Annotated in this window: 148 protein-coding genes, 9 tRNA genes and 2 pseudogenes; 106 read left to right on the forward strand and 53 right to left on the reverse strand. The window is 61.5% G+C overall.

Annotated elements, in window-relative coordinates; translation table 11 throughout:
• Window positions 1-276 precede the first annotated feature (276 nt).
• From gltX to J1G34_RS27160, 11 genes are all read left to right on the forward strand, one after another.
• Window positions 277-1758, forward strand: coding sequence for a glutamate--tRNA ligase (gene gltX, locus J1G34_RS09125; protein ID WP_065884120.1), 1482 nt, complete (start codon window positions 277-279; stop codon window positions 1756-1758).
• A gap of 147 nt (window positions 1759-1905) precedes the next feature.
• Window positions 1906-1981: transfer RNA gene (locus tag J1G34_RS09130), tRNA-Ala, on the forward strand.
• A 78-nt stretch (window positions 1982-2059) separates the two neighbouring features.
• Window positions 2060-2135, forward strand: a tRNA-Glu gene (locus J1G34_RS09135).
• Between the two features lie 49 nt (window positions 2136-2184).
• A tRNA-Ala gene (locus J1G34_RS09140) sits at window positions 2185-2260 on the forward strand.
• Between the two features lie 77 nt (window positions 2261-2337).
• A tRNA-Glu gene (locus J1G34_RS09145) sits at window positions 2338-2413 on the forward strand.
• Between the two features lie 182 nt (window positions 2414-2595).
• Window positions 2596-3135 (forward strand): TetR/AcrR family transcriptional regulator, encoded by a 540-nt coding sequence (locus J1G34_RS09150; protein WP_122582691.1) that lies wholly within the window; start codon window positions 2596-2598, stop codon window positions 3133-3135.
• A 14-nt stretch (window positions 3136-3149) separates the two neighbouring features.
• Window positions 3150-3983 carry an alpha/beta fold hydrolase gene (locus J1G34_RS09155; protein WP_065894096.1) on the forward strand — a complete coding sequence of 278 codons (834 nt, stop codon included), beginning with the start codon at window positions 3150-3152 and terminating at the stop codon, window positions 3981-3983.
• 39 nt (window positions 3984-4022) lie between these two features.
• Window positions 4023-4457, forward strand: a complete 435-nt coding sequence (locus J1G34_RS09160) for an acyl-CoA thioesterase (protein ID WP_065894097.1) — start codon at window positions 4023-4025, stop codon at window positions 4455-4457.
• A 55-nt stretch (window positions 4458-4512) separates the two neighbouring features.
• The gene (locus tag J1G34_RS09165) at window positions 4513-5472 is read left to right on the forward strand and encodes a tRNA dihydrouridine synthase (RefSeq protein ID WP_065884111.1); all 960 of its coding nucleotides are present in this window, start codon (window positions 4513-4515) and stop codon (window positions 5470-5472) included.
• Window positions 5473-5856: 384 nt separating this feature from the next.
• Entirely contained in the window at window positions 5857-7011 is a 1155-nt protein-coding gene (locus J1G34_RS09170; protein WP_128876337.1) for a hypothetical protein, read from the forward strand.
• Between the two features lie 88 nt (window positions 7012-7099).
• Window positions 7100-8050: a hypothetical protein gene (locus J1G34_RS27160; RefSeq protein ID WP_256548679.1), complete on the forward strand. Its 951-nt coding sequence runs from the start codon at window positions 7100-7102 to the stop codon at window positions 8048-8050.
• A 67-nt stretch (window positions 8051-8117) separates the two neighbouring features.
• On the opposite strand, the gene J1G34_RS09180 is transcribed toward J1G34_RS27160, so the two are convergent.
• Window positions 8118-11396, reverse strand: coding sequence for a PAS domain S-box protein (locus J1G34_RS09180; protein ID WP_065935430.1), 3279 nt, complete (start codon window positions 11394-11396; stop codon window positions 8118-8120).
• A 65-nt stretch (window positions 11397-11461) separates the two neighbouring features.
• On the reverse strand, window positions 11462-12352 hold the full coding sequence (locus tag J1G34_RS09185; RefSeq protein ID WP_065897219.1) for a LysR family transcriptional regulator: 891 nt from the start codon (window positions 12350-12352) through the stop codon (window positions 11462-11464).
• A gap of 139 nt (window positions 12353-12491) precedes the next feature.
• Here J1G34_RS09185 and leuC point away from each other — a divergent pair, with 139 nt between their 5' ends.
• The 19 genes from leuC (at window position 12492) to J1G34_RS09280 (ending at window position 32069) form a co-directional block, all read left to right on the forward strand.
• A complete protein-coding gene (gene leuC, locus J1G34_RS09190) occupies window positions 12492-13910 on the forward strand; it encodes a 3-isopropylmalate dehydratase large subunit (protein ID WP_065894102.1) in 1419 nt (472 codons plus the stop codon).
• A gap of 10 nt (window positions 13911-13920) precedes the next feature.
• Window positions 13921-14562 (forward strand): 3-isopropylmalate dehydratase small subunit, encoded by a 642-nt coding sequence (gene leuD, locus J1G34_RS09195; protein WP_057721532.1) that lies wholly within the window; start codon window positions 13921-13923, stop codon window positions 14560-14562.
• A 130-nt stretch (window positions 14563-14692) separates the two neighbouring features.
• Window positions 14693-15457 (forward strand): class I SAM-dependent methyltransferase, encoded by a 765-nt coding sequence (locus J1G34_RS09200; RefSeq protein ID WP_065894104.1) that lies wholly within the window; start codon window positions 14693-14695, stop codon window positions 15455-15457.
• Between the two features lie 53 nt (window positions 15458-15510).
• Complete coding sequence (leuB, locus tag J1G34_RS09205; protein WP_128876339.1) at window positions 15511-16593, forward strand: 3-isopropylmalate dehydrogenase; 1083 nt, start codon at window positions 15511-15513, stop codon at window positions 16591-16593.
• Between the two features lie 64 nt (window positions 16594-16657).
• Window positions 16658-17770, forward strand: a complete 1113-nt coding sequence (gene asd / locus J1G34_RS09210) for an aspartate-semialdehyde dehydrogenase (protein ID WP_057721535.1) — start codon at window positions 16658-16660, stop codon at window positions 17768-17770.
• Window positions 17771-18629: 859 nt separating this feature from the next.
• A complete protein-coding gene (locus J1G34_RS09215) occupies window positions 18630-19640 on the forward strand; it encodes an aspartate-semialdehyde dehydrogenase (RefSeq protein ID WP_065894108.1) in 1011 nt (336 codons plus the stop codon).
• Window positions 19641-19801: 161 nt separating this feature from the next.
• The gene (locus J1G34_RS09220; protein ID WP_222993851.1) at window positions 19802-22360 is read left to right on the forward strand and encodes a FimV/HubP family polar landmark protein; all 2559 of its coding nucleotides are present in this window, start codon (window positions 19802-19804) and stop codon (window positions 22358-22360) included.
• Between the two features lie 170 nt (window positions 22361-22530).
• The gene (gene truA / locus J1G34_RS09225) at window positions 22531-23355 is read left to right on the forward strand and encodes a tRNA pseudouridine(38-40) synthase TruA (RefSeq protein ID WP_065892466.1); all 825 of its coding nucleotides are present in this window, start codon (window positions 22531-22533) and stop codon (window positions 23353-23355) included.
• 64 nt (window positions 23356-23419) lie between these two features.
• Window positions 23420-24052 carry a phosphoribosylanthranilate isomerase gene (locus tag J1G34_RS09230; RefSeq protein WP_222993853.1) on the forward strand — a complete coding sequence of 211 codons (633 nt, stop codon included), beginning with the start codon at window positions 23420-23422 and terminating at the stop codon, window positions 24050-24052.
• Between the two features lie 245 nt (window positions 24053-24297).
• Window positions 24298-25218, forward strand: a complete 921-nt coding sequence (gene accD, locus J1G34_RS09235; protein ID WP_005789754.1) for an acetyl-CoA carboxylase, carboxyltransferase subunit beta — start codon at window positions 24298-24300, stop codon at window positions 25216-25218.
• On the forward strand, window positions 25215-26522 hold the full coding sequence (folC, locus tag J1G34_RS09240) for a bifunctional tetrahydrofolate synthase/dihydrofolate synthase (protein WP_065895783.1): 1308 nt from the start codon (window positions 25215-25217) through the stop codon (window positions 26520-26522). The genes accD and folC overlap by 4 nt, the downstream gene beginning before the upstream one ends.
• Window positions 26506-27168 carry an SPOR domain-containing protein gene (locus tag J1G34_RS09245; protein WP_122484327.1) on the forward strand — a complete coding sequence of 221 codons (663 nt, stop codon included), beginning with the start codon at window positions 26506-26508 and terminating at the stop codon, window positions 27166-27168. The genes folC and J1G34_RS09245 overlap by 17 nt, the downstream gene beginning before the upstream one ends.
• A 255-nt stretch (window positions 27169-27423) precedes the next feature.
• Window positions 27424-27981: a CvpA family protein gene (locus J1G34_RS09250; RefSeq protein ID WP_003234314.1), complete on the forward strand. Its 558-nt coding sequence runs from the start codon at window positions 27424-27426 to the stop codon at window positions 27979-27981.
• Between the two features lie 40 nt (window positions 27982-28021).
• Window positions 28022-29527 carry an amidophosphoribosyltransferase gene (gene purF, locus J1G34_RS09255; protein WP_065892470.1) on the forward strand — a complete coding sequence of 502 codons (1506 nt, stop codon included), beginning with the start codon at window positions 28022-28024 and terminating at the stop codon, window positions 29525-29527.
• A 64-nt stretch (window positions 29528-29591) separates the two neighbouring features.
• Window positions 29592-30803 carry an O-succinylhomoserine sulfhydrylase gene (locus J1G34_RS09260; RefSeq protein ID WP_065935854.1) on the forward strand — a complete coding sequence of 404 codons (1212 nt, stop codon included), beginning with the start codon at window positions 29592-29594 and terminating at the stop codon, window positions 30801-30803.
• An 11-nt stretch (window positions 30804-30814) separates the two neighbouring features.
• Entirely contained in the window at window positions 30815-31579 is a 765-nt protein-coding gene (locus tag J1G34_RS09265) for an SDR family oxidoreductase (RefSeq protein ID WP_065892472.1), read from the forward strand.
• A 100-nt stretch (window positions 31580-31679) separates the two neighbouring features.
• A tRNA-Val gene (locus J1G34_RS09270) sits at window positions 31680-31755 on the forward strand.
• A 55-nt stretch (window positions 31756-31810) separates the two neighbouring features.
• Window positions 31811-31887, forward strand: a tRNA-Asp gene (locus tag J1G34_RS09275).
• Window positions 31888-31992: 105 nt separating this feature from the next.
• Window positions 31993-32069, forward strand: a tRNA-Asp gene (locus J1G34_RS09280).
• A 157-nt stretch (window positions 32070-32226) separates the two neighbouring features.
• Here J1G34_RS09280 and J1G34_RS09285 read toward each other — a convergent pair.
• Window positions 32227-33510, reverse strand: a complete 1284-nt coding sequence (locus J1G34_RS09285; protein ID WP_122561044.1) for an NAD(P)/FAD-dependent oxidoreductase — start codon at window positions 33508-33510, stop codon at window positions 32227-32229.
• Between the two features lie 184 nt (window positions 33511-33694).
• On the opposite strand from J1G34_RS09285, the gene J1G34_RS09290 reads away from it, so the two are divergent.
• The 4 genes from J1G34_RS09290 (at window position 33695) to pcp (ending at window position 36754) form a co-directional block, all read left to right on the forward strand.
• A tRNA-Val gene (locus J1G34_RS09290) sits at window positions 33695-33771 on the forward strand.
• A 685-nt stretch (window positions 33772-34456) separates the two neighbouring features.
• Window positions 34457-35170, forward strand: coding sequence for a DUF969 domain-containing protein (locus tag J1G34_RS09295; RefSeq protein WP_065896102.1), 714 nt, complete (start codon window positions 34457-34459; stop codon window positions 35168-35170).
• Window positions 35167-36117 (forward strand): DUF979 domain-containing protein, encoded by a 951-nt coding sequence (locus tag J1G34_RS09300; protein WP_065935857.1) that lies wholly within the window; start codon window positions 35167-35169, stop codon window positions 36115-36117. The genes J1G34_RS09295 and J1G34_RS09300 overlap by 4 nt, the downstream gene beginning before the upstream one ends.
• Before the next feature lie 7 nt (window positions 36118-36124).
• Complete coding sequence (gene pcp / locus J1G34_RS09305; RefSeq protein ID WP_222993855.1) at window positions 36125-36754, forward strand: pyroglutamyl-peptidase I; 630 nt, start codon at window positions 36125-36127, stop codon at window positions 36752-36754.
• Between the two features lies 1 nt (window position 36755).
• On the opposite strand, the gene J1G34_RS09310 is transcribed toward pcp, so the two are convergent.
• Genes J1G34_RS09310 through J1G34_RS09320 form a run of 3 tightly spaced genes read right to left on the reverse strand, consistent with a single transcriptional unit; the run spans window position 36756 to window position 39007 of the window.
• The gene (locus J1G34_RS09310; protein ID WP_065935859.1) at window positions 36756-38153 is read right to left on the reverse strand and encodes a heavy metal sensor histidine kinase; all 1398 of its coding nucleotides are present in this window, start codon (window positions 38151-38153) and stop codon (window positions 36756-36758) included.
• A complete protein-coding gene (locus J1G34_RS09315) occupies window positions 38150-38821 on the reverse strand; it encodes a heavy metal response regulator transcription factor (RefSeq protein WP_065887152.1) in 672 nt (223 codons plus the stop codon). The genes J1G34_RS09310 and J1G34_RS09315 overlap by 4 nt, the downstream gene beginning before the upstream one ends.
• A 42-nt stretch (window positions 38822-38863) precedes the next feature.
• The gene (locus J1G34_RS09320; RefSeq protein WP_158254510.1) at window positions 38864-39007 is read right to left on the reverse strand and encodes a hypothetical protein; all 144 of its coding nucleotides are present in this window, start codon (window positions 39005-39007) and stop codon (window positions 38864-38866) included.
• Window positions 39008-39107: 100 nt separating this feature from the next.
• On the opposite strand from J1G34_RS09320, the gene J1G34_RS09325 reads away from it, so the two are divergent.
• Entirely contained in the window at window positions 39108-39803 is a 696-nt protein-coding gene (locus J1G34_RS09325; protein WP_122462788.1) for an HAD-IA family hydrolase, read from the forward strand.
• Here J1G34_RS09325 and J1G34_RS09330 read toward each other — a convergent pair.
• Both J1G34_RS09330 and csrA read right to left on the reverse strand, forming a co-directional pair.
• Window positions 39785-40048: a hypothetical protein gene (locus J1G34_RS09330; protein WP_065887155.1), complete on the reverse strand. Its 264-nt coding sequence runs from the start codon at window positions 40046-40048 to the stop codon at window positions 39785-39787. The two genes, J1G34_RS09325 and J1G34_RS09330, sit on opposite strands and share 19 nt — an antisense overlap.
• A gap of 205 nt (window positions 40049-40253) precedes the next feature.
• Window positions 40254-40448, reverse strand: a complete 195-nt coding sequence (gene csrA / locus J1G34_RS09335) for a carbon storage regulator CsrA (protein WP_003192511.1) — start codon at window positions 40446-40448, stop codon at window positions 40254-40256.
• Between the two features lie 260 nt (window positions 40449-40708).
• Here csrA and J1G34_RS09340 point away from each other — a divergent pair, with 260 nt between their 5' ends.
• Window positions 40709-41074 (forward strand): SPOR domain-containing protein, encoded by a 366-nt coding sequence (locus tag J1G34_RS09340; RefSeq protein WP_065887156.1) that lies wholly within the window; start codon window positions 40709-40711, stop codon window positions 41072-41074.
• 31 nt (window positions 41075-41105) lie between these two features.
• On the opposite strand, the gene J1G34_RS09345 is transcribed toward J1G34_RS09340, so the two are convergent.
• The 3 genes from J1G34_RS09345 to J1G34_RS09355 form a co-directional block, all read right to left on the reverse strand.
• Window positions 41106-41795, reverse strand: coding sequence for an endonuclease (locus J1G34_RS09345; protein WP_065892479.1), 690 nt, complete (start codon window positions 41793-41795; stop codon window positions 41106-41108).
• Window positions 41796-41799: 4 nt separating this feature from the next.
• A complete protein-coding gene (locus J1G34_RS09350) occupies window positions 41800-42051 on the reverse strand; it encodes a DUF1654 domain-containing protein (protein ID WP_170827563.1) in 252 nt (83 codons plus the stop codon).
• A 193-nt stretch (window positions 42052-42244) separates the two neighbouring features.
• The gene (locus J1G34_RS09355; RefSeq protein ID WP_065887159.1) at window positions 42245-43333 is read right to left on the reverse strand and encodes an asparaginase; all 1089 of its coding nucleotides are present in this window, start codon (window positions 43331-43333) and stop codon (window positions 42245-42247) included.
• Window positions 43334-43782: 449 nt separating this feature from the next.
• On the opposite strand from J1G34_RS09355, the gene J1G34_RS09360 reads away from it, so the two are divergent.
• The 7 genes from J1G34_RS09360 to J1G34_RS09390 are packed head-to-tail and all read left to right on the forward strand — an operon-like array spanning window position 43783 to window position 50751.
• Window positions 43783-44742 carry a sugar ABC transporter substrate-binding protein gene (locus tag J1G34_RS09360; protein ID WP_065892480.1) on the forward strand — a complete coding sequence of 320 codons (960 nt, stop codon included), beginning with the start codon at window positions 43783-43785 and terminating at the stop codon, window positions 44740-44742.
• Between the two features lie 58 nt (window positions 44743-44800).
• Entirely contained in the window at window positions 44801-46354 is a 1554-nt protein-coding gene (locus tag J1G34_RS09365) for a sugar ABC transporter ATP-binding protein (protein WP_065887161.1), read from the forward strand.
• On the forward strand, window positions 46351-47328 hold the full coding sequence (locus J1G34_RS09370; protein ID WP_065887162.1) for an ABC transporter permease: 978 nt from the start codon (window positions 46351-46353) through the stop codon (window positions 47326-47328). Before J1G34_RS09365 ends, J1G34_RS09370 begins: the two co-directional genes overlap by 4 nt.
• A 3-nt stretch (window positions 47329-47331) precedes the next feature.
• A complete protein-coding gene (locus tag J1G34_RS09375) occupies window positions 47332-48354 on the forward strand; it encodes a LacI family DNA-binding transcriptional regulator (protein WP_065887166.1) in 1023 nt (340 codons plus the stop codon).
• Window positions 48355-48377: 23 nt separating this feature from the next.
• Window positions 48378-49295 carry a ribokinase gene (gene rbsK / locus J1G34_RS09380; RefSeq protein WP_065892483.1) on the forward strand — a complete coding sequence of 306 codons (918 nt, stop codon included), beginning with the start codon at window positions 48378-48380 and terminating at the stop codon, window positions 49293-49295.
• Complete coding sequence (gene rbsD / locus J1G34_RS09385) at window positions 49292-49696, forward strand: D-ribose pyranase (RefSeq protein WP_122462776.1); 405 nt, start codon at window positions 49292-49294, stop codon at window positions 49694-49696. Before rbsK ends, rbsD begins: the two co-directional genes overlap by 4 nt.
• A gap of 26 nt (window positions 49697-49722) precedes the next feature.
• The gene (locus J1G34_RS09390) at window positions 49723-50751 is read left to right on the forward strand and encodes a nucleoside hydrolase (protein ID WP_065887172.1); all 1029 of its coding nucleotides are present in this window, start codon (window positions 49723-49725) and stop codon (window positions 50749-50751) included.
• Window positions 50752-50784: 33 nt separating this feature from the next.
• Here J1G34_RS09390 and J1G34_RS09395 read toward each other — a convergent pair whose 3' ends face one another.
• On the reverse strand, window positions 50785-50991 hold the full coding sequence (locus tag J1G34_RS09395) for a hypothetical protein (RefSeq protein WP_222993857.1): 207 nt from the start codon (window positions 50989-50991) through the stop codon (window positions 50785-50787).
• Between the two features lie 156 nt (window positions 50992-51147).
• Here J1G34_RS09395 and J1G34_RS09400 point away from each other — a divergent pair, with 156 nt between their 5' ends.
• Together J1G34_RS09400 and J1G34_RS09405 are read left to right on the forward strand one after the other, a co-directional pair.
• Entirely contained in the window at window positions 51148-51456 is a 309-nt protein-coding gene (locus J1G34_RS09400; protein ID WP_065892484.1) for a hypothetical protein, read from the forward strand.
• A gap of 145 nt (window positions 51457-51601) precedes the next feature.
• The gene (locus tag J1G34_RS09405; RefSeq protein ID WP_065887177.1) at window positions 51602-51922 is read left to right on the forward strand and encodes an I78 family peptidase inhibitor; all 321 of its coding nucleotides are present in this window, start codon (window positions 51602-51604) and stop codon (window positions 51920-51922) included.
• A 72-nt stretch (window positions 51923-51994) separates the two neighbouring features.
• Here the strand turns inward: J1G34_RS09405 and J1G34_RS09410 are convergent, their stop codons facing one another.
• Window positions 51995-52207, reverse strand: a complete 213-nt coding sequence (locus J1G34_RS09410) for a cold-shock protein (protein ID WP_003234260.1) — start codon at window positions 52205-52207, stop codon at window positions 51995-51997.
• A 289-nt stretch (window positions 52208-52496) separates the two neighbouring features.
• Window positions 52497-52811: a hypothetical protein gene (locus J1G34_RS09415; protein WP_083203163.1), complete on the reverse strand. Its 315-nt coding sequence runs from the start codon at window positions 52809-52811 to the stop codon at window positions 52497-52499.
• A gap of 366 nt (window positions 52812-53177) precedes the next feature.
• Between J1G34_RS09415 and thrS the strand changes: the two genes are divergently transcribed.
• The 10 genes from thrS (at window position 53178) to J1G34_RS09465 (ending at window position 67587) form a co-directional block, all read left to right on the forward strand.
• Window positions 53178-55100: a threonine--tRNA ligase gene (thrS, locus tag J1G34_RS09420; RefSeq protein ID WP_065887180.1), complete on the forward strand. Its 1923-nt coding sequence runs from the start codon at window positions 53178-53180 to the stop codon at window positions 55098-55100.
• Entirely contained in the window at window positions 55100-55651 is a 552-nt protein-coding gene (gene infC / locus J1G34_RS09425; RefSeq protein ID WP_170827566.1) for a translation initiation factor IF-3, read from the forward strand. The genes thrS and infC overlap by 1 nt, the downstream gene beginning before the upstream one ends.
• 59 nt (window positions 55652-55710) lie before the next feature.
• Window positions 55711-55905, forward strand: a complete 195-nt coding sequence (rpmI, locus tag J1G34_RS09430; protein WP_002553160.1) for a 50S ribosomal protein L35 — start codon at window positions 55711-55713, stop codon at window positions 55903-55905.
• Window positions 55906-55934: 29 nt separating this feature from the next.
• The gene (gene rplT, locus J1G34_RS09435; protein WP_003192488.1) at window positions 55935-56291 is read left to right on the forward strand and encodes a 50S ribosomal protein L20; all 357 of its coding nucleotides are present in this window, start codon (window positions 55935-55937) and stop codon (window positions 56289-56291) included.
• A 109-nt stretch (window positions 56292-56400) separates the two neighbouring features.
• The gene (gene pheS, locus J1G34_RS09440; protein ID WP_003192486.1) at window positions 56401-57417 is read left to right on the forward strand and encodes a phenylalanine--tRNA ligase subunit alpha; all 1017 of its coding nucleotides are present in this window, start codon (window positions 56401-56403) and stop codon (window positions 57415-57417) included.
• 26 nt (window positions 57418-57443) lie between these two features.
• Window positions 57444-59822, forward strand: a complete 2379-nt coding sequence (gene pheT / locus J1G34_RS09445; protein ID WP_222993858.1) for a phenylalanine--tRNA ligase subunit beta — start codon at window positions 57444-57446, stop codon at window positions 59820-59822.
• A 3-nt stretch (window positions 59823-59825) separates the two neighbouring features.
• Window positions 59826-60128 (forward strand): integration host factor subunit alpha, encoded by a 303-nt coding sequence (gene ihfA / locus J1G34_RS09450; protein WP_002553164.1) that lies wholly within the window; start codon window positions 59826-59828, stop codon window positions 60126-60128.
• Window positions 60109-60465: a MerR family transcriptional regulator gene (locus J1G34_RS09455; protein ID WP_003174972.1), complete on the forward strand. Its 357-nt coding sequence runs from the start codon at window positions 60109-60111 to the stop codon at window positions 60463-60465. The genes ihfA and J1G34_RS09455 overlap by 20 nt, the downstream gene beginning before the upstream one ends.
• Before the next feature lie 90 nt (window positions 60466-60555).
• Window positions 60556-60632, forward strand: a tRNA-Pro gene (locus tag J1G34_RS09460).
• A 325-nt stretch (window positions 60633-60957) separates the two neighbouring features.
• Window positions 60958-67587: a DUF3320 domain-containing protein gene (locus J1G34_RS09465; protein WP_222993859.1), complete on the forward strand. Its 6630-nt coding sequence runs from the start codon at window positions 60958-60960 to the stop codon at window positions 67585-67587.
• 262 nt (window positions 67588-67849) lie between these two features.
• Here the strand turns inward: J1G34_RS09465 and J1G34_RS09470 are convergent, their stop codons facing one another.
• The 9 genes from J1G34_RS09470 to J1G34_RS09510 all read right to left on the reverse strand — a co-directional run bounded on the left by J1G34_RS09470 (window position 67850) and on the right by J1G34_RS09510 (window position 83600).
• Window positions 67850-69871 (reverse strand): acyltransferase family protein, encoded by a 2022-nt coding sequence (locus tag J1G34_RS09470; RefSeq protein WP_222993862.1) that lies wholly within the window; start codon window positions 69869-69871, stop codon window positions 67850-67852.
• Window positions 69872-70146: 275 nt separating this feature from the next.
• A complete protein-coding gene (locus J1G34_RS09475; protein ID WP_347709490.1) occupies window positions 70147-71532 on the reverse strand; it encodes a trypsin-like serine peptidase in 1386 nt (461 codons plus the stop codon).
• A gap of 226 nt (window positions 71533-71758) precedes the next feature.
• Window positions 71759-73744, reverse strand: coding sequence for an avidin/streptavidin family protein (locus tag J1G34_RS09480; RefSeq protein WP_222993866.1), 1986 nt, complete (start codon window positions 73742-73744; stop codon window positions 71759-71761).
• A 159-nt stretch (window positions 73745-73903) separates the two neighbouring features.
• Complete coding sequence (locus J1G34_RS09485) at window positions 73904-75244, reverse strand: MFS transporter (protein WP_065935869.1); 1341 nt, start codon at window positions 75242-75244, stop codon at window positions 73904-73906.
• Window positions 75245-75299: 55 nt separating this feature from the next.
• A complete protein-coding gene (locus tag J1G34_RS09490; RefSeq protein WP_065892493.1) occupies window positions 75300-76124 on the reverse strand; it encodes an aspartate/glutamate racemase family protein in 825 nt (274 codons plus the stop codon).
• 33 nt (window positions 76125-76157) lie between these two features.
• Window positions 76158-77048: a hypothetical protein gene (locus J1G34_RS09495; RefSeq protein ID WP_065892494.1), complete on the reverse strand. Its 891-nt coding sequence runs from the start codon at window positions 77046-77048 to the stop codon at window positions 76158-76160.
• Between the two features lie 64 nt (window positions 77049-77112).
• Window positions 77113-78771, reverse strand: coding sequence for a hydantoinase B/oxoprolinase family protein (locus J1G34_RS09500; protein ID WP_065892495.1), 1659 nt, complete (start codon window positions 78769-78771; stop codon window positions 77113-77115).
• Between the two features lie 13 nt (window positions 78772-78784).
• Window positions 78785-80869 (reverse strand): hydantoinase/oxoprolinase family protein, encoded by a 2085-nt coding sequence (locus J1G34_RS09505; protein WP_065892496.1) that lies wholly within the window; start codon window positions 80867-80869, stop codon window positions 78785-78787.
• A gap of 175 nt (window positions 80870-81044) precedes the next feature.
• A complete protein-coding gene (locus tag J1G34_RS09510; RefSeq protein ID WP_242522254.1) occupies window positions 81045-83600 on the reverse strand; it encodes a LuxR C-terminal-related transcriptional regulator in 2556 nt (851 codons plus the stop codon).
• Window positions 83601-84081: 481 nt separating this feature from the next.
• Here J1G34_RS09510 and J1G34_RS09515 point away from each other — a divergent pair, with 481 nt between their 5' ends.
• From J1G34_RS09515 to J1G34_RS09530, 5 genes and pseudogenes are all read left to right on the forward strand, one after another.
• Window positions 84082-85722, forward strand: a complete 1641-nt coding sequence (locus J1G34_RS09515) for a methyl-accepting chemotaxis protein (protein WP_065896547.1) — start codon at window positions 84082-84084, stop codon at window positions 85720-85722.
• A gap of 246 nt (window positions 85723-85968) precedes the next feature.
• Window positions 85969-86643 (forward strand): annotated as a pseudogene (locus tag J1G34_RS27635) (PAS domain-containing protein); the annotation flags it as partial.
• Between the two features lie 105 nt (window positions 86644-86748).
• Window positions 86749-87183 (forward strand): annotated as a pseudogene (locus J1G34_RS27640) (methyl-accepting chemotaxis protein); the annotation flags it as partial.
• Between the two features lie 85 nt (window positions 87184-87268).
• On the forward strand, window positions 87269-89038 hold the full coding sequence (locus J1G34_RS09525) for a putative bifunctional diguanylate cyclase/phosphodiesterase (protein ID WP_222993868.1): 1770 nt from the start codon (window positions 87269-87271) through the stop codon (window positions 89036-89038).
• A gap of 76 nt (window positions 89039-89114) precedes the next feature.
• Window positions 89115-91520, forward strand: a complete 2406-nt coding sequence (locus J1G34_RS09530) for a TonB-dependent receptor (protein WP_222993870.1) — start codon at window positions 89115-89117, stop codon at window positions 91518-91520.
• Between the two features lie 118 nt (window positions 91521-91638).
• On the opposite strand, the gene J1G34_RS09535 is transcribed toward J1G34_RS09530, so the two are convergent.
• The gene (locus tag J1G34_RS09535; RefSeq protein ID WP_065892501.1) at window positions 91639-92979 is read right to left on the reverse strand and encodes an LLM class flavin-dependent oxidoreductase; all 1341 of its coding nucleotides are present in this window, start codon (window positions 92977-92979) and stop codon (window positions 91639-91641) included.
• A gap of 1 nt (window position 92980) precedes the next feature.
• Window positions 92981-95173 (reverse strand): TonB-dependent receptor, encoded by a 2193-nt coding sequence (locus J1G34_RS09540; protein WP_222993872.1) that lies wholly within the window; start codon window positions 95171-95173, stop codon window positions 92981-92983.
• A 207-nt stretch (window positions 95174-95380) separates the two neighbouring features.
• Between J1G34_RS09540 and J1G34_RS09545 the strand changes: the two genes are divergently transcribed.
• Complete coding sequence (locus tag J1G34_RS09545; protein WP_122561033.1) at window positions 95381-96421, forward strand: substrate-binding domain-containing protein; 1041 nt, start codon at window positions 95381-95383, stop codon at window positions 96419-96421.
• Between the two features lie 62 nt (window positions 96422-96483).
• Complete coding sequence (locus J1G34_RS09550; protein ID WP_065887195.1) at window positions 96484-97098, forward strand: TetR/AcrR family transcriptional regulator; 615 nt, start codon at window positions 96484-96486, stop codon at window positions 97096-97098.
• Window positions 97099-97639: 541 nt separating this feature from the next.
• On the opposite strand, the gene J1G34_RS09555 is transcribed toward J1G34_RS09550, so the two are convergent.
• Complete coding sequence (locus tag J1G34_RS09555; protein ID WP_065935877.1) at window positions 97640-100390, reverse strand: beta-glucosidase; 2751 nt, start codon at window positions 100388-100390, stop codon at window positions 97640-97642.
• Between the two features lie 508 nt (window positions 100391-100898).
• On the opposite strand from J1G34_RS09555, the gene J1G34_RS09560 reads away from it, so the two are divergent.
• The 14 genes from J1G34_RS09560 (at window position 100899) to J1G34_RS09625 (ending at window position 112996) form a co-directional block, all read left to right on the forward strand.
• Window positions 100899-101114 (forward strand): hypothetical protein, encoded by a 216-nt coding sequence (locus J1G34_RS09560; protein ID WP_065892505.1) that lies wholly within the window; start codon window positions 100899-100901, stop codon window positions 101112-101114.
• A gap of 141 nt (window positions 101115-101255) precedes the next feature.
• A complete protein-coding gene (gspE, locus tag J1G34_RS09565) occupies window positions 101256-102986 on the forward strand; it encodes a type II secretion system ATPase GspE (protein ID WP_222993874.1) in 1731 nt (576 codons plus the stop codon).
• Window positions 102983-104185, forward strand: a complete 1203-nt coding sequence (gene gspF, locus J1G34_RS09570; protein WP_122683413.1) for a type II secretion system inner membrane protein GspF — start codon at window positions 102983-102985, stop codon at window positions 104183-104185. The genes gspE and gspF overlap by 4 nt, the downstream gene beginning before the upstream one ends.
• A gap of 20 nt (window positions 104186-104205) precedes the next feature.
• Window positions 104206-104631, forward strand: coding sequence for a type II secretion system major pseudopilin GspG (gspG, locus tag J1G34_RS09575; protein ID WP_027607415.1), 426 nt, complete (start codon window positions 104206-104208; stop codon window positions 104629-104631).
• A gap of 9 nt (window positions 104632-104640) precedes the next feature.
• On the forward strand, window positions 104641-105072 hold the full coding sequence (locus J1G34_RS09580) for a type II secretion system protein (protein WP_065895707.1): 432 nt from the start codon (window positions 104641-104643) through the stop codon (window positions 105070-105072).
• On the forward strand, window positions 105069-105431 hold the full coding sequence (locus J1G34_RS09585; protein WP_065892509.1) for a type II secretion system protein: 363 nt from the start codon (window positions 105069-105071) through the stop codon (window positions 105429-105431). Before J1G34_RS09580 ends, J1G34_RS09585 begins: the two co-directional genes overlap by 4 nt.
• A complete protein-coding gene (locus tag J1G34_RS09590; RefSeq protein WP_222993876.1) occupies window positions 105428-106057 on the forward strand; it encodes a prepilin-type N-terminal cleavage/methylation domain-containing protein in 630 nt (209 codons plus the stop codon). The genes J1G34_RS09585 and J1G34_RS09590 overlap by 4 nt, the downstream gene beginning before the upstream one ends.
• On the forward strand, window positions 106054-106779 hold the full coding sequence (locus tag J1G34_RS09595; RefSeq protein WP_122736479.1) for a general secretion pathway protein GspK: 726 nt from the start codon (window positions 106054-106056) through the stop codon (window positions 106777-106779). Before J1G34_RS09590 ends, J1G34_RS09595 begins: the two co-directional genes overlap by 4 nt.
• Window positions 106776-107819, forward strand: coding sequence for a PilN domain-containing protein (locus tag J1G34_RS09600; RefSeq protein WP_222993878.1), 1044 nt, complete (start codon window positions 106776-106778; stop codon window positions 107817-107819). The genes J1G34_RS09595 and J1G34_RS09600 overlap by 4 nt, the downstream gene beginning before the upstream one ends.
• On the forward strand, window positions 107794-108405 hold the full coding sequence (gene gspM, locus J1G34_RS09605; RefSeq protein WP_065887267.1) for a type II secretion system protein GspM: 612 nt from the start codon (window positions 107794-107796) through the stop codon (window positions 108403-108405). Before J1G34_RS09600 ends, gspM begins: the two co-directional genes overlap by 26 nt.
• Window positions 108402-108926: a general secretion pathway protein GspN gene (locus J1G34_RS09610; protein ID WP_065887213.1), complete on the forward strand. Its 525-nt coding sequence runs from the start codon at window positions 108402-108404 to the stop codon at window positions 108924-108926. Before gspM ends, J1G34_RS09610 begins: the two co-directional genes overlap by 4 nt.
• Window positions 108923-111142: a type II secretion system secretin GspD gene (gene gspD / locus J1G34_RS09615; RefSeq protein ID WP_222993880.1), complete on the forward strand. Its 2220-nt coding sequence runs from the start codon at window positions 108923-108925 to the stop codon at window positions 111140-111142. Before J1G34_RS09610 ends, gspD begins: the two co-directional genes overlap by 4 nt.
• 672 nt (window positions 111143-111814) lie before the next feature.
• Window positions 111815-112207 carry a DUF4398 domain-containing protein gene (locus J1G34_RS09620; protein WP_065892514.1) on the forward strand — a complete coding sequence of 131 codons (393 nt, stop codon included), beginning with the start codon at window positions 111815-111817 and terminating at the stop codon, window positions 112205-112207.
• A 12-nt stretch (window positions 112208-112219) separates the two neighbouring features.
• On the forward strand, window positions 112220-112996 hold the full coding sequence (locus J1G34_RS09625; protein WP_222993882.1) for an OmpA family protein: 777 nt from the start codon (window positions 112220-112222) through the stop codon (window positions 112994-112996).
• 9 nt (window positions 112997-113005) lie between these two features.
• Here J1G34_RS09625 and J1G34_RS09630 read toward each other — a convergent pair whose 3' ends face one another.
• The 4 genes from J1G34_RS09630 to J1G34_RS09645 form a co-directional block, all read right to left on the reverse strand.
• Complete coding sequence (locus J1G34_RS09630; RefSeq protein ID WP_222993884.1) at window positions 113006-113842, reverse strand: 5'-nucleotidase, lipoprotein e(P4) family; 837 nt, start codon at window positions 113840-113842, stop codon at window positions 113006-113008.
• Between the two features lie 111 nt (window positions 113843-113953).
• Window positions 113954-115168 carry a DUF1835 domain-containing protein gene (locus tag J1G34_RS09635; protein WP_222993886.1) on the reverse strand — a complete coding sequence of 405 codons (1215 nt, stop codon included), beginning with the start codon at window positions 115166-115168 and terminating at the stop codon, window positions 113954-113956.
• Between the two features lie 152 nt (window positions 115169-115320).
• Window positions 115321-115563, reverse strand: a complete 243-nt coding sequence (locus J1G34_RS09640; protein WP_083203148.1) for a hypothetical protein — start codon at window positions 115561-115563, stop codon at window positions 115321-115323.
• A gap of 68 nt (window positions 115564-115631) precedes the next feature.
• Window positions 115632-116708 carry an aldo/keto reductase gene (locus J1G34_RS09645; protein WP_122561450.1) on the reverse strand — a complete coding sequence of 359 codons (1077 nt, stop codon included), beginning with the start codon at window positions 116706-116708 and terminating at the stop codon, window positions 115632-115634.
• 456 nt (window positions 116709-117164) lie between these two features.
• Here J1G34_RS09645 and J1G34_RS09650 point away from each other — a divergent pair, with 456 nt between their 5' ends.
• The 6 genes from J1G34_RS09650 to J1G34_RS09675 all read left to right on the forward strand — a co-directional run bounded on the left by J1G34_RS09650 (window position 117165) and on the right by J1G34_RS09675 (window position 122928).
• Window positions 117165-118082 (forward strand): EamA family transporter, encoded by a 918-nt coding sequence (locus tag J1G34_RS09650; RefSeq protein ID WP_262411763.1) that lies wholly within the window; start codon window positions 117165-117167, stop codon window positions 118080-118082.
• A complete protein-coding gene (locus J1G34_RS09655) occupies window positions 118079-119326 on the forward strand; it encodes an ATP-grasp domain-containing protein (RefSeq protein ID WP_065892520.1) in 1248 nt (415 codons plus the stop codon). Before J1G34_RS09650 ends, J1G34_RS09655 begins: the two co-directional genes overlap by 4 nt.
• 142 nt (window positions 119327-119468) lie before the next feature.
• Window positions 119469-120095 (forward strand): glutathione S-transferase family protein, encoded by a 627-nt coding sequence (locus J1G34_RS09660; RefSeq protein ID WP_222993888.1) that lies wholly within the window; start codon window positions 119469-119471, stop codon window positions 120093-120095.
• A gap of 16 nt (window positions 120096-120111) precedes the next feature.
• The gene (locus J1G34_RS09665; protein WP_222993890.1) at window positions 120112-121032 is read left to right on the forward strand and encodes a LysR family transcriptional regulator; all 921 of its coding nucleotides are present in this window, start codon (window positions 120112-120114) and stop codon (window positions 121030-121032) included.
• Entirely contained in the window at window positions 121032-121916 is an 885-nt protein-coding gene (locus tag J1G34_RS09670) for a LysR family transcriptional regulator (RefSeq protein WP_222993891.1), read from the forward strand. The genes J1G34_RS09665 and J1G34_RS09670 overlap by 1 nt, the downstream gene beginning before the upstream one ends.
• A gap of 79 nt (window positions 121917-121995) precedes the next feature.
• Window positions 121996-122928 (forward strand): pyridoxamine 5'-phosphate oxidase family protein, encoded by a 933-nt coding sequence (locus J1G34_RS09675; RefSeq protein ID WP_222993893.1) that lies wholly within the window; start codon window positions 121996-121998, stop codon window positions 122926-122928.
• A gap of 73 nt (window positions 122929-123001) precedes the next feature.
• On the opposite strand, the gene J1G34_RS09680 is transcribed toward J1G34_RS09675, so the two are convergent.
• A complete protein-coding gene (locus tag J1G34_RS09680) occupies window positions 123002-123277 on the reverse strand; it encodes a DUF6124 family protein (protein WP_065892525.1) in 276 nt (91 codons plus the stop codon).
• Window positions 123278-123972: 695 nt separating this feature from the next.
• Here J1G34_RS09680 and J1G34_RS09685 point away from each other — a divergent pair.
• Entirely contained in the window at window positions 123973-124227 is a 255-nt protein-coding gene (locus tag J1G34_RS09685) for a hypothetical protein (protein WP_065892414.1), read from the forward strand.
• Between the two features lie 7 nt (window positions 124228-124234).
• Here the strand turns inward: J1G34_RS09685 and J1G34_RS09690 are convergent, their stop codons facing one another.
• Window positions 124235-125659, reverse strand: coding sequence for an efflux transporter outer membrane subunit (locus J1G34_RS09690; protein ID WP_128876360.1), 1425 nt, complete (start codon window positions 125657-125659; stop codon window positions 124235-124237).
• Entirely contained in the window at window positions 125659-126453 is a 795-nt protein-coding gene (locus J1G34_RS09695) for a helix-turn-helix transcriptional regulator (protein ID WP_128876361.1), read from the reverse strand. The genes J1G34_RS09690 and J1G34_RS09695 overlap by 1 nt, the downstream gene beginning before the upstream one ends.
• Window positions 126454-126943: 490 nt before the next feature.
• Between J1G34_RS09695 and J1G34_RS09700 the strand changes: the two genes are divergently transcribed.
• Window positions 126944-133216: a non-ribosomal peptide synthetase gene (locus J1G34_RS09700; protein WP_222993895.1), complete on the forward strand. Its 6273-nt coding sequence runs from the start codon at window positions 126944-126946 to the stop codon at window positions 133214-133216.
• Between the two features lie 324 nt (window positions 133217-133540).
• On the opposite strand, the gene J1G34_RS09705 is transcribed toward J1G34_RS09700, so the two are convergent.
• The 3 genes from J1G34_RS09705 to pmrG all read right to left on the reverse strand — a co-directional run bounded on the left by J1G34_RS09705 (window position 133541) and on the right by pmrG (window position 137601).
• Window positions 133541-135058, reverse strand: a complete 1518-nt coding sequence (locus J1G34_RS09705) for an ArnT family glycosyltransferase (protein WP_222993897.1) — start codon at window positions 135056-135058, stop codon at window positions 133541-133543.
• A gap of 21 nt (window positions 135059-135079) precedes the next feature.
• On the reverse strand, window positions 135080-136735 hold the full coding sequence (arnT, locus tag J1G34_RS09710; RefSeq protein WP_065935991.1) for a lipid IV(A) 4-amino-4-deoxy-L-arabinosyltransferase: 1656 nt from the start codon (window positions 136733-136735) through the stop codon (window positions 135080-135082).
• Window positions 136736-136923: 188 nt separating this feature from the next.
• The gene (pmrG, locus tag J1G34_RS09715) at window positions 136924-137601 is read right to left on the reverse strand and encodes a lipopolysaccharide core heptose(II)-phosphate phosphatase PmrG (RefSeq protein ID WP_065935992.1); all 678 of its coding nucleotides are present in this window, start codon (window positions 137599-137601) and stop codon (window positions 136924-136926) included.
• A 280-nt stretch (window positions 137602-137881) separates the two neighbouring features.
• On the opposite strand from pmrG, the gene J1G34_RS09720 reads away from it, so the two are divergent.
• The 10 genes from J1G34_RS09720 to J1G34_RS09765 all read left to right on the forward strand — a co-directional run bounded on the left by J1G34_RS09720 (window position 137882) and on the right by J1G34_RS09765 (window position 151278).
• Window positions 137882-138550 (forward strand): ABC transporter ATP-binding protein, encoded by a 669-nt coding sequence (locus J1G34_RS09720; RefSeq protein ID WP_057721635.1) that lies wholly within the window; start codon window positions 137882-137884, stop codon window positions 138548-138550.
• 1 nt (window position 138551) lies between these two features.
• Complete coding sequence (locus tag J1G34_RS09725; protein WP_222993899.1) at window positions 138552-141014, forward strand: ABC transporter permease; 2463 nt, start codon at window positions 138552-138554, stop codon at window positions 141012-141014.
• The gene (locus J1G34_RS09730) at window positions 141004-142068 is read left to right on the forward strand and encodes a lipocalin-like domain-containing protein (RefSeq protein ID WP_222993901.1); all 1065 of its coding nucleotides are present in this window, start codon (window positions 141004-141006) and stop codon (window positions 142066-142068) included. Before J1G34_RS09725 ends, J1G34_RS09730 begins: the two co-directional genes overlap by 11 nt.
• A gap of 145 nt (window positions 142069-142213) precedes the next feature.
• Window positions 142214-143656, forward strand: coding sequence for a hypothetical protein (locus J1G34_RS09735; protein ID WP_222993903.1), 1443 nt, complete (start codon window positions 142214-142216; stop codon window positions 143654-143656).
• Window positions 143657-144382: 726 nt separating this feature from the next.
• Window positions 144383-145306 carry a substrate-binding domain-containing protein gene (locus tag J1G34_RS09740; RefSeq protein ID WP_122682890.1) on the forward strand — a complete coding sequence of 308 codons (924 nt, stop codon included), beginning with the start codon at window positions 144383-144385 and terminating at the stop codon, window positions 145304-145306.
• Window positions 145307-145368: 62 nt separating this feature from the next.
• Window positions 145369-146877 carry a sugar ABC transporter ATP-binding protein gene (locus tag J1G34_RS09745; RefSeq protein ID WP_065895854.1) on the forward strand — a complete coding sequence of 503 codons (1509 nt, stop codon included), beginning with the start codon at window positions 145369-145371 and terminating at the stop codon, window positions 146875-146877.
• Window positions 146843-147835, forward strand: a complete 993-nt coding sequence (locus J1G34_RS09750) for an ABC transporter permease (protein WP_122463011.1) — start codon at window positions 146843-146845, stop codon at window positions 147833-147835. Before J1G34_RS09745 ends, J1G34_RS09750 begins: the two co-directional genes overlap by 35 nt.
• Before the next feature lie 27 nt (window positions 147836-147862).
• Window positions 147863-148942, forward strand: a complete 1080-nt coding sequence (locus J1G34_RS09755; protein WP_104503531.1) for an alcohol dehydrogenase catalytic domain-containing protein — start codon at window positions 147863-147865, stop codon at window positions 148940-148942.
• A gap of 2 nt (window positions 148943-148944) precedes the next feature.
• On the forward strand, window positions 148945-150477 hold the full coding sequence (locus J1G34_RS09760) for an FGGY-family carbohydrate kinase (protein WP_130138926.1): 1533 nt from the start codon (window positions 148945-148947) through the stop codon (window positions 150475-150477).
• A 75-nt stretch (window positions 150478-150552) separates the two neighbouring features.
• Window positions 150553-151278 carry an SDR family oxidoreductase gene (locus tag J1G34_RS09765; RefSeq protein ID WP_065892580.1) on the forward strand — a complete coding sequence of 242 codons (726 nt, stop codon included), beginning with the start codon at window positions 150553-150555 and terminating at the stop codon, window positions 151276-151278.
• Here J1G34_RS09765 and J1G34_RS09770 read toward each other — a convergent pair.
• From J1G34_RS09770 to J1G34_RS09800, 7 genes are all read right to left on the reverse strand, one after another.
• Window positions 151275-152279 carry a LacI family DNA-binding transcriptional regulator gene (locus J1G34_RS09770; protein WP_065892579.1) on the reverse strand — a complete coding sequence of 335 codons (1005 nt, stop codon included), beginning with the start codon at window positions 152277-152279 and terminating at the stop codon, window positions 151275-151277. The two genes, J1G34_RS09765 and J1G34_RS09770, sit on opposite strands and share 4 nt — an antisense overlap.
• A 58-nt stretch (window positions 152280-152337) precedes the next feature.
• The gene (locus tag J1G34_RS09775) at window positions 152338-153201 is read right to left on the reverse strand and encodes a LysR family transcriptional regulator (protein WP_065892578.1); all 864 of its coding nucleotides are present in this window, start codon (window positions 153199-153201) and stop codon (window positions 152338-152340) included.
• Between the two features lie 79 nt (window positions 153202-153280).
• The gene (locus J1G34_RS09780) at window positions 153281-154537 is read right to left on the reverse strand and encodes a Vps62-related protein (RefSeq protein ID WP_222993905.1); all 1257 of its coding nucleotides are present in this window, start codon (window positions 154535-154537) and stop codon (window positions 153281-153283) included.
• Between the two features lie 636 nt (window positions 154538-155173).
• On the reverse strand, window positions 155174-155929 hold the full coding sequence (locus J1G34_RS09785) for a proteinase (RefSeq protein WP_065896075.1): 756 nt from the start codon (window positions 155927-155929) through the stop codon (window positions 155174-155176).
• Window positions 155930-156036: 107 nt separating this feature from the next.
• Window positions 156037-157449 (reverse strand): efflux transporter outer membrane subunit, encoded by a 1413-nt coding sequence (locus J1G34_RS09790; RefSeq protein ID WP_222993907.1) that lies wholly within the window; start codon window positions 157447-157449, stop codon window positions 156037-156039.
• Complete coding sequence (locus tag J1G34_RS09795) at window positions 157442-159403, reverse strand: MacB family efflux pump subunit (RefSeq protein ID WP_222993925.1); 1962 nt, start codon at window positions 159401-159403, stop codon at window positions 157442-157444. The genes J1G34_RS09790 and J1G34_RS09795 overlap by 8 nt, the downstream gene beginning before the upstream one ends.
• 13 nt (window positions 159404-159416) lie before the next feature.
• Window positions 159417-160583 (reverse strand): efflux RND transporter periplasmic adaptor subunit, encoded by a 1167-nt coding sequence (locus tag J1G34_RS09800; RefSeq protein ID WP_130139135.1) that lies wholly within the window; start codon window positions 160581-160583, stop codon window positions 159417-159419.
• 256 nt (window positions 160584-160839) lie between these two features.
• Between J1G34_RS09800 and J1G34_RS09805 the strand changes: the two genes are divergently transcribed.
• The 5 genes from J1G34_RS09805 (at window position 160840) to J1G34_RS09825 (ending at window position 165954) form a co-directional block, all read left to right on the forward strand.
• Entirely contained in the window at window positions 160840-161322 is a 483-nt protein-coding gene (locus tag J1G34_RS09805; protein ID WP_065884826.1) for a sigma-70 family RNA polymerase sigma factor, read from the forward strand.
• 119 nt (window positions 161323-161441) lie between these two features.
• Entirely contained in the window at window positions 161442-162779 is a 1338-nt protein-coding gene (locus J1G34_RS09810; RefSeq protein WP_065896802.1) for a lysine N(6)-hydroxylase/L-ornithine N(5)-oxygenase family protein, read from the forward strand.
• Window positions 162780-162951: 172 nt separating this feature from the next.
• Window positions 162952-164172, forward strand: a complete 1221-nt coding sequence (locus J1G34_RS09815) for a putative DNA modification/repair radical SAM protein (RefSeq protein ID WP_065891856.1) — start codon at window positions 162952-162954, stop codon at window positions 164170-164172.
• Window positions 164169-165002 (forward strand): TIGR03915 family putative DNA repair protein, encoded by an 834-nt coding sequence (locus J1G34_RS09820; protein WP_065884829.1) that lies wholly within the window; start codon window positions 164169-164171, stop codon window positions 165000-165002. Before J1G34_RS09815 ends, J1G34_RS09820 begins: the two co-directional genes overlap by 4 nt.
• 61 nt (window positions 165003-165063) lie before the next feature.
• Window positions 165064-165954 carry a GNAT family acetyltransferase gene (locus tag J1G34_RS09825; protein ID WP_122463720.1) on the forward strand — a complete coding sequence of 297 codons (891 nt, stop codon included), beginning with the start codon at window positions 165064-165066 and terminating at the stop codon, window positions 165952-165954.
• A gap of 135 nt (window positions 165955-166089) precedes the next feature.
• On the opposite strand, the gene J1G34_RS09830 is transcribed toward J1G34_RS09825, so the two are convergent.
• From J1G34_RS09830 to J1G34_RS09850, 5 genes are all read right to left on the reverse strand, one after another.
• Window positions 166090-167109, reverse strand: coding sequence for a branched-chain amino acid aminotransferase (locus tag J1G34_RS09830; protein ID WP_065891857.1), 1020 nt, complete (start codon window positions 167107-167109; stop codon window positions 166090-166092).
• Between the two features lie 205 nt (window positions 167110-167314).
• Entirely contained in the window at window positions 167315-168694 is a 1380-nt protein-coding gene (gene lpdA, locus J1G34_RS09835; RefSeq protein ID WP_065896800.1) for a dihydrolipoyl dehydrogenase, read from the reverse strand.
• 4 nt (window positions 168695-168698) lie between these two features.
• Window positions 168699-169958: a dihydrolipoamide acetyltransferase family protein gene (locus tag J1G34_RS09840; RefSeq protein ID WP_222993909.1), complete on the reverse strand. Its 1260-nt coding sequence runs from the start codon at window positions 169956-169958 to the stop codon at window positions 168699-168701.
• On the reverse strand, window positions 169959-171017 hold the full coding sequence (locus J1G34_RS09845; protein WP_065884833.1) for an alpha-ketoacid dehydrogenase subunit beta: 1059 nt from the start codon (window positions 171015-171017) through the stop codon (window positions 169959-169961).
• 1 nt (window position 171018) lies between these two features.
• A complete protein-coding gene (locus J1G34_RS09850; RefSeq protein ID WP_222993911.1) occupies window positions 171019-172254 on the reverse strand; it encodes a 3-methyl-2-oxobutanoate dehydrogenase (2-methylpropanoyl-transferring) subunit alpha in 1236 nt (411 codons plus the stop codon).
• A gap of 195 nt (window positions 172255-172449) precedes the next feature.
• On the opposite strand from J1G34_RS09850, the gene bkdR reads away from it, so the two are divergent.
• Window positions 172450-172938, forward strand: a complete 489-nt coding sequence (gene bkdR / locus J1G34_RS09855) for a Bkd operon transcriptional regulator BkdR (protein WP_065891861.1) — start codon at window positions 172450-172452, stop codon at window positions 172936-172938.
• A gap of 121 nt (window positions 172939-173059) precedes the next feature.
• On the opposite strand, the gene J1G34_RS09860 is transcribed toward bkdR, so the two are convergent.
• Window positions 173060-173923 carry an MBL fold metallo-hydrolase gene (locus J1G34_RS09860; RefSeq protein WP_222993913.1) on the reverse strand — a complete coding sequence of 288 codons (864 nt, stop codon included), beginning with the start codon at window positions 173921-173923 and terminating at the stop codon, window positions 173060-173062.
• A 94-nt stretch (window positions 173924-174017) separates the two neighbouring features.
• Between J1G34_RS09860 and J1G34_RS09865 the strand changes: the two genes are divergently transcribed.
• The 5 genes from J1G34_RS09865 (at window position 174018) to J1G34_RS09885 (ending at window position 179393) form a co-directional block, all read left to right on the forward strand.
• Window positions 174018-174353, forward strand: coding sequence for an ArsR/SmtB family transcription factor (locus J1G34_RS09865; protein ID WP_057007617.1), 336 nt, complete (start codon window positions 174018-174020; stop codon window positions 174351-174353).
• Between the two features lie 51 nt (window positions 174354-174404).
• A complete protein-coding gene (locus J1G34_RS09870) occupies window positions 174405-175649 on the forward strand; it encodes an FAD/NAD(P)-binding oxidoreductase (RefSeq protein WP_222993915.1) in 1245 nt (414 codons plus the stop codon).
• Window positions 175650-176462 carry a sulfite exporter TauE/SafE family protein gene (locus J1G34_RS09875; RefSeq protein WP_222993917.1) on the forward strand — a complete coding sequence of 271 codons (813 nt, stop codon included), beginning with the start codon at window positions 175650-175652 and terminating at the stop codon, window positions 176460-176462.
• Between the two features lie 142 nt (window positions 176463-176604).
• Window positions 176605-178251 carry an MFS transporter gene (locus J1G34_RS09880; protein WP_065896796.1) on the forward strand — a complete coding sequence of 549 codons (1647 nt, stop codon included), beginning with the start codon at window positions 176605-176607 and terminating at the stop codon, window positions 178249-178251.
• Window positions 178248-179393, forward strand: coding sequence for an HlyD family secretion protein (locus tag J1G34_RS09885; protein WP_065891775.1), 1146 nt, complete (start codon window positions 178248-178250; stop codon window positions 179391-179393). Before J1G34_RS09880 ends, J1G34_RS09885 begins: the two co-directional genes overlap by 4 nt.
• A gap of 187 nt (window positions 179394-179580) precedes the next feature.
• Here J1G34_RS09885 and J1G34_RS09890 read toward each other — a convergent pair whose 3' ends face one another.
• The 4 genes from J1G34_RS09890 to copC form a co-directional block, all read right to left on the reverse strand.
• Complete coding sequence (locus J1G34_RS09890; protein ID WP_065891774.1) at window positions 179581-180456, reverse strand: SMP-30/gluconolactonase/LRE family protein; 876 nt, start codon at window positions 180454-180456, stop codon at window positions 179581-179583.
• Window positions 180457-180485: 29 nt separating this feature from the next.
• The gene (locus J1G34_RS09895) at window positions 180486-181301 is read right to left on the reverse strand and encodes an NAD-dependent epimerase/dehydratase family protein (RefSeq protein WP_122561104.1); all 816 of its coding nucleotides are present in this window, start codon (window positions 181299-181301) and stop codon (window positions 180486-180488) included.
• Between the two features lie 320 nt (window positions 181302-181621).
• A complete protein-coding gene (gene copD / locus J1G34_RS09900) occupies window positions 181622-182479 on the reverse strand; it encodes a copper homeostasis membrane protein CopD (RefSeq protein WP_222993919.1) in 858 nt (285 codons plus the stop codon).
• A 3-nt stretch (window positions 182480-182482) separates the two neighbouring features.
• A complete protein-coding gene (gene copC / locus J1G34_RS09905) occupies window positions 182483-182848 on the reverse strand; it encodes a copper homeostasis periplasmic binding protein CopC (RefSeq protein ID WP_222993921.1) in 366 nt (121 codons plus the stop codon).
• 116 nt (window positions 182849-182964) lie between these two features.
• On the opposite strand from copC, the gene J1G34_RS09910 reads away from it, so the two are divergent.
• Window positions 182965-183585: a TetR/AcrR family transcriptional regulator gene (locus tag J1G34_RS09910; protein ID WP_065884845.1), complete on the forward strand. Its 621-nt coding sequence runs from the start codon at window positions 182965-182967 to the stop codon at window positions 183583-183585.
• Window positions 183586-183756: the final 171 nt, after the last annotated feature.

Genomic DNA, 183756 nt, shown 5'->3' on the forward strand with positions numbered 1-183756 from the left:
CCAGCGTGGTTTAACGGGGCGCCTAGGATCAAAAGCAGATCAAGATCAAGAGCGGCTCGCTTCGCATCGTGGTTACGGTTGGGCGCTGCTGAGTTGTGTAGATACCTATGCTCATCGGGGGCAAGCCCCCTCCCACCTGTTGATGTGTGAATACAGTCAAGTGTGGGAGGGGGCTTGCCCCCGATGGCCGCGCCTCGGTTTTCCAGAAATCCCCCAGGCTGTTACCATTCGCCCCTTGTTTCAATTTTCAGTTTCATCGCCCATTCGAGACCTGCCATGACCACCGTCCGCACGCGCATTGCGCCATCGCCTACTGGGGATCCCCACGTCGGCACTGCTTACATCGCCCTGTTCAACTACTGCTTTGCCAAGCAGCACGGCGGTGAATTCATCCTGCGGATCGAAGACACCGATCAACTGCGCTCGACCCGTGAGTCGGAACAGCAGATTTTCGATGCCCTGCGCTGGTTGGGCATTACCTGGGCCGAAGGCCCGGATGTCGGCGGCCCCCACGGCCCGTATCGCCAGAGCGAGCGCAGCGATATCTACAAGCAGTACACCCAGCAACTGGTGGACATGGGCCACGCGTTCCCCTGCTTCTGCACCGCCGAAGAGCTGGACCAGATGCGCGCCGAGCAACAGGCCCGTGGCGAGACACCGCGCTACGATGGCCGCGCGCTGCTGTTGTCCAAAGAGGAAGTGGCCGCGCGCCTGGCCGCCGGCGAGCCCCATGTGATCCGCATGAAAGTGCCGAGCGAAGGCGTGTGCGTGGTGCCGGACATGCTGCGCGGTGATGTCGAGATTCCGTGGGACCGTATGGACATGCAGGTGCTGATGAAGACCGACGGCCTGCCGACGTACTTCCTGGCCAACGTGGTCGACGACCACCTGATGGGCATCACCCATGTGCTGCGCGGCGAAGAATGGCTGCCGTCGGCGCCCAAGCTGATCCTGCTCTATGAATACTTCGGCTGGGAGCAGCCGCAGCTGTGCTACATGCCGCTGTTGCGTAACCCGGACAAGAGCAAGTTGTCCAAGCGCAAGAACCCGACGTCGGTGACCTTCTACGAGCGCATGGGCTTCATGCCCGAAGCCATGCTCAATTACCTGGGCCGCATGGGCTGGTCGATGCCGGACGAGCGCGAGAAATTCTCGCTGCAGGAAATGGTCGATAACTTCGACCTGTCCCGCGTCTCCCTGGGCGGGCCGATTTTCGATATCGAGAAGCTGTCGTGGCTTAACGGCCAGTGGTTGCGTGATTTGCCGGTAGAAGAGTTCGCCAGTCGTGTGCAGCAGTGGGCACTCAACCCCGAGTACATGATGAAGATAGCGCCGCTGGTGCAGGGCAGGGTGGAAACGTTCAGCCAGGTCGCACCGCTGGCCAGCTTTTTCTTCGCCGGTGGCGTGAACCCGGAGGCCAAGCTGTTTGAATCGAAAAAGCTCTCCGGTGACCAGGTGCGTCAGTTGATGCAGTTGATCCTGTGGAAGCTCGAAAGCCTGCGCCAATGGGAGAAGGATGCGATCACCGCGACGATCCAGGCAGTGGTCGAGTCGCTGGAGCTGAAGTTGCGTGATGCCATGCCGTTGATGTTTGCCGCGATTACCGGGCAGGCCAGTTCAGTGTCGGTGCTCGACGCGATGGAAATCCTCGGCCCGGACCTCACGCGTTTCCGTCTGCGCCAAGCCCTTGATTTGCTTGGTGGTGTTTCGAAGAAAGAAAACAAAGAGTGGGAAAAGCTGCTGGGCGCTATCGCTTAAGCGCACGGCTGTAAGGACGAAACCCCGGTTTTCCGGGGTTTCGTCGGTAAGTGATTGTTATCCCGGCAAAAAATTTTGAAAATTGTTGAAAATAAATTTGACACGTTTCGAAACCGCCATTAAGATTCGCCCCGTCCTCACCGATGAGGGGCTATAGCTCAGCTGGGAGAGCGCTTGCATGGCATGCAAGAGGTCAACGGTTCGATCCCGTTTAGCTCCACCAATTTACAGGTTCAAGGTCTGGCCACACCGTCCTTGAATCGATCGGCACTCAGCGCCGATCAGTTGTACAGAAGGTTTTGTCCCCTTCGTCTAGTGGCCTAGGACACCGCCCTTTCACGGCGGTAACAGGGGTTCGAGTCCCCTAGGGGACGCCAGTTTCAACAAGCATTCCGAAAGGTCTGCTGCGCCGCCAGGCGAAAAATCGGGGCTATAGCTCAGCTGGGAGAGCGCTTGCATGGCATGCAAGAGGTCAACGGTTCGATCCCGTTTAGCTCCACCAATTTACAGGTTGAAGGTTGCGGCCACACCGTCCTTGAATCGATCGGTCTCGCACTGATCACTGTACAGAAGGTTTGTGTCCCCTTCGTCTAGTGGCCTAGGACACCGCCCTTTCACGGCGGTAACAGGGGTTCGAGTCCCCTAGGGGACGCCACGATTACCCGCTCTGCGGGATTTTTAAGGGTCATTCAATTATTGAATGGCCCTTTTGTTTGTCTGGCGTTCGGCCAATTCTTTCTCCACCTCCTTTCTTCTGTTCTGACCAATGGTCATGCTTGTCGCTTGCGCAATATTATTATGGTAATAATATTCAACCCATGAGAGACGGAGGCTTTGATGAGCGATAAAAAAGCGCAAACGCGCGAACGCATCTTGCAGGCCGCCAGCGCGGCATTGATCCAGCGTGGCCCGGCTGAACCGAGTGTCGGCGAAGTCATGGGGGCTGCGGGGCTGACGGTCGGCGGTTTTTATGCGCACTTTGAGAGCAAGGATGCGCTGATGCTGGAGGCCTTCACCCAGTTGCTGGCCAAGCGCCGCGCGGCGATAGAAGACCTGGACACGCAACTGACCGGCGAAGAGCGCCGAAGCCTGGTGGCGGCGTTTTACTTGTCGCGCAAGCACCGGGACTCCACCGGCGAGGCGTGCCCGCTGCCTGCGACGGTTGGCGAAATGGGCCGTTTGCCGGACGCGTTCCGCCAGGCACTGAGCGAACATTGCGAGCTGATGGCCGCCCAGCTGGCGGCCACCCCGGAAGATACCGACAGGGCCCTGGCCGACATGGCGCTGATGGTCGGCGGCCTGACGCTGGCGCGGGCCCTGGGGCCCGGGGAGCTGTCCGATCGTGTGCTGCGCGCCGCCAAGTCGGCGGTACGCTGAAGAGGGTTCAGGGCATGGGCGGCTTGAATTGGGTTCGTGGCTTCAACGGCACGGTCGGCCGACTCGCGCCGCAAACGGTGGCCAACCGGATGCGCCGCACCTTCATGACGCCCCGTGAGCTACCGCCACGGGCGTGGGAGCTGCCGGTGCTGGCGCAATCGGAGCGCATCACCTTGCGCTTTGGCCTCTCGGCGCTGCGCTGGGGGCAAGGGCCGGCGGTGTTGCTGATGCACGGCTGGGAAGGCCGGCCTACGCAATTCGCCAGCCTGATCACGGCGTTGGTGGAGGGCGGCTACTCGGTGATTGCCCTGGATGGCCCGGCCCATGGGCATTCGCCAGGGCGTGAAGCGCACGTGCTGCTGTTCGCCCGTGCCATGCTCGAGGCCGCGGCCGAGCTGCCCCCGCTGCAGGCGGTGGTCGGCCACTCCATGGGCGGTGCCAGCGCGATGCTGGCGGTGCAGTTGGGGTTGCGTACGCAGGCGTTGGTGAGTATCGCCGCGCCCTCGCGGTTCCTCGATGCGCTGCGCGGTTTCACGCGCATGATGGGGTTGCCGCCGCGCGCACGTTCGGCGTTTATCCAGACGGTGGAGCTGGCATTCGGCATGCCGCTCAAGCATCTGGATGTCGCGCACTACCAGATGAACCTTCCCGGCCTGATCGTGCATGCCGAAGACGATACGTTCGTCCCGGTCAAAGCCTCGCAGACCATCCATGAGGCCTGGCCAGGCAGTCGCCTGATGCGCCTGGAGCAGGGCGGGCATCAGAAGGTGCTGGCCGATCCACGGGTAATTGAAGGCGTACTCGCCCTGTTGGCGAGCTGTCATGTACAGGAGCGCCAGAGCGCCTGATACACTGCGTCCGCCGACATCAATCGACTGGAGCAAGGCATGGGCTGGGATTTGGCAACGCCGTTCATCATCGACCTGCAGGTCGCCGCTGAGGACATCGACGGCCTGGGGCACGCCAATAACGCCGTGTACGTGTCCTGGCTGGAGCGTTGCGCCTGGCGCCATTCCCAGCGCCTGGGGCTGGACCTTGCCGAGTATCGGCGCCTGGACCGCGCGATGGCCGTGGTGCGTCATGAGATCGACTACCTGGCGGCCGGCTACGAAGGCGATGAGCTGCAACTGGCCACGTGGATCGTCGATTGGGACCAGCGCCTGAAGATGACGCGCCGTTTTCAGCTGGTACGCCCGCGTGACGGTGCGACCTTGCTGCGCGCGCACACCACCTTCGTTTGCATCGAACTGTCCAGCGGCAGGCCCAAGCGCATGCCTGCCGAGTTTATCGAGGGGTACGGGCCTGCGCTGACGGGGGGTTAACGGTTGTTGTGGGAAACCCAGTAAACTGCGCCACGATTTTTGTTGAGTGTTTTCCATGCAAATTGCTTTGGCGCCCATGGAGGGGTTGGTCGACAACATCCTGCGGGACGTGTTGACCCGCGTGGGCGGTATCGACTGGTGCGTGACCGAATTCATCCGCGTCAACGACCGCTTGCTCACCCCCGCCTATTTTCACAAGCTCGCTCCGGAACTGCTGCAGGGCGCCCACACCGCCGCGGGCGTGCCGCTGCGCGTGCAATTGCTGGGGTCTGACCCGGTCTGCCTGGCGGAAAACGCCGCCCTGGCCTGCGAGTTGGGATCGCAGGTGATCGACCTCAACTTCGGCTGCCCGGCCAAGACCGTCAACAAGTCCCGCGGCGGTGCGGTGCTGCTCAAGGAGCCGGAGTTGCTCAACCGTATCGTCGAGCATGTGCGCCGTGCGGTCCCGGCGCATATCCCGGTCACCGCCAAAATGCGCCTGGGCTTCGACAGTCCGGATGGCGCATTGGTCTGCGCCACGGCGCTGGCCGAAGGCGGGGCTGCGCATATCGTGGTGCATGCGCGCACCAAGACCGATGGCTACAAGCCGCCCGCCCATTGGGAGTGGATTCCCCGGGTGCAGGAGGTGGTCAAGGTGCCGGTGTTTGCCAATGGCGACATCTGGAGCGTCGACGATTGGAAACGTTGCCGCGAAGTCAGCGGCGCCGAAGACATCATGCTTGGCCGTGGACTGGTGGCGCGTCCTGACCTGGCGCGGCAGATCGCGGCGGCGCGTGCAGGGCAAGAGGTGGTGGAAATGACATGGGCGCAGATGCAGCCGATGCTCCAGGAATTCTGGACCCAATCGGTGGCGCAATTGACCGAGCGCCAGGCACCCGGCCGCTTGAAGCAGTGGCTGGCGATGCTGACGCGCAACTACCCCGAAGCGGTGGAGCTGTTTACCGCCTTGCGCCGCGAGACCGGCCTGGAGCAGGTCAGTCGCCTGCTGGGGATGCCCAACCCTGTGGCTGTCTGAAGCGAGGCAATCGAACTTTTGCCATTGATTTGCATAAAGGCGCCACTGCAGGCGCCTTTTTTACGCGTGCGAGTTAACACAAACCAGAGGCAAGTAAACACGTGGAATGTTATCGACGAGTGACATGCCTACAGAGTATTAGCGCGTGTGACCGCACTTTCGTATCGACAAAGCCATAAATCAAGGCTTCGCGCAAATTGTCCATGAGGCAAAGTCTGATAATGCATGTTGGTTTCCTTATATGAACTGCGATTCGCGGAACTCGATGGCTCAAGTTCCCACGAATGGAGGGACTGAAGCAGCGCTGTTGTTGTTCAGTCAATAAAACTATCCCTCCCTCCGGCCGTTGAACGGTCGGGTTGTATGAAATAAAGGAACGTGCGTATGTCTATGTCGATTAACACTCCGCCATTGGTTAAAGTCGATACATCTGCTCTGGAACAACCAGCGGTTTCGAATACTAAAGTTATTCTCAAGCCGACCGTACAGTCGCCTGGCACAACACCTCTTCAGACGTCACTGCGTCCCGATAATACGGCGGTCACACCTGAGACCGCGCTGAGGCAGTTGTTCGATATGCTTGAAGGTATCTTCAGGGCCATGCGTGACATATTTTCGGGTAAAACACAGGTCAAACCCGACGTCGACAAATTACCCATTGCACCGGATACCGGTAAAGAGCCGATCAAGCCGGATGCGGGCAAATTACCGATTGCACCGGACACTCACAAAGAACGGGTCAAGCCGGACGCAGGCAAGCAGCCGGTGTTGCCGGATACCAGCAAGGAGTTGGTCAAGCCGGATGCGGGCAAGCAGCCGGTGCTGCCGGATACCAGCAAGGAGTTGGTCAAGCCGGACGCAGGCAAGCAGCCAAAACCGGATACCAGCAAAGAGGTGGTCAAGCCGGATGCGGGCAAGCAGCCGGTGCTGCCGGATACCAGCAAGGAGTTGGTCAAGCCGGATGCAGGCAAGCTGCCAGTGAAACCGGATACCAGCAAAGAGGTGGTCAAGCCGGACGCGGGCAAGCAGCCGGTGTTGCCGGATACCCGCAAAGAGCTTGTGAAACCGGACGCAGGCGGGCTGCGAGTGCTGCCACAACCCAATGATCCGTTGGTCAACATGCCTGGTGGGAATAAGCCGCACCCCTTGCCGCTCCCTCCAACGGTACCCAGGCCCGAGATAAGCGTAAACAACGACCCCAAGACAAACGTCAACGTGAATGTGGTTGTCGGCGGTCATTGCCACTGCCCTGATGGAAGTGTCTTGCCGGATCACGTCCCGACGCCCAGGGTTTCTCCGGATACCTGGCCCCAGCCACCCGTGTTGCCGTATGCCAGGCCGCAGCCAACCGTACTTGCGCGCAACCTCCCAAGGCCTGATGTGCCAACGAATACCAAACCGCAACCCCCTGTATTGCCGGACGCCAAGCCAACGCCCTTGCCCGACGCGCCCACTCCGGATCTGACCAGTCCGGGTCCTGTTGACGACCGAACGGCTGACAGGCATGGCCGCTTTAATCGGCTAAGTTCCAGGTTTTAAACACCGTCATCGCGTTTTGGTCTTTTTATAAGTGCAGGCATTTTTTCGAGCATGTATTTCGAAGAGATGCCTGTATAGGGAGAACTCTATGTCACGCTTTCCAATTAATAACATTGCGCGGGTCATTGATGTAAGGCAGTCATTATCGATCGATGCACTCAGCGCAAGTAATGAACCGACTGTTAAAGCAGGTGGTCATCAAGCGTCGGTCAGGGCGACGCCGGATATAAGGTATGGTGATGGATTGCAGCGTTCGGCGGCTGTCGGGAATGACGCGCAGGCGATCAATGCAGTCGTGGCCTTATTCACTTCGTTCTTTACTCAGTTGTTTGCGCTTATAGCAGATAAAAAACAAAATAATGTGCCTGATGCTGTTCCTTCGCCTGTTGTTCCGCAGGTAATCCCCCAACCGGTGTTGCCGAAACCGGATGCCGCAGCTGACATTCCGGGTTTGTCCAACAAGCGCGGTGGCGCGAAGCCCGACAATATCTGGAGTGGCTTTCGTCAGGGGCCGGATGGCAACTGCGTGACGGTATCGGCGATCAAGGCTGCGATGCACCGATTCGGACAAAGCCCCACGGATATTTTCCAGGAAGTGGCCAAGACCCGTGACGGATACCACGTCGTCATGCGCGATGGCTTCCGGCTCACGTTGAATGACCGCGAATTGGCCGAGGGCTCCCGAGGCGCCCGGTTCAACGGGCCCGACAAAGGCATGCTCAAGGATGCGCAGTTTCTGTTTGCCGTCAGCGCCAAGCGTGCGCAGATTGAAAACAACGATGGCATGGCCGATCGCAGTTATCAGCATGCGATTCGTAGTCTGAATAACGGGGAGGATGAAAGCGGTCCGGGAGAAGGCTTTCTGCGCCTTGGGTTGAAAAGGCACATGAAGAGAGTGCCGGTGGGTGAGCTTGCCCGAGGTCAGCTGGGCATGTGCAACCGTACCGGGCATTCGGTGGCGGTCATCAACGGCCGCGAAGAGTTATGGGGAAAACAGGGGCGAACCCCCACGCATGGTCAGGCCGTTGCACTGATTTGACTGTGGTGCACCTGGGCAGGGATAACCCAGGGTGCATTTTGTTTCAAGGCTGCGTTTCAGCACATGGCTATTCCAGCAGCTGCCTGAACCCCTCTATCGGCAATGGCCGGCTATGCAAGTACCCCTGATACAAATGACAGCCGAGCTTCTGCAGGAACGCCAGTTGTTGCACGGTTTCCACGCCTTCGGCAATCACTTCCAGATTCAAGCTGCGGGCCATGGCCACAATGGCACGGATGATTTCAGCGTCATTGGGATCGTGAGTCGCGTCGCGCACAAACGACTGGTCGATTTTCAGCGCATCCACCGGCAAACGCTTGAGATACGTCAGGGATGAGTAACCGGTGCCAAAATCGTCCATCGCAAAGCTGACCCCGAGTTTTTTCAGGCGCCGCATCTTCATCACTGTGTCGTCCAGGTTCTGGATCACGATGCCTTCAGTGATTTCCAGCTTCAGCAAACTGTAGGGCAGGTGGTGTTGCGTGAGGCTGCGCTCGACCCGTTCCACAAAGTCGTTCTGGCGAAACTGCCGCGGGCTGATATTCACGCACAGGCTGAAATTCAGCGCGTCCACCAGGCCTTCGGCAATCAACTGCGCCAATGCGCTGCACGCTTCGTCGAGAATCCAGGTGCCCACCTCCAGGATCAAGCCGCTGTCCTCCAGCACCTTGATGAATTCCGCCGGCGACTGCGCCCCCAGTTGCGGGTGCTGCCAGCGCACCAGGGCCTCGGCGCCGACGATCTTGTTGCCGCGCGCATCCACCTGGGGCTGGTAGTGCACGCTGAATTCACCGCGCGACAGGGCCAGGCGCAGGTCGGTTTCCATGCGCAGGCGCTCGCTGGCGGTTTTCTGCATGCTGGTGTGAAACATCTGGGTGGTGTTGCGCCCCGAATCCTTGGCGCGGTACAGGGCGATGTCGGCACGCTTGAGCAGGTCGGCGGGGGTGGTGCCATGGTCGGGGATCAGCGCCACGCCGATGCTTGGCGTCACCTGCAAGCGGTGCCCGTCGAGGAACATCGGTTCGGAGAGCAATTCGCGCAAGGTATCAGCCAGCGCCTGTACCTGCCGGCTGACTTGCGTGCGTGAGCCCTCCAGGCCGCTGAGCAGGACCACGAACTCGTCACCGCCCAGGCGCGCCACCGTATCCTCTGTGCGCACGCTGGCTTCCAGGCGTGCGGTGACGATTTTCAACACGGTATCGCCCACCGGGTGACCGAGTGAGTCGTTGATGTGCTTGAAGTGGTCGAGGTCGAGGAATAGCAGGGCGCCACGCAGGTTGTGGCGCTTGAGCAGGGCGATCTGCTGGCTCAGGCGGTCCATCAGCAGCGCACGGTTGGGCAGGTTGGTCAGCGGGTCGTGATAGGCCAGGTGGCGGATCTGCGCCTGGGCGTTCTTCAACAGGCTCACGTCCCGCGCGGTCAGTAGCAGGCACGGCGTTTCATTCAAGGTGATCGGTTCGACCGACACTTCCACCGCCAGCACCTCGCCACGCTTGTTGTGCCAAAGCATTTCAAGGTGATGGATGCGCCCCTTGATCTGCAATTCGGCCAGCAGCGCGGTGCGCTGGTTTTCATCGGCCCAGATGCCAATCTGGTACAGGGTGAGGCCGATGGCTTCTTCGGCGCGGTAGCCGGTCAGGCGACAAAACCCATCATTGACCTCCACGTATCGACCCGTGTCGCGCTCGGTGATCGAAATGGCGTCGGGGCTGGAATGGAAGGCCTTGGCGAACTTCTCTTCGCTGGCCTTGAGCGCCGCCTCCGAGCGTTGCTGCTGGGTGATATCGCGCAGGGTCGTGACGATGCACGGCTGCTCATTGACCTTGACCAAGCGGCTGGAAATCACACAGGTCAGGCTCTGGCCGTTCCTGGCATGCACCACGATGGCGACGTTGCTCAATGATTGTTCGCGAATCACCCGCTGGATGCGTTGCAGGCGCTTGCTCGATTCATCCCACAGGCCGATCTGCTCGGCGCTCTTGTCGATCACTTCGGCGGCCGTCCAGCCAAACGTCTGGGTGAACGCCGGGTTGATCTCGATAAACTCGCCACTGTCCAGGCCGGTGACGCAAATAGGGTCGGGACTGGCCTGGAACAGGCTGGCGAATTTCTCTTCGGACGCGCTCAGGCGCTGCTCGCGTTCCACCTGATCGGTGATATCGAGCAAGGTGCCGGCCATGCGCAGGGGCTTGCCGGATTCATCGCGATACAGACGTGCGCGGCTTTCCAGATAGCGCACGCTGCCGTCCTCGGCCGGTACGCGGTAGGTCAACTGGTAGTTGCCGTCCGCGCCTTCGCGCAAGCTGCGGTAGGCATGGCGCATGCCCTCGCGGTCCTGATCGGACATGCCTTCAAAAAACGCATCGAAGGATTCGTGGAACGGTTCGCTCGGCAGGCCATGGAGCTGGGCGGCACGGGCCGAGCCGTAGAGCATGCCGGTAGGGATGTGCCAGTCCCAGGTGCCCAGTTGTGCCGAGTCCAGCGCCAGGTCCAGGCGCTCCTGGCTGTCCTTGAGGGCTTGCTCGGCGTTTTTGCGCTCGGTGGTGTCGAGGAAGGTGCTGATCAGGTAGGCCTCACCGTCCAGTTCGACCTTTTGCGCACTGAGCGTGCCATCGTGGATCTGGCCGTTGCTGGCGCAGAACTGCACTTCCATGATGATGGATTCGCCTTTGCGCTGGGTCGCCTTGACCAGGTGCGTGCGTTGCTCCGGGTGACGCCACAGGCCCAACTCCAGCGTGGTACGGCCAATGACTTGCGCCACCGGCCAGCCGAACAGCAGTTCGAAATGGTGGTTGGCCTCGCTGATCAGGCCGTCGGCCTGGCGCGTCAGCAGCACCATGTTCGGGCACAGGTGGAAGAGCGTGGCGAAGCGTTTTTCAGAGTGGCTGAGGGCGTGTTCCCGCTCGCGCTGGTGCGTGATCTCGCGGACCACCCCAATCATTCGGCGCCTGCCGTTTTTGTCCGGCACCAGGCTGCCGTTGATTTCCAGCCAGTGCAGGCTGCCATCGGGCCATTGGATGCGGTGATGCATGGCCTGTTCGACCGGTTCGCCGGCCACCACCGCATGAAATGCCCTGACGACCCGGGCGCGGTCTTCCGGCGCCAGGAGGTCCAGGTAATTGAGGTCATTGGGCAGTGGCTGGCGCGGATCGTAGCCAAACAATGCCTGAGTGCCACGGGACCAGCTGATTTTCCCGGTGTCGATTTCCCAGCACCACGCGCCCAGTCGCGCGGCATTGAGCGCCGACAGCAATTGCGGGGCGCTGTCCCAGTGTTGTTCCGCCTCCTGTGGGTCCAGGGCGTGGATGCGGGGCAGCGGTGGCACGGAATCAACGGGGTTGGGCATTATTCAAAGGGCCTTGGCTCGATGGGAAGACAGCGCGGTTGCTTGAAGCCCTGGGCCGCACAAACTCACGCCGGTATCCCTGGCGGATCGACCTGTGCATCCAGCAGGCTCATGAAAGCCCGCGCAGCGTTCGACAGCGTCCTTTCGGTGTGCACGATATAGCCTAGCTGGCGACGCAGCTGTATGCCCGGCAAAGCGATACTTGCCACCTGATCATCCAGCATGGTGCGTGGCAACACGCTCCAGGCCAGGCCGATGGACACCATCATCTTGATGGTTTCCAGGTAGTTGGTGCTCATCGCGATGTTCGGCGTCAGGCCCTGGGCCTCGAACAGGCGACTGACGATATGGTGGGTAAACGTGTTGCCGCCGGGAAACACCGCAGGGTGCCCGGCGATATCGGCCAGGCTGACCGAGCCGTTGTTGATCAGGCTATGTTCGGGGGCCACCACGAAATCCAGTGGGTCATCCCACACCGGTGTCGCGCGCACCAGGTTGTGCGGCTCGGGCGCCAGGGTGATGACCGCCACTTCGGCGCGACCGTGGAGGATTTCTTCGTAGGCCACTTCCGAATCGAGGAATTGAATATCCAGCGCCACGCTGGGGTATTGCCGAGTGAAGGTGCGCAGGACCGGCGGCAGGCGATGCAGGCCGATATGGTGGCTGGTAGCCAGTGTGAGGCGCCCGCTGACTTCCCCGGTCAGGTTGGTCAAGGCGCGACGGGTGTCATCCAGCACATTCAGGATCTGATAGGCACGCGGCAGCAGGGCCCGCCCGGCTTCGGTCAGGCCCACTTCACGGCCCAGGCGATCGAACAGGCGTACCTTCAATTGTTGCTCCAGGCCGGCAATGCGTTTGCTGATGGCCGGTTGGGTCAGGTGCAGGCGTTCACCGGCGCCGGAGAAGCTGCCGGTTTCGGCGATGGCGATAAAGGCATTGAGGTTGGCAAGGTCCATGGTGCTATTCCGGTTGGTAATCCAAAGCATAAAAAATATGAATTTGAGTTATTTAATGTAGCGCCATACCATCAGCCTCACAAGCCAAAGGGTTATTGAAAGCCCGGCATATAGAAACACCGCTGATGAGGACCGACTGATGGCCGGCAAAACGCTTTACGACAAGCTTTGGGATTCCCATGAAGTGAAACGTCGCGATGATGGATCGTCGCTGATCTACATCGACCGTCACATCATCCATGAAGTGACCTCGCCCCAAGCGTTCGAAGGCCTGCGGCTGGCCGGGCGCAAGCCATGGCGCGTCGACTCCATCATCGCCACCCCGGACCACAACGTGCCAACCACCCCGGAGCGCAAAGGCGGGATTGACGCCATTGCCGATACGGTGTCGCGCTTGCAGGTGCAGACCCTCGATGATTACTGCGATGAATATGGCATCACCGAATTCAAGATGAATGACGTGCGTCAAGGCATCGTCCACGTGATCGGCCCGGAGCAGGGCGCGACCTTGCCGGGCATGACCGTGGTCTGCGGCGACTCGCACACCTCCACCCACGGTGCGTTCGGCGCCCTGGCCCATGGCATCGGCACCTCCGAGGTGGAGCATGTGTTCGCCACCCAGTGCCTGGTCGCCAAGAAGATGAAGAACATGCTGGTGCGCGTCGAAGGCACTTTGCCGTTCGGTGTGACCGCCAAGGACATTGTGCTCGCGGTAATCGGCAAGATCGGCACCGCCGGCGGTAACGGCCATGCCATCGAGTTCGCCGGCAGCGCCATTCGCGACCTGTCCATCGAAGGCCGCATGACCATCTGCAACATGTCCATCGAAGCCGGTGCCCGCGTGGGCATGGTGGCGGCGGACGAAAAGACCGTCGAATACGTCAAGGGCCGTCCATTCGCCCCGCAGGGCGCTGATTGGGACGCCGCCGTCGAAGCCTGGAAAGACCTGGTGTCCGACGCCGACGCGGTGTTCGACACCGTGGTCGAACTCGACGCTGCGCAGATCAAGCCGCAAGTCAGCTGGGGCACGTCGCCGGAAATGGTGTTGGCCGTTGATCAAAACGTGCCGGACCCGGCCCAGGAGGCCGATCTGGTCAAGCGCGGCTCCATCGAGCGCGCCCTCAAGTACATGGGCTTGAAGGCCAATCAGGCGATTACCGATATCCAGCTGGATCGCGTATTCATCGGCTCCTGCACCAACTCGCGTATCGAAGACCTGCGCGCCGCTGCCGTGATCGCCAAGGGCCGCAAGGTGGCGTCGACCATCAAACAAGCCATCGTGGTGCCCGGTTCGGGTCTGGTCAAAGCCCAGGCCGAGGCCGAGGGCCTGGACAAGATCTTCCTCGAAGCCGGTTTCGAATGGCGTGAGCCGGGCTGCTCGATGTGCCTGGCAATGAACCCGGACCGCCTGGAGTCCGGCGAGCATTGCGCGTCCACCTCCAACCGTAACTTCGAAGGTCGCCAGGGCGCCGGTGGGCGTACCCACCTGGTCAGCCCGGCCATGGCTGCCGCCGCCGCCGTCAACGGTCGTTTCATCGACGTTCGCGAATTGATTTGAGGAATACCCGATGCGTGCTTTTACACAACACACAGGTTTAGTCGCGCCGTTGGACCGTGCCAACGTGGACACCGATCAGATCATCCCCAAGCAGTTCCTGAAGTCGATCAAGCGCACCGGTTTCGGCCCCAACCTGTTTGACGAATGGCGCTACCTGGACGTGGGCTATGCCTACCAGGACAACTCCAAGCGTCCGCTGAACAAGGACTTCGTGCTCAACGCCGAGCGTTACCAGGGCGCCAGTGTGCTGCTGGCCCGGGAAAACTTCGGGTGCGGCTCCAGCCGTGAACATGCGCCGTGGGCCCTGGAAGAATATGGCTTTCGCAGCATTATCGCGCCGAGCTATGCGGACATCTTCTTCAACAACAGCTTCAAGAACGGCTTGTTGCCGATCATCCTGAGCGACGCCGAAGTGGATGAGCTGTTCCAGCAAGTGGAAGCGAATGTGGGCTACCAGTTGACGGTGGACCTGGCCGCACAGACCGTGACCCGTCCGGATGGCAAGGTGTACCACTTCGAAGTGGACGCCTTTCGCAAGCACTGCTTGATCAATGGCCTGGACGATATTGGCCTGACCTTGCAGGACGGCGATGCGATTGCGGCGTTCGAGAGCAAGCACCGGGCGAGCCAGCCGTGGTTGTTTCGCGATTGAGGTAGGCAGTACCGCCGCCATCGGGGGCAAGCCCCTTCCCACCTTTTGATCTGTGAATACATTCAAATGTGGGAGGGGGCTTGCCCCCGATGAGGCCAGTGTTAACCACACAAAACCCGAGGAAGCCCCCATGACCACCACCGCCCACACCCACGTCGTGCAAAAGCAATTCGGCGAACAGGCCGCCGCCTACCTGAGCAGCGCCGTTCACGCCCAGGGCACCGAATTCGCGCTGCTCCAGGCCGAACTGGCCGGGCAGGGCAGTGCACGACTGCTGGACCTGGGGTGCGGCGCCGGCCATGTCAGTTTCCATGTCGCGCCGCTGGTTAAAGAAGTGGTGGCCTACGACTTGTCCCAACAGATGCTCGATGTGGTGGCCGCCGCTGCGCAAGATCGCGGTTTCACCAATATCAGCACCGTAAACGGCGCCGCCGAGCGCCTGCCGTTCGCCGATGGCGAGTTCGACTTCGTGTTCAGCCGTTATTCGGCCCACCACTGGAGCGACCTCGGCCTGGCCCTGCGCGAAGTGCGTCGGGTGCTCAAGCCGGGCGGCGTGGCGGCGTTCGTGGATGTGTTGTCACCCGGCAGCCCGTTGCTGGACACTTACCTGCAAACCGTCGAAGTGCTGCGCGATACCAGCCATGTGCGTGATTACGCCGCTGCCGAGTGGATGCAGCAACTCAGCGAGTCCGGTCTGCATGTGCGTAACAGCCTGCGTCAACGCCTGCGCCTGGAGTACACCTCGTGGGTCGAGCGTATGCGCACGCCAGAGGTGCTGCGTTCGGCCATCCTTGAGCTGCAACAGGCGATGGGCCAGGAAGTGCGCGATTACTACGACATTCAGGCCGACGGCACCTTCAGCACCGACGTGCTGGTAGTTTTCGCCCAACGCTGATTGATTTTTCCCGACCGGCCCCTGGGCAGGTCGCTCGATGAAATGAGGAACCCATGAGCAAGCAGATTCTGATTCTCCCTGGCGACGGTATTGGCCCGGAAATCATGGCCGAAGCAGTCAAAGTGCTGGAATTGGCCAACGCCAAATACAACCTGGGCTTCGCGCTGAGCCACGACGTGATCGGCGGCGCTGCCATCGACAAGCACGGCGTGCCCCTCGCCGACGAGACCCTGGACCGCGCCCGCGCGGCCGACGCCGTGCTGCTGGGCGCCGTGGGCGGCCCGAAATGGGACAAGATCGAGCGGGATATCCGCCCTGAGCGCGGCCTGCTGAAAATCCGGGCGCAACTGGGCCTGTTCGGCAACCTGCGCCCGGCCATCCTCTATCCGCAACTGGCCGACGCCTCGAGCCTCAAGCCGGAAGTGGTTGCGGGCCTGGATATCCTGATCGTGCGTGAGCTGACCGGCGGTATCTATTTCGGTTCGCCGCGCGGCGTGCGCGAGCTGGAAAATGGCGAGCGTCAGGCCTACGACACCCTGCCGTACAGCGAGAGCGAAATCCGCCGCATCGCCCGTGTCGGTTTCGACATGGCCCGGGTGCGCAGCAAGAAGGTCTGCTCGGTGGACAAGGCCAACGTACTGGCTTCCAGCCAACTGTGGCGTGAGATCGTCGAAGAAGTCGCCAAGGACTACCCGGACGTCGAGCTCAGCCACATGTACGTCGACAACGCCGCCATGCAACTGGTGCGTGCGCCCAAGCAGTTCGACGTGATCGTCACCGACAACCTGTTCGGCGACATCCTGTCCGACCAGGCGTCGATGCTCACCGGTTCCATCGGCATGCTGCCGTCGGCCTCCCTGGACACAAACAACAAGGGCATGTACGAGCCGTGCCACGGTTCTGCACCGGACATCGCAGGCCAGGGCATTGCCAACCCGTTGGCGACCATTTTGTCGGTGTCGATGATGCTGCGTTACAGCTTCAACCTGAGCGATGCGGCCGACGCGATCGAGAAGGCCGTAAGCCTGGTGCTGGACCAGGGCCTGCGCACCGGCGACATCTGGTCGCAGGGCTGCACCCGCGTGGGTACGCAAGAAATGGGCGATGCTGTAGTCGCCGCGCTGCGGAATCTGTAATCTCTCGGGCCCGCTTGCAGTTGTCGCTGCAAGGCGGCCCACTTTTTAACAAGGTGTAGTTGCGATGAAACGTGTAGGTCTGATCGGTTGGCGCGGTATGGTCGGTTCCGTGCTCATGCAGCGGATGCTGGAAGAGCAGGATTTCGATCTTATTGAGCCGGTGTTTTTCACCACGTCGAACGTGGGTGGCCAAGGGCCGTCCGTGGGCAAGGATATTGCGCCGCTCAAGGATGCCTACAGCATTGAAGAGCTCAAGACCCTCGATGTGATTCTGACCTGCCAGGGCGGCGACTACACCAGCGAAGTCTTCCCCAAGCTGCGCGAAGCCGGCTGGCAGGGCTACTGGATCGACGCCGCATCGAGCCTGCGCATGCAGGACGATGCCGTGATCATCCTCGACCCGGTCAACCGCAAGGTCATCGACCAGCAGCTGGACGCCGGCACCCGCAACTATGTGGGCGGCAACTGCACCGTCAGCCTGATGCTGATGGGCCTGGGCGGCTTGTTCGAGGCCGGCCTGGTCGAGTGGATGAGCGCCATGACCTATCAGGCGGCGTCCGGCGCCGGTGCGCAGAACATGCGTGAGCTGATCAAGCAGATGGGCGCGACCCATGCCGCGGTTGCTGATCAACTGGCCGACCCGGCCAGCGCGATCCTGGATATTGATCGTCGCGTGGCCGACGCCATGCGCAGCGAAGCTTATCCGACCGAAAACTTCGGCGTGCCATTGGCCGGTAGCCTGATCCCGTGGATCGACAAGGAACTGCCGAACGGCCAGAGCCGCGAAGAGTGGAAGGCCCAGGCCGAGACCAACAAGATTCTCGGTCGCTTCAAGAACCCGATCCCGGTGGACGGCATCTGCGTACGTATCGGTGCCATGCGTTGCCACAGCCAGGCGCTGACCATCAAACTGAACAAAGACGTGCCGATCGCCGATATCGAAGGGCTGATCAGCCAGCACAACCCTTGGGTCAAGCTGGTGCCGAACAACCGCGATATCAGCATGCAGGAGCTGAGCCCGACCAAGGTCACCGGCACCCTGAATGTACCGGTGGGCCGTTTGCGCAAGCTGAACATGGGCAGCCAGTTCCTCGGCGCGTTCACCGTTGGCGACCAGCTGTTGTGGGGCGCGGCCGAGCCGTTGCGACGCATGCTGCGGATTTTGCTCGAGCGTTGATTGCTGCTTGTTCCGGGAAACCCGCGCTCTGGTGACAGGCGCGGGTTTTTTGTTGTCTGCCAGGGCCTCATCGGGGGCAAGCCCCCTCCCACAGGGTGATGTGTGAATGCATTCAAATGTGGGAGGGGGCTTGCTCCCGATGGCGGCCACAGAGCCGACCAGGATTTTGTGTCGATCCTGGCTCAAATGTGGGAGGGGGCTTGCTCCCGATGGCGGCCACAGAGCCGACCAGGATTTTGTGTCGATCCTGGCTCAAATGTGGGAGGGGGCTTGCCCCCGATGGCGGCCTCTGGGCCGACCAGGATTTTGTGTCGATCCTGGCTCAACTGTGGGAGGGGGCTTGCCCCCGATGGCGGCCTCAGAGCCGACCAGGATGTTGGATTGGACCTAGTACATATCCGTTTCTGCGGTAACGGCTGCTTAGGGTTCCGCCCTGACGGCGGGTCACTTTGGAAAAGCCCCAAAGTAACCAAAGGGCTCTTGCCCCACCACTCGGCACCTCGCCTAGGCTCGGTGTGCCCGAACGCAGGCTTGAATCCGTGGGCCGCCGCAATGGGCCATCCATGGCCCAGTGCGGCTAACCCGGCGTCCTGCCGGGTTACCCACGGATTCAAGCCTGCGTTCGGCCAGCGTGGTTTAACGGGGCGCCTGAGATCAAGATCAAAAGCCAGATCAAGAGCGACTCGCTTCGCATCGTGGTTACGGGCTTCGCATTGTGGTTACGTTTTTTAGGGCTGCGTTGTGTAGATACTCAAGCCCCGATAGGGCCCTCGGCCACACCACAGCCCCCCAGGCCAATTGCCTCGTCCCCTGCCACCCGTTAAAGTGCCGCTCCCCCGCAATGCCCGAGGCAACCTCCATGACCCAGACCTTTGAAATCGCCGTGATCGGCGCCACCGGCACCGTTGGCGAAACCCTGGTACAGATTCTCGAAGAGCTGGACTTCCCGGTAGGCACCCTTTATTTGCTGGCGGGCAACAATTCCGCCGGTGCTTCGGTGCCGTTCCGCGGCAAGAACCTGCGGGTGAAGGAGGTCGACGAGTTCGATTTCAGCAAGGCGCAACTGGCGTTCTTCGCGGCCGGCCCGGCGGTGACCTTGAGCTTCGCGCCGCGCGCCACGGCCGCCGGTTGTTCGGTGATCGACCTGTCTGGCGCGTTGCCAGCCGAACAGGCGCCGTACGTGGTGCCGCAAGCCAATGCCCATGTGCTCAAAGGCTTGAAGAAACCGTTTCAAATCGCCAGCCCGAGCCCGTCCGCCACTCACCTGGCCGTGGTGCTGGCGCCGTTGCGTGGCCTGCTGGATATCCAGCGCGTGAGCGTTACCGCCAACCTGGCCGTGTCTGCGCTGGGCCGCGAGGCCGTGAGTGAGTTGGCCCGCCAGACCGCCGAGCTGTTGAATGTGCGTCCGCTGGAGCCGACCTTCTTCGATCGGCAAGTGGCCTTCAACCTGCTGGCACAAGTCGGCACTCCCGACGCCCAGGGTCACACGGCGCTGGAGAAGCGTCTCGTGCATGAATTGCGCGCCGTACTGGAAACACCTTTACTGAAAGTGTCCGCCACGTGCATTCAAGCCCCGGTGTTTTTCGGCGATAGCCTGGCTGTGTCGCTGCAGTTGGCGGCGCCGGTCGATCTGGCTGCGGTGAACGAGGCCCTTGAGGCGGCGCCGGGTATCGAGCTGGTCGAGGCGGGCGACTACCCGACGGCAGTTGGTGATGCAGTGGGTCAGGACGTTGTCTATGTAGGGCGAGTGCGCGCGGGTGTCGACGACCCGGCGGAACTAAATTTGTGGCTGACGTCAGATAACGTACGCAAAGGGGCTGCGCTTAACGCCGTGCAAGTGGCGCAGTTGTTGATAAAAGGCCTTGCGTAAAAGATACTTGGCGTCAATTTGTAGATTGATTCTCACCAAGCGCTATGCTTGGCCCAAAGCGGAACACAAGCGCGTCGGTAACCTATCGGCTCGCCATGCCTTATGGCAGCGGTTACCAACCTTCTCGCAGGCCGGGGAGTGTTCAGACAAAGGATGAGGCTATGGTTCAAGTTCGCAAACTGGTGTTAGCAATAGCGGCCGCCTCGGCGCTGTCCTCCGGTATGGCGCAGGCGCTGCAACTTGGGGAGATGACCCTCAAGTCGAAGTTGAACCAGCCGCTGTCGGTGGAAATCGAGCTGCTCGACGTCGGTGGCCTCACGGCGTCCGAGATCACCCCGAGCCTGGCGTCGTCCCAGGCGTTCGTCGATGCCGGTGTCGATCGCCAGGCCTTTCTAGACCAGCTCACCTTTACGCCGGTGGTCAATCCCAATGGCCGCAGCGTGGTGCGCGTTACCTCCGATAAACCGCTGCCCGATTCCTATGTACGCTTCCTGCTGCAGGTGCAATGGCCCAATGGCCGCCTGATGCGTGACTACAGCGTGCTGCTCGATCCCGCCAAATTCGATCAGCCCACATCGGCTGCCAGCGCCCCGGCGCCGCGCTTGAGTGCGCCGGCCGGCACCGCGTCCGCCGTCAGCAAGCCTGCGCAACATACCACCACGGCTCGCGACACTTTGTGGGAAATTGCCGAGAAAAACCGCAATGGTGGCTCTGTGCAACAGACCATGCTGGCCATTCAGGCACTCAACCCGAATGCCTTTGTCGATGGCAACATCAACCGCCTGAAAACCGGCCAGGTCCTGCGCCTGCCGGACACCGTGCAAAGCACCGCGCTGGCGCAACCCCAGGCGATTGCCGAAGTGACTGCGCAGAACGCCGCCTGGCGCCAGGGCCGCCGTACCGCCAGCCAGCAAGTGGCCGGCAAGGCCCAGTTGGACGCCACCAAGCGCACCGAGACGGGCAATGCGCCGTCGAGCACCAACGCCAAGGACAACTTGAGCCTGGTGTCGGCCGAAGCAGCCAAAAAAGGGGCGAACGGCAAGGCGGGCGACAGCCGTGCGTTGAGCGACAAGCTGGCGATGACTCAAGAGCAACTGGACACCACCCGTCGCGATAACGAAGAACTCAAAAGCCGCGCGGCGGATTTGCAAAGCCAGTTGGACAAGCTGCAAAAGCTGATTCAACTGAAAAACGATCAACTGGCCCGGCTGCAGGCCGAGAAGGGCGATGCCGCGGCGCCCGTGACGGCAGCAGCAGCGCCAGAGGCGGCGGCGGCGATGCCGGCGCCGTCGGCCGATGAGCCGGCGCCTGCCGCACAAGCCCCGGTTGCCGAACCGGCTCCGGAACCGGCCACGCCGGTTGCCGCGCCTGCAACCACCGAAGGCAAATTCAATGAGCTGTTGACCAACCCTATCGTGCTCGGTGTGCTTGGTGGCGCAGCCGTCATCCTGGCGTTGCTGCTCCTGCTATTGTGGGTACGCCATCGCAACGCCCGTCTTGAAGAAGAGAAGCACCTGCGCATGGCGCGAGCGCTGGCTGAAGAGCCGGAGTTCACATCGAGCCTGGAGCGCGACCTGCCCTCCGACAGTTTCGAAGGCCTGGAAGTGGCGCCGCTGAATGCTGCGCCCACGCCTGCGCCTGCACCCACGCCTGCGCGCGCTCCGGTGGTTGAGCCGGTCGTGCCGAGCGTCGCCTCGGTGCTTGCGCCGCTGGCGGTTGCGGTTGCCCCACAGAACGCCAGCGATGCGCTGGCCCAGGCCCAGTCCCATATCGACCGTGGCCACCTGAACCAGGCGGCCGATGTACTTGAGCAAGCGATCAAGCGCGAGCCCAAGCGCAGCGACCTGCGTTTGAAATTGATGGAAGTGTACGGGCTGCAAAATAACAAGGACGGTTTCGTCAGCCAGGAGCGTCAACTGGTGGCCAACGGTGAAAACCATGCCCAGGTCGAGCAGCTCAAAAGTCGTTTCCCTGCCATGGCGGTGTTGGCGGCAGGCGTAAGTGCGGCAGTGGCCGCTGCGGCCCTGGATGCCCAGTACGTCAAGGACTTGCTGGAAGACAAGCCGGCTGCGCCTGCGCCAGAGCCCGTGGATACCGATTTCGATCTGAGCCTGGACGAGCTGGAGGCGGCATCGCCGGCTGAGGTCAACGACGATCAGCAGACATTCGAGGCGCTTCTTCAGCAGCAGACGGCAGCCAATGCCAGTGCCGACGACCTGTCGGACTTCGACCTGGATCTGCAACTGGATGCACCGGCGTCCGCGCAATCGGATGATGACTTCCTCTCCGGGCTCGAAGAGCAGATGAAGGATGCGCCTGCCGTCGAGCCGCCGACCCTGGCCCCTACGGCCCTGGATGACTTCGATTTGCCGGAAGATTTCGACCTCTCCCTGGCGGACGAGCCCGAATCGGCGGCCAAGCCGGACGCCTTCGCGTCGGAGCTGGATGACGTCAACGCCGAGCTGGACCGTCTGTCCCAGAGCCTGGAGCATCCCTCCATCGAGCCATCGTTCACGGCTGAAGATGCCGCGCTCGGTGACGATGAGCCCGAGTTCGATTTCCTCTCGGGCACCGATGAGGTCGCCACCAAGCTGGACCTCGCCCAGGCCTATATCGACATGGGCGATGCCGATGGCGCCAAGGACATCCTGTCCGAAGTGCTGACCGAGGGCAACGAGAGCCAGCGCGGCGAGGCCAAGGAAATGCTCGGCCGGATCTGAAGGCTGATAAACCTCCACTGTGGGGCAGGGCGTGCTTCTCCCCACAGTTGGCTTGGCGCCCCTCCCCAACAAAAGCGCCCGTCGCGCAGCCGTCGCCTTTATAATGCCCGCCTTCGCGCAACTCATCAGGCTCTCAGTTCTTGGCAAATATAGATAACGCGGCCGCCGAAATGGCGGCCGCAGGCTTTTACCGCATCGCCCTCGGCGTGGAATACAAAGGCTCGCGCTATCGCGGCTGGCAGCGCCAGGCATCCGGCGTGCTGACGGTGCAGGAAACCCTGGAAAACGCTTTGTCGAAAGTCGCTGACTCGCCGGTGTCGCTGATGTGTGCCGGGCGGACCGACGCGGGGGTGCATGCCTGCGGCCAAGTGGTGCATTTCGACACCCAGGCCGAACGCTCGATGAAGGCCTGGGTAATGGGCGCCAATATCAACCTGCCCCATGACGTCAGCGTCACGTGGGCCAAGGTCATGCCGGCGCATTTTCATGCGCGTTTCAAGGCCATCGCCCGGCGCTACCGCTACGTGATTTATAACGATCAGATCCGCCCGGCGCACTTGAACCAGGAAATTACCTGGAACCACCGCCCGCTGGATGCCGAGCGCATGGCCGAGGCCGCGCAGCATCTTGTCGGGGTGCATGATTTCAGCGCATTCCGTGCCGGCCAATGCCAGGCCAAATCGCCGATCAAAGAAGTCCACCATCTGCGCGTGACCCGTCATGGCAAGATGATTGTGGTGGATATCCGTGCCGGGGCATTCCTGCACCACATGGTGCGCAACATTGCGGGTGTGTTGATGACCATCGGTACCGGCGAACGTCCGGTGGAATGGGCCAGGGAAGTGCTGGAAAGCCGCGTGCGCCGTACCGGTGGGGTGACGGCGCATCCGTTCGGCCTGTATCTGGTGGAGGTGGAGTACCGCGACGAGTTCGAACTGCCGGAGCGTTTTATCGGGCCACACTTCCTCACCGGTTTCAGCGAACTTGGCGGCTGACGCCCGCAAGCGCTTTTGTTACCATCCGGGACTTTCTCGGTTCAATCCCTGAGGTTTCTACGATATGTCAGCCGTTCGCAGCAAGATTTGCGGGATTACCCGCATCGCAGACGCGTTGGCGGCGGTCGAGGCGGGGGCGGATGCCATAGGTCTGGTGTTTTACGCCAGGAGCCCACGCGCGGTGGATGTGTTGCAGGCCCGGGCCATCATCGCCGCGCTGCCACCGTTCGTGACCACCGTGGGCTTGTTCGTCAATGCCAGCCGGTGTGAACTCAATGAAACCCTGGATGCCGTGCCGCTGGACATGCTGCAGTTTCACGGCGACGAAACCCCGGACGAATGCGAGAGCTACCAGCGTCCCTATATCAAGGCGCTGCGCGTCAAGGCCGGCGACGATATCGCCGCCGCCTGTGCCGCTTATACGGGTGCGCGCGGTATTTTGCTGGACACCTATGTCGAAGGCGTTCCCGGCGGTACGGGCGAAGCGTTCGACTGGTCGCTGATCCCGGCGGGCTTGAGCAAACCGTTGATCCTGGCCGGTGGGCTCACCCCGTCGAATGTCGGCGCGGCCATCGAGCAGGTTCGGCCGTATGCCGTGGATGTCAGCGGTGGGGTGGAGCAGGGCAAGGGCATCAAGGATCACGCCAGGATTCGCGCGTTCATGCAGGCCGTGCGCAACAGCAGCGGTGTGATGTGACGGCTGGCAGTCTGCCGCCGTCCATAACTACCACTGTGTAAAACAGCACCGGCGCCGCCCGCGGGAGGCCCGGAAACGAAGTGGCAACCCTGCGCTGGCAGGTTGTCTGGAAGGCTGAGGATACAGGCGGGAAATGGCTGGTCGAACCTCTGACCCCGTCCCGCCGACATCATCGCCACATATGAATTTAGCTCAAGGGCATACGCGGGGCTGTGTTCAAGCCACCGGTACTGGAGAAAGAAAGCATGAGCAACTGGTTAGTAGACAAACTGATCCCTTCGATCATGCGTTCCGAGGTGAAGAAAAGCTCGGTTCCTGAAGGTCTGTGGCACAAGTGCCCATCCTGCGACGCGGTGCTGTACCGCCCGGAGCTGGAAAAGACCCTGGACGTTTGCCCCAAGTGCAACCACCACATGCGTATTGGCGCGCGCGCGCGTATCGACATCTTCCTCGACGCCGACGGCCGCAACGAGCTGGGCGCTGACCTGGAGCCGGTTGACCGTCTCAAGTTCCGCGACAGCAAGAAGTACAAGGACCGTCTGGTCGGCGCGCAGAAGCAGACCGGCGAGAAAGACGCGCTGATCTCCGTCAGCGGCAAGTTGCTGGGCATGCCGGTGGTGGTGTCGGCGTTCGAATTCTCCTTCATGGGCGGCTCCATGGGTGCCATCGTCGGCGAGCGTTTCGTGCGCGCCGCCAACTATGCCCTGGAAAACCGCTGCCCGATGATCTGCTTCGCCGCCTCCGGTGGCGCGCGTATGCAGGAAGCGCTGATTTCCCTGATGCAAATGGCCAAGACCTCGGCGGTATTGGCGCGTCTGCGCGAAGAAGGCATTCCGTTCATCTCGGTATTGACCGACCCGGTATACGGCGGCGTTTCCGCCAGCCTGGCGATGCTGGGCGACGTGATCGTCGGCGAGCCCAAGGCCCTGATCGGCTTTGCCGGCCCGCGCGTCATCGAGCAGACCGTGCGTGAAAAATTACCGGAAGGTTTCCAGCGCAGCGAGTTCCTGCTCGAACACGGCGCCATCGACCTGATTATCCCGCGCGGTGAGCTGCGGCCACGCCTGGGTAACCTGCTGGCGCAAATGATGGGCCTGCCAACGCCTGTCTACGTCGCGCCTAAAGTCGAGCCGATTGTCGTGCCGCCGGTGCCGGCAAACCTATGACCCAACGTACCCTGGGCGAATGGCTCGCCTACCTCGAGCAGTTGCATCCGTCCGCCATCGACATGGGCCTGGAGCGCTCGCAACAGGTAGCGGCCCGCCTGGGGTTGGGGCGCCCGGCACCGCGTGTTATCACCGTAACAGGCACCAACGGCAAAGGCTCGACCTGCGCCTTTGTCGCCGCGCTGCTGCAGGCCCAGGGGCTGAAAGTCGGCGTCTACAGTTCGCCGCACCTGCTGCGCTATAACGAGCGGGTGCAGCTCAATGGCGTCGACGCGAGCGACGCGCAACTCTGCGAAGCCTTCGCCGCCCTCGATGCCGGGCGTGGCGACATTTCCCTGACCTATTTCGAGATGGGCACCCTGGCGGCGCTGTGGCTGTTCGAGCGTGCGCAACTCGATATCGTCGTGCTGGAAGTGGGCCTGGGCGGGCGTCTGGACACGGTCAATGTGGTGGACGCCGACGTGGCGCTGGTCACCAGTATCGGTGTCGACCATGTCGATTACCTGGGCGATACCCGCGAATCCGTGGCTTACGAAAAGGCCGGGATCTTTCGCCCCGGCAAACCTGCGCTGTGCGGTGATCCAGACCCACCGCAACCCTTGCTGGACAAGGTGCGGGAGCTCGATTGCCCGTTCTACCTGCGCGGGCGCGACTTCAATCTCCAGATCAACGATCAGCATTGGCAATGGTCCGGGCGCGATGCTCGGGGTCAACAGGTAGTGCTGCGCGATTTGCCGCTGCTGAACCTGCCGATGGAGAATGCCGCGCTGGCGCTGCAAGCCTATCTGTTGCTGGATCTGCCGTGGAATGCCGGGCAAATTGCCGCAACCCTGCTGGCGACGCGGGTTGTGGGGCGCCTGGATCGGCGCACCGTCGAGTGGCAAGGCAAGCGTCTTAACCTGCTGCTGGATGTGGGTCATAACCCCCACGCTGCAGAATACCTGGCGCAACGGCTGATGCGCACGCCATTGTCCGGCCGTCGCCTGGCGGTGTTCGGCTTGCTGGCTGACAAGGATCTTGATGGCGTGGTTGCGCCGTTGCTCGCCAGCGTTGAGTCATGGGCCGTTGCGCCGCTGGATACGCCGCGTAGCCGTGCGGCAGCTGAACTGCAGGTTGCCTTGCAGAACCTTGGTGCGCCGGTGGCGTCGTATGCAAGCGTCACTGCCGCCCTTGAGGCGCAATGTGCGGTGGCGACGGCCGACGACGAGATTCTGTTGTTCGGATCATTTTATTGTGTTGCCGAGGCGCTCGAATGGCTGGCCCGGCGCTCCACGGAGGAAGCTGCACATGGCATTACTCGATAGCGCATACAAGCAGCGAATGGTCGGAGCCTTGGTGTTGGTGGCATTGGCGGTGATTTTCCTGCCGATGCTGTTTTCCCGTCAGGACGAACAGCGCCAGGTGGTGGTTGAAGCGCCCGCTGCGCCTCAGGCGCCGGTGGTGCCCCAGGTTCAGGTGGAACCGGTGGTGGTGCCTGAACCGCAGGCCCTGCCTGAGGAAGAGCCCGTGCCGACCGATGCCGAGGTCGCTGCCCAGCAGGCGCCTTCCATGCCGGTGCAGCCGAGTGTTCCTGTGGTCAAACCGGCTCCGTCAGCGCCTGTCGCAGCCGCCAAGCCTGCCGCGCCGACACCTGCGCCCAAGCCGGTCGCGCCACAGCCTGCCGCGCCGGGCAAGCCGGACGTAGGTCAGAGTCGTATCGACCCGAATGGGTTGCCGATCAGTTGGTCGATTCAAGTGGCCAGCCTGGGCAACCGCGAAGGCGCCGACGCCTTGCAGAAAAAGCTGCGGGCCCAGGGCTACAACGCGTATATCCGCAGCGCCGATGGCAAGAACCGTGTGTTTATCGGGCCGCTGATCGAGCGCGCCGAAGCGGATCGCCTGCGCGATTTGCTCGATCGCCAGCAGAACCTCAAGGGGTTTGTGACCCGTTTCCAGCCTGAGCGCGGTTGAGTTCCTTCGATTTCAGCCTGGAATGCAGTCAAATGTGGGAGGGGGCTTGCCCCCGATAGCGGTGGATCAGTCAGCACAGCTGATACTGAACCACCGCCATCGGGGGCAAGCCCCCTCCCACATTGGTTTCCAGTGGTCTTGAAACGGTGTTCCCACTGCCCAATTGATTGATTTGCAAAGCACCCGTAATCACCGCTTACCGATAGCCCGGCGCTCTGCTAAAATGCGCCGCCTTATCCGTACGTAGGCTGCACTGTGCCATTTACCTGGGTTGATTGGGCGATCGTTGCAATCGTCGCCATCTCCGCGTTGATCAGTCTGAGCCGCGGCTTCGTCAAAGAAGCACTGTCGTTGCTGACCTGGATCATCGCAGGAGTCGTAGCCTGGATGTTCGGTGGTTCACTGTCGGTCTACCTGGCCGGGTACATAGAGACGCCTTCGGCTCGCGTCATCGCGGGCTGCGCCATCATGTTCATCGCCACGCTGCTGGTGGGGGCAATGGTCAATTATCTGATTGGCGAGTTGATACGTGTCACCGGCCTGTCCGGGACCGATCGATTTCTCGGCATGGCCTTCGGCGCCGCGCGTGGCGCGTTGCTGGTGGTCGTGGCGGTCGGGCTGTTGAGCCTGGGGCCGGTACAGCAGGATGCGTGGTGGCAGGAGTCGGTACTCGTGCCAAAATTTCTATTGGTTGCAGATTGGTCCAAGAACCTCATTCTGGGGTGGAGCAGTCAGTGGCTGGCCAGCGGAATCAGCGTACCCGCTGATCTTCCGTTCAAGGAACACCTTTTGCCGGCCAAAACGCCTCAGTAAGAGTGTTCAGTCAAGATTCATTAAGTAGGGGTTGCGTCGCATGTGTGGCATCGTCGGTATCGTCGGTAAGTCGAACGTCAATCAGGCGCTGTATGACGCGCTAACCGTCCTCCAGCACCGCGGCCAGGACGCTGCCGGTATTGTGACCAGCCACGACGGCCGGTTATTCCTGCGCAAGGACAATGGCCTGGTACGTGACGTGTTCCACCAGCGTCATATGCAGCGCCTGGTCGGGCACATGGGCATTGGCCATGTGCGTTACCCGACCGCCGGTAGCTCGACCTCGGCCGAAGCTCAACCGTTCTACGTCAACTCGCCTTACGGCATTACCTTGGCGCATAACGGCAACCTGACCAACGTTGAACAGCTGGCCAAGGAGATTTACGAATCCGACCTGCGCCACGTCAACACCAGTTCCGACTCGGAAGTGCTGCTCAACGTGTTCGCCCACGAGCTGGCCCAGCGCGGCAAGCTGCAGCCCACCGAAGAAGACGTGTTCGCGGCGGTGATCGACGTGCACAACCGTTGCGTCGGTGGTTATGCCGTGGTGGCGATGATCACCGGTTACGGCATCGTTGGTTTCCGTGACCCCCACGGCATCCGCCCGATCGTGTTCGGCCAGCGTCACACCGACGAAGGCGTCGAGTACATGATCGCCTCCGAAAGCGTATCCCTGGATGTGCTGGGCTTCACGTTGATCCGCGACCTGGCACCCGGTGAAGCGGTCTACATCACTGAAGACGGCAAGCTGCACACCCGTCAGTGCGCGGTTGCGCCGACACTCACGCCATGCATCTTCGAACACGTCTACCTGGCGCGTCCGGACTCGATCATCGACGGCGTATCGGTCTACAAAGCACGCCTGCGCATGGGTGAGAAGCTGGCCGACAAGATCCTGCGTGAGCGTCCCGAGCACGACATCGATGTGGTCATCCCCATCCCGGACACCAGCCGTACCGCCGCGCTGGAGCTGGCCAACCACCTGGGTGTCAAGTTCCGCGAAGGCTTCGTCAAGAACCGCTACATCGGCCGTACCTTCATCATGCCCGGCCAGGCCGCACGCAAGAAATCGGTACGCCAGAAGCTGAACGCCATCGAGCTGGAATTCCGCGGCAAGAACGTTATGCTGGTGGATGACTCGATCGTACGCGGCACCACCTGCAAGCAGATCATCCAGATGGCCCGTGAAGCCGGCGCGAAGAACGTGTACTTCTGTTCTGCGGCGCCTGCCGTGCGCTACCCGAACGTGTACGGTATCGACATGCCGAGCGCCCACGAACTGATCGCCCACAATCGTTCTACGCAAGACGTGGCTGACCTGATCGGTGCCGACTGGTTGATCTACCAGGACCTGTCTGACCTGATCGAGGCGGTGGGCGGCGGCAAGATCAAGATCGCCGAGTTCGACTGCGCCGTGTTCGATGGCAAGTACGTGACCGGTGATATCGATGACGCCTACCTGAACAAGATCGAGCAGGCGCGCAACGACTCGTCGAAGATCAAGACCCAGGCGGTCAGTGCGATCATCGATCTGTACAACAACTGAGTAGACACCGGCCCTGAGGGGCCGGTTTTGTATCTTAAATAAAGAATATGTGAGGAGTGGCAGCATGAGTCAGGAATGGGATGCCGGTCGGTTGGACAGCGACCTCGATGGCGTAGCTTTCGATACCCTGGCTGTGCGCGCCGGCCAGCACCGTACCCCGGAAGGTGAGCACGGTGACCCGATGTTCTTCACCTCCAGTTATGTGTTCCGCACGGCGGCCGACGCCGCCGCGCGCTTTGCCGGTGAAGTGCCGGGCAACGTTTACTCGCGCTATACCAACCCGACCGTACGTGCGTTCGAAGAGCGCATCGCCGCCCTGGAAGGCGCAGAGCAGGCGGTGGCCACGGCGACCGGCATGGCTGCCATCCTGGCGGTGGTGATGAGCCTCTGCAGCGCCGGCGACCACGTGCTGGTGTCGCGCAGCGTGTTCGGTTCGACCATCAGCCTGTTCGAGAAGTATTTCAAGCGCTTCGGTATCGAAGTGGACTACGTGCCCCTGGCGGATGTGTCCGGGTGGGATGCGGCGATCAAGGCCAATACAAAGCTGCTGTTCGTCGAGTCGCCGTCCAATCCGCTGGCTGAGCTGGTGGATATCGCCGCGCTGTCCGAAGTGGCGCACGCCAAGGGCGCGATGCTGATCGTGGATAACTGCTTCTGCACCCCGGCCCTGCAACAGCCGTTGAAGTTGGGCGCGGACATCGTGGTGCACTCGGCCACCAAGTTCATCGACGGCCAGGGCCGTTGCATGGGCGGCGTGGTGGCCGGTCGCAGCGAGCAGATGAAGGAAGTGGTGGGCTTCCTGCGCACCGCCGGCCCGACCCTGAGTCCGTTCAATGCGTGGATCTTCCTCAAAGGCCTGGAAACCCTCGGCCTGCGCATGAAGGCCCATTGCGCCAACGCCCAGGCCCTGGCCGAGTGGCTGGAACAGCAGGACGGTATCGAGAAGGTGCATTACGCCGGCCTCAAGAGTCATCCGCAGCACGCATTGGCCCAGCGCCAGCAGCGCGGTTTCGGCGCAGTGGTGAGTTTCGAGGTGAAGGGCGGCAAAGAGGGCGCCTGGCGCTTTATCGATGCCACGCGACTGATCTCGATCACCGCCAACCTGGGCGACAGCAAAACCACCATCACGCACCCGGGCACCACCTCCCACGGGCGCCTGGCGCCGCATGAGCGCGAAGCGGCGGGCATCCGTGACAGCCTGATTCGCGTCGCGGTCGGGCTGGAAGATGTCGCCGACTTGCAGGCTGACCTGGCCCGCGGCCTGGCGGCTTTGTGATCGAGTGGTCCATGGAGGCCGCAGCGGCCAGTAATGGGCGCGTTGCACTGGTGACCGGTGCCGCGCGCGGCATTGGCCTCGGGATTGCCGCGTGGCTGATCAGCGAAGGCTGGCAGGTGGTGTTGACCGACCTGGACCGCGAGCGCGGTTCCAAGGTGTCCAAGGTGCTGGGCGAGAATGCCTGGTTTATCACCATGGACGTGGCCGACGAGAAGCAAGTGGCCCAGGGTGTCGCCGAGGTATTGGGGCAGTTTGGGCGCCTGGATGCGCTGGTGTGCAATGCGGCGGTGGCCGATCCACGCAATATCACCCTGGAAAGCCTTGACCTGGCGTACTGGAACCGCGTGCTGGCAGTCAATCTCAGTGGGCCGATGCTGCTGGCCAAGCATTGCGCGCCGTACCTGCGCGCCCATGGTGGCGCTATCGTCAATTTGGCCTCGACACGGGCCCGCCAGTCGGAGCCGGACACCGAAGCCTACGCGGCGAGCAAGGGTGGCCTGCTGGCGCTGACTCACGCCCTGGCGATGAGCCTGGGGCCGGAAGTGCGGGTCAATGCGGTCAGCCCCGGCTGGATCGATGCGCGAGATCCTGCTGCGCGGCGGGCCGAGCCGCTTACCGATGCCGACCATGCGCAGCATCCGGCGGGCCGGGTAGGGACGGTGGAGGACGTGGCGGCCATGGTGGCGTGGCTGCTGTCGCGCCAGGCCGGGTTTGTCACCGGACAGGAGTTCGTGGTGGACGGCGGCATGAGCAAGAAGATGATCTACAGCGAGTAGGGCGGTCTTGAAGCATTTTTGTCTTTTTCAGAAAAACTTCAAGCGGGCTATTGACTTAGGTCCGCTATCTGCGTAAATTTCGCGGCCTCAACGAAGCAAAGGGTGATTAGCTCAGCTGGGAGAGCATCTGCCTTACAAGCAGAGGGTCGGCGGTTCGATCCCGTCATCACCCACCACTTCTTGAGAGTTTTGCCTTAGGGCAAGACGCAACGTTAAAGGTTGCACCGACGCGCAGCGGTAGTTCAGTCGGTTAGAATACCGGCCTGTCACGCCGGGGGTCGCGGGTTCGAGTCCCGTCCGCTGCGCCATATTTTCCAGGTTCGATGTGTCGGACTTGAGATTGGACAACCCAGGTTGATCGATCAGATGTTTAAAGGTGATTGAGGCTTTACGCTCAGTCAGCCAAGCGATACGCAGCGGTAGTTCAGTCGGTTAGAATACCGGCCTGTCACGCCGGGGGTCGCGGGTTCGAGTCCCGTCCGCTGCGCCATATCAGCTTCAAGGCCCACTGAACGCCTTGAAGCACAAGCGAAGCCATTGGCGGACCTTGATTCGATAGCAAAGACCCTGGTCGAAAGACCGGGGTTTTTTGTGTTCGCGATTTGTCGTTCCGGGCAAGAAGCCGGCGAACCGGCTCCCCTTGTTCATCAAAAACCCAGCTTGTCCCGCAGCCCGTAATACCACGCGCCCATTGCGGCAAAGGGCGTGCGCAACAGCTGTCCACCCGGGAACGGGTAGTGGGGCAGGTCGGCAAAGGCGTCAAAGCGCTCGGCCTGGCCTCTCAATGCCTCGGCCAGCACCTTGCCGGCCAGGTGCGTATACGTCACGCCATGGCCGCTGCAGCCTTGCGAGTAATAGATGTTGTCGCCGAGGCGGCCCACCTGCGGCAGACGCGACAGGGTCAGCAGGAAATTGCCGGTCCAGGCGTAGTCGATCCTCACGTCCTTGAGCTGCGGGAACGCCTTGAGCATCTTTGGCCGGATGATCGCCTCGATATTCGCCGGGTCCCGTGCGCCATACACCACGCCGCCGCCGAAGATCAGGCGCTTGTCGCTCGTGAGGCGGTAGTAGTCGAGCAGGTAATTGCAGTCTTCGACACAGTAGTCCTGCGGCAACAAGGTCCTGGCCAATTCGTCGCCCAATGGCGCAGTGGTAATCACCTGGGTGCCGCACGGCATTGATTTGGCCGCCAGCTCCGGCACCAGGTTGCCCAGGTAAGCATTGCCCGCAACGATGATGAACTTGGCCCTGACCTTGCCTTCGGCGGTATGCACCACCGGGTTGGCGCCGCGCTCGATGCGCACGGCGGCCGACTGCTCAAAAATTGTGCCGCCGAGGGACTCGACGGCCGCTGCTTCGCCCAATGCCAGGTTGAGTGGGTGGATATGCCCACCGCTCATGTCCAGCAGGCCGCCTACATAGTTGTCACACGCCACGACTTCGCGGATGCGACGCTCATCCAGCAGTTCCAGTTGCGTATGGCCGTAACGCTCCCATAGGCGCTTCTGTGATTCCAGGTGGCCCATGTGCTTGCTGTTGAGCGCGGCGAGCACACCGCCATCCTTCAAGTCGCACTGGATCTGATATTTGGCCACGCGCTCACGAATGATCCTGCCGCCCTCGAAGGCCATCTCACCCAGCAGCTGCGCCTGCGTGGGCCCGACGCTGCGCTCGATGACATCAATGTCGCGGCTGTAGCTATTGACGATCTGCCCACCATTACGACCGGACGCACCAAAACCTACCTTGGCGGCTTCCAGGACCGTCACGCGAAAGCCGTTCTCGAGCAAAAACAGCGCGCTGGAAAGACCGGTATAACCGGCGCCAATCACACAAACATCGGTTTCGACCTCACCTTGCAGCGCCGGACGCGGCGGAACCGCGTTCGCGGAGGCGGCGTAATACGACTGGGGGTAGGGGGTGTTCGCCATCCTGGAACCTCTGTTTTATATTTTTTACGAGTGCGGCGATCCTACCTGAGTTGAAAATAGCCTGCCAGCCACCCGTAATTCACGGGCGCCTGACCCGCGAATAAAAAATTCGCATATTCATAGGGTTAGCTGCAAAAAAGATGTTGACACCCCTACGGAATTCCGTAGAATGCCGCCTCACAGCAGGCACGTAGCTCAGTTGGTTAGAGCACCACCTTGACATGGTGGGGGTCGTTGGTTCGAGTCCAATCGCGCCTACCAAACAAAATCCGCTCTGCTGGGCGGTCTAGAGGGGTCATCGGAAACGGTGACCCCTTTTTGCTTTCTGCGATTTGCAAAACTTTTGCAAAACTTGATCGTTCCCTCGCTCCGCGTGGGAATGCATCGCGTGACGCTCCCCGTCACCATTGCGCAGATCTGAATTTTGCGCTGAAAGCGGGACGCAGAGCGTCCAGTGAGGCATTCCCACGCAGAGCATGGGAACGATCAGGTCAACAGCGTCTTGCGGCGCTGGTGTCTCGGTCAACAGAAGAGCGTCGCCACCGACAGCAGACAAATGATCTGGACCACCATCTGGCAGCGTATCTCGCCAATTGCTGTCGCCATACTGCTCATCTGACCGGCATACATAGCTGGAGCCCTCATTGTCGACAATAGCGCCCTGGATGCTGCGCAGGCGCATCATCGTTGAGTATAGGGCGAATCCCGAATCCCTCCAGTTACCCAATCGCGCAGTACCAATATCCACAAAATTTATTGGTCTGCAGCAACAGTTTTTCTTGTTGGACACCTCCCGCCTCAAGGCAGCAAAGTTGCCGCCACTGCTCGACCTTCCAGGTCAACAATAAAAAAACCGAGCCGACTGCACGCCACTTTCATGCTGTGAGCCCTTTGCTCACATCCTGCTGTAATGGCGCCGCAGCGCGCACTAAAGGACCTCTTCGCCATGCAAACTGTTGTGAATTTATGGCCGTTGATCGGCGTACTTGTCATCGTGGTCGGCTTTGTATTGCGCTTCAATCCGTTGCTGGTGGTTACCGCCGCCGCTATCGCCACCGGGCTCGCCGCCCAGTTCCCGCTGGAGAAAATTCTCGCCACCATGGGGGATGGTTTCCTCCAGACCCGTGCGCTGCAATTGATCCTGTTATTACCGCTGGCGGTGATTGGCCTGTTGGAGCGACATGGCCTGCGCGTGCATGCACAGAACTGGATCGCCCGTTTCGAGCGCGCGACGGTGGGGCGTCTGCTGATCATCTATCTGTTTGTACGTGAATCCACTGCGGCCATGGGGCTGACCAGCCTGGGTGGGCATCCGCAGATGGTGCGGCCATTGCTCGCGCCGATGGCCGAAGGTGCGGCGGAAAAACGCTACGGCAAGCTGCCGGACAAGCTGCGTCACAAGGTATTGGCCATGTGCGCCGCCACCGACAACGTGGGGCTGTTTTTCGGTGAGGACATCTTCGTCGCCTTTGGTGCGATCGCCTTGATGCACACCTTTCTGCTGGGCTCGGGGATCGATGTGGAGCCGCTGCATATTGCGGTGTGGGGCATCCCGACGGCGATCTGTGCCTTTATCATTCATGCCATTCGACTGCATCGATTTGATCGACGGTTGACCCGTGAGATGAGCGCCGCCCCCTCGGTGGAGGCTGCGCAATGATTATTTCCATTCAATACCTGTACTGGCTGGCCGGTGTGCTGTTGCTGATCACCGCGGGCATGATCCTGCTGGATCGCACCCATCCCAAGCGTTGGTCGACGTCGCTGTTCTGGCTGCTGTTTGCCATTCCGTTCCTGGTGGGAGAGCGCCTGCCTTCGGTGGTCATCGGTGGCGGCATCGTGGTGATGGCGTTGATTGCCGGCCTGGGGGGCGTCGGCCGTGGCCAGCATGCGCAATTGCATGACAAGGCGTCCCGCGCCAGTGCCGCTCGCCTGGGTCACAAGCTATTCATACCCGCACTGGCCATTCCGCTGACCACGGTGATTGGCTCGGTATTGCTCAAGCACACCGAAATCGGCGGTGTGCCGCTGCTCGATCCGAAGAACACCACCTTTGTCTCTCTCGGCATCGGCTGCCTGATCGCCCTTGGCCTCGCCTGCTGGCTGACCCGCGATACGCCCGTGCAGGCCTTGCGCGAATCGCGTCGCCTGACCGAAGCGCTGGGCTGGGCCATGGTTTTGCCGCAGATGCTGGCCATGCTCGGGCTGTTGTTCAATGAAGCCGGGGTTGGCACGGCGGTCGCCCACATCACCACCACTTACATCAATCTGGATTTCAAATTGGTGGCGGTAATGGTCTATGTGCTGGGCATGGCGTTGTTTACGGTGATCATGGGCAACGGCTTCGCGGCGTTCCCGGTGATGACCGGCGGCGTCGGGGTGCCGGTGCTGGTGGGCATCTACGGCGGCAACCCGGCGGTCATGGCCGCGATCGGCATGTTCTCCGGCTACTGCGGTACGCTGATGACACCAATGGCGGCCAACTTCAATATCGTGCCGGCAGCATTGCTGGAACTGCCGGACAAGAACGCGGTGATCAAGGCCCAATTGCCCACCGCGTTGATGATGCTGGTGGTCAATATCGTGCTGCTTTATCTGTTGATGTGAGGCCAGGATGAAAACCCTATTGCTGACCGGCTTCGAGCCTTTCGACCACGACGTGGTGAACCCCTCCTGGGAGGCGGTGCGCCTGCTGGAAGGGGTAGAACTGAGTGATGACGTGCGAATCGTCGCGCGCCGATTGCCCTGCGCTTTCGCCACTGCTGCAGAGACCTTGCTTCAGCTGATTGAGGAGCTGCAACCGGCCATGGTCATCGCGACCGGCCTGGGCCCCGGGCGCAGCGATATTTCCATCGAGCGCGTCGCGATCAACGTCAATGATGCGCGCATCCCGGACAACCTGGGCGCCCAGCCGATTGACACGGCGGTGGTGGAGGGTGGCCCGGCCGCTTACTTCTCGACATTGCCGATCAAGAGCATGGTCAGGGCGGTGCGTGAGGCGGGTATTGCGGCCTCGGTTTCGCAGACGGCGGGGACTTTTGTGTGCAATCAGGTGTTTTATCGATTGCAGCATGCGCTGGCAGGTTCTGCGGTGCGCAGTGGGTTTATCCATGTGCCGGGCTTGCCGCAGTTCGGTCAGCCGTCGATGGAATTGCCTGTGTTGGTGGAGGGCTTGCGCCTGGCGGTCTTGGCGGCTTGGCAAACCCAGGCGGATATCGTGGAAACAGGTGGTCGGGTGAGCTGATTCAGTCTCGAGCGGGAAAAAACAGCTCGAAAGTGGTGATGCCGTCCTCACTGCTGACCCGATACCGCCCGTTATGCAGTTGCATGATGGTGGCCACGATCGACAGCCCCAGTCCATTGGATTGGGAGGAGCGCTCGCGGGACTCATCCACTCGGTAGAACCGTTCGAACAGCCGCGGCAGATGCTCGGCGGGAATGGTCTCACCCTGGTTGCTGACCCTCACGTTGACGCCCTCGTCGGTTGCAATCGCTTGGACGCTCAGCGTCGAGCCCGGCGCTCCATACTTGATGGCGTTGGCGCACAGGTTCGCCAGGGCGCGGCGCAGGAGCATCGGCTCAGCCCAGATCACGCCTTTGCCCTGGACAACGATGTGCATGCCCGCGTCAGCGGCCAACCCTTCGAAATAATCGGCGATGCGCTCCACTTCATCTGCCGCGTCCAGCGCCTGGCGTTGGCGCAACGCGCTGGCCGGGTCGGTGCGCGCCAGGAACAGCATGTTGTCGAGCATCCGCGCCAGGCGTTCAAGCTCCTCGACATTGGACGCCAGCAGTTGCTGGTAGCTGTCGACGCTGCGCTGCTGCTGCAAGGCAACCTGGGTTTCGCCGAGCAGGTTATTGATCGGCGTGCGCAGTTCGTGGGCCATGTCGGTCGAGACCTGGCCCAGTTGCACAAAGCCCTTGGACAAACGCTCAAGCATGGTGTTGAACGACTCGATCATCGGTAGCAGTTCTTTCGGGGCGCCCTCGCTGTCGAGGCGCTCGGCCAGGTTGCCGACGCCGATCCCTTGCGCGTGCCGGGCCAGGCGGCGCAAGGGCAGCAAGCCGCGATGCACCAGCAGGTACCCGGCCAATGCCAGGATGATCGCGGCGATGCTCGCCAGGATATAAACGCTCAGTCGATAGCTGGCGAGTACCGCGGTGCGCTCGGTCATCAGGCGGCCGCTGGTGACTTGCAGGCTGCCCAGGTCACCGGCGTTGATGGTCGCCGCGACCGTCGAGAAGGGAATGCCGTTGAGCCCCGGCAAGTGCTGTACATCGCTCAGCGCCAGTACGTGATTTCCGGGCACCGGCTCTATCGCAGGCAGTTCGATATTGGCCGGGTTCACCAGCAGCAAGGGGGGTTGACCGGGGGCCGCAATGCTCAATACGGATTCACGGTTGCCGAGCATGTTCTGGAACAACTCGGGTTTGGTCTTGATCAGGTCCAGGGTATTGCTGTCGCTGAGCAGGTTGCGCAGTTGATCGACGCGGGAGATCAGCGCGGTGTCGTCGCGGCGGATCAACTCGCGCTCCAGCTCGCGGTACAGGGCCACGCCGAGGGTGGCCAGCAAGGCAAAGGCGAGCAGGGCGAAGATCAACGCCAGGCGCAGGGTCAGCGAGTAATGACGGCTGCGGCTCATGGCTGGGTATCGAAGCGGTAGCCGATGCCACGCACGCTGTGGATCAACTTGAGTTGGAACGGATCGTCGATTTTCAAGCGCAGGCGCCGCACGGCCACGTCGACCACGTTGGTGTCACTGTCGAAATTCATGTCCCATACCCGCGAGGCAATCAGCGAGCGTGACAGCACCTGGTCCTGGTGGGTGGCGAACAGGTGCAGCAGGGCGAACTCTTTATTGGTCAGGGTAATGCGCGTGCCGGCGCGGGTGACGCGGCGCTTGAGCACGTCGATTTGCAGGTCGGCGATCTGCAGGTGTTCTTCTTCCCGAATCGGGCCGCGCCGGGTCAGGGTGCGCAGGCGCGCGACCAGTTCGGCGAAGGAGAAGGGCTTGATCAGATAATCGTCGGCGCCCAGCTCCAGGCCCTTGATGCGGTCAGCGATATCATCGCGGGCGGTCAGGAACAGCACCGGCGTATCGGCCTCCCTGCGCAGGCGGCGCAGCACTTCCCAGCCATCCATTTTCGGCATCATCACATCGAGCACGATCACGTCGAACGGCGTTTCCAGGGCCTGGTGCAAACCGTCCACGCCATCGCGGGCCAGGCTGACGCTGTAGCCCAGTTCCTGCAAGCCATTGAGCAGATAGTTGCCGGCCTTGGGTTCGTCTTCGACTACGAGGATGTTCATGGGAAATGCCCTGATTCAATGGGTTGCGCCAGTTTAGCCTGATCAATTGTCACTGGCGCAACCGATGCCTTGCACCCGGTAGTCCAGCACGTGTTCCCGGTCCTGATGAGCCGCCGGCAGTGAGTCCACAGTAACCAGGCGACCTGAACAGCCAACCAACAGGATGATGACAAGTTCGTCATTCAAGGTTTGGGGCGGGCGCCTCGCAACGTTTACAAGTGGCGAGGTGAACCGTAGATTGCATGGCATCGATCATTTGCTTGAACACCTGGGGGGAAGCCGCGTCGTGTCCAGCCAAAATCCTGCCGTATTTACCCGGCATTACCGGGCCTTTCTGTTCGATATGGACGGAACCCTGCTCAACTCCATTGCCGCCGCCGAGCGGGTATGGAGCCGTTGGGCCGAACGCCATGGCCTGGATGTGGAGGCGTTCCTGACCACCATCCATGGCGCCCGCGCGATTGATACGATCACGCGCCAGGCGTTGCCGGGCGTAAACGCTCAAGCCGAAGCGGCGTGGATTACCGACGCTGAAGTGAACGATGTCGAGGGCATCGTGGCGATTGGCGGCGCGGTTGAGTTCCTCAAACGCTTGCCTGCCGGGCAGTGGGCGCTGGTCACATCTGCGCCCAAGGCATTGGCATTGCGCCGAATGGAAGCTGCGGGTATTCCCGTGCCGGCGATAATGGTGACGGCCGAAGATGTCGCCAGCGGCAAGCCAGATCCGGCGTGTTACGTGCTCGGTGCCCAGCGCCTGGGCGTGCCGGTGCAGGATTGCCTGGTGTTCGAGGATGCGACGGTCGGCATTCGAGCCGCAGAAGCGGCGGGAGCGGATGTGATGGTGGTGACCTCGACGCACCTGGCTGCCATAGAGACCGAGCATGCCTGTATCGACGGGTATGAAGGACTGCAAGTGCTGCGAGAAGCTGATGGCCGGCTGGCCGTGCGGGAAGGGGAAGACCGTCAGCGTGTTGCTTTTTGATGCGCGCGATGCGCCTCACGCTGGCATAACTTGCGCAAGACTGTCTTCTGCATCGGCTTGAGGCAGAACGCAAACAGGTAGGCGCACAGCAGTAATGCCAGGTCCAGCCACGAGTGGTCCGCCGCGTCGACAGCCCCCTGGACTTCCAATCGCAGTCCATACCCGAGCGCCAGGAATACCAGGCCTATCAGCAAGGTGATTGTCCAGGACAGGGAAACCATGGGCTGTGTAACGGTTGGCCTCATCGACGTGCTCCTGAATGCACTCGGACCGCAGGATGACGTGGGATTTGGCTGCGAATGATGCAACAAGTTCCTGGCATCATGGCAGTTTCATCTTGCAGCGCGGGGACATGTACGAGGCGTACAGCGTGGATAAAAAAAGCGAATGGGCCGATCAGGTTTTCGCCAGCCGTTACGGTAAAGCAAAAGGCTGGCTACTGGAGGTGCTTCAAGGCGTCTGGTTTTTGTCCGGCGCAGTGAGGCCGGCCTGGATGCGCTGATAAATTTCCTCGCGATGCACGGCAACATCCTTGGGGGCGTTGATGCCGATTCGTACTTGCTGGCCGCTAACGCCCAGGATGGTGATCGTAATGTCATCACCGATGTTTATGCTTTCACCAACTTTTCGGGTGAGTATAAGCATGGACTTCTCCTTGATTACTTTTAAGGACACATGTTCAGACAGGGCAGGTGTCGGATGTGCGTAGCTTACTGCGAAGCGCTTCCCTGTGACTGCCTCTTTTAGGACGCATAGAGGCGACATTAATTCCCATGGCGGCATCATACAGGTCGCGATACATGATTCGCATTGTTTAAGCCAACGTTTATGACGGCCAGAATAGACAGTGAATGGTAAAGTCGCCTCTTTATCTTCGAAGGAGCAGGGCAGTGCGTAAAGTAGCGATGGCAATTGCAGTGTTGGCATTGGCCGGATGCGGCGAAGGTGAGCCTGTCAATGCCCCCAAGGCCAAGCCCGTCGTGACCGAAAGCCAGCCACAAACCGGTGCGATTGCCGCGCAGGAATGGGATGTATGGGTGGGCCCGCCGGATCACAAGCTGCAGGCGCTCACTGACTTGACCGCCTGGTTGCTGGAGCATGGTTTCAATTTTTACATCGTGAAGGCAGACGGCAAGGACCAGGTGCTGCTTGGCCCGTTTGCCACCAAGGCCGAGGCTGAGGCCAAGCAGACGCTGCTCAACGAAAAGATGGCCCGGGCCAAGAAAACCGACACCGTGTCGGAAGTCATCGAACACAAGGTCGCGCAGTAACGGGTCGGGTGGGCGCCGATTGCGCCCACCCTCAGCCGCAGGCCTTCAGGTTCACCGGGCCGACAAATTCATTGCCTCGGCCCATCACACAGCCCACCGTCTGGTTGCGCTGGCGCTCCCAGGGTTGCACCGGGTAGGTCTTGTTCCAGGCTTCATACAGTTGGCGATCCTGTTTCGACAGGCGCAGGCCGTATTGCTTGCTCATATAAAAATAGGTGCGTGCGATCATCCCGCGAATCGATGGGCGCGGCATGACCTTCTTGGCCTTGAAGTCCACCTGGGTCAGGCATGAACCGTATTGCCCGCTTTGCACCGGCAGCCAGCCGAAGCTGAAGTTGTTACGGTCGCCATTCACCTCGCCGACGCTCGGCACCAGGTTGTGCAGGTCGGCTTCGGCACGCTTGAACACGTCGTCATGGCGCGTGCAGTTTTTACGCCCGCCATTTTGCCAGCACTGGCGCTGATGGCCGATCTGCCAGGCGGGCACAATGTGTTCCCACTCGATGCGCGCGGCGCGGTTGGCGTTCTTGCGCGGGATGTAGCCGCAGGCTTTCAGGTCAATGCGGTTGCCGGCGTATTTGCAGCCGCAATAAAACTCGGTGGATTGGGGGGCGTAGAGCTTCCAGGCGATTTTCTTGGCTTCACTGAAGGTTCGTGGGGCTTGGGCGTTGGCGGTGACAGCAAAAAACAGGCAGCACACAGCGAAAAAACGGACACTCATTCAATCAATCTTCCTTCGGCACAACCCAGAAAATCTGCACGCCGCCGTCATCCCTGTAGGCGAGAGTAACGTTGTCGTTTTCCGCAATTTCTTCAAGCAGGCGCGCCCACTCGTCCTCGGGCTCATCCGGCAGGCGGAAGATCAACGCCGCCTTGGCTTTCTGGGCGTTGGTCGAATTAATGATTTTTTGTACGCGAATGGCCAGGCGCTGGTAGGCGTCAGGCGCTGCGGGTGCTGCGGAGGAGGGCTTTGCCACGGAGTATTCCTTAGTAAGCTGTACGCACATACAGTATTTAACTGTAGGTATTTTCGCAACTGCTTAAATTCAAAGACGTCCGTCTGACAGCGAATTTGGAAATTTGCTGTGATTTGTTGCAATAAGTTTTAGGCGTGAACCTGATGTGGCGAGGAAGCACGCTACCTCGCCACCCTTTCAGGAAGGTCTGGAATCAGTATTCCCAGAATATCCGTTGCAGCTCTTTGCTGTCCTGAGTCTTGGTCAGGGCGACCATTGCCAGGATGCGGGCCTTCTGCGGGTTCAGGTCAAGGGCTGCCACCCAGTCGTATTTATCGTCTGGCTGTTCAGCGTTGCGCAGCACCATGCCACCGGCATTGACGTGCGAAGAGCGGATGATCTGCACGCCTTGTTTACGCAATTCCACCAGCGCCGGAACGACCTTGGACGACACCGAGCCATTGCCGGTGCCGGCATGAATGATGGCTTTGGCGCCGGCTTGGGCCAGGGCTTTGTAGGCCGTGTCGCTCACGTTGCCGTAGCCGTAGGCAATTTCAACGTCAGGCAGGCTCTTGATGGTCTTGATGTCGAATTCCGAATCCAGGGTGTGACGCTTGGCCGGCAGGCGGAACCAGTAGGATTTGCCTTCAACGACCATGCCCAATGGGCCCCACGGGCTCTTGAACGCCTCGGTCTTGATATTGATCATCTTGCTCACGTCGCGACCCGATTGGATCTCGTCGTTCATGGTCACCAGCACGCCTTTGCCGCGTGCGTCCTTGCTACCGGCGACGGCAACGGCGTTATACAGGTTGAGCATGCCGTCCGCCGACATCGCAGTACCCGGGCGCATGGAGCCGACCACCACGATAGGCTTGTCGGTTTTTTCAACCAGGTTAAGGAAGTAGGCGGTTTCTTCGAGGGTATCGGTACCGTGGGTGATCACGATGCCATCCACGTCCTTGCTGTCGGCCAATTCGGCGACGCGGCGACCCAGTTGCAGCAGGTTTTCGTTATTGATGCTTTCCGACGCAATTTGCATCACTTGTTCGCCGCGTACATTGGCGATCTGGCTAAGCTCAGGAACACCGGCGATCAATTGTTCGATGCCGACTTTGGCGGCCTGGTAGGTGGCGCTGTTGGCAGCACTGGCACCCGCACCGGCAATGGTGCCGCCAGTGGCGAGGATTACCACGTTGGCGAGCTTGGTCTTGCTCTCGACTTCTTTCGCTTGAGCGGCGACAGGGAACAGCAGCAGGAGGGCCATCGCCCCAGGAACAAAGGATTTCAATGCAGATTTCATTATTTTTCTCTCTGGTTTTGACGAGTGCGGTAGCAGATGTATCCAGAACACCCGGGCGACTCTGAACGTCCGAGGCGCTGAGAAATAGCAGGATTTGTACCAGGCCAATCATGAAAGAATGGATAAAATAACTTATTGATTTAAAACAACTTAAATTGCTTGTTCGGGCTCCTCTGACACGCTGCTGTCCGGCTTTCCGAACGCATGGGGCATTGATGTTCGGTTGTCCGAAAGCCTTGATGGTAATTACCTGGGGTTCTGTGTGAAATCGTCGCCAGCCCTGTCGTTTCAACCAGCGCCGGAGTGAACGGTATCTTCAGGATGAAAGGTGAGTGCCGACCGTTGACAAATCTCGACAAGGTTCTCATAGTTCTGACAACGCAAACGTTTGCGAGATGTTTCTTCGGCGCGAGCGTTGCTCACAATAATCATAAGATCGGAGTACACCCATGAAGCTGCCATTTGCAGGACGTCTTCTCGCTGTCGCTGTGCTTGCCGCCGCATCCGCTGCCCTGCCTCTCTCTTCTGCATTCGCTGACGACGCTGCCGCCAAACCCAAGGTCGGCCTGGTGATGAAGTCCCTCGCCAACGAATTTTTCGTGACCATGCAAGAGGGCGCCAAGGACTACCAGAAGTCCCACGCCGCCGACTTCGACATGATCACCAACGGCATCAAGAACGAAACCGACACCAGCGCGCAGATCGATATCGTCAATCAGATGATCCTGGCCAAGGTCAACGCCATCGTCATCGCACCCGCCGATTCCAAGGCGCTGGTCACCGTGCTGAAGAAAGCCTCGGATGCCGGCATCAAGGTGGTCAATATCGACAACCGTCTGGACCCGGACGTGCTGAAAAGCAAGAAACTCGATATTCCCTTCGTAGGCCCGGACAACCGCAAAGGCTCCAAGCTGGTCGGTGACTACCTGGCCAAGCAACTGGCTGCGGGCGACAAGGTCGGTATCATCGAAGGCGTGCCGACCACCACCAACGCCCAGCAGCGGACCGCAGGCTTCAAGGATGCGATGGATGCGGCAGGCATGAAGATCGTCTCCACTCAATCCGGTAACTGGGAAATCGACCAGGGCCAGAAAGTCGCCTCGGCGATGCTGAGCGAATACCCGGACCTCAAGGCACTTCTGGCCGGTAACGACAACATGGCGCTGGGCGCCGTCTCCGCCGTACGCGCGGCAGGCAAGGCCGGCAAAGTGCTGGTGGTGGGCTACGACAACATCGAAGCCATCAAGCCGATGCTGCAGGACGGTCGCGTGCTCGCAACCGCCGACCAGGCCGCCGCCCAGCAAGCCGTGTTCGGTATCCAGAATGCGCTGAAGCTGGTCAAGGGCGAGAAGGTCGAGGCCACCGATGGTGTGATCGAAACCCCGGTCGAACTCGTCCTCAAGAAGTAATCCCGGCAGTAGCCAACAGCGCCCGCTCGTCCTGAGCGGGCGCCTGGAGATTTTTCCTATGTCATCTTCCGCCCCGAACGCTGTCCTCTCGGTCAGCGGTATCGGCAAGACCTATGCCCAACCGGTTCTGTCCGACGTCACGCTCACGCTCAATCGTGGTGAAGTGTTGGCGCTGACCGGTGAAAACGGCGCAGGCAAAAGTACCTTGTCGAAGATCATCGGCGGGTTGGTCACGCCGACCACCGGCAACATGCAGTTCAATGGTCAGGATTATCAACCCGCCAGCCGCACCCAGGCCGAAGCACTGGGTGTGCGCATGGTCATGCAGGAACTCAACCTGCTGCCGACGCTGACGGTGGCTGAAAACCTGTTCCTGCATAACCTGCCCAGCCGAGGTGGCTGGATCAGCCGCAAACAGTTGCGCGCCGCCGCGACCGAAGCCATGGCCCAGGTGGGCCTGGATGCAATCGACCCGGACACCCTGGTAGGCAGCCTGGGCATTGGTCATCAGCAAATGGTCGAGATTGCCCGCAATCTGATTGGTGACTGCCATGTACTGATTCTCGACGAACCGACGGCGATGCTCACGGCCCGTGAAGTCGAGATGCTGTTCGAACAAATCACCCGCCTGCAGGCCCGGGGCGTGGCGATTATCTATATTTCCCATCGGCTCGAAGAGTTGGCCCGGGTGGCCCAGCGCATTGCCGTATTGCGCGACGGCAAGCTGGTCTGTGTCGAGCCGATGGCCAATTACAACAGTGAACAACTGGTGACCCTGATGGTAGGGCGCGAGTTGGGCGAGCACATCGACCTGGGCCCGCGCACTATCGGCGAACCGGCCTTGACGGTCAAAGGCCTGACGCGCTCGGACAAGGTCCGCGACGTGTCCTTCCAGGTGCGCGCCGGTGAAATCTACGGTATTTCCGGCCTGATCGGCGCCGGTCGTACCGAGTTGCTGCGCCTGATTTTTGGTGCCGACCCAGCCGACAGCGGCACGGTGGCGCTGGGGCCGCAGGCCAACGTGGTCAGCATTCGCTCCCCGGTCGACGCGGTCGCCCATGGCATTGCCCTGATCACCGAAGACCGCAAGGGTGAAGGCCTGCTGCTGACCCAGTCCATCAGCGCCAACATCGCCTTGGGCAACATGCCGGAAATTTCTGCGGGCGGGCTGGTCAACAGTCGCGATGAAACCGCCCTGGCCAAGCGCCAGATCGACGCCATGCGCATCCGCAGTTCCAGCCCGGCGCAATTGGTCTCCGAGCTTTCGGGCGGTAACCAGCAGAAGGTGGTGATTGGCCGCTGGCTGGAGCGCGATTGTTCGGTGATGCTGTTCGATGAGCCTACGCGTGGCATCGACGTCGGTGCCAAGTTCGACATTTATGCCTTGCTCGGCGAGTTGACGCGCCAGGGCAAAGCGCTGGTGGTGGTCTCCAGCGATCTGCGCGAGCTGATGCTGATCTGCGACCGCATCGGCGTATTGTCCGCCGGACGCCTGATCGAGACATTCGAGCGCGACCGCTGGACCCAGGACGAATTGCTCGCCGCCGCCTTTGCCGGCTATCACAAACGTGACGCGCTGCTCAACGATGCAGCGCCTAGGAATACCCCATGAAAACAACCACTTCCCCCGGTAAAGCGGGCGGCAACTTCTACGGCCTGGGCACCTACCTGGGCCTGGCGGGCGCGTTGCTGGCGATGATTGCGCTGTTCTCGGTGCTCAGCGATCACTTCCTGTCCTACGACACATTCAGCACCCTGGCCAACCAGATTCCGGACCTGATGGTGCTGGCGGTGGGCATGACCTTCATCCTGATCATCGGCGGCATCGACCTCTCGGTAGGCTCGGTACTGGCATTGGCGGCGTCGGCGGTCAGCGTGGCGATTCTCAGCTGGGGCTGGAGTGTATTGCCGGCCGCCGTGCTGGGCATGGGCTGCGCCGCATTGGCCGGCACGCTTACCGGTTCCATCACCGTGGCGTGGCGTATTCCGTCCTTTATCGTGTCCCTTGGCGTGCTGGAGATGGCCCGGGGCGTGGCTTACCAGATGACCGGCTCGCGCACCGCTTATATCGGTGACTCGTTTGCCTGGCTGTCCAATCCAATCGCGTTCGGGATTTCGCCGTCGTTCATCATTGCGTTGCTGGTGATCATCGCCGCCCAGCTGGTGCTGACCCGCACTGTGTTCGGTCGTTACCTGATCGGTATCGGTACCAACGAAGAAGCGGTGCGCCTGGCCGGCATCAACCCCAAGCCCTATAAAATCCTGGTGTTCAGCCTGATGGGCCTGCTCGCCGGCGTGGCCGCGTTGTTCCAGATCTCGCGCCTGGAAGCGGCGGACCCGAATGCCGGCTCGGGCCTTGAGTTGCAAGTGATTGCCGCCGTGGTGATCGGCGGTACCAGCCTGATGGGCGGGCGCGGCTCGGTCATCAGCACGTTCTTTGGTGTGCTGATTATTTCGGTACTGGCGGCGGGCCTGGCGCAGATCGGCGCGACGGAACCCACCAAACGCATCATTACCGGTGCCGTGATCGTGATTGCCGTGGTCCTCGATACGTACCGCAGCCAGCGCGCCAGTCGGCGGGGCTGAGCCATGGCAACGATCAAGGATGTGGCGGCGCTGGCGGGCATTTCCTACACCACGGTGTCCCATGTGGTGAACAAGACGCGCCCGGTCAGCGAACCGGTGCGCGTCAAGGTCGAGGCGGCGATCAAGCAGTTGGACTATGTGCCCAGTGCGGTAGCGCGCTCGCTCAAGGCCAAGACCACGGCGACGATCGGGCTGCTGGTGCCCAACAGCCTCAACCCGTACTTCGCGGAGTTGGCCCGGGGCATCGAGGATTACTGCGAGCGCAATGGCTATTGCGTGATCCTCTGCAACTCCGACGACAACGCCGAAAAGCAGCGCAGCTATTTGCGCGTGTTGTTGGAGAAACGCGTCGACGGCTTGATCGTGACCTCGGTGGGCGGCGATGACAGTGGCCTTGCGGCTGGCTTGAGCGCGGTGCGCACGCCCATGGTGATCGTCGACCGGGCGCTTGACGGTATCGACGTCGACCTGGTGCGGATCGATCATGAAGAGGGTGCCTACCTGGCGACCCGGCACTTGCTTGAACTAGGCCATCGTGACATTGCCTGCATCGCCGGCCCTGCCCATACGCGCGTGGCGCAAATGCGCCTGGCAGGCTATCGGCGTGCGCTGCGCGAGGCGGGCGTTGAAACAGTCGCCGAGCGCATCCGCGAAAGTGATTTCACCAGCACCGGCGGTTATGCCGCCGCCGTGCAGCTGCTTGCGCAGCAACCGCCCAGTGCGATTTTTGCCTGCAACGACATGATCGGTTTTGGCGTGCTTCGCGCCGCGGCAGAACGCAATATTCGCGTGCCGGGCGAGTTGTCGGTGATAGGTTTCGATGACATTCAAATGGGCCGCTATGTCTATCCTGCGTTGACCACGGTCGGGCAGTCGATCGTACAGCTGGGTGAGACAGCGGCCGAATTATTACTGCGACGTATAGCGACACCCCAACTGCCGGTCGATCAACGCATCGTGACGCCAAGCATTGTCTTGCGTGAATCGACGGCGCCGTTGGCGGGTGTGTTTGCCCAATACCGCTGAACCGAATTGATGAGTACTGATGTATGCCAGCGAACGTAGTGGTAGTAGGCAGCTTGAACATGGATCTGGTCACCCGCGCCAGTCGCTTGCCGCGAGCCGGTGAAACGCTGATCGGCCAGACGTTTTCCACCGTCCCCGGTGGCAAGGGCGCCAATCAGGCCGTCGCCCTGGCGCGCCTGGGGGCGGATGTGGCCATGATCGGGTGTGTCGGCAGCGATGCCTATGGCGGCCAATTGCGCGATGCGCTGCTGGTCGAAGGTGTCGACTGTCAGGCTGTCAGCACCGTGGACGGCTCCAGTGGGGTTGCGCTGATCGTGGTGGATGACAGCAGCCAGAACGCGATTGTGATTGTGGCGGGCAGTAACGGTCAGTTGACGCCCCAGTCGTTGACGGCCTGCGATGCGGTGTTGCAGGCTGCCGACGTGATCATTTGCCAGCTTGAAGTGCCGATGGACACCGTCGGGCATGCGCTCAAGCGCGGCCGCGAGTTGGGCAAGACGGTGATCCTCAACCCGGCGCCGGCCAGTGGGCCCTTGCCGGCCGAGTGGTATGCCTCGATCGACTACCTGATTCCCAACGAAAGTGAAGCCAGCGCCTTGAGCGGTGTTGCGGTCGATTCGCTCGACAGCGCCAAGCTCGCCGCGACAGCGTTGATCAAGGCGGGCGCCGGTAAAGTCATCATCACCCTCGGTGCTCAGGGCGCACTGTTTACTGATGGCAACAGCTTCGAGCACTTGGTCGCGCCCAAGGTCCGGGCGGTGGACACCACGGCAGCCGGCGATACCTTCGTGGGTGGCTTTGCCGCGGCGCTGGCTGCGGGCAAGAGCGAAGCCGAGGCCATCCGTTTTGGCCAGGTCGCGGCCGCGTTGTCGGTGACCCGTGCCGGCGCCCAGCCTTCCATTCCTACGCTGCACGACGTACAAGGTTTTGTGCCCTCATGAAAAAGACACCTCTGCTCAATATCGCCCTGTCCCGCGTAATCGCATCACTGGGGCACGGCGACATCCTGGTCATCGGGGATGCCGGCCTGCCGGTGCCGCCCGGCGTCGAATTGATCGACCTGGCGCTGACCCAGGGCATTCCGGATTTCATCAGCACCCTGCGCGTGGTGCTCAGCGAAATGCAGGTGGAAAGCCACGTGCTGGCTGAAGAAATCCTGCTCAAGCAGCCTGCGGCGCTGGTCGAGCTCAATGCGCTGGCCGATCAGGCTGCGCTGGGCGAGCGACGCCTGCTCAGTCATGAAGCGTTCAAGCAATTGAGTGGCAGGGCGCGCGCGGTCGTGCGCACCGGCGAATGTCAGCCTTACTGCAATATCGCGCTGGTATCCGGCGTAACCTTCTAGAGTCCCCCTACGACAAGGAGTGTTTTATGCAACGTGGTCTTCCCTCCCTGAAAAACCTGTTCCGGAGTGTTTTGCTTTTGTCCGCACTCACAGCTGCAAGCGCCCAGGCGGCGGAAAAAATCGACCTGATCATCGATACCGACCCCGGTGCCGACGATGTGGTTGCCTTGCTGTTCGCCATGGCTTCTCCGGAGGAACTGAACATTCGCGCACTGACGACAGTGGCCGGCAACGTGCGCCTGGACAAAACCTCCCGCAACGCCCGCCTGGCGCGCGAGTGGGCAGCACGCGAAGACATCCCGGTCTACGCGGGTGCTCCAGCGCCGCTGCTGCGCAAGCCGATCTATGCCGAGAATATCCATGGCAAGGAAGGTATCTCCGGCGTCACCGTGCATGAGCCGAAACAAGGCCTGGCTGATGGCAATGCGGTGGATTACCTGATCAAGACCCTGACCACCGCCAAACCCCACAGCATCACCATCGCCATGCTCGGTCCGCAGACCAACCTGGCCCTGGCATTGACCCAGGCGCCGGAAATCACCCAGGGCATCAAGGAAGTGGTGGTAATGGGTGGCGCGCACTTCAATGGCGGCAACATTACGCCGGTGGCCGAGTTCAACCTTTTCGCCGACCCGGTGGCTGCGGAAATTGTGCTTAAAAGTGGCGTGAAGTTGACCTACCTGCCGCTGGACGTCACCCATAAGGTGCTGACCAGCGAAGCGCGCCTGAAGAAGATCGCAGACCTGAACAACAACGCGAGCAAGGTCGTCAGCAATATCCTTAACGAATACGTCAAAGGTGACATGGAGCACTATGGCATTCCAGGTGGCCCGGTGCATGACGCCACAGTCGTCGCCTACCTGCTCAAGCCATCGCTGTTCACTGGTCGCCAGGTCAACGTGGTCGTCGACAGCCGGGAAGGCCCGACCTTCGGCCAGACCATCGTTGATTGGTACGACGGCTTGAAGCAGGAGAAGAATGCGTTTTGGGTCGAGAACGGCGATGCCCAGGGCTTTTTCGATCTGCTGACCGAGCGCCTGGCACGTTTGAAGTAAACCGCTTGCCGGTCGGCGTTCGCCGGCCGGTTCCTACTCGCGCGCCTGTGCACCGTCGTAATTGGTCGGGTATTTCTCGAATACCTGGCCGATGAAGGCGTGTGCGCCCTGGGTGCCGAGCTCCTTGACCAGCAGGTCGATCCCAATGATCGCCAACTCCTCCGCACTGCCGGGACTGTAGGAGCTTTGCCCCTGGGGCCATTTGGCTTTGATATCGGCTTGGAGCGTTACGGTGGTCATGGGAAATCTCGCGGGCTTTAGGTACTGGGCGATGCGCTGGCGTGCGGCTTGAGCGGGCGCAGTTAACCATTTTACGCGGGGTTTGGCACTGCTACTTAGGCATGAGGGGAGGGGTGTGCGACACTGTCGGCCTGTTTATTGGCCGGGAAACACCGCGTGCAGATCGATTTGAATAAGCCTGAGAGTCTTACGCTGGCAGCTGTGCGCCAACTGATTGCCAGTGCCAGTGACGATGAACATGCCCAGCTTCGGGTCACCAGGGCCGGTATTGCCTACATCTCTTCAGGAAAGGTTGTAGGCGGCGTAGATATCGACGGGCTGCTGTTTCGCTTGGAGACCTGGGCGAAGGGGTCGGGGTATGTAGGCAATGTGGCTGCCAGTGACGAGGTCTGGGTGACGCAGATTTTCAACGCGCTGAAGCAGAACTGGCCAGCGCCGTCGTCCGACTACATCGATATCTACTGAGCATGTTCATATCTGGTCACGATTGACTGGACGCTTGCCTGGCATGACTCAGGCAGACTTGCGGGTGAGGCGTTAACGTCTTGAAACCAATCGGTTGCATCGCTGTCGCACGATCTCTGTTCACTTTTTTATCATAGGAGGCTTCATGCCTTGGAAGCTCGCATCATTCGGTACTTTGTTGGCGGCGCTCGCGTTGGCGGGTTGCAGCACCCCGGGTGCCTCTGAGCCAGGCAAGGATGCCGGCGTGACCGACGCCGGTCATAGCCGCTGTGAGTCGAAGGCCGCCGAGTACACGATCGGCCAGAAAGCCTCGCCTCAACTGTTGGAGCAGGCGCGTACCCGTGCCGGTGCCCAGAATGCACGCATCCTCAAGCCCAACGACATGATCACGTTGGAATACCGCTCCGACCGCTTGAACCTGAACACCGACGATAATCTGGTGATCACGCGGGTCAATTGCGGCTGATAGCCTGCGGCTTTTGCAGCGCCCATAAAAAACCCCGTCACATGGACGGGGTTTTTTTTAGCTCAGCGGAGATTACTCGCCGCGAACCTGTGCAGCTTGCATACCCTTTTGGCCTTTCTCAGCCACGAAGGAAACGGTTTGGCCTTCTTTCAGGCTTTTGAAACCGTCGCTTTCGATAGCTTTGAAGTGTACGAACAGGTCGTCACCGCCACCTTGAGGAGTGATGAAGCCGAAGCCTTTTTCATCGTTGAACCATTTAACGGTGCCGGTTTGGCGATTAGACATGGTGTATCTCCAAGAAACATATATTTTCAGTAGTGCTGTGCTGCTCAGGCCAACTGGGCACACAGGGCTATCATAGTCGAAATGTTCGGCTTGGGAGCCCCCCCAAGGCATTGTTTGCTAATCAATCGCGTTGCGTTTAGTCGAGTATCCGGCGCAAAGCCCCGTTCTACGGGGCTTTGCGGCGAAATATCAGCTGTTAAAAAAAGCCGTAAAAGCTACGTAATTTGTGAGAAATAGCAGTTTTCAGGCTGTTTTTTTGGCAAAACGGACGTCTGATCAGCAGACGTTCTTACTTTTTCTTGACGACTTTGCAGGACGAAATAGCCGCGACTGCCTTGTTCTTCAGCTCCGGGCTGGCGTTCTGGTTGGTCATCAATTCCTTGATTTCCGCGGTGCTCAATTCGGCGTTGATCTTGTTGGCGCCACATTCGCAATGATCTTTGGCGGTTTTGGCGTCCACGTTCTGGCTGGCCGCAGCGCTGCAGTCTTTGACGAACGCGTCACGGGCGCCGTCTGGCCAGTTCGATGGCGCCGCGGCTTGCGCGCCGAGCGAAAGGAATGCCAGGGAAGCGGCGAGGGCGAGGGTCGAGGTAAAACGCATCATGGGATGCTCCTTTGGGTCGAGGACGAACGGCGATTCTCGGGGTGTTTGAGGCGCGACGTACAGCTCAAGTTCACTTTTGCGGCCCTAAAGCATGGAATTTGCCTTTACCCCGGTCGTGGCGGCGCGATGACCGTTCATCTGTGCTAGCATCGTGGGCTTGGCTTTTTCCAGGCGTGCCATTTGCCGCCTTGCCAGGGCTCTTTTTTGTTCACTCCAGTCACTCTGGTTCGATTATCGGTTGGCCGAAAGGCTCCTGCCGCTGTAAGGCAGGCGTTCAGCATTGAACGGCCTGGTGTTGGATCTTGTACTGGCTCATCCCAACCCACGTGACCTTTGGTAGGGGTCACCACTAGGAGAGGAGGCGCCATGCCAACTATTACTCTACCCGACGGCAGTCAACGTTCATTCGATCATCCGGTTTCCGTAGCCGAGGTCGCCGCATCCATTGGTGCCGGCCTTGCCAAGGCCACCGTGGCCGGCAAGGTCGACGGCAAGCTGGTCGATGCCAGTGACCTGATCACCTCCGACGCCAGCCTGCAGATCATCACGCCCAAGGATCAAGAGGGGCTCGAGATTATTCGCCACTCTTGCGCGCACCTGATCGGCCATGCGGTCAAGCAGCTGTACCCAACCGCCAGGATGGTGATCGGTCCGGTAATCGAAGAAGGCTTCTATTACGACATCGCCTATGAGCGTCCTTTCACTCCGGACGACCTGGCCGCCATCGAGCAGCGCATGCACGCGCTGATCGAAAAAGATTACGACGTGATCAAAAAGGTCACCCCGCGCGCCGAAGTTATCGACGTGTTTACCGCCCGTGGCGAAGACTACAAGCTGCGCCTGGTGGAAGACATGCCGGACGAGCAGGCCATGGGTCTGTACTACCACGAAGAATACGTGGACATGTGCCGTGGCCCGCACGTGCCGAACACGCGCTTTCTCAAGTCGTTCAAGCTGACCAAACTGTCCGGCGCCTACTGGCGCGGCGACGCGAAGAATGAGCAACTGCAACGTATCTACGGCACCGCCTGGGCCGACAAGAAGCAGCTGGCCGCCTATATCCAGCGCATTGAAGAGGCCGAGAAACGCGACCACCGCAAGATCGGCAAGCGCCTGAACCTGTTCCATCTCCAGGAAGAAGCGCCGGGCATGGTGTTCTGGCATCCGAACGGTTGGACCCTGTACCAGGTGCTCGAGCAGTACATGCGCAAGGTTCAGCGCGAGAATGGCTACCTCGAGATCAAGACCCCGCAGGTCGTCGATCGCAGCCTGTGGGAGAAATCCGGGCACTGGGCCAACTACGCCGACAACATGTTCACCACCCAGTCGGAAAACCGCGACTACGCCATCAAGCCGATGAACTGCCCTTGCCACGTGCAGGTGTTCAATCAAGGCCTGAAGAGCTACCGCGAGTTGCCGATGCGCCTGGCCGAGTTCGGTGCCTGCCACCGCAACGAGCCATCGGGTGCGCTGCACGGCATCATGCGTGTGCGCGGCTTTACCCAGGACGACGCCCATATCTTCTGCACCGAAGAGCAGATGCAGGCTGAATCGGCCGCGTTCATCAAGCTGACCATGGACGTTTACCGCGATTTCGGCTTTACCGAAGTCGAGATGAAGCTGTCCACTCGTCCGGAAAAACGCGTCGGCTCCGACGAACTCTGGGATCGCGCCGAAGCTGCACTGGCCGCAGCACTCGACAGCGCGGGCCTTGCGTACGACCTGCAGCCGGGCGAGGGCGCGTTCTACGGTCCCAAGATCGAGTTCTCGCTGAAAGATTGCCTTGGCCGTGTCTGGCAGTGTGGTACCCTGCAGCTCGATTTTAACCTGCCGATCCGTCTGGGAGCCGAATACGTCTCCGAAGACAACAGCCGTAAACACCCGGTTATGCTGCACCGGGCGATCCTCGGCTCGTTCGAACGGTTCGTCGGCATCCTGATCGAGCACTACGAGGGCGCGTTCCCGGCGTGGCTGGCTCCGACCCAGGCAGTGATCATGAATATCACTGATAAACAGGCAGATTTTGCCGCTGAAGTTGAAAAAACACTCAACGAAAGCGGATTTCGTGCCAAGTCCGACTTGAGAAATGAAAAGATCGGCTTTAAAATCCGTGAGCATACTTTGCTCAAGGTTCCCTATCTTTTGGTTATCGGAGATCGGGAAGTCGAGATGCAGACTGTCGCTGTGCGTACTCGTGAAGGTGCTGACCTGGGCTCGATGCCCGTCGCCCAGTTCGCTGAGTTCCTCGCGCAAGCGGTTTCCCGGCGTGGTCGCCCAGATTCGGAGTAATTACTATTAAGCGTGAAATGAGACAAGATAAACGAGCTGCACCGAAAGCCCCGATCAACGAGAATATCTCGGCACGCGAGGTTCGGTTAATTGGGGCTGAAGGTGAGCAGCTTGGGATTGTGTCAATTGAAGACGCGCTTCTTAAGGCTGAAGAAGCCAAGCTCGATTTGGTGGAAATTTCCGCCGATGCTGTACCACCTGTCTGCAAGCTGATGGACTACGGCAAATCGATCTTCGAGAAGAAGAAGCAGGTTGCCGCAGCCAAGAAAAACCAGAAGCAGATCCAGGTTAAAGAAATCAAGTTTCGTCCAGGGACGGAGGAAGGGGATTACCAGGTAAAACTGCGCAACCTGGTACGTTTCCTGAGTGATGGGGACAGGGCCAAGGTATCCTTGCGATTCCGCGGCCGTGAGATGGCCCACCAGGAGCTGGGGATGGAACTCCTCAAGCGGGTTGAAGCTGACCTGCTCGAGTACGGTTCGGTCGAACAGCATCCTAAGATGGAAGGACGCCAGCTGATCATGGTCATCGCCCCGAAAAAGAAGAAGTAATCAACAGGGCACGGCAGGCCTTCTGATTATGTTTATCAACTGAATGCGGAGTACCGAACATGCCAAAGATGAAAACTAAAAGTGGTGCTGCTAAGCGGTTTCTGAAAACTGCTAACGGCATCAAGCACAAGCACGCTTTCAAGAGCCACATCCTGACCAAAATGTCGACCAAGCGTAAGCGTCAACTGCGCGGTAGCAGCTTGCTGCATCCGTCTGACGTGGCAAAAGTCGAGCGCATGCTGCGCCTTCGTTAATTTTGGTTCAAGAATAGAGGAAGTAACTCATGGCTCGTGTTAAGCGTGGCGTCATGGCCCGTAAGCGTCACAAAAAAATTCTGAAACTTGCTAAAGGCTACTACGGCGCGCGTTCACGCGTATTCCGTGTTGCCAAGCAAGCGGTAATCAAGGCAGGCCAATACGCCTACCGTGACCGTCGTCAGAAAAAACGTCAGTTCCGCGCTCTGTGGATCGCTCGTATCAACGCTGGTGCACGTGTTAACGGTCTGTCCTACAGCCGTTTCATCGCTGGCCTGAAGAAAGCGTCCATCGAAATCGACCGTAAGGTTCTGGCTGAACTGGCCGTGAACGAAAAAGCGGTGTTTGCTGCGATTGTCGAGAAAGCTAAAGCCTCCTTGGCTTAAGTACCCCCGACAGTCACCCTGGGCTACTCCTGTAGCCCAAGGTGGTAAACGTCATAAATAGGGGAAGAGCCTTCAAGCTCTTCCCCTATTTTGTATCTGGAGTCTGTACATGGAAAACCTGGACGCGCTCGTCGCCCAAGCCCTTGAGGCTGTGCAAAGCGCTGAAGATGTAAATGCCCTGGAGCAAATCCGGGTTCACTACCTTGGTAAAAAGGGTGAATTGACTCAGGTGATGAAGACCCTGGGGAATTTGCCGGCTGAGGAGCGTCCGCAGGTCGGTGCGCTGATCAACGTTGCCAAGGAGCGCGTCACCGAGGTTCTCAATGCGCGCAAGGCGTCGCTCGAGGAGGCCGATCTTGCGGCCAAGCTCGCCGCCGAGTCCATTGACGTGACCTTGCCTGGCCGTGGCCAGGCCTCGGGCGGTCTGCATCCGATCACCCGGACTCTGGAACGTATCGAGCAGTTCTTTACCCATATCGGCTACGGCATTGCCGAAGGCCCCGAGGTTGAAGACGACTACCACAACTTCGAGGCGCTCAACATCCCAGGCCATCACCCGGCCCGGTCGATGCACGACACCTTCTATTTCAACGCAAACATGTTGTTGCGCACCCATACCTCGCCGGTACAGGTCCGCACCATGGAAGCGAACAAGCCGCCGATCCGCATCGTCTGCCCGGGCCGTGTGTACCGTAGCGACTCGGATATCACCCATTCGCCGATGTTCCACCAGGTCGAAGGCCTGCTGGTCGATCGCGATATCAATTTCGCCGACCTCAAAGGCACTATCGAAGAATTCCTGCGGGTGTTCTTCGAGAAAGAGCTGGCGGTGCGTTTCCGTCCATCCTTCTTCCCGTTCACCGAACCATCGGCTGAAGTCGATATGGAATGCGTGATGTGCAGCGGCAAAGGCTGCCGCGTCTGCAAGCAGACCGGCTGGCTGGAAGTGATGGGGTGCGGCATGGTCCACCCTAACGTGCTGCGCATGTCCGGGATCGACCCGGAAGAGTTTTCGGGCTTTGCCTTCGGCATGGGCGTTGAGCGTCTGGCCATGCTGCGTTACGGCGTGAACGACTTGCGTCTGTTCTTCGACAACGACTTGCGGTTCCTCGCGCAATTTCGCTAGTCGTAACGAATCTTTAGGAGAGCAGGATGAAATTCAGTGAACAATGGCTGCGCGGCTGGGTAAGCCCGCAGGTGGATCGCGACGCGCTGGTTGCGCGTCTGTCGATGGCCGGTCTTGAGGTCGATAGCGTCACCCCGGCCGCCGGTGTATTCAGTGGCGTGGTGGTGGGCGAGGTGCTGAGCACCGAGCAGCACCCGGATGCCGATAAATTGCGTGTGTGCCAGGTCAGTAACGGCGCAGAGACCTTCCAGGTCGTGTGCGGAGCGCCCAACGTGCGCCCGGGCCTGAAGATCCCGTTCGCCATGATCGGTGCCGAACTGCCGGGTGACTTCAAGATCAAGAAGGCCAAGCTGCGCGGCGTCGAGTCCAACGGCATGCTGTGCTCCCAGGCTGAGCTGCAGGTGGGCGAAGGCAACGACGGCTTGATGGAGCTGCCGGCCGATGCGCCGGTTGGCCAGGACATTCGTGCTTACCTGGAATTGGAAGACGCCAGCATCGAGGTCGACCTGACCCCGAACCGTGGCGACTGCCTGTCCCTGGCCGGCCTGGCCCGTGAAGTGGGTGCGCTGTACAACGTGCCCGTCACTCGTCCAGTGGTTGCCAGCGTGCCAGCCGTGCACGACGAAGTGCGCTCGATTGAAGTGTCGGCGCCAAACGCCTGCCCACGTTACCTGGGTCGCGTGATCCGTAATGTCGACCTGTCCAGGCCAACCCCGCTGTGGATGGTTGAACGCCTGCGCCGCGCTGATGTGCGCAGCATCGATGCGGCCGTCGACATCACCAACTATGTGATGTTGGAGCTGGGCCAGCCGCTGCACGCGTTTGACCTTGCCGAAATCCAAGGCGGCATCCGCGTGCGTATGGCAGAGGAAGGCGAGAAGCTGGTACTGCTCGACGGCCAGGAAGTCAGCCTGCGCGCCGACACCCTGGTCATTGCCGACCACTCCCGCGCCTTGGCGATTGCTGGCGTGATGGGTGGCGAGCACAGCGGTGTCTCCGCGACCACGCGTGACGTATTCCTTGAAAGCGCGTTCTTCGACCAGATCGCCATCGCCGGCAAGGCCCGTTCCTACGGCCTGCACACCGATGCGTCGCACCGCTATGAGCGTGGCGTGGACTGGAAGCTGGCCCGTGAAGCCATGGAGCGCGCCACTGGCCTGCTGCTGGACATCACCGGTGGCGAAGCCGGTCCGATCACCGAGACCGTCAACCAACAGTACCTACCGTCCATTGCGCCCATCACCCTGCGTGCCAAAAGCGTCGAGCAAATGCTCGGCCTGGTGATTGAGCCTGCCGAGATCGAGCAACTGCTGTCGGCCCTCGGCCTCGCCATCTCTGCGGGTGGGGAAGGGCAGTGGCACGTTGAAGTGCCAAGCCATCGCTTCGATATCAGTCTGGAAGTCGACCTGATCGAAGAACTGGCCCGCCTGTACGGCTACAACCGTCTGCCGGTGCGCTACCCGCAAGCGCGCCTTGCGCCACAACCGAAGGCCGAGGCGCGTGCGCACCTGCCTGAGTTGCGTCGCCTGCTGGTGGCTCGTGGTTATCAGGAAGCGGTGACCTACAGCTTCATCGATCCAAAGCAATTCGAGCTGTTCAACCCGGGCGTCGAGCCGCTGTTGCTGGCCAATCCGATTTCCAATGACATGGCGGCCATGCGTTCGTCACTGTGGCCAGGCCTGGTCAAGGCGCTGTCTCACAACCTGAACCGTCAGCAGGATCGCGTGCGCATGTTCGAAAGCGGCCTGCGTTTCGTCGGTCAGCTCGATGGCCTGAAGCAAGAGCCGATGCTGGCCGGTGTGGTCTGCGGCAGCCGCCTGCCGGAAGGCTGGGCACAGGGCCGCGACCCCGTGGACTTCTTCGACGTCAAGGCCGACGTGGAAGCGGTACTGGGCTTTGCCGGTGCGCTGGATGCATTCACGTTCCTGCCAGGCAAACACCCGGCGCTGCACCCAGGCCAGACCGCGCGCATCGAGCGCGAGGGTCGCTTGGTCGGCTTTGTCGGCGCCATTCACCCGGAACTGTCGAAAACCCTGGGTCTGGACCGTCCAGTCTTCGTTTTTGAACTGGTACTGGCTGAAGTTGCGTCGGGCAAGATGCCGAAATTCAGCGAGTTGTCGCGCTTCCCTGAAGTGCGTCGTGACCTGGCCCTGATCGCCGATCGTGAAGTCGCCGCCACTGCCGTTCTGGAAGTAATTCGAGAAAATGCAGGGGAATGGCTGACGGACCTCAGGCTATTTGACGTCTATCAGGGTAAAGGCATTGATCCGCATAGAAAAAGCCTTGCAGTTGGCTTGACCTGGCAGCATCCATCGCGCACTCTTAATGACGATGAGGTGAATACCACGACACAAAATATCCTCACCTCGCTCGAACAAAGGTTGAACGCCACGTTAAGGAAGTGACGTATGGGGGCTTTGACGAAAGCTGAGATGGCGGAACGTCTGTACGAAGAGTTGGGTCTGAACAAGCGCGAGGCCAAGGAATTGGTCGAGCTGTTTTTTGAAGAGATCAGGCACGCTCTGGAAGACAACGAACAGGTCAAATTGTCCGGTTTCGGCAATTTTGACCTGCGGGACAAACGCCAGCGGCCTGGCCGCAATCCAAAAACGGGAGAAGAAATCCCGATCACGGCTCGCCGTGTGGTCACCTTTCGTCCAGGGCAGAAGTTGAAGGCCCGAGTTGAGGCTTATGCTGGAACCAAGTCATAACGACGAACTACCCGTCATCCCAGGCAAACGCTACTTCACCATCGGTGAAGTCAGCGAGCTGTGTGCGGTAAAACCGCACGTGCTGCGCTATTGGGAGCAGGAGTTTCCTCAACTCAACCCCGTCAAACGCACCGGGAACCGTCGGTATTATCAGCGACAGGACGTGCTGATGATCCGACAGATCCGCGCGTTGCTGTACGACCAGGGGTTCACCATCAGCGGCGCGCGCCAGCGCATGTCCGGTGATGAAGCCAAAGACGACACCACCCAATACAAGCAACTGATCCGCCAGATGATCTCCGAACTCGAAGATGTGCTGGTGGTGTTGAAAAAGTGATTCAGGCTTTTAAAATACTTCCACATTTCAAAAGCTTGCGGTATATTCCGATTCGCTTCGTTAAGAAGCAAACCCAGTAACACGCCTAGTCGGGGCGTAGCGCAGTCCGGTAGCGCACTAGCATGGGGTGCTAGGGGTCGAGTGTTCGAATCACTCCGTCCCGACCATACAATTCAAGGGGTTGCGAGATTTTATCTCGCAACCCCTTTTTGTTTTTAAGTGTTTTTACCCCACAGAACACCCGGCTCTTGATGGATTTTTCGATGTGATACCACTATCGAAATTTGCCCGATGGACTTCCGTCCTTTTTCGATATTGAGCTGTGTCGGTCGTAGTATCTGACGTTCGATGATGGCCTGGGAGAACAGTGACGACCAAAGGCACATTACGGCTGTGACTATAAGAGATATCATCCCGCCATCAGCTCAAGAGGGGCTCCCTGGCCGGTCAGTTTCGGCACTCCCTTGAGCATAACGACAAGGATTGTTGCGCATGGACGATATCGTTCAGCCCCTCACACCCCAAGAAGAAGCCCCGCCTAAGGAAGTAAAGGTCCTTGCCACCTTGGTAGCAAAGCTAAATCTTGCAGATTTCCAGAACGCTATCCCTGTGATTCGCGAGCTTCGTATCTCGAACGAAACGAATAATCGTTTCGTCAATGCCACTCTTACGCTTAGCTCTGCCCCCGAGGTATTTAAGTCCAAGATCTGGCGGATCGACGAGATCGCTGCAGATAGCTTCCGGGTCATACCTGGGCTTGATCTTGTCTTGGACGGCCCGTTGTTGAGTCGCCTGACAGAGTCAGAAATGTCGACCTTTACATTTGTCCTCGAAGCCGATGACAAGGAGGCGGAGAGCGGTCGCAAGGAAGTTGCTCGGCTTGAACAGGTCGTAGACCTTTTGCCCAGAAACCAGTGGGGCGGATTGCGGCATATACCAGATATGACTGCGGCTTTTGTTCAGCCGAATGATGCAGCGGTTGAGCGGTTGCTCAAGCAGGCGGCCGAGTTGCTTCGTCTTAGCGATAAGCCGTCGGCACTTGATGGATATGAGGGTGGCCCCAAAAGAGCTTGGCAGTTGGCGTCGGCAGTGTGGGGCGCGGTGGCGCGCATGAAGCTCGACTATGCGTTGCCGCCGGCCAGCTTTGAACAATCAGGACAGAAGACTCGTAGCCCCAGTCAGATTGCTGACTCCGGGTTGGCTACTTGTCTCGATCTGACTCTGCTTTTCTGCGCAGCATTGGAGCAGATCGGTCTTAACCCTGTGATCGTATTCACCCATGGTCACGCTTTTGCTGGTTTGTGGCTTAAGCCAGAAGAGTTCACGACTGCAGTGGTGGATGATGTCACTGCAGTGCGTAAGCGGGTGAAGCTTCAGGAACTCGTGCTATTTGAGACCACTCTTATTACCCACGCCTCGATACCGCCATTCTCTTATGCGGTAGAGATGGGCACGAAACAAGTAGCCGAAGACGCTGAAAGTGTTTTCGAGATGCTGCTAGATATCCGTCGCGCCCGTTTGCAGCGTATCAAACCGCTCGCCAGCTCAGAGGCTCAGATCGCACGTGTCGCCGTTGCTGAGACTGATGAAGCTCCATCGCTTCTTGTGGAGGAAGGGATCGGCCTCGCTGATGACAATAATAAGGTACAGGTTGAAGATCTGTCCAAGCTAGACCCAGCAGATCGCTTGGGCCGGTGGCAGCGGAAGCTTCTGGATCTGTCGCTTCGAAATAACTTGCTCAATTTCAAAATGGGTAAGCGAGCGCTGAAGCTTGAATCGCCTGATCCTGGTGCTCTCGAGGACATTCTTGCGAGTGGACAGTCTCTGAAGCTGCTTACTAGGCCTGACCTGATGGATGGCGCAGATCCGCGTGAGCGCGCACTCTATGAGCAGCGTGAGCGAGAAGATGTTCGCCGCCGTCATGCTGAAGATGCTCTCAAACGTAGGGAAGTATTCGTTGCGCTGACGTCAACCGAAATGGATGTCCGGTTAACTGAGTTATATCGAAGCGCTCGTACTGCTTTGCAGGAAGGTGGCTCCAACACGCTTTTCCTGGCCATCGGTTTTCTTAGCTGGACGCGCGAGGATAGGGCCGGACAAAAGTACAAAGCGCCACTGGTCTTGGTTCCTGTCACTTTGGAGCGTAAGAGTGCGCGTTCTGGATTCACCATGGTGCTGCACGATGATGAGCCTCGTTTTAACCCGACTCTGATCGAGATGCTGCGTCAAGACTTTGAACTGGGCTTGGGTTCACTGGAGCAGGAGCTGCCTCGGGACGACTCCGGTCTGGATATCGCCGGTATTTGGAACAAGGTTGGTCATGCGATCAAGGACATCGCAGGCTGGGAGCTTAACGAGGACGTTGTGCTCTCGATGTTCTCGTTTGCCAAGTATCTTATGTGGAAGGATCTTGCCGAGAATGCAGAGCACCTTCGACAGAGCCCTGTAGTCCAGCACCTTCTGGATACGCCACGTGATTCGTTCATCTCCGATACCCCGTTTCCGGAGGCGGAGTCACTGGACCGTGATTACGGCCCGACTGATGTGTTTTGCCCATTGCCATCTGATTCATCTCAGCTTGCGGCTGTGATGGCCGCAGCCAAGGGTAAAGACTTCGTTCTCATCGGCCCACCTGGCACGGGTAAAAGCCAAACGATTTCCAACATGATCGCCCAGTCGATCGCTCAAGGGCGCCGGGTGCTGTTCGTGTCTGAGAAAATTGCTGCCCTGGACGTCGTGTACCGGCGCTTGCGTGAAATCGGTCTGGGTGAGTTCTGCCTTGAACTTCACTCCAGCAAAGCTCGGAAAACGGATGTCCTTGCTCAGTTACAGTCGGCTTGGGAAGCGAAAGGGCAGGTAGATGCTGCCGCATGGGAGGTGGAAGCGCAGCGGCTCGCGTCCCTGCGTGACAGCCTCAATATTTATGTCGAGCGTCTGCATCGCCGGCACCGCAACGGCTACACCATCTACGATGCCATCGGGACGGTGACATCGGGTGTTGATGAGGCAGTAGCTCCACTTGGTTGGCCATCTCCGGAAACGCATGATCAGAAGGCCATGCTTGAACTTCGAGAGCTGGGCGACCGCCTTGAAGTGAACGCACAGGCTGTGGGTTACAGTCAGCTGGCAGGCAACGCTTTGTCCGGGGTAGGCCAAGCAGAGTGGTCGCCTCATTGGCAGCAACAATTCGTGCAGGCGGCTCGTGACGTGCTTCCCGCTGTGCTTGAAGTCCAGAGAGCTGCCGATCGCTTTGTTGAGCTGTCTGGGCTTCCTGTTACGGAGTACACCCCAACAGCGCTTGAGGGGCTATCGATCCTTTCTCGAGCACTTCCTGCTGCCGCTGGGCATGATTGGCGTTTCGCACTGCGCCCCGATGCTCGCTCGATTTCTAAACGTCTGAGTGACGGCTGCACTTGGGTCGACGAACACCGGGACATTAACTCCAGACTCTCATCCCTCTGGTCCTCTCGTATTATTGCTGAAGCTAAACAAGGCATTGATTTGCTGCAGCAACGCCGCGCTACGTTCGTTGATCTAGGCTCGGCCTGGCCAGAAAATGTCACTGACGTTCTCGGGCAAGCTGTCACATTGCTGTGTCAGATAGACGACCTCAAGCACCAGCTAACGGCGTCCTACGTTGATGCGATTGAAGTACTTGATACCGAACTCCTGCTGCGCGAGTGGAAAGACGCGGAGGAGTCTTTCTGGCCTAAGTCTTGGTTCGGAAAACGCCGCATCGCTGGGCTATTGGCTCCGACGCAGACGTCAACAGGTGAAGTCGACAATGGCAAGGATCTCGCTACTTGGGTAGAGATTCGGTCGGTGCGTCGAGCAATCGATGAGCTGGAGCCAGGTCATGAGTGTGTTGCTGTTTGGCAAGGTGCCAAATCCGAAGCAACGCATCTCGCGACAGCGATCAAGCTGCAAGAGGCTATGCGGCTTCAGAAAAGTAATTCTGCCTGGATCGATGACGGCTTGCAGTTGGTTGAGCAGGGCCAGCTAGGTGATGGCCTGAAGGAGGAACTCCGCCGGCTGCGTGCGCTGACTCGTCTCGATGCTGGGTTAGATGAGCTGGTTGATCTCAGCTCAGCAACTAGCTCTCTCTGGAGCGGTTTGACCACGGATATTGACGTGCTGACTGCAGCTCTGCGCTTCCAGGCTGAACGACGTGGCATAGAAGAACGCGGTCGGCTTGTCGACGACCATCCTCATGTAGAGGAGGGGCGTTGTGGCTCGTCGTTAAAAGCTGATTTTGAGTTGCTCAAGAACAGAGCAGCAGTTGAGCGAGAGTTGGTGGATCTGGCCGATCTGCGAGAAATCGTTCCTGTCTGGAATGACTTGAAAACGAAAGTTGATGTCGTGCGTAGTGCGGCAGCGTTTCAGGGGGAGATGGCTACCGCGGTGGCGAAGCTGGCACTCAATCCTGAGCAGGTCGCGGCCTACAAAACACCGCTTCAAACTCTGTTGGGGGATGGTAACGCACTACTTGAACCGGAGGCTGCTATAGCCAATGCCGGTGTTGCTCTTCGAGAAAAGCTTGAGTTGCTACAGGCGCGAGCGGCGCACCTGACGGCTGTCGGTCATTTCACCGAAATGGGCGTCATCGAAACTGCTCACCTGGCGCTAAGTGATATCAAGACAAACTGCGAAACTGTCGTCTCGTCTGAATCGCGCCTTAAGGCATGGTGCGCTTGGCGGAAGGTTCGCGATGAAGCCTACGCTGTCGGCCTGGCGCCGATTGTTCAATCGATGGAAACAGGAGCCATCAGCTCTGGAAAAGTCCGTCGTGTATTGGAAGTAAATTACGCCCGCTGGTGGCTGAATACGACGGTCGATAATGAAGAGGTGATCCGGACGTTCGTCAGCGTGGAGCATGAGCAACGAATTCGCGATTTCCGGGCTTTGGATGACAAGTTCACCGAGTTGACCAAGGACTGGCTCCGGGCTCGGCTATGTTCCGACCTACCAAGCCAAGACAGTGTAAGTCGCTCTTCAGAGTGGGGCGTTCTGCGACATGAGATGGGCAAGAAGACCAAGCACATCCCATTGCGGGAGCTAATGAGTCGTGCGCCAGAAGCGCTAACCAAGCTGACTCCATGTTTGCTCATGAGCCCTCTATCCATTGCTCAGTATCTGCCTCCTGCCTCGACGCCGTTCGATCTCGTTATCTTCGATGAGGCATCTCAAATACCTGTCTGGGATGCCATCGGCGCAATGGCCCGAGGGAAGCAAGTGGTGATGGTGGGCGACCCCAAACAGCTCCCTCCGACTTCGTTCTTTAACCGAGCTGAGTCGACCGCTGAAGATGAGGATGTAGAGGCTGACCTCGAGAGTATTCTGGACGAGTGCATCAGTGCCAATCTGCCAATGCGTAATCTGAACTGGCACTACCGTAGCCGCCACGAAAGTCTGATCGCTTTCTCGAACCAGCGATACTACCAGTCGAAGCTGGTGACTTTCCCATCACCGTTTACGGCCGACAAAGCAGTACGGTTATGCCCAGTCCCGGGTGTATATGACAAGGGTGGGTCGCGAACAAACTTAATTGAAGCAAGATATTTAGTTGCTGATTTGGTTGCCCGCCTACAGTCTCCGGCCTTCCGCGAAAGCGGGCGGACCGTGGGGGTCGTAACCTTTAACGGCGAGCAACAGAAGCTCATCATGGACATGCTGGATGAGGCTTGCCGGAAAGACCCATCACTCGATTCGTATTTCGCTGAGTCCGAGCTGGAACCTGTGTTCGTCAAGAACCTTGAGAGCGTTCAAGGCGATGAGCGAGACATCATCTATTTCTCGACCACCTACGGAAAAGACGCTGCCGGTGTGCTTTCCATGAACTTCGGTCCGATGAACCGCCCTGGTGGTGAGCGTCGACTGAACGTGGCAATAACCCGTGCTCGCCAGGAGCTTGTGGTGTTTTCGACCTTGCGCCCAGAGCATATTGATCTAGCTCGTACGCAAGCGATCGGGGTTCGAGATCTTAAGCACTTCTTGGAGTTTGCAGAGCGTGGCCCACGGGCTCTCGCAGAGGCTGACTTTGGTAGCGTGGGTAGTTTCGACAGCCCATTCGAAGAGGCGGTTGCAGCGGCCTTGGCTAAAAAGGGATGGCAGATATTTACCCAGATTGGCGTTTCCTCCTTTCGAATAGACCTTGGGGTTGTTCACCCTGACTCACCTGGACGGTACCTTGCCGGGATTGAATGCGACGGTGCTACTTATCACCGCAGTGCGACAGCTCGTGATCGTGACAAGCTCCGTGAGTTTGTACTGCGTGGACTTGGTTGGGAGATCGTTAGGATATGGTCGACAGACTGGTGGGTTGATGCAATTGGAACTGCCGAAAAGGTACATCTACGTCTGAACGAACTCCTTGCTGAGTCCCGAGCCAAGCAGGCTGTCATCGATGCCGCTCAAGAGGCAGAGCGACTGAAAATCGACGCAGCTATGGCTGAGGTCATTGAGGTAGTAAGTCAGGTTGCTGTGGTTGCCACAGTGGACAGTGTGGCCGAATCCAATGACCCGTCAGGCGCGTTGCCTGATTTGAAGTACGCCAAGGCTGCATCTATCACACCAGATGAGGATGTCTTGGATTTTGCTCGTCCCTCTGCATATCTGATTTATAAAGAAGCCGACCCTCGTCAGGCAGTAGGGTTGGTCGATCCAGATCAGTTCTTTGAGGCGAGTTACACGGAAACGTTGGAGCAGATGATTGCTCATGTCGTAACGCAAGAGGGGCCGGTTCTGGACACGGCACTCGCAAGGCGCATTGCCCGTGCTCATGGCTGGGTACGAACCGGCTCACGGATACGTGATCGCGTTGACCAAATTGCCCGTGCTCGATTCCGCTCACATGAAGAGGAGCAGACAGGAGTCTTTTTCTGGCCGGCTCATATCGAATCGGACGCCAGTGTGGTCTTCCGGAAGCCCGGCGACGAAGACACTACAAGAGGGCTATCTGAAATCTGCCTGCCGGAACTACGGTCTTTGGTCGATGAGATGGTGCAGCGGGGGCATGCGGGGGAGGGCTTGATATACGCGGTCGCGAAAGAAGCTGGTGTAAGCAAGCTTGCTCATGCGGGACGTCAGCGCATTGAGAGAGCCATACGTCAAATGGCGGAGTAACGAGAAACAAAGGGGGCCGTGAAGGTCCCCTTGACCAGCACACCAGGAGTGGGTGCCGGGAACCGTAAACAAATCGCCCATGGCTTTCGCCGGGCAGGCCCAGCCTCGCCATCAATCTTGAGCGGGAGTCGAGCAGGGCGGTGAACGGTAAAGGGCTCCGGCCCGATGTCGACTCCGCGTATTTACACAATTCGGGCCAAGAGCCAAATCTTTAATCCTGATTAAAAGAAACCCTGATCGAGGGCGCATACGCCCCCTTTCATTACAGAGTTTTCAGGGGGTTGCCTTTGAGCTTTTTGTACTCAGCGCCAAGGGCGGCGGCGCCAGACGCGTTTAGATGAGAACCATCAAGCCTGAATATAATTTTTCCGGCCACCACCGAAGTGCACGTCTCGTTACAAATCACCTCATTGGGATCAATCAGTACAACTTGCGGGTAAGCCTTTTTTATCTTGTATTCAATGCGGTCTGCATTTTTTTCAACTGGCGGCAGCATTACTTCCGATGCGTCCGCGTGTCTCAATTTCATGCCGCGTAGCTTGTTGACTGTGGTTCTGCCAATTTCAGCAAATGGCTGAACGATCACCACCACCTTTACGCCAGCATCAAGATACGCTTTGACTGTTTGCATTTGCAGGCTATCGACTTCGTTTGTGACGTCCTCCATTTTCTCATTTTGGATTCTGAACCTGACTTGCCAGCTAGCGTAGTTATTCCAGAAGTTGGACAAGATCACTATCTTCTGCTTTTTCGCCAGTTCGAACCGCTCGGTGTTGTAATTGGCGATCTTTATTGCTTCTACGGTAGACAACTTATTTTGCATGTCCATCATGAACACACCGGGTATGGCTGGGGTTGAGCCTGCCGTCGTGTCGTGGATCATCAAGCCGGCATCTTTGGCCAGCTCACCAACGAATGGGGCGTAGGCATTAGCAAAGGAGTCGCCCACCAACATGCCATCCATCGTGGGCTTATCAACGCCAAGATGGCATTCCTCCACGTTGCCAACCAGCATCAAACTGATGCATTGCGAGCGCTGTACGTGCGACGTGTTGGCTTCATCCAGTTCGGCCACCAATGCGCCAGACTGGGCGCGGTAGCCGTCGTTCTCGATGATCACGTAGGCGAAGACAGCAATGACAGTCAAAGGCACCAGATACATGCCGGCGAAGATCGGAGCGAAACGTTTTTGACGAACGTTCCGAAACGGGGTTTCCACTAAGTGGTAGCTGATCGCAGACGCAGCAAAGGCAATGATCATCAGGATTGCTGCGTTGGTGTGGGTTAGTTCTATGCCGCGATAGGCTGCGAGCACCAGCACGGGCCAGTGCCACAGGTAAAAGGAATAGGACACTTTACCCACGTAGCGAATAGTGGCGAACCCCAGTAGCCTGGTTCCTATTCCGGATTGAGACCGAAAGCCCGCAGCAATTACTAGGGCGGCACCCAGACAGACTGGTAGTGCATTCAGACCAGGGAATGCGAACGACTCATCCAGCAACAAGGCGCTGCCGATGATGAGCGCGACACCCGCGACGGACATGGTGCCTGGCAACTTGGCGTATCGGGTGATGCGATGTTGGTACAGAGCCAGCATGCAGCCAATCATAAGTTCGAAGAACCGGAACGGCAGCAGCATGTAAGCAGCGTTTTTAGAGCTTACTGCGTAATACTCGGATGCGACCAGCGACACAACGAACAGGCCTGCAATGATGTGGCGAGCGATCTTGTTATTGCTGATCCAAGCTAGCCCCAGCATGATTACCGGCCAAACGATATAGAACTGTTCTTCGACTGCAATTGACCAGGTATGCAGCAGAGGCTCGGTGCTGGCCGATCCAAAGTATCCTGTACCAGAGAAGAAATAAATATTGCTGACGGCTACCAATGAGTACACAGCGCTCTTTGCAAACGATATAAGGTCGTCCGGCATAAGGTAGTTGTAGCAGTAAATAGTAAGACACAACATCATGAACGCATAGGCTGGCAACAAGCGCTTGATGCGACGAATGTAAAACGACTTGAACGAAAACTTATCCGCCAGTATTTCCCGGCGCAGAATCGACGTAATCAAGTAGCCTGAAATAACAAAGAACACGTCTACGCCGACGAACCCGCCCAGTACGGGGAATTTTGCATGGTAGAGGACAACTAGCAGCACAGCGATGGCACGAAGGCCGTCAATGTCTGGCCTATAGGCTTGAGTTTTGACTTGTATGACCTCCCTTTCCCCGGGGTGACCGGGGTAAATTGATAGCGGGGCGGAGTCTACAGGCCAACGCATCTTTGTGTCAGTGAATATACTCAGAGCAGTTTTCCGCCCGGCCACTGTGCCGCGCTTTTTCGCTGGGAGAGAAGTATGAACGCAACCGAAAAAGGCCTGGACATCCTGGCGCGCACGTTATGGGGGAGGCTCGCGGCAAAGGACTGGCCGGCCAGATCGCCGTGGCCTAGGCCATGCGCAACTGAGGGATTGGAGGAGTAGTGATGCGCCTCAGCCTGGCAAACACCCCCCCTCCCCAGCGTTGCCGGTGGGCTGACAGGCCGTGGCCAGCTGCCTCACCTCGCATGACGCTGCGAGTGAACCGTCGCACCTTTGATCACGTCTGTACGAATGGCCGACGGTTGCCCGGCGCTGTTACGCGCATAGCTGCATAGCGTGATCGGCAGCTCGGCTATATCAAGAAAAATGCCATCCGTGGCCAGGATGTAGCGATCGTCGTCAATATCGCCGCAGAGGGTGCTGATCGCCGGGTTCACGCTGTAGTAGTAATGCCGGTTAAAACCGTTGTGCTGGCTTTCCCAGGCGATGTGATAGCGGTGTTTGAGCTGCGGGGCCGGTGCCGGGTTGGTCAGGAATACCGAATGGGTGAACACATTGCGCAGCAATGCTTGGGTCAGCGGCTGCTCGGCCTTTTGCACGCCGAGTATGCATAGCACATGCGGCCCCAGCACTGGGCCGATGGGCTGGTCGATATAGGCCTCGTCAGAGCCGGCAGCGACTTGGTAGCCGTGCGTGCGTGCGCAATCGCTGATGTCATTCACGGCCTTGAATCGGTAGAACGGCTCCTGGATCGAGAACCTCAGGTTCCAGGTCGGACGGGTAATTTGGTCGGCGGCGTCACGTTGCAAGTGCACATACGGTTTCAGATCCCACGGCTCGTCCAGCGTGATGTCAACGGCCTTGAGCTGGCAGGTTGGGGTGTCGTTACGGAAAACACCGTCTACAAAGCAGTAGTACACGTCGTTGGCGGGATAGCTGTAATTGAATTTGGCCGCTTCGCACGCCGAGTTGTTCTGGCAGCTGTTGAGAATGTCCTTCTGAATGGCAGACGCGACCTTGCTGATGATGCTGGTGATTTCATTGGTGTTGCGGTCCAGCATCGGGCTGCCGGAGCTGCCTGGGCGCAGACCGTTGCAGCGGTTGTGCAAGGCGCTGGGAAACACGCCGGGGTGTTCGGCAAAACTGTTCAGGGGCGACTCCACGCAGACACTCATGCGCAGGCCCTTTTTCAGAAAACCGGTCGGCGCGCCCACGTTGATCACTTCTCGATCCGATGTCTGACGATGAGAAGCCAGCTTGAGTGGCATGATCGCGCTGGCCACCAGCACGGCCAGTGACGTATCCAGTTCGAGTACGGCCAGGTCAGTGCCCGCCATGCTGCTCCAATGTGCTGTCTTGACGGCGTAGGTGGCATGCCGTTCGGGGGTGTCATGAAAGTAATTGAAGGTCACATCGGCGTTGAACGCCTGGCGGATGCGCGCTGTACCGTAGCTGTAGAACACACAATGCCCGCTGGTCAGCACATACGCCGGGCCGACGGCCTTACCCCGGCGATTGCGCGTGTCCAGCAGAACGGCATTGCAGGTCTGGCCCAAGGCGTTTTTCAGTGAACCGATGCCGGTCCATTGCGGGTACCGTTGGTTTTTATTTTCAAGTGCCACCGAAGGTGACTGTTCAGTAAGGCCCTCGGCCAGGTCTCTGGCGTGGCCAGGCCAGACAGTACTCAGCAATAGGACATACAGAAAGGCGCAAGCGATGTGAGTCGGTGCCATAAGGGGCCTCGGCAAGGAAGTCATTGATTGGCTGAAACTACCCAATCAGGCCAAGGCCGGTGACATACAGGGCTATTGCGTGAGCCCTTGGCGGGGTCCTCAGTCGCCGTTTTACTTAGGTTCCGAGCGATGGCAGGCATTCGGCGCGCTGCCTCGTGAGTATCCGCTGCGCATCTTGCCGATAAAACGTCAGGGACTTCACCTGCGTCTGCACATAGCTGTGCACAACGCTGGTTGGCGAGCTGGCCATGACCAGGACCGTCAAGCTGTGATCCATCAAGTCGACCGAGCCGGATAGGCACAGCGCGGTGTCGCCTTCGCGTGCTGTTGTCGTCAGGCTGACCGATTGCAAGGGTAGGCCGTTGCCCCGGGCATTGATGTCGGTGAACCCGGATACCTCGGATTCGCCGGTGCTGGCCGACAGTGTGCCGCTGACATAGCCAAACGCATGGTGCTGGCTTGCATGCACACGTAGGCTCAAGCGGCTTCCATCAACGGCGGCCCAGGTACCGCTCAGGGGGTCTGCAATGTCCGGCTTTGATGTGGGCGCGCTAACCGGTGGTTTTTGCGGCTCGCAGGCGACTCTGTGATACAGCAACTTGTCGACGTAGGTGCCCTGGTCAGCAAGCCCCGGGAAGTCACGGGTGGCCACCAGCAGGTGCGAGAGTGCCAGCCTGTCCTGGTCCTTCACGCGCAGCATTTGTCCGCTGAGCCCGGAAGACCAGTGCCAGCTGGGATCAGCGGGGTCATCACCCAAGGAATGCCATTCGATGGCCAGCGCTATTGGAAGGCCTTGTTCTGCGTTGTTGGTGGCGGGTGCTTGATAGCCCGCCACCGCATATTTGCCTGTCGAACCCGTCGAGGATTGGTATGTGCCGCTGATCCGGTTCCCTTCAAGCGTCAGCGTCATGACCGAACCATAGTCATTCTGCCAGGTGCCTGCGGCCGACATCGGCCGCGAAGGCGCTTCGGCGTTGAAGCTGAGCTTTCCATGGCTGAGTGGTCTGGGGGCCGTGTCGAACGGTTGCGAGGACGAACGCGTGATGATCTGCGGACCGCCTGGGCGATTGAAGAGCCACACGCCGGCGGGCGCCAATGAGTACGCACCCGGACGGCATTGGACCACGCGGTACTCATAGACGGTGTAGCAATGTTCCATCACCAATGCGCCCACCAGTATCAGGTCGGCCAGGCCGAGTGGCTCAAATTGAGGCAGGGTTTTGCCTTTGCCGGGGCCTTCCTCAATCAGTACGTTGTAGAGGTTGGCCCCGAGTGTAATCTCGCCATCGGCAAAACCAAGGACCACGTCAGGGGAGCCACCTTGAGCGATGCACGCCAGGGTCTGGCGCATCAGCCGGTCGTCTCCCTTGAACCGAGAGGAACCGGAGTCCAGGGCAAAGCTCAGGTCTGTGGCCAGCACCTGGCCGCCGACGGCGTAGGAGGTGAGTGGCGTGGACCAGATGTATTCCACCCCAGCGACCTTGTTGTAGAGCGACCACGGCAGAAATAGGTGCGGGCCGCGGGTCTTGCTGGCATCAACGCCGCCCAACTGACTGCTGCCGCGCCGTGATGCGGCATCCCAATCGAAGGCGATGAAGGGGTGCGTGGGATCAACCTTGCCGCTGTTCATTAACGCCTGAAACACGAACGCGCTACGGCCGTCGACATAGGCGCTGCTGCTGGGCAAGCCAATGCCGCCGTCCCAATCCAATTGGCGAAACTGCACACCGTCGTAGTCCGCCGCCAGTAGCAGTTGGGTGGGTAGCGGCGTCTGGTCGATGTGCAATACGTCCGCGCCCGACTCGACCTGCATGGTTCCCCATGGACCAAAGCTGTAGGGCCGTTGCAGGCAGTCCGTGAAGGTGAAGCTGCTGGACGCCTGACAGTCAAACCGGCCTGCGCTGTAGTGCTGGCACCGATCCGCTGCGCAGAGGCTGGAGGTGACCCAGGTGATGTTGGTGCCCGTGTCCAGCGAGAATTTCAACGGTTGCCCCGGGGTGCCGAGGTGCAGGGTTGAGTACCAAGGTGTGGCACCGTTGTTCTGGTAGGGGGCACGACGCATGGCGAGGGTAATGCCTTGCACTCGATGTTCATTGTTCATGGTGAATTCCGTTTCTGGTAGTCGTGATCGACGCGGCTGTAGCGGACCCGTGGAAGCGATCCGTTAAGCTCGCGGCGTGCTGCTATTCAAACGCAGTCACTGACGGGCGGATGTCGGTGACCGCCGAGGGGCGCGTGTGAAAGCGCGATGTGTTGCACGTCAGTCCAGTGTCTTGCCTTCGGTTTCGGGAATGAACAGCGTCAGCACCACGGTGACCAGCATGAAGGCGTTGATGAAGGTGGTGGTGATGTTGAACGAGGTGCCATAGGCCACCAGCGCACCGATCAAGGAGGGGGCGAGGATGTTGGCGATGCGTTGGGCCAGAATCGCCCAGGCGTAACCGATGGTGCGTAGCCGGGTGGGGTACAACTCGGCGATCCAGGTGCCCCAGACGCCCCAGGCACCCAGGCTGAAGAACGCCAGCGCGAAGTTGCTCAGGTACAGCATCTCCAGTGTTTGTGAGTTGGCAAAACCATAGCCGGCGATCACCGAGGCGCTGATAAAACCGACGATGATCTTCTTGCGACCATAGCGATGGGTCAACCATGACGCGGCTATGTAGCCGGGGATCATGCACAGCGCTGACAGCGCGATGAAGCCATAGCTCTGCGGCAGGGTCAGGCCGCGTTGTTGCAGCAACGTCGGCAGCCAGGTTTGCAGGCCCCAATAGCCCCAGGAAAACGTGAAATTGACCAGGATCTGCAACGCGCTGACTTTCAACAACGCCGGGGCGAACAGCTCCCGTTGCCGACCGCGGTTGACCGTGTCCACCTGCAGTTGGCAGTCCTGCGGCACCTGCACGGCACCTCGGCTCAGGCGGGCGAGCACGGCGCGGGCCTGCGGCTGGCGCCCCACACTGGCCAGCCAGTACGGCGACTCCGGCACCCAGCGCGCGACCACCAGTGCCCACAGGCCACCGAGTGAACTCACCGCAATGACCGTGCGCCAGCCATAGGGCATTAGCCACACCGTAGCTCCCAGCGCCAGGAGCATGCCGATTGGCCAGCCCGACGCCAGGTATACCGTCAAGGCGCCTCGCTGGCGCACAGGCAACAACTCCTGGTAGTGGGCGAAGGTGACCACCATCATGCCCACGGCCGCGACGCCGGAGAGCAGTCGCAGTACGTACAGGGTGATGTAGTCCGGCGCGAAGGCGCTGGCCAGCGAGATCACGCCGTAACTGGCCAGGCTCCAGATCACCGCCCCCTTGCGTCCGATGCGTTCGGCCAGCTTGCCCCAGATCAACGAGCCCAGCAGCATGCCGATGAACATGGCGCCAATCAGGTGGCCGACGGCTAAAGCGTCCAGCGCAAAGTCCTGGGCGATCAGCGGCGCGGTGTAGACAATGATCATCATCTCCCACGCCTCGATGGCGAAGACGAAGAACAACGCAAGGCAACACTTGAGGTGCTCGCGGGTCAGGGGCACATCGCGGAAAACGTCGCCCACTTGCCGGGTGGAGCGTGCTTCGTGCTTGGGCATTGCAATGGATTCGCTCATGAGGGTGAGGTCCCTTTAAGGGAGATGGCCGCTCGGCCATCTCAAGGTTGAGACGCTAGGCGTCCACGCGATTGCCGATGGGCACGGGGCCCTGGAACAGGCCAAAGGTTGTGATCTCGCTTTCAGGCGGTGGCTCGCAGCTGCCAACGCGACTTGGAGACCAGCCGAAGCGTTGCTTCATGCCGGCCAGCGCCTCGGCCATCTTGAACGCGGCCACGACGGGATCGATGACCGGCACGCCCACCTCACGCTGCACTTGCTCAAAGAAGCCGAACTCAATGGTGCAACCCAGGATAATGGCTTCGGCGCCGTCTTCTTCGACGGCCCGAATGGCTTGTTCAATAATGCGGCGCCGGGTGAGGGCAGGGTCTTTCTGGAATTCATCGACGCCCATTGCGAGTGCGCGCATCGAAGCAAGTCGATCTCCCGCGCCATAGCCACGAACGCGCCCACGCATCTGCTCCATCCACTTGTCACGCCCGACAATAATCGAGTAGCGGTTGGCCAGTTGTGCGGCCACCTGCAGGCTCGACTGGCAGGGCGCGACAACCAGGCAGTTGCCGGAAATTTCTCGCGCGTCCTCCAGCGCCGGATCGTAGAAGCAGCCGATCACCAAGGCGTCGATGTGCTGCTGGGCGCAATCACGCGCAATGCGAACGGTGCGTTCATAGGTCAGTGCCTCATAGGTCCGGTATTCCAGGTGCGTCGGACTGGGCGCCATGTCAAAGGACACCACTTCAACGTGGGTCGACGGTTGTTTAATGCCGTGCAGTAAGTCGGCAATCGGTGCATCAAAGGTGGGGCAGCCAATCGGATTGAGCCAGCGTACCGAAACCGCTACATCGTGGGGCTGGAGGGGAGGGGTTGTTGCAGTATCCATGCGCGATGTCCTCACATCAAAGGGGTGCCAGGGCTAGAAGAACTTCACCAGCGCCATGGTCAGTTCAGTGGAGCGCGGCAGATTGGCGCTGCGGTAGTAATCGAAATTCATATTGGCGGACAGGAAGAGCTCTTGTTGGGCAAACCCGGTGTAGGTCATGGAGGGGCCGATCTTTCCCACACGCGACGATGCAAAGCTTGCGGCCGCGCGGTTATTGACGTGGTAGACGTGATGCACGCCCAGCCAGAGGTCATCGCGCACCAGGTAGCCTGCGGCAATGTCGGCGAACCAGTAGCTGATGCCGCCACGCAGCTGGCGCAGGTCGCCGTCCCCCAGGTCGGTGGAGTTGCGATTGCGTGCGGCGTAATGCACGCCGGCGGGGGTGAAAGTGGCGGCGAATTTGCCCTGCCGCCAATAGTTGGCCACGCTGAAACTGACCGCGTAACGGTTGGCAAAGGCACCGTAGCCGGCGACCTCGTTGTTGCCGTTGGGAAACTCGACCATCAGTGTCGGGTTGACCCAGAACGTGGTGTAGTCCGCAGCGCCGTAGGCACTGGTGGGTTCAAGCACGTTGTAGTAGTAGGCGAGGCCGAGATTGGGGGAGGCAATTCCCCATGGGCTGGTGTTCTTCGCACCTTGGGTACTGGCGTAACCCGGGACGGCGCCCACCCAGAACTGCAATTGATCGCGGGTGGTGTCGGTAAAGCCGGTTTCGGAAAAGTACGCCAGCACCGTGTTGCCGCCAGCACGTACATTGCCTTCGGCGTCGCGGTTGAACACGGGAAAGGTTTCCAGGGCCCAGCGCCCGGGCAACCCGGGTTGTCCAAAGCCAATGAACTGTTCGGCGTGGGCCGAAGGGCTGTTGCCCAGCACCAGCGCCAGCGAAACCACAGCGCCGAAGCGCGTCAACGGATGTTGCAACATGACGATTCCCTCTTATTGTGTAGGTGAACGCATGGGAAGGCCGCCGCTTGGCGGCGGGTTGGGGTCAGGGCATGACGCCGTACACGGCGTAGGCCGTTTGTTCGTCGAGGTAGCCATTCTTCAGGTCGTTGCGCACGGCGGCGGGGTCGCGTGCGGCCGGCGGTCCGTAGCCCCCGCCGGCACCGGTGCGTACGCGTACCAGGTCGCCGGCATTGAGCGGCACTGCGCTGGCCATGGCGTAGCGTTGCGGCGGCTGGTCACCGCGCAGGACTTCGACGTAGTTGGGCGTGCCGTCCAGACCCTCTTGCAAGCCCCATGGTGGTACGACCGAGCGGGTGTAGCCGCAGGTCAGGAAGCTGCCGTCGGCCCGCACGCGGTAGTCGATGCAAATGCCGCGACCGCCCCGGAACTGCCCATGCCCGCCCGGTTCGTCGTTCAACGCCATGCGTTCCACGTACAGGCCGTAGCGGGCCTCGCACACCTCAACCGGACAGTTGTAGGTTTCGCCGTGCAGCCCGGAATAAACGGCGTTGTTGCCATCGCGTCCGGGCTCAGCGCCCCAACCACCAATCTCTGGCTCCACCAGGGTAAAAACGCGGCCGGTGTCCGGATGCCGACCGCCGATAATGGTGGCGCAGACCGAAGCGAAGTTGCCGGCGGGCAGCCGATTGGGGAACCGCTGGGCCAGACAGCGCAGGATCAGGTCATGCACGCGGATCAGGTTCTCGAAATAGAAGCCTTCAGCCGCCGGTGACTGGGCATCGAACAGCGAGCCCGGACGCGTCAGCACCGTCAGCGGACGGAAGGTGCCGCCGTTGGTGATGCCCTGCGGTGCCGTCAGCGCCTTGAAGACCATCTGCGCCGCCACCACGGCGCCGTCCCGGCTCAGGTTGGTTGGCCCTGCGCACTGGTCGGGGTTGTCGCGCAAGTCGATAGTCAAGGTGTGGTCATGAATGTGTACGGTGACCTTGAAGAGGCTGCCGTCGTCCTGCGGTTCCTCCAGAAACAGGCTGGCATTGGGCAGCTCCATCAGGGCCTTGCGCGAAACCTTTTCGCCCAAGTCCATGAAGTCCTGCATGGCCATCAGGAACAGGTCCGTGCCGTATTTGGCGGTCAGCTCACGCAGGCGCAAGGCTCCACTGCGCACCGCTGCCACGCCCGCCCACAGGTCGCCCTCCATGAAGTCCGGCATGCGCGTGTTGGCGCGAAGGATCTGCAACACGGAGCGAATCGGTTGGCCGCGGCTGATCAGCTTGACCGAGCACAGGCGCAAACCTTCCTGGAAGATATCGGTGGCCTGGGTCGACAGCGACCCAGGCACCATGCCGCCGACATCGTTCCAATGGGCAATGTTGGCGGTCCAGGCCACACGCCGCCCGTCGGCGAACACCGGCATGGCCAGCACCACATCATTGAGGTGGGTCACAGCGCCGCTGTGAGGGTCGTTGCAAATGAAGACATCGCCGTCCTGGATATCGTCGGGGCCGGTATGGTGCAGCAGGATCTGTTTGACCGCCTTGTCCAGCACGCCGACAAAGGCCGGGATCCCGGCCCCGGAACTGGCGATGTCACCGTGGGTGTCGGTGATGCCGGTGCCCATGTCCAGCACCTCGTAGATCACCGGGCTCATCGCCGCCTTGCGCATGGCGGCGAACATCTCGTCGGCAATGGCTTGCAGCGAGTTCTGGATAATGTCGCGGGTGAAGATGTCGAGTGTATGCATGGTGATATCCCCGTCAGCCGTTGAGCGTGATGTGCAGGTTGCCGAGGCGGTCCACGAGCACGTGGTTGTGCGGGTGAACCACGACGGTGGTGCCGGCGTCTTCAATCACGGCGGGGCCGTCAAAGCACATGTACGGCTCCAGCAGGGCGTAGTCATAAATGGCCGCTTCGTGAATGCCGTCCGTGGCGTAGTCGACTTGGCGTTGGCCCTTGCGGGCGGCGTCAATCGTGCGCCCGGTGACGGGGAGGGCCTGGGGGATCAACTTGTCGATTTGGGCGACAGCGACCAGATGGAAACCGACAATCTCCAGCGGCGCCTCGAGGCGATAGGTGTAGTGCTGTTCATAAAGCGTGTGGAAGCGCTGTGCGATGTGTTTCCAGTCACTGTCCAGGCGTTCATCAAGGCCCAGCGGTACTTCCACCGAATGCTCCTGGTTCTGGTAACGCAGCTTGCAATGCACCTGAAGTTCGACCCGCTCCGGGGGCACAGCCTCGGCCGTGAACTGCTCGCGGGCGCTGGCCACCAGTTCCTCCAGGAACGCTTGGGTGTGCTCCAGGGCCTGTGACTGCGTGGTGTCAACAAAGCGATTGATGAACAAGTCACGACGCAGATCCGAAAGCGTCATGCCCCATGCCGAGAACACCGAGGCCCCACGGGGGACGATGACCTTTTTAACCCCCAGTTCCTGGGCCAGGGCCACTGCATGCAGTGCACCTCCACCGCCAAAGGCCATCAAGGTCAGCTCGCGTGGGTCGTGGCCACGGCTCAATGACACCAGCTTCAAGGCGTTGACCATATTGTTGTTGGCCAGGCGTATTACGCCGCGTGCGATCTCATCGGCAGGCAGTTGCAGGCGCTCGCTCAGCGCGTTGAAACCCTGGGCGACGGCCTTGACGTCGGCGCTCACTTCGCCGCCGCAGAAGTACTGCGCATTGATGCGGCCCAGCGCCAGATTGGCGTCGGTGGTGGTGATCTCGGTGCCACCTTGGCCATAGGCGGCCGGGCCGGGCACGGCGCCGGCGGACTGTGGGCCGACATGCAGCTTGTCGAATGCGTCGACCCAGGCGATGGAGCCTCCACCATTGCCGATTTCCACCAGGTCCACCACCGGCACCATGATCGGGTAGCCCGCATTGATTCGGTCGCGCTCGATCCAATAGTCCGTCTTGATCGCAACCTGACCGTTGCGGATCAGCGCGCATTTGGCCGTGGTGCCGCCGATGTCCAGCCCGAGCAGGTTGGGCTCATCGATCAACCGGCCCAATTCGGCCGCTGCCCAGAAGCCACTGGCCGGCCCGGACTCGACCATGGTGATAGGGATATCGCGGGCATGGGCCACGCTGTCCACACCGCAATTGGACTGCATGATGTACAGCGGCGCCTGATAGCCCTCGCTGCGCAGGCCAGCCTCCAGCTCATCCAGGTAGCGGGCGGCGATCGGTTGCACATAGGCCGAGAGGGCCGTCGTACTGGTGCGCTCGTATTCGCGCCACTCGCGGGTGATCTGGTGCGAGGCAACCACCGAGACCTCGGGCCACAAGCGTTTTACCTCGTTCAACACCGCCTGTTCGTGGCTGGGGTTGGCATAGGCATGCAGCAGGCAGATGGCGATCGCTTCAACGCCATCGGCACGCAAGCCCTCAATCATGGCCGGCAGTTCATCCAGCGCCAACGGCTCGCGTTCGCGCCCATCGGTGCACAGGCGTCCGGCAACTTCCAGGCGTAGGTAGCGCGGCACGAACGGGGCGGGCTTGACCCACTTCAGGTTGAAATAGTCGGGCCGGTTGGCGCGTGCGATTTCCAGGATGTCGCGAAAACCTCGTGTGGTAATCAGGGCGGTTTTGACCCCACGGCGTTCGGTCAAGGCGTTGATGACCACCGTGGTGCCATGGGCGAGAAAATCAACCTGCGACAGGGTGACCCGAGCCTTGCGGATCACATTGAGAATGCCCTGGGCAAAGTTCGGCGGGGTGGTATCGACCTTGGCGGTACGGATCGTCTGTTGACCGGTGACGGGATCGTTCTCGAAGTACACCAGATCGGTGAAGGTGCCCCCCACATCGGTCGCGACGCGCACAGTCTTGCGGTTTGATTGCACAGTGCATCTCCTGAGGTTTGTTGTTCTTGTCAGGCACAGGAGATGGCCGCCGTCGCGACCCTCCTCTGCGGATGGTCACGATGCTAGGCAGGGCCTCGGGCAGGTTGCTACGGGCGGGGCGGGTAAGGGGCGGGCAATCGCGCGTTGCCCCTACCCAGGTGGGTAGGTTTGCGGCTCAGAGCGAGGTGTCGAGATAGCCTTCGCGCAGTGCCGCGCTGATGGCGGCTGTGCGGTTGTCCACTCCCAGTTTGGCGAACAGGTGCTTGAGGTGAAATTTCACGGTGTTTTCGGAGATATCCAATGCGATCGCGATCGCTTTGTTGGATTGACCCTGAGACAGCAGGCTCAGCACCTGGCGTTCCTTTGCACTCAACACGCTGTGTGCGGGCATGGGATGTGCCCGCCAGCCGCGCAATCGCTTGATCACCGAGGTGAGCATCGGTGGTGGCGCCGGATAGTCCAACAACGCGGGCAGCAGGCTCGGCCCGACTTCCAGGAGCAATCCTGGCAGGCCATGCTGGATGATCGGGGCCAGGGTCTGTTCGGTGTCCTCGGCATGAAGCGTGCGCACCTTGCCGCTGGCGGCCAAGGCCATCAACCTCAAGCGCCACGCCGGCAGGAGCAACGCTTTTGTCTCCATCTGCGCGGCGACACGTTGCAGGCGGGTCAGCGCGGCAGCCGAGAGGCCGCTCTGCAACTGCAGACGGGCCAATGCCAGCGTGGCGGCTTCTTGACCACGCCAATCCTGGGCACAGTTGGCGATGCGCTCCAGGTCCATCTGTAAAAGCGCCTGGCGGGCGATAGGCAGTTGCCCTCCCTGCACCCACGCATCGATACGCCAGGCCTGCACCAACCTTGATAAACGTGGCCATTGGCGGGCATCAGCCAGTTGGTCGACATGGTTCAGTTCCAATAGAGCCGCGTGCAGGCCATGGCTACGCAACCGCGTGCGCCAGGTGAGTTCAGCCGTTACGGCGACAATATCCAGCCAACCGTCGGCATGCTCCAGCGCGGCCCAGCCGTCCTCGAGCCAAGGCCGGGTCTGCGCCCATTCACTTTGCCAATACAGATGCCTGGCCTTGAAACAGCCCACCAGCGCCCGCAATGAACTTTCCTGGCCGAATTGCCGGGTGGCAAACGTCAGGGCCTGCTCCAGCAGCACACTGGCTTCATCGATACGTCCAGCGAGTGCCAGGGCTTGCGCCTCGTGAATACGGCAATAGTTTTCGCCGCGTGGGCTGGCAATGACGCGCATTTTGACGTGTGCATCTCTGATGGTGCGCAAGCTCGATTCCAGTTCGCCGCGTGTCAGGGCGGCCAGGGCCAGCACGCACTCCAGGGTGGCTTGCGCGAGTGTCTGGTCGAGGGCGGAGGGGCCGGCATGGACGCTCAGGGTGTCGGCGTCAAGAGTGTCCAGGTGGTCGTGATAGGCCGCTGCGAGGGTCTGGATGACGTGAAAGTCGCGGGCCAGTCGCGCGTCTGCGGCGACCTTGCCGCTGGCGCGTTGCAGCAACTGCGTCGACAGCGCGTGATCGCCCAGCTTGGCGTGCAGATAGGCCTGGAGCAGCAGGAGATCGGGATGGCTGTTGCATGTGGCGGCATCGAACTGTTGCAGCAGACCTTGGGCGTAGCGGATGCCATGGTGCAATACCAGCTCCCACCCCCCGGCGCTGACCACCAGGCTCACCGCCAATGGGATGTCGTCAGCCTTGAGCGCATGGTGAACGGCCTGGCTCCAATCCTTCTGGCCCGCGAGCCAGTGTGCCGCAGCGCAATGAATAGACTGGCGCTGCCGGCTGTTGACGCGCAGTCGCAGGAAATCCCGCAAAAGGGTGTGGTAGCGAAACCATTGGCGCTCCGGATCCAGCGGAATCAGCAAGGTGTCCAGGTGGGCAAGTTGTTGCAGCCGTTCGGCACTGTCATGACGACCACCCACCGCATCTGCCAGGTCGGCATTGAAGCGTTGCAGCAGGCTCGTCTGCAGCAGCAGTGACTGGCAGTCTTCGGACAGGCTAGTGAATATGTGCGTGGTGAGGTAGTTGGCGACATCCGCCACACCGCCGGAGAAGGCGGTCAGACCATAAATCGAACCGTCGTTACTCGTGCGCCATAAGCGGGCCAGTTGCACTGCCACGGCCCACCCTTCGGTGGCCTTGTGTACCTGGCACAAGGCAGCGGCGTCCAGATCAGCGCCGAGAATGCCACGGGTTTCTTCAAGGGACAGGGTCAACGCCTGTGCACAGACTTCGTGTACCCAACCCTTGGCTTTCCAACGTGACAATGGCCAGTCCGGTTGTGCGCGGCTGGCCACCACCCAGTGCAGCCAAGGCGCCGCATGCTCCAGCAAATGGCTCAAAATGGCGCTGACCTCGGCACTGGCAGCGAGATGGTAATCATCCAGAAACAGGGTGACTACCCGGTTTTCCCGGGCAAGTGCCTGCAACAAGGCATTGAGTGTGCGTCGTGGCTGCACGTCCATCGCCTGTGAGGCCGCCAGAGAGGGCAAGTGCGCCAGTTCAACCCCAGCCTGGTCCAGGGACAGGATCAGGTAGGCCAGAAAACGGTTGGGTTCGACATCAGCCTCATCCAGCGACAGCCAGGCCGATACCGTATCGGGCGCTTGTTGCCGCACAGCTGCATGCCATTGCATCAGCAAGGTGGTTTTGCCATAGCCCGCCGGAGCCGTCAGCAACGTCAGCGGGACAGGCGCGTTCTGCTTCAGGGAAGCCAACAGCGTTTCTCGCGCAACAGATGTCGGCAACACCTGCGGCGGCGTCAGCTTGCCCACCCAGTACCCTGCGTTTGTTGAATGGGAGGAGGGAGTTTGATTCATCGTGAGCGTCACTGGTGAAGAGGTTTTGGCATTGTTGTAACAGCAAAGTCGCGGAGGCATGGGTTAACTGTGTTACAGCTTTTGCATTCAAGGGGGTATAACCGGAGTGACTCCAGACCCCGCTGCCCTCGCGGCCGACGCCTTTGATCCCAGGGGCCATACCGAAAATAAATTCATTTGTTTTCTGCAAGCTCGCTCTTTTCCAACCTGACCCATGCCCGCGTGATAGCACTGAGCTATCAATGCAGTGCGTAATACTCAATGGATTGGTTATCCGGCATCGACGTATCTTCAACCCACCCAGCGTGATTGGCTCACCGCGCCCCTCGCGTCATCCGCATCAATCCAGTCCCATGACGGGCATATTTCAGAGTAAGCCATGAAGAAAACGCTTTCGTTGGCCACACGCATAGGGCTGAGTTTCGCAGCCATCCTGGCGCTTCTGACGATGATCACAGCCATCGGCATTCAGCGTGTTGGCTTCATCGATGCCACGTTGGGCGATGTCGGTGAAAACGCGGCAAAGGTGCAGCGCTACGCCATCAACTTCCGTGGCAGCGTGCATAACCGCGCCATTGCTATCCGGGATGCGGTGCTCGTGACCAGCGACCATGATCTGGACACATACTTGTCGCAGATCAAAGCCCTGGAGCAAGCCTACGCCGACTCGGCGGCGCCGATGGATCAGTTGTTCACACGCGCAAGCGTGACGGGCGAAGAGCTTCGACTGCTGACCGCAATCAAAGAGATTGAACAACAAACCCTCACATCCACCCAGGCGGTCATTTCACTGCGCCGAGCGGGGGACATTCCCGCAGCCCAGGCGCTGCTGATGCGTCAAACGTCTTTGGATTACAGCGAGTGGTTAAAACGCGTGAATGCGCTGATTGACTATGAAGAGGCATCCATCAAGGCCAAGCTCGGCGCGGTGCAGGAAACGGCCAGCCAGTTCAGTACCCTGATGTTGATCGCGACCGGCATTGCCCTGCTGCTGAGCGTCACGTTATCGGCGGTGATTATTCGCTTCGTTAAATCGACATTGGGCGCGGAGCCCACTGAGGTGGCGTTGGCCATTGAGCGTCTGGCGGCGGGTGATCTGAACCAGACGATTTCCACTGATTACCCCAAGAGCGTGATGGGGGTGCTCAAAGACGCGCTTGTGCACTTGGCGCAGACTATTCAACAAGTGCGCGGGGCAGCCCAGGAGGTCAATCATTCCTCCATCCAATTGTCGGCCACCTCGTCAACCAACAATGACCAGATCAACCTGCAAACCCATGAAGCCGAGCAGGTGGCTACGGCCATCACGCAAATGGCCGCGACGGTCAGCGAAGTATCCGGCTATGCCGCGCAGGCGGCTGATGCTTCCCGCCTGGCCGACATCGAAGTGGAAAACGGTAATCGATTGGTTGCCAGCACTGCCGTTGCCATTGAGCAACTGGCAATAATGCTGGATCAAACCACGGGTACCGTAAATCAGGTATCCAAATACAGTGAAAATATCGGGTCAGTGATCGATGTCATCAACTCCATCGCTTCTCAAACCAACCTGCTGGCACTGAACGCTGCTATTGAAGCGGCGAGGGCAGGAGAGCACGGGCGCGGATTTGCGGTGGTCGCTGATGAAGTGCGCTCGCTGGCCAACCGTACTCAGCAGTCCACCGAGGAAATTCGGGAGATGATCAGCACGCTGCAATTGGGGACGGAAGCCGCTTCGCAAACCATGCGCAACAGTTGCGAGCTGGCAAGCCAAACCGTCACACAAACCCGCAGCGCGCAGAGTGCGCTGGCCAGGATCAGCGAGCAGGTTGGCGCCATCAGTCATATGAATGCCCAGATTGCCAGCGCTTCCGTACAGCAGAGTGGCGTGGCCGATGATGTCGCTCAAAACATCAACCGTATTCACGGCTCCACCGTGCAATCAGCCACTGGTTCGCATCAGGTTGCAACCGCCAGCATGGAACTCTCGCAGCTGGCGGATCGCCTTACGGCGAAAGTGGCTTTCTTCACGGCCGCTTAGGGCGCCAGGTTGGCGCAGGACGGCGTCGTTGACACGTCGGGGGCGCAGGTCGGTACTTTAACCTCCCATCATTTATCTGCGTCGAACGGCCTCAATATCATGCAGGCGGTGCCGATAGACTTGTTATGACCCTATAGGCGGTTTTCCATGTTCAATACCAAACTCAAGAACCAGCTTCACGCTCAAACGGCAGAGCTGTTGGAGCTGCGCCAACTGCGCGATGGCCTGAACCGCGAAATGCTGACGATGAGTATCGACCCGGCATTCAAAATTATCGCCTGCAACGAACATTTCGCAGGCGCCTTGGGCTACGACCAGGATCGGCTCCTGGGTCGCGCCATGGCTGATGTTGTTCCGCAGTACGTATCCAAGCTCCCATGCTTCCACAACTTTCGAGCAGCGGTAGCGGCGGGTAAGTCCATCTCTGATGAATACCGATACCTGCACGCCGACGGTTCCCTGGTGTGGCTTCACGCACATTGGCAACCGGTAAAGGATGAAAATGGCAAGTTGAGCCATGTGACCTGCCATGCCACGAACATCACTTCGCGCGTGGAACAAGCGTCGGAAAATACATCCTTCATCGATGCATTACTTCGTTCGACGGCCGTGATCGAGTTCGATCTTTCCGGGCATGTACTCATGGCCAATGAGCAGTTCTTGAAAGCGATGGGCTACAACCTGAACCAGGCAAAGGGCAGTCACCACCGTATTTTCTGCAGGCCGGATGAAGCGTCGTCGCAGAAATACAAGGAGTTCTGGTCTACCTTGAATAAGGGTGAGTTTGTCGCCGGGCGATTTGAGCGTGTTGACAGCAGCGGTAGGACGGTATGGCTGGAAGCGACGTATAACCCGGTTTATGACACCGAAGGAACGCTCTGCAAAGTCGTCAAGTTTGCGACGGTTATCACCGACCAGGTTGCGCGTGAACAGGACGTCAGTGAAGCAGCCCAAACGGCATTTGAGATCTCCCAGCAGACGGATGTGACTGCTCAGCGCGGAGCCGTCGTAGTCAACGATACGATGCACACCATGCGTAAAGTCGCGGGTGATATGCAGGCGGCCTCCGGCGGGGTAGAGGCGCTCGGCAAGCAGTCGTTGTTGATCAGCTCGATCATTCAGACGATCAGCAGCATTGCGCAGCAAACCAACTTGCTGGCATTGAATGCGGCGATTGAAGCTGCTCGCGCAGGTGAGCAGGGGCGAGGCTTCGCTGTGGTAGCCGATGAGGTTCGACAACTGGCCGGCCGCACCAGTACCGCGACTGAAGAAATCGCATCGGTTGTGTTGCAGAACCAGAAGCTGGTGGAACAAACCGTCGCTGAGATGGCAAACAGTAAGTCCCAGGCGGAGCAAGGCCTTGAACTTGCCACGCAGGCAGGCCAGGTCATTGTTGAAATTCAGGATGGCGCCAAGAGAGTCGTCGAGGCGGTGGGCAGGTTCGCGACTCAAGTGGCTTAGGTCGCGCAGGAATCGTCGGTCGCACTGCGTATGCATTGGACGTCGAACAATCGTCCTCTATCTCATTACCTTCGTTGAGAGTCTGATGGAACACGCTGAAGATCTGTCAACCCTTGAGCAACGTCGTCTTCTGCGTATTCGAGAGCTATGTCTGCTCGACGATCAGCGCGATGGTACGTTTGATCAAATCGTTGCGCTCTGTGCTGAATACTTCCGGGCACCCATCGTGCTCATTTCAATTGTGGATGAACACAAACAGTGGTTCCGCGCCAAGGTCGGCGTGAGCATCAATGAAACGCCCCGCAGCGAATCTTTCTGTGCTTATACCTTGTACTCCCATGAGCTTCTCGAGGTGCTGGACGCGACGCTCGATCTGCGTTTCCAGGACAATCCCCTGGTCACCGGGCTTCCAGGCATCCGCTATTACGCGGGCGCGCCCCTGACCACTGACGACGGTTTGGGTCTTGGCGCTCTGTGCGTGATCGACACCGTCACTAGGCCAATGATGAGCGAGCAAGATGCCTCAATGCTCAGGCATCTGGCTGGACTGGTGATGAGTCGAATCATTGCGCTCAGATCGGAAAACTATGTTGACCCGGCCACAGGCCTGTACAACCGCGCTCGGCTTGAGAGCGACATCGGCAATGCTCAGAATCGCGCAGAAGTCTGCAGTATCGTCGTGATTGATGTGATCTCTCCCGACTTTTTGAACGAGATAGTCAAGACGTTGGGCTATGAGTTTTCCCTGGAATTGATGCTGGCTATCAAGGAGCGCCTGTTAGGGATTGTCCCATCCGAATCGCGGCTTTACAAAATCAGCCCTACACGGTTCGGCCTTATTTTGCCGTACCCCATTGCAGAAGCTGTCAGCAAAGCCATTATCAATGACTACATCACGCCGGTACTGTGCCACGACATTCCTTTGCAGATGACCGTCGGCGTGGGCTTGTTGAAACTTGAGAGGGCAGGCAAGTCGCCGCATGAGTGTCTGCGCCTGGCGATCAGCGCCGCCGATGATGCCCGGGATCGAATGGTTGGCTGGGGTTACTACGAAGATAAACTGGACGCCGCGCAGCAGCGCACTTTTATTATCCTGAGCTCGCTGGCAACGGCTATAGCCAGTGATGAACAATTTCGAATGGTCTACCAGCCTCGTATTGATATAGGCAGCGGAACATGCACGTCGGTCGAGGCGCTACTGCGCTGGGAGCACCCGCTTCTGGGGGCAATCGGACCTTCGGAGTTCATCCCGCTGGCTGAAAAAACAGCGTTGATGGGGCAGATCAGTCTGTGGGTCTTGCGCAACACGATCGACCAGGCGGCTCAGTGGCAGCGTGAGGGTTTGAATTTCAAGGTGTCGATCAATGTCACGGTGCAGGATATTGAGTCTTCAATATTCATAAGCGCGCTGGCCCATAGGGTTCGACAGGTTGATTTCGATCCTCGGTTACTGGAAGTGGAGTTGACTGAAAGCGCCCGCATCGGTGATTTCGACAGCGTGCTGCTCCATCTCAATCAGCTGCGTGCGTTGGGTATCGAGATTGCCATTGATGACTTCGGAACCGGCTACAGTAACTGGTCCCACCTGCAACGGCTGCCCGCCAGTGTCGTTAAGTTGGATCGTTCACTGATTGAAAACCTGGTTCAGCAGTCCAGGAGTCAGCGTCTGGTACGCACAATTATCAAACTTGCCCATTCGTTGGGGTACCGCGTGGTGGCTGAGGGTGTTGAGACCCTTCAAACGTATGAGCTTGTCAGCGGGTGGGGCTGTCATGAGGTTCAGGGATATTTGATCGCAAGGCCGATGGAGGCGACGGCGATACCTGGGTGGCTATCCAATCGCGCCCAGGAATAATTATTCAACTGCAGGCTGTCCCTTTTTTTCACCTCGCCTGTCATTCCAGGCAGTGAATAAAATCGAGAGCCTTCCCATGCCCGCAGTCCCCAACCTGTCCTTGCGTCCCTTACTGAAACTGAGCCTGATGCTCAGCCTCAGCACCAGCCCGCTGTTCGTCCCGTTCAGTTACGCCGAAGACACCGCCGCCCGTCGCAGCTACCAGGTACCCGCCGGCAGCTTGAGCGCGGCGCTGACGCGTTTCGCCGGGCTGGCGGGGGTCAACCTGTCGGTCGATCCGGCGTTGGTCAGCGGCCGCAGCAGCAGTGGCCTGTCTGGCGATTACGCCGTGGAGGAAGGCTTCGCGCGGTTGCTGCAAGGCTCCGGCCTGCAATTGCAACCGATGGGGGAGCAGGCGTATGTGCTGGTGGCGGTGCCGGAGGGCGCGAGCCTGCAATTGGCGCCGACGTCGATCGTGGGCACCACGGGGCTGGCCGACGGCGACACCTATGCCGGTGGTCAGGTGGCGCGTCGTGGTTCGCAAGGGCTGCTGGGCGCGCGGGACTTCATGGAGACGCCGTTCAGCATGACCACCTACACCGCCGATGCGGTGAAGAACCAGCAGGCGCGCACCCTCGGCGATCTGATCGCCAGCGACCCTTCGGTACGCGCCACCAACCCGGCCGGTGGGCGTTATGAGCAGTTCACCATCCGTGGGTTCAGCCTGTTCAACAGCGATGTGGCCTACAACGGCCTGTACGGTGTGTTGCCGACTTACACCATCGACATGGAAATGGCCGACCGCGTCGATATCCTCAAGGGCCCGACGCAGTTGATCAATGGCATCTCCCCACGCGGCAGTGTCGGCGGCGGGATCAACGTGGTGCCCAAGCGGGCTACCGACAAGGACATCAATTCGTTCACCGGCAGTTGGGCTTCCGACAGCCAGGCCGGTGGCGCGGTGGATATCGGGCGTCGGTTTGGCGAGGACAACAAATTCGGCATCCGTTTCAACGGGGTGAAGCAGGCCGGGGACACAGAGTGGGACCATCAGTCGGTCGACCGCGAAATGGCGGTGCTTGGCCTGGACTTTCGCGGCGAGCGCCTGCGCCTTTCCACCGATATCGGCCGTACCGAGCGCGACACCGACGCGCCCCAGGAGCGTGTGCAGGTCGGCGCCAATGCCAGGGTGCCGAGCGCCAATGACGTGCGACGCAACTACGCGCAGTCCTGGAGCAAGGCCAGTACCAAAGACACCTTTGGCACGGTCAACGGCGAGTTCGACCTCAGCGACAGTGTGATGCTGTACGGCGGGGTAGGCGCACGCAAGAGCAACCATGACTTCCTGCGCCACGCGGTGTCGGTCACCAATAACGCTGGGGATTTCAGCGTGCTGCCGCGTGATTTTACCCGCGATGAGAACGTGCGCACCGCCACTGCCGGCGTGCGCAGCTGGTTCCACACCGGGCCGGTCAGTCATGAAGTCAACCTGGCGGCCAGCTACTTCTACATGGACTTTGAAAACGGCGGCGCGCGGTATGCCGCGGCGCCGAGCAACCTCTACAACCCGGTCCAGACCCGGGTGCCCTCGCGGCCGACGCGCTTTGATTCCAAGGTCTATACCGAAAACACCTTCAGCGGCGTGGCCTTGTCCGACACCCTGGGCTTTTTCGACGACCGCTTGCTGTTGACCCTTGGCGCGCGCTGGCAGCGGGTGCAGGTGGATGACTGGACCGACAACGTCAAAGGCGCCACCGCCTACGATGAAGAAAAGATCTCGCCCTCGGGTGGCGTGCTGTTCAAGGCCACCGACAAGCTGTCGTTGTACGCCAACTATATGGAAGGTCTGAGCCAGGGCAAGGTCGCACCGTCCACCTCGATCAACGAGGACGAAATCTTCCCGCCCTTCATCAGCCGCCAGATCGAAGCAGGCGCCAAGTACGACGCCGGTGCCTTTGCCGTGACCGCCGCGGTGTTCCGTATCAGGCAACCGGCGTATGAGACCAACGCCACCTCGCGGGTGTTCGGCCCCAACGGCAAACGCCAGAACAATGGGATGGAATTGAGCGTGTTCGGCGAACCGCTGAAGGGGTTCCGCCTGCTCGGCGGGGTGATGGTCATCGACAGCGAATTGACCCACACCACCAACGGCACGTTCGACGGCAATCGCGCGCCCGCCACGCCCAAATACAACGTCAACCTGGGCGCCGAGTGGGACGTGCCGACGCTGGAAGGCCTGACCCTGACCAGTCGCGGCATTTACTCCAGCTCACAGTACCTGGACCAGTCCAACGTCAAGCAGATTGACGCCTGGAACCGCATCGACGTGGGCGCGCGCTACGCGTTCAAGGTCGATGACAAGCACATCACCCTGCGCGCCAATGTGGAGAACGTCGCCGACAAGCGCTACTGGAGTTCGGCCGGCGCCTCGGATGACAGCGAGCCGGGATTGACCCTGTCGACACCGCGTACCTACCTGTTGTCGGCCACCGTCGATTTCTGAGGGATGTAAACACATATCAACCTGTGGGAGGGGGCTTGCCCCCGATGGCTTTCTGTCAGGTATGAATTATGTGGCTGACACACCGCCATCGGGGGCAAGCCCCCTCCCACATTTGATCTCATAGCGCCCGGGATCGAGTAGTGCCAAGACGATTTGCGGGCCGTGCCAAACCAAGGTTTTCCCGCAGTGTGGTGCCGCTGTATTCGCGACGAAACACGCCGCGCCGTTGCAGTTCCGGCACCACCCAGCGGGCCACGTCCTCCAGCCCGCCCGGCAGGTGCGGCACCAGGATATTGAAACCATCCGCCGCGCCGTTTTCGAACCAGTGCTGCAGTTCATCGGCAATCTGCTCCGGCGTGCCGATCAGGCTGTAGTGACCGCGTCCGCCGGCAATCCGCCGCCCCAGTTGCGCCAGTGTCAGTTGTTCACGATGGGCCAGCTCGCTCAACAGTTGCTGGCGGCTGCGTTGCCCGCTGTCGGTCAAGGGCAGCGCCGGCAACGGTCCATCCAGCGGGTAGCCGGACAGGTCGAAATTACCCAGCATGCGTCCCAGCAACGCCACGCCCACCTGGGGCTCGACCAGTTCCTGAAACGTGTCGAATTTCGCCCGGGCCTCGGCTTCGGTCTGCCCGACCACCACCAACACGCCCGGCATGATTTTCAGCGAGTCCGTCTCGCGCCCATAGCGGCCCATACGTCCCTTGAGGTCGCGGTAAAACGCCTGGGCATTGGCCAATGAGGTCTGCGCGGTAAACACCACCTCGGCGGTCTGCGCCGCCAGTTCACGGCCGGTTTCCGAAGAGCCGGCCTGCACGATCACCGGCTGGCCCTGGGGGGAGCGCGCCACGTTCAGCGGGCCTTTGACCTGGAAATGCTCGCCCACATGGTCCAGTACATGGCATTTGAGCGGGTCGTAATAGCGCCCGCTGGCCTTGTCGCGCACGAAGGCGTCGTCGTCCCAGCTGTCCCACAACCCCGTCACCACTTGATGAAACTCGCGCGCGCGGCGGTAGCGTTCGGCATGGCCCAGATGCTCATCGCGGCCGAAGTTCAGCGCTTCGGCGGCGTTGTCCGAGGTCACCAGGTTCCAGCCTGCGCGGCCGCCGGACAGGTGATCCAGCGAGGCGAATTTGCGCGCCACGTGGTAGGGCTCGTTGTAGCTGGTGGTGGCGGTGGCGATCAGGCCGATATGCTCGGTCACGGCGCTGAGCGCCGAGAGCAGGGTGAGCGGTTCGAAATGATCCGACCGCGCCATCCGGCTGGCGACCTCACCGGTGGCGGCGGCAATGCTGTCGGCCACGAACAGGGCGTCGAACTTCGCCGCTTCCGCTACCTGTGCCAGGTGCTTGTAGTGGGCGAAATCCAGCCCGGCATTGGCCGGCACATCCGGGTGGCGCCACGCGGCCACATGGTGCCCGGTGGCCATCAGGAACGCGCCGAGTTTGAGTTGACGGCTCATGCTAGAAATCCTTGCGCAGTTGCACGCCGACGTAACGTTCATCGTCACGGGGCACGGCGCGGTAGATGTAGTTGCCGCCGCTGGCCAGCAGCGGTGAGTAGGACTTGTCGGCCAGGTTCTTCGCCAGCAGTGCCACGCGCCAGCCGTGGGTGTAGTCGGCCAGGGCCACGCTGGCGTTCCAGATGCCATACGCACCTTGCTGGGTATCAAGGTTCTGGCTGATGTCGTACTGCACTTCGCTCTGCCAGCTGTAGTCGGTGCCCAGTTCGATATCCAGGCCGTTATCCAGGGGGATGCTGTAGTCGGCGCGCACGTAGCTTTTCCAGTCCGGGCTGTACGGCAGGGGTTTTCCATTCACGTTGCAGGTGGCCGCCGCGCCCGGCGGGCAGGCGAATTGGTCGATGCGCGCACGGGTATAGGCCAGGGCGCCGGAGAGCTTGAGTTGCTGGGTGGCCTGCAGCGCGTAATCGAGCTCGACTCCTTCGGTGCTGACGCTGCCGGCGTTGATCAGGCGCGTCACCACCTGGCCGGCGACGGTGTCGAAAAAGTTGGCCTGGTAATTGTCGTAGGCGCTGTGGAACACCGCCAGGTTGGTGGTCAGGCGGTTGTTCCACGCGCTGGCCTTGATCCCGGCTTCCCAGGTGTTGGAGGTTTCCGGTTTTAACGCCTCGGTGTCACGCGGCTGCATGTTGAAGAACACGTTGTACGCCGGGCCTTTGTAGCCACGCGAGTAAGTCAGGTAGCTGGTGACGCTGTCGCTCAGGTCGTACTGTACACCGAGGCGGCCCGACCACCCGTCCTCGTCCACCGAGCCGGAACTTGCGGTGGCCGGTTGAATGCCGCTGACGGTGGTGGACGAGGTGGACACGCGACGGTGGTCGTACTTCAAGTCGTCATGGGTATAGCGCAACCCGGCGATACCGCGAAAGCGCGAGGTGAAGTTGAGGGTGGTCTCGCCGAACGCCGCGTAGCTGTCGCTGGTGGTGCTGTAGTCGGCGATGCCCCGGTCGGTGCGCGTAGTGGTGGTGAGGGTGCGCCGGTAGGTTTCCTCGTCCTTGCCATGCATGTAGAACAGGCCACCGACGTACTCGAGGAACTCGCCCTTGGGGGAGGCCAGGCGCAGTTCCTGGGAGTATTGGTCGAACGCCAGGTCGCCCTTGTCGGCGGTGCCGGGGAAGGCGGCGCTGACCGTGCCGAGGCGGTCGCCGTCCTGATACTGGGTGTTGTCCCAGCCGCGCCAGGCGGTGATCGACGTCAGGGTGTAGTCGCCCAGGTTCCAGTCCAGTTGGGCCGACAGGCCCTTGTTGGTGTCTTGCACATGGCTGCGGGTATCGGTGTTGATGTCGCGGTTGTCACTGGAGGCGCGAACCGGGCTCAACGCATTGCCGAACGCCGGGCTCAGGGGCTGGCTGACCACGCCATTGGGTGCGTCATCGTGGGACTGCATGTAGTCGGCGATCAGGGTCAGCTTCACGTCGTCATCGGGCGTGAATTCCAGTTTGCCGCGGATGCCCTTGTGGTTGTAACCGTTGACCTCCTGGCCATTGTGGCGGTTGTCGACGTTGCCGTCGTAGCTGCCGAACAAGGTACTGATCGAACCCTTGAGTACCTCCGGCACCAGGCTGCCGCCGATACCGAAGCGGGTGCGGCTTTCGTTGCCGCTGTAGAACGACTGGTCGATAAAACCATGGGTCTGCTCAGTCGGCGCCTTGCTGGTGATGTTCAGTACCCCGGCCGAGGCGTTCTTGCCGAACAACGTGCCTTGCGGGCCGCGCAACACTTCGATGCGCTCCAGGTCCAGCAGGTCGAGGGTGGCCTGGCCGGGGCGTGCGTACACCACGCCATCGATGACCGTGGCCACCGTCGGTTCGACGCCGGGGGAGGTGGAAATGGTGCCCACGCCGCGTACGAACAACGAGGTGTCCTTGTTCGAAGCGCCGGTGCGGAAATTCAGCGACGGCACTTGCTGCGCGATGCTCGCCACGCCATTGCGGTTGTCGCGTTCCAGTTGTTCGCCGTCGAGCACCGAGACCGCCACCGGGACTTTCTGCAGCGACGCTTCGCGGCGGGTCGCGGTGACGGTAACGGCTTTGAGCGTGAGTTCCGGTTCGTCGCCGGCAAAAGCGCCGGCGACGGGAAGGGCGCTCAGGCCAGCCAGAAGCAGTAAATGGGTGTGCCGTGGAAAAATGTGCATGCGATGCCCGCTCGAAAAGTGCCCTGGTCCGCTGCGGTTCTGCGACCGCCAGCGCCTGTGTGGATGTCTTGGGCATTCGCTCGAGCGAGTAGCAGACAATGCGCGTTGTTAGCGCTAACATCGGCATTATTGAAGGCTCGCGTTTAGAGCGTCAAATACTAAAAAATTAGTTTTATATTCTTTTTGGTTTTTTACTGGATGTCCTCCGTGACTGAAGCAAAACCGCGCAAACGCCGTGGCGCCGGCCGCGTCACCCTGAGCACCGTCGCGCGCCAGGCCGGGGTGTCGGCGATCACCGTGTCGCGGTATTTCAATCAGCCGGAGCAAGTCTCGCCCGAGCGCCGCGAACGTATTGCCGAGGTGGTCGCCGCACTGGGCTATGTGCCGAATCTGGTGGCCGGTGGCCTGGCCTCCGCACGGGGCCGCATCGTGGCGATGGTGATCCCGAATATCTCGGGGCCGATCTTCGCCAATACCCTCCAGGGTTTCAGCGATACCCTCAGCCGGCATGGCTACCAGCTGTTGCTGGCGTCCAGTTATTTCAGCGCCGAGCAGGAAGAAAGTGCGGTGCGTGCCTTTCTCGGCTGGTCGCCGGCTGCGCTGGTGCTGACCAGCCGTTTTCACAGTGCGGGCACCGAAAAGATGATCGCCGATGCCGACATCCCCGTGGTCGAAACCTGGGACTACGTGCCCGAGCGCAAGCCGTTGCAGATCGGGTTTTCCCACTATGAAGTCGGCGTGACGGCCGCGCGTTACTTGCACGCCAAGGGCTACCGACGCATTGCTTTCGTGCACAACAGCGCCGCGGGGGACCTGAGCGCGCGCGAGCGGGGCGAGGGGTTTGCTGCGACCCTGATCGAACTGGGCGTGCAGCCCTGGGTCTTCGCTCCCGACGCCGACCGCGCGCCCTTTGAGGCGGGCAAGCAGGCGATGGAAAGCCTGATGAGCCATGCCACACCGCCCGACGCGATCTTCTTCGCCAATGACAACCTGGCCGCCGGCGGCTTGCTGGCAGGGCAGCGTGCCGGGTTGAAAATCCCCCAGGACTGCGCGGTACTCGGTTTCGGCGATTACCCGTTTGCCGAAATGCTGTTGCCGAGCCTGAGCACCATCAAGCCGCCGGCGTTGGACATCGGTGTGCTGGCGGCCACGCGGATACTGGAAAGCCTTGGCGTACTGCCGGTGGTGGATGAGGTACAGCGCTTGAACCTGTTGGACTGCCGCCTGATCGAACGCGAAAGCGCCTGAGCTTTATTTGCGGCCCAGGGGCAATTTGGATAGGGTGCAAGCCTGCCCACAAGGACGTTCCCATGACTGAACCTGCCCCTAAAACCCGCCGCGCACCCAAGGGTGAAAAACGCCGCGAAGAGCTGCTGGACGCGGCCTTGCAGGTGTTCTCCCTGGAGGGCTACAGCGGCGCCTCCGTGGCCCAGGTGGCGGCGATTGTCGGTATTTCCGTGGCGGGCCTGCTGCATCACTTTCCCAGCAAGATCTCGTTGTTGATGGGCGTGCTGCAACGCCGCGACGAAGTCAACCAACGGATTGCCGATGAAGTACGCGCCGAGAAGTCGTTGAGCGGGTTGCTTGGCAGCCTGCGCGCGATCAACCGCTCGAATGCCACCGCGCCTGGTGTGGTGCGCGCATTTACCATTTTGAATGCGGAAAGTCTGCTTGATACGCAACCGGCGTGGGGCTGGTTTCAGGAGCGCTATGCGGGGATCCAGCGACGACTGCAGGGGCAGTTTGCCGACCTGGTGGCGGCGGGGGAGGTACGCAGTGACGTGGACATTGCCGGGCTGGTGGAAGAAATTTTGGCCATGATGGATGGCCTGCAGATCCAGTGGCTGCGCTTTCCGGAGCAGGTGGACCTGGTGGCGCGGTTCGATGCCTACATTGCGCGGGTCGAAGCGGCCATTAGAGCCTGAGTCGATCCCGGTCCAAATGTGGGAGGGGGCTTGCCCCCGATGGCGGCCTCTGGGCCGACCAGGATGCTGGATCAGACCGAGTACATATCCGGTTCTGCGGTCACGGCTGCTTAGGGTTCCGCCCTTACGGCGGCTCACTTTTGAAAAGCGCAAAAGTAAGCAAAACGCTCTTGCCCCACCACTCGGCACCTCGCCCAGGCTCGGTGTGCCCGAACGCAGGCTTGAATCCGTGGGCCGCCGCCACGCGCCATCCATGGCGCGGGGCGGCTAACCCGGCGTCCTGCCGGGTTACCCACGGATTCAAGCCTGCGTTCGGCCAGCGTGGTTTAACGGGGCGCCTGAGATCAAGATCAAAAGCAGATCAAGATCAAGAGCGGCTCGCTTCGCATCGTGGATACCCGATTGATCGTTCCCACGCTCCGCGTGGTAATGCATCCCGTGACGCTCTGCGTCACCTGTACGCATTGAGTTGCCGGCGGAACGCGGAGCGTCCCAGGCGGCATTCCCACGCAGAGCGTGGGAACGATCATCTGGGAGGGGATCAGTTGCCCGCAGCACTGCCCTGGCTGCTGTCATCGCTCATGTCATAGCCATCACCGTCGCTGGTGCCGCTGTCCCCTTCATTTTGATGCAGTACGCCGCCGGTCTTCACCGTCGATTCACGCAACGTCGAGTTCAGCGCCGAACGCGGCAGCGGGTTGCTGGTGGTGGTCGACAGTTCCTGGCGGAACGGGTTGACCAGCTTGGCGTTCAGGCGGATGTCCTGGGACGAAGCGCCCACCGACAAGTTGAAGCTGTCGGCATCCACCACCCACTGCTTGCTGGCCACATCGTAGTAGGCCAGCGAGCGGTCGTTGAGCTCGATGGTCACGCGCTTGCTCTGGCCAGGCTTGAGGAACACTTTCTTGTAGCCCTTGAGTTCCTTGATCGCGCGTTCGACTTTCGGGTTGTTCTGGCCCACGTACAGCTCGGCCACTTCGGCGCCGGCGACCTTGCCGGTGTTGGCCAGATCGAACGACACCTTGATCGGCGCACCGGCCACGGCGACGCCAGGGCTGACGCTGATGTTGCTGTAGCCGAACGTGGTGTACGACAAGCCATAACCGAAGGGATACAGCGGCTTGATGCCCTTCTTCTCGTAGCCGCGATAGCCCAGGAACAGGTCGTCCTTGTAGCTCATCTCGCTCAGGGTTTCCTGATTGTCGAACGTGGGGAAAGTCGCGTAGATCGGGTTGTCTTCGATGTTGCGTTCGATACTGATCGGCAGCTTGGCCGACGGGTTGACCTTGCCCAGCAGGATCTCTGCCAGGGCCTGGCCGCCGTTCTGCCCAGGGTAGAAGGCGTGCAGTGCGGCCGGCACCTGGTCGATCCAGTCGCTCATCTTCAAGCCGGTGCCGCCATGCAGGGTGACCACGGTGTTCGGGTTGACCTTGGCGATGCTCTGGATCAGCAGGTTCTGGTATTCCGGCAGGTCGAAGCTGTGGTCGAAGCCTTCGCCCTCGTATTCATTGCTGTTGCCGGCTGCTACCAGTACGGCGTCGTACTGCGCCAGGTCCTGTGGCGCAACCAGCGATGCCCAGCTCATCTGCACGCCAACCAGGCCGCCCATGGTGGAGAGGTAGCCGTTGCGGCGCGAGTATTCGAGCTTGATGTCGACCGGTTTGCCGGCTTCAAGATTGACCTTGGCGAACACCGGGATGGTCGGTGGAATGCTGTTGTTCGGCAGCGGCTTGCCGTCGCCGTTGTCGAGGACTTTCTTGCCGTTGACGTAGAGGCGTACCGCACCGTCGGCGCGGACCTTGAACACCTGTTCGCCGCTGACGGTCGGGGTGATCTGGCCGCTGTAGCGAATCGACGTGGCGGCAGTGTCGCCATTGACTGGCAGGCTGTCGGTGGACCAGTCGAGGTTGACGTGCGCGTCGGTGCGGGTGGCGGCCGGGTCACCGGACCAGTTGGTGTTGCTGAAGAACTCGGTCTTCAGGCCTTTGACGCTATTGCCGTTGCTGTCGGCATGGGTCCAGCTGGAAGCGGCCGGGTCCAGCGACAGCCCGTCGATGAACTCGACCTTGGCGCCTGGGGCCAGTTGCTGCAAGCCGCTCAGCTCACTGATGTAGTTGGCGGCCATCACGTTGGCGCTGCCGAAACCGGTAGGCGGCGCGTACTTGGCCAGGGTGCCGACCACCGCGATGCGCTTGACCTTCTTCGCGTCCAGCGGCAGCAGGCTGTTCTGGTTTTTCAGCAGCACGATGCCTTCGCGCGCGGCATTGAGCGCCGTGCGGTTGCTGGTGGCGCTGTTCATGTTGTGGCTGGTCAGCGGGGCTTTGCTGTCGAACTTGTACAGGTAGATCTGCTTGAGGATGCGGCGCACCTTGTCATCGATGGTCGCGCTGCTCAGCTCGCCACTGTCCAGGTACGGCTTGAGGACGGTGCTGTTCATCTGGTAGCCCATCATGTCCAGGTCAGTACCGGCCTGTGCTGCCGGCAAGCCGTCGACCACGGCGTTGTAGTCACTCTGGACGAAGCCCGGATAGCCCCATTCGGTTTTCAGGATGTCGCGCATCAGGTGCTTGTTCTGGCACGCGAACTCGCCGTTCACTTTCTGGAATGCACACATCATCATCGCGACTTTGCTGTTCTTCGAGGCGGACTCGAAAGGCGGCAGGGTCATTTCGCGCAGCACGCGCTCGCTGATGGTTTCGTTGAGGTGGAAGCGGTTGCTTTCTTGGTCATTGGCGGCGAAATGCTTGGCGTTGGCCCACACGCCGCGCGACTGAATCCCGTTGATCACGGCCGGCCCCAGGCTGGCGCCGAGGAAGGGGTCTTCACCCGACAGATACTCGAACGCACGGCCGCTGTACGGCATGCGGTACAGGTTGACGCCGGGGCCGGTGACGAACTGATAACCGCCGCTGGCGGTGTCGTAGCCCAGGGCACGGCCCAGGTCGATGGCGCGACGCGGGTTCCAGCTGGCTGCCAGGTTCGGCCCGGACGGGTACACCACGCCCTGGGCGTTGCCTTCACTGGTGTAGCGCACGCCGACACCGCCGTCGGCACCGTGGATTTGCGGGATGCCGTATTGGGTCAACGGCTTGACGTCCCAACCGCCAGTGCCGCCGATGTAGGCGAGTTTCTCTTCCATGGTCATCTTCGCCAGGGTTTTATCCGCGGCCTTTTCTGCGCGGCTCACCCGGCCCTCATCCAGGGCCGGGCTGGTGGCCGCATGCACCTGGGACACGGCCAGTGCCAGCAGGGCAAAGGCCGACTGCGCACCGATCATCTTGCGTTTGTTCATGGAATTCTCCGACAACTGTTTATTGAAATAGGGCGCCAAAACGCGCGTTTTACACAGCGCGCTCGTCACTTTTTTACGGGCAATAGTCCGCCTTGAGCGCAATGTTTAACCGATGGCTAATTGCGACTACTTGGCAGGTTCCGCAGTATTAAAAGTTTAATAATTGTATGAGTTGTTGTTATGGGTAGTGTCTAAGTGGCATCACGCGATGGCGTTTTGAACCGCTAAAACGGCATAATTAAGGCAATTCTTGCGGTTATAAGTCAAACAAAAGCTAATTTTTGCGTTAAATAAGAAATATTTCCTTACCTTTCGGAACTAAGCATAAACCTACCAGTCGATTGGTTTAAGAAAATATATGGCGGCATGGCAAACTAGTGGCGTTGCCCGGTAGTTCTAAAAGGCCATGTTTTATACAAGCTGTCATACACAACGCTTTGGTGTAGGGTCTTGATCGAATTCAAGGCGCCACTTGAGCTGTCCGCTGTTTTTGAACTGGAGAATGTTTATGAAAATGTCCCTGTTGGGTGCCGGCCTCGTGCTGGGCGTTGCACTGAGTGGCGCGGCCATGGCCGCTGAATCAACCGACGCGGATGCGACGTCGGGTGCTACCGATTCCACCGTGCTGACCCAGACCCACGACGCCAAGGCGGCGAAAAAGCAGAAAGCCGAAACCACCAAGGGTGGCCGCCCGTTGAATACAACGGCCACCCCCACCAAGTAAGCCTGACCCTGTAGGAGCGAGCTTGCTCGCGAAGAACGTCAACGATGACGCGGACATTCTGGATGAGCGCGGTGTCCTTGAGTCCTTCGCGAGCAAGCTCGCTCCTACAGGAGGTTTTTACAGCCCTTCAGATTTTTACCCATGCTCAGTCCCTCAACGCCCATCGATGCCTGCCAGATGCACGTCCCGGATACCGAACAGGTCTGCGCGTGGCTGATGCAACAGGCCGGGTTGAAAACCGTGGACCTGGAGCGCGCCCGTCGCCTGTCCCAAGAAGGCGGCGACTCTGAATTACTTGGCCTGCTGACCCGCCTGGGGCTGGTCTCCGAAGTCGAACTGGCCCGCGCCTGGGCCGACTTGCTCGGCGCGCCGCTGCTGCTGGCCGACGCCGCGCCACCCTTGCTTGACCCGTTACCGAGCCTGACCGAGCGCTTTATGCGTCACTACCAGGTGGTGCCCGTGGGCTGGAGCCAGGGTGGCCTGCGCGTGCTGGCGGCCAACCCGTCGCTGGTCTACCCGTTCCAGGCCCTGGCCTATGCCTGCGGCGTGCCGGTGTGGCTGGCGGTCGGCCCGCGCAACGAGGTCGAAACCCTGATCGAGCGCTACTACGGCCAGGGACGCTCGGCCATGGGCACGCTGATCGAAAATCTCGACGAGCACAGCGGCGCGCTGGAAGACATCGAACACCTCAAGGACATGGCCTCCGAGGCGCCGGTGATTCGCCTGGTCAACCTGATCCTGCAGCGCGCGGTGGAACATCGCGCCTCGGACATCCATATCGAACCCTTCGAAAACCAGCTCAAGGTGCGCTACCGCATCGACGGCGTGTTGCACGAGGCCGAGGCGCCACCGTCGAGCTCATCCGCCGCCGTGATTTCGCGGGTGAAAATCATGGCGCGCCTGGACATCGCCGAGCGGCGTCTGCCCCAGGACGGCCGGATCATGCTGCGCATCCAGGGCAAGGAACTCGACCTGCGGGTGTCCACGGTGCCTACCAGTTTTGGCGAGTCGGTGGTGATGCGTCTGCTTGATCGGCAGACCGTGCAGTTCGATTTCCAGAGCCTGGGTTTTGATGGCCAGCGCCTGGAAACCTTCCTCGAAGTGCTGGAACGACCCCACGGGATTCTGCTGGTCACCGGCCCGACCGGCTCGGGCAAGACCACCACGCTGTACACCGCGCTGTCACGGCTCAACACCGCCGAGCGCAAGATCATCACGGTTGAAGACCCGGTCGAATATCAACTGGAAGGCATCAACCAGATTCAGGTCAAGCCGGCCATCGGCCTGGACTTTGCCGGCGCGCTGCGCTCCATCGTGCGTCAGGACCCGGACGTGATTATGATCGGCGAAATCCGCGACCTGGAAACCTGCCGCATCGCTATTCAATCTTCGCTGACCGGGCATTTGGTGCTGTCCACGTTGCACACCAACAGTGCGGCGGCGAGTATCACGCGGCTGCTCGACATGGGCGTCGAAAGCTACCTGATTGCCTCGACCGTCAACGGCATCCTCGCCCAGCGCCTGGTGCGCCGCCTCGACCCGGCCACCCGGGAAGCCTTCGAAGCACCGCCCGAGCTGATCGCCGAGCATGGCCTGGACCGCTTTACCGATGAGCGCCCGATCATGCTTTATCGGCCCCGCGCCGACACGCCGGGCCGTGGTTACCACGGCCGCAGTGCAATCACCGAGCTGCTGGTGATGAATGAAGAACTGCGCAGCCTGCTGATGCGCCAGGCCGATGCCGCCACCCTGGAAGCCGCCGCCCGCCGTGGCGGCCTGCGCACCTTGCATGAAGAGGGCCTGCGCCAGGCCGTCGCCGGCGTGACGTCGTTGGAAGAAGTATTGCGTGTGACCCGAGGGGAGGGCACGTGAGCCTGTTCAAATACCGCGCCCTCGACAGCCAGGGCGCCGCGCAACACGGCACGCTCGACGCCAAGGACCACGACGCCGCCGTCGCCCTGTTGCACAAGCGCGGCCTGCTGGTGTTGCAGGTTGACGTCGCCGGTGCCCAGGGGCTGCGCAATGCCCTTGGCCGTGGTCAGTTGAGCGGCGCGGCGCTGGTCAGTTTCACCCAGCAACTGGCCACTCTGTTGGGCGCCGGCCAGCCGCTGGAGCGCTCGCTGGGCATCCTGCTCAAGCAACCTGGCCAGCCGCAGACCCGCGCACTCATCGAGCGTATCCGCGAACAGGTCAAGGCCGGCCAGCCGTTATCCAAAGCGCTGGAGGAAGAGGGCCGCCAGTTCTCGCCGCTGTACCTGAGCATGGTGCGCGCGGGCGAGGCGGGCGGCGCCCTGGAAAACACCCTGCGCCAGCTCAGTGACTACCTGGAGCGCAGCCAATTACTGCGCGGCGAGGTGATCAATGCGCTGATCTACCCGGCCTTCCTGGTGGTCGGCGTACTCGGCTCGCTGGCGCTGCTGCTGGCCTACGTGGTGCCGCAGTTTGTGCCGATCTTCAAGGATCTGGGCGTGCCCATTCCGTTGATCACCGAAGTGATCCTCGGGCTCGGCCAGTTTCTAGGGGCTTACGGCCTGGCAGTGTTTGCCGGGTTGATCGTGATCATCTGGACGCTCGCTGCACGCCTGCGCGACCCGCAGCGTCGTGAACGCTATGACCGGCGTGTGCTCGGCATCCGCGTGATCGGCCCGCTGCTGCAACGGGTCGAAGCGGCGCGGTTGACGCGCACCCTCGGCACCTTGCTCAGCAACGGCGTGGCGCTGCTGCAGGCGCTGGTGATCGCCCGGCAGGTCTGCACCAATCGCGCGCTGCAAGCGCAAGTCGCCCAGGCCGCCGAATCCGTCAAGGGCGGCGGCACCCTGGCCAGTGCCTTCGGCGCGCAGCCGCTGCTGCCCGACCTGGCGCTGCAAATGATTGAAGTCGGCGAACAGGCCGGCGAACTCGACAGCATGCTGCTCAAGGTCGCCGATGTGTTCGACGTTGAAGCCAAGCGCGGCATCGACCGCCTGCTTGCCGCGCTGGTGCCGTCGCTGACCGTGGTCATGGCGGTGCTGGTGGCGGTGATCATGCTCGCGATCATGCTGCCGCTGATGAGCCTGACCAGCAATATATGAACCCTCAAGGATCCACACCTATGCGCCATACCCGATTCAAGCCCGCCCGCCGCCAGGGCGGTTTTACCCTGCTGGAAATGCTCGCCGTGATCGTGCTGCTGGGCATCGTCGCGACCATCGTTGTGCGCCAGGTTGGCGGTAACGTGGACAAGGGCAAGTACGGCGCCGGCAAGGCGCAACTGGCCAGCCTGAGCATGAAAATCGAAAGCTACGGCCTGGACGTCGGCTCGCCGCCCAAGTCCCTGCAGCAACTGGTCGACAAGCCGGGCAACAGCGCCGGCTGGGCCGGCCCGTATGCCAAGCCGTCGGACCTCAAGGACCCGTTCGGCCATGCCTTCGGCTATCGCTTCCCCGGTGAGCACGGCGCGTTCGACCTGATCTTTTACGGTCAGGACGGCCAGCCCGGTGGCGAAGGCTACAGCGCCGACCTGGGCAACTGGGAATAACGGCTGAACATGGCCAACGCCCAACGTGGTTTTACCTTGCTGGAGATGCTGGTGGTGATCGTCTTGATCAGCATCGCGGCCGGCCTGGTGGGTTTTGGCCTGCAACAAGGTTTGCGCGCCGCCAAGGAGCGCCAGGCGGTCGGGCAGATGGTCGAGGCGTTGCGCAGCACGCGGGCGCGGGCGATTGTCAGCGGCACCCCGCAAAGCACGTCGTTCGACTTGCGCAGCCTCAGCTTCCAGGCCCCGGGCCGCCCGAAAAAACACTGGCCGGCCGACCTGCAAGTCACCTTGCACACGGCCGAACATGCAGGCTCGGCGGTGGAGTTCTACCCCGATGGCAGTTCCACCGGCGGCAACCTGTTGTTGGCCAATGGCAGCCGGCGCTGGCGCATAGATATTGGCTGGCTGACCGGCAGCGTGCAGTCCAGGGCGCTGCCATGAAGCGGCAAGCCGGGTTCACCCTGCTGGAAATGCTCGCCGCGCTGACGCTCATGGCGATCTGCAGCACGGTGCTGCTGGTCGCCTTCGGCCAGAGTGCGCGCTCGTTGTTGCACGTCGCCCACAGCGATCGCCTGAGTCATGCTGCCGTCAGCGTGATGGACCAGGAAGCAGCAGGTCCCCTGGCCAATGGCGTGCGCCAAGGCGATCTGGACGGCATCGCCTGGCAACTGCGCATCGCCCAACAGCCCACGCGGATCGGCCAGCCGCAGTTGTTTCGCCTCGACCTGACGGTCAGCGAGGGGCCGCGCCACGCCAGTTTCAGCACCTTGAAACTGCGTGCGGCAGGGGCCGGTTTGTGACGCGCCGTCAGCAGGGCTTCACCCTGCTCGAAATCATGATCGTGCTGAGCCTGCTCGGTGTATTACTGACCCTGGTCGGTGGCGCGCTGCTGGGGGCCAATCGCGCGGTGCTCAAGGCGCAGCGCTACACGGTCAGCCTGGATGAAATGCGGGCTGCGCAGCAGTTTTTGCGCACGGCGATCAGCGAGGCGCTGCCCCTGGACGTGACCGAGGACGACAGCCAGACCGACGGGTTTTTCGCCGGCAGCCCACAGCGCATGCAGTTTGTCGCGACCCTGCCGGGCGTGCTCGGTGGCGGGATTCAGCGCTTCACCCTGGAGTTGACCGGCGCCGAGGCGCAGCGCGATTTGCAGGTGGCGTTCGCGCGGTTTGAGCCTCAAGCGCAGGTCAGCGTACCGGCGTCGCGCAGTGAGCCACAGGTGTTATTGAAAGGGGTCGAAGATCTGCAGTTCAGCTATCGCGGCGTGTCGCCCAAGGGCAACGCCACCGGCTGGATCAGCGAGTGGCCGTGGACCCGGCGTTTGCCCTCGGCGGTGCGGATTGCGGCGCGCGTCAATGGGCCGGTGCCCTGGGTCACCCAGGTGATCGCGCTGCGCTTGAACCTGTCGAGTGGGGGCCCCGAATGATCCGGCATCAGCGCGGTGTCGCGCTGCTGCTGGTGCTGTGGGTGCTGGCGTTGCTCAGCCTGCTGCTCGGCGGCCTGGCCGGCTGGGTGCAACTGGAAATCCGCCAGGCGGCGTGGCACCGCCAGCACACCCAGGCGGTGTTGGCCGCCGAGGCGGGCGTGGCGCTGGCGCTGCAGGGCCTGGCCGACCCGTTGCAGCGCAAACAGTGGATCGCCGATGGGCGTGAAATCCCGTTGCTGTTCGATGATGCACAGTTGCACGTCAGCCTGCGCAGTGAGCGCGGCAAGTTGTACTTGAACAGCGCCGAGGTCGGCGATTTCGCGCGGCTGGCCCTGGCCTGCGGTGCGACCCAGGCCCAGGCCGGCCAACTCGCCAAGGACCTCGAGGTACGACGCCACCAGGGCCTGGCGCCGTTCAGGGTCATAGAAGAAGTGCGGCAATTGCCGGGCATGACCCAGGCGCTGTACAGCGCGCTGGTTCCCGAGATCAGCCTGTGGAGTGGCCTGGACAGGCCCGATCCGGCCTTCGCCAGCACGCTGATGCGCCGCGCCTTGAACCTGCCGCACCTGAGTGCGGTGGGCGCCGACCCCGGTGAGGTGCTGGTGATCGACAGCCGCGCGCAACGCCCCGGCGGCTACCACGCCCAGTTGCAAGCCACCGTGTTATTGAGCCCCGCGCAAGGCAGCGCACAACCTTATCGAGTCTTACGTTGGCAAGAATGAACGAACACTTATCCGCACGGCTGCACCTGCTGACGGAGCCCATCACCCAGCGCTGGCGCGGCAGCCTGTTGCAAATGGGCTGGCGGCTGTGGCTCAAGGAGCTGCGTGGCTGCCTGCCGGCCTGGCTGTCGCTGCAGGACATCCCCGAGCATGTGTACCCATGGCCGCTGACCGCGCCCGTGTCGCCCGTGGCCGGCGAGGCGCGCCAGGTGCTGTTGTTGGCGCCCTCGGCGGTGCTGGTGCAAGCCTTGCAGTTGCCCCCGGCGGCGGCGCGCAACCTGGCGACGGTGGTGGGGTATGAACTGGACCGTTTTACCCCGTTCGATGCGGCGCAGTTGTACTTCGTCGCGCGCCAGGAGCGGCGCACTCCGACCCACGTGCACGTGACGCTGGTGGCGATCCTGCGCGAGCGCCTCGACCAGATCCTCACGGAGTGCGCCGCCCTCGGCTTGCAGCCACACGCGGTGGATGTGGTGGACGCGGCGGGCGTCCCGATGGGCATCGACCTGCTGCCGGTACCGCTGCGTCCACGCCAGCGCCCGGCGGGCAAAGGCCTGCAACGCAGCCTGCCGTGGCTGTGCGGCGCCTTGCTGATTGCCGCCATGCTGCTCTGGCTCAACGACCGCCAGCGCGTGCTCGACAGCATGCAGCAAAGCGTGCGCGCGCAAAAAGCCCAGGTCGCCGAAATCCAGGCCCTGCGCCAGCAACTGCTCAATACCCGTGGCGCCGCGCAGTACCTGATTCGCCGCAAGACCGCCCAACCGCCGCTGGCCGGGCTGCTCAACGAACTGACCGCCTGCCTGCCGTCCGACACCTGGATCGACCAGTTGGAAGTCAACGACGGCGCCGACGTTTCATTCTCCGGGCAAAGCGCCAAGGCCAGTGCCCTGATCACCCGCATCAAGGGCTGCCACAGCCTGGAAAATGCCCAGTTCGAAGGGGTGATCCAACCCGATGCGCAAACCGGCAAGGATCAATTTTCCTTGCGCGCCCACCTGCACCAGGAGGCCGCCGATGCGCCGACCACTGACACCCCGTGAGCGCCGTGGCGCAGCCCTGATCGGCCTGGCCCTGGTGCTCGGCGCCGCGTATTGGCTATTGGTCGACAGCTGGTTCGCCGGCCCCTTGCGCGAGATGGGCGAGCAGGCCGAGCAGCTGCGCGAACAGCAGCAACGCTACGCCGGCATATTGCGCCAGGGTGATTCCCTGCGTCAGCAACTCGAGGAGGCCCGCCAGGACCCGGCCAGCAGCACCAGCCTGCTGCCCGGCGATGACCCCAGCGCCGTGGCGGCGGACCTGATGCAACGCATCGCCGACCTGATCAACAGCCGCGCCGGCCTCGGTGGCGGCTGCAGCCTCACGCAGCGCATGCCGATCACCCCCGAGCAGGACGACAGCGAACCCTACCGCCAAGTCAAAGTCAGCCTGACCCTGAACTGCGCCATCGAACCCTTGACCGCGATCCTGCATGAGCTGGAGTACCAGCGCCCGTTTCTGTTTGTCGATGAGATGAGCATCCGCCGTGGGCCGAACGCGCCCGCCAGCGGTGGTGCCGGTCAACTGGTGGTGCACCTGCTCGTGCGTGGCTACCTGCAACCGGCTTCCGCCGCGCAGGTGCGCCGATGATCAACGCACTGCGTCCCCTGGAGTGGCTGTTGCTCGGCGTGGCCGGGCTGTTGGGCCTGTTGATGGTCGGCATCCTCAGCAGCATCGGCGATGCGCCTGAGTGGTTGCCGGCGCCCGAACCCGATGCGCGCGCCAACGCCACGGCCAAGGTACTGGTGGCCCCGAGCGCAACCCTGGAAAGCCTCGCCGGCACCTGGCAGGCGCCGCTGTTCAGCCCTGACCGCAGCCCTGACCGCGCGGTTGGCCAAGCCGCCGTTTCCAGCCTGTCGAGCCTGACGCTGACCGGCATCGTACTGGACGGCGACCTGCGCGTCGCACTGCTCAAACGCGCGGACGGCCCGCCCTTGAAAGTCCACCAGGACCAGACCCTGCCCAACGGCTGGCGCCTGGAACACCTGACACCCCGCGAAGCCCGCTTTGTCCTCGACGGCCGCACGCAGACCCTGAGCCTGCGAGGCCTGCGTCTGCCGCCGCCGTCGACCACACCCCCGATTACCCTTCCTCACGAGTCCGCCCCTTGATCGATACATTCCCCGGCGCTTTGCGCACCACCGTGTTTTGCCTGGCCACCGCCGTTTCCCTCGGTGGCTGCGGCACATTCCCTGAGCATCTGGACCCGGACGAGGCCTTGTTGCATGAGGCGATGCAGGGCACCGGCGCGCAACGCCCGCCCGTGGACCCGGCCAGCGAACAGGCCCCGGTCGACAGCAGCCAGCCCCAGGCCAAGACGCCGCCCCAGCGCCAATTGATTCGCGGCAACCAGCAGTTCGTGCGCCAACCCACAGCGGCGCCGGCCGGCAAGGCGCAGGCGGGCGGCGACATCGTGTTCAACTTCGCCGACCAGCCAATCGAGGCGGTGATCAACAGCGTGATGGGTGACCTGCTGCATGAGAACTACAGCATTGCCCAGGGGGTGAAGGGTAACGTCAGCTTTTCCACCTCCAAGCCGGTGAACAAGGAGCAGGCGCTGTCGATTCTCGAAACCCTGTTGTCGTGGACCGACAACGCCATGATCAAGCAGGGCAACCGCTATGTGATTTTGCCGGCCAACCAGGCGGTGGCGGGCAAGCTGGTGCCGCAGATGCGCGTGGCGCAACCGTCCAACGGCCTGTCGGCGCGACTGTTTCCACTGCGTTATATCTCGGCCACCGAGATGCAGAAATTGCTCAAGCCGTTTGCCCGCGAGAATGCCTTTCTGCTGGTTGACCCGGCGCGCAATGTGCTGAGCCTGGCCGGTACCCCGGAGGAGTTGGCCAACTATCAGGACACCATCGACACCTTTGACGTGGACTGGCTCAAGGGCATGTCGGTGGGTGTGTTCGGCCTGCAACGCGCCTCCGTCGCCGAACTGATGCCCGAGCTGCAAAAAATGTTCGGGCCCGACAGTGGCATGCCGTTGGCGGGCATGGTGCGGTTCTTGCCGATCGAGCGCACCAACTCGGTGGTCGCGATCTCGTCGCAGCCGCAGTACCTCAGCGAAGTCGGTGACTGGATTCACACCATCGACGAAGGCGGCGGCAACGAGCCGCAGATGTATGTGTACGACGTGCGCAACATGAAGGCCACCGACCTGGCCAAGTACCTGCGGCAGATCTACGGCAGCGGCGCGATCAAGGACGACGCCCCGGCCAAGGTCGCGCCGGGTTTGCGCACCGCGACCCTGTCATCGCCCGGCACCAACAGCACGTCCGGCAGCACGCCTGGCGGCTTGAGCAATAACCTGAATAACAACCAGCCTGCCGCCGAGGATGAGGAACAGGAGCCACAAGCCGAGGACACTGTCGAGCAAGACACCACCGAAGGCGCGCCGGCCAAAAGCCTCGACGCCGGTACGCGCATCACCGCGCAAAAAAGCAGTAACCAACTGCTGGTGCGCACGCGCCCGGTGCAGTGGAAAGAGATCGAATCGGCGATCAAACGCCTCGACAATCCGCCGCTGCAAGTGCAGATCGAGACGCGCATCCTTGAGGTCAAACTCACCGGTGAACTGGACCTGGGCGTGCAGTGGTACCTCGGCCGCCTGGCCGGCAATTCCACCAGCACCACGGTGGCGAACGCCTCCGGCAGCCAGGGCGCGTTGGGCGGTGGCGGCGCCGGGTTGGGCGCGGCGGATTCGTTGTTCTATTCCTTCGTCAGTTCCAACCTGCAAGTGGCCCTGCACGCCCTGGAAACCAACGGCCGCACCCAGGTGCTGTCGGCGCCGTCGCTGGTGGTGATGAACAACCAGCCAGCGCAGATTCAGGTGGGCGATAACATTCCTATCAGCCAGACCACGGTGAACACGGGGGCTTCCGACACTACCTTGAGCAGTGTGGAGTATGTGCAGACGGGTGTGATTCTGGATGTGGTGCCACGGATTAATCCGGGTGGCCTGGTGTATATGGATATTCAGCAACAGGTCAGTGATGCGCAGGATCAGGCATCGTCGAGTAATGACACGCCGAATAATCCGCGTATTTCCACACGGTCGGTGTCGACTCAGGTCGCCGTGCAGAGCGGGCAGACCGTGTTGTTGGGCGGATTGATCAAACAGGACAATGCGGACTCCGTCAGTGCCGTGCCGTACCTGGGCAAGATCCCCGGCTTGCGCTGGTTGTTCGGCAACACCAGCAAATCCAAGGACCGTACCGAATTGATTGTGCTGATCACGCCCAGGGTGATTACCAGCAGCAGCCAGGCACGGCAGGTGACGGATGACTATCGCCAGCAGATGCAGCTGTTGCGGCCTGCGCAGTAAATTTGCCCGCACCCGGCGCCGACCGGGATCTCGTGTCTATCCCGACAAAATGTGCGAGGGGGCTTGCCCCCGATGGTGGTGTGTCAGTCACTGATGCACTCACTGACCGGGCCTCATCGGGGGCAAGCCCCCTCCCACATAACGGTTAGCCACGGATTCAAGCCTGCATTCGGCCGCGGCCTTGGAGCCGACCGATCGCTTGTGTCGAGCCCGATCCAAATGTGGGAGGGGGCTTGCCCCCGATGGCAGTGTGTCAGTCACTGATGCACCCACTGACCGGGCCTCATCGGGGGCAAGCCCCCTCCCACATAAAAGCGGTTAGCCACGGATTCAAGCCTGCATTCGGCCGCGGCCTTGGAGCTGACCGATTTCTTGTGTCGAGCCCGATCCAAATGTGGGAGGGGGCTTGCCCCCGATGGCAGTGTGTCAGTCACTGATGCACTCACTGACTGGCCGTGCAGGTGGTGGCATTGCCATTGCCCGGAGCGGTGTGAGCGCAGGGCAGACTGCCACCTTTTCTCTGAGAAAACCCCTACAGGTATCTGGGAGTTTTCATTCTTCTCGCCCGTGTTTTTCCTCCTAGGATGGCGCCATCGCTTGACCACAAGCGAGACGGCAACGGGCCTGGCTATCAGGCCCTGCAGCCATACGAATAGGCTTAGGAGTCAAAACATGAGGATCACCCGTGTGAGCAAACGCCTGCGCCGCTCGGCCTGGGCGGTGATCGTTGCGGCAACATTGGCAGGCTGCGCCACGCCGCTGCCACCGACGGAAAAAATCTCCCTGGCCCGCGACTCGGTGGGACGTGCGCTGGCGGCACAAGCCACGCAGTTCGCACCGCTGGAGATGAAGACCGCTCAGGACAAACTGGCCCGTATGGAGCAAGCCATCGGCGAAAAACGCTACGTGGAGGTGGACGCGCTGGCCGAGCAGATCGAGGTGGACGCCAACCTGGCCGAAACCAAGGCCAACACGGTGCGCAAACAGCAGGTCTTGCAGCAGGCACGCGAGGGCATCCAGGTGCTCAAGCAGGAAATGCTCAACGCCCCCGCGACTACCCACTGAGGATTTTCCCCCATGCGTGCCACTTACTTCATTCCCGTTCTGTCCGCCCTGGCGCTGGCCGTGGCCGGCTGCGCCACGCCGCCGGAAAACGCGCAACTGCTGCAAGCGCGCAGCCAGTTTTCCAGCTTGCAGCAAAAGCCTGAGTCCAACACCCTGGCGGCGGTCGAGACGCGCATCGCCTCCAATGCGCTGGACCGCGCCAACCAGGTCTCGCTGCATGACCGCACCGACCCGCAGATCGACCAGTTGGCGTACCTGGCGTCGCAGCGAATCGCGGTGGCCGAACAGACCATCGCCGGTCGCAAAATCGATGCCCGGCTCGACAACATCGCGGTCGACCGCACCCAGGTGCAGCTCGACGTCAGGACCGCGCAGCTCAAGGCCTTGCAGGCCATGAAGGCGCAGCCGTCGGAGCGCGGCCAGGTGATTACCTTTGGCGATGTGCTGTTCGATACCGCCAAGGCCGACCTGAAGCCGGGCAGCCAGCGCGACCTCCAGGGCCTGGCGAATTTTCTGTTGCAGAACCCTGAGCGCCAGCTTCGCGTAGAAGGCTTTACCGACAGCACCGGTGGCGACGCTTTCAACCAGACCTTGTCCGAGCGTCGCGCCCAGGCCGTGGCGCGCGGCCTGGAGCGGTTCGGCGTGGGCCGCGAGCGCATCACCGTGGTGGGCTACGGCAAGCAGTACCCGGTGGCCGATAACTTCAGCGCGTCGTCGCGCCAGTTGAACCGCCGTGTGGAAGTGATCGTGTCCAACGACGGCGCAGCGGTCCGCGCACGGCGGGAGTAGCGCGCGCCGTTACTCCTGCAGCTGCAACGCCTGCTGCTTGAGCCTGCGCTTTTGCTCGAACGGCAGCTTCTCATTATCCCCATAGGGCGCGCTGTACCAGTTGCCATAGGAAGGGTTGGGCAGCAGGAACCAGCGCTGCCCCAGCCAGTTCACATAGGGTTGGACCGCCTTGCGCTGGGCCGCCAGCGTGTTGTGCTCGGCCTGCACGAAGTCGCCCAGGGAATCACCGGCCATCAACAGCACCCGCGCATGGCTGGCCACCCATTGGCGACGACAGTTCTTGCCATAGCCGGCGCTTTCGCAGTGGCCGGTAGGCGTGCCGGCCGCCAGGATCTGGTCATCGCTCTCAATCGGGAAACCGCGCAGGCGCAGGTTTCTGGCCGTGGCCGCAACCTGGCTGTGTTCGCGGTTGGTGAGGTAATAGACCTTGATGCCTTTTTGCCGGGCCGCCTGCAGGAACGCCACCGAACCGGGCAGCGCCTGGGCCTTGGCCTGGTCGACCCAGGTGTTCCAGCGGTCATAGGAATAGACCTGGTTGTTCAGAATGTCGCGGGCATTGAGCGGCACATTGTCCAACAGGGTTTCGTCGATATCCACCACCACGGCCGGCGGCAGCCCGGTCATATCTCGCGCAGGAAAGGGCAGCGCGTCCCAGCCGGAATCGGCCAGGGCGACATCCAGTTGACGGGTGGCGTTGGCGAAGAGCTGACGGTAGATCAGCTCGTGCTCGATGGAGGTCTGGGTCCAGAGCACGGCGTCCAGTTGGTCGTTGGCCGGTGGGGTGTGCTGGCAGCCGGTCAAGGTGATGGATAACAGGCAGGCGCCGGCAACAATCAGGTTACGCATGATGGGTTCTCGCAAGTGGAAGCAGTCGCAGGCGGCCCTTGCAATCGAAGGGCTTCAACGCCTGCATGTGTACAGGATCATCGCCTGATCAGCAAAGGAACGGGCGCAAGCCTATTCCCTGGCACTTCGCCAAACAGGCTGAGCCTCCCCGTCTACCGTCCAATGAGCCCGACCCGGTTCAATACAGACCCCGCCTACCCAGCGCGCATGTGAACTGTGGTCAGGCCAATAGGCGTTTGCGTCGAGCACTTCAAGACCGAGCGGCGTCAGCGCCAATTCCCGGCGCGGCCACTCCAGATGCGTCTCGGTTTCCACCAGCAGCGGCTGGTCGCCATCGATCAACGGTCGCAACAGCGCATGAAACATCATGTCGCCCAGGAACGGCAGCGGTTCGCGCCTGGCCATCAGTTCGGCAAATACCCGGCCAAATTGCACCGGCCCGGCTTCGGCGATATAGCCCAGGGCCAGGCGTTCGGTCAGGGACAAGCCATCCCGGGTGCCGGGTAATTCCTGCAGTTGGCGCAGCAGCGCCGGCGCGAGCAAGGGCAGGGCACAGTGCTTGCCGTGTGCCAGTTCGGCCCAGCGCACGGGTGAGGGGTCGCAATACGCCCCCCACGCCTGTTTGGCCAGTTGGATCGCTGCCTCATCCACCAGGCGCCGCTGGGGCCACAGCCAGGCGAGTACATCGGGCGCCAATTGGCCGATGCCGATAAACCGCTCCACACCGGGAATGCGGTCGACTTCGATCAGTTCAAGTTTGGGCGGTAGGCGCTCCAGACCCGCCAGTGCGCGTATCAGAAACAGCTGGTCATAGGCATCCGCTTCGCACCACAACACGCTGTGCTGCGCCGTTGCCAGGTGTTCAAGCCGGGCATATTCGTCGGCCAGTCGCCGCGCCACCTCGGTTTCATTCAAACCGAACGCGTGGCTGATGAACGCGCCACGCAGGGGTTGGTAGTCATCGCCGGGCAGGTCGCGCACCGGGCCCATGCATAACGGGTCGGTGAGCATCTGGAATTGCCCTGTGAACCCCGCCACCTGCAGGCTGTGGGCGATGTCGTTGCCACAGCGCCAATGGGTGGTGCGGGCTTCGTCGCTGGCGATAAAGTCGGGGTGGCGTGCGGCGAAGTCCAGGGCGTCGACATGGGCCTTGAGCTTGGGCCAACTGCTGAAGCCCAATCCTCTGGCTATCTGCCATTGGGCCTGGGACAAGGTAGCGTTGGGGTCCTCGCGCTTGAGGTGCGGCAACAGTTCCTTGGCGCGCTTGCGCTGCTGCTCAAGGTTGAGGCGGCCGTTGGTAGTGGAAGCAACAGGGCGTTGTGACATACGAGCTCCTTGTACAAACCTTTTCCGCTTTAAGGTTGGGAGTCGTAGAAATGAGGTCGAGCTGTGATGTCTTGGGCGCAGCCCTTTCCGCGGAAGGTGGCGTAGAGAGCGCCAGGCGGGAAATATAGGCAGTGTGGCGGCCGATTGCAAACTCAGACCGGTTCTTCGGGCCTGCGATCAATCCAGTGAGTCTTGATGCCCTTGGCCCAGGCCACCGTGTAGAAACAGCTCAGCAGCACAATGCCCCATTGCTCGGCATTGATCGACGACCAGAACCAGAACGGCTGCCCGGCCATGCCGAACAGGCAGGCGTAGCGGCGCACCTTGAGGCGTTTGCTTTGGCTGAACCAGATAGCGACGACGCCGAGGGCGGCGATCATGAGCTGCGCGATCAAAGCGATTTCCCTTACCAAAGGTGAGAGGGCGCAAGCCTCTCCCACCGGTTGAGCTGTTGCGTGCAGGGCTATTTGTCCTTGCGCGCATCCATAGTTTTTTGATGCTCGGCAAGGAATGGCTGTTCCGCCGGATCGAAGCGATCGATCCCCGCAGTAAAGCGATGCCAGTACGGGTACAGCGGCTGCCGACGCGTCACGGCCTCGATGCGTGAGGATTGTTCCTCGGTCAGTTTCAACTCGGTCGCCGCAAGGTTGTCGCGCAGATGCTCTTCGGTGCGGGCGCCGACAATCAGCGAGGTGATCCCCGGGCGATCCTTGAGCCACGCCAGGCAGGTGCGCGCCACCGACACACCGTGCTCGTCGCCCACGGCGGCCAGGGTTTCGATGATATCCAGCGCCCGCTCCTGGTCATGCACGTAGGGTTCCGGCCAGCCGCTGCCCTGGCGGGTATTGGCCGGTGGTTTATGCCCGCGCCGGGTCGAGCCGGTCAGCAGGCCTTCACCCATCGGTCCCCACACCAGCGTGCCGATATTCTGGTCCAGCGCCATAGGCAGCAGCTCGTACTCGGCCTCGCGGGATTCGGGGGTGTAGTAGATCTGCTGGGTGATCGGCTTGAGCATGCCGTGCAACTCGGCCTTGCCCAAGGCCTTCATCATTTGCCAGGCGGTGAAATTGCTGGTGCCGAAGTAGCGGATCTTGCCCGAGCCCACCAACAGGCGCAGCGCTTCAAGGGTTTCTTCGATGGGCGTCAGACCGTCCCAGTTGTGCAGTTGGTACAAGTCAATATGGTCGGTGCCCAGGCGCTTCAAACTGGCTTCACAGGCGCGAATCAGGTGGTAGCGCGATGAGCCGGAATTGTTCGGGTTCTCGTCCACCGGGCTGCGGCCCTTGGTCGCCAGCAAGATGTCATTGCGCTTGTCGCCCAGGGCATTGCCGACCACTTCCTCGGCCAGGCCATGGGAGTACAAGTCGGCCGTGTCGATCATATTCACCCCGGCGTCGAACGCGATATCGAACATGCGCCTTGCCTGGGGCACGTCCACCGCGCCGCATTTCTCGAACTCGGCACGACCGCCAAACGGCACGGTACCCAGGATGATTTCCGAGACCAGCAGGCCGGAATGGCCCAGTTGTCGGTATTGCATGTTGCCTCCTACATTTCGTTGCACGTGAAGGTGTGAACGATGGGAGGGGCGATAGTTTGAATTTTTTTATCCAGCCTTCCTGTGCCTGCCGCGCCATTGCCGTCACAGAGGCACCTCATCCGCCAGCGCACGGGCAGAAATTCGCGCGTTTATGTGCTTGGACGAACTCACCTGAATTGGCTGAAATTGCTCCTGTAAGTTAAAGGCTTGTAGGAAAGTTCTTTTTTTATGTGTTAGTTATTTAACTTCCACGTAGTTCCAGTGAGTGTTGACGGAAAGTTCCTACGTATATTTCCTGGATTGATAAGTTGGCGTTTTGGCTGTTGCTACCTATCCGTTTTGCTAGCTATTATTTTTTCACATGATTTGCTAGCGTCTAAGACTACGGCGAACGGTGCAGAGGCTTGAGTATGAAAGATATTGAATGAGGACAATCGACAACGCGTGGGTGGCTAAATGTTAATACAGCGGACAGGAATAATCATCGGCTTGGTATTTTGCTTGATTAGCGCAGCGTTCGACGTTTACGTTGCGTTGATCACACAGTCGATCAGTACGCTGAACGTTGTCTTCTATTGTTTCATGACGTCGGCCTGTTTTTTTGGTGCCTGGGCGCTCTATCGAAATAGGCGCTCACTGTTTTCGAAACTAAGCGCTCAATGGCGATTAGTCGTTATCGTCAATCTGGCGGTACTGCTCAATTGGGGCGGGTTGTTCTACGCACTGCGCTATCTCGAACCTGCGGTAGTCGGCGTAGCGTCGGTAGCCTGTGGGCCCGCGCTGACGTTGATTATTTCGTTGTTCAACAAACGTGGCGTCAAGGTCGCTCTTGCGGACGCGCTGGTTTCATGGCTCGTGCTCGTCTCGGTGGCGGTCATGTTGTTCAATTCCTTTGTGGGGGACAGCGGCGTCGTGACTACCACCGATGGCCAGCGAGTGCTGGGTATCGCCAGCGTGTTGGCGTGCGCATTGGGCACGGTCATGTACACGGTTTTTTCCAAGGAGATGTTCGCTCGTCAATGGACCGTATACGAAATTCTGGGTATCAGAAACATCGCGATGGTTGGCGTTTGTGCCGTTGCAATTCCTGCCACGGGAGGCAGTTTCATACTCGAACGTGAGTGGGTTCCGCCTTTGGTGGTGCTGGTGGTGTTAGGGCATTTGCTGCCCATTTACCTGATCCAGAAAACTATCTATTACCTCACGCCTATTCACGTTTCCCTGGTATTGCTGACGCTTCCTGTATTCGTTCTGTTGCTCCAGTACTTGGATGCGAGGGTTGAATTCTCCGTCGCCAGCGTCGCCGCGGTGATTGTGATTGTTGTGCTGCTGCTGGGTAGATCGCTGCATGCCTTGAAAAGGGAGGCGTTATGAGAGTGGTGATGGTCGATGGGTTTTCATCCGGGAAATTCCTGGCCAAGCAATTAAAAGATGAAGGTTGTGTACTGGTGCATGTGGCCTCATCCGATACGTTGGACAGCTACTATTACAAAGGTTTTGACTGTGCGCTCTATGAGCGGATGATCGTCAATCGCGACGTTGAAATGACCTTGGCGCAACTCCAGCGTTTCAAACCGCAGTTCATTCTTGCAGGTGCAGAAACGGGTGTGTTGCTGGCTGACCGGTTGAACGAGCAATTGCAACTGCCTTATCGCAATCGCTTCGATAAAACCAACGCACGTCGAAACAAGTACGAAATGATTCAGTGCATAACCCAGGCGCAACTGCCTGCGGCGCGGCAGTTCATTGCTGACGGCTGGGAGCCTGTTCAACACTGGATCGATGAGCACGGACGCTTCCCTGTGGTCATCAAGCCGCTTGAAAGCGCAGGCGCCGATGGTGTGTTCATCTGTGAAGATATGTACGCCTGCAAGGCTGCTGTCGAGCGTTTGCTGGGGACGACCAACAAGTTGAATATTCCCAACACGCAGGTGCTGATTCAGGAGTACCTGGCGGGGAGGGAGTATGTGGTCAATATGGTCTCACTCAACGGCCGACAGCTTGTCACCGAGGTCGTACGTTACCGAAAACAGCGAACGGCGAGCGGCGGCATTCTCTACGATATTGACGAACTGATTGGGCCTGACACGCCGGTTTATTCAATTCTTGTCGACTACACGCGAGCCGTGGTGCGGTGCCTGGGCATTCGAAACGGTCCCAGCCATGCAGAGGTCATGCTCACCGAAGACGGACCGAAACTGGTGGAAATCGCTGCTCGCACTGACGGCATTCTTCGACCCGGGGTTTCAAAGCTGACCACTGGCCTGGGTCAGATCGATGCTGTGGTTCTATCCCTTATGCAACCTGCGGCATTTGAGCAGCGTTCAGCGGGTGAAGTGGGTTACCAGCGTCTGCAACATACCTACAATGTCTGCTTGATCAACCGCTCGGAAGGCTATTTCGAAAAGGACGTATTTTTGAGGGAACTGCTCAAACTTGAGTCGTTCTTCGAGGCTGTGTTTTACGTTGAGAACGGCCAGCGCATAGACGTGACTCAGGATGTGTTCAGCCAACCCGGCACGGTGTATCTGGTACACCCCGACCCGGCAGTGATCGAGGCGGATTACCGCAGCATTCGCACACTTGAGTTGCAGGGCGCTTATCTGGCTGCCAGGTAGCGGCATAGAGTGGGGAGTGAGTTACTGTTTCATTTTATGAAATGCTGGATTGTGAAATCTGGCCATTCCATTGACGGTTGGCACATAAGAACATTGCAGCCATCGACACGAATACTCGGTCGACCACGCCCTGGAGTTCGTCATGCCTGCGATCAAACTGTACGGTTTCCCCCTGTCCGGCCACTCCCACCGGGTCGAACTGATGCTGTCCCTGCTGGGCCTGCCTATGGAATTTATCCTGGTGGACCTCAAGCAGGGCGCCCACAAAACACCCGAATTCCTCGCCAGCCTCAACCGCTTCGGCCAGGTGCCGGTGATTGACGACGGCGGCACGGTGCTGGCCGACTCCAACGCGATCCTGATGTACCTCGCCAACACCTATGGCAACGGCCAGTGGCTGCCCGCTGATCCGGTCGGGCAGGCACGTGTGCAGCGTTGGCTCTCGGCGGCGGCCGGTCAATTGTATGCCGGGCCTGCCACGGCGCGCCTGGCTACGGTGTTTGGCGCCCAGGTGGACACGACCGTTGCGATCAACCACGCTCACGCCCTGTTGAACGTGCTGGAGCAGCAATTGAGCGAGAGCCGCTTTCTGGCCGGCGACCTGCCGAGCGTTGCCGATATCGCCTTTTACACCTACGTGGCCCATGCGCCGGAAGGCAAAGTGTCGCTGGCCGACTATCCTCAGGTGCGCGCCTGGCTCGCCAGCCTTGAAGCATTGCCGGGTTTCGTCGCTATGCCGCGCACGGTGGTGGGGCTGCAATCAGCGTAATGCTCAAGGGGTGTCGATGGACCGTTTTCATGAAATGCAGGTGTTCGTCGCGGTGGCCGAAGAGGCAGGCTTTGCTGCCGCCGCGCGGCGTCTGAACACCTCGCCGCCCAGCGTGACCCGGGCAATTGCCGCCATGGAACAACGCATCGGCACCCAGTTGCTGGCGCGCACCACCCGCAGCCTGCACCTGACCGAAGCCGGCCAGCGTTACCTGGAAGACTGCCGGCGTATCCTAGCCGAGCTGAGCGAGGCTGAGGAAGCGGCGGCGGGCAGTTATTCGATCCCCTGCGGGCAACTGAACGTGACCGCCCCGGTGCTGTTCGGCGAGTTGTTCGTGGCGCCCGTGTTGGGGGAGTATCTCGACCGTTTTCCCCAAGTGAACATCAATGCGCTGCTGGTCGACCGCGTCGTCAATATGAATGACGAAGGTGTCGACGTGGCCGTGCGCATCGGTCATCTGCCCGAGCCGGGGCAGCAGGCGATCGAAGTGGGCGAAGTGCGCCGGGTCGTGTGCGCGTCGCCCGCTTACCTGGCGCGGCATGGGCGACCCCTGCGGCCCGAACAGTTGCGCGAAGCGAAGATCGTCGCCTCATCCGCCAGTCAGCGCGTGCATGAATGGGCCTTCGTCGACGACGGCCTGCCGCTGACGGTGCCGATAGAACCGCGCCTGGCGGTCACTGCAAACAATGCCGCAGTCGCCCTGGCGCGGCTGGGGTGGGGCATGACCCGGGTGCTGTCCTATCAGGTCGCGGCAGCGGTGGCGGCGGGTGAGCTGGAGGTTGTCCTGCAGGATTTCGAGCCGGCCGCGCTGCCGATCCGAGTGGTGTTCCAGAACAACGGGCGGGTGCCGGCCAAGGTCAGCACATTCGTCGATTTTCTGGCCGAGCGCCTGGGGCATGACATGGCCCTGAAACCGATGAAAAAGCCGCGCGGCTGATGGAGCGCTATCGCGATATGCAGTTGTTCGCGTCGCTGGCCGGGCAACCGAGCCTGGCGGCGGCGGCGCGCTTGGCGCAGGTCTCGGGCCCGACCCTGGTGCGCGCGCTTGCGCGTCTGGAAGCGCGCTTGCGGGTGACGTTGTTGCAGCGCAGCACCCGTGGGGTCAGCCTCACCGACGCCGGCACTGCCTACATGGCGGACTGCGTGCGCTTGCTCGCGGCGGTGGAGGTGGCCGAAGCGTCGGCCAAGGGGTTGCATAGCCAGGCCCAGGGCAATCTGCGCGTATTCATGCCGTTGCTGTTCAGCCGCTATGTGATGGCGCCGGTACTGGCCGCGTACATGGAGCGTTACCCGCTGGTGCGCCTGGTCGCCCACTACCACGACTACTACCCGAACCTGCACGAGGAAGGGCTGGACGTGGCGGTGCTGGTGGGCGAATTGCCCAGCTCGTCGTTGATCGCGCGACCGGTGGGGCATGTGCGGCATGTCCTCTGCGCCAGTCCCGGCTACCTGGCCGCCCACGGCGAACCGCTGCACCCCGACGCACTCAGGCAGCACCATCTGATCGCCGATGCCGACCCGGTGCAGTGGGACTTCGCGCACTCTCAGCTCAAGGCCCGCGCACGCCTGCGCTGCGCCACGGTGCAAGGTGCGATCAATGCGGCCGTGCAGGGCGCGGGGCTGGTGCGGTGCTTGAACTATCCGGTGCACGAGCACCTGGCAAGTGGCCGGCTGCGTCGCGTATTGCCAGGCTTTGAGCCGCCTGCGGTGCCGGTGCAGGTGGTCTATCGCGAAGGTCGCCATGCATCGATGCGCGTGCGCAGTTTTGTCGATGAGTGTGTAACGGCATTGCGCGGCCACCCGGCATTTCAGCTGGCGTAATAGTGGATTGCCTGGGCTGGTCATTCTCTCGGCGTAAGCCTAGGCGCAGCATCCAGCTATCCAACGAGAGGTGGCCGTCATGAACGCAATCGAGCAATCCCCCTGGCATGCCGGCGAACGGCAACTGCAAGCCAGTGCCGGCGCGGCCGAGCGCATGGCCGTGATCGGCCCGAAGGTGATACGCGATCATCTGCCCGAGCAGCATCGCGATTTCTATCCCTTGCTGCCGTACCTGGTGGTGGGCGCGGTGGATGAACAGGGCACCCCGTGGGCGACGATGCTCGAAGGCGCGCCCGGGTTCGCGCATTCACCTGACCCTTACCGGTTGCAGATCGACAGCCTGCCCTGCAACAGCGATCCGGCACGCGCGGGAATCACGGCGGGCGCAGCCGTTGGCGTGCTTGGCATCGACCTGAACACCCGCCGGCGCAATCGTATGAACGGCCGTATTGGCGCAGTGGATCACGAAGGCTTCGCGGTCGACGTGGTGCACAGCTTCGGTAACTGCCCCAAATATATCCAGCTGCGCCCGGTCGACACGATTGCGCGCAAACCCGCCGACGTGGCCGAGCGCAGCGACAGCCTGGATGGCGCCGCGCAGCACATGATCCGCAACGCCGACACCTTCTTCGTCGCCAGCTATGTCGACCTGCACGGCGAGCGTTCGGTGGACGTCTCTCATCGGGGCGGGAACACTGGGTTCGTGCGGGTGCAGGGCAACGTGCTGACCATCCCCGATTTTGCCGGAAACCTGTTCTTCAACACACTGGGCAATCTGCAAGCCAATCCGGTGGCGGGGTTGTTGTTCATCGATTTCGAGTCGGGGGATGTGCTGCACGTGGCGGGGCGTACCTCGCTGACCCTCAGCGGGCCGCAGGTGGCCGAGTTCGAGGGGGCGCAGCGGTTGTGGACGGTGACCGTGGAACAGGTGATCCGGCGTCCGGCGGCCTTGGCATTGCGTTGGCAGTTCGCGGGATTTTCACCCTATAGCCTGGCGATGGGAATCGGGTAGCCAGGCGCGGTCGCAGATCCGATGTGGGAGCTGTCACAGCCTCGCTGAAGCTCGGCAGCTCCCACGTTCCGGATCAGGCGACCGGGCATTCCCGATTCAGCGCATCGTCCACCAGCAGTTTCGCTATTTCGATCATCTGCACCACGGCCAATACATGATTGCGACTGGCGCCATCCACGTGTTCGGCGCAGTCATATGCGCAGACAGTCGCTGACTCCAGCATTTCGCTGGCATTGCTCAAGGCGGCTTCAGTGCTGAGGCCGGGCCGGATGGAGAAGATGACATCGGGGGGTAATTGCAGGTTGTCATCCGAGGGGGATGGCGGGGGGTTGGGCGTGACTTTTTTCATGGTGAGGCTCCTATGAATGAGCACCTCCATTTCGCTACCACACGAAGTAAGGAGGCGACTGTACACGGGGTGGTAGACCGGTCATAGAAACCCGGCAGGCCGAAGCCTCCCATGCACAGCCGCCACAAAGCAGCCCGCACAAAAAAACGCCCGCGAGCGTTTTGGGGTCTATGAAAGAACTGGGCTACCACACCCGTTCGCTGATTTTGCAGCGACCCGCGAAGGTTAGCGGCGGGGTTCATCGGACGCAACCCGAAAGTTGCGTAAGAGCGGTCCGACAAGCGTGATGCGTCTCCCGCTTGCTGAATACCCTTGGCGGCGGAGCACGCTGTTCAGTTAAGCGTACATCGCCCTCTGTAGGAGCGAGCTTGCTCGCGAAAAACGTCAACGATAACGCGTGTTTCCTGATTGAACGCGGCGCCTGTGGTTTTTCGCGAGCAAGAGCAAGGCGCCCCCCGCTCCTACAAAAAGCCTTAACTGAACGACATTACGGGCTTGCGGAGTTTTCCGATAGAAATCGGCTGAAGTAGAAGGATGTTGTTACCGCACGCCCACGTTGGCATCAGGAACCTTTCCCACCGGCTGGCCACGCATGAGTGCTTGTTGAACTCAATGCCCGACGGTGACGGTGGGCAAGTCATGCATCCTTGATCGCACTGCGATTTCGATCCTTTCGTTAAATGAGGCTATACACAATGGTCACGCTCAACACAGCTGACGGTGCAACTTCTCCACGGGCGGGTAAAACCCTTGATCCATTCGAGCGCTTTGGCCAGGTGCCGGCCCATCATGTTATTGGCCAGGTTTTAAAATCCAACCGCAGTGACCTGGAAATGGCCGAGCTGTTGAAATTGCTGTGCACGCTGGTGACAACGCTTAAAACCTGGATGAACAGCGACAACGCACCGCACACGCCCCCCGTGGCCGTGATACCCAAACTGCCGGTCTGAAGCGGCCCTAGCGTGCAGTTGCAAGGCTTGGGGGCTGATCCCACGCGCCGCCGAGCGCGGTGTACAGGTTCACCTGCGCCACCAGTTGCGCCAGGCGATCGACAATCAGCGCCTGCTGTGAATTGAACAACGCGCGCTGCGCATCGAGAAAGGTCAGGTTGCTGTCGACGCCGCTGCGGTAGCGGTGCTGGGCCAGGTCATAGTAGTGCTGGTTGGCGGCGACGAAATCCCGTTGCGCGTTCAGTTGGTCGTCGAAGGTCTGGCGCGCGGCGAGGCCGTCGGCGACTTCCTGGAAGGCGGTCTGGATGGACTTTTCGTACTGTGCCACCGTGATGTCCTTCTGCAGCTTGGCGTAATCAAGGCTGGCGCGCAGGCTGCCGGCGTTGAAGATCGGCAGATTGATTTGCGGCTGGAACGTCCAGGTGCCCGCGCCGCCCTTGAACAAACCGGAGAGCTGCGTGCTGGTGCTGCCGGCGTTGGCCGTCAGGGTGATCGACGGAAAGAACGCCGCCCTGGCCGCGCCGATATTGGCGTTGGCCGCCTGCAACTGGTATTCGGCCTGGAGGATATCCGGGCGCCGTTGCAGCAAGTCTGAAGGCAGCCCCGCAGGCACCTGGGCTACCAGGTCGTCGGCCAGGGCGCGTGCGGGCAGGTTGGCGTCCACCGGGCCGCCGACCAGCAGCGTGAGGTTGTTGAGGTCCTGGGCAACCTGGCGTTCGTAGCGGGCCACGCTGGCACGGGTACTTTCCACCGCCGTGCGCGCCTGCACCACGTCGAGCGCCGAGGCCTTGCCGGCGGCTTTGCTGCGGCGGGTCAGTTGCCAGCTGCGATCGTTGGCCGCCAGGGTCTGCTCGGCCAGGGCCAGCAACTCCTGGTCGGCACGCCAGGTCAGGTAGGCGTTGGCGACGTTGGCCACCAGGCTCAACTGTGCGCTGCGCCGCGCTTGTTCGGTGCCCAGGTAAGTCAGCATGGCCTGTTCGCTGAGGCTGCGGACGCGGCCGAACAGGTCGAGTTCATAGGCACTCAGGCCCAGGGTGGCGGAGTAGTTGGCGGTGATCGCCGACTGGCCGGTGCCGGTCACGCCCGCCGGCAATTTCTGACGCTTGCCGGCGGCCGTGGCCGACACCGCCGGGAACAGGTCGGCGCGCTGAATGCGGTACTGCGCCTGGAAGGCCTGCACATTCAGTGCGGCTACCCGCAGGTCGCGGTTGTTGGCCAATGCAGCGTCGATCAACGGCGCCAGCGCCGGGTCGTGGAACAGGTGGCGCCAGTCCACGGTGCCGGGCAGTGTGCCGGCCTGCGTCTGGCGGTACACCCCGTCCTGGGGGTAGTGGGTCGGCACGGGCGCGTCGGGGCGCTGATACTCGGGGATCAGCGAACACCCGCCGAGCATCCAGGCTGCGCCAACGGCGGCAAGGGTGAATTTTTGCATCAGGCGCCCACCATCCATTTGGCCAGGCCGTGTCGGCCACTCACGCCGAGCTTGGCGGCGGCGCGCTTGAGGTAGGTTTCAATCGAGCTGTTTTTCACACTGAGTTTTTCCGCGATCTGCGGCACGGTGCCGCCGGTCAACAGGCCCAGGCAAACTTCCTGCTCGCGGGCCGAGAGGGTGATGTCGCTCAGCGCCAGGCGCTTGTAGAACTCACGCTGCAATTGCGACTGCTCCAGCCCGATGGGCCCAGGCTCCGCCTCGGTGTGCGGCGCCTGGCGCAGGATCTGCACGTGGCGCTCCATCAACGGCAGCAAGGTTTCGGACAGGCACTTGAGAAACGACAGCTGCGCCAGGGAAAACCCGCGCTCGGCAGGCGGGCGGTAGAACGAAATCACACAGCGCCGATGGCCCTGGCGCGAGACCAGGTTGCACTGGTGCGAACTGCCGCGCGGGTGCGCGCTGTCGGCCTTGGCTTTCATCTGGATCAGCAGCGGGTCCTGCATGCGCAGCATCTGGCGCAGCAGCGGATGGTCGTCAAGCGAGTGCAGTGTCTGGGGCGCGGGCAGGTCTTCGTTCAGCCCGGCACTGCCCAGCAGCTTGATATCCAGCACCCTGTCGCGCAGTTCATCGAGGCTCCATTCGCTGAGGTCCACCAGATGAACCGGTATCCATTTGTCCACCAGATGCAGCATGTTCGCGGCGAAATTGGCATGGCCACTGCTGGAAATGAGCTTGCCCATTTCGGCGTAGAACTGTGGGTTCTGGGTGTCGGTAATACTAGGGGTCAGACTCATAGCCATCTCATCCTTGATGTCGAAAACCGTCAACGGAGGCCCTGGGTCTGTTCGGGGCGCTCCGTACTGCTTGAACGTAACTCGGCGTTCGAGATTTCATTTAGCCATAGCGATTTGTCCTACGTATGTAGCAGAAACGAGGGACACAAGCTGCCATAAAATCCGCGTCATTAATTCGACGTTTCCTGCAGATAATTCAGCAGACGAAAAGGAAGGGCGAATCTTTAAAGATACTTAACATGCTGATAAATAAAGAAAATACATAAATTTAAAAATACTTTTCAAATTAAACGTCGGACAGATATAGCCAATCTCCTACATGGCTTTCATCGTTTCAGCAATGAACCCTCAGACAAGCCCTTGTCGATCCGTTTGGATGTCCGGGTTTAGGGTGTCAGGCGCCTGTGCTTGACCATGCTCAAATCCGCTCAATTCGTGGTAATGGGCGACCCTGCGCGGCCAGTGCCTGACCCCCCATGAGAAGGATCTTATGACGCAACTTTCCAGCCCGCCGGCCAGCTTCCCCCTTACCGCCGCGCAACACGACATCTGGCTCGACCAACTGCGCGTGGGTCACTCGCCGCTTTACAACATCGGCGGCTACGTTGATCTGGCCGGCGCCGTCGCACCTGCGTTGATCCAGCGTGCGATCGAGTTGCTGGTGGCCCGGCACGACGCATTGCGCACCCAACTGCACAGCGGCGCCGATGGCTTGCCCCGGCAAACCTTCGCCGCCGAATGGACGGTGGAAGTACCGCAGTACGACTTCTGCGGCTTGCCCGACCCCGAGGCCGCCGCCCAGTCCTTGATCCAGGCGCAGATGGCCCGGCCCTACGCCATGAGCGGCGAACCGTTGTTTGGTTTTTTCCTGATCAAGCTCGACGACGATCATTACCGCCTTGGCACCCAGGCCCACCACCTGATCCTCGACGGCTGGGGCTTCGGCCAGATGCTGCAGTCCCTTGCCCAGCTGTACACCGCCGTGCAGCACGGCCGGCAACCGGAGGGGTTGGCGCCGTCGTATATCGACTACATCGACACTGACCAGCGCTACCGGCAATCGGCCCGCTACGCGCGCGATCGCGACTATTGGCTGGACAAATACCAGGTGCTGCCCGAGCCGCTGCTCACGCCAAGGCACACCGCCAAGGCCGCGAGCAACACGTGCGTGCAACCCTTCCCGGTGGCGCTGCTCAAGCGCATGGAACACGTGGCCAGCCGCTACCAGGCTTCGGCGTTCCATGTGTTGCTGGCGGCGCTTTACGTGTATTTCACCCGTACCGGCCAGCGCGATGAATGGGTGGTGGGCCTGCCGATGCTCAACCGCTCCAACGCGCGCTTTCGCGCCACGGTCGGCTTGTTCGCCCAGGTCAGCGCGGTGCGGTTGCAGTTCAGCGAAGCCTTGAGTTTCGCTGAACTGGTGCGCGGTGTGCGCGATCAGCTCAAGCAGGACATGCGCCACCAGCGCTTCCCCCTCAGTGAGATGAACCGCGAACTGGGCCTGCGGCGTACGGATCGCGGGCAATTGTTCGACCTGTCGGTGTCGTTCGAGCAGGACGACCATGACCTGCTCTACGGTCAGGTGCAGGCCCGTGCGGTCAAGGTGTCCAACCACCATGAGCCGCTGCCGCTGGCGATTCACTTGCGCAGCAACCGCTACCAGGACACGGCGTGCCTGCATTGCGTCTATAACGAGGCGTACTTTGAGCAGGGCGACATGCAGGCCTTGGCAGAGCGCCTCACCGGCTTGCTGGAGCAGGGCCTGGCAGACACGACGCTGACGGTGGGCGAGTTTGCGTTGCTCACGCCACAGGACCAGGCCCGGTTGCAGCAATGGAATGCCACCGCGCAACCCAACACCACGCCGCAGACCCTGCATGGGCGTGTCGAGGCTCAAGCCGAGCGCACGCCGCACGCGGTTGCGGCGGTGTACCAGGCACGGCAACTGACGTACGCGCAACTCAACCGGCAGGCCAATGCGCTGGCCCACCAACTGTTGGCCCACGGCGTGCAGCCGGATGACCGCGTCGCGGTGCTGGCGCGACGCGGCCTGGAGACCCTGGCCGGGTTGCTGGCGGTGCTCAAGGCCGGCGCCTGCTATGTGCCGATAGACCCGGCCCATCCCGCCGAGCGCTTGAATTATCTGCTGCACGACAGCGCGCCCGTGGCGGTGCTGACCCAGCGCGACCTGCTGCATCGCCTGCCGACGCTGGATGTGCCGGTGCTTGCGCTGGACGCCTCCAGCGACCCCGGCGCCGACGGCAACCCCCAGGTCGCAGTGACGCCGTCCCACCTTGCCTATGTGATTTACACCTCCGGCTCCACGGGCTTGCCCAAGGGCGTAATGGTCGAGCACCACAGCGTGTCCAACCTGGTGGACTGGCATTGCCAGGCCTTCGACCTGCACGCGGGCAGCCATACCGCCAGTGTCGCCGGGTTTGGTTTCGATGCGATGGCCTGGGAAGTCTGGCCGGCGCTGTGCGTCGGCGCGACCCTGCACCTGCCGCCCGCCCATGACGGTGCGGAAGATATCGATGCGCTGCTCCAGTGGTGGCGCGCCCAGCCATTGGACGTGTGTTTCCTGCCCACGCCGGTGGCCGAATACGCGTTCAGCCAGAACCTGGCGCACCCCACCTTGCGCACCTTGCTGATCGGCGGCGACCGCCTGCGCGGGTTCAACCGCGCGCAACGCTTCGACGTCATCAACAACTACGGCCCGACCGAAGCCACCGTGGTCGCCACCTCCGGGCGCGTTGACGCCGGCCAGCCGCTGCACATCGGCGCGCCCATTACCAATGCCCTTATCTATCTGCTGGATGCGCAACAACGGCCGGTGCCGGTTGGCGTCGTGGGGGAGCTGTATGTCGGTGGCCAAGGCGTGGCGCGCGGCTACCTGAACCGTCCTGAATTGACGGCCGAACGCTTTCTTGACGACCCCTTCAACGGCGGCCGTATGTACCGCAGCGGTGACCTGGCGCGCTGGCTGCCGGACGGCAGCCTGGAATACCTGGGGCGCAATGACGACCAGGTGAAGATCCGGGGTGTGCGTATCGAGCTGGGGGAAATCGAAGCGGCCCTGGCGACGCATCCGTCGATCAAGACCGCCGTGGTGGAATATCGCGAAGGGCAATTGCTGGCCTGGTTCATCGCGCATCACCCGGTGGACATCGAAACCCTTCGCGCCCATCTGCACGTCTCGCTGCCCGATTACATGCTGCCGGCGGCCTACGTTCATCTTGACGCGTTGCCCCTGACCGCCAATGGCAAGCTCGACCGCAAGGCGTTGCCGGCGCCGACCCAGGCGGCCTTTGTCACCCGCCGCTATGAGGCGCCCCGCGAGGGCGTCGAAACCACCCTGGCGCAGATCTGGGCCGAGTTGCTGCAGGTGCAACAGGTCGGCAGGCATGACCATTTCTTCGAACTGGGCGGGCACTCGCTGCTGGCGGTGCAGCTGGTGCAGCGCATGCGCGAGGCGGGCCTGCAGGCCGATGTGCAGGTGTTGTTCGGCCAGCCCACCCTGGCCGCGTTGGCGGCGGCCAGTGACGGCGGCGAAGTGGCGGTGCCGGCCAATCGCATCCCGGCCGGTTGCACGCAGATTACGGCGGACATGCTTGCCCTGGCCGACCTCGACCAGCCCAGCCTGGACCGCATCGTCGCCGGCATCCCCGGTGGCGCCGGCAATGTGCAGGAGATCTACCCGCTGGCGCCGTTGCAGGAAGGCTTGCTCTATCACCACATCACCGACGAGCGCGATCCCTACCAGCAGCATGCGATGTTCAGTTTTGCGCGCCGCGAGCAGTTGGACGCGTTTGCCCAGGCGCTGCAACAGGTGATCGACCGTCACGACATCCTGCGCACCAGCCTGGTGTGGGATGCCCTTGAACAGCCGATGCAGGTGGTGTGGCGGCACGCGCAGTTGCCGTTCGAACCGTTGCGTGACCCCGCCCGGCCGCTGGACCTGCGCCACGCGCCGCTGATGGCCCTGGATTACGCCGAAGAACCGCACCAGCAGCGCTGGGTGGCCAGGCTGCGCTTCCACCACTTGGTCAACGACGCCACCTCGACCACCGTGCTGGTGGACGAAATTCGTGCCCATCTGCTCGGTCAACAGGCGCAGTTGCCGATGCCGGTGCCGTACCGCAACGTGGTCGCGCAGACCCGTTCAGCACAGCGGCAAGCGGCCCACGAGGCGTTCTTTCGTGAGCGCCTGGCGGACGTGGATGAACCGACGCTGGCCTTCGGTTTGCAGGAGCGCCAGGCCGATCGCGCTGAAATCGAAGAGTGCGTGCAGGCGCTCGATGCATCACTCAACCAACGCCTGCGTGCCCAGGCTCGCGCGGTTGGGGTCAGTGCCGCCAGCCTGTTTCACCTCGCGTGGGCGCAGGTGCTCAGCCGCGTGGCCGGCCGCGAAGATGTGGTGTTCGGCACGGTGTTGCTCGGTCGCCTGCAAGCGGGCGAGGGCGCGGATCGTGCCCTGGGCATGTTTATCAACACCTTGCCGCTGCGCGTGCGCCTGGCCGGGCAAAGCGTGGCAGACGCATTGACCGACACCCATCAGCAACTGAGCGCCTTGCTCGTGCATGAGCAAGCCTCGTTGGCCCTGGCCCAGCGTTGCAGCCGCGCCGCGCCGCTGTTCAACAGCCTGCTCAATTATCGTCACACCAGCGCCGAGCCGGCGTTGAACCTGGTGCCGGGCATCGCCTTGCTCAGCAGCGAGGACATCCTCAGTTATCCGCTGATGCTCACGGTGGACGACATCGCCAGCGGCTTTCGGCTCAAGGCCAAGGCGCCGCGTACAGTGGGGGCCGAGCGTGTGCTGGGTTACCTCGCCACCGCGCTTGGCGCTCTGGTCGAGGCGTTGGAACAGGCGCCGGCGACTCCTGTGCGCGATGTGCAGGTACTGCCCTCCAGCGAGTTGCAACAGCTGCTGGTGGACTTCAACGCCACCGTCACCGCCTATCCCGAAACCCTCACCGTGCAAGCGCTGTTCGAGGCCCAGGCGCGGCAACTGCCGGATGCCGTTGCGGTGCAGGCAGGCACGCAGCAACTGACCTATCGCGAACTCAACCAACGCGCCAATCAGCTGGCCTTTCACCTGCGCGAGCAGGGTGTAAAGCCCGATTCGCGGGTGGCGCTGTGCGTCGAACGCGGGCTGGACCTGGTGGTGGGGTTGCTGGGGATTCTCAAGGCCGGTGGCGCTTATGTGCCGTTGGACCCAGGCTATCCCCGCGAACGCCTGGCCTACATGCTGCAAGACAGCCAACCGGTGGCGCTGCTGCTCCAGGCCGCCACCCGTGATTGTGTGCAGGATGTGGCGGTGCCGGTGATCGATTTCGACCACTGCACCTGGCACCAGGCGCCGGCCGACAACCCGGTGGTGCCGGGTTTGACGGTCGACCACCTGGCGTACGTGATGTACACCTCCGGCTCCACCGGCACCCCCAAGGGCGTGATGATCGAGCATCGCGGCCTGGGCAACCTCATGCACTGGGGCTCCCGGCTGTGCCCGCCGACCGCGGGCGGTGCGTTGCTGCAACGCGCGCCGTTCAGCTTCGACGGCTCGGTGTGGGAGCTGTTCTGGCCGCTGACCCAGGGCATGCGCCTGGTGCTGGCGCGACCCGACGGGCATCGCGAGCCGGCGTACCTGGCGCAGGTAATCCGCGAGCAGCGCATCAGCGTGATCAAGTTCGTGCCGGCGATGTTGCAGCAGTTTCTCGAATTGGAAGCGTCAGCCCTGTGCACCAGCCTGACCGACGTATTGTGCGGCGGTGGCGAGCTGACCGAGGCCCTGGCGCGCGGGGTGCAGGCGCGCTTGCCTGGCGTGCGCTTGCATAACGTGTATGGGCCCACCGAAGCCACGGTGGACAGCAGTGCGTGGACCCTGGAACCGGGCGCGCCGGTGCCCGCGCTGCAACTGCCGATTGGCCGGGCGATCGACAACACCCGCCTGTATGTACTGGATGACCACGACAGACCGGTGCCGATGGGCATCAGCGGCCAACTGCACATCGGCGGCGTCGGGGTCGCCCGTGGGTATCTGGGCCTGGCCGAGATGACTGCCGAACGCTTCATCGACAGCCCCTTCGTCGCCGGCGACCGGTTGTATCGCACCGGCGACCTGGTGCGCTACCTGCCGGACGGCAACCTGGAATTCCTCGGGCGCAATGACTTCCAGGTCAAACTGCGCGGCGTGCGCCTGGAGCTGGGCGAGATCGAAGCGCGCCTGGCCGCTCATCCCGCCTTGCGCGAAGTGGCGGTGCTGATTCGCGACGAGCGCCTGGTGGCCTACTTCACCCTGCGCGAGCAGGCCCCCGGGCTGGACGCGTTGCGCGCCCATGTGCTGGAACAGCTGCCTGAATACATGGTGCCGGCTGCCTTCGTGCAACTCGAGAGCCTGCCCCTCAACCCCGCCGGCAAACTCGACCGCAAGGCCTTGCCGGAGCCGGGGCTGGAAGCGGTGATCAGCCGCGCCTATGAAGCGCCTCAGGGCGATGTGGAAAACCTGATGGCCACCATCTGGGCGCAGGTGCTGAAACTGGAACGGGTAGGGCGGCACGACCACTTCTTTGAACTGGGCGGGCATTCGTTGCTGGCAGTCAATCTGGTGGCCCGCCTGCGCAAGGCCGGGCTGGAGGTGGATGCACGGACGCTGTTCAGCCAGCCGACACTGGCGCAACTGGCGGCGCGCACGCTGCCGCAAGCGCCGCCGGTGGAAGTGGCGCAAACCGCCATCCCCCAACTCAACCGCCGCCGCCGAATCTAGGCGCACTGTGGGAGGGGCTTGCCCCCGATGACGGAGTGTCAGCAGTGGATGTATCAGCTGACCCACCGCCATCGGGGGCAAGCCCCCTCCCACATTTAACGGTGTTGCCTGCCCCGCCATCGAACGCCGTCAGCCTTGCATCTCAACCACCGCCGCCGAATCCAGGCACTGAAAGCGCCGTCTGTAGGAGCGAGCTTGCTCGCGAAAAACTCACAGGCACCGCGCTCATTCAGAAAGCACGCGTTATCGTTGACGTTTTTCGCGAGCAAGCTCGCTCCTACAAAAAGCCTTGAGTGACTGGCATTGGGGCTTGCCCCCTCCCACTCAATGCCCGTCGGGAATAAACGCCACGCTCCCCCCCGACCGCCTCTTGAATAACCGCTCGCCATTGTCCGGCTGCGTCGTGACCACTTGATGATCAGCCGCCAAAAATGCCAACGGCTGGGGGTCTTCTCTGGAGTACTGCGCAACGATAATCGTGTGTTGCGGATCGAACCCCTGGCCGCTGGTTTTTTCCAGCCAGGCCATGAACGCGGCGCTGTCGCCCTGGCGCGGGAAGTCTTGGTTTTCGCTGACGTAGTAGAACGGCTTGCCGCCGTTTTGCAGGTACATCGGCAGCTTGTTGTCCACTTCCACCAGCACCAGTTGCCATTGGTTCCAGGGTGCGCTTTTCACGGCCTGGGCTTTTACATCCTCGGCAAAGCGAGTGACGCCGCCGTTGCCGGTGCTCCAGGGGTAGATCACACCCAGCACCAACAGCAGCAGGCCTGCGGCGATACCGAAGCCTTTTTGCCAGCGCGGCCACCGGGCCGGTTGCTGGTGCAGGCGTTCGCTCAGCCACCAGGCGCCGAGCAGTTGGGCAAATGGCACCAGGGGCAGTACGTAGTAGCTGCGTCGGCTGCCGCTGGCGGTGAAGAAGACGAACAACAGGCCCAGGCCCCACACCAGCCAGCGCACGTTGGGCGGTGTATGGCGCCAGTGACGGATGGCGAGCCATGCGCCGAACACCCAGCACGGTGCCCACGGCAGGGTGTAGGCCGGCAGGTAGATCAGGTAGGTGTAGATCGGGCCCATATGGTCGAAGGGGTCGAAGAAACGCACCACGTTTTCGCGAAACACCAGTTGCAGGCCGCTCTCGCCGTAGGTGGGGGCGCCGTAGAGATGGGACAGTACGAAAGGAATCGCATAGAACGCGCCGGCGATCAGCAGCGCCAGTACCAGCCTCGGGTTGAGATGGCGTTTGTAGCGCTGCTGGCTGAGCAGATGCGGCAGCAGCACCAGCCCCGGCAGCACGAACCCGATCAAGCCTTTGAACAGCGATGTTGCCGCCAGCAACAGGAAGAACACGGTATAGCGCCCCAGCCGGGTGTCGTCCGGCCCGCGCCAATACCACCAGACTGCCGCCAGCACGCCGCACACGGTCAGCACATCGGCGGTGGCCACCCGGGCCCAGAACAGGAAGTAGAAGGTGGTGGCAAGCATCCAGCCGGCGATCAGTCCGGTGCCTTTGCGAAACAGCTGTTCGCCGATCAGGTACACCAGCCAGATGCTCAGCCAGGCCGCGATCACCGATGACAGGCGCAGTGACCAAGGGCCGAGACCGCCCATGATGTTGGCCAGACCGGTGATCAGCCAGTAGGAGGGCAGGGGTTTGTCGTAATAGGGCGCGCCCTTCAGGTACGGATCGAAGTAATCACCGCTTTGCAGCATCTGCAGGGCGATGTTCGCCCAGCGCGTTTCCGGCCCCCACAGGTCGCGACTGCCCAGGCCCAGCAGCAGGAGCAAGGCCGAGACGCCGAGCAATAAAATGAGGGCGCCGCGTTCGGTTTTGCACAAGCGCATGGGCTTTTCCTGTGAGGGTGATCAAGGTTGTTGAGGGTAAATCGTCAGTACCAGGTTGCCCTTGCGGTAGCGCTTGCCACCGCTCGGCAGTTGGCCTTCTTCAAGGTGTTCGCTGGTGTTCTTGACGCGCATCAGCACGCCGACCGAACCCTGCGTTCGAGCATCTTTCAACCAGGACTGAACGCTGTCCAGGGTGACCTTGCGCTGTTGCGTATCCGGGTAATCCAGGCCGTAGCGCAGTTCCCCCGCAGTGTTGTAGAACGCCACCTGCGGCCGGCGCAGGCGCCAGGCCAGGGCCGCCGCCGAACCCAGTTCATTGCTCAGCAGAGCACGGGTGTGTTGCAGTTCATCCAGATGCTCAAGCACGAACGGGTCGGGCATTTCATTATCCGCAATGATCTGCGGCATGCTCGCCGGCAGCAGCGCCACCAGCAGGCCGATACCCAGGGCCGGCATCGCCCATAACGTCAACGGGCGCATCGCTTGCAGCAGGTTGGCCAGGATCCAGCCGAGCAGCACGATAAAGGCCAGGGACAGGTTGAACATTTCGGCGTGGCTGTTGCTGTAGATCGGGTTGGCGATCTGCAGGTAAATCAGCGCCACCATGGCCGTCATGCCGAGGATGAAATTGAGCGTGCCGTTGATGAAGATCGCACGGGTTTTGCGCTGGTTGAGCAGGTCGATCAGGGCATGGCCCATCAGCAACGCCAGGGGTAACAGGCACGGCATGATGTAGGTGGGCAGCTTGCCGCTGCTCAGGCTGAAGAAGCCCAGGGGCAGCAACAGCCACAGGGCCAGAAAGGCTATGGCCGGCTCGCGCCTGTGTTTCCAGGCGTTGAGCAGGGTGGCGGGCAGCAGACCGGACCAGGGCAGACACGCCACCACCATGATCGGCAGGAAAAACCACCCTGGCCGCACATGCTGTGCAGTGTCCGAGGCGAAACGGCGGATGTGTTCATGCCAGAAGAAGAAACGCCAGTAATCCGGTTCGCGCCCATGGATCGCCAGCGCCCACGGCAGGCAGACCAGCACCGCGACGAGGATCGCCAACGGGCCGTAGCGCAGCAACTCGCCGACGCGGCGCTGCCAGATCATATAAGGCAGGGCGATCAGCACCGGCAACAGCCACGCCAGAAAGCCCTTGGTCATGAAGCCCACGCCGCAGGCCAGTCCCAGTACGGCCCAGGCCCCCAGGCGCGCGCGCGGCGTGGTGCCGTCGAGCGCAAACCAGAGGGCGACCAGGCTCAGGTTGACCCAGAACGTGAATTGCGGATCGAGGTTGGAATACCCGGCTTGCCCGGCCACCAGGCCAAAACTCATGTAGAGCAACGCGCAGGCAAAACTTTTGCGCGGGTCGTTCCACAGGCGTCGGGCCATCAGGTAGGCCAGCAGCACGCTCAACGCCGAGGTCAGGACAGAGGCGATACGTACGCCGAACAGGTTCTCGCCAAACACGGCCTGGCCCAGGGCGATCAGCCAATAGCCCGCAGCCGGTTTCTCGAAATAACGCACCCCCATGAAGTGCGGTGCTACCCAGTTGCCGCTTATGAGCATTTCCTGGCTGACCTGGGCGTAGCGGGTTTCATCCGGGGTCCACAAACCGTGCAAACCCAACGGCAGCACCAGGAAAATCACCAGGCCAAGCACCAGCACCGGCAAGGGCTTCAATCGGGTCATGAACACCTCGCTGCTTGATGTTCAGGGGCAGGCGCGAAGTTTGAATAATCAACGGCGTCGAACATTAAGATAATCACTGATTCATCAGAAAAGTTAGGGCGTCCTGAACTAACAGGCGCGCTTAAAATGCCAGACGCGGGCTGTCGTTTTGCTGAACGCACTACTCGGCAATATGTAAAAAAGTGTATTTAAAGTTGTTTCAGCGCGGCCGCCCATTCCTGACTTTTCATAGTGCCCAAGGCTTTGAGTTTGCCGTCGGGCAATACCTGCACGAACACGGCGCTGCCGTACTCGGCAGCCCGTGCATGGGGATAGCCGAGGGCCTCCTGCAAGTCACTCATGCAGGCGCTGTGGGTGATCAGCATCAGGTTGCGCCCCGCCTGTTTATGGCTGAGGGCTTCTTCGCCCATGGCGTCACCGCAGATGGCGAGGGGGCCGGGGGACAACTCGGTCTTGCCGAACATGAACAACGACGTTTGCGCGGTGCGCGTGGTGGGGCTGCTGAGCACGTCGGTGCGCTCCATGCCCAGTGTTTGAAAGGCGCTGCCCAGGGCGGCCGCGCGTTGCGTGCCATTGATCGTCAGGCCGTCGGCGGGTCCGTAGCAGGGATTGTCCGAGCGATCACAACGCTCTTCATGCCGCACCAGCACGATCAGGTCGCCGTTGCGCCATCCGGCCAGCACCCCGGAAGTGACCAGGCGGTTGCCTGTGCCCAGATCCTGCGGTGACCTTGGCCAGAATAAAAAAGCGCTCAGCAGCAGGGCGAATACGATGACGCCCGCCACCGGCACGCGGAATTTTCTCAGGCGCTGTAACCTCGCCCTTCGGGGTTTGGTCAGGGTAATGTCTGCCACGCTGTTCACCATAGGTACACGTAATTGTTTTGTTGTTAAAAGACCGGCGCAACTCATACGGCAGATGTTCCTGGTGGAGCAAAAGCCTGTCACAAGGCTGCTGTCTTTCAGCTGAACATATGGGTATTAAGAAGCAACGCGTGGGGCAACTTTAAAGTTGTCTGTTAGTGCTGCGAGGGTGGGGAATTTAAAGTGTTCGGAGTGGGCAGGCGGTGAAATCAATGTGAAAAAATTGCGTGGGAACGTCCATCAGCCGTTATTCTCGTTTGCAGTCCTTAACCCGAGCGTTCGTATGTTGCAGGTAGAAGGTGTTGTTAAAAATTACGCCACCCCCCAAGGCCCGCTGACAGTTCTTGCGGGTGTCGACCTGCACCTGGGGGCGCGCAGCAGCCTGGCGCTGATGGGCGAGTCGGGCAGCGGCAAAAGCACGTTGCTGCACCTGGTGGCCGGGCTGGATCGGGTGGATGGCGGCAGCATTCTGATCGGCGACCAGCGCCTGGATCGCCTCAACGAAGGGCAACTGGCCCAGTGGCGGCGCACCGAAATCGGCCTGGTGTTCCAGCAGTTCAACCTGATCGGCAGTTTGCGTGTGGAGGACAACCTGGCGTTCCAGGCGCGCCTGGCCGGGCGGTTCGATGCGCAGTGGCAGGCGCAGTTGGTGGAGCGCCTGGGCCTGGGCGATTTGCTCAAGCGTTACCCGGAACAGCTCTCCGGCGGCCAGCAACAGCGGGTGGCGGTGGGGCGTGCACTGGCGTCGCGCCCCGGCTTGTTGTTGGCCGATGAACCCACCGGCAATCTTGACGAAACCACCAGCGATGAGGTGCTGCAACTGTTGCTCGACCTGTTGCGCGACAGCCCTACCAGCCTGTTGATGGTCACGCACAGCCCGCGCCTGGCCGCACGCCTGGATCAGCAGGTGGTGTTGCATCACGGCCGCGTCGTGCCGATGGAGCCGCGCTGAGATGGCAGTGTTCTATTGGGCGCTGCGTGCGCTGTTGAGCCATTGGCGGCGCCACCCGGTGCAGTTTTTCAGCGTGCTGACCGGCCTGTGGCTGGCCACCGCGTTATTGACCGGGGTGCAGGCCCTCAACAGCCAGGCGCGGGACGGCTACGCGCGGGCCAGCCAATTGATCGGCGGCGAACCGCAAGCCAGCCTGAGTGCGCCGGACGGTGCCGGATTCGCGCAAGCCGTGTTCGCCGAACTGCGCCGTGCCGGGTGGCCGGTGTCACCGGTGGTGCAGGGGCGGGTGGTGCTCAAGGGACATGAAGAGCAGCGTCTGCAATTGATGGGCATCGAGCCGGTGTCGTTGCCCGGCAGCGGCAGCGTGGCGGGGCAACGCTTGAGCCAGGCGCAGATACTGGCGTTTTTCGACGCGCCGGGGCGCACCTGGATTGCCGCGCAAACCTTGCAGGCGCTCGGCCTGCAGGAAGGCGAGCAACCGCTGACGGCCAACGGGCAACGCCTGCCGCCGCTGCAAGTGCAGCCGGACATGGCCCCCGGCATGCTGCTCACCGATATCGGTTTTGCCCAACCGTTGCTCGACATGCAGGGCCGGCTGTCGCGCCTGCTGCTGGACAACACCTTCGCCGCCCGTCATCCCACGCCACCTGCCGGGTTGCAACTCAAGCAGGGCGACGACAACAACCTTTCGCGCCTCACCGAAAGCTTTCACCTGAACCTCGACGCCCTGGGCTTTTTGTCCTTTGTGGTGGGGCTGTTTATCGTGCATGCGGCCATCGGCCTGGCCCTGGAGCAGCGCCGGGGCCTGCTGCGCACCTTGCGTGCCTGCGGGGTCAGCGCACGCCTGCTGATCCTGAGCCTGGGCGTGGAGCTGGGATTTCTGGCGCTGCTCGGCGGCGTGCTCGGCGTTGCCAGCGGTTACCTGCTCGCCAGCCTGTTGCTGCCGGATGTAGCGGCCAGCTTGCGCGGCCTCTACGGCGCCGAAGTCGCCGGCCAACTGAGCTTGAGCCCCTGGTGGTGGCTGGCAGGCCTGGGCTTGAGCCTGCTGGGGGCGTTGCTCGCCGGGGCCAGCAGCCTGTGGCGCGCGGCACGCCTGCCGCTGCTGGCGCTGGCCAACGCCCAGGCCTGGCACGAAGCCCACGGGCGTTGGCTGCGACGCCAGGGCTGGGTGGCGGGCGTGGCGCTGGTCGTTGCGCTGCTGGCGCTGGTCTGGGGCAACAGCCTGACCGCCGGGTTCGTGCTGATGGCGGCCTTGCTGCTGGGCGCCGCACTCGGCCTGCCGGTGCTGCTCAATGGGGTGTTGAAGGGCGTGCTGGGACGCAGCCGTTCGGTGCTGGGCCAATGGTTTCTCGCCGACTGCCGTCAGCAATTGCCGGCCCTGAGCCTGGCCCTGATGGCATTGTTGCTGGCCCTGGCGGCGAATATCGGTGCGGGCTCCATGACGTCGGGGTTTCGCAGCACGTTCAATAACTGGCTGGAGCAGCGTCTCACCGCCGAGCTGTACCTCAACCCGCAAAATCCGGCCCAGGCGCAGCACTTGCAAACCTGGCTGGCGCAACAACCACGGGTGCGCGCGGTGCTGCCCGGCTGGCAAGTCGCGGTGCAGTTGCAAGGCTGGCCGGCGGAGGTGTTCGGCGTGGTCGACGACCCCACCTATCGCCAGCACTGGCCGCTGCTGGAGGCGGCAAGCGCGCCCTGGGACCGCTTGCTGCAGGACGACAGCGTGATGCTCAGCGAGCAATTGGCGCGACGCTTGAACGTGCGCCTGGGCGACAGCGTTCAAGTCCCCACGCCCCAGGGCCCATGGGCACCGACAATCGTCGGCATCTACGCCGACTACGGCAACCCCAAGGGTCATCTATTGGTCAACGCCAAGCACTTGCTGGCGCATTGGCCGACGCTGTCACCGGTGCGTTTCAACCTGCGCGTGGCACCCCAGGATGTGCCGCCGCTGGTGCGGGATGTGCAGCGTGAGTTCGACCTGGAAGACAGCCGCATCATCGATCAACAGCAACTGAAGGGGTGGTCCAGCCAGGTCTTCGAGCGCACCTTCGCCGCCACCGCCGCGTTGAACAGCCTGACCCTTGGCGTGGCGGGTGTGGCGCTGTTCATCAGCCTGTTGACCCAGAGCCAGAGTCGCCTCGGCCAACTGGCGCCGTTGTGGGCACTGGGGGTCACGCGCCGCCAACTGATGCTGCTCAACCTGGGCCAGACCTGGCTGCTGGCGGTGCTTACCCTGGTGCTGGCGTTGCCCCTGGGGCTGCTGCTGGCGTGGTGCCTGGATGCAGTGATCAACGTGCAAGCCTTTGGCTGGCGCCTGCCATTGCAGGTGTTCCCCGGGCAGCTGGCGCAGTTGATGGGCCTGGCGATGCTTGCCACGCTGCTGGCGTCGGCCTGGCCATTGTGGCAGCTGTACCGCAGCCGCCCGGCGGATTTGTTGAGGACGTTTGCCCATGAAGATTAAAGCGTTGGGGCTGGCGCTGTTGCTGCTGCTGAGCGCATGCGATAAAGCCCCCGCACCCCAGGAAAGCTTTGCCGGCCTTGGCAGCGATGCCGCCGACTTCGTCCAGGTGGTGCCCGGCAAAGTGTTCGCGTTCCCCGAGGACCACGGCCCACATCCAGGCTTTCGCATCGAATGGTGGTACGTCACCGCCAACCTCAAGGACGCCCAGGGCAATGCCTTCGGCGTGCAGTGGACGTTGTTTCGCAATGCCGTGAAGTCCGGGCCAGCGCAATCGGGCTGGCGCGACTCCACGATCTGGCTCGGCCATGCCGCCGTCACCTCCGCCAGCCGCCACTACGCCGCCGAGCGCTTTGCCCGGGGCGGCGTCGGCCAGGCCGGGGCGCAGGCGCTGCCGTTCAACGCCTGGCTCGATGACTGGAACTTCGCCACCCGCCCTGGCGCCGCCAACCCCCTGGCCGATATGCAACTCAAGGCCAGTGGCGCGCAGTTCGCCTACGACCTGCAACTGACCTCCAGTCGCCCGCTGGTGCTGCAGGGCGACCACGGCTACAGCCGCAAATCCGACCAGGGCCAGGCGTCCTACTACTACAGCCAGCCGTTCTTCAGCGCCAACGGCAGCGTCACGCTCGACGGCCAGACCTACCAGGTCAGCGGCAACGCCTGGCTCGACCGCGAATGGAGCAGCCAGCCCCTGGCCGCCAACCAGACCGGCTGGGACTGGTTCTCCCTGCACCTGGACCGAGGCGAACAACTGATGCTGTTTCGCGTGCGGCAAAAGGACGGCGGCGGCTACCTCACCGGCACCTGGATCGACGCCCAGGGACACACCGAGACGCTGCACAACGCGGATATCCAACTGGCGCCGCTGACCACCACCGAGATTGACGGGCGCAGCATTCCCACGCGCTGGTCGCTGAAAATCCCCGGCAAGCACCTGGACATCACTCCCGAGGCCGTCAATTCGAAGGCGTGGATGAACCTGGGCATTCCCTATTGGGAAGGGCCGGTGAAGTTCGACGGTGGGGTGGGGTATCTGGAGATGACGGGGTACTAGCTGATTGATTGGCCCCCCTCGGAACGGTCAACCCACTCTCAAAAACTACTGTACATAAAACCAGTATTGTCCTAGAGTCCATCCCAGGTGACCGGATGTCGCCGATCACCTGAGCTTCTATTTTTTAACTATGGATGGATAAAAAATGAAATCGAAAAAAGCCCTTATGCTGGGCGCGGCCATGATGGCCTCCTGCTTCGTCTCGGCCTGCGCCCTCGCTGATCAAGCGCCTTCGAAACTCAGTGCCGAAGCGGTCAAGCAGGCCGTGAACACGGCGCTCAAGTCCGGCGGCAAGCTGGACGCGTCGAAGGTGTCGCCTGAGCTCAAGCAAAAACTCTCAGTGGCCAAGTCCGGCCAGTCTAAAACGGTGACCAAAGCCCTCAAGTCCGCGCCGTTCGACAGCGTGGTCGGTGAGCTGAAGAAACCGGCGCAAAGCCAACTGAAAAGCGCGGCGGTTGCAGCGTTTGATCCGCTGTTCCCCACCCTGGATATCAACACGCTTTACACCGTCGATGGCGTGCAGGCCGGTAACGAGTTTGCCTACCACTTCAATCTGGCGCAGAACGCGCGGGTGCTGGTGCAACTGGTCAATCAGAGTGCAGGCGCGGATATGTCGCTGACCCTGTTCCAGGATGACGGCCAGGGCAATCTGAGTGTGGTGGGTTCTTCGGACGCCGCAGGCAATGCCGATGAATACCTCAACGGTGTACTGTCGGCAGGTGACTACTACTGGTACATGGTGGCCAAGGTCGCCGATAACGCGCAGTTCAGTTTCGGCGTGGCGGTGGACAGCAACATCGACGCGTTCGAGCCCAACGACAGCGCGCAAACCGCGTTCGTATTGCCCGACTCGATGAACAAGGTCAGCGGCAACCTCGACAATGCCGGCGATGTCGATTACTTCGACTTCAAGGCGGTACGTGGGCAAAGCGTGAGCATGTACCTGGCGGGCGACGAGGACGGCAGCCGTAACCAGTGGATCTTCGACCGCTTCGATGGCGCCAATTGGATTACCGTGCCGGCCGGCTCCACCTCGACCTATCCGAGCGTAACGCCGGGCACCACCGTGAAGGTGCGTGTGCGGGCCAATCCGGCGGTGGCGCAGGACCCGAGCAAGTATTACCAGTTGAGCCTGGGCTCCACGCCGCGCCTGAACACCAGCAGTGTCAAGGGTGACAACATCGTACGGGTGCCGGTGAGCGAGATGCCGCTGGCCACCCAGACCGCACGGCTGCTGAATTGGTCGACCCAGTGGTCGGACTCCACCGGCGCGCCGCTGCTGGGCGTCACCCCGGTGTTGCGCGTGGATAACCACTTCGTCGACTTTAACTACCGCTGGGTCGACTACAAGGCGACCACCAACAGCGCGGGTGTGTCCCAGGCCACGGCCAATATCGGTACCTGCTTCGGTGATTACACCACGGTGATCAACGACAGCAGCACCGGCGTACCGTACACCTGGAGAACCACCTACAACCAGGGTGGCTGGCGCATCGAGCTGGCCGAATTCCCCGGCGTGGGCGTCGGCGGTAACAACGCGCAATACGTCAGCCTGGGGCATATCTGCACTCAGGACATCATCCATTGATTCAGTGATGTGAAACAGAAGGGGCAGCCTCCAGGGGCTGCCCCTTTTTTGCGCCGTGTGCCGCACATTTTTGCAGGCTGTAACAATTCGAATGTGGGAGGGGCGGTGCAACGATTCGACTTGCCCCCGATGGCGGCCTCTGGGCCGACCGGGATGTTGGATTGGACCGAGTACATATCCGTTTCTGCGGTAACGGCTGCTAATGGTTCCGCTTTTACAGCGGCTCACTTTTGAAAAGCGCAAAAGTAAGCAAAACGCTCTTGCCCCACCACTCGGCACCTCGCCTAGGCTCGGTGTGCCCGAACGCAGGCTTGAATCCGTGGGCCGCCGCCACGCGCCATCCATGGCGCGGGGCGGCTAACCCGGCGTCCTGCCGGGTTACCCACGGATTCAAGCCTGCGTTCGGCCAGCGTGGTTTAACGGGGCGCCTGAGATCAAGATCAAAAGCAGAGCAAGATCAAGAGCGACTCGCTTCGCATCGTGGGTACGGTTGGGCGCTGCTGAGTTGCGTAGATGCCTATGCCCCGATGAGGCAGTGTCAGTAAATGCATTGCTAACTGATATATCGCCATCGGGGGCAAGTCGAATCGTCGCACCGCCCCTCCCACATTTGGATCGAGTCTGACCAATGGCCCCTTGCGCGGACCTAATTTCCTTGTTAGCTTCTGGCAAAATGTTAACGATAACATTTGCTCTAAAAATAAAAACAAAACAGAGACCCACGCCATGAAAATGCTCCCGAAAACCCTGTGTTTATTGGCTGCCAGCATCACTCTGGGCAGCGTTTCCCCTGTGTTTGCCGAAGCCGCCAAGCCGATCCGCATCGGCGCCTCCTTCCAGGAGATCAACAACCCCTATTTCGTCACCATGAAGAACGCCCTGGAAGAAGCCGGCGCGAGCATCGGGGCGACACTGATCATTACCGACGCCCGGCATGACGTGTCCAAGCAGGTCAGTGACGTCGAAGACATGCTGCAAAAAGGCATCGATATCCTGCTGATCAACCCGACCGACTCGGTCGGTGTGCAATCGGCGGTCAAGTCCGCCCATGCTGCCGGTGTGGTCGTAGTGGCGGTGGACGCCCAGGCGGAGGGCCCGCTGGATTCTTTCGTCGGCTCGAAAAACTTCGATGCCGGTTTCCAGGCCTGTGAGTACCTGGCCAAGCACATCGGCGACAAAGGCAATATCGCCATCCTCGACGGCATCGCCGTGGTGCCGATCCTTGAGCGTGTGCGCGGTTGCAAGGAGGCGGTGGCCAAGCACCCGGACATCAAGATTGTCAGCATCCAGAACGGCAAGCAGGAACGTGACCAGGCGCTGACCGTCACCGAAAACATGTTGCAGGCCCAGCCCACCCTCAAGGGCATTTTCAGCGTAAACGACAACGGCTCCCTCGGCGCGCTGTCGGCCATCGAAGCCAGCGGCATGGATGTGAAGCTGGTGAGCGTCGACGGTGCGCCGGAAGCGATCAAGGCGATCCAGAAACCCGGCAGCAAGTTCATCGCTACCTCGGCCCAATACCCCCGTGACCAGATCCGCCTGGCCCTGGGTATTGCCCTGGCCAGGAAGTGGGGCTCGCAAGTGCCCGCCACGATCCCGGTGGACATCACCCTGATCGACCAGGCCAAGGCCGGAAACTTCAGCTGGTAAACCCCTGCGCCCCACGTCGGCCGTGGGGCGCAGGTCTTCCTTCTGAGTGCGAGGCCTTCGGTATGAGCAGTCTTCTGAAGCTGGAAAATATCTGTAAGCGTTACCCGGGGGTGCAGGCCCTCCAGTCCATCAACCTGCAAGTGGAGCGCGGCGAAATCCACGCGTTGCTCGGGGAGAACGGCGCGGGCAAATCCACCCTGATGAAGATCCTCGGCGGCGTCGAGCATCAGGACGAAGGGCAGATCCTGATCGACGGCCAGCCCCGGCAATTTGCGACCTACCGTGATGCGATTGCCGCCGGCATCGGCATTGTGTTCCAGGAATTCAGCCTGATTCCCTACCTCACGGCGGTGGAAAATATCTTCCTCGGCCATGAGCTGAGCAACCGCTTCGGCCTGTTGCGTAAACGCGAAATGCTCGAGGCCTGCGAGGCGTTGTTCAAGCGCCTGGGCGTGTCGATCAACCTGGAATGCGCCGTCAGGCACCTGAGCGTGGCCGAGCAGCAGTTCGTCGAGATCGCCAAGGCCCTGGCCCTGGATGCGCGTTTGCTGGTGCTCGATGAACCCACCGCAACGCTGACGCCCAGCGAGGCCGAACTGCTGTTCGAGATCATGCGCGAACTCAAGCGCCAGGGCGTGGCAGTGATTTTCATCTCGCACCATCTGGAGGAGATTTTCCAGGTGTGCGACCGCATCAGTGTGTTGCGCGATGGCGGCAATGCAGGCGTCACCGCCGTGGCCGACAGCGATATCGACCGTCTGGTCGAGATGATGGTCGGCCGCCGCCTGGAATGCAGTTTCCCGCCCAAGCCCAGCACCGCACGCGGGCCTTTGCTGCTGGAGGTCAAGGACATCCAACTGGTGCGCAACGGCCCGCATAACCGCTTTGATTTGCACAGCGGTGAAATCCTCGGCTTTGCCGGCCTGGTCGGTTCCGGTCGCACCGAACTGGCCCTGGGCATGATGGGCGCGCTGCCCTCGGTGAGCAAAGACGTGTGGCTGCGCGGCGAAAAGGTCAGCCTCGACGACCCGGCCCAGGCGCTGGCCCATGGCATCGGCCTGCTCCCGGAGAGCCGCAAGAGCGAAGGGCTGATCACCGACTTCAGCATTCGCGAAAATATCTCGTTGAACAACCTGCCCAAATACCAGAACGCCGCGGGCCTGATCGACAAGGCCAGGGAATGCGCCAGCGTCGAAGCGCTGATGCGCCAACTGTCGATCAAGGCGCCCAGCGCGGAAAGCCGCGTGTTCAACCTCAGCGGCGGCAACCAGCAAAAGGTGGTGATTGCCCGCTGGATTAACCACCACTGCGACGTGCTGGTGTTCGACGAACCCACCCGGGGCATCGATGTCGGCGCCAAGGCGCAGATCTACGCGCTGATGCGCAGCCTCACCGAACAGGGCTACGCGATCATCATGATTTCCTCCGAACTGCCGGAAGTCATCGGCATGTGCGACCGCGTCGCGGTGTTCCACAAGGGCGCGATCGTCAAGGTGTTGGAAGCGTCCGCCGTCAATCCTCAAGAGGTCATGCGCCATGCAACAGGGGGCTCAAGTGAATACGTCCATTAATACGGCAGGCACCGGCCGGTTGCGCCTGAACCTGGCGCGGTTGCTGCGCTCGCCGGCGTTTTATCCCTTTGTCGGGCTGGTGGTGGTGACCCTGGTGATGATTCTCGCCAGCGACACCTTCCTCACCGCCGGCAACCTGTCGAACATTGCGCGCCAGGTGTCGATCAACGCGATCATCGCGGTGGGCATGACCTGCGTGATTCTTACCGGCGGCATCGATCTGTCGGTGGGGCCGGTGATGGCGCTGTCCGGCACGCTCACGGCCGGCTTGATGGTCGCGGGGCTGCCGCCGGGCCTGGCAATCGGTGCGGGGATGCTGGTGGGTGTGGCGTTCGGCATCGGCAACGGCCTGTTCGTGGCCTACCTGCATATGCCGCCGATCATCGTGACCCTGGCGACCATGGGCATCGCCCGGGGCCTGGGGCTGATGTACACCGACGGCTATCCGATTTCCGGGTTGCCGGAGTGGTTCGCGGTGTTCGGCCGCGCCAGCGTATTGGGCATTCAGGTGCCGATTCTGATCATGCTGCTCACTTACCTGGCGGCCTATGTGCTGCTGCAGCACACGCGCATCGGTCGCTACATCTACGCCATCGGCGGCAATGAGGAGGCGGTGCGCTTGTCCGGGGTACGGGCGGCGCGCTTCAAATTGCTGGTGTACGGCATCAGTGGCCTCACCGCAGCGATTGCCGGGCTGGTGCTGACCTCACGCCTGATGAGCGGCCAGCCGAATGCCGGTGTGTCGTTCGAACTGGATGCGATTGCCGCCGTGGTACTGGGCGGTGCGTCGATTGCCGGCGGGCGCGGCGTGATCATCGGCACCTTGCTCGGCGCCATGTTGCTCGGCGTCTTGAACAACGGCTTGAACATGCTCGGCGTATCGCCTTACGTGCAGAGCGTGATCAAGGGCGCAATCATTTTGCTGGCGATCTTTATCAGCCGTCAGCGCCATCGCTAACCCTCTATCCACACAGGAACGAACACCATGGACAAGCACACTGATATGCAAGCCGTCGTCTGCCACGGCCCCAAAGACTACCGCCTGGAACGCATCGGCAAACCCCGGGCGCGGCCCAATGAATTGGTGATCCGCATTGCCGCCTGCGGCATCTGCGCCAGCGATTGCAAGTGCCATTCCGGCGCGGCGATGTTCTGGGGCGGCGACAATCCCTGGGTCAAGGCGCCTGTGGTGCCGGGCCACGAGTTTTTCGGCTATGTGGTGGAGGCGGGCGAGGGCGCCGAGGAGCACTTCGAAGTGACGGTGGGCGACAAGGTGATCGCCGAGCAGATCGTGCCTTGCAGCAAGTGCCGATTCTGCAAGTCGGGCAAATACTGGATGTGCGAAGTGCACAACATCTTCGGCTTTCAGCGTGAGGTCGCCGAGGGCGGTATGGCTCAATACATGCGCATTCCCAAGACGGCCATCGTGCACAAGATTCCCGAGTCGGTGTCCCTGGAAGACTCGGCGCTGGTGGAGCCCATGGCCTGCTCGATCCATACGGTCAACCGTGGCGATATCCAGCTCGACGACGTGGTGGTGATTGCCGGCGCCGGCACCCTGGGCCTGTGCATGGTGCAGGTGGCGGCGCTGAAGACGCCGAAGAAACTGGTGGTGATCGACATGGTCGACGAGCGTCTGGAGCTGGCGAAAAAGTTCGGCGCCGACGTGGTGATCAACCCGTCGCGGGACAACGCTCGCGCAATCATCAACGGCCTTACCGATAATTATGGCTGCGACGTGTACATCGAGACCACCGGCGTACCGGCCGGCGTCACCCAGGGCCTGGACCTGATCCGCAAGCTCGGGCGCTTCGTCGAATTCAGCGTGTTCGGCGCCGAGACCAGCGTGGACTGGTCGATCATCGGCGACCGCAAGGAGCTGGACGTACGCGGCGCCCACCTGGGTCCGTATTGCTACCCAATTGCCATCGACCTGTTCGAACGCGGCCTGGTCACGTCAAAAGGCATCGTCACCCATGACTTCCCGCTGGATGACTTCGCCGAGGCCTTCGAGCTGGCCAACTCGACCAAGTCGATCAAGGTGCTGTTGAAGCCGGTGCTCTGACGATGAACTACGTGATGGGTGTAGACATAGGGACCCAGAGCACCAAGGCGCTGCTGGTGGATGCCCACGGCACGATCATCGCCCAGCACAGCCAGGGCTATCGCGTGGATACGCCGAAAGTGCGCTGGGCCGAGCAATGGCCGCAGGTCTGGCTGGACGCGGTCGAGACTTGCGTGGCGCAGTGCATGCTCAAGGCCGGTGTTGCGGCGCAACAGGTCAAGGCGTTGTGCATCAGCAGCCTGTACGGCGGCTCGGGCATCGCGGTGGATGCGCAGATCACACCGTTGCACCCGTGCCTGATCTGGATGGACCGTCGTGCCGGTGAGCAAGTGGCGTGGGTGCGCGGGAATGTCGACCTGGACCGCATGTATGCGGTCACCGGCAACTCGCTGGACAGCTACTACGGTTTCACCAAGATGCTCTGGCTCAAGCAGCACCAGCCTGACGTATGGGCCAACACGCGCTACCTGTTGCCGCCCAACAGCTATATCAACTGGTGCCTGACCGGCGAGCTGGCGGTGGACCACAGCAGCGCCGGCAATATCGGCGGTGTCTACGATGTGGTTGCGCGCGGCTGGTCGGGCGAGATGCTCGATGCACTGGGCATCCCGCCGGCGATGATGCCGGAGCGGTTGCTGTATTCCGGCGAGGTGGTGGGCGGTTTGCTTCAGGACTGGGCCGCGCGCCTGGGCCTGCAGGCGGGCACGCCGGTGCTCGCCGGTGGCGTGGATGCGGCCATGGCGACCCTGGCGGCGGGCGTCACCCAACCGGGCAACCATGTGGCGATGATCGGCACCAGCATGTGTTGGGGCTACCTCAACCAGCGGGTGGACGCGCAGCACGGGTTGGTGAGCATGCCTCACGTCTATAACGGTCATCGCGACCTGTACATCTTTGGTGGTGCGATCACCGCAGGGGCATCGGTCAGCTGGTTCCGCGAGCAGTTCTGCCAGGCCGAGGAGCAACAGGCCCGGGCGAGCGGCGAGGACAGCCTGGTGTTGCTCGAGCGCAGCGCGATGAATATCCCGGCGGGCAGCGAGGGTCTGTTGTTCCTGCCGTACCTGATGGGCGAGCGCAGCCCGGTGTGGGACGACCGCGCCAGCGGCAGTTTTGTCGGGCTGAACCTGTATCACACGCGCATCCACCTGTACCGCGCCGTGCTCGAAGGGGTGAGTTTTGCCCTGCGCCACAATATCGAAGCCGGCACCCGGGGCGCACATTCCCTTGACCCGCGCTTGATCGTGGTGGGCGGTGCGAGCCATTCGGATGTGTGGATGCAGATCATCGCGGACGTGACGCGCTACCCGGTGTACACCATCGTCCAGGAAGTCGAAGCGGCGCTGGGGGCGGCGTTGCTGGCAGCGCACACGGTGGGGTTGGTCAGTGATGAGGCGATGGACAAGGGCTGGGTGCAGTTGGCATTGCGGGCGCAGCCCAAGCGGGAGAATGTCGCGGTCTACGACCAGGCGTTTGCCGAGTACCTGAAGCTGTATCCCGCGCTGAAACCGATCATGCATAACCTGCAGGCCAACTGACCCGACAGGGTCAAACATGTGGGAGGTGGCAAGCCCCCTCCCACAGGGATCACCATTGTTTCGGGAATTATATTCATGCAGGCTACTTTCGACTTCACTCACCAGCGCATCCTCGTCACCGGCGCCAGCAGCGGCATCGGCCGCGAAATCGCCCGGCAGCTGATCGCCAGTGGCGCCGAGGTCTTCGCCCTGGGCCGCGACGCCCAGGCCCTGGCCGAACTGGGCTGCCACAGCCTGAGCGTGGATATCGCCGACAGCGCCGCACTCGACCACGCCTTGAGTGAGCTGCCGGCGCTGCACGGCCTGGTCAACTGCGCCGGCATTTCACGCCTGGAGCCCGCCGCCGCCATCAGCGCCGAAGCCTTCGACCAGGTGATGCAGGTCAACGCCCGCGCCGCGGCGCACGTGGCCAGCCGTGTGGCGGCAAAAATGATCGAAGAGAACATCGCCGGCAGCATCGTCAACGTCTCAAGCCAGGCCTCGCTGGTGGCGCTGGATGATCACCTGAGCTACTGCGCCTCCAAGGCCGCCCTCGATGCGATCACCCGCGTGCAATGCGCCGAATGGGGTCGCTTCGGCATTCGCGTCAACAGCGTCAACCCCACTGTCACCCTCACGCCGATGGCGACCATGGCCTGGTCCGATCCGGTCAAGCGCGACCCGGCACTGGCCGCCATTCCCCTGGGCCGTTTTGCGCACACCGTGGACGTCGCGTTGCCGGTGCTGTTCCTGCTCAGCGATGCGGCCAGCATGATCAGCGGCGTGAGCTTGCCGATTGATGGCGGCTATACCAGCCGTTAGCCGTTCTCCAACTGCCCGGCGATGACCACCTTGTCCCTTGGCTTGTGCGGGTCTTGCAGGCGATCGAGCAACAGGCGCACCGCGCTGCTGCCGGCCAGCGACGCATCGTGGGCCACGCAGGCGATGGGCACGCCGAAAATATCGGCGAAGGGCAGGCGGTCGATGCCGCAGATGGTCAGGCTGTCGTGGGCGATGTTGTGCATGCGCAACGCGCGCAGGGCGCCGAGGGTGATCAATTGGTTGAAGCCCATGATCGCGTCCGGCGCCGAGTGCGCGGCGAGGTAGTCGAGGGTGTGCAGGTAGGACGGCATCAGCGTGTAGTCCCCGGCCTGCACCTCGACCTGCACCTGGGGATGCTCGGCCAGCACTTCGCGCAGGCCCTTGAGGCGTTCGACGGTGATGCGCGAGTGTTCGGGGCCGGTCAGCACCAGCAGGCGCTTGAGGTCCGGGGTCTGGCGCAACAGGTAATGCGCGGCCTGGATGCCGCTGTGGTAGTTGTCGAGCACCACGCGGCTGAACGGGCTGTCGTGGAGTGTGCGGTCAAGCAGCACCACCGGGGTCTTGCCGTTGCCCAGCCGCTCGAGATAGTCGGGCTGGTAGCTTGGCTCATCGGAGACCGGCGACAGGATGATCCCCGCCACGCGATAACCCAGCAGGGTATCGACGGCCTTGCTTTCCAGTTCTTCGAGCTCATCGGTGTCCACCAGCATGATGGTGTAGCCGTGCTTTTTCGCTTCGCGGGAGATCGCCTTGATCATCTCGCTGTAGAACGGGTTGTCCACCGATGCGGTGATCACGCCGATGATCAGGCTTTCACTGCGCTTGAGCCCGCGCGCGAAGGCATTGGGCACGTAGTCGAGTTCGCGCGCCACTTCCAGAATGCGCGCCAGGGTGGCGGGTTTGACCAGGTCAGGTTTGCTCAACGCCCGGGACACGGTGATGGTGGTCATGCCCACCCGTTTGGCGATGTCGCTGATGGTGACGGACTTTTTCTTGTTCATCGGTAAGGCTGCAAGAGGACACACCCGCAGGCTAGCATGCGCGCCGGCCCAGAGTGATTCAAATCAGCGGGTCCCAGCGCTGCGACCAGTCACCTTCGGCCTTGACCACTTCGCGCAACAAGGTCAACGCCTGCTGCAGCACCGCCGAATCCCGCGCCCGCGAATACACCAGGTACGTCGGGAAACTGAATTCCGGCGCCTTGGCCACCCGCTGCATCACGCCGCTGTCCAGGTAGCTTTGCACCACGCGCGTGCGGAAATACCCGGCGCCGCCGTTCTCCAGGATGTACTGCAACGCCAGCGGCCCGAGGTTGAAACTCACGGCCGCGCGCGCGTGGTCGGGCAGGGCGGCGTCGTGCTGCTGGCGAAAACCCTGGCCCCAGTCGATATACACGTACGGCTCGGGCTGGCTCGTCAGTTGCACCAGGATCAGTTTTTCTTCCAGCACCTGCTCTACCTGCAAACCCGGCCAGTACTGCGGCTGGAACACCAGCGCGGCGTCGAGCACGCCCAACTCCAACTGGCGCAACAGGTATTCGCCCTCGCGAATTTCGGTGCGCAGGGCATGCCCGGGGATATGCTCGCGCAGCGCCTTGGCCCAGCCGAGCATCAGCGGGTTGCACAGGCTGACCTCACCGCCGATATGCAGCACATTACGATAGCCATCGGGCAACGGCAGGTCGCGGCGCGCCGCTTCCCAGGTTTGCAGCAACTGGTTGGCGTACACCACGAAGGCCTCGCCGTCGGCGGTCAGACGGGCACCGGCGCGGTTGCGCACGAACAGCGTACTGCCCAACTGGTTTTCCAGGTTTTTCACCCGTGCGGTGATGGCGGTCTGGGTGACGTGCAGTTTCTCCGCCGCTGCGGCGAGGCTGCCGCAGCGGGTGATTTCGAGGAAGGTGCGTGCCAGCTCGATGTCCATGTCGGTTCCGAAATCAAAGGAAAGTCGGCGCCATTGTAGGACGACTGGCGGCAAAGGGTGAGCGCAATGGCGCGTTCACTCAGGGCAGGATAATTTCGGCGGACGTTTCTCCTGCTATGGAGCGGCTGACCCTGACGGTATTGCCCTGGGTCGCAGGGTATTCGCTCCAGTACAGGCTGTTTTCATTGCTTCGGGTATACATCTGGCCCACCTGGCGCCCATCCGCCCTGAGCAGGCGATAGTCGCTGTTGATCAGGTAGACCGCTACGGCCTTGTGAGGCCCCAGGGTGCACCAGACGGTGTAGGTTTCGGATTTGGCCCAGCCTCGGGTTTGCGTGCTGACATGGGTGACGCTCAGGCTGATTTTTGCAGAGGCCTTGAAGAAACTGGCGAATTGCAGTTCGACGCTGCTTTCTGTGCCGACGGTCTGCGAGGTGCTCTCGGTGGTTGACCCATTTTCGATGCGGGTACTCGCCCAGTTATAGCGTTGTACGGTCGAAGTGTTGTTATGCGCGTGGTTGAGCAGCACGTAGTAATCCTTGCGCTCCAACTGGTAGTAGGGCGTCTGGGTCAACTGTTCCATTGGGGTCAGGTCGGGGTCTTCGATCGTGAACCAGGGCAGTTGGGTGACATAGGCCGTGGTGGTTTTTTCGAACGCTGAAGGCTTGGCGTAGCTGTGCAGAATGGGGGCGACGCTGGGCGCCGTCGATTCAATCAGCATATGTGCGCGCAGGGCATGCACGGGGGGACTGGCCAACGGTCGAGCATAGCCCGGCTGGCCCATGAAAGTGGCGGCGCTGAAATACACTTCAGCCGGTGGCGCAGTGGGCGGCTTGACACTCCAGGCGGAAAAATCCCCGGGTGCGCCGGTGCCTCGATCGCTCCACAGCAGTTCGTCGATGTGCGACGTGACCGGCAGATCATCACGCAGGCACCGAACCGCATTCACGGAAGGCTCAAGCAGGCCGTTGCCAACTACCAATCCCATTGCCACATAGCCTTCAGGCGGCACCGGGCGCCAGATCGACACGTTGTGCCCCGGTTGCTCAAAGGCCCATACCCGTTCGAAATCCGTGGGTGGCTTCAAGGCGGTACCCGTGGGGCCATTGGCATCGGCGACCACCGGCATCGCCTGGACGCCGTCGATGGTGTTGAAATTATCTTCAAGCCTGTCGCCGATCGGGTAGTAGCCAGCCAGCTTCGGAGGTATGCGAGGGCGCCAGAGACCGGCGGGCGCGTCGCCAAAATGCCCATCCTCGCGACGCCGGTTGTTCCAGAGGTGAGTAAAGTTGTTAGTGAAGTTGATCAGCAAGTCTTTGTATTTAAGGGGGACCATCGGGATCGCTCTGTTCAGTCGGGAAACCCCTGGCGGTTATCAGGCCGCCGGAAGGTTGAGTACGCTGGACAGTTGATACCTGCTGGCGAAGCGGGGAGCGGTAGATAGCTATGATTGGAACGCAGTGCAAATGTGGGAGGGGGCTTGCCCCCGATGGCGGCCTCTGGGCCGACCAGGATGTTGGATCAGATCGAGTACATATCCGTTTCTGCGGTCACGGCCACTTAGGGTTCCGCCCTGACGGCGGCTCACTTTTGAAAAGCGCAAAAGTAAGCAAAACGCTCTTGCCCCACCACTCGGCACCTCGCTTGGGCTCGGTGTGCCCGAACGCAGGCTTGAATCCGTGGGCCGCCGCCACGCGCCATCCATGGCGCGGGGCGGCTAACCCGGCGTCCTGCCGGGTTACCCACGGATTCAAGCCTGCGTTCGGCCAGCGTGGTTTAACGGGGCGCCTGAGATCAAGATCAAAAGCCAGATCAAGAGCGACTCGCTGCGCATCGTGGTTACGGTTGGGCGCTGCTGAGTTGTGTAGATACTTATGGTCATCGGGGGCAAGTCGAATCGTCGCACCGCCCCTCCCACATTGGGTTGTGGGGTGAATCAAGAGTGATCGAACTTCGGTAGATCCGGTACGGCTCACTCCCAGCCGCCACGGTCGAGACACCGGGTGTTCGCCGGAGGCTGTTTGCCGTAGGCCAGAAACTCCCCGAGCCAGCGGCTGACGCAGCCGTCGGCCGTGGCCTGGGCGGGTTCCTTGAGCAGCAGCGAGTCGACGCCGGACGCGCTCGGTTCGCCGCGCCCGGCGTTGACCAGCACCATGCGTGCGATGCGTTCGGGAAACAGCGTGGCGTAGCGGTTGCCCAGGCGCGCCGCGTCGGCATTGCCGACGTAGTTGAGCCGGGACTCGCCCAGTTGCCCGCGCACATACTCCATATCCTCTGCCGCCTGTTCGAGGGCGTCGCTGCCTTTGAGGTCGCGGCTGCTCAGTTCGATCATGTCGTAGCGGTCGACGAGCATGCGATACGCCGGGGTGGCGTAAGACTCCCAGCGGCCGGCCAGATGCAGGGCAAAGGTGGTGTTTCTGGCCGTACGCGGATCGCCGGACTGGATAAACACCACGCCCTCGCGGTTGAGCGGGTCGCGCGCGCCGACGCGTGTCACGCTCAAGCGCAGGCGGCCGCGGCCAGGGGCGGCATGGTCGCGGGGCACCGTCACCAGGCCACATTGGGTACGGGCGAGTACGTCGGGGTCGAGCTGCTCGAACACCGGGAACGGGCAGTCGAGTAACCAATCAATGGCGGTGGGCGCGATCAACGGCTCGGCCAGGGCCAGGTGTGCGATCAGCCAGCCGCCGAGGCAGACCAGGCATTTTCCAACAACGCTGGATTTCATTAGAAGGTCCCGGGAAGCCGTGTGAAGTCGGCTTTTTTACCAAGGACCTTGGGTCTAATAATGTAAGGCGATTAAACGGATCGTGTACGAAACTGGAGTTTCGTTTATCAGGTGCCGCTATTCCAGCCACCGCCCAAGGCTTTGTACAACGCGATGCTGGCCTGCAGGCGCGACAGCCGCAGTTGCACGTCCAAGTCCTGGGCCGCGTACAACGTGCGTTGGGTCTCCAGCACTGTGAGCAAATCCTCGGCGCCCGCCTGGTAGCGGCTTTCGGCGATCTGGAACGCAGTCCGGGCCTGTTGCAGTTCTTCGGCTTGCCATTGGCGTTGCTGGTCGAGGCGGCTGATGCTGCTGAGGGCTTTTTCCACATCGGCAAAGCCGTTGATGATCGCCCCACGGTAGATTTGCAGAAGCTCATCCTGGCGCGCGCGGGCCTTGTCGCGTTCGGCGCTTAAACGACCGTTGTTGAAGATCGGCGCCACCAGGCCCGAGGTCAGGGTGTAGAACGGGCTGCGCAGGATCTCGTCGGCCTTGTAGGCGCCCGAACCCAGGGTCGCGCCCAGGGTCACCGCAGGCAGCATCGCCGCGCGGGCGACGCTGACGTCGGCACTCGCCGCCGCCAGCTGTGCTTCGGCCCGGGCGAGGTCGGGGCGCCGGCTCAATAACTGGCTGGGCACCCCGGGCCCGATGGTTGGCCAGGTCAGTGCCGGGAACACCTCGCTGCCCAGTTCCAGCGCCTGCACGGGCTGGCCGAGCAATGCGGCCAGGGTGATGCGCGCCTCTTCGGCCAGTTGCTCGACCAGCGGCAGTTGCCGTTGCTGGCCGGCCACCAGGCTTTTCTGTTGCGCCAGTTCCAGGGCCGTGGCGGAACCGGCGTCGTAGCGGGTTTGCACCAGCTTCAGCACTGCGCGCGCATTCGCCAGGTTCAGCTCGGCGATCTGCACGCGTTGGCGCGCCGCCAGGGTTTGCGCGTAGCGATCGGCGACGTTGCTGAGCAGGGTCAGTTCCACGTTGGCCTGGTCGAACCGGCTGGCCTGCAGGCTATGCAGGGCGCCGTCGCGCGCAGCGGCGCGACCGCCCCAGAAGTCGAGTTCGTAGCTGGCCGTGAGGTTAGCGTCATAGCTGGTGACGGTTTTATTGTTTTCGGTGGCGTTGAGGTCCGAATTGCCGCTGCCGCGCAGCAGCTTTTCGCGGGTGGCGGTGAGGTTGAACTTGACCTCGGGCAGCAGCGGTGCGCCGGCAATCACCGCTGTTGCCTGGGCCTGGCGCACGCGGGCCATGGCGGCGGCCACATCGAAACTGTCACGCCGCGCCTGGTCGATCAGGCGGTTGAGCGACGGGCTGCCAAAGTGCGTCCACCAGCGCTGGTTGGTGGCTTGGCTGGCCGCGCGTTTGGCAGAGTGCCAGGCGGCGGGCGGCGAGATGCCGCTGTCGACGGCGCCGGGGTTGCCGGCGCAGGCGCTGAGCAGCAGGCACAGTCCGAGCAGGGAAAGCGGTGTGGCAAGGGAGGGTTTATTCACTGGTCAATGCCTTAACCGGATCGAGCCGGGCAGCTTTACGGGCCGGCATAAAGCCGAATACGACGCCGGTGACCAGCGCGCAGCCAAAGGCACCGAGCATCGCCACCAGGGAAAACTGCACGGCCACTTCGGCCAGCACCAGCACGCCGCCCACCAGCAGCGCCAGGGCGATACCGAATAACCCGCCGACCACCGAGAGCATCACCGCCTCGGTGAGAAACTGGCGCAGGATGTCGCGCTGGCGGGCGCCGGTGGCCATGCGGATGCCGATTTCGCGGGTCCGTTCACGTACCGTCATCAACATGATATTCATCACGCCGATGCCGCCCACCAGCAGGGAAATCGCCGCAATCGAACCGAGCATCAGCGACAGGGTATTGGCCGTGCGCGCCTCGGCCTGGATCATCGCGGCGTTGTTGGTCAGGTGGTAGTCGTCCTTGCCGTGGTGCAGTCGTTTGAGCAACTGATCGATGGCCTGCTCGGCGGCGTTCACCCGGGTGGCGTCGGCGGCGGCAATCACCACGTACTCCGGGTTGTAGCTGCCGAACAGGCGGATGCTGGCGGCGGAGTAGGGGATGGCAATGCGATCGTCGCTGTCCTTGTTGCCCGAGCTGGAGCCTTTTTCCTGGAGCACGCCGACCACCTGGAAGGGCACGTTTTCGATCAGGATGTACTGGCCGATGGGGTTGACCAGGCCTTTGAACAGCTTGTCGCGCACCCGTGCGCCGATCACCGCGACGGTGGCGGCGTTGCGTTCGTCGGCCTCGGTGAAGTAGCTGCCCTCGACCACCGGCCAGTTGAAGATGGTCGGGAAATTAGTGTCGTTGCCGCCCACATAGGCCATGTAGTCAATGTTGCCGAAACGCACGCCGGCTTCGGCGCCGTTGACCGGCATGATCCGTTTCACCTGCGGCAGGGTGGCCAGGGCGGCCACGTCGGCGGGGGTGATGATGCCCAGGGGCGTGCGCGGGTTGGGCGACGAACCGCTGACGTACAGAATGTTCGAGCCGAACGCACCCATCTGCGCCATGACCTGGCGCTTGCTGCCTTCACCCACGGCCAGCATGACCACCACCGAGGCCACCCCGATAATGATGCCGAGCAGGGTCAGCGCGGTGCGAAACCGGTTGATCCACATCACGCGCCAGGCCGCTTGCAGCGCGTCGAGCAGTTCGGCTTTCCAGGCACCGTTGTGTTCGGCGCCATCGGCCAGGCGCTGACGCAGGTCCACGGCTTGCAGCGCCGCGCTGTTCGCGGGGGCGGGCGCCTCGGTCTGAGGGGCGGGCGAGTCGCTGATGATCAGGCCGTCGCGAATCTCGATGATGCGGTTGGCTCGCGCCGCCACTTCGCGGTCATGGGTAATCAGGATGACCACATGGCCCTGGCTCGCCAGTTCGTCGAGCAGGGTCATCACCTCGGCGCCGCTGTGGCTGTCGAGGGCGCCGGTGGGTTCGTCGGCGAGGATGATATGCCCGCCGTTCATCAGCGCACGTGCAATGGACACCCGTTGCTGCTGGCCACCGGAGAGCTGGTGCGGACGGTTGCCGGTGCGCTCGGCCAGGCCCAGGCGGGTGAGCAGGGCATTGGCGCGGGCGTGCCGTTCGCCGGCACTGATACCGGCATAGATCGCCGGCATCTCGACGTTTTCCTGGGCCGATGCCGACGGGATCAGGTGGTAGCCCTGGAACACGAAGCCGAACGCTTCGCGGCGCAGCCAGGCCAGTTCGTCGCTGCCCAGTTGGGCGACGTTTTCCCCGGCGAACAGGTAGTCGCCTTCGCTCGGGCGGTCGAGGCAACCGAGGATGTTCATCAACGTCGACTTGCCGGAGCCCGACGCGCCGACGATGGCGACGAATTCCCCGGCGTGGATCGACAGGTCGATGCCGCGCAGCACGTCGACCTGCGGGCTGTCGCCGCCGCCGTAGGATTTGCGGATGTGCTTGAGTTCGATCATTGGCGTGGTCAACTCAGCCCCCGCTGCCGTCGGCCGGGCCGATCAACAGGTGATCGCCTTCGTCGAGGCCCTCCAGCACCTGCACGCGCAGGCGGTCGCTGATGCCCAGGCGCACCGAACGCTGCTCGATGCTGCCGTTTTTCGCCACCACCCGGGCGAGTTGCGTATCCGCCGTGGGCGCGCCTTGCAGCGCGGCGACCGGTACGGTCAGGGCGTCCTTGACTTGGCTGGCGACGAAAAACACCTGGGTGGTCATTTCCGCCATCAGCGCGTTATCGGCGTTGTCGACGTCCAGTAACACCGTGTACAGCACCACGCGGCCGGTGCCGCTCTTGCTGTTGCTCGGGCTGCCGCTGCCCTGGGTTTCGTTCAACGGCTTGGGCGGGATCGGCAGGATCTGCCGCACGGTGCTGGTCCAGCGCCGGCTGCCGCCGCTCAAGGTGGTGAAATACGCACTCATGCCGGGTTTGACATGGCCGATATCCGCCTCGGACACTTCGGCCCACACCGTCATCGGCGACAATTTGGCGATGCGCAGGATCAGCGGCGTTTGTTGTTGCGCGTTGAGGGTCTGCCCGACGCGCGCATCCACCGCCACCACGGTACCGGCCATCGGCGCGTAGATGCGCGTGTAACCGAGTTCCGCTTCGTCGCTGCGCAGGCTGGCCCGGGCCTGGCGAATCTGGGCCTGGAACATGTCGACCCGCGCCTGGGTGGCGTCCAGTTCGGCCCTGGCGGTTTGCACATCTTCTTCGCGGGTGGCGTTACCGGCGCTCAGGCGTTGCTGACGCTGGTATTTCTGGCGCGCCAAGGCGTGCTGGGCGTTCTGCTCCTGCAATTGCGCCTGCAGGTTTTCGATGGCGTAGCGGCTGGCGTCGAGCTTGGCTTTTTGCGTCGACGGGTCGATCTCCACCAGCAACTGGCCTTCCTTGACCTGATCGCCGGCCTCGACGTGGATCTTCTGGATCTGCCCGGAAGCCTGGGCGCCGACATCCACATACCGCCGTGGTTGCAGGGTGCCCAGGGCCGTGACGCTGTTTTCGATATCGCCCCGGGTGACCGTCACGGTGGCCAGGGCGTCGCGGCCCGGCGCAAGGGCTTGCCAGGCGACAAACGCAACGATGGGGATCAGGCACGCCACCACAAGCAGGGCGCGTCGGGCAGGTCGAGGGCGTTTCATGCGTAGGTTCCAGCCAGGAAAGATCGGGGCGCAGTCGCGCAGAGCTGACAGGTAAACGAAGAAAGTCGCCGGGGATTTAGGCTGTTACACGCGCGGTTACAGGTCGAGCGAAGAAAAAAATCGACCGTTGATGCGAGACTTCTTTAAAAGTAGATGAGAATTACTATAAATTGCACACACTCAAACTGCCATCATTGATGGCTGTGTTTCTACGCAGGTTGGCATCGTCCGCACCACGGCCATGGGGCCAGGAGTCATGTTGGAAAACTACTATCGCGAGCTGGTGTGTTTCCTCAACGCCAAGCTGGGCAACCGTCAGGTGGCCGAGGATGTGGTGCATGACGCCTATGTGCGGGTGCTGGAGCGCTCCAGTGACACGCCGATCGAACAGCCGCGCGCGTTCCTGTACCGCACCGCGCTGAACCTGGTGATCGACGGCCATCGGCGCAACGCCCTGCGCCAGGTGGAGCCGCTGGAGGTGCTGGACGCTGAAGAACGCTTCGCACCCTGTTCACCCCACGCCAGCCACGACCAGAGCCAGCGCCTGGAGATGCTCGAACGCGCCCTGGCCGAGCTGCCGGCGGCCTGCCGCGACAGTTTCCTGTTGCGCAAACTCGACGGCCTGTCCCACCTGCAAATCGCCGAGCGCCTGTGCATTTCCCGCGCGCTGGTGGAAAAGCACATCGTCAATGCCATGAAGCACTGCCGGTTGCGCATGCGTGAGTGGGAAGCGCACTGAAGCGCTGTTAGTTAAATTTTATTTCACTGTCCTCGTTTCCTATCAACACACGGCCTGTTGTTCAGGCCATGAAGGTATTCCGCCCCAACCGCCAAGGGGCTTATCCAGAGGACACTGGAATGACACAGGCAATTGCTTCGCCCGCGGTTCACGACCTGATCGGCATTGGCTTCGGCCCTTCGAACCTGGCGCTGGCCATCGCCTTGCAGGAGCGTGAGAAAGCCCAGGGCAAACTGGACGTACTGTTCCTCGACAAACAGGCCGACTACCGCTGGCACGGCAATACCCTGGTGACCCAGAGCGAATTGCAGATTTCCTTCCTCAAGGACCTGGTGACCCTGCGCAACCCCACCAGCCCGTATTCCTTCGTCAATTACCTCAAGGCCCACGACCGCCTGGTGGACTTCATCAACCTGGGCACCTTCTACCCGTGCCGCATGGAGTACAACGACTACCTGCGCTGGGTCGCCGGGCAATTCCAGGCCCAGGCCCGCTACGGCGAAGAGGTACTGGCCATCGAGCCGATCCTGCACCAGCAACAGGTTGAAGCGCTGCGCGTGATTTCCCGCGATGCGCTGGGCGAGCAGCATGTGCGTACCACACGCTCGGTGGTGGTCAGCGCCGGTGGCACGCCGCGTATTCCCGAGGCCTTCAAGGCGCTCAAGGGCGATAGCCGAGTATTTCACCATTCCCAGTACCTGGAGCGCATGGCCGGCCAGCCCTGTGTCGACGGCAAGCCGATGCGCATCGCGGTGATCGGCGGTGGTCAGAGCGCCGCCGAAGCGTTTATCGACCTCAACGACAGCTTCCCGTCGGTGCAGGTCGACCTGATTCTGCGCGGTTCGGCGCTCAAGCCGGCGGATGACAGCCCGTTCGTCAATGAAGTGTTCTCGCCGGCCTTTACCGACCTGGTATTCCAGCAAGTCGGCGCCGAACGTGAGCGCCTGGTCGCCGAGTACCAGAACACCAACTACTCGGTGGTGGACCTGGACCTGATCGAGCGCATCTACGGCATCTTCTATCGCCAGAAAGTATCCGGCATCGCGCGCCAGGCGTTTCGCACCATGACCGTGGTCGAAAAGGCCACCCCCGGCCCGCTGGGCATCGAACTGACGCTGCGCAACAACGCCACTGGCGAAACCTGCGTGAATCACTACGATGCGGTAATCCTTGCCACCGGTTACGAACGCCAGATGCACCGCGAATTGCTCGCGCCGCTCCAAGCTTACATAGGCGATTTCGAAGTGGCCCGCGACTACCGCATCGTCACCGACGAGCGCTGCAACGCCGGCATCTACATCCAGGGGTTCAGCCAGGCCAGCCATGGTTTGAGCGATACGTTGCTGTCGGTGCTGCCGATTCGCGCCGATGAAATTGCCGCGTCGTTGTACGAGAACGATCGCAACCGTGGCACCGCGCGTTCGGTGCAGGACCTGCTGCTCGCCACCGCAAGCTGATCTGAGTCCGTAGGAGCGAGCTTGCTCGCGAAAAACGCGAGGGCGCCGGGTTGATTCAGAAGGGGCGCGTTATCGTTGACGTTTTTCGCGAGCAAGCTCGCTCCTACGGGCGGTACTTGTGACAAGCAGATGCTGCTGATACTGTACAAAAAACCAGTATCGGTAGCTCTCCATGCAGTTGATCGAAAAGCTCAGCATTCTCGCCGACGCCGCCAAGTACGACGCTTCGTGCGCCAGCAGTGGCGCACCCAAGCGCAGCTCCGAAGGCAAGGCCGGGCTGGGTTCCACCGACGGCATGGGCATTTGCCACAGCTATACGCCCGACGGCCGTTGCGTGTCGCTGCTCAAGGTTTTGCTCACCAACTTTTGTCTCTACGACTGCCAGTATTGCGTCAACCGCCGTTCAAGCGATGTGCCCCGCGCGCGCTTCAGCCCGGAAGAGGTGGTCACCCTGACCCTGGACTTCTACAAGCGCAATTGCGTCAGCGGCCTGTTTCTCAGTTCCGGCATCATCCGCTCAGCCGACTACACCATGGAGCAGTTGGTGCGGGTCGCCAAGTTGCTGCGTGAGGAGCACGATTTTCGCGGCTATATCCATCTCAAGACCATTCCCGAAGCCGACCCCGCGTTGATCGCCGAGGCCGGGCGCTATGCCGACCGCCTGAGCGTGAATATCGAGCTGCCTACCGATGCCAGCCTGCAAACCCTGGCGCCGGAAAAACAGATCGTCTCGATCAAGCAGGCCATGCAGACCATCTACACCGGTGAACAGACGGTGCTCAACGAACCCCGCGCACCGCGTTTCGCGCCGGCCGGGCAGAGCACCCAGATGATCGTCGGCGCCGACGACACCGATGACAGCACCATCCTGCACGGTGCCGAAGCCTTGTATGGCAACTACAAGCTGCGCCGTGTGTATTATTCGGCGTTCAGCCCGATTCCCAACAGCCCCAAGAGCGTGCCCCTTGCTGCGCCGCCGTTGATGCGCGAGCATCGCTTGTACCAGGCCGACTTTCTGTTGCGCAGCTACGGCTTCAGCGCCAATGAACTGTTCGAAGGCCCCGGCGACCTGGCCCTGGATATCGACCCCAAGCTGGCGTGGGCCCTGGAGCATCGCGAGGTGTTCCCCCTCGATCTTAACCGCGCCGAACCGACCTTGATCGCGCGTATCCCCGGCATTGGCCTGCGCACCACCCAGCGCCTGGTGGACCTGCGCCGCGAACGCAAGATCCGCTTCGAAGACCTGGCGCGCATGCGCTGTGTGCTGGCCAAGGCCAAGCCGTTTTTCATCACCAGCGATTACCACCCACAGCAGGCTGACAGCACCAGTGTGTTGCTGCGCGAACAGCTGCGCGATCGCCCGCAACCGCAACAGATGGGGTTGTGGGGATGATCAGCCTGGAATGCGACAACCTGTTCAGCACCTGGCGCGAACAGGCGCGCTGGCTGCTCAGCCATCAGGTCGACCCCAGCCAGGTGAGCTGGGGCGCAACCGAGGTGGCGGATCTGTTTGCCACCGACGAGCCCATTCCTTCCGGGTTGGGCCCGTTCCAGGCGCGCATTCCCAAGGCCTTGTTGCAACTGCTGGAGTCGGCTGCCTGCTACCAGGGCGATCAGCGCTGGAGTTTGTTGTATGAGGTGTTGTGGCGGGTCAGCCATGGCGACCGCACGGCCATGTTGGCAGGTGACAAATTGGGCAGCGAGTTGCAGCGCCGCATCAAGCAGGTCAGCCGTGAAGCCCACCACTTGCATGCGTTTGTGCGGTTCATTGCACTGCCGGCCGAGGCAGGGCCCGAGCTGCCGGAGTACGTGGCCTGGCATGAGCCGGCCCATGATATTTTGCACAGTGCCAGCCAGCATTTTATCGGGCGCATGGGCCGGCATCGCTGGATGATCGCAACGCCCCTGGATGGGGTGTATTACGACGGCGAGCAATTGATTCACCAACGCCGGTGCCCCGAGGCGTGGCAGCAACTGGCGCAAAATGTCGACGACCCGCACAGCGCCATGTGGTTGACCTATTACAGTCACATCTTCAACCCGGCGCGCTTGAACCCCAAGGTGATGGAAGGGCATCTGCCGAGCCGGTTCTGGAAGAACCTGCCGGAAGGCAAGTTGATTCCCGGGCTGATCAGCGAGGCGCGCACGGGCAAGCAGAAGGATGGACAGGCCAGGCTGGTGGGCACCAAGCCCGGCAAACGCATTTCAAGCGGGCACAGTTAGAACATGTGGGTAGGGCTTGGTATGGTGGTGTCTGTCAGAGCGCCCTCAGCCAGGAGCAATCATGTCTACCGCTGTTCGTCTTGCCCAAACCGCCGATGCCGAAGGGATCAGCCAGGTCATCCTGGCGGCCTTGCATAGCAGCAATGCACAGGATTACCCGGCGGACGTGATTGCCCGAGTGGCCAGTCATTTCACGCCCGAGGCCGTGCTGGCGCTGCTCAAGCGCCGTGTCGTGCTGGTGGCCACCCGGGATCAGCTGATCGTCGCCACCGCCGCGCTTGATGCCAATGTGGTGCGCTCGGTGTTCGTCAACCCGGCGCTGCAAGGGCAGGGCATTGGGCGACTGTTGATGATCGAGATCGAACTGCGCGCCCGCGAAGCCGGGGTGACGGTGTTGAGCGTGCCGTCCTCGCTGACCGCCGAGCCGTTCTACAGCAAGCTGGGGTTTCACACGGTGCGCGATGTCTATCATGGCAATGAACGCACGCTGGTCATGGAAAAGGCCCTGCTGTCCCGGCATCCCATCGGCCCGTATCGCGACCGTCAGCACCGTGCGCAAGTGGTTGAGTTATGGCAGGCGGCGTTCGGCTATGACACCGCGCATAACCTGCCGAGCCTGGCGATCGATAAAAAGCTGGCGGTCAATGACGGGTTGTTCTTTGTCGCGACCGATAAAAAAGCCGTGATCGGTACGATTCTCGCCGGCTACGACGGCCATCGTGGTTGGCTGTATTCGGTGGCGGTGCATGCCGACTATCGTCGCCACGGCCTGGGATCATCGCTGGTGCGTCATGCGGAACAGGCGTTGACGGCATTGGGTTGCATGAAGATCAACCTGCAGATCAATGGCGGCAATGACGCAGTGGTGGGGTTCTACGAGGCGTTGGGGTATGGGGTGGAGCCGAGGATCAGCATGGGCAAGAAGATTGCCGGGAATATCCCTCAATCCTGAAAACACTGGGGATCAAATGTGGGAGGGGGCTTGCCCCCGATGGCAGTGTGTCAGTCACTGAAAATATTGACTGATCCACCGCTATCGGGGGCAAGCCCCCTCCCACAGGTTTTGCAGTGTTGCTGAGGCAGTGGCTTAGACCTTGACGATCCAACCCGCCGGCGCTTCAACGTCACCGGTCTGCACGCCCGTCAGCTCTTGGTAGAGTCTCTGGGTAATCGGGCCCACTTCGGTTTCGCTGTAGAACACGTGCATCTTGTCGTTGTACTGAATACCGCCGATCGGCGAGATCACTGCAGCGGTGCCGCAGGCGCCGGCTTCCTTGAATTGGTCGAGCTTGTCGATGAACACCTCGCCCTCGACCACGGTCAGGCCCAGGCGGCTCTGGGCCAGTTCGATCAGCGACAGGCGGGTGATGCCCGGCAGCACCGAAGGCGACTTCGGCGTGATGAACTGGTTGTCGTGGGTGATGCCGAAGAAGTTGGCCGAGCCGACTTCTTCGATTTTCGAATGGGTCATCGGGTCCAGGTAGATCGCGTCGGCGAAGCCGGATTTCCTCGCTTCCGAGCCCGGCATCAGGCTGGCGGCGTAGTTACCGCCCACTTTGGCGGCACCGGTGCCCTGTGGCGCGGCGCGGTCGAAGGTGGAGATCTGGAAGTTGTGGGGCACCAGGCCGCCTTTGAAATAGGCACCGACCGGGATGGCGAACACCGAGAAGATGAACTCCGGCGCGGTGCGCACGCCGATGTTTTCACCGGTGCCGATCACGAACGGGCGCAGGTACAGCGCGCCGCCGCTGCCGTAAGGCGGGATGAAGCGCTCGTTGGCCTTGACCACCTGTTTGCAGGCTTCGATGAAGTCTTCGGTCGACACATGCGGCATCAGCAGGCGGGCGCAGCTGCGTTGCATGCGCGCGGCGTTCTGGTCCGGACGGAACAGGTTGATCGAGCCGTCCTTGCAGCGGTAGGCCTTGAGGCCTTCAAAGCACTGCTGGCCATAGTGCAGGGCGGTGGAGCCCTCGCTGATGTGCAGCACATTGTCGTCGGTCAGGGTGCCTGCTTGCCATTCGCCGTTTTTCCAGACCTGGAGAAACCGCTTGTCGGTCTTGATGTAGTCAAAACCCAGCTTGTCCCAATTGATGCTTTCGTTACCCATGACACCCTCTAATCTCTGGTCAAGTCGGATTTTTTTCTGGATGGGCTCAACAATACTTCATTCTTGGCCGGTGTGGGAGCGGGCGGTTGGACCATTCCACATCTCTATTGGCTGATCCACTGCTATCGGGGGCAAGCCCCCTCCCACATTTAAAATGCATTCCAAATGTGGGAGGGGGCTTGCCCCCGATGGCCTCGCCACGGTTTTACAGATGCAACGCATGCCCCAACGCCCGCAACGCCGCTTCCTGCACGGCTTCACCCAAGGTCGGATGGGCGTGGATGGTGCCGGCCACATCCTCCAGGCGCGAGCCCATTTCCAGGCTCAGGCCAAACGCAGTGGACAGCTCCGACACCCCGGCGCCCACCGCCTGCCAGCCGACAATCAGGTGATTGTCACGCCGCGCCACCACCCGCACGAAGCCGGTTTTCGACTCCAGGGTCATGGCCCGCCCGTTGGCGGCGAACGGGAAGCTCGACACGATGCAGTCCAGGCCGGCAGCCTTGGCCTCGTCAGGGGTCTTGCCCACCACCACCAGTTCCGGGTCGGTAAAGCACACCGCCGGAATCGCCGCCGGGTTGAATTCGCGGGCTTTGCCGCTGATCAGTTCGGCGACCATCTCGCCCTGGGCCATGGCCCGGTGTGCCAGCATAGGCTCGCCGCTCAGGTCGCCAATGGCATACACATTGCGCATGCTGGTCTGGCAGCGGCTGTCGATCTTGATCGCGGCGCCGTTCATGTCCAGGTTCAGCGCTTCGAGGTTGAAGCCCTGGGTGTTGGGTTTGCGACCGACGGCCACCAGCACCTGATCGGTTTCCAGCGACAGGGTGTCGCCATTCGGGTCGCGCACTTGCAGGCAGTTATCGGCAAAGCCGCTGACGCTGTGCTTGAGGTACAGCTTTATGCCGAGTTGCTTGATCGACTCGTTAACCGGCTGGGTCAGCTCGGCATCGTAGGCCGGCAGGACGCGCTCCTGGGCCTCGACCACGCTGACGTCGGCCCCCAACTTGCGATAGGCGATGCCCAGTTCCAGGCCGATGTAACCGCCACCCACCACGATCAGCCGCTTCGGTACGTGGTTCGGGACCAGGGCTTCGGTGGATGAAATGACCGGTCCGCCCAGCGGCAGCATCGGCAACTCGACGCTTTTCGAACCGGTGGCCAGCAGCAGGTGTTCGCACTGGATGCGCTGCTCGCCCACGTCGACGGTCTTGCCGTCCACCACCTTGGCCCAGCCATGGATCACCTGCACCTTGTGCTTTTTCAACAACGCGGCGACGCCGGTGGTCAGGCGGTCGACGATGCCGTCTTTCCATTCCACGCTCTTGCGGATGTCCAGGGTGGGCACGTCCACTTCGATGCCCAGTGGCGAGCCCTGGCTGTGGTGTACCGTCTGCTGGAATTGCTCGGCTACATGGATCAAGGCCTTGGACGGAATGCAGCCGATGTTCAGGCAGGTGCCGCCCAGCGCCTGGCCTTCCACCAAAATGGTCGGGATGCCCAGTTGGCCGGCGCGAATCGCGGCGACATAACCGCCAGGGCCGCCGCCGATAATCAGCAGCGTGGTGTGTAATGTCTGAGTCATGCCCTTACTCCAGGAACAGGCTGGCGGGTTGTTCGAGCAGGCCACGCACGGCCTGGATGAATTGCGCCGCGTCCATGCCATCGACCACACGGTGATCGAACGAGCTGGAGAGGTTCATCATCTTGCGTACCACGATCTGGCCCTTTATCACCATCGGCCGCTCGACGATGCGGTTGACGCCGACAATCGCCACTTCCGGCAGGTTCAGCACCGGCGTGCTGACGATGCCGCCCAGCGCGCCGAGGCTGGTCAGGGTGATGGTCGAGCCCGACAGCTCTTCGCGGCTGGCCTTGCCATTGCGCGCAGCGTTGGCCAAACGCGCGATTTCCTCGGCAGTGCCCCACAGGCTGCGGGCTTCGGCGTGGCGCACCACCGGCACCATCAGGCCGACGTCGCTCTGGGTGGCGACGCCCACATGCACGGCGCCGAGGCGGGTGATGACCTGGGCTTCGTCGTCATAGCGCGCGTTGATCTGCGGGAAATCGCGCAGTGCCACCACCATGGCGCGCACGATAAAGGGCAGCAGGGTCAGCTTGCCGCGCGTGGCGCCGTGTTTGTCATTGAGGTGTACGCGCAACTCGTCCAGCGCGGTGACGTCGATTTCTTCCACGTAGCTGAAATGCGCGGCGCGGCGGGTGGCGTCCTGCATGCGCTGGGCGATCTTGCGGCGCATGCCGATCACCGGGATCTGGTGCTCGTCGTTGCGTTCGGTGTAAGGGTTGGCGGCGGCCGAGGCTGGGCTGGCGCCTTGCTGAAGGTAAGCCTCGAGGTCTTCATGCAGGATCCGTCCGGCCGGGCCGGAGCCCTGTACCAGGCGCAACGGGATACCCGCATCCAGGGCATGCTTACGCACGGCGGGGGAGGCCAGCGGGCGCTCATTGGCCTCCCGGGCCACGGGCGCCTGGACTTTGGCCGCGACAGGCGCGGGCTTGCTTTGAACCGGTTCCGGCTTGCTCTCCACCACCGGCGCAGCTTTTTCCACCGGTGCGGCCACGGCCGGCGCTTCCCTGGCGTTACCGGCGCCTTCCACTTCAATGCTGATCAAAATACTGCCCACCGCCATGACTTCACCCGGCTCGCCACCCAGGGAAATCACCTTGCCGTGGACCGGCGAGGGAATGTCCACCATCGCCTTGTCGGTCATCACATCCGCCAGCACCTGGTCTTCGACGACCAGGTCGCCGACCTTCACATGCCACTGCGACAGTTCAACTTCCGCGATGCCTTCGCCAATGTCCGGCATCTTGATAACGTGCGTGCCCATTCAGACCTCCATGACCCGTTTCAACGCCGCGCCCACTCGGGACGGGCCTGGGAAATACGCCCACTCCTGCGCGTGCGGGTAGGGCGTGTCCCAGCCGGTGACGCGCTCGATCGGCGCTTCCAGGTGATGGAAGCAGTGCTCCTGCACCAGGGCGACCAGCTCGGCGCCAAAACCGCAGGTGCGCGTGGCTTCGTGCACCACCACGCAACGGCCGGTCTTTTTCACCGACTTGACGATGGTGTCCAGGTCCAGCGGCCACAGGCTGCGCAGGTCGATGACTTCGGCGTCAATGCCGGTTTCTTCGGCGGCGACCTGCGACACATACACGGTGGTGCCGTAGGTCAGCACGGTCACGGCCGAACCCGGACGCACGATGGCGGCCACGTCCAGCGGCACGGTGTAGTAGCCGTCCGGCACTTGCGCTTGCGGGTGTTTCGACCACGGGGTTACCGGACGGTCATGATGGCCATCGAACGGGCCGTTATACAGGCGCTTGGGTTCAAGGAAGATCACCGGGTCATCGTTTTCGATGGAGGCGATCAGCAGGCCCTTGGCGTCATAGGGGTTGGACGGCATCACCGTGCGCAGGCCGCAGACCTGGGTGAACACCGCTTCAATACTCTGGCTGTGGGTCTGGCCGCCGTAGATGCCGCCGCCGCACGGCATGCGCATGGTCAGGGGCGCGGTGAACTGGCCGGCGGAGCGATAACGCAGGCGCGCGGCCTCGGAAATAATCTGGTCGGTGGCGGGGTAGACGTAGTCGGCAAACTGGATTTCCGCGACCGGGCGCAGACCGTAGGCGCCCATGCCCACTGCCACGCCGATGATGCCGCTTTCGGAAATCGGCGCGTCGAATACCCGCGAGCTGCCGTACTTGGTCTGCAAACCTTCGGTACAGCGGAACACGCCGCCGAAGTAACCGACGTCCTGGCCGAACACCACCACGTTGTCGTCCCGTTCAAGCATCACATCCATGGCCGAGCGCAGGGCTTGGATCATGGTCATGGTGGTGGTGGTCATGGCGGTTTCCAGTTCGATGCTGTTGTTGTGATCGTTCATGTCAGACCCCCAGCTCTTGACGCTGGCGCTTCAAGTGCTCCGGCATCTCTTTATAAACGTCTTCGAACATGGTCGCGGCGCTTGGAATCTGGCCGCCGGCGAGGGTGCCGTACTGTTCGGCCTGTTTTTGCGCAGCGATGACTTCGGCTTCAAGTTCGGCACTGACCGCCGCGTGTTCCTCGTCGGACCACTGGCCAATCCTGATCAGGTGCTGTTTGAGGCGGGCAATCGGGTCGCCCAACGGGAAGTGGCTCCAGTCATCGGCGGGGCGGTACTTGGACGGATCATCGGAGGTGGAGTGCGGACCGGCGCGGTAGGTGACCCACTCGATCAAGGTCGGCCCCAGGTTGCGGCGCGCGCGCTCGGCAGCCCAGGCGGAGGCGGCGTACACGGCGATAAAGTCGTTGCCGTCGACGCGCAGGGAGGCGATACCGCAACCGACGCCGCGTCCGGCGAACGTGGTGGCTTCACCGCCGGCAATGGCCTGGAAGGTGGAGATGGCCCATTGGTTGTTGACCACGTTGAGGATCACCGGCGCACGGTACACGTGGGCGAAGGTGAGGGCGGTGTGGAAGTCGGATTCTGCGGTAGCGCCGTCGCCGATCCAGGCCGAGGCGATCTTGGTATCACCCTTGATCGCCGACGCCATGCCCCAGCCCACACCTTGTACGAATTGGGTGGCGAGGTTACCGGAAATAGTGAAGAAACCAGCGTCCTTGACCGAGTACATGATCGGCAACTGGCGACCCTTTAGCGGGTCGCGCTCGTTGGACAGCAGTTGGCAGATCAGGTCCACCAGCGGCACGTCGCGGGCCATCAGGATGCTTTGCTGGCGATAGGTGGGGAAGCACATGTCGTCGATGTTCAAGGCCAGGGCCTGGGCGCTGCCGATGGCTTCTTCGCCAAGGCTTTGCATGTAGAACGACATTTTTTTCTGACGCTGGGCGACCACCATGCGGTTGTCGAAGATGCGCGTCTTGAGCATCGCGCGCATGCCTTTGCGCATGACGTGGGCGCTGACGCCCTCGGCCCACGGGCCCAGGGCCTGGCCCTGGTCGTCGAGCACGCGGATCAAGCCCTTGGCCAGGTCGGCGGTGTCGGACGGTTCTACGTCGATGGCGGGTTTGCGTACCAGGCCGGCGTCGGTCAGGCGCAGGTAGGTGAAGTCGGTCTTGCAGCCTGGGCGGCCCGAGGGTTCGGGAACGTGCAGGCGCAGCGGTGCATACGGCTGGGTCATGGCTTTCTACGCTCGATCTTGTGAATTTCTTGTAGTGGGCGCGCTAGCTGACAGTCAGTCTTCGGGTAGAAGAAATCTTGTCCTACAACAATCATAGGCGTGGCGTAGAAGAATATTTATCTGTGTTTCGTTGCGCTCCCGATCATTTACGGATAAAAAATCTGCATAAACATAATAAACAGGTGACTTTGTCTCATGCGCAAACTGGACCGTACCGATATCGGCATTCTCAACGCCCTGCAGGAGAATGCCCGTATCACCAACGCCGACCTCGCCCGTTCGGTCAACCTGTCGCCCACGCCGTGCTTCAATCGGGTGAAGGCGATGGAGGAGTTGGGGCTGATTCGCGAGCAGGTCACGCTGCTGGACGCCGACCTGCTGGGGCTGCATGTCAACGTGTTCATCCATGTGAGCCTGGAAAAGCAGAATGAACTGGCGTTGCAGCAATTTGAAGGCGCAATCTCGGACCGGCCGGAAGTGATGGAGTGTTACCTGATGGCCGGCGACCCGGATTACCTGATCCGGGTGCTGGTGCCGACGATCCAGTCGCTGGAGCGTTTCATGATGGATTTTCTGACCAAGGTGCCGGGGGTGGCGAATATCCGCTCCAGTTTTGCCTTGAAGCAGGTGCGCTACAAAACCGCGCTGCCGTTGCCGGCCAACGGCATAAACCTGGGCTCCTGATTCAACACGGAACAACATGTGGGAGGGGGCTTGCCCCCGATAGCGGTGTGACAGTCAGCTTATCTGTAGCTGACCCACCGCCATCGGGGGCAAGCCCCCTCCCACATTTTTTTACCGCATTTCAAAGTTGGTTGAGCGGGATCTTGAGATAGGTGACGCCATTGTCTTCCGCTGGCGGCATATGCCCCGCCCGCACATTCACCTGGATCGCCGGCAGCAACAACGTCGGCATGCCCAATCCGGCATCCCGGGTGGTGCGCATCGCGACAAACGCCGCCTCATCCACGCCGTCATGCACATGGATATTCTCCGCGCGCTGTTCAGCCACCGTGGTCCGGCACCTGGCATCGCGGCCCTCGGGTGGATAGTCATGGCACACGTACAGCCGGGTTTCAGGCGGGAACGCCAGCAGCTTGCGCATCGACGCGTACAACTGCCGCGCATCACCGCCGGGGAAGTCGCAGCGGGCGGTGCCGACGTCGGGCATGAACAGGGTGTCGCCCACCAGGATCAAGCGGCCATCGATCAGGTAGGCCATGTCGGCGGGAGTGTGTCCTGGAACGTGCAGCGCCTGGGCCTGCAAACCGCCGATATGAAAGATTTCATCCGGCGCAAACAGGTGATCGAACTGCGAGCCATCGACACGGAACTCCGGCTCCAGGTTGAACAGGTGCTTGAACACACCCTGCACCTTGCTGATGGACTGGCCGATCGCAATCTTGCCGCCCAGGGTGCGGCGCAGGTACGGCGCGGCGGACAGGTGATCGGCGTGGGCGTGGGTTTCCAGCAGCCACTGCACTTGCAGGCTATGCGCGCGCACGAAGGCAATCACCTTGTCGGCCTGTGCGGTATGGGTGCGCCCGGACGCGGGGTCGTAGTTGAGCACTGAATCGACGATGGCGCAGGGGCCGCCGTCGGCTTCATAGACGATGTAGGTGTAGGTCGACGATGCCTCGTCCAGAAAGGCTTGAATCAACGCTGGCATGGCGGCTATCCCCGGTGAAGAAAAAAGTGGTTACAATCAGTTTACGTTTAAACATAATGTTTTGAGCTTAAGTGAGATAAAGGAGCCGAGGCAAATGGAATCTACGTTGAGTGAGGGCGAGGTCGCCCAATTGCGTGCATCGGCGTCCAAGGCCTGTTCCTTGCTCAAGGCGTTGGCCAATGAGGACCGCTTGTTGATCCTCTGCCAGTTGACCCTGGGCGAACGCAACGTCGGCGAGCTCGAAGCCCAGACGGGCGTGCGTCAGCCCACGCTGTCACAACAGTTGGGCATTTTGCGGGACGAAGGGTTGGTCGCCACCCGTCGGGAAGGTAAATACATCTTCTACGGGCTGGCCAGCCACGAAGTGATTCAAGTGATGAAGACCCTGTCCGGCCTGTACTGCGGCGCGGTGATAAAAAGCTGGGCGTGACGCCATCCGGCAGCGACCCTTGTGTGCATTGACTCAAAAAGGCAGTAGACAATGACCGAACAACACTGGGGACCCACCATCAGTGGCGATATCGTCGTCATCGGCGGCGGCTCGGCAGGCATCGGCCTGCTGGCCAGCCTGCTCAAGCGCGACCCGCAACTGAACATCATCCTGATCGAACCCAACGACTTCCATTGCTATCAGCCCGCCTGGACCCTGGTGGGCGGCGGCGCCTACGACCTGCAAAAGACCCGGCGCCCGCTGGCCGACGTACTGCCCAACGGGGTCACCTGGATCCAGGCCGCTGCCAGCGAGTTATTGCCTGACGAGCAGACCCTGGTGCTCGACAGCGGCCAGCGCGTCACCTGGAACAACCTGATTGTCTGCCCCGGCCTGCGCCTGGCCTGGGAAAAGATCGAGGGCTTGCAGGATACCCTCGGTCGCCACGGCGTCACCTCCAACTACAGTTACGAACACGCGGCCTACACCTGGCAACTGGTGCAGCAGCTCAAGGGTGGCAAGGCGCTCTTCACCCAGCCGGCCATGCCGATCAAATGCGCCGGTGCGCCGCAGAAAGCCATGTACCTGTCCTGCGACCACTGGCTCAGGCAGGGCAGCCTGAAAAACATCGACGTCGAATTCAACCTCGCCGGTGCCGCGCTGTTCGGCGTGGCGACCTTTGTGCCGCCGTTGATGAAGTACGTCGAGAAATACAACGCACGGCTGGCGTTCAATGCCAACCTGATAAAAGTCGATGGCCCCGGGCGCACAGCCTGGTTCGAGGTCAAAGACGCCGAAGGCAACGTGCACGTCGAAGCGAAAGCCTTCGACATGTTGCACGTCGTGCCGCCGCAAGTCGCTCCGGATTTTATCCGCCAAAGCCCGCTGGCCGATGCCGCAGGCTGGTGCGAAGTAAACCCCCACAGCCTGCAACACCTGCGCTATGCGCACATCTTTGGCTTGGGCGACGTGTGCGGCACCGCCAACGCCAAGACCGCCGCAGCGGTGCGCAAACAGATCGTGGTCGTGGCCGAAAACCTGCTGGCCCTGCGCAAACAGGCGCCGCTGCCGCTCAAGTACGACGGCTACGGTTCCTGCCCGTTGACGGTGGAGAAGGGCAAGGTGGTGCTGGCCGAGTTCGGCTACGGCGGCAAGCTGCTGCCGACCTTTCCCCTCGATCCCACCCGCGCGCGTCGCTCGATGTGGTTCCTCAAGGCCACGTTGCTGCCGTGGTTCTACTGGAACGGCATGCTCAAGGGCCGCGAGTGGCTGACCCGCCTGAGCAAGGTGGACTGAATGCTGCTGGCCAGTGTGTTGGGTGTATTGATGGGCCTGGTCATGGGCCTGACCGGCGCGGGTGGCGGGATCCTCGGGGTGCCGGCGCTGGTGCTGGGACTGGGCTTGACGATGACCCAGGCCGCGCCGGTGTCCTTGCTTGCGGTAGGCGCGGCGGCGGCGGTGGGGGCGATTGACGGCCTGCGCCATGGCCTGGTGCGTTATCGCGCCGCGTTATTGATCGCCTTGCTGGGCGCGCTGTTTTCACCGCTCGGTGTGTTCGTCGCTCATCAACTGTCGGAGCCGGTGCTGATGGGCTTGTTCAGCGCCCTGATGGTGCTGGTGGCCTGGCGCATGGTGCGGCGCGAAAAGGTTGCAGCCGGGCCGAGTGACCATGGCGCGGCGTCCTGGGGCCAGAAGAACTGCATGCTCAACCAGCAGACCGGACGCCTGGCCTGGACCGCCAAATGCACTGCCACCCTGGCGGCACTGGGCGCGGTGACCGGCGCGGTCTCGGGTTTGCTCGGCGTGGGCGGCGGTTTTCTGATCGTACCGGCGTTCAAGCAACTCACCGATGTGCAGATGCGCGGGATCGTCGCGACCTCGTTGATGGTGGTCAGCCTGCTGTCGTTGATCGGTGTGGTGGGGGCCTTTCATGCGGGGGTGAACATCGAGCCGGTGGGCTGGGGATTTATTGTGGCGAGTATTGGCGGCATGTTGGCCGGACGTCGCTTGTGCTCAGTGATTCCTGCGCGTGCGTTGCAAGTGGGGTTTGCCGGTTTGTGTGTAGTGGTGGCGGCTGGAATGCTGATGAATGCTTTGCTCCGGACCTGATGATCGTTCCCACGCGGAGCGTGGGAACGATCAAAAAGGAACGATCGACTGAACAGTGTTGACCATGCACGCTTGATAGATGGCGAGATGAACGTACCTCAGGTTACTGTTCTCCAAGTAATCGGTTCATCAAGGTCACCGAATGGATAAATACACCCCCCACACCTGGCAGCCCCACGAGCGGCCGAGCCTGCCCGGTTCGCCGTCGACGCCGCTGCACCCCACCCACAAACGCTGGCTGTTTGCGCTGGTGGGTGTGCTGGTGGCAATCACGGGTGGCCTGGGCAACGCGCTGGTTATCGCCAACCTGCAATACCTGCAAGGCGCCCTGGGCGCGACCACGGCGGAAATGGCCTGGCTACCCGCCGCCTATGTGATGACCAACGTGTGCATGAACCTGCTGCTGGTGAAGTTTCGCCAGCAGTTCGGCCTGCGGGCGTTTACCGAAGTGTTTCTGGTGTTGTATGCGCTGGTGACCTTCGGCCACTTGTTCGTCAACGACCTCAACTCGGCCATCGCCGTGCGGGCGGCCCACGGCATGGTGGGGGCGGCGCTGAGTTCGTTGGGCTTGTACTACATGATCCAGGCGTTCCCGGCCAAGTGGCGCCTCAAAGCCCTGGTGCTGGGGCTGGGCACCGCGCAGCTTGCGCTACCCCTGGCGCGGCTGTTCTCCGAAGATTTGCTGCAAATCGCCGAATGGCGTGGCTTGTATCTGTTCGAGCTGGGCCTGGCGCTGATCTGCCTGGGCTGTGTGTTCCTGCTGAAATTGCCGCCCGGCGACCGGTTCAAGACCTTCGAAAAGCTCGACTTCCTCACCTTTGCGATCCTGGCCACCGGCGTTGCCTTGCTCTGCGCGGTGTTGTCCCTGGGGCGCATCGACTGGTGGCTGGAAGCGCCCTGGATCGGCATCGCCTCGGCCTGTTCGCTGGTGCTGATCATGGCCGGGTTGGCCATCGAGCATAACCGCGCCAACCCGCTGCTGATGACCCGCTGGCTGGGCAGCGGCACCATGATTCGCCTGGCCTTGGCGGTGATCCTGATTCGGATGGTGCTGTCGGAACAATCCACCGGCGCGGTGGGTTTCATGCAGATGCTGAACATGAGTTACCAGCAGATGCACACCTTGTACGTGGTGATGCTGGCCGGGGCGATTGCCGGGCTGGTGGTCAGCGCCTTGACGATCAACCCGGCGCATCTGTTGATGCCGCTGATCATTTCCCTGGCGCTGATGGCGACGGGGTCGGTGATGGACAGTTTTTCCAGCAACCTGACGCGGCCGCAGAACCTGTATATCAGCCAGTTCCTGCTGGGCTTCGGCGGGACCTTCTTTCTCGGGCCGACCATGGTGCTGGGCACCAAGAATGTATTGACCAACCCGCGCAACCTGGTGAGTTTTTCGGTGATGTTCGGGATTTGCCAGAACCTCGGCGGCCTGATCGGCGCGGCACTGCTCGGCACGTTCCAGATCGTGCGCGAGAAGTACCATTCGAGCATGATCGTCGAGCACCTGACCTTGCTCGACCCCCGTGTGGCGGCGCGGGTGCAGAGTGGTGGCTCGGCCTATGGCGGCATCATCGCCGACCCGGAGCTGCGCAACCTCATGGGCATTCGCAGCCTGGCCACGGCGGCCACCCGCGAGGCGAACGTCATGGCGTACAACGATGTCTTCATGTTGATTGCGATTATCGCGATCCTGACCATGATCTGGATCTTTATCCGCAGCCTGTGGCTGATGAGCACCACCAAAGCAGCAACCCCTCCTGTTCAACCTGTCGGCGCCTCTTCATGACCGAACCCACGACCACGACCACCAACGCTATCGCTTCCACGCCCGAGGGCACCACGCCACCGGGCGCCGCCGTGACCGAGCCGCGTTCATTGCGAGTGCGCATCCTTTCGTCCCTGGGCTTTGCCGCCGTTGCCATTGTCGGCGTGCTGATCGTGCTGTACGCGTGGCAACTGCCGCCGTTCAGCAGCGCCGTGGAAACCACCGAAAACGCCCTGGTGCGTGGGCAGGTGACGATCATCGGCCCGCAGCTCAGCGGCTACGTTTTCGAAGTGCCGGTGCAGGATTTCCAGTATGTGAAAGCCGGTGACCTGCTGGTGCGCCTCGATGATCGCATCTACAAGCAGCGCCTGGACCAGGCCCTGGCGCAACTGGCGGTGCAAAAGGCTTCGCTGGCCAATGTGGTGCAGCAACGCAACAGCGCCGAAGCGACCATCAAGCTGCGTCAGGCTGCGCTGGTCGACAGCCAGGCCCAGGCGCGCAAAAGCACCGCCGACCTGCGCCGCAATGAAGAATTGATCAGCGACGGCTCGGTGTCCAAGCGTGAGCTGGACGTGACCCGCGCCGCTAATGCCCAGACGGTCGCTGCCGTGGCCCAGGCCCAGGCCAGCCTGGAAATCGCGCGGCAGGACCTGCAAACGGTGATCGTCAATCGCGGCTCCCTGGAGGCGGCGGTGGCCAGCGCGGAGGCGGCGGTGGAGTTGGCGCGGATCGACCTGTCCAACACCCGCATCACCGCGCCCCGGGATGGTCAGTTGGGGCAGATTGGCGTGCGCCTCGGGGCCTACGTCAACTCCGGCGCGCAGTTGATGGCGCTGGTGCCCAAGCAGTTGTGGGTGATTGCCAATATGAAAGAAACCCAGATGGACAATGTGCAGGTCGGCCAGCCGGTGACGTTTACCGTGGATGCGCTGAACCACCGCAGGTTTCACGGCACAGTGCAGCATATTTCCCCGGCGACCGGCTCGGAGTTCAGCCTGTTGCAGGCGGACAACGCCACCGGCAACTTCGTCAAGATCGCCCAGCGCGTGCCGGTGCGGATCACCGTGGACCCGGACCAGGCCGAGAGTGAGCGGTTGCGGCCGGGGTTGTCGGTGGTGGTGAGTATCGACACCGCCGGGCGCCTTAAAAATTCACCCCCCTGACCCTGACACACAGGGAGCAGAATGTGGGAGGGGACTTGCCCCCGATGGCGGTGTGTCAGTCAAAGATGCTCAGACTGACACACTGCAAGCCCACAACCCGCGCTCGTCGCCAATTTCGACGTCAATGACCTTGCGCATGTGCGCCTGGTCAACTTTGATTTCCAGCGCGTGCGCGGCGCTGCTGCAGCTAGAGGATGAAGCGCGGTTCGGGCAGCCCCTGGACGCCTGGGTTGAGGGCGAACACGCCGCCGGACAGTGACTGCTCACTCGGGTCGTCACGGATCGAGGTGACGTACAGGGTGTCCAGGCGACTGCCGCCAAAGGCGCACATGGTGGGTTTTTTCACCGGTACGTGGTGGGACTGGTCGAGGCGACCGTCCGGGGTGAAGCGGTGCACCAAACCGGCGTCGTTGGCGCAGATCCAGTAGCAGCCGTCCGCGTCTACCGCCGCACCGTCGGGCCGACCGAGGTGTCGATGCATGTCGACAAACACGCGGCGGTTGGACGGCGTGCCGGTATCAATGTCGTAGTCGAAGGCCCAGATTTGTTGCACCAACGGGTGTGAATCCGAGGCGTACATCGTACGGCCGTCGGGGCTGAAGGCCAGGCCGTTCAAGGTGATGAAACCGTCCAGTTGGGCATGGGGCGCCGAGCCGGCTGCGTAGCGATACAAGATGCCTTCGGCGGCGTTCAGGCCCATGTTCAGCACCATGCTGCCGGCCCAGAAACGGCCCTGGCGGTCGCAACGCCCGTCGTTGAGGCGCATGTCCGGGCGTGGATGCGTGACACTTGCCAGGGGCTTAGTGTCGAGACTGCCATCGCTGTGCGGGGTCAGTTGGAAAAACCCGGACTCCATGCCGGCGACCCAATTGCCTTTGTCAGTGCGAGCAATACAGGCGAGCATCTGCGCGGCTTGCCACGTTGCGACCTGGCCCGTGGCGGCGTTCCAGCGCTGCAGCCGACCGTTGGGGATATCCACCCAGTACAGGGCATTTTCCTCGGGCACCCACACCGGGCATTCGCCGACGGCGTTGCGGGCGTCGACAATCAATTCTGCACTCATCGCCACTCATTCCCTTGGGTTACGTGAACTCAGTCACCGAACGGGCCTGCCGCGCAGAACGCGCCGCCCTGATAGATTCTGGCCGGGTCATCGTCCGCCACCGGCGGCTGGGCCTCGACCTGGGCGCGGAACACTTCGGAGCTGTCCCTGGGGGCAAAGCCCAGGTGCGCGGCATAGCGGTTGTCCCACCAGGTGTCGAGGTTGTCCGACATGCCGTAGACCACGGTGTGCCCCACGTCTGGGGTGTACAGCGCGCGCTCGAGCAGTTGGGTCAGGTCGTCGAAGCTCAGCCACGTGTGCATCATCCGGCGGTTCTGTGGTTGCGGGAACGACGAGCCGATACGGATGCTCACGGTCTGGATGCCGTAGCGATCGAAGTAGAAACTCGCCATGTCTTCGCCATAGGACTTGGACAGGCCGTAGTAGCTGTCCGGACGGCGCGGTGAATGGGCATCGAGTTGTTCGCCCTGCTTGTAGAAGCCGATCACGTGGTTGGAGCTGGCGAAGATCACACGCTTGACCCCATGACGGCGCGCGGCTTCGTAGATGTGGAAGACGCCACTGATATTGGCACCGAGCACTTCTTCAAAGGGACGCTCCACCGACACGCCGCCAAAGTGCAGGATCGCATCGACGCCTTCCACCAGATGGTGCACGGCGTGTTTGTCGGAAAGATCGCAGGGTTGCACTTCTTCATGGGCGGCGGCGGGGGCCATGTCGGCGATGTCTGACAAGCGCAGCACAGTGGCGTAGGGGCGCATGCGTTCGCGCAGGACTTTACCCAGGCCACCGGCGGCGCCGGTAAGCAGGATGCGGTTGAAAGGAGTAGGCGTGGTGGTGGTCATGGGCATTCCGATTTTTGTTGTAGGTTGTCGTATGACTATGCGGAAATAGTGTGAGGGATTCCCTGTGTTGTCAACGCCCATCCAGCCAGTGAGATCAAAGGTGGGAGGGACGGCCTGCAAATACATCGTTCACTGGCCACCGCAGGCTTTTGTAGGAGCGAGCTTGCTCGCGAAAAGCTCACAGGCACCGCGCTCATTCAGGAAGCACGCGTTATCGTTGATATTTTTCGCGAGCAAGAGCTAGGCGCCCCCCTCGCTCCTACAGAGGGCGGTGTATGCCCTCCCGCATTTGAATGGAGTACGACGTGGGAATTCCCGGTTCAGCCGGCAATGACCATTGGCGGCAGCGTGCCCAACAGCGATACAACGGCTACTGCTGCAACACCTAGTAGCCATTCCGTCATCACACTGGCCTTCAAGCTGCTCACGCGCTGTTCGCACTGTTCCAGGCGCAACCGATTGAGCAAGGCCAGCGCCAACATGCCCCCTACCAACAGCACTTTGATCAGCAGGATCAAGGCAAAGCCTTCGAACAGCGGGGTAGGCCACCATTGGCCGGTGAGCACGCGTACATTGATCAGACCGGTCACCAGCAGGCCTGCCACCAAGGCGTAGCCCACGCCGCTGAAGCGCCGCAGGATTGGCTGCAGCGCAAGCGGCGGTGTCTGGCGCAGGATCAATACCAGCAACAGCAGCCCACCCAGCCAGGCGCCGACGCTTGCCAAGTGCACCACCTGATTGAGGATCAGCAGTTGCCCGCTGAGCCCATCGAGCATGGCGCCGTGGCCCACTGGTGCCAGGGTCACCAGCATCAGCGCTATCAGCGGCAGGCGCAGCGCCGGCCAGGGCTTGATCAGCGCGATCACCAGCAGCAGGTTCAGCAGCAGGTGCCAGGTCCACACCTGGCCGAAGAAGGTCTTGCCCAACACCAGCTGGACGGTCGCCGGTTGCAGCGCCGCGTCCCAACCGCCGGCCATGCTGGCGGTGATCAACAACAGCCACGCGATCCCGGAACCTAGCCCCACCCAGGCCAGGCCACGGGTGATGCGCAGCAATTGCCGGTCGAGTACCGGTAGCGCAGCCGTCCCGAGCAGCAGAGGCCTGAACACACAGGCCCCGAACATCAGCAGCACGACGATGAAATGCAGGAAGCGGCACAGCACCAGCAGGGTTGCCATGAATTATTGGCCGACCTTGAAGCTGTAAGTGCCTTCGCTCTTGTGGGTGTCGACGGAGACCGCGTGCCATTCGACTTTGTAAGTGCCGGCCGCCAGCGGAGCGGCAGGGGTGACCACCAGGGTTTTCTTGTCGGTGTCCGGGCTTTCCAGGCCCTTGATCGCGACTTCCGTGCCGTCCTTGCTCAGGGACACCTTGGTGAAGGTCGCTTCGACGCCTTCGCTGAATGTCAGGCGCAGCTCTTTCGGCGCGGTCACGCTGCTGTCTTTGGCTGGCGTGGCGCTTTCAAGGTGCGCATGGGCAAATGCCGCGGACGCGCCCAGCAGGGAAGCGAGCAGGGCGACGGTTGTCAGGGACTTCTTGATCAACATTGTTCAATACCAATCAGAGGATAGAAGGCGCCAGTGTACGAAGTTTCGGTTCGGCGTGTCGCCCCGATCTAGAGCCGATGGTAGTCTCTAGGTCGTGTTGTTGTCAGGGAGCCCTTATGGGCAATCACAAGATTGGCATTCGACGGGTCAACGTCGAGAAAATCCTGCTGGCAGCGGAGAAGGTCTTCGCTGAAAAAGGCTATGGCAGCACCGCCATGGCCGACATCGCCAAAGAGGCGCAACTGCCGCGCTCGAATCTGCATTACTACTTCACCACCAAGAGCGAGCTGTACAGCGCGGTGCTGTTCGACCTGCTGGAGGTGTGGAAACAGGACGCCCTGAGTTTCGAAACCTTCGATGACCCGCGCGTGGTGCTCAGCAGCTACATTCGCGCCAAGATGCAGCGCTCGCGCACGCGGCCCTATGGCTCGAAAGTCTGGGCCAATGAAATCATCCACGGCGCGCCGACCCTCGGTGAGGCGCTGGATGAAAGCCTGTACGACTGGGCCAAGATGAAGGAAGCGAAAATCCGCCAGTGGGTGCAGGACAAACGCATCCTTCCGCTGGAACCGTCGAGCCTGCTGTATATGATCTGGGCGTCGACCCAGCACTATGCCGACTTCGATCACCAGGTGAATATCCTGAATGATCACCAGCCGTTGTCGGATATGCAGTTTGAGCGGGCGATTCAGACGGTGACCGGAGTGATATTGCGCGGGATTGGGTTGCAGCCTTGAGTTTTGTAGTGGGGCTGAAGGCCTCATCGGGGCATAGGTATCTACACCACTCTGTAGCACCCAACCGTAACCACGATGCGAAGCGAGCCGCTCTTGATCTGCTTTTGATCCTAGGCGCCCCGTTAAACCACGCTGGCCGAACGCAGGCTTGAATCCGTGGGTAACCCGGCA

This window comes from Pseudomonas sp. Wu6, assembly GCF_019891515.1.
GTDB classification, from domain to species: Bacteria; Pseudomonadota; Gammaproteobacteria; order Pseudomonadales; family Pseudomonadaceae; genus Aquipseudomonas; species Aquipseudomonas orientalis_A.

What these genes read in the sequence shown, in the direction of transcription:
- J1G34_RS09470 (WP_222993862.1), bottom strand. Translation starts at nt 69,871, where the DNA reads ATGCGTTGGCCTGTAGACTCCGCCCCGCTATCAATTTACCCCGGTCAC.
- lpdA (WP_065896800.1), bottom strand. Translation starts at nt 168,694, where the DNA reads ATGACTCAGACATTACACACCACGCTGCTGATTATCGGCGGCGGCCCT.
- J1G34_RS09480 (WP_222993866.1), bottom strand. Translation starts at nt 73,744, where the DNA reads ATGAACAATGAACATCGAGTGCAAGGCATTACCCTCGCCATGCGTCGT.
- J1G34_RS09785 (WP_065896075.1), bottom strand. Translation starts at nt 155,929, where the DNA reads ATGAAATCCAGCGTTGTTGGAAAATGCCTGGTCTGCCTCGGCGGCTGG.
- J1G34_RS09260 (WP_065935854.1), top strand. Translation starts at nt 29,592, where the DNA reads ATGAGTCAGGAATGGGATGCCGGTCGGTTGGACAGCGACCTCGATGGC.
- J1G34_RS27160 (WP_256548679.1), top strand. Translation starts at nt 7,100, where the DNA reads ATGTCACGCTTTCCAATTAATAACATTGCGCGGGTCATTGATGTAAGG.
- J1G34_RS09860 (WP_222993913.1), bottom strand. Translation starts at nt 173,923, where the DNA reads ATGCCAGCGTTGATTCAAGCCTTTCTGGACGAGGCATCGTCGACCTAC.
- J1G34_RS09695 (WP_128876361.1), bottom strand. Translation starts at nt 126,453, where the DNA reads ATGAGTCTGACCCCTAGTATTACCGACACCCAGAACCCACAGTTCTAC.
- J1G34_RS09490 (WP_065892493.1), bottom strand. Translation starts at nt 76,124, where the DNA reads ATGGATACTGCAACAACCCCTCCCCTCCAGCCCCACGATGTAGCGGTT.
- J1G34_RS09300 (WP_065935857.1), top strand. Translation starts at nt 35,167, where the DNA reads ATGATTATTTCCATTCAATACCTGTACTGGCTGGCCGGTGTGCTGTTG.
- gspE (WP_222993874.1), top strand. Translation starts at nt 101,256, where the DNA reads ATGCTCAGTCCCTCAACGCCCATCGATGCCTGCCAGATGCACGTCCCG.
- J1G34_RS09795 (WP_222993925.1), bottom strand. Translation starts at nt 159,403, where the DNA reads ATGATCGAACTCAAGCACATCCGCAAATCCTACGGCGGCGGCGACAGC.
- J1G34_RS09185 (WP_065897219.1), bottom strand. Translation starts at nt 12,352, where the DNA reads ATGGACCTTGCCAACCTCAATGCCTTTATCGCCATCGCCGAAACCGGC.
- J1G34_RS09680 (WP_065892525.1), bottom strand. Translation starts at nt 123,277, where the DNA reads ATGAAAAAAGTCACGCCCAACCCCCCGCCATCCCCCTCGGATGACAAC.
- J1G34_RS09735 (WP_222993903.1), top strand. Translation starts at nt 142,214, where the DNA reads ATGAAATCGAAAAAAGCCCTTATGCTGGGCGCGGCCATGATGGCCTCC.
- J1G34_RS09540 (WP_222993872.1), bottom strand. Translation starts at nt 95,173, where the DNA reads ATGCACATTTTTCCACGGCACACCCATTTACTGCTTCTGGCTGGCCTG.
- J1G34_RS09580 (WP_065895707.1), top strand. Translation starts at nt 104,641, where the DNA reads ATGGCCAACGCCCAACGTGGTTTTACCTTGCTGGAGATGCTGGTGGTG.
- arnT (WP_065935991.1), bottom strand. Translation starts at nt 136,735, where the DNA reads ATGACCCGATTGAAGCCCTTGCCGGTGCTGGTGCTTGGCCTGGTGATT.
- J1G34_RS09690 (WP_128876360.1), bottom strand. Translation starts at nt 125,659, where the DNA reads ATGCAAAAATTCACCCTTGCCGCCGTTGGCGCAGCCTGGATGCTCGGC.
- J1G34_RS09535 (WP_065892501.1), bottom strand. Translation starts at nt 92,979, where the DNA reads ATGAGCCGTCAACTCAAACTCGGCGCGTTCCTGATGGCCACCGGGCAC.
- J1G34_RS09345 (WP_065892479.1), bottom strand. Translation starts at nt 41,795, where the DNA reads ATGAGTGTCCGTTTTTTCGCTGTGTGCTGCCTGTTTTTTGCTGTCACC.
- J1G34_RS09850 (WP_222993911.1), bottom strand. Translation starts at nt 172,254, where the DNA reads ATGACCCAGCCGTATGCACCGCTGCGCCTGCACGTTCCCGAACCCTCG.
- J1G34_RS09875 (WP_222993917.1), top strand. Translation starts at nt 175,650, where the DNA reads ATGCTGCTGGCCAGTGTGTTGGGTGTATTGATGGGCCTGGTCATGGGC.
- J1G34_RS09245 (WP_122484327.1), top strand. Translation starts at nt 26,506, where the DNA reads ATGGCATTACTCGATAGCGCATACAAGCAGCGAATGGTCGGAGCCTTG.
- J1G34_RS09330 (WP_065887155.1), bottom strand. Translation starts at nt 40,048, where the DNA reads ATGAGGCCAACCGTTACACAGCCCATGGTTTCCCTGTCCTGGACAATC.
- J1G34_RS09295 (WP_065896102.1), top strand. Translation starts at nt 34,457, where the DNA reads ATGCAAACTGTTGTGAATTTATGGCCGTTGATCGGCGTACTTGTCATC.
- purF (WP_065892470.1), top strand. Translation starts at nt 28,022, where the DNA reads ATGTGTGGCATCGTCGGTATCGTCGGTAAGTCGAACGTCAATCAGGCG.
- J1G34_RS09770 (WP_065892579.1), bottom strand. Translation starts at nt 152,279, where the DNA reads ATGAACAAGAAAAAGTCCGTCACCATCAGCGACATCGCCAAACGGGTG.
- J1G34_RS09725 (WP_222993899.1), top strand. Translation starts at nt 138,552, where the DNA reads ATGGCAGTGTTCTATTGGGCGCTGCGTGCGCTGTTGAGCCATTGGCGG.
- J1G34_RS09265 (WP_065892472.1), top strand. Translation starts at nt 30,815, where the DNA reads ATGGAGGCCGCAGCGGCCAGTAATGGGCGCGTTGCACTGGTGACCGGT.
- pmrG (WP_065935992.1), bottom strand. Translation starts at nt 137,601, where the DNA reads ATGGTGAACAGCGTGGCAGACATTACCCTGACCAAACCCCGAAGGGCG.
- J1G34_RS09675 (WP_222993893.1), top strand. Translation starts at nt 121,996, where the DNA reads ATGAACGCAATCGAGCAATCCCCCTGGCATGCCGGCGAACGGCAACTG.
- J1G34_RS09890 (WP_065891774.1), bottom strand. Translation starts at nt 180,456, where the DNA reads ATGAGTGCAGAATTGATTGTCGACGCCCGCAACGCCGTCGGCGAATGC.
- J1G34_RS09220 (WP_222993851.1), top strand. Translation starts at nt 19,802, where the DNA reads ATGGTTCAAGTTCGCAAACTGGTGTTAGCAATAGCGGCCGCCTCGGCG.
- J1G34_RS09895 (WP_122561104.1), bottom strand. Translation starts at nt 181,301, where the DNA reads ATGACCACCACCACGCCTACTCCTTTCAACCGCATCCTGCTTACCGGC.
- J1G34_RS09555 (WP_065935877.1), bottom strand. Translation starts at nt 100,390, where the DNA reads ATGAACAAACGCAAGATGATCGGTGCGCAGTCGGCCTTTGCCCTGCTG.
- J1G34_RS09670 (WP_222993891.1), top strand. Translation starts at nt 121,032, where the DNA reads ATGGAGCGCTATCGCGATATGCAGTTGTTCGCGTCGCTGGCCGGGCAA.
- J1G34_RS09215 (WP_065894108.1), top strand. Translation starts at nt 18,630, where the DNA reads ATGACCCAGACCTTTGAAATCGCCGTGATCGGCGCCACCGGCACCGTT.
- asd (WP_057721535.1), top strand. Translation starts at nt 16,658, where the DNA reads ATGAAACGTGTAGGTCTGATCGGTTGGCGCGGTATGGTCGGTTCCGTG.
- rbsK (WP_065892483.1), top strand. Translation starts at nt 48,378, where the DNA reads ATGCCAGCGAACGTAGTGGTAGTAGGCAGCTTGAACATGGATCTGGTC.
- csrA (WP_003192511.1), bottom strand. Translation starts at nt 40,448, where the DNA reads ATGCTTATACTCACCCGAAAAGTTGGTGAAAGCATAAACATCGGTGAT.
- J1G34_RS09160 (WP_065894097.1), top strand. Translation starts at nt 4,023, where the DNA reads ATGGGCTGGGATTTGGCAACGCCGTTCATCATCGACCTGCAGGTCGCC.
- J1G34_RS09495 (WP_065892494.1), bottom strand. Translation starts at nt 77,048, where the DNA reads ATGTTGCAACATCCGTTGACGCGCTTCGGCGCTGTGGTTTCGCTGGCG.
- J1G34_RS09465 (WP_222993859.1), top strand. Translation starts at nt 60,958, where the DNA reads ATGGACGATATCGTTCAGCCCCTCACACCCCAAGAAGAAGCCCCGCCT.
- J1G34_RS09180 (WP_065935430.1), bottom strand. Translation starts at nt 11,396, where the DNA reads ATGCCCAACCCCGTTGATTCCGTGCCACCGCTGCCCCGCATCCACGCC.
- J1G34_RS09375 (WP_065887166.1), top strand. Translation starts at nt 47,332, where the DNA reads ATGGCAACGATCAAGGATGTGGCGGCGCTGGCGGGCATTTCCTACACC.
- J1G34_RS09455 (WP_003174972.1), top strand. Translation starts at nt 60,109, where the DNA reads ATGCTGGAACCAAGTCATAACGACGAACTACCCGTCATCCCAGGCAAA.
- J1G34_RS09870 (WP_222993915.1), top strand. Translation starts at nt 174,405, where the DNA reads ATGACCGAACAACACTGGGGACCCACCATCAGTGGCGATATCGTCGTC.
- J1G34_RS09805 (WP_065884826.1), top strand. Translation starts at nt 160,840, where the DNA reads ATGTTGGAAAACTACTATCGCGAGCTGGTGTGTTTCCTCAACGCCAAG.
- J1G34_RS09285 (WP_122561044.1), bottom strand. Translation starts at nt 33,510, where the DNA reads ATGGCGAACACCCCCTACCCCCAGTCGTATTACGCCGCCTCCGCGAAC.
- leuC (WP_065894102.1), top strand. Translation starts at nt 12,492, where the DNA reads ATGGCCGGCAAAACGCTTTACGACAAGCTTTGGGATTCCCATGAAGTG.
- J1G34_RS09390 (WP_065887172.1), top strand. Translation starts at nt 49,723, where the DNA reads ATGCAACGTGGTCTTCCCTCCCTGAAAAACCTGTTCCGGAGTGTTTTG.
- J1G34_RS09360 (WP_065892480.1), top strand. Translation starts at nt 43,783, where the DNA reads ATGAAGCTGCCATTTGCAGGACGTCTTCTCGCTGTCGCTGTGCTTGCC.
- rbsD (WP_122462776.1), top strand. Translation starts at nt 49,292, where the DNA reads ATGAAAAAGACACCTCTGCTCAATATCGCCCTGTCCCGCGTAATCGCA.
- J1G34_RS09630 (WP_222993884.1), bottom strand. Translation starts at nt 113,842, where the DNA reads ATGCGTAACCTGATTGTTGCCGGCGCCTGCCTGTTATCCATCACCTTG.
- ihfA (WP_002553164.1), top strand. Translation starts at nt 59,826, where the DNA reads ATGGGGGCTTTGACGAAAGCTGAGATGGCGGAACGTCTGTACGAAGAG.
- J1G34_RS09370 (WP_065887162.1), top strand. Translation starts at nt 46,351, where the DNA reads ATGAAAACAACCACTTCCCCCGGTAAAGCGGGCGGCAACTTCTACGGC.
- rpmI (WP_002553160.1), top strand. Translation starts at nt 55,711, where the DNA reads ATGCCAAAGATGAAAACTAAAAGTGGTGCTGCTAAGCGGTTTCTGAAA.
- J1G34_RS09405 (WP_065887177.1), top strand. Translation starts at nt 51,602, where the DNA reads ATGCCTTGGAAGCTCGCATCATTCGGTACTTTGTTGGCGGCGCTCGCG.
- J1G34_RS09340 (WP_065887156.1), top strand. Translation starts at nt 40,709, where the DNA reads ATGGCAATTGCAGTGTTGGCATTGGCCGGATGCGGCGAAGGTGAGCCT.
- J1G34_RS09685 (WP_065892414.1), top strand. Translation starts at nt 123,973, where the DNA reads ATGGTCACGCTCAACACAGCTGACGGTGCAACTTCTCCACGGGCGGGT.
- J1G34_RS09655 (WP_065892520.1), top strand. Translation starts at nt 118,079, where the DNA reads ATGAGAGTGGTGATGGTCGATGGGTTTTCATCCGGGAAATTCCTGGCC.
- J1G34_RS09600 (WP_222993878.1), top strand. Translation starts at nt 106,776, where the DNA reads ATGAACGAACACTTATCCGCACGGCTGCACCTGCTGACGGAGCCCATC.
- J1G34_RS09840 (WP_222993909.1), bottom strand. Translation starts at nt 169,958, where the DNA reads ATGGGCACGCACGTTATCAAGATGCCGGACATTGGCGAAGGCATCGCG.
- J1G34_RS09165 (WP_065884111.1), top strand. Translation starts at nt 4,513, where the DNA reads ATGCAAATTGCTTTGGCGCCCATGGAGGGGTTGGTCGACAACATCCTG.
- pheS (WP_003192486.1), top strand. Translation starts at nt 56,401, where the DNA reads ATGGAAAACCTGGACGCGCTCGTCGCCCAAGCCCTTGAGGCTGTGCAA.
- J1G34_RS09745 (WP_065895854.1), top strand. Translation starts at nt 145,369, where the DNA reads ATGAGCAGTCTTCTGAAGCTGGAAAATATCTGTAAGCGTTACCCGGGG.
- J1G34_RS09760 (WP_130138926.1), top strand. Translation starts at nt 148,945, where the DNA reads ATGAACTACGTGATGGGTGTAGACATAGGGACCCAGAGCACCAAGGCG.
- J1G34_RS09660 (WP_222993888.1), top strand. Translation starts at nt 119,469, where the DNA reads ATGCCTGCGATCAAACTGTACGGTTTCCCCCTGTCCGGCCACTCCCAC.
- J1G34_RS09155 (WP_065894096.1), top strand. Translation starts at nt 3,150, where the DNA reads ATGGGCGGCTTGAATTGGGTTCGTGGCTTCAACGGCACGGTCGGCCGA.
- J1G34_RS09550 (WP_065887195.1), top strand. Translation starts at nt 96,484, where the DNA reads ATGACTGAACCTGCCCCTAAAACCCGCCGCGCACCCAAGGGTGAAAAA.
- gltX (WP_065884120.1), top strand. Translation starts at nt 277, where the DNA reads ATGACCACCGTCCGCACGCGCATTGCGCCATCGCCTACTGGGGATCCC.
- J1G34_RS09415 (WP_083203163.1), bottom strand. Translation starts at nt 52,811, where the DNA reads ATGATGCGTTTTACCTCGACCCTCGCCCTCGCCGCTTCCCTGGCATTC.
- J1G34_RS09585 (WP_065892509.1), top strand. Translation starts at nt 105,069, where the DNA reads ATGAAGCGGCAAGCCGGGTTCACCCTGCTGGAAATGCTCGCCGCGCTG.
- J1G34_RS09645 (WP_122561450.1), bottom strand. Translation starts at nt 116,708, where the DNA reads ATGCAATACCGACAACTGGGCCATTCCGGCCTGCTGGTCTCGGAAATC.
- J1G34_RS09610 (WP_065887213.1), top strand. Translation starts at nt 108,402, where the DNA reads ATGATCAACGCACTGCGTCCCCTGGAGTGGCTGTTGCTCGGCGTGGCC.
- J1G34_RS09620 (WP_065892514.1), top strand. Translation starts at nt 111,815, where the DNA reads ATGAGGATCACCCGTGTGAGCAAACGCCTGCGCCGCTCGGCCTGGGCG.
- J1G34_RS09525 (WP_222993868.1), top strand. Translation starts at nt 87,269, where the DNA reads ATGGAACACGCTGAAGATCTGTCAACCCTTGAGCAACGTCGTCTTCTG.
- pheT (WP_222993858.1), top strand. Translation starts at nt 57,444, where the DNA reads ATGAAATTCAGTGAACAATGGCTGCGCGGCTGGGTAAGCCCGCAGGTG.
- J1G34_RS09705 (WP_222993897.1), bottom strand. Translation starts at nt 135,058, where the DNA reads ATGCGCTTGTGCAAAACCGAACGCGGCGCCCTCATTTTATTGCTCGGC.
- J1G34_RS09700 (WP_222993895.1), top strand. Translation starts at nt 126,944, where the DNA reads ATGACGCAACTTTCCAGCCCGCCGGCCAGCTTCCCCCTTACCGCCGCG.
- J1G34_RS09485 (WP_065935869.1), bottom strand. Translation starts at nt 75,244, where the DNA reads ATGAGCGAATCCATTGCAATGCCCAAGCACGAAGCACGCTCCACCCGG.
- J1G34_RS09515 (WP_065896547.1), top strand. Translation starts at nt 84,082, where the DNA reads ATGAAGAAAACGCTTTCGTTGGCCACACGCATAGGGCTGAGTTTCGCA.
- J1G34_RS09885 (WP_065891775.1), top strand. Translation starts at nt 178,248, where the DNA reads ATGACCGAACCCACGACCACGACCACCAACGCTATCGCTTCCACGCCC.
- truA (WP_065892466.1), top strand. Translation starts at nt 22,531, where the DNA reads ATGGCGGCCGCAGGCTTTTACCGCATCGCCCTCGGCGTGGAATACAAA.
- J1G34_RS09665 (WP_222993890.1), top strand. Translation starts at nt 120,112, where the DNA reads ATGGACCGTTTTCATGAAATGCAGGTGTTCGTCGCGGTGGCCGAAGAG.
- J1G34_RS09230 (WP_222993853.1), top strand. Translation starts at nt 23,420, where the DNA reads ATGTCAGCCGTTCGCAGCAAGATTTGCGGGATTACCCGCATCGCAGAC.
- J1G34_RS09845 (WP_065884833.1), bottom strand. Translation starts at nt 171,017, where the DNA reads ATGAACGATCACAACAACAGCATCGAACTGGAAACCGCCATGACCACC.
- J1G34_RS09310 (WP_065935859.1), bottom strand. Translation starts at nt 38,153, where the DNA reads ATGAGCCGCAGCCGTCATTACTCGCTGACCCTGCGCCTGGCGTTGATC.
- thrS (WP_065887180.1), top strand. Translation starts at nt 53,178, where the DNA reads ATGCCAACTATTACTCTACCCGACGGCAGTCAACGTTCATTCGATCAT.
- leuD (WP_057721532.1), top strand. Translation starts at nt 13,921, where the DNA reads ATGCGTGCTTTTACACAACACACAGGTTTAGTCGCGCCGTTGGACCGT.
- J1G34_RS09815 (WP_065891856.1), top strand. Translation starts at nt 162,952, where the DNA reads ATGCAGTTGATCGAAAAGCTCAGCATTCTCGCCGACGCCGCCAAGTAC.
- J1G34_RS09750 (WP_122463011.1), top strand. Translation starts at nt 146,843, where the DNA reads ATGCAACAGGGGGCTCAAGTGAATACGTCCATTAATACGGCAGGCACC.
- J1G34_RS09740 (WP_122682890.1), top strand. Translation starts at nt 144,383, where the DNA reads ATGAAAATGCTCCCGAAAACCCTGTGTTTATTGGCTGCCAGCATCACT.
- J1G34_RS09810 (WP_065896802.1), top strand. Translation starts at nt 161,442, where the DNA reads ATGACACAGGCAATTGCTTCGCCCGCGGTTCACGACCTGATCGGCATT.
- J1G34_RS09825 (WP_122463720.1), top strand. Translation starts at nt 165,064, where the DNA reads ATGTCTACCGCTGTTCGTCTTGCCCAAACCGCCGATGCCGAAGGGATC.
- J1G34_RS09775 (WP_065892578.1), bottom strand. Translation starts at nt 153,201, where the DNA reads ATGGACATCGAGCTGGCACGCACCTTCCTCGAAATCACCCGCTGCGGC.
- J1G34_RS09500 (WP_065892495.1), bottom strand. Translation starts at nt 78,771, where the DNA reads ATGCATACACTCGACATCTTCACCCGCGACATTATCCAGAACTCGCTG.
- J1G34_RS09625 (WP_222993882.1), top strand. Translation starts at nt 112,220, where the DNA reads ATGCGTGCCACTTACTTCATTCCCGTTCTGTCCGCCCTGGCGCTGGCC.
- J1G34_RS09315 (WP_065887152.1), bottom strand. Translation starts at nt 38,821, where the DNA reads ATGAACATCCTCGTAGTCGAAGACGAACCCAAGGCCGGCAACTATCTG.
- J1G34_RS09865 (WP_057007617.1), top strand. Translation starts at nt 174,018, where the DNA reads ATGGAATCTACGTTGAGTGAGGGCGAGGTCGCCCAATTGCGTGCATCG.
- J1G34_RS09830 (WP_065891857.1), bottom strand. Translation starts at nt 167,109, where the DNA reads ATGGGTAACGAAAGCATCAATTGGGACAAGCTGGGTTTTGACTACATC.
- rplT (WP_003192488.1), top strand. Translation starts at nt 55,935, where the DNA reads ATGGCTCGTGTTAAGCGTGGCGTCATGGCCCGTAAGCGTCACAAAAAA.
- J1G34_RS09150 (WP_122582691.1), top strand. Translation starts at nt 2,596, where the DNA reads ATGAGCGATAAAAAAGCGCAAACGCGCGAACGCATCTTGCAGGCCGCC.
- J1G34_RS09200 (WP_065894104.1), top strand. Translation starts at nt 14,693, where the DNA reads ATGACCACCACCGCCCACACCCACGTCGTGCAAAAGCAATTCGGCGAA.
- J1G34_RS09635 (WP_222993886.1), bottom strand. Translation starts at nt 115,168, where the DNA reads ATGTCACAACGCCCTGTTGCTTCCACTACCAACGGCCGCCTCAACCTT.
- J1G34_RS09355 (WP_065887159.1), bottom strand. Translation starts at nt 43,333, where the DNA reads ATGAAATCTGCATTGAAATCCTTTGTTCCTGGGGCGATGGCCCTCCTG.
- gspM (WP_065887267.1), top strand. Translation starts at nt 107,794, where the DNA reads ATGCGCCGACCACTGACACCCCGTGAGCGCCGTGGCGCAGCCCTGATC.
- J1G34_RS09910 (WP_065884845.1), top strand. Translation starts at nt 182,965, where the DNA reads ATGGGCAATCACAAGATTGGCATTCGACGGGTCAACGTCGAGAAAATC.
- folC (WP_065895783.1), top strand. Translation starts at nt 25,215, where the DNA reads ATGACCCAACGTACCCTGGGCGAATGGCTCGCCTACCTCGAGCAGTTG.
- bkdR (WP_065891861.1), top strand. Translation starts at nt 172,450, where the DNA reads ATGCGCAAACTGGACCGTACCGATATCGGCATTCTCAACGCCCTGCAG.
- J1G34_RS09170 (WP_128876337.1), top strand. Translation starts at nt 5,857, where the DNA reads ATGTCTATGTCGATTAACACTCCGCCATTGGTTAAAGTCGATACATCT.
- J1G34_RS09780 (WP_222993905.1), bottom strand. Translation starts at nt 154,537, where the DNA reads ATGGTCCCCCTTAAATACAAAGACTTGCTGATCAACTTCACTAACAAC.
- J1G34_RS09880 (WP_065896796.1), top strand. Translation starts at nt 176,605, where the DNA reads ATGGATAAATACACCCCCCACACCTGGCAGCCCCACGAGCGGCCGAGC.
- copD (WP_222993919.1), bottom strand. Translation starts at nt 182,479, where the DNA reads ATGGCAACCCTGCTGGTGCTGTGCCGCTTCCTGCATTTCATCGTCGTG.
- J1G34_RS09755 (WP_104503531.1), top strand. Translation starts at nt 147,863, where the DNA reads ATGGACAAGCACACTGATATGCAAGCCGTCGTCTGCCACGGCCCCAAA.
- J1G34_RS09765 (WP_065892580.1), top strand. Translation starts at nt 150,553, where the DNA reads ATGCAGGCTACTTTCGACTTCACTCACCAGCGCATCCTCGTCACCGGC.
- J1G34_RS09595 (WP_122736479.1), top strand. Translation starts at nt 106,054, where the DNA reads ATGATCCGGCATCAGCGCGGTGTCGCGCTGCTGCTGGTGCTGTGGGTG.
- gspG (WP_027607415.1), top strand. Translation starts at nt 104,206, where the DNA reads ATGCGCCATACCCGATTCAAGCCCGCCCGCCGCCAGGGCGGTTTTACC.
- J1G34_RS09530 (WP_222993870.1), top strand. Translation starts at nt 89,115, where the DNA reads ATGCCCGCAGTCCCCAACCTGTCCTTGCGTCCCTTACTGAAACTGAGC.
- J1G34_RS09365 (WP_065887161.1), top strand. Translation starts at nt 44,801, where the DNA reads ATGTCATCTTCCGCCCCGAACGCTGTCCTCTCGGTCAGCGGTATCGGC.
- J1G34_RS09820 (WP_065884829.1), top strand. Translation starts at nt 164,169, where the DNA reads ATGATCAGCCTGGAATGCGACAACCTGTTCAGCACCTGGCGCGAACAG.
- J1G34_RS09395 (WP_222993857.1), bottom strand. Translation starts at nt 50,991, where the DNA reads ATGACCACCGTAACGCTCCAAGCCGATATCAAAGCCAAATGGCCCCAG.
- copC (WP_222993921.1), bottom strand. Translation starts at nt 182,848, where the DNA reads ATGTTGATCAAGAAGTCCCTGACAACCGTCGCCCTGCTCGCTTCCCTG.
- pcp (WP_222993855.1), top strand. Translation starts at nt 36,125, where the DNA reads ATGAAAACCCTATTGCTGACCGGCTTCGAGCCTTTCGACCACGACGTG.
- J1G34_RS09560 (WP_065892505.1), top strand. Translation starts at nt 100,899, where the DNA reads ATGAAAATGTCCCTGTTGGGTGCCGGCCTCGTGCTGGGCGTTGCACTG.
- J1G34_RS09650 (WP_262411763.1), top strand. Translation starts at nt 117,165, where the DNA reads ATGTTAATACAGCGGACAGGAATAATCATCGGCTTGGTATTTTGCTTG.
- leuB (WP_128876339.1), top strand. Translation starts at nt 15,511, where the DNA reads ATGAGCAAGCAGATTCTGATTCTCCCTGGCGACGGTATTGGCCCGGAA.
- J1G34_RS09800 (WP_130139135.1), bottom strand. Translation starts at nt 160,583, where the DNA reads ATGAAACGCCCTCGACCTGCCCGACGCGCCCTGCTTGTGGTGGCGTGC.
- J1G34_RS09410 (WP_003234260.1), bottom strand. Translation starts at nt 52,207, where the DNA reads ATGTCTAATCGCCAAACCGGCACCGTTAAATGGTTCAACGATGAAAAA.
- J1G34_RS09730 (WP_222993901.1), top strand. Translation starts at nt 141,004, where the DNA reads ATGAAGATTAAAGCGTTGGGGCTGGCGCTGTTGCTGCTGCTGAGCGCA.
- accD (WP_005789754.1), top strand. Translation starts at nt 24,298, where the DNA reads ATGAGCAACTGGTTAGTAGACAAACTGATCCCTTCGATCATGCGTTCC.
- J1G34_RS09720 (WP_057721635.1), top strand. Translation starts at nt 137,882, where the DNA reads ATGTTGCAGGTAGAAGGTGTTGTTAAAAATTACGCCACCCCCCAAGGC.